The sequence below is a fragment of the Galactobacter caseinivorans genome (assembly GCF_003640665.1).
In the GTDB taxonomy this organism is placed as follows: Bacteria; Actinomycetota; Actinomycetes; order Actinomycetales; family Micrococcaceae; genus Galactobacter; species Galactobacter caseinivorans.
In genome coordinates this window covers 115344-342074 of record NZ_QQXL01000003.1, presented here as the reverse complement: position 1 = coordinate 342074, position 226731 = coordinate 115344, and the positions used below count along the sequence as shown (strand labels likewise).

The window sequence follows — 226731 nt, the reverse complement described above, 5'->3', positions numbered from 1 at the left end:
AACTGATCGATGCCGCGAAGGCTAATCCTCGACGCTTCCCTTTCCAGATCCACAATCAGGCTGGACGGATTGAATCCGGCCGCAACGATGTCCGATGCACATTCCCTGGCGGGATTGAGCTTCCTCACCTCACAACTCCACCAGCGGCCCTGCCTGGCGAATCTAGGAGGAATCTTTTCCTCACGTTGAATCCACTCAGCTCCGGCGTCCCCGCGGACTCTGATACTCACTGCCCCACCCCCGCCTCTCCAGGAAATGTCTGGCTAGTCGTGAGGCAGGGAGAGTTTTTCCTGGCCACGACCGCGACGAGCATTCCCGGCGCCGCCTCACCCACCCACTCGTGGGGTTGGGCCGGGGGCTCGCCGCTCACGATACCGGTCCCGGCGGCCTTGCCGCGGGCCTCGGCGAGCGCCCAGATCGCGGCCCTGCCGACGTAGCCGGGGTCGCTCGAGTCAAAGGCTGGGTCGCTCAGTTCCACGAGGTCGGCGCCTAGCGACACCCCCAGCGGAGCCATCGCGAGCAGCACGTGGCCCCCAGCGCGGGAGAGGGAGAGTTGGGCGAGCGCCTCCCCCACTTCGCCATCAGGCGTGAGCCGGTGCAGCGTGGGCCGGCCGTGCCCCGAGACGCCGCAGCGCGGGCATTCGGACAGCACACTGACATTCTGCGGGATCAGTCCCAGCCACCCGGCCGCGACCTCCCGGGCGGCCAGACGCCCGGCCACGAAGCGGATCCGCGCGGCGTCCGAGGTGAAGGCCGCTGCGCGCGCCGTTTCGTCGGCGCTCAGCCCCCAGGACTCCGGCGCCCCAGTGGCGCGCTGAGCCCAGCCGGCCAGCGGCGCGCAGGCCCAGCGAACGCCGTCGGGCAGTGAGTCCTTCACGGCTCAGTCCTTGGGGGCGTCCGTGAGGTCGGCGACGCGCGCGCCAAAGTGCGCCAGCACGTCGTCCGCCGCGAGGGTCAGTCCCACGCCGTGCGCGCCGGCGCCCAGGGAGATGGTGCGCCCCACCATGCGCTCGTCGGCGATCACGGGAAGCGGCGTGAGCGTGCCGAAGGGCGTGATGGTGCCACGCTCAAATCCGGTGACGTCCTTGGCTCCGGCAGCGTCCGGCATGGTGAGGCGGTTCTCGCCCAATAGCGCGCGCAGCTTGGGCCAGGAGAAGCGCCTGTCCCCCGGGACCAGCACCAGCAGGTGCTCCCCCTCGGCACGCCGCACCACCAGGGTCTTGACCACGTCGCGGGGAATCACGCCCAGCGCTTCTGCGGCCTCCTCCAAGGACTTCACGTGGCCGTGGGTGGAGACGCCGAAACTGACCCCGGAGTCGATCGCGGCCGCAATGGCGGCCGTTTCCTCCACGCCAGGGGGCAGGGCTGCGGGCTGGGGGTTGGTGCTCATGCCCGCCAGCCTAGTGCGCTCCACCGCCCCGCGCCGTGCCGTGTGACACGCCGAGAACCCCTTTACTCGACATAGCATCGAATATTGGTTATGGTGATGACAAGACACCCGCCGGGCACCACCTGGAGGCCACCATGCAGAGCATCACCACCCCCGCGCTCACCACCGCAGCCGTCACCGCACCGCTCTTCGAAACGGACGCGTACAAGCTGGGCCACCGCGGCCTCTACCCCGCAGGCACCACCGCGATCCTCTCCAACTGGACCAACCGCGGCTCACGCATCCCGGAGATCACCAAGGTGGTCCACTTTGGGCTCCAGGCGTTCCTGCAGCGCTTCTGCACCGAGGCCTTTGCTCCTTTCTTCGCCGCAGATCGGGATGAGGCGGTCGCGGAGTACGAGGCCACGCTGGCCTCCATCCTTGGCCCGGACCACGGCATCAAGACGGACCACATCAGCGCGCTGCACGCCAAGGGATTCCTCCCGCTGATCTTCCGCTCACTCCCAGAGGGCACCCGCGTGCCGCTGCGCGTCCCCACCTTCACCGTGGAGAACACCGACCCGGAGTTCTTCTGGCTCGTGAACTACGTGGAGACCGTGCTCAGCGCCGAGATCTGGCAGCCCAGCACCTCCGCCACCCTGGCGGATCACTACCGCGGCATCCTCGACGCCGCCTGCGAGCGCCAGGGCGGCGCTGCGGCCGGCGTGAACTGGCAGCTGCATGACTTCTCCTACCGCGGCATGGCCGGCACCCCGGCCGCCCAGGGCTCCGGCGCGGGCCACCTGCTCTCCTTCACCGGCTCGGACTCGCTGGCCACCCTTGACTGGGTGCGCCGCTACTACCCCGGAGACAACGGCCAGGTGCTGGGATCCGTCCCCGCCACGGAGCACTCGGTCATGTGCGCCGGCATCGCGGATGCAAGCGAGGAGGAAACCTTCCGCCGCATCCTGGATGTGCACCCCGCAGGGATTGTCTCCGTCGTCTCTGACACCTTTGACCTATGGCAGGTCCTCACCGGCATCCTGCCCGCGCTCAAGACGCAGATCCTGGCCCGCGAGGGCAAGCTGGTGATCCGCCCGGATTCGGGCGATCCCGCTGACATCATCTGCGGCACCGGCGCGGACCAGAGCCCGGCCGGCCGCGGCGCCGTTGACCTGCTGTGGGAGGGCTTTGGCGGCACGGTCAACGCCGCCGGCTTCAAGGAGCTTGACCCGCACGTGGGCCTCATCTACGGCGACTCCATCACCCCGGAGCGCGCCACAGACATCATCAACCGCCTGGAGGCCCAGGGCTACGCCGCCTCCAATGTGGTCTTCGGCGTGGGCTCCTACACCTACCAGTACGTCACACGCGACACCTTCGGCAGCGCCGTCAAGGCCACCTGGGCACGGATCGACGGCGTGGGCCGTGACCTGCTCAAGGACCCGGTCACGGACTCGGGGCTGAAGAAGTCTGCCACGGGCCGACTCGCTGTGGTGGAGCGCGACGGCGAACTCACCCTGATCGAGCGGGCCACGGAGGCGGACGAGGAGGCCTCGCTGTTGCGCCCCATCTGGAAGGACGGCGCGTTCCTGGTCCGCGAGTCCTTTGCACAGATCCGCGCACGCCTGGGCAACCTGGCGTGAGTGCCGGGTTGGGCTCGCTCGGCGCGGGGCCGACCAGCCAGAGCACCGCGGCCCAACCCATCGTCTCGGTGGACACCGTGCCGGTGCGGCTGGACGCAGACGGGCAGCTGCAGATCCGGCTGGTACGCCGGCCCTGGGAGCCCTTTGAGGGCGCCTGGGCACTGCCCGGGGTCATGCTCAGAGGCAACGAACGCCTCACCGAGGCCGCGATCCGGGCGCTGGTCGGCAAGGCCGGAGTGGGCCCCGAACAGGAGCTGGCCCTGCGCCAGTGCGGAGCCTTTGACGATCTAGCCCGGGATCCGCGCGGCCCCACGGTCGCCCTAGCCCAGCTGGCCATCCTGCCGCCGCTGACGCCGGCGGCAGCGAGCGAGGGCGAGGTGATGGACGCCCCTGCACACCGGCTGCCGCTCTTGGCCTTTGATCATCAGCGCATCGTCGATGCGGCCCTGGTACGGCTCTCTGAGATCCTCCTGGCCGACGCCGCGGCGTCGCGTTCCCTGCTCGGCGCAGAGTTCGCGACCACCCGCGCCAACCAGGCCTACGCCGCCCTGGAGGCGGCAGGCGCCCCCGGCGCATCGCCGTCGGGCATGTCCCGACGACTTGCCGCCACCCATCATCTGATCAAAACTGAACGCACCCAGACCTTTGGCCGCGGCAAGCCCGCGCCGGTCTGGGCCTGGCACCTTCCCAAGGAGAACTGATGCTCGCCACCTACCGCCTCGAGGGCGCCACGCTGACGCCCGTGGCCTCCACCGCCATGACTTTCCCGGCCGGCGAGGCCCACGCCAAGCAGCCAGAGGCCGGGGAGGCGCCGACCGTCATCGCGGTGCACGGTACCGACGCCAACGACTACCTGGCTGCCGCCCAACTCGCGGACGTGAACCGAGCCCTGGGGCTGAGCACCACCCTGTTGGTTCCCTATCTGCCTGCGGCGCGGGCGGATCGTGGCGTCCCGTTCGGCGCACAGCACTACGCCGACCTCATCAACCTGATCGGCGCCGAGAAGGTGGTGGCATTGGATCCCCACTCACCTGTCATGCCGCCACTGGTGCACCACCTCACCGTGGTGCCGCTGCGCTCGGTGATCGACGAGTTCATCGACCCCGCCGGGTACGTGGGGGTCATTGCGCCGGATGAGGGCGCCGCCCAACGCGCGGGCGAGGCGGCGGATGCCCTGGGACTGGAACTGTTCCAGGCCCGCAAGCACCGCGACTTTGACAGCGGGGCCCTGACCGGGTTCAGCTGCGAGCCGCTCCCGGAGGAGGGGCGCCTGCTGGTCGTGGATGACATCTGCGACGGCGGCGGCACCTTCCGCGGGCTCATCGAGGCCACGGGCCTGCCGCCGGAGCGCGTGGACCTGTGGGTGACGCACGGGGTGTTCTCCCGCCGCTCCACCGGGCTGGACCAGGTCTTTGGCACCATCCACAGCACCGATTCCTACGGCCCGCGGCTCAACCCGGATCTGCCGGTCGCGGTGCACCAGGTCACTGAAGTCCTGGTGCACCTGGCGCCCTAGCCGCGGGCGGTGGCTCCGACGCGCTGCGCGGCCACGGCCACCGCTGCCTCGCGGGCTGCCGTGGCCTCCTCAGCGGTCAGCGTGCGATCCTCTGCGCGGAAGCGCAGGGCAAAGGCCAGCGACTTCTTGCCGTCCTGAATGCCAGCGCCCCGGTAGTCGTCGAAGAGCTCCACCTGTTCCAGCAGCTCGCCCGCGCCCTCACGCAGGGCGCCAAGCACCTCGCTGGCGGGGACAGCGGCGTCCACGAGCAGCGCCACGTCCTGCGTCGCCGGCGGGAAGGTGGAGATGGACGCGGCGATGAGCGCCTCCGGCGCGGCCGCAAGCAACTCCACCACGTTCAGCTCCGCGGCGACCGTACGCTCTGGCAGGTCACCCGCGGCCAACTGGTCCGGGTGCAGCTCCCCCGCCCAGCCGACGGGACGACCGCCAGCCAGCAGGCGCGCCGCGCGTCCCGGGTGGAAAGCCTGGTGCTGGCCCTGCTCCACAGTGAGTTCCACGCCCACCGCGTCGGAAACCAACCGCGCAGCGTCCAGCGCATCCGCCCAATCCCACGCCCGCGCCGGTTGTCCCAGCGCGCCGTCGGACGCCTTGCCCATCAGCACTGCGGCAAGGTGCCACGGCTGATCCGGCACGCCAGCGTTCAGCTCCTGCAGCTCGGCCTCGCTGGGGCGAGCGCCGCCGCGCGGCAGGGAGGTGGACCCCAGCTGCTCGCGCGGATGAAACACCACGCCGCCCTCAAAGAGGGCCGTATCGCGGAAGCCGCGGGAGTGGTTGCGGCGGGCAATCTCCAACAGGCCCGGCAGCAGCGAGGTGCGCAACCAGCCAAACTCGGCGGAGATGGGGTTGGCCAGGTGCACGGCCTTGACCTCGGTGCCCTGAACCGGCGTCCCGTAGAGCGCGTTCTGCGCCTGGGAGACGAACGGATAGGCCAGGACCTCCGTCAGTCCGGCGGCCGCCAGTGCATCCAGGACCCGACGACGCGCGCGCTGCGAGCCGGTCAGGCCGCGCCCCGGGGGCGCCACCGGAAGCGTGGACGGGATGAGCTCATAGCCCACCAGGCGAGCGATCTCCTCCGTCAGGTCATCCGCGATGTGCATGTCCGGGCGCCACGAGGGCACCGTCACGGCGTCCGCCTCTGCGCCCTCCTGGACCTCGCAGCCCACTCCGCGCAGCGAGGAAAGCTCCTGCTCGCGGGTGTACTCCACGCCCACACGGGCGGAAGCATAGCCGTGGGGCAGCTGCACCACCACGGGCGCGGGGCGGGTGCCCACATCCGAGCCGGTGCCACGGTCGGTGCCGCCTGCCAGCTGCACCAGCAGGTCCACCGCTCGCTGAGCGGCCTTGTCCGCGATCTCCCAGTCCACGCCGCGCTCGTTGCGCTTGGACGCCTCCGAGGGCAGCTTGTGGCGGCGCTTGGTCCGGCCCATAGAGACCGCGTCAAAGTGCGCGGATTCGATGAGGATCGTGGAGGTGGCGCCAGAGACCTCAGTGGCCTCGCCGCCCATGATGCCCGCCAGGCCGATGGGCCCCGTGGCGTCGGTGATCAGCAGGTCCTCTGTGTTGAGGGTGCGTTCCTTGCCATCCAGGGTGGTCAGCTTCTCCCCCGCGGCGGCGCGGCGCACCACGATGGGGCCCTGGACCTTGTCGCGGTCGTAGAAGTGCAGGGGCTGGCCCAGCTCCCACATGACGTAGTTGGACACGTCCACGGGCAAGGAGATGGGGCGCATCCCTGCCAGGCGTAGGCGCTCGGCCATCCAGGCCGGAGTCTGCGCGTCCGGGTCAATGCCCGTGACGGTGCGGGTGACAAAGCGGTCGCAGCCCTCGGAGCCGCGGATGGGTGCGTCGTCCTGCAGCAGGACCTCAATCTCCTCCTGCGTGGGAGCGCTGACCTGCACCCGCGCCGCGGGATCAGAGAACTCGGTTCCGGTGGCCAGCGCGTACTCGCGAGCCACGCCGCGGATGGAGAAGCAGTACCCACGATCAGGAGTCACGTTGATCTCCGCGGCCTCATCCGTGAAGCCCAACAGCGGCAGCGCGTCCTGGCCCACCTCCGGGTCAAGGCCCAGGTCGGAGAACACGATGATCCCCTCGTGGCCCTCACCCAGGCCAAGCTCGCTCTGGGAGGCGAGCATGCCTGCGGACACGTGGCCGTAGGTCTTGCGGGGGGTGATCTTGAAGTCGCCAGGCAGCACGGCGCCGGGCAGGGTGACCGCAACCTTGTCTCCCACCACAAAGTTGTGGGCGCCGCAGATGATGCCCTGCACGCCGGAGGGCTCAATGCCATCCCCAGTCAGGGTCTGAGACTGGCCCTCCGGGACCACGCGCACGGTGCACCAGTTGATGACCTTGCCGTTCTTTTGGGGCTCCTCCTCGCGGGTGAGCACCTGGCCCACCACGATGGGCCCAGTGAGCGAGTCGAGGGGACGGTGAACGTCCTCCTCTTCCAGCCCCACGCGGACCAGGTCCGCCATGACATCTTCTGCCACGGCACCGGCCGGAACTTGTGCGTTCTCACGCAGCCAGGAAAGGGGAATACGCATGGGTCAGATCTCCATCCCGAAGTGCTGGCTGAAGCGAACGTCGCCCTCGATCATGTCGTGCATGTCCGGGACGTCGTTGCGGAACATGAGCGTGCGTTCCACGCCCATGCCAAAGGCAAAGCCGGAGTAAATCTCCGGGTCAATCCCGCCGGAGCGCAGCACGTTGGGGTGAATCATGCCGCAGCCTCCCCACTCGATCCAGGCGGGGCCGCCCTTGGCACCGGGGTGCCAAATGTCCAGCTCGGCGGAGGGCTCGGTGAAGGGAAAGTAGGACGGGCGCAGGCGAATCTTGGCCTCCGGGCCAAACATCTGGCGCGCAAAGTGCTCCAGCGTGCCCTTCAGGTCAGCCATGGTCAGGCCTTGATCCACGGCCAGGCCCTCGAATTGGTGGAACACCGGGGTGTGCGTGGCATCCAGCTCATCGGTGCGGAAGGTGCGCCCGGGGCAGAGCACGTACATGGGCACGTCCCGATCCAGCATGGACCGCACCTGCACCGGTGAGGTGTGTGTGCGCAGGACCAGGTGAGCCTGGGGCGGATCCACAAAGAAGGTGTCCTGCATCTCGCGGGCCGGGTGGTCCTCGTCAAAGTTCAGCGCGTCAAAGTTGAACCATTCCGATTCCACCTCCGGCCCCTCGGCGATCTCCCAGCCCATGCCAACAAACACGTCGGAGACGCGCTCGGTCAGGCGGGAGAGCGGGTGGCGGGCGCCAAGGGTGGTGCGGCGGGGGGCCGCCGTGACGTCCACGGTCTCCTCCACCAAGCGGCGGGCGGCGTGCTCCGCCTCCAATACCTCGGTGCGCGCGGCCAGCGCCTTGTTGATGCGACCCTTGGCGCCGCCAAGCGTCTTGCCTGCCAGAGCCTTGTCCTGCGGCTCCAGCGCGCCGATCCCCCGGTTGGCCAGGGTCAGCGGTGCCTTCTCACCCAGGTGAGCCAGGCGCGCGGCCTTGAGCTCCTCCAGGTCGGCGGCGGCGGCGAAGGCGGCAAGCGCTGCCTGCACGACGGCGTCCACGGCCTCCTGGTCGGTGGGGTGCGGAACGCCGTGGCTGGCGTCCGGAACGGATGGGGGTGTTGACATGGGTCTAGACACGCCTTCGCGGACGGGGATGGAGATTTGCCTCCATTCTAGGTCACCGGGCGCGGTCAACGACGAAGGGGCCCGCCGCACCAAGGTGTTGGTGTGGCGGGCCCCATCGGGAAGCTTGGCTCAGGGCAGGTAGCCCTCAAGCCAGGTGGGCTCAGGCCTCTTCAGGCTCCTCTTCCGACTTGGTGGTCTTGCGGCCACCAGAAGACATCAGCGTGATGGCGACCAGCAGGACCGTCACAATCACACCGGCCACCCACAGCAGGGCGGAGACCCACCAGGCCATGCCCGGGCCGGACGTGACCGCAGTCAGCGCGGTGTCCTCCTTGATGTCCTTGAGGTTCCACGTCACCGAGTTGCCGTGAATCTCGCCGCCGGCCGTGGCCTCAGAAACGGGGTTGGGGAACTCGACAGTCAGCGCAACCGGAGCCGCTTCGCTTGCCTCGGCGCCCTGGGCAGCCTCTGCCTTGCCCAACGCTGCGTCCTTGGGGCGAACGGCGCTGAACGTGTAGCGCTCGGACTCGAAGCTCACCTTGCCCTGGATGGCGGTGGTGCCCAGGACGGAGCTCGGAAGCCCCTTCATTGTCATTTCGGCGCTCTGCTTGTCACCCTCGTTGTGCTCCGAGAACGTGACCGAGTCCGGGCGATCCAGGCCGGCAGCCTGCTGCGAGGGCAAGCGCAGGCTGTTGACGTTGCTCTGAAGCAGCGACCCGATCGAGTACTTCTTCGCCATAGCGGGATCGTCTCTGCCGGTGCCCTTCTTGATGAACGCGTCCATCTCTTCGTTCGTTGCCTCGGCACTGATGGTGACGTCCACCTTTTCAGCACTTTGAACCTTCACGTCAACGTCCATCGAGCCGCAGCCGGCCAGCGCCATGCCGCCAACCAGGAGCAGGGGCAAGGCCTTGAGGAACCGCTTCATGTTCACCTTTCGGAGGCGTTTTAGTGGGCGCCGCTCGCGTGAAAGACACGTGGGCCCTGACAGATTGAGATCCAGCCTACGGCCTGGGACTGTGAACGCCCAAGACCACTCGCCGGGCTGTGGATAGCGCCCCACCCCGACTCGCCATTGGACTAGAACGTATGTTCTAATAAAGGGGTGAGATGGGAAGCTCACCGGCCGGCAACGGCCCGCGTGGGGCGTTCGGGATGACCCGGGCGCCCCACGCCACAACCTCGCCCACGCCACCGCTCCCGACATTTCCCCCGCACCTGCGCCGGGTGACAGGATCGTGAGTCGTCACCGCCGCGCCACCAGAGCCGGCCACGATGAGAGGACTTGAGATGGGCTCCGCCTACACCCCGGAAGATTCCCTGCTTCAGCGCTACCTTGACTTCTACAAGGAGTCCCACGCTCACGCAGAGCTCTCCGGGCAGGAATTCGCCACCACCGATCGGATCGAGGCGGAGCTTGACCGGCTTGGCATAGAGCATTTCCGGGTGAGCCAGACCGGAACGGTGGGGATCCTGCGCAACGGCGAGGGACCCGTGGTGGCCTTCCGCGCGGACATCGACGGCCTCCCTGTCACCGAGGACACGGGCCTGCCGTACTCCTGCAAGGACACGGCACAGTTCAACGGGGAGAGCGTCGGCACCATGCATGCCTGCGGCCACGACACCCACTTCACCTCCGCCTTGGCCGCCGCCGACTACCTGAGCCAGCACCGCGAGAGGTGGGAGGGCACTCTTGTCCTGATCTTCCAGCCCGCAGAAGAGAGCGGGGACGGCGCCAACGCCATGCTGGCTGGCGGGCTCTGGGAGCGCGCCCCGCGCCCCGAGGTACTGCTTGGTCAACACGTCATGCCGATGCCAGCGGGACAGGTGGCGCTGCGGGCGGAGAACCAGATGAGCCTGGCGGACACCCTCAGGGTCACCGTGACCGGCAAGCAGGCCCACGGCTCGCAGCCGGATCTCTCTGTGGATCCCATCGTCGCCGTGGCCTCCATGGTGCTGCGCCTACAGACCATCGTCTCGCGTGAGCTGAAGCCAGGCACGGCCGCGGTCGTCACCGTCAGCGTGCTGCGAGCGGGTACCGCAGTGAACATCATCCCGGACACCGCCAGCTTTGTCCTCAACATCCGCACCCCTGACCAGGCCTCGCGGGATACCGTGCTTGCGGCCGTCCACAGAATCGTTGATGCGGAGGCCGTGGCGGCCCGTGCCCAGGTGAGCTACGAGACGCTGAATCAGTTCACACGCTGCTTCAACGATCCGGAGCACACCGCGCGGGTGCAGGCCCTCCTCGGCCAGGCGCTTGGCGCGGATCAGGTGCACATCATGCCCGCCGCCGTCACCGGCTCAGAGGACGTGGGAGCGCTGGCAGACGCCATCGGCGTGCCCCTGGTCTACTGGTTCTTTGGCGGCTTTGGCCCCGAGTCCTTCCGGGACGGCGCCACTCCCGCGGGCAACCACTCGCCCCACTTCGGCCCGCAGGCCGAGAGCACGCTCCGCACGGGCATCTCTTGCGCGGCGACGGCGCTGATGGGCTACCTTGGCCGCGAAAATCTGGCCGGGTCCGGCGCCTAGACACTCGCGAGGACCCTAGCCAGCCGCTAGGAGCGGGGCCGCAGTGCCCGCACCACCGCCTCCACGATCGCCTCGTCCGCCGGAATCCAGGCCACCGCGCGGACGAGGTGCTCGTCCAACGCAAGCCAGCGCAGCTCGCTATGATCCTCCAGGGCGCGCGGCGCCCCGGAGGTGATCTCCGCCGCCCACACGCGCATGTCCGCGCCGGGCTTCAGTGGCCAACCACGCTGCGCGTCCGGGCCGGGCACCTCTGCGCCAAGGCTCGCCTCCACCCCGAGTTCCTCTCGCAGCTCCCGCAGCAGCGCCGTGGCCGGTTCCTCCCCGGGCTCCACCTTCCCACCGGGGAACTCCCACTGACCGGCCAGGGAAGCCGGCGCCGAGCGGCAGCCGGCCAGCAGCGCCGTCGGGCACTGTAAGGAGTCAACAATCGCCGCACCCACCACCTGCACGTGACCGCCACCCATCGCGGGGCTCAGCCCTGCCCGCGCTGGGCGCGCGCGGAGGCGTAGAGGCACAGCGTCGCCGCCGTGCCCACGTTGAGGGACTCGGCCGCTCCGTAGAGAGGGATCGCCACGCGCGCGCGGCACGCCGCCAGTTCTTCGTCGCTGAGCCCGGAGCCCTCGTTGCCAAAGAGCCAGGCCGTGGGCGCCGAGAGCGCCACGCGCTGCGCGGCCCCCTTGGCAGTGACCCCCACGCGGCGCGCCGCGGCGTCGTCCTGCAACACGTCAAGGTCCGTGTCGCCGTACCCGTCTGCGGCCAGCGCCGTGATGCCCACGCCGCTCAGGGCGCTGCCTAGTTCCGTCAGCGAGACCCCCGTGACGGCAGGCAGGTGGAACAGCGAACCGACCGTGGAGCGAACCACCTTGGGAGAGAACAGGTCAACCGTGCCGCTGAGCGCGATCACGCCGGTGGCCCCGGCCGCGTCCGCCGCGCGCAGGATGGTGCCGGCGTTGCCTGGATCCTGCACACGCGCCAGCACCGCGATCAGCCCCGCGCCGGGAAGGACCACGTCCGCCAGGCTGGTCTGCGGCAACGCGCACCGGGCCACCACGCCTTGCGGTGAGACGGTGTCGGTGAGCGCGGCCAGCACTTCTTCCGTCACCAGGTGACGGTGCAGATCCGGGCCGCCCATCAGCTCCGGCTCGCGCTCGGCGCGCTCTGCCGTGATGAAGAGCTCTTGCACCTGCGCCCGGCCGGCGGCATGCGCACGCACCGCCTCCCGCACGGCCTGCGGCCCCTCCACCAAGAAGGACCCGGCCTTGCGACGCCCAGCTGAGCTGATGAGGCGGGCGGTGGCACGCACGCGGTCGGCGTGCGGGTTGGACATGATCTCCATGCGATTCCGGCTCCTGGCAGGTGGGCGCGGGCGGCGCGCCGAGGCGTGGGCGTGATGCACAAGGGGCGGCACCCGGAAGAATCCGGGTGCCGCCCCTTGGGAAGTGACGCGTGGGTGTTAACGCAGTTGGTGTTAACGCAGCGGCGTCAGCGTGAGCGCAAGGCTCAGCGAGCGACCGGGGCGTTGACGTCGGCCGGGAGGGCCTTCTTGGCAACGTTGACCAGGGTGGTGAACGCGGCGGCGTCGGAGACGGCCAGCTCGGCGAGCATGCGGCGATCAACCTCGACGCCGGCCAGCTTCAGGCCCTGGATCAGGCGGTTGTAGGTCATGCCGTTGGTGCGGGATGCAGCGTTGATGCGCTGGATCCACAGGCGACGGAAGTCACCCTTGCGCTTACGGCGATCGTTGAAGCTGTACACGAACGAGTGGAGCAGCTGCTCCTTCGCCTTGCGGTACAGACGCGAGCGCTGGCCACGGTAGCCGGACGCACGATCGAGGATGACGCGACGCTTCTTATGGGCGTTGACTGCCCGCTTCACACGTGCCACGTGTGTTCTCCTTTGAGCTGGGCCGCTGCTCGTCCACTACTTGGACGGCGCGGCGTGGGGTTCGATGTCTTGCGTTTGCGGGGGGCCCCGCGAGGATCAGATGCCGAGCATGCGGCGGATCGTGCGCTGATCCGCCTTGGCGACGATGCGGTCGCCCTTGAGTCGGCGAGTCAGTCGCGAGGACTTGTGCTCCAGGTAGTGGCGGCGGTTGGCCTGCTGACGCTTCAGCTTGCCGCTACCAGTGAGCTTGAAACGCTTCTTCGCCCCAGAGTGGGTCTTGAACTTCGGCATGATGCCTTCTCCTTGTACGTTCTCCCGGGAGCCGCCTTAGGGGGCGGTCCGAGTGCTGTCCCCGGCCGTCAAGGCCGGTTTGTCCTGTGTGTCAGTCGCTCGAGCTGGGCTTGGGGCTGGCCGGCTTAGTGGCTGCCTTCGGCTTAGGTGCTGGCTTGGGCGACGCCGCTGGCTTGGGGGCCGCGGTGGGCTTGGGTGTGGCGGTCGGCTTGGGGGCCGATGCCGCGGGCTTGGGTGCCGCTGCTGCGGCGGGCTTGGCCGCCGTGGCAGGCTTCGGCGCCGAAGCCGGCTTGGCTGCCGAGGCCGGCTTGGCTGCCGCCGCGGGAGCGGAGGCACCTTCCGGCTTGGCTGCCGTGGCCGGCTTGACCGGTGCCTTGGGCGCTGAGGCCGCAGGAGCGCTGGTCCGCGGGGCGGAAGCGCTGCTGGTACCCGAGGTGCTGCGCGGTGCCGAGCTCCGGCTGGTGCCAGAGGTGCTGCGCGGTGCCGAAGAGCGCGGTGCGGAGGAACGCGTGGCCGAGGCCGGACGCTCCGAGCGGGTCTCCACCGGAGCCGGGGCCTCAGCGGGGGTCTCGCGAATGCCGAACTGCGGCTGGTTTGCCACCTCGGCAGCCAGTGCCTTCAGCTCCTCAGGCATGGCCGCTGCCACCGAATTGGTGACCTCGACTGCCTCGGAAGTATCAACGCGCTGCTGACGCTCGCGGCGACGCTCGGAGGACTCAGTGCCATCCACATCAGCCTTGGCTTCGCGGCGGGCCGCGGCCTTGGCGTCAGCCTTGGTGCGCAGCGGGCCGATGACCATGACCATGTTGCGGCCATCCTGGCGGGGAGCGGACTCCACTGCGCCCACCTCGGCAACGTCAGCGGCAAACTTCTGGAGCAGGCGGATGCCAAACTCCGGGCGCTGCTGCTCGCGGCCGCGGAACTGGATCATGGCCTTGACCTTGTCACCCTGGGAGAGGAACTTCAGAGCGTTCTTCATCTTGGTGTCGTAGTCGTGGCTGTCGATCTTCAGGCGGAAGCGGACCTCCTTGAGGACCGTGTTCGTCTGGTTCTTGCGGGACTCGCGAGCCTTCTGCGCCGTCTCGTACTTGTACTTGCCGAAGTCCATCAGCTTGCACACCGGCGGCTTGGCGCTCGGGGCAACCTCGACGAGGTCGAGGTCAGACTCCTGCGCCAGACGGAGGGCGTCCTCAATACGGACGATCCCAACCTGTTCACCGTTGGGACCGACCAGCCGCACCTCTGGGACGCGGATATGGCCGTTAATGCGTGCGTCGCTAATGTTGAACTCCTTGAAGAAGATGATGACCTGCTTGGAGAGCAGGTGAACCCGTGAAAACGAGAAAGGCCCCGGCTTCAAGAAGCAGGGGCCACCGCGGAACCAGATGCGAGATAACTCAGCATCCGGACCGAGAACCCGGATGCCCGTGGGCAACTGCGGGTGGGAGATGGCCTCCGCTTGGGACTCGTATCCGTGCCCCTTCTCACTGCCACGAGGCAGTCATCAGGAACCGATCACGAGACGGTCTATGACAAGCTTAACCCATGAGCACTCCCCCCACCAACCACGACCACCACTCCTTCGAGGATCCCTCCGCGCGTCAGGCCCGCGACATCGCCGAGGTAGCCGCCGTGGAGGTCATCACCACCACCGCCGTGCACCTGATGAGCGCCGCCGCCGTGAAGTGCGGACTGGCAGACGGCCCCGACGCCGCTGAGCTCAAGGACCTGGACGAGGCCCGCAAGCTGATCACCGCCCTCGCTGGCCTCATCACGGCCGGCGCACCGGAGATCGGCAGCCAGCACGCCGCTCCCCTGCGAGACGGACTGCGCTCGCTGCAGCTCGCCTTCCGCGAGGCAAGCCTGATCCCGGACGCCCCGGGCCAGGGCCCGGGAGAGAAGTTCACCGGTCCCGTTAACTAATCCGCCGGTAACTAATCCGCCGGTCACCTGGCCGGACCGCGATGTAGTTGACCTGCCTCGATCACCTGTCTCGATCAACCGGCGCATGCCGGTTGATCGAGACAGCGCAGTGACGTGATCCGGCGGTGAGGTGAGCCGGCGGAGCCGGTCGATCACTGCAGCTTGGCTACAGCTGGGCTACCCGCCAGCAGTTAGGCCATCCGCCTGCGGCGCAGGCTCCTCAGGCCCATGGTTCCCAGGCCGGTCGCCATGGCCACGCCTGCCAAGGCGAGGAACGCCGCTGCCGGCCCCGCGACGTCGATCACGACACCGACCAGCGGCGTCCCAAGGGCCGTGCCAGCGGTCATAGCAGAGCCGTACCACCCCATGGCCTCGCCGCGGTGGCGCTCGGCCACCGACTCCGTGAGGCGCTCCGAGGCGGCGGTCATGAGCGGGGCCACGAAGAAGCCAGAGGCCACCAGCAAGATGCCCAGCCAGAACATGTCCGGGGCAAAGGCCGCAGGGATCAGCGCCACGCCGAGCACGGTGATGATCTTGAGTGGGTCAAAACGCCGCGACTGCGCGCCGTAGAAGAAGCCACCCACCAGCGAGGCAGCGGACCAGATGCCATAGGCCCACCACAGCCCGCCCGCCGAGTCTCCGGAGTGCTCCGAGAACGCCACGACGCTGACCTCGGTGCCTGCTAGCGCTATGCCCGCTCCTGCGGCCATGATCAGCATGGCAATGACCCCGGCGCTGACCCAGGAGAAGCGCTTTTCGCGCTGCTGGCCGGGCTTAATCACCGGGATGGCACCGGTCACGACTGGCACCACGGAGGCCGCATCGCTCTGATGCGCTGGGCTCTCCAGCTCCCCCACCGGTTGGCGGGGAGCGCTGGGCAGCTGGGACGAGCGGGTCGGCGGGTTGGAAATCAGCAGGGCCACACCGGCGACCACCACCAGTGCACCTACCGCCGTCATAGCGACCCTGGACCCCAGTGTCGCGGCCAGCACGGCAGCGCCACCCGGGGCAATGATGAACACGATCTCGGTGATCATCGAATCAAGCGAATACGCCGTGCGCCGATCCGGCCCGGTCATCATCACGCCAAGGGACTGGCGCACAATCGTGAACACTGGAAGGGCAAAGAGCCCCGCCACAAAGAGCAGCAGAAGCAGCACCTCGTAGCTGGCATACGGCGCGAGGCCCCAGGTCAGGGCCTCCACCACAATCGAGGGCACCACGGCGCGGCGCAGCCCCACGGTGTCGATGCGGCGCCCACGCCACGGCGAACCGATGGCGAGGCCGATGGTCAGCAGCGCGGCGGCAAGCCCCGCCTGCCAATAGGGAAGATTGAGCGTGTGGGAGACGTGCAGGGTGATCAGCACTGCCGTCACCGAGTGCGGCAGGCGCCCCAGGAAACCCACCATCAACAACGGCGCCACATGGGGGCGCCGGAAGACCTGACCGTAGCGGCGGAAGGCGCCGGGCTCCGAACCCTTGGCGCTCACTGACCCACCTTGCGCAATCCGATCGTGAGGGAATCCGCCGACTCACGCAGGGCCTGTACCCCAGCCAGCGCCTCCTGGACGCGCCCCAGGACCTCAGGCACAGCGTCGTCGGGCACTGCGTTCTCCAAAACAACCGTGAGGCCAAGCTCCGGGCCGTGCCCGCCGCCGGGCAACGTGCGCCCGTCGCGCGCGCGGCTCGCGACGCCCGGACCCGGCTCAAGCACCAAGCCCGAGACCTCTTCCATGGCATCAGCAATGGCCTGCAACGGCGCCACCAGTGACTCGTCGCGATAGCTGGGAACCCAGCTTCGCTGCTGGGCCAGTGCCCACATGGCGGGGCGGCGCACCACAAAGGTGATCTCCGCGCCCGGGTCAATGACCAACAGCTGGGCCTCCTCCGCCACGGCAGAGAGCGCCGCCCGCGGGGCATAGACGGCCACGGGGCGGGCCTGCGGGTGCCAGTTCGTGAGGTGCTCCACGGCAGAGAAAATCGGCAGGGCGGAGCGCCCGTCCGGGGCGGAAATCATGACCAGGGCCATATCCGCCTCCTTGTCCTCAAGAACACCATGCTCACCCATGACGCTCTCGCCGCTCTGGGCCACCACGGGCACAAAGATGCGCGCGTCCGCCAGCGCCTCAATCACGGCCTCCTCGCCGTTCATGCCGGCGTAGAGGCCCTCCAGCGCCAGCTCGAGGATTGGATTGGCCCGCCCGTCATCGCCGTCGTGCTGGTGCAACGGGTTACCCCCGCCGGAGAGGTCACGCCCCTCCCAGTCCTGACCCGCCGAATCAGTGGCGCCGCCGGCTCCGCGCAACAGCGCCGCCTTAATGTGCTCGGGAAGCTCCTTCTTGGGAGCGTGTCCGGGCTGCGGCTGTTCCGGATGCTGATGCTGCTGCTCGCTCATGGCCGTCCAGCCACATCGAGCGCCTGCGCCAACGTGAAACGCCCCTCATAGAGCGCCTTGCCCACGATGGCCCCCTCGATGCCCTGCGGCACCAAGGCACGCAGCGCCTCGAGATCCTGGAGCCCGGAGATGCCGCCTGAGGCGATCACGGGCTTGGAAATGCGCTCGGCGATCTGGGCCAGGAGCTCCACATTGGGACCGGTCAGGGTGCCGTCCTTGGTCACGTCCGTGACAACGTAGCGGGCGCAGCCGGCCTCCTCCAGGCGCGCGAGCACGTCCCAGAGTTCGCCGCCGTCTTTGGTCCAACCGTGGCCGGACAGGGTGGTGCCGCGCACGTCGAGGCCCACGGCGATGAGATCGCCGTACTGTTCGATGGCACGGGCGGTCCACTCCGGGTTCTCCAGGGCCGCCGTGCCGATGTTGACTCGGGAAGCGCCCCACTCGGCCGCACGCGCCAGCGACTCATCATCGCGAATGCCGCCGGAGAGCTCCACTTTGAGTTCCAACTCCTGCGCCACGCGGCGCAGGACCTCGGCGTTGGAACCGCGCCCAAAGGCCGCATCCAGGTCCACCACATGGATCCACTCCGCGCCGGCCTCCATCCAGTTCCGGGCGGCGTCAAACGGATCGCCGTAGCCCTTCTCCGATCCGGCCTCGCCCTGGACCAAGCGCACGGCCTGGCCGTTGGCGATGTCGACGGCGGGGAACAGGACGAGGCGCTCAGCGCCGGTGCTCTGGCTCATGATCTTGGGGTGTCCTCAGGGTCTGTGGGGGGGGTGGGGTGCGTCGCCTCAGGCGACGGTTGGGGCTGCGCGCTAAGTCAGACGTAGGTGACGGCCCAGGCAGCGACCAGGGACATCACGGCCAGGATGGCGCAGATCACCACCGCGATGCGGGGCTTGCCCTGCTTGTGCAGGGACCACGTTCCCCCGATCAGCACGCCACCGAGGGCCATCAGCAGAATCGTTGGCATTAAAAGGTCTCCATCCAATTGCGCAGTAGCTGTGCCCCGGCCTCGCCGGACTTCTCCGGGTGGAACTGCACCGCGGTCAGCGGGCCGTTCTCCACCGCGGCTATGAACGGCTCGCCGTGCTTGGCCCACGTCACCTGCGGCGGGACCATGAGCGGCTGTGTGACATCAAAATCCCACTTCAGGACGCCGTAGGAGTGAACAAAGTAGAAGCGCTCGTCCTCAATGCCCTGAAAGAGCCTGCTGCCCTCCGGGGGCGTGACGGTGTTCCAGCCCATGTGCGGCACCACGTCTGCGTGAAGTTTTTCCACCACACCGGGCCACTCGCCCAGGCCCTCCGTGCGCACCCCGTGCTCCACCCCGGCCTCGAACATGACCTGATGACCCACGCAGACGCCCATCACCGGGCGGCCGCCTGCGATGCGGTAGCCGATGTGGCGCAGTGCGCCGGAGGAACGCAACGCGTCCATGACCGCCTGGTAGGCGCCCACGCCGGGCACAAACAGACCATCCGCCTCGCGAATGTCCTCAGTGGACCCGGACAGCGTGACCTGAGCACCCACGTGCTCCAAGGCACGCACAGCGGAGCGCACATTGCCTGCCCCGTAATCCAGGACAGTGATCTTGGGCCCACCCGGGCTCGCGCTCATCAGAGCGCGCCCTTGGTGGAGGGAATCTGCCCCGCCATGCGCGGATCCAATTCCACTGCCTCACGCAGGGCGCGAGCCAGCGCCTTGAACTGGGACTCCACGATGTGGTGCGGGTCCCTGCCGCGCAGCACGTCGATGTGGAGGCAGATCCCGGCGTGGAACGCGATGGCCTCAAAAACGTGACGGGTCATGGACCCCGTGAAATGACCACCGATGAGGTGGTACTGCTGCCCCTCCGGCTCGCCCTCGTGTACCAAGAACGGGCGCCCGGAGATGTCCACCACGGCGCGGGCCAGGGACTCATCCAACGGAACGGTGGCCTCACCAAAGCGGCGGATGCCCCGCTTGTCTCCCAGCGCAACGCGCAACGCCTCTCCCAAGGCGATCGCCGTGTCCTCCACGGTGTGGTGCACATCGATGTGGGTGTCCCCCGTCGAGGTGACCGTGAGGTCCATCAGCGAGTGCTTGGCCAGCGCCGTGAGCATGTGATCGTAGAACGGCACCGAGGTGCTGATCTGGCTCTGGCCCGTGCCATCGAGGTCTACCTCGACGAGGACGCTTGATTCACTCGTGGCGCGTTCCATCCGGGCCTTGCGGCCAGAGATAAGTTCGGCGGGCATTTGGGGACATGCTCCCGTCTGGGGTCAAGTAGTGCGATGGTGTGGTGCGCGCTCCGCCAAGTCATCAGGCGGCGCCCGCCACGGGAACAAGTCTAGGCCGTGAGGGCGTCAGGATGCGCCGCGAGGTAGGCCCTCAGGCCATCCAAGAAGGCGGTGTTCTCTGCCTCGGTGCCGGCCGTGACGCGCAGGTGGCCGGGCAGGCCGTTGTCGCGGATGATCACGCCGCCTTCTAACAACGCCTCAAAGACCGCGTGCGGCTGCCGCAGGCCACCAAAGGTCACGAAGTTTGAATCCGAGACGGCCGGCACCAGCCCCATGGCCCGCAGCTCCACGACGATCCGATCGCGCTGGCGCTTGATGTCCTCCACGTTCTCCAGCAAAGCCCCCGAGTGGGCCAGCGCGGCACGGGCGGTGGCCTGAGTGACGGCGGAGAGGTGGTACGGCAGGCGGACTAGGCGCAGCGCGTCCACCACCTCCGGGGCCGCCGCGAGATAACCGAGGCGCGCTCCGGCCAAGGCGAAGGCCTTGGACATGGTTCGCGTGATGATCAACCGTTGCCGGCCTGGCAAGAGCGTCAGCGCGGACTCGGTGCCCTCCAAGGCAAACTCCGCGTAGGCCTCATCCACCACGACCATGGTGTTGCTTGACTCCCCCGCCTCATACACGGCGCGCACCACGTCCAGGTCAAGGGCGGTGCCCGTGGGGTTGTTGGGCGAGCACAGGAACACGACGCTGGGGGCGTGCTCGCGAACCTGCTGCGAGGCGGACTCCGCTGAGAGCGAGTAGTCCGCGTCCCGGTAGCCGGCCAGGTAATCGGTCGTGGTGCCGGAGGCCAGCAGGGGGTACATGGAGTAGGTGGGCGGGAAGCTGAGCAGCGAGCGGCCGGGCCCTCCAAAGGCCTGAAGAATCTGTTGGAGTACCTCATTTGAACCGTTGGCCGCCCAGAGGTTCTCTTCTTCGAGGCCATGACCCAGGTACCTGGCCAGGTCCTGACGCAGGGCCACAAACTCCCGGTCAGGGTAGCGGTTCAGCCCGGACGCCGCCTCACGAACCGCCTCCGTGATGGCCTCCACCACGACCTGGGGCATGGGATGCGTGTTCTCGTTGACGTTGAGCTGGATGGGCACGTTGATCTGCGGCGCACCGTAGGGCGAAATGCCGCGCAGATTCTCTCGCAGCGGCAGTTGGTTGAGTTTCTCCAGGCGATCTTGGCTCACCGCAACAGTCTATTCTCGGGACGACAAAGCCCCGGCCTCCATGACGCCGCGTGCTCGGTACGCGGGGCATCTTGGGGCCGGGGCCATGAGGGATTCGGTTCCTCGCCGGGGCAGGCACGGGGTGACGTGTGCCAGCAGCACCCCCGGCGAGGAACCGGGATTATGGGTCAGCGTCCTCCGGCGGAGGGGACGGTGAGGGTTTGGCCCGCCTGCAGCGGACCCGAGAGGGAGTTGAGCTCCCCGATCTCTGCCACCACGTCGCGAGCGTCACGCTGGGGTGCGTACTGGCGGGCAAGCCCCCACAGGGTGTCACCCTCCATCACGGTGACCTCCTCAAGGGAGGCGCCGGGGCCCGAGACAGAGGACGAGGCGTTGGCCGGCTGCAGGAAGCCGCCGATCACGAAGAGGGCCAGCGTGGCCAGGAGCACCAGCGGGGTCACGAGAAGAACGAGCCGACCGCGACGCGTGAGCGTGATGCGCTGGAAGGATGCTGCGGGAACTGAGAGTGCGATTTGCGACATGGTGTCCACCTTTCGAACGGGGTTCGAGTCCGAGCCGAGCTGTTCGAACATTTCTTCGAAACCCGATGCACCATTTCTAGCACGGATCTTCGAAGTCTGTCGAGACACGTTCGAACAAATCTTTGAAGAGTGCCTCCTTTTGCCCTACGGTGAAGGGCAAGAGGTGACACAACCAATAGAAGTGCCCACCCCTGACACATCGCTCGGACCCGGGCGCAGGTCACCCAGAGCAAGGAGCAGCGCGTGAGCCCCACCAGCAAAAAAGTCAGGGACACCGCGCCGGAATCCGCCCCTCAGCGCAAGTCGCTGACCACGCGCCAGCGCCAGATCCTGGAGTCCATCCAGGACTCCATCGAGAAACACGGCTACCCGCCCACCATGCGTGAGATGGGAGAGGCCGTTGGCCTCAAGTCACTCAGCTCCGTGACGCACCAGCTGACGCAGCTGGAGCGGCTGGGGTACGTGCGCCGCGATCCGCGACTCCCCCGCGCCATTGAGGTGCTCCTGCCACTGACCAAGACCGCTGGCTCCTCGCGCTCTTCCTCTGCGGCATCCGGCCACGGCCGGCCCGCTCAGATCCAGTCCGGCCAGACCGCTTCCTCCCTCTCCGACTCAACCCGCGCCAAGGCGACCCGCACCGGCTCCACACGGGACTCACCGGAGCCCCCGCAGTTCCCCGAACCCACGGCGACCGCCACGGACTCTGCGTTGGTTCCGCTCGTGGGACGCATCGCGGCTGGCGGGCCCATCCTGGCGGATCAGGAGGTGGAGGATGTCATGTCGCTCCCGCGCCAGCTGGTGGGGCACGGCGAGCTGTTCATGCTTCGCGTCGCCGGAGACTCCATGATTGACGCAGCGATCTGCGACGGCGACTGGGTGGTGGTGCGCCGTCAGAACAACGCCATCAACGGGGACATCGTCGCCGCGCTGCTGGACGACGAGGCGACGGTGAAGACCTTCCGCCAGCGCGACGGCCACACCTGGTTGCTGCCGCAGAACTCGCAATACGAGCCCATCCTCGGCGATCACGCCACGGTCATGGGCAAGGTCGTCTCGGTCCTGCGCTCGCTCTGACTCCCCCAGCGTTCGGCTGGCTGGCCTGGCGCGCCTTCAGCAGGATGGCCCAGCGCGCCGGGCTCTGCCGAACAGCCGGTCGGCAGGCCTGCCGGGATCTAGTCCTTCGCGCCGGTCTCCGCCAGGCGGCCCAGTGCCGCCACGACGGTGGCCCGGTCCGTGGTGGGCCACAGCGGGGGCAGGGTGTCCCGCAGGAACCCGCCGTAGCCCTTTGACACCATTCGCGAATCCAGCAGCGCCACCACGCCACGGTCCCCCGTGGAACGGATCAGGCGGCCCGCTCCCTGTGCAAGGCGCACCGCGGCGTGCTGTGCGGACACGGCCATGAAGCCATTGCCCCCATGCTGATTCACGGCGCGGGTGCGCGCGGTTGAGAGGGGGTCATCCGGGCGCGGGAACGGGATGCGATCGATGATGACCAGCCGGCAATTGGGCCCGGGAACGTCCACGCCCTGCCACAAGGTCATGGTGCCAAAGAGGCACGTCTCCTCGTCCTGCGCAAAGGTGCGGATGAGCTCGGGGATGCTCGCGTCCCCCTGACGCAGGATGGGCACGTCCACGCGCCCTCGCAGCGCCTCCGCCGCGTCCTCGGCGGCACGCCGGGAGGAGAAGAGGGCCAGCGTGGCGCCCCGGGAGGCCTTGATCAGCCCCTCGATCTCATCCAACGCACCCTCTGACACGCCGCGTCCGGGCGGCGGCAGGTGCCGCGCCACGTACAGCATGCCCTGGCGCGGGTAGTCAAAGGGGCTGCCCACGTCCAGCGCCTCCCACTCGGGGGCGCCCTCTCCCATGAGACCAAGGTCCCCTGCCACGGGCTCAAACTTGGCGCCGAGCGCCAGGGTGGCGGAGGTCAGGATCACGGTGTGCCCGTCAAAGAGTCCCTCGCGGAGCTTGCCCGCCACGGAAAGCGGCGCCACCATCAGCACAGCCGGCGTGTCATCGCCGGGCTGCACGTAGCCACGCCCGGGCTCAAACTGGCCAGGACGTGAGGCCCAGACCACCTCGTATTCGGAGTTGGCTCCGAGCAGCCGGTCCGCGAGTTCTACCAGTTGCGCCAGCTCTGAACGGGCGGTTTGGCGTCCACCGTCCGCGGCGGCGCCCGGCTCCGGCTTGGAGTCGGAGAGGCACAGCTTGGCGGCCTCGCGGACAGCATTCACGGCCTCTGCCATCTCCTCGGTCAAGCCGCGCGGCAGCAACCCTGTGGGCACGCCGGTGGTGGCCTTCTCCAGCCAGTCGGCGGTGTCCTTGAGGCCCTTGACGCTGACCTTGAGATGCTTGCGGGCGCTGGATGCCGCGTGGGAGACGGCCGCGGCGGAGAGCGGCTTGGTCACGGAGGAGGTCACTCGATCTTGGAGCTCGTGGGCCTCATCGATGATGACCGCATCGAACTCCGGGAGCACGGCCAGGCCCTCAAAGGCGGACACGGCAAGCATGGCGTGGTTCGTGACCACCACGTCGGCCTCCGCCGCGTGGGCGCGCGCCCGCTCCGTGAAGCATTCCGAGGCCATGGGGCAGCTCTGCGCGCCCAGGCACTCCATGGAGGAGACGGAGACCTGCCTCCATGCCTGATCCGAGACGGAGGGGACCACCTCGTCCCGGTCACCAGTTTCGGTGCTCTCGGCCCAATCCCGCAGCCGCACCACCTCGCGTCCCAGCGGGGAGCTGGGCCCGGCAAAGGCCTTGGCCGGCGCGGCGCCGGCGTCCTCCAGGCTAAAGAGTGTGTCCTCGTCGCTGGGGTAGCCACCGCCCAGCTTGTACTTGCAGACGTAGTTGTTGCGGCCCTTGAGCAGCGCCACGTCCATCTCCCGCGGCAGTTCCGGGCCCAGCGCCTCTAGCAGCCGCGGCACATCGCGGCTCACAATCTGGGACTGCAGGGCCAGTGTGGCCGTGGAAACGATGATGGGCTTGTCCGCGTCCACGGCGTGCTTGAGCGCGGGGACCAGGTAGGCCAGCGACTTGCCAGTGCCGGTGCCGGCCTGCACCAGGAGGTGCTTGCCCTCGGTGAGGGAGCGATCAACCTGCCTGGCCATCTCGTGTTGGCCGTCGCGGCGCTGCCCACCCAGGGTTTCTACCGCATGGGTGAGCAGCGCATCAACGTCCAGCGAGTCCTGGTCCTCTTCGGTGCTCATGAGGCGACAACAAACTCCGCGATTTCGGCGGCAAGCGCCTCTTTGACCACAACACGCAGGTGGGTGCCGTCCGCGGCGTGCTCGGTGAAGAGAATCTCCGCATCCGAGCCGTGCAGGCGCGCCACCACCTCTCCGCGGGTGTACGGAATCACCAGGTCAAGCGGCACGGAGGGCCTGGGGATCATGTCAGAGATCTTCTGCATGAGCTCATCCATGCCCTCGCCCGTGCGGGCGGAGACCACCACGGTGTCCGCGTGCATGGAGCGCAGGCGATCCACCACATACGGATCAGCGATGTCCGTCTTGTTCAGGACAATCAACTCCGCGACCTTCTGCGCATCCACATCAGAGAGAACCTCACGCACGGCGGCGATCTGTCCCTCCGGGTCTGGGTGAGAGGCGTCCACGACGTGCAGCAGCACGTCCGCGTCAGCCGCCTCCTCCAGCGTGGAGCGGAAGGCCTCCACCAGCTGCGTGGGCAGCGAGCGCACAAAGCCGACCGTGTCCGCCAGCGTAAAGCCGATGCCGTCCGGGGTCTTGGCCTGGCGCACGGTGGGATCCAGCGTGGCGAACAACGCGTTCTCCACCAGCACGCCGGCGTGCGTGAGCCGGTTCAACAGCGAGGACTTGCCCGCGTTGGTGTAGCCAACAATCGCCACCGAGGGAATCTCGTTGCGCTTGCGGCTGGCCCGCTTGGCATCGCGCGCCGGCTTCATCTCCGCGATCTCGCGGCGCAGCTTGGCCATGCGGTGACGAATGCGGCGCCGGTCCAGCTCAATCTTGGTCTCGCCTGGCCCGCGCGAGCCCATGCCTGCGGCTGCTCCGCCCACCTGGCCACCGGCCTGGCGGGACATGGAGTCTCCCCAACCGCGCAGTCGCGGAAGCAGGTACTCCATCTGAGCCAACTCCACCTGCGCCTTGCCCTCGCGGGACTTGGCGTGTTGGGCAAAGATGTCCAGGATCAAGGCGGTGCGGTCAATGACCTTGACCTTGATCACGTCCTCCAGGCCGCGGCGCTGGGACGGCGCCAGTTCGGCGTCAACAATCACGGTGTCGGCGCCAGTGGCCTCCACGATGTCCTTGAGTTCAAGGACCTTGCCCTTGCCAAGGAAGGTGCCGGGGTCCGGCTTCAGGCGGCGCTGGATCACGCCGTCCAGTACCTCGGAACCAGCGGTTTCCGCCAAAGCGGCCAGCTCCTGGAGCGAGTTATCCGCGTCCTGGGCCGTGCCCTCTGACCAAATCCCGGCCAGCACTACCTTCTCCAGGCGGAGCTGACGGTACTCAACCTCTGAGACGTCCTCGAGTTCGGTGGAGAGGCCGGCCACGCGGCGCAGGGCGCGGCGTTCTGCCAGGTCCTGCTGTGCGCCGTCGGAGTCTGAATGCTCCGCTTCCAGCGCCGACAAGGCCTGCGCCTTGCCGGACGATGCCTTTCCACCCTGGGACTCATGGCCCCGGGAGGAGCTACTCTCGGTCGTGGCCGAGCCGGCTGCGCGCGCGCTCCGGGCGTCATCTGCCGCAAGGATGCGGTGGATGGTTGCCTCGATCTGCGCGTCGGTGTTTTCGGTGGTATCGCTGCCCTGCTCTTCGGGGCGCGAGGAATCCTGATGGGTCATGTTCTCCCTGCTGACGGATAGAAGAAGTCTACTGTGCGTGGGCCCTGTGAGGGCGCGGTCATCCCCAGGTTCGCCCAGGGCGTCGCGCTGCTCAGAGGAAGAACATGTAAGTCATAGGGAAAACTCTATCACTCAGACTCGGTAGGCTAGAAGCCATGCCGGAACAGCACTACTTCAGCGAGTCCCCAGACACCCCCGAGCGCCGCCGCACCCTGCGCGTGGAGCTGGCCGGGGAGGTGCGAGAGGTCATCACGGCCAACGGCATCTTCAGCCCAGACGGGCTGGACAAGGGCACCGATGCGCTACTCAGGCGCGTTCCCGCGCCGCCGGCGCAGGGCACCTTCTTGGATATCGGCTGCGGCTGGGGGCCCGTGGCGCTGACGCTGGGTTTCCTAGCGCCCGACGCCGCTGTGTGGGCTGTGGACGTCAACTCACGTTCCCTTGGCCTCACCCGAGATAACGCGGCCGGCTTGGGCCTGGGCAATGTCACTGCCCGCCGCCCCGAGGAGGTCCCGGCGGACCTGGGCTTTGACCTGATCTGGTCCAACCCGCCCATCCGGGTGGGCAAGGAGGCACTGCACCAGATCCTGGAGCTGTGGTTGCCTCGCCTGAACCCCGGAGGCGAGGCCTACCTGGTGGTGCAAAAGAACCTGGGCTCGGATTCACTGGAGGCCTGGCTCAAGTCCGTCCTGCCCGCGGGCTTTGAGGTGGAGCGCTACGCCAGGGAGAAGGCTTTCCGCGTCATCGCCGTGCGCCGCGCGGCCTGATCCGACTCGATCCGGCCCGGGCACTCAGCCCAGCACTCCCCCGGCCACGCGCACGGCCGGACCGGACAGAATCACGTGCTCCGCGCCGTCGGGCCGGGTCTCAAAGCGCACGCCGCACACGCCTCCGGGCACGCTCACGGCCCAGGCCTGCGCCGCGTCGCCTGCGTTCCCGGCCCAGTGCCTGGTAGCCACGACGGCCGCGCAGATCCCCGTGCCGCAAGAGAGCGTCTCACCCACGCCGCGCTCGTGAACGCGCATGCTGATGGCCGCGATCCGATCCTGCACCAGCGGTTCCGCCGGCACCACGTATTCGATGTTGACCCCGTTCGCCGGCAGGGGTTCCACCACGGGCTGGGCGGTGAGGTCCAACTCCGCCAGCTCTGCGGCGTCCGGCAACGCAACCACGGTGTGCGGATTGCCCATGGTCACGGAGAGGGAGGGCCGCGCGATCCCCTCCCCCTGCGTCGTCACGGCGGAGTCCATGGCCTCCGCCTGGGCCCGCTCGGGGTAGATGAAGGCCCACGGCCCCATGTCAACGCTGTAGCCATCTCCGGAGGAGCGCACCACCTTGACGCCGGCGCGCGTGGCCACCCGCAGCCCCTGTGCCGGCATCTGTGTGAGCCCCTGGCTCAGGAGGAAGTGGGCGTAGGCGCGCACGCCGTTGCCGCACATCTCCGCGATGGATCCATCCGCATTGCGATAGTCCATGAACCACTCTGCGCCCGGGTCCTGCGCCAGGAGCTCGCGCCCCTCCACCAGGTGCTCGGAGCGCACGGCCCGGATGACCCCGTCCCCGCCGATACCCAGGTGCCGATCACACAGGGCCCGCACGCGTTCCGGGCTCAGATCGCGATCCCCTGCGGCATCCTCGAAAACCACAAAGTCGTTGCCGGTGGCGTGCATTTTGGAGAATGCCAGGCCGGTGAGGCTCAGGAGCTGGGCGGCGGCTTCTTGGGGATCCATGAGCCCAAGCCTACTGGGGCCCGGACTCCGCGAGCCCGGCCAACACTCGCTGGGTCAGCGACCGTTCGGTGGGGTCAAACCATTGCACCCGCGGGTCGGCGTTGAACCACGTGACCTGCCGCCGGGCGAAGCGCCGCGTGGCCACCGTGGTGTCCTCCAGTACCCACTCCCTGCTCGCCTCGCCGTCCAGGAAACGCAATGCCTGCGCGTAGCCAATGGCCCGTGCGGCGGTCTTGCCACGGCGCAGGCCGGCGGCGTCCAGCGCCGCCGCCTCCTGCAGCAGGCCGCCCTCCAGCATGGCCTCCACGCGGGCGCGGAGGCGTTGATGCAGCACCGCCCGGTCCAGGTTCAGGCCAATCTGCACCGTGGGGCGCAGATACTGGCGCTGCGGCATGAAGGAGGCAAAGCTGCGCCCGGTCAGGGTGTGCACCTCCAACGCGCGGACCAGCCTGCGCTGATCCCCCAGGCGTTCGGCACTCTCCGGGTCCACCGCGCGTACGCGCTCGCGCAGCGCATCGAGGCCAATCCGTTCCGCCAGCTCCTCCAGTTCGGCACGCACCACCGGGTCCGTCGGGGGGAACTCCAACGCGTCAAGGGCTGCACGCACGTAAAGCCCGGACCCACCGACCAGCACCGGGCGCAGCCCACGGGACTCGATCTGCGCAATCACCGCGCGCACCTGCGCCTGAAACGTCGCCACGGAGGCCTCTTGGGTGACGTCCAGGATGTCCAGGAGGTGGTGCGGGATCCCGCGGCGCTCTGCCACCGGTAGCTTGGCCGTCCCGATGTCCATGCCGCGATAGAACTGCAGGGCGTCGGTATTGACGATCTCCCCGCCCAGCTCCTGCGCCAGGTCAAGGGCCAGCTCCGATTTTCCGGTCCCCGTGGGGCCCACCACCGCAAGCAGTGGCAGGGAACCCGGCCCCGCGGCGTCGACCATCACACCCCGGCGCGCAGCGTGGGCATCCCCAGTGAGACGCCGCGAGTGCCCTGCGCCGCCCCTGGCGCGGGCACGCCGCAGGAATCTGCTTGGGCGCGGTCCCAGGCATCCCCGGCCCGAGTGGCGCGCACCGAGTACTGCTCGGGGCTGGGATCAGAGACCAGGTGGAAGGCGCCCACCTCGGTGACCGGGACGGTCACCGCGTCACCCGGGCGAGGCTGCGCCGCACCAGCGGGCACGGAGAAGTGCAGCAGGCGCTGGTCGCGTGTGCGGCCGGAGAGGCGGCCCGTCGACCCAGACTTGCGACCGGCCGAATCCGCAACCAGGACCTCCACCGTGCGGCCCAACTGCTTGGCGTTCTCCTCCTTGGCGATGCGATCCTGCAACGCGGTCAGGCGCTCAAAGCGCTCCTGCACCACTGCCTTAGGAATCTGATCCTCGTAGCTGGCGGCCGGCGTGCCGGGGCGCGCGGAGTACTGGAAGGTGAAAGCGGTGGAGAAGCGGGACTCCTCCACCACGCGCAGCGTGTCCTGGAAGTCCTCCTCCGTCTCTCCCGGGAAGCCCACAATCAGGTCCGTGCTGATGGCCGCGTGCGGCATGCGCTCACGCACCCGGTCCAGGATGCCGAGGAACTTCTTGGAGCGGTAGGAGCGGCGCATCTCCTTCAACACCTTGTCGGAGCCGGACTGCAGTGGCATGTGCAGCTGCGGCATCACATTGTGCGTCTCTGCCATGGCCTCAATCACGTCATCCGTGAACATGGCCGGGTGCGGGGAGGTGAAGCGCACGCGCTCCAACCCGTCAATCTCGCCGCAGGCGCGCAGCAACTTGGAGAACGCCTCGCGGTCCCCAAACTCCACCCCGTAGGAGTTCACGTTCTGGCCAAGCAGCGTGACCTCAATGGCCCCGTCATCCACCAGGGCCTGGATCTCCGCGAGGATGTCCCCCGGCCGGCGGTCCTTCTCCTTGCCACGCAGGCTCGGCACAATGCAGAACGTGCAGGTGTTGTTGCAGCCCACGGAGATGGAGACCCATCCCGAGGCGTGCGACTCGCGCTTGGTGGGCAGGGTGGAGGGGAAGACGTCCAGGGACTCCAGGATCTCCAGCTGGGCCTCGTTGTTGTGGCGCGCGCGCTCAAGCAAAACCGGCAGCGAGCCAATGTTGTGCGTGCCAAACACCACGTCTACCCAGGGGGCGCGCTTCAGGATGGTGTCGCGATCCTTCTGGGCCAAGCAGCCACCCACCGCGATCTGCAGCCCGGGGCGGCGCTCCTTCTCCTGCTTGAGCAGGCCAAGATGCCCGTAGAGCTTGTTGTCCGCGTTCTCGCGGACGGCGCAGGTATTGAAGACGACGACGTCCGCCTCGCCTTCCCCCGCCTCCGGCGCGACGGCGGCCAGGCCGGCGTCCGCCAACAGGCCAGAGATGCGCTCGGAATCATGCACATTCATCTGGCACCCAAAGGTGTTGACCTGATAGGTGCGCTGATCCTGCGTGCTGGGGGTCTGGAGCGTGGAAGTCACTGCACCAGTTTAGTGCCCCGCGTCCAACCGAGCGTTCTGCGCCACCGCCGCGAGTTTGGCGTGGCGCTTGGCCCACTCCTGCGGCGTCCGATGCTCCGGGAGATTGGAGTTGCCCGGCCGGTAGCCCGCCTCTCCATCCACCAGTTCACGCACAATGTCCGCGTGCCCCAGGTGCCTGGCCACCTCATCCAGCATGTGCACCAGCAGCTCCGCCAGGCTCGCGTCCCGCCCTGACTCGCCCCACCACGGCACATGCCCCATGGCCTCCAGCGCATTGGCCCGGATGGTGGTGTCTGCGTGTTCCGCGGCTCGGAGCGCCAGGGCAAGGACCTGCTCCGGGGACTCGTCCGCGAAGGCCCACAGGTCATCGTCCGGCTCAAAGGCTGGGTTCGTGGCGTCAAAATAGGCGGGAGGATCCGGGAATGGGCGCCCAAAGCAGTCGCCAAAGTAGCCTGCCTCCACCAGCGCCACATGCTTCACCAACCCCAGGAGATTGGTCCCGGTGGGCGTCATGGGGGCCCGCTGCAGGTGCTCCGCCAGCGCGGGCGTCTGCGGGGACGTCTGCGCGGACGTCTGCGCGGGCATGTGCGGGGAGCCCGGCGTCAGGGTGGCCGTCCCGGCCGCGGCCGGGTCCAGGCCCGCCTTGTGCCACAGGGTGGCCCGCTCTTGGCGATAGCGATCAAAGAGCAAGGCCTTGAGGTCCACCGGAGAATTGGTCATGGGCACAGCCTAGTCAGCAAGGTAGCGGCGTAGGAATAGAACCCCACCGCAGGTAGTTGACATGACAAGCACCTGGTCGCGTGACGGCCAGCGCACCCACCGAACCAGTGATTTTTCTTGCGAAAGGCGACCATCATGCCCCTCAGCGGCTCCACACACTTTGGACTCACCACCTTTGGAGGGCTGCTCCTGGACGAGGACCGGCACGAGCTGAGCGCCGGCCTGACCCAGGCCCAACTCATCGAGGAGGGCGCGCTCGCCGAGGCGGTGGGTGCGGACGCCTTCAGCATCGGCGAACATCACCGCCACGATCTGCCCACATCCAACCCGGATGTGGTCCTGGCCGGGGTTGCCGCGCGGACGAGCAAGATCCTGCTTGGCACCGCAGTACACGTGCTCAGCACCGACGACCCGGTGCGCGCCTACGAGCGCTACGCCACGGTGGACGGCATCTCCGGCGGGCGCATGCAGCCCGTGCTCGGGCGGGCGTCCTTCACCGAGCCCTTTGGGCTCTTTGGCTTTGATCTGGCGGACTACAACGAGTTGTTCGAGGAGAAGCTGGATCTGTGGGCCAAGCTCCGGAAGGAAGGGCCGCTGTATTGGAAGGGCCAGCACCGCGCCGAATTGCGCGGGCAGCGGGCCTACCCTGCCTCCGCCACGCCGGGCGGCCTGGAGACCTGGGTGGGCGTGGGCGGCAGCCCAGAGTCCGTGGTGCGGGCCGCCCGCTACGGCATGAACCTCATGATGGCCGGGCTGGGCCAGACCACCGGTCGCATTCAGCAGTACTTCACCCTCTTCCGCGCCTCCGAACAAGAGTTTGGCGTGCAGCCGGCCAAGCTGGGCTTGGCCATCAACGGCTACCTTGCCCCCACCATGGAAGAGGCAAGGGACCGTGCCTGGGAGAACAACCGCCGGCTCATGGACTCCGTGGCCAAGGAGCGCGGCTGGGGCGAGCGCACTCGTGAACAGTTTGAGGCGGACGCCGAGGGCGGGTTCTCCGTGGTCGGCACGCCGGAGTGGGCGGCCCAGCGCGTTGCCGAGCACGTGCGCGCCATGGACGTGGACCGCTATGACGTCAACTACGGCAACATGAGCGCCACGATCGCCGAAAAGGACACGCAGATTCGCTTGTGGGGCGAGCAGGTCTTCCCCCGCGTGCGTGAATTGTTGGCCCAGTAGGCCGGGCACCCCGGCCCACCCTCCCCCTGTCCACCCTCCCCCGGGCGTAGACTTGGTGGCCGCCCGCCCCGCTGGCGCGGGCGGATCCTCAAGATCGGAAAGCAGTTTCACCATGCAGTCACTCACGCTTGCTCAGATACGCGCCTCCTTCGTGAATACCTCGCGCCGCGAGGCCACCCAGGCCACGCCTCCCCAGGATCTGAGCACGGTGGAATGGGACTCCTTGGAGCTCTTCGGGTGGAGCGACCCACGCTCACCCCAGCGCGCCTACGTGATCATCCCGACCCAGCACGCCAAGGCCAAGGATGGGGTCGTTGGCATCATGCTGCGCGCCGTCCCAGCACCGCCGCGCCAGGCCATGTGCGCGCTGTGTGAGGACATCACCCAGGTCTCTGACGTCAAAATGTTTTCTGCAAAGATGGCCGGCTCCGCTGGCCGCAACGGGGACACCCTCGGCACCATGATCCACGCCGACTTCTCCTGTTCAACGCACGCCCGCCGCTTCCCCTCTCGGTTGGAGGGCCAGGACGATCCCCAGGCATTCATCGCGGCCCGCACCGACCGGCTGCGTGAGCATGCAGAGCGTTTTGCCCTGCGCGTGCTTGGCGTGTGAGCCTTGTCACTCACGCGCGGCAACCTTAACCTTGGGTGAACGGATGCACCGCGCCCCCTGTCGGCGTGCGGCGCGGCGCCATGGCGCTGGGGCACACCGCCCATCCCCGGGGGAAAGGCAGCATGCATGTGTCGACTCTTTGGCCATGTTGGGACCACTCACACCACAGTGAGCCAGGTCCTAGGTCAAGACAACGACGCGTTCACCGCGCTCTCCGGAAGGCACAAGGACGGCTGGGGATTGGTGGGGCTGGAACGCAACGGGATCACCAGGCGCGGGGACACCTTTGCCGCCCGCGACAGCCTTGATTACGAGGCCGCCGCACGTACCCTCTCCTCCTCCGGCCTCCTGATGCACTACCGACTCGCCTCCCCGGGCACGCCGGTGATCCAGGAGAACCTGCACCCCTTTGAAGCCACCATCACGGGCGTGGGGCCAGTGGCCTTTGCGCACAACGGCCATGTCTTTGATGTCCCCGCCCTGCGTGGGCTCGTGGCGCAGCACAGCGACGCCCCGCTGCGTGGCACCACCGATTCGGAGAGCTACGCCCAGCTGGTCTTCGCCTTGATGCAGCAGATGGGCCCGGAACGGGCCCTATCCACCGCCGCGTCCATGGTGCAGGACGTCACGGATGTGGTGGCGCTCAATGCGATCCTGCTGACGCCCACGCACCTGCATGCCTTGCAATGGGTGGAACCCACCCCGCGCGGCGACGGCTTCCCCAGCGCACCCAACCCGGATCTCTTTGCCATGCGGATGCGCCGCTCGGGCGGCGGGGTCACCGTCACCTCTAACGAGTGGGAGCCGACGACGCTGGATTGGGATGAGATGCCCGACCGCCGAGTCCTGAGCTGCGAACGCACCGCGTAGCCGGGGCTCCACGCCCGGCACCCGCCCGCGTGGACGTGCCGAGCATGACGGGCAGCTAGCCCCGCTCCCCCTGGTCGTGGCGGTCCATGGCGCTCCTCGCTGCGGACATGGCCACGCCCCCCGGATAGCCCTTGCGTGCCAGGAAACCGAGCAATCTGCGCAACACCTTGTCCCGCTCTGCCCGGTCCTCCTGGCCGGGGCCGGCCGGCGGAAGCGTTCGCGTGCCCAGTTTCTTGAGCGCCAACTCCTGGCAGCGGACCCGCTCCTCGTCGCCGTCAATCTGCTCCAGCGCAGCCTCAAGATCCTGCGCGCCGACGCCCTTGCGGCGCAGTTCCTGCTTCAGGCGTGAGCGTGCAAAGCCCTTGCTGCGTGCCCGGGATTCCACCCAGGCGGTGGCGAAGGCCCGATCGTCGATGAGCTTGAGCTCCTCAAAACGATGAAGCACCACATCGATGGCCTGTTCCGGGACGTCCCGCTCTCGCATCTTCTGGCTCAGCTCAAAGCGGGTGCGGGGCATGGCCGTGAGCAGGCGCAGTGCGATGGCCCGTGCCAGTTGCTCCGCCTCCGCTTGAGTGAGAGGCACCGGCGGGGGCTTGGCAGCGGCATCCTCAGCTGGCAGGACCTCTTCACCCGCGGCAATCAGCTCCGCGGCACGCGCTTCCTCGCCATCCCAGGCCTCGAGTAGCTCCGTCACCCGTTGAGGCAGTTCACCCTCCGTGGCCCAGGAGGGTGGTGCACCCACGTCCGCCCAATCCGGGGCTGGTGGCGGTTCGGGAACTGGCGCCGTTCCCGCGCCATCTGCAGGGCCGGCTCCCCCACCGGAGGAACCCTTCTTGTCCAAGCGACCGTTCCGGGAACCCGGCTTGCCAGGGCGGGGCTTGGCGTGCGACGGCGGCCGCCACCGCGGCTTGCCCGCTGCCACCGCCTCCGCATCCACGACCGCGCGCTGACGGGCCGCCAGCGACTTCATGGTCCGAGACCCGGCCGGCTCAAACAGCGCGTCCAACCCAGCGCCCGGCGCGCCGTCGCCGCTGTCGTCGGCGCCCGTGCCATCCGTGGCGTCGGCCTCGCCCTTCGCCCGCGATGTGGCCCGCCTTCCCTTGCGGGAGGGCGGCGGCGAGGCGCTCCACGGCAGCGTCCGCGGACCTGTTCCTTGGGCCACCTCGGTCTCATCGGCAGAACCGGTCGCGTCAGCAGAGCCGGGCCCAGAGGCCGCATCGTCCGCGCGCGCTGCCTGGTCCCCCTCCGGCGTGAGCGGTGGGGCCTGGGGCCGGTCCAGTTCCGAGGCGCGCACGAGTCCCATCGAGGCGAGCAACTCCGGGTCAATCGACATGGGAACTCCCTTCCGGGAACGGCAACGGCCGGCGAGTGACTCGCCGGCCGTTGGAACGGGACTACTTCTTGTCTGCGACCGCCTTCAGGGCCACGTCTTCCTCCGCCTCAGGGGCGGCATCGACGCCGAGCTTGACGCGGATCTGGCGCTCCAGCTCATCAGTCAGGTCCGGGTTGTCCTTGAGGAACTGGCGAGCGTTTTCCTTGCCCTGGCCCAGCTGGTCCCCGTCATAGGTGAACCAGGCACCTGACTTGCGCACCAGGCCGTGCTCCACGCCCATGTCAATCAGGCCGCCCTCGCGGGAGATGCCCTCGCCATAGATGATGTCAAACTCGGCCTGCTTGAAGGGCGGTGCCATCTTGTTCTTGACGATCTTGGCGCGGGTGCGGTTACCCACGGCGTTGGCGCCGTCCTTGAGGGTCTCAATGCGGCGGATATCGATGCGAACGGAGGCGTAGAACTTCAGCGCCTTACCGCCCGTGGTGGTTTCCGGGGAACCGAAGAACACACCGATCTTCTCTCGCAGCTGGTTGATGAAGATGGCCGTGGTCTTGGTCTGAGCCAGGCGACCCGTGATCTTACGCAGCGCCTGGGACATGAGGCGAGCCTGCAGGCCCACGTGGCTGTCTCCCATTTCGCCCTCAATTTCGGCGCGGGGAACCAGCGCGGCCACCGAGTCAATGACCACGATGTCGATGGACCCGGAACCGATCAGCATGTCCATGATTTCCAGGGCCTGCTCGCCCGTATCAGGCTGCGAGACAAGCAGGGCATCCGTGTCCACGCCCAGCTTCTTGGCGTACACCGGATCCAGCGCGTGCTCGGCGTCGATGAACGCTGCGATGCCACCCTGGCGCTGTGCGCCGGCGACGGCGTGCAGGGCCACCGTGGTCTTACCCGAGGACTCCGGGCCGTAGATCTCCACGACGCGCCCGCGGGGCAGGCCGCCAATGCCGAGGGCCACGTCCAGTGCGATGGAGCTGGTGGGGATGGTCTCCACCGGTGCGCGGACCTCATCACCCAAACGCATGATGGATCCCTTGCCGTACTGCTTATCGATCTGAGCGAGCGCCTGCTCTAGGGCCTTCTCGCGATCCGGTGCTGCTGCCATGTTCCACCCCTGGGTCGAATGTGTGTGTCGCGGCCGGGAGCCGCATCCTCTGTGACGAGGCTACAAACCGTGCCCGACACTTTGCTGCCTGCCCCGCTCCCCTGTGGGCGACACTCTCGAAAAGTGGCCTCTGTGAGGGAGGGCGTTCCAACAGCATCAGACTAGCGTCATTCGAACGGATCTTCGAACGACACGCCGCCGTGGGCGCGCTATCCGTCCCAGCGTTCCTGCCGCAAGGGGATGACTTCACCCAGCCAACGCTCGCGCGGAACGTCCTGCATGAGGCACAGCGCCTCCCACACCTCTCGCGGGTCATAGCCAACCGCCAACGCGGCCTCTGCCGTGCGGGACCCCAGTGAGGACAGGTTCAGGGACGTGGCCAAATGGTGCCCACCCGCAGCGCCAAACTCGCCGTCCATCAACCGCCAAAACTCACTCACGCGCATATCGTCAATTCTCCCACGAACTGAGGCGGCGCCCACCCTGTATGGGTGGGCGCCGCCTGGTGACTGCATCAGATCAGGTCAGGCCTCTGATTATGACTGCGTAGCCAGCCCAGGAGCCAAGTCATCCGGGACCTCATCCGGGATCACGGTGGCGTACTCGGCGGAGAGCTCAGACGGGATGTGGTCCGGGACCAGCACGCCCTCTGCTGCGGCGATGCGGTCAGAGACCAGGCGCAGGACCACCGAGAGCGGAACGTCAAGGGCCTGCGTGATGGAGGCCAGCAGTTCACTCGAGGCCTCCTTCTGTCCGCGCTCAACCTCTGAGAGGTAGCCGAGCGAAACACGAGCCAGGTGAGAGACCTCGCGCAGGGTGCGTCCCTGGCGCTGGCGGATCTCACGAAGCACTTCACCGATGTCTTGGCGGAGGATCACCATCTTGTTTTCCTTCGGCTTCGGGTGACGGACGGAGTCCTGGACCACGCCCGTCCAGCGGACGATACCGTTCACGTGCGTGGGCTGCTTCATCATGGGAATCTTTGTTCTCCTCGTGACAGGTGTGGATCCCTTGGTGGTGGGAACCAGGTCCGGCCAAATTTGTCCAGACACACCATATAACTCCTGGTCTGCTCACCTTGTTCCCCGGCCCTAGCCCATCACAGAAAACTCCCAGGCACCAGCTTGGGACGTCACAGGACGCCGCGGGGGTTCAGTCCCCGGACGGCATGGCCTCCAGGGCCAGCAAAACGGCCTCCCTCACCGCGGCCTGACGCACCTGCGCCCGGGACCCATCAAAGCTAAAGAGCCGATGCCCCGTGCCCCGCCGCGTGGCCCATCCGATGTAAACGGTGCCCACGCCGTGCCCGCCGTGCGGCTCCGGCCCGGCGACCCCGGTGGTGGAGATGGCCAGGTCGGCGTTCATGAGACGCAGGACCCCGGCCGCCATCTGCTCCGCGACCACGTCATCCACCGGCCCGTGGGTGGCAAGCCGCCCAGGGTCCACGCCCAGGACGGCGGCTTTGACATCCACGGCGTAGGAGACCACGCCGCCGCGCAGCACCGCGGAGGCTCCGGGCACATCCGCGACGCGCGCGGCCAGCAGCCCCGCCGTCAGCGACTCGGCCGTGGCCAGGGTGATTCCGGTCTCCGACGCGCGGCGCACCAGGTGCGCCACCTCTAGCTCCGCGGCCGTGGAATCCAGGTGGGAGCTGCGCTCACCGTCCGGGCCTGCGTCGCGATTCCAGACCACATCCAGCGGTCCGGTCGGTGTCTCGGTGCGTTCCACGGTGTCCTCCAGCGGCTGGGTTCAACACGAACGTGCCCCGCCAGGAACGGGCCACATCACAAACGACCTGTTTAGGAGCGGGCCTGATGCGCGCGATGCAGCGCCATGGCCTGGCGCACGTAGTCGATGGCGCTATACAGCGTCAGCGCGGCGGCGACCGCGATCACGAGGTATCCGGCCCACTGCAACACCGCAAGCTGCGGCGCCCAGGGAAGCAAAAGGATGAACGTACCAAGGGCTTGGGCCACGGTCTTGAGCTTGCCCCCGGCGCTGGCCGCGATGACGCCCCAGCGAATCACCCAGAAACGCATCACGGTGATGCCGACCTCGCGCACCAGGATGATGCCCGTAATCCACCACGTCAGCTCCCCGAGCACGGAGAGCACCACCAGCGCCGAGCCCATCAGCAGCTTGTCTGCAATCGGGTCCGCGATCTTGCCAAAACTGGTGACCAGCCCCCGCGCCCGCGCCAGATCGCCGTCGAGCTTGTCGGTGTAGACGGCCACCGTGAAGACCAGCACGCCTAGCCAGCGCCACAGCCCGTACTCCTGATGGTCCATGACCATGAAGATCACGAACACCGGCACCAGAACAATGCGCAAACCGGTCAGGATATTGGCAATGTTCCAGTTGGACACCGCGGGAGTCTGGCTCATCTGCCCGTCAACTCCCATGCGTCTTCTCCGCCTTCAGAGTCTTGGTCATTCCAGTCCACGGCCTGCGGCCGGGCGTCCAGGTCCTGGGCCACCAGATCGGCGCCCCAGTCCCCCGCTGGGGCGTGATTCACGGCGCCCTCGGCTGCGAGGGCGGCGACGGTCGGGTCCGCTGCTGCGGCTGCGGTGCCCGACGGCGATGGGTCACCCTTAAGCGCGGACAGAACCGCCGGGAGGTCCTCCGGCTTCACCAGCACATCGCGCGCCTTGGAACCCTCGGAGGGGCCCACCACGCCGCGGGATTCCATCAGGTCCATGAGGCGGCCGGCCTTAGCGAAGCCGACGCGCAGCTTGCGCTGCAGCATGGAGGTGGAGCCAAACTGGCTGGTGACGACCAGCTCGGTGGCCTGGAGCAGCAGCTCCAGATCATCGCCGATGTCATCCTCGATCTGCTTCTTGGGCGCCTCCACCGTGACGTCATCGCGGTACGTGGCGGCCAGCTGGCCCTTCACGTGTTCCACGACGCGGTGGATCTCGGATTCGGTGACCCAGGCACCCTGCACACGCATGGGCTTGGATTTGCCCATGGGCAGGAAGAGCGCGTCGCCCTGACCCAGGAGCTTCTCCGCTCCCGGCTGGTCAAGGACCACCCGGGAGTCGGTGACGGAACTGGTCGCGAAGGCCATGCGGGAGGGCACGTTGGCCTTGATCAGGCCCGTGACCACGTCCACGGAGGGGCGCTGGGTGGCCAGCACCAGGTGGATGCCGGCCGCACGGGCCAGCTGAGTGATACGGACGATCGAATCCTCGACGTCCCGCGGGGCCACCATCATCAGGTCCGCCAGCTCGTCCACGATGACCAACAGGTACGGATAGGGCTTGATGACCCGCTGCGAACCAGCCGGCGGGATCACCTTGCCTGCGCGCACCGCCTTGTTGAAGTCGTCGATGTGCTTAAACCCGAAGTACGCCAGGTCGTCATAGCGCGTATCCATCTCCTTCACCACCCACTGCAGCGCCTCCGCCGCCTTCTTGGGGTTGGTGATGATGGGCGTGATCAGGTGCGGCACGCCCTCATAGGCGGTGAGCTCCACACGCTTGGGGTCCACCATGACCAGGCGCACCTCGTCAGGGGTGGAGCGCATCAGGATGGAGACAATCATGGAGTTCACGAAGGAGGACTTACCGGCGCCCGTGGCACCGGCGACCAGCATGTGCGGCATCTTGGCCAGGTTGGCGACCACAAAGCCGCCCTCCACGTCCTTGCCCACACCCATGATCATGGGGTGCTCAGTCTTGCGCGCCGCGTTGGAGCGCAGCACATCGCCCAGCGCCACGACCTCCTTGTCCGCATTCGGGATCTCGATGCCGATGGCGCTCTTGCCTGGGATGGGGCTCAGGATGCGCACATCCGAGGATGCGACGGCGTAGGAGATGTTCTTGGAGAGGTTCGTGACCTTCTCCACCTTGGTTCCCGGCGCCAGCTCAATCTCGTAGCGCGTCACGGTGGGGCCACGGCTGAAGCCGGTGACCTGAGCATCCACGTTGAACTCCGTCAGCGTGGACTGCAAGGCGGCGACCACCAGGTCGTTGGCCTCGGAGCGCTCCTTGGCCGGCGGTCCCGGCGGCAGGAAGTCAGCGGGCGGCAGCGTGTACGTCACGTCCCCGGAGAGCTGGAGCTGCTCGGTGCGCTGCGGCATGGGATCTGGGGGCGGCTGGGTGTGCATGGGCACGACGGCGGCGGCGCGGGCGGCGTTGACGGCCGCGGAGCCCGGCAGCGCCTGGGTGGCGGCCTGCTCCACACCGGCCATGTCGATGGCCTCGGTGGCCGGCTCGGGATCCTCCGCGAGGTCCTCGTCCATGTCGTAGACGTCCGCGAGTACCTTGGCCCGGCGCTTTTCCTCACGCGTGGGCCGGCGCACGCCCGGGGGCGGGCTGGGCTCTGCGTCGTGGTCAAAGAACTGCCCGGGGCCGTCCTGTGCACCCGAATCCTGGCCTGCCGCCTGCTGCGCGGCTGCCTCCTGGATCGCGGCGTCCTCAATGACGGCACTCTCAAACGCGCCGGTCTCCGCGGAATCAAGCACCGTGGTGGCGTCCGGCTGTACGTCCTTGTCCTTGCCAAAGAGACGGCGCTTCTTCTTGGGCTCCTTGGTCGCGGGGGCCGCCTTGCCCTCGGACGGCTCTGACTCGCGACGCTCCGCGTCGTAGAGGTAAGACTGATCGTGGCCGTCGCGGTCACCGTTGGGCACGGCCGCGCCCTGCTGCGTCGGATCATCTCCCACCATGAGCCGATGCCACAGCGCCTTGAGGCGCGCGGGGATGCGGGTGACCGGGGTACGGGTGATGATCAGCAGCGCCAGGATCTGCAGCACCACCAAAACCGCCCACATGCCGGGGACGGTGATGACCTTCGCCAGCGGCGTGGCGATGAACCAACCAACAAAACCGCCGCCGGCCCACAGCTCCTCGAAGGGGCCGTTGAGCACCGGCTGGCCGTGGGCCAGCTGGCTCATACCGGAGCCGGCCACCAGCGCGATCCAGAAGCCCACCGTCAGGCGATTGTTGCCCTTGTGGTCCTCGGGATGGCGGAAGAGGCGGACGGCGGCCACCAGCAGCACCACCGGAACGGCGACCGCCATGAGGCCAAAGACCCCACCAAAGGTGGCGTGGACAGCGGTACCAAACCAGCCGACGTCGCGCAGGCCCCACCACTCCACGATCGCGACGGCAAACGCCAGCAACACGTAGGTGAGCCCCTTGCCGTCTCGGCGGTCCGCCGGCGCGGGGTGGCGGTCAGTGCCGAGCTGGCGGACGCCGGAGCCGATCACCGCACCGATCCCGGTCCAGGTGCGCTGAATGGCGCGCGCAATCCACGGGAGCTCGTGCTCCTCAGGAGTGTCGAGCGCCTTGGTCTTGGGAGCGGTGGTTCGGCTCCTCCCCTGGCCCTTGGTGGGGGTTTTGGGTGAGGAGGGACTCCGCGATCCGGAGGAAGTTCGGGTCGCCATACCCCTCAGGATACGCCGACGGGGCCCCATCCATGTGGATTTGGGGCCCCGTCGGGCTTGCTACTGCCTGCGGCGTGCCGCCAGCGAGGATCAGACCTCGATGACCACCGGGACGATCATGGGCCGGCGGCGCAGCTTGCGCCCCGCCCAGGAACCGACCACGCGGCGGATGACCTGCTGGAGCTGGTTGGTGGTGTGGCCGGGGTTATCCCGCACCGCCTCCTCCAACGCGCTGGCGATCTTGGGCTTGATCTCCTCAAAAACGCGGTCCTGCTCGGCCACGCCGCGGGCCAGAATGTCCGGGCCGGTGACGATCTTGCCGGTCTGGCGATTCACGCCACAGACCACGGAGATGAAGCCTTCCTCTGCCAGCACGCGGCGATCCTTCAGGTCCTCATCGGTGATGAGGCCCACCTTGGCGCCGTCAACGTAGACAAAGCCGATGTCCACCTGGCCAACGATGCTGGCCTTGCCGTCTCGCATGTCCACCACGGTGCCGTCATCGCACAGCTGGATGTTGCTGGCCGGGACACCCGTCTGGTGTGCCAAGCGGGCACAGGCCAACTGGTGGCGGGTCTCGCCGTGGACCGGCATGACGTTCTTGGGGCGGATGATGTTGAAGCAGTACAGCAACTCGCCTGCGGAGGCGTGGCCGGAGACGTGCACGCGGGTGGTGCCCTTGTGGATCACGTCAACGCCCAGGTACATGAGGGAGTTGATGATGCGGAACACGGAGTTCTCGTTGCCCGGGATGAGCGAGGACGCCAGGATGACCGTGTCGCCCTGGTTGAGCTGGATGCGGTGATCGCCGTTGGCCATGCGGGACAGCGCGGCCATGGGCTCGCCCTGTGAACCCGTGCACATGAGCACCACGCGGTCATCGGGGAGCTTCTCCACGTCCTTCATATCCACCAACACGCCATCCGGCACGTGCAGGTAGCCCAGCTTCTCGGCGATGGACATGTTGCGCACCATGGAGCGGCCCACGAGGGCCACCTTGCGACGGTGCTTCGCCGCGGCGTCGATCACCTGCTGCACGCGGTGCACGTGCGAGGAGAAGGAGGCAACAATGATGCGCTTCTTGGAGTTGGCGAACTTCTGATCAAGCACCGGGCCAATCTCCCGCTCCGGGGCCGTGAAGCCCGGGACGTCGGCGTTGGTGGAGTCCGGCAGGAACAGGTCCACGCCCTCCTCGCCAAAGCGGGCAAAGGCGCGCAGATCGGTGATGCGGCCGTCCAACGGCAGCTGGTCCATCTTGAAGTCACCGGTGTGCAGCACGTTGCCGGCGCTAGTGCGGATCATGACCGCGAGCGCATCCGGGATGGAGTGGTTCACTGCGGCGAACTCGCAGGCGAACGGGCCCAGGTGCTCAATCTGGCCTTCCTTGACCGTCAGGGTCAAGGGGCGGATGCGGTGCTCTTGGAGCTTGGCCTCGATGAGGGCAAGGGTCAGCTGCGAGCCAATCAGGGGGATGTCCTGCTTGAGGCGCAACAGGTAAGGAACGGCGCCGATGTGATCCTCGTGGCCGTGCGTGAGCACCACGCCAATCACGTCATCGAGACGGTTCTTGATGTACGCCATGTCCGGCAGAATCAGGTCAACGCCGGGCTGCTCCTCCTCGGGGAAGAGCACGCCGCAGTCAACGATGAGCAGCTTGCCGTCCAGTTCGTAGACGGTCATGTTGCGGCCCACTTCGCCCAGGCCGCCGAGCGCGACGATGCGCAGCGTGCCGCGCTTAAGCCTAGGGGGAATGCCGGGGCGACGATCGCGATCGAAGGCCACGGTGGTGGAGGAAGTCATACTGTGGATTTCACCTCTTCTAGATCTCCCATCCGGCCTCCACGAGGTCAGCCTTGACGGGGTTGAGTTCCTCCGCGCTCGGTGCCACGAGGGGCAACCGGACCACGGAGTTCGGCAGGACTTTCTGCCAGTGAAGTACTGTTTTGGCGGCGACGGCACCCTGAACGTGTGTCATCAACGCCCGCTGGACGGGGTCCAACTGGAAGTGCAAGGCGCGCGCGGTCTCGAAGTCGCCCGCAAGGGCTGCGTCGACCAGTGCGCGGTACTGCGGGGCGGCCACGTGGGCCGTCACTGAGACGAGACCCTTGGCGCCGATGGACATGAGCGGAAGCGTCATGCCGTCATCGCCTGAGTAGACGTCAAGATCGGTAGTGGCGATCACCCTGGTGGTCTCCAGGAGATTGCCCTTGGCATCCTTGAGGGCCACGATGCGGGGGTGCTTGGACAGCGCCACAATGGTGCTGGTGTCCATGGCCATGCCGGTGCGGCCGGGGATGTCATACAACATCACCGGCAGGTCGGTGGCGTCCGCGATGGCCTCCATGTGAGCACGGATGCCCGCCTGGGAGGGCTTGTTGTAATACGGAGTGACCAGCAACAGGCCATCCACCCCCACCTCCTGCGCGCGGCGCGAGAGGTTGATGGAATGGTTCGTGTCATTGGTGCCGGTGCCAGCGATGACCGGGACGCGATCACCCACCGCCTCAACGACGGCCCTAAACATGGCCACGTTCTCATCATCCGTCAGCGTGGGAGTCTCTCCCGTGGTGCCGGTGACAACCAGGCCGTCATTGCCGCCCTCTACCAGGTGCACCGCAAGCTTCTGCGCCGCGTCGAGGTCCACTGTTCCGGAGTCGGTAAACGGAGTGACCATGGCGGTCAGCAGCGTGCCGAACTGGGGCTGAGTGGAATGGACGACCATGACCTACAGGCTACCTTGCCTGGCGTGCCGAGTTTGCCTTCAGGTCCGCGCTGCGCAGTTTCATGGCGGTCTTCATGGCATCGCGCGCCCGACGCCGATCTCCCGCGGCATCGTAGGCGAGTGCCAGTCGGTGCCAGGACTGCCAGCGGCCCGGGTTGGCCTCCGCTTCCTCCTTGTACTGCACAAAGTCGGCGTCCGCCGCCTGGCGCACAATGCGGCCCGAGGGCAGGCGCGGCAGGTTGTCCTCCGGCAGCAAGTTCTGCTCCCGCAGCTCCTTGGCCATGGCCTGCGTGGTGGCGCCAAAGCGGACCTCACGGATCAGGATCCACACACCGACCAGCGGGATGCCGAGCACGCAGATGCCCATGAGGACCGGAACCGCTTCGCCAGTGGTGATGAGGCGGGCAGCGGATTGCACCGTGGAGACCAGATAGATGGCGTAGATCGCCAGAATGATGCCGGTGAAGATCTTGGGGCTGTGCGCCTTCCAGAAATCCTTCATGTCAGAACCCCAAATCCAGGTAACGATCAAGGCCATAGCTCAGGCCAGGGTGGGAGGCCGCCTGCCGCAGGCCAAGCAGGATGCCGGGCATGAACGACGAGTGCCCAAAGGAGTCGTGGCGCAGGGTCAGGGCCTCACCCTCACTGCCAAGGAGGACCTCCTGATGCGCGGTCAGGCCGCGCAGCCGCACCGCGTGGACAGGAACGCCGTCCACCAGAGCCCCGCGCGCGCCGTCGAGCAGTTTCTCCGTCGCGTCCGGCGCGGCAGGGACGCCGGCTCCCCGGCGCGCGGCCGCGATCAGCTCCGCCGTGCGGATCGCCGTGCCGGAAGGGGCATCCACCTTGTTGGGGTGGTGCAACTCGATCACCTCGACCGAGTCAAAGTAGGTGGCGGCCTTGGCGGCAAAGCTCGTGGCAAGCACGGAGCCGAGCGCGAAGTTGGGGGCGATCAGCACACCGACCTCCGGATGCTGGCCCAACACCGCCTCTAGCCGCGCCCGCTGGGGCTCGTCCCAGCCGGTGGTGCCAACCACGGCATGCAGGCCGCGCTCCACGGCGAACGTCACGTTGGCCTCAGAGGACTCCGGGACCGTCAGGTCCACCACGTGCGTGGCTCCGGCGTCGGTGATCTTGCTGAGTTGGTCGCCGCGCCCCAGGGCGGCCACCAGCTCCATATCCGAGGCGGCGGAGACGGCGTCGACAGCGGCGGCGCCCATGCGCCCGCGGGCGCCCAGAATCGCGACCTTGATGGGGGTGCTCATGGTTGCCCAGTCTAGTGGGGCGTGGGGTGAGGGTTGGCATCGTCATTGCGGCAGCCTCCACGGTTGCGTCACGTGCCAGGGCGTGGGATCCGATGCGTCGCCGGACGCTTCGATGATGGCCAGGCGCCCCGCGTGAACCTCGTGATGGTGAAAGGTGCAGAGCAGGATGCCGTTGTCGATGTCGGTGTGCCCGCCGGACGCCCATGGCATCACGTGGTGGGCCTCGCACCAGCCACCGGGCAGCTCGCAGCCGGGCGCCCTGCAGTGCCGATCCCTGGCCATCAACGCCGTGCGCTGCGGTGGAGAGAAGGTTCTTCGGGCCCGTCCGAGCTTGAGCGGGAGCCCCTCGTCAGAGACGAGCATGAGTTGCAGTTTGTCGTTGCAGAGCATCCGCAGGGCGTGTACCACCGGGACCACCGTGGTGCTACGACTGGAGCGGGCAAAGACGCGGTCCATACCATGGTCCACCGGGGAGCGCCACGATTCCTCGGTCGGCTGTTCCGATGTATCCCCTGGGTCGAAACCAGGGTCGCCATCGCGATCACCATCGCCAATGCCAATGCCGGTGCCGGTGCCGGTGCCGGTGCCGGTGCCGGTGCCGGTGCCAGGGTTCGCGTTGTCAGAGGGCGCGCTTGGCATCCCCGCATCCGCCCACGCGCTTGGCCGTGGCCAGACAAAGTCATCGAAATTCACCTCTTGGTCGGGCCCCGCCTCCCGTCTCCTTCTCTCATCGTCGGCTTCCCCGGTCGCTTGGCGCCCGTCCGAGTCCGTCGGCATCCGCTTCTGCGGCGGCTCCCCCACGGGACCCCGACGAGGAATCGGCGGCCGCAGCCCCGACGGCCTGAACGGTCGCTGCGCCCCCTCCATCCACGGCGGCTCCATCGACGTGCCAGGGGATCCCATGGCGCCCGATTTGCCGCCAGACGACCCGCCAGGCTCCCCGTCGCCGAAGTACCTCAGGAGCGCCTCGTGCGTCACCGTCACGAGCAGTGTTGGCGCGGCGCCGCCCGACGTGGGGGCCGCCCCTGATCTCACGTGGGAATCTGCCAGGCCAATGAGCACATCGAAGGCAATCTGTTCCCGAGTCCTCTCGTCCGGAGCGTCGGGCACGTCGCCCGCGTCAGGCGCGGCCCCGGCGGTAGTGCCTGCGGGCTGCACGCGCCGCGGCGACTGATAGACGTCCAGCAGCGTCTGCAACGCGGCCCCCTCGAGCGCCGGGGCGAAACCGCTGAGCCGCCAGCCGCCGCCGGATTGTTGCAGCATCTTGAAGCAGCGCTTGCGGCGCTGTTCGTCGTAGGCCGGCTCGATCCCGTCTGGGTCGATGAGCGCGGACCACGCCTCACACTGGGCAGCCAGCTGACGCGGCGCATACCTGAGCGTCCAATGGCCGGCCTGGCCCTGCGGCGGCGCCTCCTCCGAGTGCCAACCGGCTGCCTCGGGGTGGGCCGGCATGCGACTCTCTATGGGGCCGGAGTGGACATCGTCCCGGGGAACACCTGGGATGGCCCAGTCCTCGACGGAGTCCTGGCCCGGCATCCGACACGGGCCGTCAGAGCCGACCGAGCCGCCCGAGCCGTCTGAGCGGCCCGGCGCCCCGCACACCAACGCGTCGTCGTTCTGGCGCCCGCTGGCGAAGTCGGTGACCGACCGCTCCGCCGCCGCATGCAGGCCGGGGGCGTGTTCCGGTCTACGAGGGTCTGGCAAGGAGCGGTGGATGGTGTTGGCCTGCTCGGCGCTGATCCACCCAGCGTGCAGGGCCCGGGCCACGAGGGGACGGCTGGGCTCCAACCATCCAGTGGACCCACCATCCCGCGGGGCGGTGACCTTGGCTAGGGCCATCCACCGACCCACCTCAGCCGAGCTCGCGCCAAACACCGCCGCGAGCGCGTCCCGGGCGCTGTGGAAACCCAGCCGTTTAGCCAACGAATCCGGGACGGCCAGCCCTGCCGTGCGGGCAGCCAATTCGCCACAAAACATGACCCGTAGGCCGTCCAGGACGCGCGCGAGCTCACCCACGGCGAGCAATGCAGCCACGAAGTCGTCTTCACTGAGCGAGGTGACCGGCACCAAACCGGAGGCAATCGCAGGATCAGGCGAGGGGGCCAAGTCCGCGAGCGCCACCCGGGAGCCCCGAACGGCCTGGTGAATCCTGTGCACCGGCAGGAGGTCCGCGGAGCCTGCCGGCTCGCGTCCCCGGCCACGTGCCGCCGTGACCCTACTCGGTCGAGGCCGAGAGGGCTGCCCGCGCGGCACCAGGCGCTGCATCTGAACAGTCATCCCAGCCACCCCCTCGGTCCGAGCGATGCCCCCAGCGCCGCGTTTCATGACTCCATTCTACCGCCGCCTAGAACAAATGTTCTAAGAGTGGACCAGGTTTTTATCATATTCTTTCGGCGCGAATTATCCACAGACCTTTTCCACAGAAATGCTTTATCCACAGGATCCATCCCTCACAGAGAACGTCCCTCACCGGCCCCGCCCCTCACAGCCAGCACCCAACGGCAAGGCTCCGCAGCGCCGTCTCTACCCAAAAACGGGAGGCCGCGCGCGGCGCCGCCCCACGGCGTCCCGCAGCGACTCCACCAGCGACGCGACCGGCACCTGCACGCGGCCCACCGCCACGGTCCCGGCGTCGACCTCGCGCTGCCCCACCACGCACACGACCCCCACACGCTCCTCGCGCGAGCGCCGGATGCGCGCGCCCAGGGTGCCGGCGTCGTCCAACTCCGCCCGCAAACCGGCGTCCTCCAACACCCGCACCACCTCAAGCGCAGCCTGACCCTGGGAGTCCCCGGATACCGGCAGCACCCTCAGCTGCCGCGGGGCAAGCCAGAGCGGCAGTCGCCCGTCGTAGCGCTCCACGAGTAGCGCCACCATGCGCTCCATCGAGGAAAGCAGACCGCGGTGCACCATCACGGGCACATGCTTGGCGCCGTCCTCCCCCACGTAGTTCAGGCCAAAGCGCTCCGGCATGACGCGGTCCACCTGAACGGTAGACAGGGTCTCCTCGCGCCCGCCGGCGTCCCGCACCTGCACGTCGATCTTGGGGCCATAAAAGGCGGCCTCACCCGGAGCCACCCGGTACTCCATGCCCTCCAGATCCAGCGCCGCGCGCAACGCCGCCTCCGATTCCTCCCAGGCGGCGTCCTCCCCCGCGTATTTACCGCCTGGACCGCGCAGCGACAGGCGGAAGTGGTCAATCTGAATCCCCAGCACGTCATAACAGGAGGCGATGGCGCGCAGAGCCAGCGCCACCTCCGCCACCACCTGCGCTGGGGTGCAAAACACGTGCGCGTCGTCCAGGTTGATCTGGCGCACCCGACTCAGGCCGCCCAGGGTGCCGGTGAGCTCGTTGCGGAACATGGAACCGACCTCGCTCAGCCGCAGCGGCAGCTCGCGCCAACTGCGCCCGCGCTGGGCAAAGACCTGAGTGTGGCTGGGGCAGTTGGCGGGGCGCAGCACCAGCTCGCCGCCGCCCACCTTCATGGGCGGGAACATGTCCTCGCTGAACTTCTCCCAATGCCCGCTGCGCTCAAAGAGCTCACGCCGCGCCATGACCGGGGTGTAAACCCGCCGGCAGCCGGTGGCCCGCGCCATCTCCTCCGCGAAGCGCTCCAGCTCGGCGCGGACAATGGCCCCGTCCGGGAGCCACAGGGGCAGCCCAGCCCCGATCAGTTCGGAGGAGTCAAAGAGGCCAAGCTCGCGACCCAGCCGGCGGTGATCGGCGGGTGCGGGTGAGATGGCCGGGGCGGCTGGTGCGAAAGGCTGACTGGCCTGCTGTGGGTGATGCATGGTGCTCTCCTGGCGGTGCTGAGGCTGAATAGAAAGGGCGCCGCAGGGAGAGGAGTCTCGGGTACAACAAAGCCCCCGGGATCTCTCCCGGGGGCTCGTGTTGAAGCTTGGTGCTTAAGGCATCACGAGGCGCGCCGGAAGGAATCCGGCGTGGTCGTGAACTGGTGCTTGAGCATGTGGGAAACCATACGCTCAGATCTCGCGGCGAACAAAAGCGTCCGTGGACAGCCCCTCCGCGAGGATCTGGCGGGACCATTCCTTGGCCGAGTGCAGCGAGTGATCCTTGTAGTTGCCGCAGCTAATGGCGGTGGTGCCGGGCACGTCCTCCCAGGTCACGGACTCAGCGATCTCCTCCAGCGCACCCTTCACGGCGCGCGTCACGTCCTCCACGGACGGCTCGCCCCAGGAGATGAGGTGGAACCCGGTGCGGCACCCAAACGGCGAGCAGTCAATGACGCCCTCCAGCCGAGTGCGCAGCAGGCCAGCCAGCAGATGCTCAATGGTGTGCAGCCCGCCCGTCTCGATGGAGTCGTGATTGGGCTGCACCAGGCGCACATCGAAGTTGGAGATGGTGCCGCCGGCCGGCCCGTGCTCCACCGCGATCAGCCGCACGTACGGCGCCTTGACCGCCGTGTGGTCCAACGCGAAACTCTCGACCTCTGCCATGTCGACCTTCTCGGCCATGATTTCTCCTCGCATCGTGCGTCGTCATGAATGGTGCGTTGGCGTTGCTGATGCCCGACGGCGTGTGGCCGGGGCCTGTGGGCAACGCTAGTTCCCCGCGGGGCCGCTTCCAAGGCGCGCCGCCACGCGGCGCAACGCGTCCCGGTCCGCTGGGCGGTCCCACACTTGCTCAAAATAGGGGGCCATCCAGTGCAGCGGGTCGGCGAGGAAGCGACGGGCAGGGATGCGGTTGGATAAGTCCCTGACCGCGCCTTCATAGCTCTTGTCCAGCACGTCGCCGACCTCCCACAGATTGAGCGGATCCTCCGCCACGAGCGCAGCGGAGAGCTGATCCCACAGTTCCGTAGACCACGAAAGAGACGTCTCACTGAACGTGAGGGCGTTTCGGATGGTGAGCCAGGACCGTTCGGTCAGGCCGAGGCCGTCGTCCCAGCGCACGTTGCCGTCTGGCGCGTCGAAAGGATCGACGAACTCTTCGTCTCGGATGTTCACCGCCCGCACGTAGCTCGCAACCCACGCGTCGTAGTCGTCCCTGTCGAAGCGCCAGCACTCGCTGGGCCTCGGAACGAGTTCCCACGTCTCTAAGGGATCTTGCGCGGACCAATCGGGCCGGACTTCGGTGGGCTCGCTCCACGTGACCGTGCTTGGCGCCACGGTGATTTTCACGCCGACGCTCCCGTCGTGTGGATCCCCACAGGGGCACATGAAGAGGACGGCGAACCCCGGCGGAAGGCCCGGAAGCTCCTTCGCCTGCGAGCTGAGCCGGGCGGCGCCGGCCCAACCACCAGCATCCTCCTCGACCGCTTCCTCGTGGGTCTCACCCAGGGTGTCGAAAAAGTCCAGCATGAACCCACCCGAGCCGCGATCCTCGCCCAGTGCCGCGCCCAACCTTGTTCCATCCAGGGTGGGGACCAGCTCGGTGCTTGGCACCCGGCACAGGGTGCCTCCAACCTGATGCACGGTCGAGACCACCATCTTCGCCATGCCCAGGCGGTTAACCCGCTGTTCGGCTGCGCTCACGTCCGGCCGCTCAATTCTTGCCCTCTCGACGCTGCGGGCGCCGCAACCAGCGCCGCATCCTTCCGCCCCAGCCTTCCCGGCCGCCTTGAGAAGCGTCGTCCGCATCCACCGGAGCCTCGTCCCAGCTCTCGAGCTGCCGCGGCACCAATTCCAGGCGCTGCATCACCTGACGCAAGCCCGCTGCATCCGGTTCGAATCCCCAGACCTGCTCAAAGTAGTCGCGCAGCAACGCGGTGCCGCCCGTCATGATCGCGGAGAAGGGCAGCAACTCCTCCAGGTCCGCGCGGCAGCCCTCATAGCTGTGGCGGTCCACCAGCTGACCGCCCACTCCAAGACGCAGCGGATCCGCCGCAGCGCATTCGGCCTGAAAGGCGTCTCGCTGCGGTTGCTGCCAGCGCATAGTCGGGTCCTCCCGATTACGCCGGGCGGTGCGGTGTAGCCGATACGCGTCGCTATCCCACGCCCGTACCCAGGAGCGATCCCGGGCCTGCGCGTCGGGGACATGCGGGACCCCAGGCACACCGGTGGGCAGCGCGCTGGCCCGATGCTGGGCCGCTCGGAGCAGCTCCGCCGAGAGTTCTTCGCGGGTCCACGGCACCGAGGCGGCCAGCAGATTGGGGCCAAGCTCTGGGGACCATGAGCCGTCCCGTCCCGAACCCGACACCAGGTCAACCCGCCGGAGCTCCGACCAGCGCACCCCCGCGCCGTCGGGCACGACCCGCACCGCCAAGTAGGAGCCTTGGCCCGGATCTGCGACTGCAGGCCCCGGCTCCTCGCCGCCCGGCCCCAGCAGCGGCACCAACCCCAGTGGGAACCAGCGAGCCTGCCCGGGGCTGCGGCCAAGCAACGTTTGGTAGGCGCGCAGCCGCCAATCCTCATCCACCCACGCGCCGTCCGTCACTACCGAAGACTCCAGCGGGTCAAGGACGGCCTCTTCCCACACGCCCTCCCCCACAAAGACCCAGCCGGGCTCCCCCACCATGTCCCGCAGGCGGACGCCATCCAGGGCCCACTCGGGCCGGACCACCGCCTGGCGCCGGCGCATCACGCCGGATCCGGGCTCCGCCTCCGCCAGGACGGGCAGGTTCACGCTGTCGACACATTCGCCCACCGCCAGGGGGCGCGCCGGGAAAGATCTCATGTGGGGAATCGTTGCACAGCAAGCTGTCACCCCGCTGTTTTTTGTGCGCTAACGCGGCAGGCGCAGGCCATTGATGCGGCGTGCCAGGCGGCGGTCGGAGATGCGCCCCCACGGCCACGGGCGCCCCACCACAGCGGGAAGCGTGCGCTGGCCAAGGACCACGGCGCGGATGTTCAGCGCGGACGTGGAGCCACCGCGCAGGTAGTCGTTGTGACTCACCAGCCGCTGACGGCGCCCGGCATGATCAAGGAACCCCGTCTCCAACCGGACGGCCCCCATCTCCCGCACCGGATCCCCGCCAAGGGCCCGGCCAAAGAGCGCGCCACCCAGCCAGGGTGTGAGATCCGCCGGGGCCACCAGGGCGTAGCGATCGGCGTCCGGATTGGCGGTGTCCGCGGGAAGATCAACCTGAAACCCGGTCCCTGGAGCACCCACGTACACCAGCCGATCAAGCGTGAGCCCCTCGCCGAGGGACTCGGCGGAGCCGATGGCGCTGGCCCCATAGCTGTGGCCAATGTAGGTCTGCGGGGCCGGCGCGGCGCCGGGCGTGCAGACCCGTTCCGCCTCAAGATCCAGGGCGGCGTCAAAGGCCGAGAGGCGCTCGCGGGCGGCGCGATTAAACCGCCGATCCGCATTGTCCGTGACAAAGCGCGGGAACTCGGTGCCCTGCCAATACAAACCCACGGCAGTGTCCGGGTGCACCTCGCGCCCATCCACATCACGCAGGCGCCCAATGTTCATGGCCAGGTGATTGCCGTAGGTCAGCGTGCCGGGCACCATGACGGCAACGGTCCTCGTCGCATCAGAGAGCTCGCCGGAGAGGACCACAAACTGACCATCCGCCTCATCAGAGGCAAAGAGCAGTTGGATCGGTGCGTCCTCGCGGTGCACCGCCTGGTGCAGGCCATCCAGCTGGCGCCGCACGTGCCCCACCCGAAAAGCCGCCCGCAATCCGCGGCGCAGCGTGCCCCAGAACCCCCGGCTCTTGGCATCCTCTGCCTCAGCGGTCAGCTGGTGCAGCAGTCCTGCGGCCACGATGATGTTGGCGCGCACCCGGCTGGGGAAGTCCACGCCGTTCAGCGGCCCGATCACCCCCGGATAGCGCACCGTCCATTCCTGGCGCAGCCCCAGCGGGAGCGCGAACCAGAGCCCGGCCACCGTCGCGACATCGGCACGCCGACGCGACGGTGAGAGGTGTTCAAGGGCCGAGGCAAACTCCCCCGCGGCCCCGCGGGAGCCACGCATGGAGGCCGCGAGCAACGCGGCGGCCTCGCCGCCGTGCTCGCGGGCCCACCGACGCAACCCAGCGTCGTCGAGCAGTCCCAACTCCTCCATGCCTCCCCCTTCCACTGCCGCCCCCCAACTCCGACCCCGACTCAGATCGAGTCGAAGGGCCCCACGACCACCGCGGTGCGCGGGCGGGCCGCGAGCTCGCGAGCCACGTCCTGCACCTGCTCACGCGTCACCGCGCGGATCCGCCGCAGCGTCTCGTCCAGGTCGTGATACTCGCCCGTGATCAGCTCGGCGCCACCCAGGCGTGACATGCGCGCCCCGTGGTCCTCGCCAGAGAGCACACGCCCGCCGGCCAGCTGCCCCAGGGCCACACGGTGCTCATGCTCCGTGATGCCGTTGGCCGCGATCTCATCAAACTCGGCCCCCAACAGGTCAAGCACCTGGCGCACCTTGGCCGGGGAACACCCGGCGTAGAGGCCAAAGTACCCGGCATCCGTGTACGAGCCCGTGAAGGAGTAGGTGGAATACGCCAGACCCCGCTGCTCACGCACGCGCTGGAACAGCCGCGAGGACATGCCCCCGCCCAGCACCGTGTTCAGCACGCCCAGCGCATAGCGACGCTCATCCAGGGCGATGAGCCCCGGCACGCCCAGCAGCACATTTGCCTGCTCGACGTCGCGGCGAATGACATGCTCGCCAGTCGCCGGGGTGATGGTGGAGGCCTCAAGCGTGCGGCGCGCCTGCGGCGCGACGCCCTCTTGCAGATCCCATCCGCCGTTTACCAACGCCTGCATGACCTGCTCACAGACCTCAGCATGATCCACGGCTCCCGCCGCGGTCACCACGAGCGTGCGCGGGGTGTAATGCAGCTGGTAGTGCTCCCGCACGGCCTGCGCCTTGGTGTTGTTGATGTCCTCCGGCGTGCCGCCGATGGGACGGCCAAGGGCGTGCTGGCCAAGGACCAGCTCCGTGAAGCGCTCGTGGGCCAGGTCCGTGGGATCATCGGCATCCATCGCCAACTCCTCCAGGATCACGCCACGTTCCTGCTCCAGGTCCTCATCCGTGAGGCGCGCGGAGGTCACCATGTCGCCAATGGTCGCGATGGCCATGGGCAGATCCGTCCCAAGGACGCGGGCGTAGTAGCACGTGGATTCCTTGGCGGTGGCCGCGTTTGACTCGCCGCCCACCTCGTCAAAGGCCAAGGCAATGTCCAGCGCGGAGCGCTTCTTGGTGCCCTTAAACAGCAGGTGCTCCAGGAAATGGGTGGAGCCGTGCATTCCCGGCTCCTCATCGCGTGAACCCACGCCAACCCAGAACCCCACCGACGCCGACTGCACGCCGGGCATGGATTCCGTCAACACTCGCACGCCACCGGGCAGCACGCTGCGCATCACGCGCGAGCCGTCCTCGTGGACCAGCACTTCCTGGGTCACCCCTGTTTGCGCAAGGGCGCGCCCCCCAGAAGAGGAGGCGCGCCCTGCGTTCGGGGTGATCCCGGTGCCGGTCAGGGGCAGGGGGATCACCGCCATGTCAGCCCTCGGAGCTCTCGGCGTTATCCGCCGCGTCCTCGGCCACGACCGGGGCGAGCGAGAGCTTGCCGCGATCATCAACCTTGGTGATTTCCACCTGGATACGCTGGCCAACGGAGACAACGTCCTCGACGTCGTCGACGCGCTTGCCGTCGTTGAGCTTGCGCAGCTCGGTGACGTGCAGCAGGCCGTCCTTGCCCGGGGTCAGGGACACGAAGGCGCCAAACGTGGTCAGCTTCACCACGGTGCCGAGGTAGCGCTCGCCCACCTCGGGAACCTGCGGGTTGGCGATCGCGTTCACGGCGGAGCGGGCTGCGTCGGCGGCCTCGCCGGACGTCGCGCCGATCAACACGGTGCCGTCATCCTCGATCGAGATGTCGGCGCCGGTGTCCTCCTGGATCTGGTTGATCATCTTGCCCTTGGGGCCAATGACCTCGCCGATCTTATCCACGGGGATCTTCACGGAGATGATGCGCGGGGCAAACTGCGACATCTCATCCGGCTCGTCAATCACGGAGGTGATGACGTCCAGGATGTGCAGGCGGGCCTCGCGGGCCTGCTTCAGCGCGGCGGCCAGCACGGAGGCGGGGATGCCGTCCAGCTTGGTATCCAGCTGAATGGCGGTCACGAACTCCGGCGTACCGGCGACCTTGAAGTCCATGTCACCCATGGCGTCCTCGGCACCGAGGATGTCCGTCAGGGCCGCGTAGCGGGTCTGACCATCAACGGTGTCGGAGACCAGGCCCATGGCGATGCCGGCCACGGGGGCCTTCAGCGGCACACCGGCGTTGTACATGGACAACGTGGAGGCACACACGGATCCCATGGAGGTGGAGCCGTTGGAGCTCAGCGCCTCGGAGACCTGGCGAATCGCGTAGGGGAATTCCTCGCGGGTCGGCAGCACCGGAACCAGGGCGCGCTCTGCGAGGGCGCCGTGACCAATTTCGCGGCGCTTCGGGGAGCCGACGCGGCCGGTCTCGCCCGTGGAGAACGGCGGGAAGTTGTAGTGGTGCATGTAGCGCTTCGCCTTCTCCGGGGAGAGGGAATCGATCTGCTGCTCCATCTTGAGCATGTTCAGCGTGGTGACGCCCATGATCTGGGTCTCGCCGCGCTCGAAGATGGCGGAGCCGTGCACGCGCGGCAGCACCTCAACCTCGGCGAGCAGGCGACGGATGTCCGTCAGGCCGCGGCCGTCGATGCGGATCTGATCCGAGAGGATGCGCTGGCGCACCACGTGCTTGGTGACGGCACCGAAGGCCTTGGAGATCTCGGAGTCGCGCCCCTCGAACTCGGCACCATCTGCGGCGAACTTGCCCAGCACCTCGGCCTTGAACTCGTCAGAGGCCACGTCGCGGTCCTGCTTGTCGGCGATCTGGAAGATCTCCGTCAGCTTGGCGCTCGCGAAGGCGGAGACGGCCTGGTAGGCGTCATCCTGGAAGTCCTTGAAGACCGGGAATTCCTTGGCCGGCTTCGCGGCGCGGGAGGCCAGGTCAGCCTGGGCCTCCACGAGCACCTTGATGAAGGGCTTAGCGGCCTCGAGGCCCTCTGCCACAACCTCTTCGGTGGGGGCGGTGTGGCCCTGGTTCTTGATCAGGTCCCAGGCGTGGTCGGTCGCGCCGGCCTCCACCATCATGATCGCCACGTCGTCTCCGGCGATTCGGCCGGCCACGACCATGTTGAACACGGCGCTTTCCAGCTGGGTCTTGGTCGGGAAGGCGACCCACTGGTCACCGTTGCCGTCGTTGACCAGGGCGACGCGGACGCCACCGATGGGGCCGGAGAAGGGCAGGCCGGAGAGCTGCGTGGACATCGAGGAGGCGTTGATCGCCACGACGTCGTAGTAGTCATCCGGGTTCATCGAGGTGATCATCACGACGACCTGAACCTCGTTGCGCAGGCCCTTCACGAAGGCGGGACGCAGCGGGCGGTCCATCAGGCGGCACGCCAGGATGGCCTCGGTCGAGGGACGGCCCTCGCGGCGGAAGAAGGAGCCGGGGATCTTGCCCGCGGCGTACATGCGCTCCTCGACGTCCACCGTCAGGGGGAAGAAGTCGAAGCCCTCGCGGGGGTGCTTGCCTGCCGTGGTGGCGGACAGCATGGACGTGTCATCGTCCAGGTAGACCATGGCGGAGCCAGCGGCCTGTTGGGCCAGACGGCCCGTCTCAAAGCGAATGGTGCGCTGACCGAATCGACCGTTGTCGATGACTGCTTCAGCGAACTGGATGTCGGTACCCTCCACGGGTGCCTCCGTTTCTGTTCGTTGGCACGGAGATTCCGGACGCAAGTGACGCCTTGCGGGTGCTCGATCGAGGCCCGCGGTCCGCTCCCCCGCCATGCAAGGCGAGGGGATACCGAAGGCCACTACCGAGGACCACACGCGCGTGCGGCGCCCGGCTCCGTAGCCGGTGTTTGCTTGTGTTTATTGCTGGTACTGCTGTTCCTTCAGTGTGGGGCGGTGCCCCACCAGAATCGTCTCACGACGACCCCGGATACGCCGTGAGGCGACACCCCCTGCGGGGTGCCGCCTCACGATGTCATCAGCGGCGCAGGCCGAGGCGCTCGATGAGCGCACGGTAGCGAGTGATGTCGGTGTCCTTGAGGTAGCCGAGCATGCGACGACGACGACCAACCAGGCCCATGAGGCCACGGCGGGTGTGGTGATCGTGCTTGTGCTCCTTCAGGTGCTCCGTGAGGTCGGAAATACGGCGCGAGAGGACAGCAATCTGCACCTCCGGCGAACCGGTGTCACCCTCGTGGGTGGCGTATTCCTTCATGATCTCCTGCTTGATCGCCTGATCAAGTGCCATGAGATGAACTCCTAATGAGTTGTACCGCGTGTTTGACTCCCGCTCCCCGTGGCTTGCGCCCCGGCTGTGCGGAAGGGGTGGCACAACCGCGGACTGCAGTGCGCACCAAGAGTCAGTCTATCAGCGTGCGGCCGGTGGGTGCGTGGCAGGTCAAATGACTCCGTAGCGCACCGCGAGCACCACGTACGGCAGCTCAAGCCTCTGCCCAGGGGCGAACCCCAGATGTTCGTGCAGATACCACCGCAGGTTCGTGTCCACCTTGGCGCGCACGGCCTCGGATGAGCGCAACCAGTAGGAACGCGAGTGGCACAGCGCCATCAGCGACTCCGGGGTGACGGTATCCAGCCAGTGATCCTGGCGTATCTGCGCCGCACCAAATCCCGGCCCGACCGTGGCGGCCGCCTCCGCATCGCGTTGCACGTCCCCGGAGTGCATGATGCGCGCCAGCCGGTGCACCCACGGCACACCGACGTCCAGCTGATTCCACACGAGGCCCAACGTGCCGCCCGGTCTCAGGATCCGGCGCACCTCAGCGGAGGCAGCCAGCGGATCCATCCAGTGCCAGGCCTGCGCCACCGTCACCACGTCCGCGCAGTCACTCGGCAGCCCGGTGCACTCCGCCGTCCCGTCCACCGCGCGCACGCCGGGCAGTTGCGCCCGCAGCACCGCGCGCATGGACTCTGAGGGCTCGACGGCGATGACCTCCTGGGCGCGCGCCACCAGATCGCGCGTGAAGAGTCCCGTTCCCGCGCCGAGATCCACCGCGACCGGCGCGCCGAAAGCCAACCCAGCGGCGTCGGGCCCTGGGTTCTGCTGGGCAGCCGTGCCAGGGGCCGCCTTCAGGGGGACCAAAAACTCGGCGACCCACGCCGGGTAACCCGGCCGCACCTCGTGATAGCCGGCCCCGGAGCGCCGAAAGGCCCCGCCCAACTCCTGCCGCGCCGCGGCATCAAGGGAGGGTGCCCCGGTGGGGAGGTTGGGCAGGGGCCGGGTGTCAGGGTCCGGGTGGGTCATGCCTCGAGATCTGCCGCGAGGGCCTTGCTCGCATCCGCAGCGAGGCTGCCGCGGGCCTGGTCCACGTCGCAATGCATCTGCTCCACGAGGGCCTCCGGGCCGTGATACTTCACCGTGCCGCGCAGGTGCTCAACAAATTCGAGGTCAACGATCTGCCCGTAGAGATCAAAATCCTCCACGGCCTCCTCCGGACGATCAATGACGTGCGCCTCTACCGTGCGCACCTCGCCGTCAAAGGTGGGGTTGGTGCCGATGGAGATGGCGGCGGGCCAGCGCGTCCCGGATTCATCGTGCAGCCAGCCGGCATAGACGCCGTCCGCAGGCATGAGTCCGGTGGCGTCCGGGGCCAGGTTTGCGGTGGGGAAACCCATCTCCCGCCCGCGAGCAAAGCCGTGCACCACCTCTCCGCGCATGGAGTGGTGACGGCCAAGGATTCTGGCCGCCTCGTGAACGTCTCCGCGCTGCAGCGCCTCGCGAACCCAGGTGGAGGACCAGCGGCGGTCGGGGCCAACGTCATCCACGCCGATCACCTCAAAGCCGTACTTGGCGCCCAGCTCAACCATGGTCGCCAACGTGCCCTCGTTGCCGCGCCCAAAGCGGACGTCATGACCCACCACCACCACACGGGCGCGCAGTCCCTGCACCAGGTAGTCCTTCACGAACTGCTCCGCGCTCTGGTCCGCGAAGTCGAGGGTGTAGTGAATCACCAGCAGCGCCTCCACCCCGGCCTCCTCCAGGAGACGTTCCTTGCGGGGCTCGCTCATGATGGGAGCGGGGGCGGCCTCCGGGCGGTGCACGCGGGCAGGGTGAGGGTCAAAGGTGACCACCACGGAGGCGCAGCGGTGCCGGGCCGCCTGGTCCACGACGGTGCTCAGCAGCTCCTGGTGCCCGCGGTGGACCCCATCGAAGTTGCCAATCGTCACGGTGGACCCCGTCATGGATGCGGGGACGTCCGCCAGGCTCCGCCAGTGCAACACCAGTACTCCTCGAATGGCGGCAAGCCCGCCTGGTTCGTTGGCCGGCCCGGTCAGGGCCGCCACTCATTATCCACCCGCTGGGCGGGCGCTCAGGACGCTGCGCCGCGGCGGGGCCTGTGCGTCAGCAGCCACCAGAGGCCCACAAAGGGCAGGGCAAAGGGAACGTAGCCGTAGCCCTGGCCAAAGTGGCTCCAGACGCTGGCCTTGGGGAAGAGCTGCGGGTCGGCGTAGCTCAGGACGGAGACCACGATGATGCCGAGCAGCTCCACGATCACGGCACCCATCGCCACGTACCAGGCGCGCACTCCGGTGCGCGCAAGCGAGATGGTCGCCACCACGTACACGGCCGCCGCGATCATCGAGAGGGTGATGGCCACGGGGGCCTCGTGGAAAATCGTGAAGAGTTGGAAGGTGGAGCGCGCCAAAGCGCTGAGCGCAAACACCGCATAGACGGCGATGATGATGCGGCCTAGGCCCCGATTCTTGCGCTCCGGACTGCGATCCTGGGCGGACTCGGCTGCCGGTGCATCCAGCGCGGTGGGGTCCCCGTGCACGCGGGAGGCAATGCGGGAGCCGCGGGGTTGTTGCTTGTCCATCAGAAGATTCCCTGTCCAATCCAGACCTGTTGCATGCGAAAGAGCATCACAAAGACCGTGAAGCCCGCGGCCGCCATCACCAGATTGGACCACCGGGACTTCTCCCCGATGCCCCACCAGCCTGCCAGGAGCACCACCAGGATCGCCGTGGCGAGGTAGCCCCAGAACTCCCAGGCGGCCCCGACCAGGGTCTCTCCCCCGGACTGGCGCACGCCCGCGGCGATCCCGTAGACCACCAGGAAGAGCTCCACCGCTGCGAGGGAGAGGATGGAGGCATCCGTCGGGAAGCGGTGCCGGGCCGTGGACCACAGCCCCAGCAGCACGCTCACGGCACACACGATGGTGCCCGCGATCATGAAACCGTCAAAGATCATGCTCTGCGCTTGCTCCTACTGACTTTTACTTAAACTACGTGTCTCAAGCGGCTAGTTCGCCGCAAAAACGAGTGCTGGCTTGGCCTTGCCATTGACATTCTCCACGAGGGAGATGAGCTCTCCCTCCGGGGAGAACGCGGCCGTCAGCTCCTGGCCCACGCTGGGCTCAATGCGCCGGCCGTACCCCAGCTCCGCCGTCTCCTCTGCGCTCAACTCACGCGCAGGGAAGAGGTTGCGGGCGCTGGTGGCCAGGTCAACCATCGCGAACTCCTCCGCAAGTTGATCCAGCGTCCTAGCCGTGTCCAGGCCAAAGGAGCCCACGCGGGTGCGGCGCAGCGCCGTCAGGTGCCCACCCACCCCCAGCGCCTCTCCCAGATCGCGAGCCAGGGCGCGGATGTAGGTGCCGGAGGTGCACTCCACCACCACGTCCACGTCCATGGTGCGCCCACCCTCTGGGCGGCGCACCTCAAGAATGTCAAAGCGCTTGATCGTCACGGGACGGGCCTTGAGCTGCACATCCTCCCCGTCCCGCACGCGCTGATAGGCCCGCTTGCCGTCCACCTTGATGGCGGAGACCGCGCTGGGGATCTGCTGGATGTCGCCGCGCAAGCGCTCCACGGCGGCGTCCAGGTCCGGGCGCGTCACCGCGGCCACATAGCGGCGCAGCAGGATCTCCCCCTCCGCATCCTCGGTGGAGGTCGTCTCACCCAGGCGGATGGTCGCCTCATACGTCTTGTCCTGGCCCACCAGGAAGGTCAACAGGCGCGTGGCCTTGTTGACGCCCACCACGAGCACGCCCGTGGCCATGGGGTCAAGGGTGCCGGCGTGGCCCACCTTGCGGGTGCCCGCCAAACGGCGCACCCGGGAGACCACGTCGTGACTGGTCATCCCGGGCGACTTGTCCACCACTACGAGCCCCGAGGGGACGTTGGGGTCAACGGCCTTCGGCATCGTCCGCGTCGTCCTCGTCGTTGTCTTCGTCTTCGTCGCGCTTGTACGGATCCGCGTCGCCGGCGTAGGTCTTGCCCTCGGCAAGGGCGGCCACCTCCGCGTCCTGGGCGCGGGCCTGGCGCAGCAGGTCCTCTACCAGGTTGGCATTCACGGGGACCTCGTCCGCCACGAAGGCCAGGGTCGGGGTCAGGCGGGCGGTGATGTTGTTGCCCACCTCCTTGCGCAGGCGGCCGGCGTACTGCTTCAACAGCTCCGCCACCTCCGCCTTGACCGCGTCATCGCCAAGCACCGTGTAATACACGGTGGCGTTCTGCAGGTCGTTGGTGACTCGGGCATCGGTGACGGTGATGTTCTCCGCCGCCTCGTCGCGAATCACGCGAGTCAGGGAGCCGGCCACGATGACCTTGATGCGCTGGGCCATGCGTGCGGCACGGGGTGCGTCAGCCATGGTTCCTCCTGCTGCTTCGAAAGGGTCCGGGGCTAGGCGCCCCGGGAAAGGGTCAAAAGGTTACTGCGGGGTGCGCCGCGGGGGTGGGTGGCGAACCACCCACCCCCGCGGCGCTAGCACTGCGTCAGATCAGGAGCGGGGCTTCTCGCGAAGCTCCCACGTCTCAATCATGTCGCCCTCGCGAATGTCGTTGAAGGAGCCGAGCCCAATACCGCACTCGTAACCCTCACGAACCTCGGTCGAGTCATCCTTCTCGCGACGCAGGGAGTCGATCGAGAGGTTATCCGCCACCACGTTGCCATCGCGCACCAGGCGCGCCTTGGCGTTACGGCGGATGAGGCCGGAGCGCACGATCGAACCGGCGATGTTGCCGAACTTGGAGGAACGGAAGACCATGCGGATCTCTGCAGAACCCAGGGCCACCTCCTCGTACTCCGGCTTCAGCATGCCCGTGAGAGCAGACTCGATGTCGTCGATCGCCTGGTAGATGACCGAGTAGAAGCGCATATCCACGCCCTCGCGGTCGGCCAGGTCGGCAACGCGCTCGGCGGGGCGAACGTTGAAGCCGATGATGATCGCGCTGTCCACCGTGGCCAGGTTGACGTCGTTCTGCGTGATGGCACCCACGCCGCGGTGGATGACGCGCAGCTGCACATCGTCTCCCACGTCGATCTTGAGGAGCGAGTCCTCCAGGGCTTCCACGGCACCGGAAACGTCACCCTTGAGGATGAGGTTCAAGGTGTCGATCTTGCCGTCAGCCACAGCCTTATCGAAGTCCTCAAGCGAGATGCGCTTGCGACGCTTGGCCAGCATGGCGTTGCGATCCGCAGCCTCACGCTTCTCAGCGATCTGGCGGGCGGTGCGCTCGTCCGGCGTGACGATGAAGGTATCGCCGGCACGGGGGACGTTGCTCAGGCCAAGCACCTGGACGGGGCGGGACGGCAGCGCGACGTCGAGAGCGTTGCCGTTCTCGTCGAACATGGCGCGGACGCGGCCGTGAGCCGTACCGGCCACGATCGTGTCACCCACCATGAGCGTTCCGGACTCCACCAGGACGGTCGCGACGGCGCCGCGGCCCTTGTCCAGGTTGGCTTCGATGGCGATGCCTCGGGCGTCCTTGTCCGGGTTGGCGCGCAGATCAAGCGCGGCATCCGCGGTCAGCAGGATCGCCGAGAGCAGGTCCTCGATGCCAATGTCCTGGCGCGCGGAGACGGGCACGAACATGGTGTCGCCGCCGTACTCCTCGGGAACCAGGCCGTACTCGGCCAGCTGGCCCTTGACCTTGTCCGGGTTTGAATCCGGCTTATCGATCTTGTTGACCGCGACCACGATCGGCACACCGGCGGCCTGGGCGTGGTTCAACGCCTCCACCGTCTGCGGCATCACGCCGTCATCTGCAGCAACCACGAGCACCGCAATATCGGTGACCTTGGCGCCACGGGCACGCATGGCGGTGAACGCCTCGTGACCGGGGGTATCGATGAACGTGATGGCGCGATCGTTGCCCTCAAGCTCGGTCTCGATCTGGTAGGCACCGATGTGCTGGGTGATGCCCCCGGCCTCGCCATCAATGACGTTGGTCTTGCGGATAGCATCCAGGAGTCGGGTCTTACCGTGATCAACGTGACCCATGATGGTGACCACCGGCGGGCGGGCTTCCAGCATGTCCTCGGTCTCGGCCTCAAGCTCGCCGCCCAAGTCGATGTCGAAGGACTCGAAGAGCTCGCGCTCCTCATCCTCCGGCGAAACGATCTGGACCACGTAGCCCAGCTCGTCCCCCAACACGTTGAAGGTTGACTCATCCAGGGACTGGGTGGATGTCGCCATCTCACCCAGGTGGAAGAGCACCGTTACCAGCGCTGCCGGGTTGGCGTTGATCTTCTCCGCGAAGTCAGAGATGGTCGCGCCGCGGCGCAGACGCACCACGGTCTCGCCATTGCCGCGGGGGACAATCACGCCGCCAACGACGGGTGCACCCTGCTGCTCCAGCTCCTGGCGCTTGGCGCGCTTGGACTTGCGCTGCTTACCGCGACGGGGGCCGCCCTTACCGAAGGCACCCTGTGCGGAACCACGACCGCCACCGCGACCGCCGCGGAAGCCACCTGCGGTGCCACCGCCTGCTGCGCCGCCACCGGCACCCGGGCGTCCGCCGCCACGGCCACCGGCCGCGCCGGGCTTGGCGCCCACATTGAGCTCAAGCTTCTTGGGCATCATGTTCGGGTTGGGACGGGGGCCGCCCGCTCCCGCTGCACCTGCGCGCGGCGGACGGGGTCCACCGGCACCGGCTGCGCTGGGACGGGGACCGCCCGCACCCGGTGCGCCCGCACGCGGTGCACCCGGACGGGGTGCTCCCGAGCCGGACGCGCCACCGGTGCGCATGCCCTGCTGGGGGCTGAACGGGTTGTTGCCGGGGCGGGGACCGCCCGGACGAGGGGGGTTGCTACCCGGACGGGGCGCACCACCCTGGCGCGGGGCATCGCCGGAGCGCATGCCCTGCTGGGAGCTGAACGGGTTGTTACCCGGACGCGGGCCACCCGGCTTGGGCGCGTTACCGCCCGGCTTGGGGGCGTTGGACGCTGCCGGCTTGGAGGCCGGCTTGGCTGCGCCCGGCTTGGCACCGGTCGACGCCGCGGGGCTGGCTTCTGCGGCCGGGGCCGCCTCTGCTGCCGGGGCTTCCTCGACGACGGGTGCCGCCTTGGTTGCCATGGCGGCAGGCGCCTCAGGCTCGACGGCGACGGGGGCCTCGGCGGGGGCCGGAGCGGCCTCAGCCTCGGTGGTCGCCTTGGCCGGGGTGGCCTTCGCGGCCGGCTTGGGGCCGGGGGTCGCGGAGGGCTTGCTTGCGGCTGCCTTGCTGGCTGCCGGGGCGGCCGCGGGAGCCGCGGGGGCATCCGGGAAGGCGCCTCGCAGCTTCTTGACGACCGGCGGTTCAATGGTGGAGGACGCGGAGCGAACGAATTCGCCCATCTCCTCCAGTTTGGTGATCGCTTCCTTGGAAGTGATCCCGAGCTCCTTAGCGAGCTCGTGGACGCGGACCTTAGCCACAGTTCTCCTGTCTGGCCCGCATCCTTCTTCCTGAAGGGGTCAAGCGGACCGTTGCTTGTTCAATCGCGCACGGCCGCAACGCGGCGCACGCGGGTCGGTGGCGACACAGAGGTTGTTCATCTCTGGGTGCTCATCGCTTGGTTCTCATCGGGTTTCCACTGCTTGCGACCCGCTTTCAGGTGTTTTTTCGGTGTCATAGCCGCCCCGTGGGGGGCTGCCGCTCATCGCGTGAAGCAACGCCTCGACGTCGTGCCCAATGTTTCCGGAACGAAAAGCCCGGGAAAAGGCGCGGCGTCTGGCCGCTTGCTGTACGCACTCCGGCACGGGGTGCAACCAAGCACCCCGACCGGACTTGCGCCGGGTGGGATCTGGCAAAACCCGCGTGGGGTCTTGCTCGTCAAGCACCCAACGCAACAGCTGGGATTGGTCGTCAACTCGCTTGCAGCCAATGCAGGTGCGCTGGGGCCGGTGAGTACTCACGGACCGCACGCTCCTTCCAACCATGGCATCACGTCTGTCGACGGACCGTTGTCCACTCTACCGCGTATGGGGCGCACTCGCGGATCGAGTGGCGCCCCACACAGTGAGCTGCCGTGTGAGCGTGCGCTTAGTCGCGCGGCTCGTGTGCGCGGGACTCCGCCACGATGTCGATGCGCCAGCCGGTGAGCTTGGCAGCGAGGCGGGCGTTTTGGCCCTCCTTGCCAATGGCAAGGGAGAGCTGGTTGTCCGGGACCACGGCGCGGGCCTGGTGAGTGGCCTCATCCAGCACCTCCACGCTGAGAACACGGGCCGGGGAGAGGGCATGGGCCACAAACGCTGCCGGGTCGGTGTCGAAGTCGACGATGTCGATCTTCTCCTCTCCCAGCTCCGTCATGACGGCGCGCACGCGCGTCCCCATCTCGCCGATGCAGGCGCCCTTGGCGTTGACGCCCTCTGCGCGGGAGCGCACGGCCATCTTGGAGCGGTGGCCGGCCTCGCGGGCGATCGCGACGATCTCCACCTGCCGATCGCCAATCTCCGGGACCTCCAGCTCAAACAGGCGGCGCACCAGGTTGGGGTGGGAGCGCGAGACCGTCACGGAGGGGCCCTTCAGCCCGCGGTGCACGTCCGTGACATAGACGCGCAGTCGGCGCCCATGCTTGTACTCCTCGCCCGGGACCTGCTCTGGCGGCGGCAACAGCGCCTCCAAGGTGCCCAAGTGCACCTGCACCATGCGCGGGTCGCGGCCCTGCTGGATCACGCCGGAGAGGATCTCGCCCTCTTTGCCCTTGAACTCGCCAAGCACAATGTCATCATCGGCATCGCGAAGGCGCTGCATGATGGTCTGGCGCGCGGTGGACGCGGCGATGCGGCCAAAGCCCGTGGGGGTGTCGTCAAACTCCCCGATGCGCTTGTTGTCCTCATCCAGCTCCGGCGCCCAGATGGTCACGTGACCGCTCTGGCGATCCAGCTCGGCGCGGGCGCCGCGGATGGCTCCGGGCTCCTTCTCATACGCCAGGATCAACGCCTGTTCAATCGTCGGGATCAGCTTGGCCAGCGGGATCTCGCGTTCTTTCTCCAGCAGACGCAATGCGCTCATGTCGATATCCACGTCAGGCCTCCTCGTTCTCTTCTTCGGTGCTGTCAGCGTCGATGCTGTCGTCGGCGTACCCGGCCGCCGGGTCGGCCAGTAGGCGTGACGCCGTGGCCTCAATGTCTACCTTGCCGCGGCGAATCTGCTCGTAGCTCAGCTCCACGACCGGGAGGATCTTGGCCTTCATGCCTTTCTTGGCCGGCGGCTTGACCGGCTCCAAGCGGATGCCGTCCTGGTCTGCGTCTAGCACCAGCCCGCCCAGCTCCTCGCCGTCCACCGTCTTGAGCTGGACCATGCGGCCCACGTTGCGCATCCAGTGACGCGGCTCGGTGAACGCGCGGGTGGCGCCTGGGCTCGTGACCTCTAGATCATAGGCCGCGGGGCCGGAAAGGAGCCCGGCGTCCAGGACCTCGCCAATGGCGTTGGAGAGTTCCGCGACCACATCAAGATTGACACCCTCGGTACCGTCCGGGCGGTCAACGATGACCCGCACCACTGGCGGGTCTCCTTCCGCCGTCTCCACGGCCTCCAAAACGAGCCCTGCCCGCTGCACCACCGGGCTCAGTGCCTCGGTGAGTTCGTCGGTCCCCACTGGACCGCCCTGCGTGGTGGGCATGTTTCCTCCTGCTCGCCTCAGATGACAAGTGACCAGTTTATCCTGCCGAGCGGGCTGCCCCTGCGCGTGTGTTCCCGGCGTCCGCGGGGCCACATGGGAGCATGGGGGCATGTCTGCGACCTTTGGCCCGTCCACCTCCCCCGGCGCCCGCATCCTGCGTGGATGTGGCGTGGCACTGGTGGCGGCCACTTGGGTGGGCCTGACCATCACCACAGCGGCCGACGGCGCTGGGGTGCGCCCCGGTGACTCCGCTTCCCAGATCGCTGCGCCGGACTCCTGGGATGCGTCTACGCCCGCCCGCGCGTTGCCGCGTCTGGCGGAGCAAACCCTCCCGTTGCAAGGCGCCGAGGGCAAGAAACTGCACGCGTCGCTCGCGGAGGCCGTGCGCTGGCTTGGCCCGCAGGCCCCGGCCAAGGACCGCGAGGCCGACCAGGCCGCGGTTGCCGCCCTTCCCGCGCTCACCGCACAGACCAATCGCGAACGCACACTCGCCGCCGCCACCGACTCGTTGCGACTGGCCAAGGACCTCACCGCGGCCGCGCTCGTGGCCCCGCCGGAGCAGGCGCGCAGGCTGTTCACCGCCGCCGGCACCCTCGATGATGCCGCGCGCGCGGCCTTCGCCGCCCTCAAGCAGAAGGCGCCCTCCAAGAGCGGCGTCAAAGCCGCCTTGGCGCAGGCCGCGGCACAGTCCCCGGCGCCGTCCGGCACGGGCCAGCCCACGCTGACCCAGCGCGTCTCCCCCGCCCTGGCTGGCACCCTCTGCACCGGCGACGCGGCGGTGGCCCAGAGCGCGGCACCCGGCGCAACGGCGTCGGGCAGTGGTTCTTCGCCGGCCTCCGCGCCCACCGCCGCCGTGAAGCCCGCCCAGGGCCTGGCCGTCTGGCCGGCCCAGGACCGCGAGCTCTCCGCCCAGCGCGCACAGGCCTTCCACCAGGCAGCCGCCTCCACCGCGCGCCTGACGTACGCCACGGAAGTGGTGGCGGATCGGACCAAGAGCACCGGCCTCTCCGCGCGCGCCGAGCAGCTAGGTGTGGTGCTGCGTCAGATGCAGTCCGCCCAGCCGGCCGGCTGCGCTCCGGTGCTCAGCGCCACCGCGGGCGCCACCAACGTCTACGTCAAGGGCGGGACCAAAACCCTCGTCAGTGCGCGCCTGGCCTTGGCGGATCAACTGCGCGACGCCGCGGCGGCCGTCCCAGGGGACGCGCGCCTGGCGCTGGCCCAGCAGTGGTGGGCCGAGCGCACGCGCTGAGGCGCCACCCGGTTAGCGCGTCCAGTCGAGGATCACGTCCGTGCCGAGCTTGGCGATGAGCGCCACAACGACCACCACAAAGACGATGCGGACAAAGCGCGAGCCCTTTGACACGGCCATACGGGAGCCGATGTAGCCGCCCACCATGTTCGCCAGGCCCAGGATCAGGCCAAGTCCCCACAGCACGTGGCCCGTGGGGACAAAGAGCAGCAGTGCACCAAAGTTGGTGGCGAGGTTGGCGATCTTGGCCTTGGCGGAGCCGTCCAGGAAGCTGTAGCCAAGGAAGCCCACGAGCGCGATGATGAGGAAGGATCCGGTGCCCGGGCCAATCAGCCCGTCGTAGAAGCCGATCACGGCGCCGATCCCGCAGGCGGCAGCGTAATGCCGCGTCCCGCTCAGCCGCAACGAGGTCTGCAGGCCCGCCGAGCGCCTGGCCAGAGTGGAGATCAACACGATGATGAGCGCGGCCACGATGATCGGCTTAAAGACGGAGGCGGGCAGCAGCGTCGCCACCGCCGCACCCCCAAACGAGGCCGCCGCGGCGACCGCCGCCATGGGCAGGGCCGTGCGCAGGTCCGGGTGAACCCGCCTGGCGTACGTCACGGTGGAGGTGGCCGTGCCAAAGATGGAGCCCATCTTGTTGGTGGCTAGCGCCTGCACCGGTGAGATGCCGGGGATCAGGAGCATGGCCGGGAGCTGGATCAGTCCCCCGCCGCCCACCACAGCGTCCACCCAACCGGCGAGCAACCCGGCCAGCACCACGATGAGGATGGTGGTAAGGGTGATGTTCTCCAGCCCGGATCCCATGAGGGGAGCGGCATTCATGGCGTTTCTCCTGTACTCCCGCTGACTCCTGGAGGTGGACCCTCTGAAAGCTGTGGGCCTTCTGAACTCTCCGCACCCGTGGGCTCGGGGCGGGCCCTGCCGTGTGCGTCCAGCACGCGGCCTAAGTGCTTGTATACCCGCAACACCATGGAGCGGTCCACGATGTGCGCTCGGGGAAGCCTGCGTTCAATCTCCGCCTCCACCCGAACCACGTCGTTTCTGGTGGCGCAGGCTGCCGCGACAATGAGCGAATGTGGGCCGGTCATAGTGGCGGCGAATTGCAGTTCGGCAAAGTCCGCCAGCGCCTCCTGCGCACCCATGACCGTCTGCGCCGGCGCCTGGATAAAGTACCAGGCCACCACGGGCCAGTCGCTGTCTCGCAGCGCGACGTCCACTCGGAGGATCAGGTCCCCCGACGCTCGCAGCCTGGACACCGCGTCCGCAGCCCGCTGGGGGCTCACCCCCACGGTGGCGCCCAACTCTGCGTGGGTTGCTCGCCCGTCCGCGCTCAGCAGCTCAATCACCGCCGTGGCAAGCCAAGGTTCCACCCGCTTCATGGATGCCGCACGCGCAGGACGCGGCGGAGGGAGGCGGCGCAACTCCTCCTGGGACAACGCCTGCAGGCGCCAATCCGAACCCAACTTGAAGTGATGATTCACCACGTTGCTCTGTGCCTTGCGGACGCCCCATTGCGGACCCACCAGGGACAGGACCGGGCCCACCAAGTCGTCATCGTCCTGACCCAGGATGGTCACGAGCAGGTCCCTGCGCCCGGAGGTGACGTCCACCGAGGCCACGGCCGGGTCCTGCGCCAGGAGTTCCGCCACGGCGAGTACGTGTCCAGGCCTGCAGGAGATCTCCACGAGCGCCACTGCCGACTTGCGACTGACCCCCTCCACGACGGAGATCCACGCGTGGCCACCCTGTTTGATGCGCCGCCAGCGCCTAGACACAGTGGCGGCGTCCGTTCCCAGGGCGTCCGCCGCCGCCCGCCAGGAGATCCTGGGGTCGCTTTGCAGGACATGGATAATCTTGAAGTCCAGCGCGTCAAGTGGGCTATTCGGTGATTCATGCATCTGAACCTATTTTCTGCAGTTTTCGAGCAGTTTTACCGCGATCCTTACGTAGATGCCAGTATGGCATCCATCACACTCCCTGCGCGGCAGGGCGGCCTTGTCCCACAGGAGTCCCCATGTCCAGTCCTTCAGCACCCGCCGGTTCCCGGTCCGGTGTGATCAAGTTGCTTGTTCCAGCCTTCATCCTGCTGGAACTCTTTGCCGGATTGGTGCAGGGATGGATCATCCCTCTCCTGGCGGAAATCGGCTCGCATTACAGCATCGCGGACGGCGCGCTGAACTGGATCCTGTCCATCGGCCTGCTTTCCTCCGCCGTCTCCGTCCCCCTGCTCACCATGCTCGCTGATCGCTTCGGCGTGAAGCCGCTGCTTGTGCTCAGCGCCATGCTCACGGCAGCCGGTTCGCTCATGATCGCGTTTGCTCCCAGCTTCCCTTTCCTCATCCTCGGCGCCGCGCTGCAGGGCCCCGTCGCCGCGCTGCTTCCCCTGGAGATGGCGACCCTGAAGCGCCACCTCCCCCACATCGCCGGCCGCGTGACGGGAATCCTCGTCGGTGTGCTCACCATTGGCTTTTCGCTCGGGGCACTCATGGGCGGTTGGATCCTCGAATGGACCGGCAACCTGGTCTTCACCCAGGCGGTTCCGGCTGTGGCCCTGGTGCTGATCGCCGCCGTGCTCTTGGTAGTCGTCCCCGTCTCCCCCGGCAACCCGGGCCGCGTCGTGGACTGGGCGGGCGCTGGCCTCCTCAGCCTGGGCTTGGTGGGGCTCATGTACGGCCTCTCCAACGGGCCGAGCGCTGGCTGGGCAGACACCTCGTCCTACCTGCCCGCGCTGGTGGGCGTGGCCGCCATCGTGGCCTTTATCTTCGTGGAGATGCGGGCACGGGAGCCGCTGTTTAACCTGGCCCTCCTGCGCCGAGTCAAGCTGGGCATCCCCCTGGCGATTGGCCTGCTGGCCGCCATGATCCTGTTTGGTTCCCAGACGCCCATGGTGCTCTTCCTGACGTCAGATCCCGCCGAATCCGGCTACGGAACGGGAGTCTCCTCCGCTGCCATCGGCATGATCATCGCCATCACCGGCGTCGGCACCAGCCTGGGAGCCTTTGCCGTCCCGCTGTTCCGCCGCGTACTCAGCCTGCGGATGACGGTCGCCCTGGGAGCCGCCCTGCCCGCGGTCGCGATGACCGTGGTCTCTACCGGGCCCACGAACCCCATTTTTGCCACCATCTGCTTCACGCTGGCCTGGTTTGGCGTCGGCATCTTGCTCGCCGCCATGCCCGGCCTGGTGGTGGAGCGCGCGCCGGAGGATTCTGCCGCCTCCATCTCCGGCATCTACAACACCGGACGCACCCTCGGCGGTTCTCTTTCCGGGGCAATCATCGCTACCATCATGACGTCCATCTCCGCCGCGGCCGCCCCGGGGGCCGCAAGCACTGCGGTTTCCCCCACCCCATTCCTCGCCTTCCAAGTCGTTTTCCTGCTGCTCGCGGCCATCAGCGCCGTCGCCGTGGCGCTGGCCTTTCGCATTCGTGAGCCCGCGCAGCAGACAGAGGCGGCAACGGCGGGCACCAAGGAGGCACAAGCATGAGCCCCACGCCCACTCCAGCGGACGTCCTCGAGTCGGTGCGAGCCGCCGTCCTCGAGGCGGAGCCCCACTTGCTTGAACTCAGCCACGCACTCAGTGATGACCCCGAGCTGGCCTTCGACGAGGTCCGTGCCGCCGCTCGCGTGGCTGCCGTGTTGGAGGATGCCGGATTCACGCTCACCCGGGAGGCCTACGGGCTGCCGACCGCCATCGAGGCGGTGTATGGCACGGGAGAGCTCACGGTGGTGATCGCGTGCGAGTACGACGCGCTCCCCGGCGTTGGCCATGCCTGCGGGCACAACATCATCGCCGCAGCTGCCGTCGGAGCCGCCCTTGGGCTGGCACCGCTCGCGGACGAACTGGGGCTGCGGTTGGTGCTGCTGGGTACCCCCGCGGAGGAATCTGGCGGCGGGAAGATCCTGCTGCTCCAGCGCGGGGCGTGGGACAGCGCTGCCCTCTCGTTAATGGTTCACCCCTCCACCGCCGGGCAGCTCCCGGCCACGGGGCTCGTGACCTTTGCCCTAGAACACGTGCGCGTGGAGTTTTCGGGGCGCGCCGCCCACGCGGCCGCTGCGCCGCAAACCGGGATCAACGCCGGCGACGCCATCACGCTGACGCAGGTGGGGCTTGGCCTGTTGCGCCAGCAGCTGCCCCCCGCCACGATCGTCGCCTCACGGGTGGTGGAGGCTGGGGTCGCCACCAACATCATCCCGGACACCGGGGTGATGGAGATTGAAATCCGAGGCGCCAACGCCCAGGAATGGAACGACGTGCGGGCGCGCATTCGCAAGGTCGTGGAGGGCGCGGCCATCGCCACCGGCTGCACGTGGTCAGTGGAGCCAACCGAAGTCCCCTACGAGCCCCTGACGTCCGATCCGGACCTGGCAGACCTCTGGGATGGAGTCCTCGCGGAGGACCTGGGGTACTCGTCCGGGAGCATTCCGCCCGGCTACGTCGGTGGCTCCACGGACATGGGAAATGTGTCGCAGTACCTGCCATCCATTCACCCGATGCTGGAGTTGAAGGACGTGGAGGCGACCCCACACCACGCGGACTTTGCCGCCGCCGCCCGCTCAGCCGCCGGGGACAGGGCAGTGGTCGACGGCGCCCTTGGCCTGGCTTTCACTGTGGCCAAGGCCGCCTCGCTCACCGAACTACGGGCCAGGTTGCTTGATCTGCAGGCCCAGCGCAAGCCGTTTGCGACGTTCGACGCGGAGCGCTGAGGGGCACCTCCTACCCACCGCTCCCACGGCCGCTGGGACGCTGGGAAGCTGGGACGCCCCACTCCCCCAAGGCCAGCAAGCTACCCTGTAGCCGCCTGGATCCTGGCCAGCTCTAACACGCGCTGTGTGATGGGAAGCTGGCTTCGCTCTCTGCGCACAAAGGCCGTAATGGACCGCACCGGCACGGGTTGCACCACGGGGCGCTGCACCACGCCCGCCGGCAGTTCCTCCGCCGCCAGCAGTGGGAGAACGGTGATGCCGACGCCCACCGCGACCAGACCTAGCGCCGTGCGGTGATCCTGAGTGTGGATGCGATATTGGGGCTGGAAACCCGCGGCGGCGCAGGCGTCAGTGATGACGCGCTTGCACCAGCCATCTTCTAGGTCATTGTCGATCCACTCTTGGCCCATCAGCGCGGCGAGGGGCACCTGCTCCTGCGCGGCCAGGGGGTGATCCTGCGGCACAGCCACCACGTAGTGGTCGGTGGCCAGCGGGATCCTGTCATAGCCCGCCGGTGTGGCAAAGTCAGCGGGCGGCACCAGGAATTGGACGTCCGGGCGGGGGCGCACGGAGGCGTCAAAGACATCTGAGACGTTGAGATCTATCCGCGTCCCGGGGAACTGGGCCGCGAGCGGGCCAATGATGTGCGGCAGCCAGGTGGTGCCCAGTGAGGAAAAGTAGCCGATGGTGATGGCGGAGCTCTCCCCCTGGCTCAGCCCTTGCACAAAGTGATCCAGGTCCCCGAGCTCTCCCAGCAACGCGTCCACACGCACCGCGAGCGCCTTCCCCGCCTCCGTGGGCTCCACTCCCCGGCCAACTCGGTTGAGCAACTGCACGCCGAGGCTGCGCTGAAGCGCTGTGACCTGTTGGCTGACGGACGACGGCGAGTAGCCGAGTGTGTTTGCTGCCTCACGGACCGATCCGGTGGCCACCACGGACCGGAAGGCCCGCAGCCTCTGAATATCCATTCCCGCAGACTACCTCCGTTCAGAAAACGTGAACAGTGCGGTGGGAATCATTGCTAGACCCGAATGGTTGGGTGGACCAGGATGAAGCCATGAGCACCTCCACCCCTTCCTCACCCGCACAGCCCGCCCCGCCGTCCGCTTCCCTCCAACGCCGTTCCGGCTCGCCGCTCGTCCTGGGCGCGGCTGCCGTCACCGTGCTGCTCTGGGCCTCCGCCTTCATCGGCATTCGCGGGGCCGGAGAGCACTTTGACCCCGGCGCCATGGCGCTGCTGCGCATGGCGACCGGAAGCGTGGTGCTCACGCTCATTGCGCTGCGCTCCGGCATCCGCCTCCCCGCGCGCAAGCACTGGCCGCTCATCGCCGCCTGGGGAGTGGGGTGGTTCTGCGTCTACAACTTGGCCCTGAACTCCGCCGAGCGCACCCTGGACGCCGGGACGGCCGCGATGGTGGTCAACCTGGCGCCGCTGCTGGTGGTGGTCTTCAGCGGATTCTTCCTGCGCGAGGGCTTCCCCAAGCCGTTGCTCGTGGGCGCCCCCCTGGCCTTTCTTGGGGTCATCCTGATTGGCCTGAACCCCAGGTCCGCCTCCGGCGCGGACACCATGGGGCTGCTGCTTGCGCTGCTCGCCGCGCTCTTTTACGCCGCCTGCACCCTGGTGCAGAAACGACTGCTGAGTGCCGGGACGGACTCGACGACGCTCACCTGGATGGGTGCGCTGGTGGGCACCGTGGCGCTGCTGCCGTGGGCAGGTCGCCTGATCGGTGACCTGCAGGCGGCCCCCGCTGGCGCCACGGCGTGGGTGATCTACCTGGGGGTCTTTCCCACGGCGATCGCCTTCACCACGTGGGCCTACGTGCTCCAGCGCAGTACCGCCGGGCAGACGGCGGCCACCACCTACATCGTCCCCGCTCTCGCGATTCTGATGTCCTGGTTGGTGCTGGGCGAGGTGCCCACGTTGCTGATGCTGGTGGGCGGTGCGCTCTGCCTGATCGGAGTGTTGATCACGCGTCTGCGCACCCGCCCACGCAGCTAAGTACAGCTAGGCGCGGATCAGGGCCGCAATGCTGGCGGCCGCACCGTCCAGCTGGATGTTCTGAGCCTCGCCCGTGGCACGGTCCCTGAGCTCCACCACGCCCTCGGCAACGCCGCGACCCACCACCACCGAGGTGGGCACGCCCACCAGCTCGGCGTCCTTGAACTTCACGCCAGCGGAGACCTTGCGGCGATCATCAAGGATGACCTCCAGGCCAAGGGCCTCCAGCTCATCAGCCAGCGTGGCGGCAATCTGCTCCAGCTCCTCGTCCTTGCCGGTAATCAGCACCTGGACGTCCGCCGGCGCCACGGCGCGGGGCCACATGAGGCCCTTCTCGTCATGGTGCGCCTCGGCGATGGCCGCGACGGCGCGTGTCACGCCGACGCCGTAGGAACCCATGGTCACCGTCACGGCCTTGCCGTTCTGATCAAGAACCTTGAGCCCCAAGGCCTCCGCGTAGCGGCGCCCCAGCTGGAAGATGTGGCCCATCTCGATGCCGCGCGTGGTGACCAGGGGACCGGAGCCGTCCGGTGCCGGGTCGCCGTCACGCACCTCAACGGCCTCCACCACGCCATCCCAGGAAAAGTCGCGGCCGGCAACCAGGCCAAAGACGTGCTTGCCCTGCTCGTTAGCGCCCGTGATCCAACGCGTGCCGGAGACCACGCGGGGGTCAACAAAGTACGGAAGGCCGGTGACGGACTCGACGCCCAACTGGGCGGCCTCCAGGCTCAGGCCCGGGCCGATGTAGCCCTTGACCAGGCCCGGGTGCTTGCGCAGGTCATCCTCGGTGGCGGCCTCAACGCCCACCTCGCCGGGAATCTCCAGCAGCGCGCCAATCGTGGCCTCGGCACGCTTGAGGTCCACTTGACGATCCCCGGGCACGCCGATGACCGCGAGGACACGCTCACCGTCCGGGGTCACCACGGCGACCACCACATTCTTGAGGGTGTCAGCGCCACCCCAGGCACCGCCGTCGGCCACCGAACGCGCGGCCAACTCATTCGCCGCGTCCACCAGCGTCTGAATCGTGGGGGTGTCCGGAGTGTCCAGCACCTGCGCAGCAGGGGCGCCCGCAAAGTCGATCGGCTCCGGGACCACGGTCGTGACGGCCTCCACGTTGGCCGCGTAGCCGCCCTCGGTGCGCACAAAGGTGTCCTCTCCCACCGGCGTGGGGTGCAGGAACTCCTCCGACTTGGACCCACCCATGGCACCAGCCATGGCAAAGACCGGGACCACCTCAAGACTCAGGCGCTCAAAGATCTTCAGGTAGGCGGCGCGGTGGGCCGCGTAGGCCGCGTCCATGCCCTCCTCCGTGTAATCAAAGGAGTAGGAGTCCTTCATGATGAACTCGCGCCCGCGCATCAAACCGGCGCGGGGGCGGGCCTCATCGCGGTACTTGGTCTGGATCTGGTACAGGTACACGGGCAGGTCCTTGTACGAGGAGTACAGGTCCTTGACCAGGAGCGTGAACATCTCCTCATGCGTGGGCGCCAGCAGGTAGTCGGCGCCCTTACGATCCTGCATGCGGAAGATGTTGTCGCCGTATTCCTCCCAGCGGCCCGTGGCCTCGTAGGGCTCCTTGGGCAGCAGCGCCGGGAAGTGCACCTCTTGGGCGCCAATGGCATTCATTTCCTCGCGGACAATGCCCTCCACCTTGTTCAGCACGCGCAATCCCAGCGGCAGCCAGCTGTAGATCCCCGGGGCGGCGCGGCGGATGTAGCCGGCGCGCACCAGCAGCTTGTGACTGTCGACGTCGGCGTCTGCCGGGTCATCGCGCAAGGTGCGCAGGAACATGGTGGAGAGTCGAAGGACCACAGGTCTTCCCTTTCGGCGGATCAGCCGCGAACAGAACGAGGCGGCCCGCGCAACGCGGGCCGCCTCGAGTCTACCCAGCCGCGGGTCCGCGGCGCTGCTCGCCGGCGGACCTACGCCACATCGGCGCTGGCGAAGCCGAACCGAGCATCTGGGGCGGGAGACTACGGGGTTGCGCCCTCGGCGTCCCATGCCTGCATGGCCTTGACCGCCAAGTCCTGGACCTGCGTGGGGGTCGCGGCGTTTCCGGAGATGGCGATGTTCACGCCGCGGTTGCCCTTGAACGCGAATCCGGCGTGAACCGTGGTGCTCTGGCCCGACTGCGTGGTGACGGTTGACTTATTTCCCCATGCCGCATCAGCGCCGGGCACAGAGATGTCGAAACGAGTGTTCTGCGTGGTGATCTTTTGACCGCCGCCGGTGATCTCCATCGTGGCGCACTCGGCAATCGCCTTGTCTGAGGTGGCCTTGAGATCTGTCAGCAGCGCGGGATCGCTGACCTGAAACAGACCCACGCCTTCCGTGCCGGTGGACGTCTTCGTTGCCATGCCCATGCTGAACCCGTTATCTGGGGACATCTTCCGATCCAGGGCCAGGTCGCGGCACGCCGCGGGAGAATGCGTGATGCCCTCCTGCTGCTTCAGTGAATTCCTCTGTTGCGTTGCCATCAACGAGGCAGACACCACCCGGTAGCCAGGATTGGCCTGCCCAAAGGCGCGCGTCGCCTGATCCGCGGCCGCGTCGTTCTCCGTCGCTGAACCGCCGGGCGCCGCAGAGGACGGCATGGAGGCACCGCCAGTGCTATCCGGCGTGGACGGCATAGATGGCATCGACGGCGAGGACGGTGCGGAAGGCATCGGGGCGGGCGCGCTCACGGACGGCTGCTCGGCGGAGGATGACCCGGCCGACGCCGCTCCAATTCCCGCGGGCTTGTCACCGCCGCAGGCGCTCAGCGCCAGGGCCGCAACCGCCAGCGGGGCGGTCAGCTTGAACAGGGTGCTGCGCTTCATGGTCTTCCCCCAAGGTTCGGTGGCGAGCGGCGGAGTGACGTCGCCCTTAGAGGCCATACGTTACAGATAGACCGCTCAGTTATTCCAGAGATTGGCCGAAAATGGCGCCGCGTCTTTCCTCAGCCGCCCAGCGCCTCCAAGGCTTCCGCGGCCAGCTTCGCGGAGCCGCCGTCAAGCGATGGCGACTGCGGGTCGATGCTCGCGAGGGCCATGACCAGCGCGTTTCCGCGACGCACGACAACCATGGCGTTGCGGGAGGTTACCGCTCCGCTTGTGACTGAGGTGGTCATGCCAAAGACCCGGTCGCCGCCTACCCCTTGCGGGGTGAACGTCGTGATCTGCATACTGGTCGTTTTTTCCTGATTGGCGAAGGTGGCGTCCGCGCACACCTCGGCCTGCTTCTCCAGGTGATCGATCATCTTGTCTGCGAATTCGGCGTCGGTTGAACTCTCTATAGAAACAGAAGCGAACAACCCATCAGACGTCTGAGTGGTGGAATCGCGGGTAATGCCGGCACCAACTCGGTCCGTGGGCGCGGAAGGAAACGAACCGGTCAAGTGTGCCCGGCAAGCGGCCGGTGAGGCGTATTCGTTCGCCCCGTCCCGCCCACCTGCAGACTCTCTATCCCTGAAGGTCTCGGGCTCCCGAAGTCGGAACCCCGGATGGGACTTCTTCAATGTGTCAGCGGCCGCGTCCAGCTCTGCCTGCGTCAATGCCGTCTGGGTTGTTGGTGCGGACGCCGGCGCCGACGACTGCGCTGAGGTCGGAGCGTCCGGAGAACCCTGCGACGGTTGCACCGCGGCGCTCTGCACTGGCGCCGAGGTGGCTGCCTGCTCCGCAGCCGGCTCGGCGCCCCCGCAGGCGCTCAGTGCCAGCGCTGCGATCGCCAGTGGTGCGCCGAGTTTTATCAAGGCGGCGTTCTTCATGCTGGTCCCCCACGACAGTTGACGGGCAGCCCCACGCGGGCCGCCTCCTGCGCTAAGACTAGCGCCGCACACCGTGAGGAATCAGCCGGAGCCTCAAAATGTGGAGGCACACCCTAGAAGAGAACGGTCGCGAACTCGTCGCTCTGCTCAAAGCCCACGCGCTCATAGGTGGACAGCGCGCGCTCGTTGAAGTCGTTGACGTACAGCGAGACCACCGGCGCGACCCCCAAAGCCAACCGAGCGACGTCGGACATCCGAGACGCGGCCAACCCCAAACCCCGCCGCTGCGGGTTCATCCAGACGCCCTGAATCTGCGTGGCGTGGGCCGTCACCACGCCCAGCTCCGCCTTGAAGAGGATGCGCCCGCCCGCGTCCGTCTCCAGCAGGGCAAAGCCGGACCGGATGAGCCAATCAACGCGAGCCCGGTACTGCGCCTCGCCGTGCTGGAGCGGGGAATACCCCAGCTCCTCCTCAAACATGGCGGCACACGCGGGCAACAGCTGGCGGAAATCGCTATGCACTGCACGCCGGACCACATCGGAACCGGCCATCTGCGGCTCACGACTCAGGGTCAGCAGCGGCTGATGGGCGCGAATGTCGAAGGCACGCTGACGGCCCTGAGAGAGCTCCGACCAGATTCCCCTCACCGCCTGGGACGGGCCAAAGATGGAGGCAAAGCGCCGTCGCTGTCGCAACAATGCCCGGCCAAAGGCGGCACCATGATCCTCCGAGTGAGTCACCGGAACCACATTGGAGCCCACCCAGCAGGCCGCGACCAGCCGCTCGTGCTCGTCAAAGCGACCCAAATACAGGGACGTTCCGGACGGAGCCGTGGACCCGGTCACCCGCAACTGCGAATCGACAAAGGCATGCGCCACGGGATCCAGGTTCACCAATGAGCGCACAGCCGAGGTGTCCGCCTCCTGGAGGAGGCGGACACCATCAACAGCCGTGTCGGGGAGGTCTTTGGTCCTAGTGGACCGAGACCACCGCGCCACCGGCGACGGTATCCTCATCGGATTCGTCCTCCGATTCCATCTCCGCGGCAATGCGATTTGCCTCGTAGATCAGAGTCTCCACGATCTGATCTTCAGGCACGGTCTTAATGACCTCACCCTTCACAAAAATCTGGCCCTTGCCGTTACCGGAGGCCACACCAAGGTCCGCCTCGCGGGCCTCGCCGGGGCCGTTCACGACGCAGCCCATCACGGCCACGCGCAGCGGCACGGTGAGGTCCTTGAGGCCCTCGGTGACATCCTCTGCCAGCGTGTAGACGTCCACCTGCGCGCGCCCGCAGGACGGGCATGACACGATCTCCAGCTTGCGCTCACGCAGGTTCAGCGACTGCAGAATCTGCAGCCCGACCTTGACCTCCTCCACGGGAGGAGCCGAGAGGGACACCCGAATGGTGTCGCCAATGCCCTGGGAGAGCAGGGCACCAAAGGCGGTGGCGGACTTGATGGTGCCCTGGAACGCCGGGCCCGCCTCGGTCACACCCAGGTGGAGGGGCCAGTCGCCGCGCTGCGCCAGCAGCTCGTAGGCGCGCACCATGATGACCGGGTCGTTGTGCTTCACGGAGATCTTGAAGTCGTGGAAGCCGTGCTCCTCAAAGAGGGACGCCTCCCAGACCGCGGACTCCACGAGGGCCTCCGGGGTGGCACGGCCGTACTTGTCCATGATCCGCTTGTCCAAGGAACCGGCGTTGACGCCGATGCGAATCGCGGTGCCGTGATCCTTCGCGGCGGCGGCGATCTCCTTGACCTGGTCGTCAAACTTGCGGATGTTGCCCGGATTGACGCGCACAGCGGCGCATCCGGCCTCGATCGCCGCAAAGACGTACTTGGGCTGGAAGTGAATGTCCGCGATCACCGGGATGGGCGACTTCATGGCGATGATGGGCAGCGCCGCCGCGTCATCCTCGGTGGGGCAGGCCACGCGCACAATGTCGCAGCCGGCCGCGGTGAGTTCCGCGATCTGCTGCAGCGTGCCATTGATGTCCGTGGTCTTAGTGGTGGTCATGGACTGGACCGAGACAGGGGAATCTGACCCCACGCCGATCTTTCCGACCTGCAGCTGGCGCGTCTTACGACGCGGCGAAAGCACCGGGGGCGGCGGAAGGGGCATACCGAGATTGACCGAAGCCAAGGGATCCTCCTGGATCAACATCGAAGATGTAAGACACCCATGCTCCCACGAGAGGCAGGGTGTGGTCTGTGAGCAATTAGGCGTAGTGAGCTAGTTCACCCGTGGCCGGCACCCAGGCACGCACCGTGACCAGGTCAATCACGCCAGCCTCGGCAAAGGGATCTTGCGCCAACACCTCGTTGACCGCCTCCCCCTCGTCAGCCTGCATGATCAGCATGGCCTCCTCGGAACCGATGGGACCGGCCGCGACCAGCTTCACGCCATGGGAGCCGTCCAAGGCGTTCAGCCACGTGCGGTGCGTTGGCCGCACCTCATCGCGGATCTCACCGGAATCGGCAGCATACAAATAGTCAACACGAAAAAGGCTCATGAGCCCCCACTTTAGCGCCGCCAAGCCCCCGTGCCACTACCCGAGTGTCACCGGTTTGACGATGTCCGCGTAGATCAACACCACGCCCATGATCAACATCAGGGCGGCCACGGCGTAAGTCACGGGAAGCATCTTGGTCAGGTCAACGGGACCCGGGTCCTTGCGCTTGAAGATCTTGTTAAACGTCTTGCGGATCTTCTCCCACAGGGCGCCCACCACGTGCCCGCCATCCAGCGGGGTGAGCGGAATCAAATTGAACACAAACAGGGCGATGTTCAAGGATCCAAGCAGGGAGAGGTAGGAGGCGATCTTGTCTTTGACGGTGATCTGGTCCATGGCCGTAATGTCCCCGGCGATCCGCCCCACACCCACGATGGACATGGGCCCGTTGGGATCTCGCGGCTCCGGGCTGAAGGCGGCCTTGGCCACCCCCACCACGCGCGCGGGCAAATCGATGACCACATTGGCCACCGCCTTCACGTTCTCACCCACAAACGCCGGGACCTCCCAGATGGGCTTGGGCAGGTTCTGGACCGTGGAGCCAATGCCGGCAAAGCCCACTTCGGCGGTCTTGACAGTTCCATCCCGCGTGGTCTCCACCTGTCCAAGGCGGTTTGTCACGGGGCGGGAGGTCTTCAGGGGCGTGAGGCTGGTGCTGTGCTCGGTACCGTCCCGCGTGTATTTCACGGCGATCGGGGAGCCTGCTTTGTCCTGAATGGCCTGGGTTAGGGCGCTCCAGTCCTGCGGGCCCACCGCCTTGCCGTCGACGGACGTGATCACATCTCCCGCGCGGATCCCCGCGGCGTAGGCCGGGCCGGGTGTGTCACCGGGCTGGCACTGGCCGCCCACTGAGTCCCCAGCATTGCGCTCCTGCTGCTGTTGCTGCGTGAGCACACACTGATACACCTCGTTGACCCGGCTGGTGGCGGTGGAGGTGCCAAAGCCCACCAGCACAATGGACAGGAAAACAAAGGCGAGCAGCAGGTTCATGAGCGGCCCGCCGAGCATGATGGTGATGCGCTTCCACACCGGCAAGCCCACAAACAGGCGCTTCTCATCGCCCGGCTGCAGCGTCTCCGCCTCCGCGTGCTTTGCCTCGTCGGAGAGTTGCTGAAGGAAACCGGAGCGGCTGGCCTTAATGGAGCCGTCCTTGGCTGGCGGGTACATCCCGATCATGGTGATGTAGCCGCCCAGCGGCAGCAGCTTAAAGCCGTACTCGGTCTCGCCCTTTTTCTTTGACCAGAGCGTGGGCCCAAAACCGATCATGTACTTGGGCACGCGCAGGCCAAAAGCCTTGGCCGGCAGCAGGTGCCCCACCTCGTGCAGGCCAATGGAGAAGCCAATGCCCACCAGCATGATCACAGCGCCAATCACATAGGCGAGGATCGCCTCCCAGGTCACTGCTCACCCACCACGGGTGAGGGACCTGCGGTGCCCGACGCCGCGGCGTCGGGCAGGTGCTTTGCCTCCGTGTGCGCGTGGCCGGGATCCCCTGCCGACTCCCAGCGGGCGCGCGCCGCGGCGCGGGCCCAGCGCTCGGCGCTGAGCACCGAGTCGATGGTGACCGGGCCGGTGCCGATGACGGTCTCCGGGGCGTACGCCTCAAGGACGGCGGCGATGGTGTCGACGATGTCGAGGAAGCCGATGGTGCCCGCATGGAAGGCATGCACCGCTTCCTCGTTTGCGGCATTGTAAACCGCCATGTGCGTGGGGCCAGAGTTCTGGGCGCGGACCGCGAGGGAGATGGCCGGGAAGGCCTCGTGATCCAAGGGCTCAAAGGCCCATTCCTGGGGCCGGGCCCAGTCGCAGGCCTGCGCGGCGCCTGGCACACGGCGGGGCCAGTTCAGCCCAAGGGCAATAGGCAGGCGCATGTCCGGCGGGGAGGCCTGGGCCAGCGTGGAGCCGTCCACGAACTCCACCATGGAGTGGATCACGGACTGCGGGTGGACCACAGCCTGGACCCTGTCCAGTGGAATGTCGAAGAGCAGGTGGGCTTCGATGACCTCCAGCGCCTTGTTGACCAGCGTGGCCGAATTGGTGGTGACCATGAGTCCCATGTCCCACGTGGGGTGCTGCAGGGCCTGCTCGGGGGTCACGTCCGCCAGTTCCTCGCGCGTCTTGCCGCGGAATGGGCCACCGGAGGCGGTGACGATGAGCTGGCTGACCTCGTCCGGGGTGCCGGAACGCAGGGCCTGGGCCAGCGCGGAGTGCTCCGAATCCACGGGGGCAATCTGCCCCGGCTGAGCGCGGTCCTTGACCAGGGTGCCGCCCACAATCAGGGATTCCTTGTTGGCCAGCGCCAACAGGTGGCCCGCGTCCAACGCAGCAAGGGTCGGGGCCAGGCCAATGGAGCCGGTGATGCCGTTGAGGACCACGTCTGCGTGCTCCAGGGCGGCCGCTTGCGTTGCGGCGTCCGGGCCGGCGAGCAGCGTGGGCTCGTAGGCCTGCGCATCGTCCGTGTCCACCGCCACGAGCCCCACGTCGTCCAGGTCAAGCTGTCCGCGCTCCAGCGCCTCCTCGCGGGCGCCCGCCAGGTGCAGCCGCAGGCCGCCCTCGACGTCACCTTGGCTCATGCCGTCAGCGCCGGCGAGCGCGACGACTGGGACCTGGAAGGCCAGCGCTTGGCGGGCCAGTTCACGCGCGTTGGAGCCGGCCGCGAGTGCGGTCACTTCAAAGAGGTGGGGGTTCCGGCGGATGATGTCCAGAGCTTGGGTGCCGATGGACCCGGTGGATCCGAGGACAACGATGCGCCGAGGACGATCAGTGGGGGGCAGGGAGAAGGACGTCTGACTCACCTCACTATGGTGCCACGAGGGGCTGTCAGGTGCCTGTGGGTCACCCCTGGTTCTGGCGGATCTGTCGCGGGTAAAGTCTGCGCATGAAGGCCACACGCATCGGGGCGCTGTCTGACGACGGGCCGCAGCCCAAACCGCACCTTGGGGAGGGGCCGGCCACGCTCGGGTGCGCGCATGTCACGGCGGCCTCGGAGCAGCACCGGATCGACGCTGTGGCATGGGCCAGGCATGGCGAGGAGATCCACCAGCTCATCCTGCGGGATACGGCGGGGCACGGACTTGATCGCTTCGAGGTGCCCACCAGGAGCGAGGCCTGGGTACGCGTGCTCACCCATCCGGGCAAGCAGGTGGCGCTCTTTGAGTACGCCATGGACCAGGAAGGTGCGCTGCTCTTGGCCGCCTGGACGGTGGACGGGAAACTCAAGGTTCGGGAGTTGTTAGGGCCGGACGACGCGGTGTGCGCTGGGTTCGACGTCGCCGGTGAGCGGCTCCTCCTGCTCCCCTACCCCAGCGCTCCTCCCAGCCCATCCGCGCACGTTCGCGTGCTGTCCTGGCCCGGACTCGAGATGGAGGCCCGGCTGGAGGCCAGTGTTGTCGATGATCAGCGCGGCTGGGGCTCCGCAGGCTGCATTGCCCACGACGGTTCCCTGTTGCTCACCGTCCCGGGCGTGGGCCTGTTTCACATCGGCGCGGAGCACGGCCACGCGCAGCCAGTGGTCCTGACCGTCCCGGACGGGGCCTCACCGGCGCTCCTTGGCCCTGACATCGACGAGATCCGGCACCTTGGCGAGCGCCGATACGCTGTGCGCAGCAGACACCAGGGCGCCCGCCTGACCACGGAATGGGAACTCAACTAAGCAGCAACGCACCCGCCCACCCAACCCACCGCCACGTGGCCAACCGCGAACCGAAACACACCCCCTCGCGGAAATGGACCCGCGGTCCATATCTGCGGCCCCACCACCCCGCGGAAATGGACCCGGGGTCCATTTCCACCTGGGTTCCGACCCCCGAAATGGACCCGGGGTCCATTTCCGGTGGTGGGTCGTTTCGCTGCGACGGAAGGCTGGTCTGAGGCTCAGCGGGGCGGGCCAGAGCGTGCGGGGCAGAGATGGTCAAGTGTGGCAGGGCAGGGATGGTCGGGTGGGGTGTCGTTGCTAGGTGCGTGGGGGCTGAGTCGCCAGCCCCAGCTCGGCCAAGGTGTCTTTCACCGTCCGCGCTTGCTGGGCCAGGAAGGAAGCCACGTCGGTGCCAGGCACCCTTCGTTGCCATCCGGAATCTCGGCACGCCTGTTCCCACGCCGGGCTCGTGGCAAGCGCCCCCAACAGCTCCCTCCATTCCTGCACCGCATCCTGCGGGATGCCCGGTGGCGCCACCACGCCCCTCCAATTCGCGAAGTCCACGTCAAAGCCAGCCTCCGCGAGCGTCGGCGCGTCCACCCCAGGCAAGCGCGTGTCCCCGGACACGGCCAAGACTCGCACCGCACCAGAGCGGATCTGGGGCAGGAACTCCCCCGGGCCGGACACACCAACGTCCACGGCCGGCGCCCGCCCCGGACCACCAAGCAGCGCGGGCATCAGGTCCCCTCCCCCGTCGTAGGGGCTGAATTTCACCAGGTCTGGGCTCATGCCCGCCGCACGGGCCAACTGCATGGGCAGCAGGTGATCCGGCCCACCCACCGCAGATCCCCCGCCCATGCGCACGGCGCCCGGATCGCGTCTCCACTGGCGCACCATCTCCCCCAACGAGAACCAACGTGAGGACCGCGGAACCATCACCACCCCTGGCTCGGTGAGCAACAGCACCAGCGGCGTCGTGGACAACAGCTCCTGCTGCCGACCAGCGCTGACCGCCGCCCCCAAAAGACCCAAGCCCATGACCATCCCCAGCGCCCCATTGCCGGCCTCCGCCGCCATCCTGGACAACCCCACCAAGCCGGACGCACCAGGCAGGTTAAACACCTCCAGCTGACCCTCGGTGAGCCCCTCCGCGCCAAGGATCTTGGCCGCCGTGCGCGCTGTGGCGTCGTACCCACCACCGGGCAGATTCGGGACCATCAGCCGCCGCGCACTGGTGGCGGGCGGAGCGGAACAGCCGGCCAACGCCGTCGAGCCTGTCAGCGCTGCCGCGCCGCCCAGCAGGGCAGAGCGCAACACCGTGCGTCGCTTCATGCCGCCCACCCGCCTACCGCCTCCGCTACCGTCGCCACTATCTCCTGCACCTTATGCTGTTGATCACGCCCACAGCCCACCAACCACCAGGAGGACCGAGTGCCCGCCCGCCCCACCGCACGGCGCAGGCGCCCCTCCCTGGCCGGGCAACTGTTGGCCCTGCAGATCCTGGTGCTGCTCGGCGTCCTGGTGGGCGTGCTGTGGCTGGCGCTGGGCCAGTCTTTTCGCTCCTTCGAGGAGCAGGAGGGCCGGCGTGCGCTCGCCACCGCCGAGACCCTCGCGGCCACGCCGCTGATCCGCGCCGAGCTCCCCGATGCGGTCCCTGGCAGCGGCACCGCCCTGCCATCGGCGCTGGAATCCGTGCGCTCCGTCTCCGGGCTGACGGAGGCAACGCTGATGAACGACGCGGGCCAAGTGGTCGCCTCCACCGACGCGGCTCTCGTGGGCCAACCCGCCCCGCCGCAGCTCCTCGACGAACAGGCCGACCGCGCGTGGTCCGGCTCCGTGAACGTGCAGGGGCGCCAACTGCTCGTGGCCAGGGTTCCGGTGCTCGACGACGCTGGGGTGCGGATCGGCTCCGCAGTCACCGCGCGCGAGTATCCCGCTTGGGGCGAGCGGTTGGCCGAGGCCGCACCTGATTTGCTGCTGGCGCTGACCGTGTGCGGCGTGGTGGGACTGGGCGGCTCCTGGCTACTCTCCCGCAGGCTCAAGCGCCAGACGCTTGGCATGGAGCCACAGGAGATCGCGGCGCTGGTTGAGCACCGCGAGGCCCTGTTGCACGGGGTACGAGAGGGCGTGGTGGCCGTGGACCCGGACGGGCGCATCAGCGTACTCAACGACGCCGCACGAGAGTTGCTTGGCTGGGAGGACGTGCAGCCCGGCGCCAGCGTTCCCGCCGAGCACATCGATGCCTCGGTGCGCGCCACGTTAGCGGGCACGGGCGAGGCCACCGACCGGCTGCTGCCCATTGGCGGGCGCATGCTGGTGGCGAACCGCCGGCCCATCACCTCCCACGGACGCCAGCTGGGCACGGTCACCACGCTGCGCGATAGAACCGAGCTGGTGCGGTTGGAGGAGGCGCTGAACGCCACGCGAACGACCACGGACCTGTTGCGCGCACAGACCCACGAGTTTGCCAATCAACTCCACACAGTGGCCGGGCTCATCCAGTTGGGCGAGGCCCAGGAGGCGCTGCGCTTTGTGGAGGGGGTCAGCCATGATCGCTCTCTGCTGGTGGACGCGCTCACCGAGCGCCTGGCGGATGCGCCGCTGACGGCGCTGGTCATGGCCAAGTCCTCTGCCGCAGCGGAGGCTCACGTGAGCCTGGAATTGGACCCGGAGGCCCGCCTGGATCCGGTGCCAGCGGACCTGTCCCGGGACCTCATCACCGTGGTGGGCAACCTTCTGGACAACGCGCTCGACGCCGCCCAAGGCGCAGGTCCAAGCCCCCTCCCCGGGTCCAACGCCAAACCGACCGTGAGCCTGGATGTGCAGGACACGGACGGGAGAATCACCGTGACGGTGGCGGATTCCGGGCCCGGGCTGGGCGGCATGGACCCGGACAGGGTGTTCCGCCACGGCTTCTCCACCAAGGCCGGTGGCGAGCCCGGCGGGCGCGGCGTGGGCCTCTCGCTGGTGCGCCACGTGTGCCGGGCACGCGGCGGCGAGGCCAGTGTCAGCGAAGACGGAGGCACGGTGTTTACCGCGGTGCTGCTGCGCCACCACGGTGGCGACGACGCGGGACGGAAGGATTGAGATGCACCAGGTGCTGATCGTGGACGACGAGCCCGTGGTGGCCCGCATCCACGCAGGTTTTGTGGCCAAGGAACCCGGCTTTGCCGTGTGCGGCGTGGCGGCGGACGCGGCGAGCGCACTGGAGCTGGTGCGCTCGCTGCACCCCGACCTGGTGTTGCTGGACATCCACCTGCCGGACGGCAACGGGCTTGACCTCTTGCACCGCATGCGCCAGCTCCACCCCAGCGTGGAGGCGGTGGTCATCACGGCCGCGCGCGAGCAGCACACCGTGTCCCGGGCGCTGCGTGAGGGCGTGGTCGGCTACCTCATGAAGCCCTTCCAACGCGCCGACTTGCAGGCTCGCCTGACCGCCTACCTGGACCGCGCCCGGCTCTCCACGGCCAGCGGCGCCGTGGAGCAGGAGCAGGTGGACCGACTCTTTGGCGCCTCCGGCCCACAGCCGGCGGCTCCCACCCCGCGCAAGGGGCTCTCGGAACAGACGCTGCGCGCGGTCGAGCAGGCATTGGGCCAGGCCGACGACGGCATCTCCGCTTCCGCGGCCTCCGAGCACATCGGAATCTCCCGCGTCAGCGCCCGGCGCTACCTGGAGCACCTGGTCGCCAGCGGCGTCGCCACGGTGCAACTGCGCTATGGCGCCGGACGCCCAGAACGCCTGTACGTCCTGCGGCGCTGATCCGACCGCGGCGCTGAGCGCACCCCACCAAGACACAGCCCGACGCCGCGTGCCCCCTGAGGGGAGCACGCGGCGTCGGGCAGATGCTTGCGCAGGCGACGCTTCAGCGTCAGGCGTCCACGTCCGCCTTGGGGCCCTGTTCCACGACAGTCCCGCGGCGGCGGTTGCGGATGCGACCAAACACCACCAGCGCGATGGCGCCGATCAGCAGGCCGTAGATGGCCAACGAGATGGGGCCGGCCACAAACACGGAGTAGTCACCGCCGGAGGACAGCAGTGCGTCGCGCAGGCTGGTCTCGGACAAGGGGCCAAGCACCATGCCGATGAGCAGCGGGGCCAGCGGCACATCGAAGCGACGCATAGCAAAGCCCAGCAGACCGACGCCCAAGAGCAGGAACAGCTCAAACGCGGAGGAGGACGTGGCAAAGACGCCCAACCCACACATCATCGCGATGCCACCGTAGAGGTACGGACGCGGGATCAGCAGCAGCTTGGCCCACACCTGCGCGAACGGCAAGTTGAGGATGAGCAGCATAATCATGGCCAGGAAGAAGCTCGCCAGCAGGCCCCACACCAGGTCCGGCGCCCGCTCAAACAGCAGCGGTCCGGGCTGGAGCCCGTACTGGCGAAAGGCCGCGAGCATGATCGCCGCTGTGGAGGACACGGGCAGACCAAGGGCCAGGAGCGCGCCCATCGCGGTGCCCGTTGTCGCGTTACCCGCGGCCTCCGGTGCCGCCAAACCACGGATGGCGCCGCGCCCAAATTGTGGGTCCTTGCGGCGCTTATCCAACGCCTTCTCCGCGCCATACGCCATGAACGTGGGCACATCCGCGCCCCCCACCGGAATCACGCCGAAGGGAAGGCCAATGGCGGTGCCACGCATCCAGGCAGGCAGCGCCTCCCGGAACTCCTTCCTGGAAAGGAACGGGCGTCCCTTGGGTCGCAAGAGCCGCGAGGTGGGGTCTCGCCGCACGCGGGAGGCGATGTGGAAGACCTCACCGAGCGCCAGGATCGCGACCGTCACGGTCACCAGCGACACGCCGTCGAACAGTTGCGGCACACCGAAGCTGAAGCGCTCCGTGCCCGTGACTGAGTCGATGCCGATGGTGGAGATGCCGAGGCCGAGCAAGAGGGCAGTGAGACCCTTCAGCGCCGAGTCGGAGACCACGGAGGACGTGGCGATGAAGGCAAAGAGCGCCAACGCAAAGTACTCGGCCGGGCCAAAGGACGTGGAGAAGGCGGCCAAGGCGGGAGCCAGGAAGACCACCACCATGCAAGAGATCATGCCGCCGATGAAGGCGCCGATCGCCGCAGTGGCCAACGCCTGGGGAGCCCGTCCGGAGCGGGCCATCTTGTGCCCCTCAAAGGTGGAGGCGATGGCGGAGGATTGCCCAGGTGTGTTGAGCAAAATGGCCATGGTGGAGTCACCGAAGAGTCCGCCGAAGTAGACGCCGGCAAACATGATGAACGCCGCGGACGGCTCCAGCGCAAACGTCATGGGCAGCAGCAGGGCCACGGCCATGGAGGAACCGAGGCCGGGCATGACACCCACCGCGGTGCCCAAGAGGCAGCCGATCAGCACAAACAGCAGATTCATGGGGGTAAAGGCGTGGCCAAATCCCTCGGCCAGCATGGAGAGCGCTTCCATCACAGTCCTCCCAGAACGCCGGAGGGCAGGTTCATGCCCAGCAGCACATCGAATGCGAGATAGGCCAGGCTAGAGACGGCCAGGGAGACTCCCACGTCCCAGAGCGGACGCCGGGAATCCATGGCCCGGGCCACACACCAGAAGAGCAGCGCGGCGGCGATGATCCAGCCAGCTGGCAGGAGCAGCAGGGCAAAGGCGAGGAATCCGCCCACGGCCCAGGCAATGCAGCGCCAATCGGAGAAGAAGCGGTACTTCACATTGGCCGCGGCCTCGGCTGCCTCACGCTCGGCCTGGGAGACATCGTCCATGTCGGAGAAGACGTTGGGCTCGGCCGGTTCGGGGGTGCGGATGTACTTGATGGCCAGCAGAATAGCGACCACGTAGCCCGCGATCGCCACGATCATCGGGAAGAACTCGGGGCCAGGAGGATCCGTTCCCTCAGGAATTTTCATGGTGGCGATGCCCACCATGAGGTAGGTGCTGAAGGCGGCCAGGATGGCTGGGATCACGAGGCCCGACCGGCCGGTCCACCAGCTGGTGGGGCGTTGGGCTGGCGCCGTGCTCACCTCTGTTTGCGCGCTCATCACTTTCCTCCCTTACCAAGGCCAAGCTGCTCGACCAGTTCCGCGACGCGTTGTTGGTCTTCCTTGATGAAGGTGCGCAGATCCTCGCCCGTGAGGAAGGAGTCCACCCACCGATTGCGTTTCATGGCCGCCTTCCATTCATCCGAGTCGCGGGTCTCGGTGACGATCTGCTCCAACGCGTTGAATGCGGCGTCGTCGATCCCTGGAGGGGCCAGCAGCCCGCGCCAATTGACCAGGTCAACCTTGAAGCCCAATTCCTGGAAGGTGGCGATGTCCACGCCGTCCAGGCGCTGGGGTGCGGAAAGAGCGAGCGCTTTCACGCGGCCTGCGTCGATCTGGTCCGCTACTTCGTTGTATCCGGTGACGGCCACGTCCGTGGTGCTGGAGAGGAGGGTCTGCATGGCCTCGCCGCCGCCGGACTTGGGGATGTAGGTGATGCTGTCCGCAGGGATGCCCTGGTCAATGGCGAGCTGGGCAATGATCAGGTGATCGATGGAACCGGCTGAGCCGCCGGTGAAGCGCAGCTTCTTGTGGTCTGCCTTCCACGCCTTGACCAGGTCCTGCACCGAGTTGTACGGGGAGTCCGCGGCGACGACCATCACGTCGTAGTCCTCTGCCACGCGGGCCAGAGGGCGGGTGCTGTCCAAGTTGACAGGGGAGTCGTTGATGACGATGCCGCCCAGCATGGCGGTGCCGGTCGCGAGGATGTTGGAGGCCTCACCGTCTTTGGTCACAAACGCCGAGAGACCGATGGTGCCGCCAGCCCCGGGGATGTTGACAACTTGGGCGTTGTTGACGACGCCGGCTCCGCGCATGGCCTGCTGCTGCTCGCGGGCAAAGGAGTCCCAGCCGCCGCCCACGCCTGCGGGCGCGATGATCGTCAGGTTGGCGCGGGGATCCACCCCGGAGGAGCCGGAGGCGAACGAAAAGGCGGTGGCGGTGGCGATCGAGGCCACCCCGATGATCGCAAAGAGGGTGCGGCCGAGGTTGCGAACCCACGGCTGGGTCTGTTTGGTGGCCGCCACGCCGACGTCTGGGACGCCTTCGGGTGGCGCGCCGGTCCGGGGAGCATGTCCCTCGGGGTGCGACGACGGTGTCGACATCGGGGAGTCCTTTCGGCAAGTGCGGTGATGAGGCGCGCCACCAAAGTGGCGCGCCTCACATCGTGACATGAGCCGGATCACTGCCAACAGCTTGTGTAACTAATGGTCCGCTCCACCACCGAAACCAAAAACACCCCCTGCACGAAAATGGACCCGCGGTCCATATGTCCGGCCCCTCCTGCCCCAGGAAATGGACCCTGGGTCCATTTCCGGAGGGGCACGCGTGCGGGATATGGACCCTGGGTCCATATCCGGCGTGGCGACTGGTGCGGGAAATGGACCCGCGGTCCATTTCCGGAAGGGGGTGGTTTTTGGGGTGGCCGGTTATCCACAGGTTGGTGCTTGGGCCCGGTTTTGGGCGTGTTGTCCACAGGTGGGGTCTTTGCGGGGGCGGGGTTGGCGGGTGGTGTTTAGCGTGGAGGGATGTTTCCACCTCCACTGACAGACCGTTATCCCGGGGCCGGCCGTGGGCGCGGGCGGCGCCCCGAAGACGAATACATGCAGGACGTCCGCACCGGGTTGTGGTGGCTGCTCCTCGACCCCAGCATTGACCTGCACACCGTAGGGTGGCAGGCCATCTCGCTCGCCGCCTGCGTCTCTCGCACACCGCTCTACCGGCGCTGGTCGGATCCCGCGGAGGCCTTTGTTGACGCCTACCTGTGGCACGCGGGGACGTCCGAGGAACACCTGGACATCGAAGACCCCTGGCGTTCGGCCCGCTTGAGCCTGCTCTCTGTCGGACGCCGCTGGAACCAAGAGAACATGCTCTTTGCGGCGACACGGCTGCTACCCCTGATGCATCGCAGCCCCTACGCACGTGCCGCCTGGGAGCAGCGCGTGAATGCCCCGGTGGCCCAGGACATACGCAGGTGCTTTGTGCTCTCCCGGACACGCGCCGAGTTCCCTCACCCCGAAAGAGCGGCGGAGGCGGCCAACGCCCTCGCAGCGCTCCCCTTCCGCTGGCTCTCCCACCTCACAGCACGCTTGGCCTCCGAGCGTTGGGCTCGGCCCCGGGGCCTCGACCCGGCCCACGAGATCAAGGACTACGCCGAGTTCATCGACCGGGAAGTCGCACAGGCGAGGCGCCGCGAGGTGGGCGACGACTAAGCGCGGGCCCTAAGCATTGCCGTGGCTACGGGCAGAGCGGCGCGGCTCAGCCTGCAGCCCGGCGCACCAGCATCCGCGCCTTCTTCAACACCACCTCATCCACCATGGCCCCCTCAAAGCGGAAGGCACCGGGCTGCTCCTGCGCCGCGGACAGCACGCCGCGCGCCCAAGCCAACTGTGCGTCGTCGGGCACAAAACCGACCCGCACCCGCGCCGCCTGGTCCGGGTGCAACACCGCCTTGGCCTCAAAGCCCCAGGCGAGAGCGTCCTCCACCTCAGCGTCCAGGCCCTCCGCGTCGCCCAGATCCAGATACACCGAATCGATGGCCACCCGCCCAAAGGCCTTGGCGGCCACAAACACTCGCACCCTGGCATACCTCGCCAGGTCCCGGTATTCGCCACCCGCGCGGCGCGAGGCAGTGCCCTCCGTGGAGGCGACCAGGTCCTCCGCGCCCCACATCATCGCCACAACGTCCGGGGCGGCTGCAATCTGCTCCGCCTGCGCCACACCAAGCGCCGTCTCCACCAACGCCACAATCTTGTACGGCTTCCCCAGCCCATCCAGCACGGGCAATTCCGCCGGCACAGCCGCCTTAGGAACCATGACGTAGCGGTACGCCGTCTGGCGCAGCGCATTCACGTCCAGCTCATGATCCTCCGTGCCGCGGGCGTTGATCCTCACGATGGTGGTGGCCGGATCCAGCTGAGAGGCCACCAACGCCTCGCGCGCTGCGGGACGCGCGTCCGGGGAGACCGCATCCTCCAAGTCAATGATCACCGCGGAAGCGCGCTGGGCTGCCTTCTCAAAACGCTCCGGCCGATCCGCCGGGACAAACATGATGTCCGGGCCCAGCTCAAAACCGTTCACGTGGATAGCGTGGCTCACTGTGCCTCCTCCCGCACCGCTTCGCTCTGCCACATCAACGCGGTGCGGGTGGCCTCTCCGACCACCACCCCATCTTGATTGCGGCCCACGTGGTGCATAGTCACGATCCACTGTCCTGGGCGCGAGGAACTCTCGCGCTTGTCCGTAATGCTCGTGGCGACATAGAGCGTGTCACCGTGAAAGACCGGGTGCGGGAAGCGGATGTCGCTGAGCCCCAGCTGCGCCACCAAGGTTCCCTGTGTCAGCTGCGCCACGGAGAGACCCACCATGGTGGACAGGGTCAGCATCGAGTTCACCAGCGGCTTGCCAAAGGGCTGCCCGGCGGCAAAGGCCTGGTCAAGGTGCAGCGCCTGCGGGTTCATGGTGAGCGTAGTGAACAAGACGTTGTCCGCCTCCGTGAGGGTGCGCCCGGGCTGATGCACAAACTCATCCCCCAGCGCCATCTCCCCCGCGTAGAGCCCGCGCTGAACAATCCTGCGAGTCACAGCCCCAGGCTCCTGGAAATGAGCATGAGCTGGACCTCCGTGGTGCCCTCGCCGATCTCCAGGATCTTGGAATCGCGGTAGTGGCGGGCCACGAGGGATTCGTTCATGAAGCCGTAGCCGCCAAAGACCTGGGTGGCATCGCGGGCGTTGTCCATCGCGGCGTCAGAGGCAATCATCTTGGCCATGGCGGCCTCGGTCTTAAACGGCTTGCCGGCCAGCATGAGGCGGGCGGCGTGGTGGTAGGCCAAACGGGCCTGGTGCGCGCGCGCCTGCATGCGCGCAATCTTGAAGGACACCGCCTGGTACTCGGCGATGGGACGGCCAAAGCTCTTGCGCTCCTTGGCGTACTTCACGCTTTCATCCACGCAACCCTGCGCTGCGCCCGTGGAAAGGCCCGCGATCGCGATGCGCCCCTCATCCAGGATGGAAAGGAAGTTGGCGTAGCCGCGGCCGCGCTGACCCAGCAGATTCTCCTGCGGCACCACGGCGTTCTTGAAGGAGAGCGGGTGGGTGTCAGAGGCGTGCCAGCCCACCTTGTCGTAGGCAGGCTCGGCGGTAAAGCCGGCGGTATCCGCGGGGACCAAGATGGTGGAGATTTCCTTGCGCGGGGCCCCGCCCTCCTGCTTGGGCGGCAGCTCGCCGGTGACCGCGGTGACGGTGACCAGGCGGGTGATGTCCGTGCCGGAGTTGGTGATGAACTCCTTGGAACCGTTGATCACAAAGTTGCCGCCCTCCTCGCGGGCGGTGGTGCGGGTTCCACCCGCGTCAGAGCCAGCGTCCGGCTCGGTGAGGCCAAAGCCAGCCAGCGCCTTGGCGGAGGTGAGCTGAGGCAGCCACGCCTCCTTCTGCTCCTGCGTGCCAAAGCGATACACGGGCATGGCACCAAGGGAGACGCCGGCCTCCAGCGTGATGGCCACGGACTGATCCACGCGGCCCAGCTGTTCCAGGCTCAGCGCGAGCGCAAAGTAGTCCCCGCCCATGCCGCCAAACTCCTCGGGGAAGGGCAGGCCAAAGAGCCCGAGCTCACCCATCTGGGAGACGATCTCGTAGGGGAAGGTGTGGTCCTTGTCGTGCTGATAGGACGCGGGCGCCACCACCTCGTCGGCAAACTCGCGGACTGTATCAACCAGGTCCTGGTACTCGGGTTCCAGCAGGTTCTCTGTCATGACTGCTCCTGATCGTTGGCGGGCGCCGCGGTGGCGGGCCCCGTAAGTGTTTCTGCGCCGTCGCGCTCGGGGTGCGGTTCGGGGTGCGGCTCCACCGTGGCGACCACGGCGCCTTGTGCCACCTGTTCCCCGGAGCCGACGTGCAGGGTGAGCACGCCGTCCAGCGGCGCCAGCACGGCGTGTTCCATCTTCATGGCCTCGATCGCCAGCAGCGGCTCCCCAGCGCTCACGTGCTGGCCGGAGGATGCGTGCACCATGGACACGGTCCCGGTCATGGGCGCCAGCGCCCGCGGATCGCCTCCGCCGGCCTCCACCTCGCGCTCGGCGAGCGCCAGGCGGGTGCGTTCGGCGCGCAGCGGCGCGCTGACGTGCAGTGTGGTGCCGTCAAGGTGGACCCAGAGTTCCGGTGCGGCGCCGCCCGTGTGCACCAGGGTGGCGGCTCCGGCGTGGGCGCCGTCCACGACGAGGCGCAGTTCCTGCACGGTGGCCTCAGCATGGCGGGTGACGCGGCCGCCGCTCCATTCGAGGCTTCCGGTCCCGCCTGCGGCACCGTTGGCCGTGAGCATCAGCTCGGCGTCCAGGCTCTGCCCGTCCTCCGAGCGCAGGCGAAGAGCCACGGGCTGGGCCGGGCCGCCGGCCCGGAAGCCGTCTGCTCCCCAGGCGGCGGACACGCGCTGCGCGGCGGCTCCACGGCCCGACGCCGCGGGGTGGGCGGCGCTGCCAGGCGTCGGTGCCAGCGGCTCAAGGAGCGCCTGTGCACGCCCGGCCCGCACCTCAAGGTGTGCGGCGGCAACGCTCGCGACGGCGGAGGCGTCCTGGTTCTGCACCGGTTGAGTCAGCTCTGGCTTGCGCCCAATCAGCCCGGTATCCAGGCGCCCGGCCCGCACATCCGGGTCCGAGATGAGGCGGCGCAGGTAGTCAACGTTGGTGCCGGATCCGGCCACGAAGGTCCCGGCAAGCGCCTCGTCCAGGCGCCGCAACGACTCCGCACGGTCCCGGCCGGAGGCAATCACCTTGGCGATCATGGGGTCGTAGAAAGAAGAGACCTCCCCCGGCCCGTCCAGGGCCGCATCCACACGCACGCCCGGCCCCGAAGGGAAACGCACGTGGCGCACTGGGCCCACGGCGGGCAAAAAGCCATCCTGCGGGCGCTCGGCGTACACGCGTGCCTCCGCCGCGTGGCCCACCAACTCCACCTCATCCTGCATGAAGTCCAGTGCCTCGCCGGCGGCGATGCGAATCTGCCAAGCCACCAGGTCAAGGGCGGCGCCGCGCACGCGCACCACCTCCTCGGTGACCGGATGCTCCACCTGCAGGCGCGTGTTCATCTCCATGAAGAAGAACTCATCCGGGCGCTCGTCTGAGACCAGGAACTCCACGGTGCCCGCGCCAACGTAGTTCACGGAGCGCGCGGCCTCCACGGCGGCGGCGCCCAGCCGGGCGCGCAAGGCAACCCCAGCGTCGTCGAGCCCCTCCAACAGCGGGGCCGGAGCCTCCTCGATGACCTTCTGATGGCGGCGCTGCAGTGAGCACTCGCGCTCGCCGAGGTGCACCACGTTGCCGAGCTTGTCCGCGAGGATTTGCACCTCGATGTGTCGGGGCGTGGTGACCAGGCGCTCAAGGAAGAGCGTGTCATCGCCAAAGGAGGAGCGGGCCGTGCGGCGGGCGGAGGCCAGGGACGCGGCCAGTTCGCCGCTCTCGTGGACCTCCACCATGCCCTGGCCGCCGCCGCCCGCGCTCGGCTTGATGAGCAGCGGGTAGCCCACCTCGGCAGCGCGGTCCATGAGCTGTTCATCGCTCAATCCCGCCTCCGCCACGCCTGGGGTCACGGGGACCCCGGCGGCGCTGACGTGATTCTTTGCCGTAATCTTGTCCGCCATGACATCCAGCGCCTCGGCGTTGGGGCCAACGAAGGTGATGCCGGCGCGCTCCAGCGCCTGGCCAAAGACGGCGTTTTCTGAGAGGAAGCCGTAGCCGGGGTGCACGGCATCCGCCCCGGTGGCGACGGCGGCGGCGATGACCGCATCCTGGTCAAGATAGGACTGTGCGGCGGGTGCTGGGCCAATGCGCACGGCCACGTCCGCCTCACGCACGTGCGCCGCGGCGGCGTCCGCGTCCGAGTAGACGGCCACCGCGCGCAGGCCAAGGGCATGCACGCTGCGGATGATGCGCCGCGCAATCTCGCCGCGATTGGCGATCAGCACGGTGCCGACGAAGGTCTGGGACCCGGAGGTGGCCTGCGGGCCGGCGGCCGTCTGCGAAGCGGTGGGGTTCTGAGGTGTTGCCTGATTCACGGCGCTCACATCCTGAACAGGCCGAAGGAGGTCTCCGGCAGGGGCGTGCGGGTGATGACGTCCAGGGCCTGAGCCAGGATCCGTCGGGTGTCGCTCGGCGCAATGACGCCGTCGTCCCAGAGCCTGGCCGTGGAGTACCACGGGCTGCCCTGGTGCTCGTATTGGGCCAGCGTGGGGGCGCTGAACTCCGCCTCCTGCTCGGCGGTGAATTCCTGGCCCTCACGCGCCAGGGCGTCCCGCTTGACGGTGGAGAGCACGCTCGCCGCCTGCCGCCCGCCCATCACGGAGATGCGGGCGTTGGGCCACATCCAGAGGAACCGCGGCTGATAGGCGCGCCCGGACATGGCGTAGTTGCCTGCACCGAAGGAGCCACCCACCACCACGGTGAGCTTGGGTACGCGCGCCGTGGCGACCGCGGTGACCAACTTGGCGCCGTCCTTGGCGATGCCGCCGGCCTCCGCAGCGGAGCCGACCATGAAGCCGGAGATGTTTTGCAGGAACAGCAGCGGGATGCCGCGCTGATCGCAGAGCTCAATGAAGTGGGCGCCCTTCTGCGCTGAGGCGGAGAAGAGCACGCCGTTGTTGGCGAGGATGCCTACGCGGTGCCCGCCGATCCTGGCGAAGCCGGTGATGAGCGTGGTACCAAACTCCGGCTTGAACTCCTCCAGCTCGGAGCCATCCACCAGCCGGGCAATCACCTCGTGTGCGTCGTAGGGCTCGTTGACGTCCACCGGAATCACGGCCTCCAGGCCGGAGGGACCGGCGGCTGGCAGCAGGGGCTCGACGGCGTCCGCGAGGGTTCCTGCGTCAAAGGGGACCGCGGGTGCGGGCAGGGTCGCGACGATGTCCCGGACAATCTGGAGCGCGTGTGCGTCGTCTTCAGCTAGGTGATCCACCACGCCGGAGACGCGGGCGTGCAGGTCTCCGCCGCCCAACTCCTCCGCCGTGATGTCCTCGCCGATGGCTGCCTTCACGAGCGGTGGCCCACCCAGGAAGATGGTGCCCTGATTGCGCACGATCACCGATTCGTCGCTCATGGCGGGCACGTAGGCGCCTCCTGCGGTGCAGGAGCCAAGCACGGCGGCGATCTGCGGGATCTTGGCCGCAGACATCTGGGCCTGGTTAAAGAAGATCCGCCCAAAGTGCTCCCGGTCGGGGAAGACCTCGTCCTGGCGCGGAAGGTTGGCGCCGCCGGAGTCCACGAGGTACACGCAGGGCAGGCGATTCTCCATCGCCACCTCCTGTGCGCGCAGATGCTTCTTCACCGTCATGGGGAAGTAGCTTCCGCCCTTGACCGTGGCGTCGTTGCAGACCACCATCACGTGGCGGCCCTGCACCAGGCCAATGCCGACCACGAGGCCGGCACCCGGCGCCGCGCCGTCGTACATCTCCTCTGCCGCGAGGGGGGCCACCTCAAGGAAGGGCGAGCCTGGATCAAGCAGACGGGCCACGCGGTCCCGCGGCAACAGCTTGCCGCGGCCCACGTGCCGGTCTCTGGAGGACTGCGGGCCACCGAGCGCTGCGCGCTCAAGGCGGGTGCGAAGCTCCCGGTCCAGGCTCTGGTTCGCCTGGGCACGGGCCTGGGCAATGGGGTCGGTGGGGTCCACCTGGGTGCTCAGGGTCGGCACCACAGCCTCCTCGCTGAAGTGGGGCGCCCGGCATCGCGCGGATGGACCGGGCGGGACAATTTCAGTGAATGGTGATTCACTGAACTCGACACTAGTGAGCGGCATCACCCTTGTCTAGGGCTGAGCAGCACGGAACGCCGCCCGCCCGCTCACCGGCCCGTCCACAGGAGGAACCCATGCCCTCGGAACGCGAGAGCGCCAAGGCCAGGCGCCGCTCGGAACTGCTCGGCGCCGCCGCCGCACTCTTTGCCGCGGAGGGCTTCCACTCCACGACCCTCGGCGCCGTCGCCGCGGAGGCCGGGGTCAGCGCGCCGGCCGTGTATCGGCACTTCGATTCCAAGCATGAGCTGCTCGCCGAGTTGCTGATCGACGTCTCCGAGCGCCTGCTCGCCGGCGGATTGGCCGCCGCGGCCGCCCCCGATCCCCTGCACGCCCTCTGCGCCGCCCACGCGCGCTTTGCCGTGAGCGAGGCCGCCATCATTCGGGTGCAGGAGCGCGAGCTGACCAGTCTCGAGGCCGCAGCGAGTCACCGCGTGCGCTCCCTGCAAGCGGAGTACGTGCAGCTCTGGGTCAACGCGCTGGCCCCACACCTGCCGGGAGCGGAACCAGCCGAGCTTGGCCTGCGGGTTCACGCGGCGCTGGGGCTGCTCAACTCCACCCCGCACGGGCTGCGCCGCTCCGGAGCCGTTCCCGACCCGGAGGCGCTGCTGACCCAGCTCTCCCTTGCCGCGCTGACCGCCCAGCGCGCGCCTCTGCGGGGCGCGAGCGGTTCAGCGGCGGTAAGGTGACAGGGTGTTGTGGCGCACACCCTTGCGCCGCACCAGATTGTCACCACCCACCAAGCCCCCAGGAGGCATTGTGAAGCTCCGCCCCGTCGAACCCGGCGACCTCGACCGCTTCTTTGAGCAGCAGCTCGATCCCGAGGCCAACGAGATGGCCGCCTTCACCGCCAAGAACCCGGCGGATCGCGGCGTCTTCAACTACCACTGGGGACTGATGATGCGGGACCCGGAGACGGTCCTGCGCACCATCGAGCAGGACGGCGTTGTGGCCGGTTCCATTGTGCTCTACCCCTACGACGGCATCCAGGAGCTCTCCTTCTGGACCGCCAAGGAATTCTGGGGCAAGGGCATCACCACGGCCGCCGTGGACGCGTTCCTGAAGGAGTTCCCGGCCCGTCCCGTGCGCGCCCGCGTGGTGGCAGACAACATGGGCGCGCAGGTCATGCTTGAGCGCCGTGGCTTCGTCAAGATCGGCGAGTCAAAGGACTTCTCCAACGCCCGCGCCGCGGTGGTCAGCGAGGACATCCTCGAGCTGCGCTGAGCCGGCTCCGCGCTGGAGCCTGCGCGGATAGCGGCACGCTTCACCGCACGGCTTTCCCTGCGGATCCTTTCCTGCGCATCCTTTCCCGCAGGTCTTTGCCTGCACGTCTTTGCCTGAACGACGGGGGCGGTCACCTTTCGGTGACCGCCCCCGTCGTTCTGTGCGTGGGTTGAACCACCGGCTCAGAGCATCGTCAGCGTGCGCCCTGGGTTGTTGAGGATGGCACCGATGTCCGCCAGGAACCGACTACCCTCTGCACCATCCACCACGCGGTGATCAAAGGTGAGCGAGAGCGTCATGACCTCGCGCAGCGCAATCTCCCCGCGGTGCTCCCACGGGGTCCTGCGCACCTGGCCAATCGCCAGGATGCCGGTCTCCCCCGGATTCAGAATCGGGGTGCCGGCATCCACCCCAAACACGCCCACGTTGGTGATCGTGAACGTCCCACCGGAGAGATGAGAGGCGGCCGTCTTGCCCGCGCGAGCCGTGGCCGCGAGGTCATTGATGGCCAGCGCCAGCTCCTTGAGCGAGAGCGCCTGCGCGTCCTTGATGTTCGGTACCACCAGGCCGCGCTCCGTGGCCGCGGCGATGCCGAGGTTCACGAAGGACTGCATGGTGATGTTCTGCTCCGCCCAGCGCGCGTTCAGGCCCGGCTCGCGTTCCATGGCGATGCAGACCGCCTTGGAGACCAGCGTCAACGGCGAGAACTTCACGTCGCGGAACTCGCGGTCCCGCTTCAGCTCTGCGATGAGCTCCATGGACCGCGTGACATCCACGGTCAGGAACTCGGTGACCTGCGGCTGATCCCGCATCGAGGCCACCATCGCGTTGGCCGTGGCCTTCTTGACGCCCTTGACGGGCACCTGCCAGGTGCGAGGACGGCCACCCAAGGTGCGTAGCCCCTCACGACCCGACTCACCGGCGGAGGCAGACTGCGGGGCCTGCGCGGATTCCTGGGCGGAACCCTGCGAGGCGACGCCCCCGGCGATGGCCGCCGTGACGTCCTCACGCGTGATGAGCCCGTCCATGCCGGTGCCCACCAGCGCCTCCAGGTCCACGCCGGCATCGCGCGCCAATTTGCGCACGGGCGGGGTGGAGCGGGGGCGATCGGTGCGTGGGCCCGGCGTCGGGCTCACGTCCGAAGCCGGCGCATCCACCGGCGCCTGCGGTGCCGACGCCGCGGGCGGCATGGGCGTTCCCACCGGAGCGAACTCCGTCGGGCTGGTGATCTGGGCGCCGGAGGGCTGGCCCCCGGAGACCTGGGCGCCGGAGATCTGCGACGCGGAATGCGCGCCAGCACCGCGGCCGCGGCGGCGCCGCACGGGGGCGTCCCCGTGGGTGGGCGCGCCGTAGCCCACGAGCGACGGCGTGCGCTCGTCCTCATCATCCGGGGCGGGCTCCTCACCCTCCACCTGGAAGGTGACCAGCGGCTTGCCCACCTCCACCACATCGCCGGGACCGGCGTGCAACAGGCCGATCATGCCGGCGTAGGGGCTGGGCAGCTCTACCACGGCCTTGGCCGTCTCTACTTCTCCCAGGACTTGATTGAGGGTGACCATTTCACCCTCCTTGACGTTCCAGGAGACAACCTCTGACTCGGTCAGACCCTCACCGAGATCTGGCAGGGGGAAGACAATCTGCATCAGTGTGATCCCCCTTGACGCTCGGAGGAATCCAGTCCAACTCCATCAAAACGGCCCAAAGCGTGATCAATTCCGTCCAGGATCCTGTCCCGATCCGGCACATGGAAATGCTCCAGGTAGGCCGGCGGATAGGGAATGTCGAAGCCGGTGACGCGCACCGGGGCGTGCTCCAGGTACTCGAAGCACCGCTCGGTGATGGCAGCGGAGACCTCAGCGCCCACACCTCCGGTGCGGGAGGCCTCATGTGCCACGACCAGGCGACCGGTGTGGCGCACGGAGGCCGCCAGCGTCCCGAAGTCCAGGGGCGAGAGGCTGCGAAGGTCTACCACCTCAACGCTGGTGCCGTCCGCGGCGGCCGCCTCTGCTGCGTCCAGCCCGGTCTTGACCAGGGGGCCATAGACGGCCAGCGTCACGTCGCTTCCCGCCCGGCGCACCAGCGCAGAATCCAGGGCGGGCGCGGCGCTGATCGCGTTCACATCCACCTGCGCTGACTCGTAGTAGCGGCGCTTGGGCTCCAGGTAGATCACGGGGTCATCGCTAGCGATGGCCTGCAGCAGCATGTCGTGTGCGTCCTGCGGGGTGCCGGGTGCCACCACGCGCAGGCCGGCGGTGTGCATGAAGTACGCCTCCGGTGACTCCGAGTGATGCTCCGGGGAACCGTTTTCACCGCCAAAGGGAATGCGGATGACCATGGGCATCTTGTGCCTGCCATCCGTGCGCATGGTCAGCTTGGCGACCTGCGCCACGATCTGGTCAAACGCCGGGTACACAAAGCCATCAAACTGGATCTCCACGATGGGCCGGAATCCACGGAAAGTCAGGCCAACGGCCGTGCCAACAATGCCGGACTCTGCCAGCGGGGTATCGATGACCCGCTGCTCCCCGTGCGTGGCCTGCAGGCCGTCCGTCACGCGGAAGACGCCGCCCAGCTTGCCGATGTCCTCTCCCATGAGCAGCACCCGCTCATCACCCGCCAGCGCCGTGTCCAGCGCGGCGTTGATGGCCTTGGCGAAGGTGAGCTTTTTGGTGCTCGCCTCTGCGGCGGGCGCCGCCTGTGCCTGCTGGCTCATGCCCCATCCTCCAGGTCCGCCAGGTAGCCCATGTATTCCTCGCGCTGCTCCGCAATGCGCGGGTGCGGCTCCGAGTACACGTGCTTAAACAGCATCTCCGGATCCTTCTCCGTCATGCCGATCACGGCCGCGCGCAACTCTGCGGCCACGCCATCCGCCTCCTTCTGGGCGGAGTCAACGATGGCCTCGGTGTCCATGCCACGCCCGCGCAGGTAGGTCTCCACGCGGTCAATCGGATCCAGCTTGGCCCAGTGCTCCTCCAGCTCCTTGGCGCGGTACTTGGTGGGGTCATCCGCGGTGGTGTGGGCGCCTTGGCGGAAGGTCACGGCCTCGATGAACTGGGGGCCCTCCCCCGCGTCCATGCGCTCCAGCGCCTCGCGGGTGGCGGCGACCACAGCGAGGATGTCGTTGCCATCCACGCGCACGGAACGGATGCCAAAGCCACGGGGGCGCTCCACCAGCGGGATGCGGGACTGCAACTCCACCGGCTCGGAGATGGCGAACTGGTTGTTCTCCAGGAAAAACAGCACGGGCGCGTGGAAGCTCGCGGCAAAGACCATGGCCTCGCTGACGTCACCCTGGCTCGTGGCACCGTCACCCAAGAACACCACGGAGCTACCGCCCATGCCGTCAAAGGCCGCGCCCATGGCGTAGCCCACGGCGTGCAGCGTCTGCGCACCGATGATGATCTGCACCGGTGCCATCTTCTTCTCGTGCGGGTCCCAGCCGCCGTGGGAGGCGCCACGCCACTGGCGCATGACCTCCGCGGGGGCCACACCGCGGGAGTGAATCACGCCGTGGTCGCGATAGGTGGGGAAGATGAAGTCAGTCTCTCGCAGGGCGCTCGCGGCGCCGATCTGCGCGGCCTCCTGGCCCTTGGACGGCGCCCAGAGGGCCAGCTGCCCCTGACGCTGCAGGGCGGTGCCCTCTGCATCGATGCGGCGCTGGACAATCATCTGGGAATACAGCTTCGCGAGCTCGGCGTCGTCAATGTCCGCGACGCGCTCAGCGTAGGGTCCGTTGGTCGTCCGGACGCCCTGGGGCGTCAACAGCGACAAGGTCGGAACGGCGGAGCCGTCCCTGGGATCCGGCGTGGGATCCGTGAAGTTTCTCTCGCTCGGGGCAAGCGCCATGATGGAGCACCTCCTCAATCGGGGCCTTCCGCCTGCGGGGGTGTGCCGCGGGAGACCCGACTCAGAGGCACGGCGGTAGCCGCACCTCACCACGTGACGCTACTCACAGCTGTGAGATTCCTCAAGGGGTTACTGGGTAGTAGTCGACCTTCACGGTCCCAACTGCTTCACTCAAGGCATGAACTCCTCCGCTCCCTCCGTCTGGCCGGCCGTCCATGCGGCCCGCTCCGCCTTGGTTTGCGATCTGGACGGGGTGCCGCCTGAGCGCTTCGCGACCGCGTCACTGTGCGCGGGGTGGGATGTGCACGACGTCGTGGCGCACCTCGTGGAGTCAGCGCGCACCACTCGCCGTGGTTTTGTGTGGCAGATGCTGCTGGCACGCGGGGATTTTGACGCCGCCAACGCGGCGGGGATCCGGCGTGAGCGCCGCGAGCGGCCAGAGGAGACCGTGGCCGCTCTGGCGCAGGTGGCCAGCTGGGTGCGCACTCCCCCTGGCCCGGCGGCCAACCGGCTGGTGGAGGTGTTTGTGCACGGCGAGGACATCCGCCGCCCACTGGGCATCGCCTCGGATCCGCCCCCGTCGGATGTCGCGCTGGCGCTAGCGCAGCAGCTGCGCACCACGGTGAGCTTCGGTGGCGGCAAGGAGCGGGCGGCCGGGTTGGGCTTGGAGGCCACGGACACGGCCTTCGTCTCCCCCGCGGCCTCGGAGCAGCCGGAGGCGCAGGACCTACCGCGGGCGCGCGGCCGCGCCATCGATCTGCTGCTGGCCGTGAGCGGGCGGTCCGTGCCGGACGGCGCGCTGAGCGGAGCGGGCGCCGCCACCATGCTCGCGCGGCGGGAGGGCGCCACGCCACCACGCGGCGTCGAGCAGTGACGTTGAACTGCCGGCGCTAGTGGTGCCTCAGAAGGTGCCAAGCGCCAGCGCGGGCAGTTCCAGCCCGCTCTCGCCGGGGTCCAGGCGCCGCAGCTGCGCCTGGTTGTACGTCACGCCCGGCGGCATCTGCTCCGCCTCGCGCCAGGCGCGGTAGGCCAGCTGAAACGGGCTCTCCACGCCAAAGGCGTCCCGCAGCGCCACCACACACCGCGCGGCGAGCGCCGCGTACTCGGCGCTCAGCGCCGGCCTGGGCAGCGGCGAGGTCCAGTTGGGCTCCAGGTCGCTGGGCGGCGCCCAGCCGGCTCCGCTCAGGGCGGCCTCCTTGGCCGCCACCACCACGTCGATCCCCGGCGCCTGGGCGTCCAGCAACTCCGCTGTGGCGGCGAACTGGACGTATTTCAGGGGGGCGTCCTGCGAGGCGACGATCAGGAACACCCGATCCGTCACCTGGCGCAGGGCGGCGCCCAGGCGGTTTTCAAAGTCGTCCCACTCGCTCACGTCGGTTCCTGTTCCCATGTCCCCCGCCTCACTCCCCGTCCCACTCGTCCAGCCTGCGATCCTGCTCCGCGCCCTGAGGCGTGTCAAAGGTGGCGGTGACGACCCCGGACTGGAGGCCGAAGGACACACGCGACCCACCGGCCAGCTTCCAGCGGGCGGTGCTGGAGCCGGTGACCGCGCCCCAGCCGTCTTGCATGGTTGGCCTGCCCCAGCGGCGCGCGCCCTCTCTGACCATGAGCGCAAACGCGTCGCCAAGGAAGGCCGTGGATTCCGGGGAGACGTGGTGAATGGTGTCGGTGAGGCTCAGGCGGCGCTGCGCCGCCTCGGTGGACAGCGGCCAGGGCTGCTCCGCCCAGAAGTCCATCTGGTCGCAGGCCTGCCGGGGCGTCATGGCCCTCCACCACTGCGGCTGAGGACCCAGTTCCACCTGGACGCCGCGCGGCTCGGCGAGCTCCTCCCGCGGCACGGTCTTGCGACACACGCCGGGTTCCAACTCGTGCGCCTGGAGCGACGCTGCGCGGGCCGCATCGACGCTCAGAAGCACGCTGACTCCGTCCGGCGCGGCGTGCAAGACCTGGCATGGCACCGCTTCGGGGCGTCCCGGCTCATACCGGCCCGCGCCGGTCCAGAGAGCGCTGACGGTCTCCTCAAAGATCCGCGTGCACAGCACCGCCGGAACCAGCTGGCGGGACAGTCCTGGTCGGATCCGCTCAAAGTCCTGGGGGGCCGGCTCTGCGACACTGAACAACTCCAGCGTGGCCGGGTCCACCCACGATGCCCGGTAGGTCTTGCCCCGCAGCTCCGCCTGGGGACCCACCGTCGCGGACGGCGGCGCGGGCACGCGGCCCGGGTGGAGGCCGGGGGTTTCCGGCGGGCTCGGCACCAGGGAGGTATTGGCGCTCCACCCCTGCGCTGGGCCCTGGAATGCGGCCACCAGCTCCTGGCGGCCGTCGGCGAAGAGGCGCCACATCTCGGCGCCGCGCGGCACCTCGGTGGGGGCCAGGTCCCAGACCGGCACCAGCCCGGCCCCGCTCAGGGCGCCGTCGGCAAAGCCGTGGGCAAAGCCCGCCACGCCTGCGGGAGAGTCCGGGGTGGGAATGCTCAGCTGCGCCAGGGGTGAGGGCTCAAAGCGGAGCACATCCACGGACCCCACCTGCGGCGCATCGATCCCATAGGCGGCCAGCACCTGGGCCGGCGTGGTCCACTCGCTGGTGTCCTCCACGCGCATGACGGGACCCACCAGCAGCGCGGAACCGTCCAGGAGATAGTCCTCCCAGGTGTGCAGCCAGATCAGCTTCTGCAACGGCTTGGCCATGGGGCTCCTGTGGTTGATCTCCTGGGTCTGGCAGAACCCATTCCAGCACACCGCTCCCAGCGCCACCCCTGGCGGGGTCCCAGCACAAAGCAGGGGCGGCCGCCGGCCGCCCCTGCCCCGTTCCTGCTGCCGCGGCGTCGAGCGCTGCGACAGCTACTGCTACTGCTACTGCTACTGCTACTGAGAGCCGATCAGTGATCCACCGCGGCCTCCGCGCCAATTCCGGTGAGGGAGCGCACCTCCATCTCGGCGGCCTTGGCAGGATCCTCCTTGTTGCCGTCGGTGATGGAACCGAGCCAGCCCAGGAGGAAGGCCAACGGGATGGAGACGATTCCGGGGTTCGCGAGCGGGAAGATCGCGAAGTTCACGCCCTGGATCATGGAGGTCGCCGTGCCGGACATGACGGGCGAGAAGATGATCAGGATCAGCGCCGAGCCAAGCCCGCCGTACATGGACCACAGGGCACCGCGCGTGCTGAAGCGCTTCCAGAACAGCGAGTACAGGATGGTCGGCAGGTTGGCGGAGGCGGCGACGGCGAAGGCCAGCGCCACCAGGAACGCCACGTTTTGGCCTTGGGCCCCGATGCCACCGACGATGGCGACGATGCCGATCACCACGACCGTGCGGCGTGCCACCTTGACCTCCTTCTCCGGGGAGGCCTTGCCCTTCTTGATCACGGATCCGTAGATGTCGTGGGAGAAGGACGCGGCAGCGGTGATGGCCAAGCCGGCCACCACAGCCAGAATGGTCGCGAACGCCACGGCGGCGATGATGCCAAGCAGCACGGAGCCGCCCAGGTGGAAGGCCAGCAGCGGCGCAGCGGAGTTCTGCCCGCCGGGGGCCGCCTTGATGGTGTCCGCGCCGATCATGGCACCGGCCGCGTAACCCAGCACCAGGGTGAAGAGGTAGAAGGCGCCGATGAGCCAGATGGCCCAGACCACGGACTTGCGGGCCTCCTTGGCGGTGGGGACCGTGTAGAAGCGCATCAGCACGTGCGGCAAGCCGGCGGTACCGAGCACCAGGGCCAAGCCAAGGGAGATGAAGTCCAGCTTGGTGACGACGCTCTTGCCGTACTGCAACCCGGGCTCCAGGATCTTGTCGGTGCCTGCCGTCTGCACTGCGCCGCCCAGCAGGGCGGAGAAGTCAAAGCCGTAGAGGGCCAGCGCCCAGATGGTCATGACAAAGGCGCCGGCGATCAGCAGGCAAGCCTTGATGATCTGGACCCAGGTAGTGCCCTTCATGCCGCCGATCAGCACATAGAAGATCATGAGCGCACCGACCACGATGATGACCACGGACTGCCCGGCCCTGTCGCTAATGCCCAGGAGGAGGGAGACCAGGCCGCCGGCGCCTGCCATCTGCGCCAGCAGGTAGAACAGGCAGACGGCCATGGTGGTGATGCACGCCGCGATGCGGACCGGCTTTTGGCGCAGCCGGAAGCTGAGCACATCCGCCATGGTGAACTTGCCGGTGTTGCGCAGCAGCTCCGCGACCAGCAGCAGCGCCACGAGCCAGGCCACGAGGAAGCCGATGGAGTAGAGGAAGCCGTCGTACCCATAGATCGCGATGGCACCCACGATGCCAAGGAAGGACGCGGCGGAGAGGTAATCCCCGGCAATAGCCGTGCCGTTCTGCTGACCAGTGAAGGCGCGGCCACCGGCCAGGTAGTCAGCGGCGGTCTTGGTATTGCGCGAGGCCCGCAACACCACCACGAGCGTCACGGCCACAAAGAGCCCAAAGATGCCCATGTTGATCCACGGATTGCCGACCTGCTCGCCCTTCTCTGCGGCCAGGATCTGCGCCGCCATGATGCTCTGCGCGTTCATGCCTTCCCCTCCTCTGCCTGGGTGTCCTGCTCGGTGCCCTGCTCAGCGCCCTGCTCGGGTGCAGCGGGGGCGGTGTTTGCGGCCTCCGCCTCGAGTTCCTGCCGGATGGCCGTGGCCTCCGGGTCAAGCTTGCGGTTCGCGAAGCTGACGTAGATGGAGGTGATGGCGAAGGTGGAGACGAACTGGAGCAGCCCCCAGAGAATCCCGATGTTGACGTACCCAAAGACCCGGATCGCCATGAACTGCGGGGCAAACGCCGCGACCAGGACGTAGCTCAGGTACCAGGCGAGGAAAAACACGGTCATGGGGAAGGCAAAACGCCGATACTTGCTGCGCAACGCCACAAAGCGTGGCTCCTGTTGCACCCGGATAAAGGCCTCCGGCGCCGGTGATGGGGCGGTGGACATGCGAATCCTCCAAGGGTCTAACGAGTGAGTGATGCTTGCCGCCAGTGTGCGCTGGATCACATTCGCATGGGCGCATGGGGCGCGGTTGTGCGCCATTCGGCGCAACGAACACGCCGAACGGTCACGTGGACACGATGAACGGCGAGCGGAGACCGCCGCAGTGACGCACCTCACCTACGCTGGGGGCATGTCATCCACCGCGATCCAGCTGCTGGTGGCGGCCGGCGCCGCCACTCTTTTTGTGGCGCTCGCGGCCGGGCTGGTGCTGCGTTTCCTGCGCCGGGACCGCTCGCTCGGCACCGCTGCGGCACAGACCCGCTACGAGACCCTGCACGCGGTGGCCCGCACCGCCCCCTCCCTGGAGCACGGCCTTGACCCGAGCACCGCCCCGGCCGCCGCGGCGTCGCTGGCCTCGCTGCTTGCCGCGGACGGTGTGGCACTGCTGGACTCCCACCGCCTCCTAGCCCGCCATGGCACCTGGCCTCAGGGCTACTCCCCCACCTTCGGGGTGCTCGCGGAGAAGACCAAGGTCCTCAAAGTGCCCGACGGCGCTCGCACCTGGCACGTTGTTGTCTCACCGCTGCGCGTGGGGACCCGGCGCGTGGGCACCTTGGAGGTCTCAGTCGAGTCGGTGGACGCCTCTCTGGTCCGTGCGGTGGATGAGACCGCGAGTTGGGTCTCGGCGCAGCTGGGTGTGTCCGAATTGGAGAGCCAGCGCGCGGCCCTTGCGGAGGCGGAGGTGCGGGCGTTGCGGGCACAGATCAGCCCGCACTTCATCTACAACTCTCTGAACGCGATTGCCTCTTTCATCCACACAGATCCAGAGCACGCCCGCGAGCTGGTGCTCGAGTTCGCTGACTTCACGCGCTACTCCTTCCGCCGCCGCTCCGACTTCACCACACTGGCGGAGGAGCTCACCGCGATCGAGGGCTACCTTCGCCTGGAACGCGCCCGCTTTGGGGACCGCCTGCGCGTGCGCCTGGACGTGGCCCGCGAGGTGCTGCCCATGCCCCTTCCCTTCCTCACCCTGCAGCCGCTGGTGGAGAACGCGGTGCGGCATGGCCTGGAGCGCTCCCCCCATGGCGGCACCGTGACACTGACAGTGCGCGATGAGGGCGACGGCGCGCTGATCCGTGTGGAGGATGACGGCGTGGGCGCGGACCCCGAGCGCATCCGCGAGGTGCTCACCGGCACCACGGCCGGGGAGCACGTGGGCCTGCGCAATGTGGACCAGCGCCTGCGCCAGCTCTACGGGCCCGGCTCCGGGTTGGTGGTGGATACGGCTCCGGGGGCTGGACTGGCGGTCGTGACCCGCATCCCTAAGTTCCATCCTGGTGCGGTGCCCACAGCCAAACCCACCCCCACTCTTGCGAAGGGAACCCCGTGATCAGCGTCCTTGTGGTGGATGACGAGCTCCCCGCGCTGCAGGAGCTTCGCTACCTGCTGGGCAGGGACTCCCGCGTGGGCCAGGTCATCACCGCCCAGACCGGCGAGGAAGCCCTACGCCTTCTGCGCGAGAACCACGTGGATCTGGTGCTGCTGGACATCCACATGCCCGGCCTCTCCGGCCTGGACATCGCCGGGGTCCTTGCGCGCTTTGCGGCGCCTCCGGCCGTGGTGTTTGTGACAGCGGATGAGCGCCACGCGGTGGAGGCCTACGAACTGGCAGCGGTGGATTACCTCCTCAAGCCCGTGCGGCCCCAGCGCCTCGCGGAGGCGATCCGCCGCGTGGCGGACGCCGTCGGGGACTCCCCCCATGCCGCGGCGCCGCTGGCTCCGGGAGGCAAGCAAGCGGCGTCGGGCAAGGCAACAACACCTGGCGACCCGGTACCGGCCAACGCGACCGGAACCAGCAACGCGACTGAATCCGGCCCCCCTGCCCATGACGGCGCGGAGGCCGGCGCCGCGATCGTGGTGGGGGTCGGCAACGCCTCCGTCCGGGTGCGCCTGGCGGAGATCACGCACGTCACCGCGGCCGGGGACTACGCCCGGTTGCACACCGCGCGCGGATCCTTCCTGGAGCGCACCCCACTCACCGAGTTGGAGCGGCGCTGGGCCCACTCCGGGTTCATCCGCGTGCACCGCTCCGCGCTGGTGCGCGTCTCCGCGATCGACTCGGTACACCGGGTAGAGGGCCTGCCCATGGTCCGCGTGGCCGGGGCAGACCTGCCCGTCGCCAGACGCGCACTCAGCCGGGTCCGAGCCAGCATGGAACGGGACGCACGCGGGGTCGGGGCATGAGCCCGGAGGACCTCCCGCCGCCTGCGGGCGGGCGGGTGCGAGTCACCGCGGATGACGCGGGCCCCGCTCCGGCGCGAGGCAGTTCCTCTGGGACGGAGGACTTCTACGTGGATCAGCTGCGGCGGGCCCAGCTGAGGCTCAGCCTGGGGGTGGCGTGTGGCTTCTTGGCCGTGCTGTCCGTCCTGGCCGTGGTCGTGGCCACGTGGGAGCTGCTGGAGGCCGTGCGCTGGGGCGGGCTGCCGCTGTCCTGGTGGCTCATCGGCTTCTCCCTGTACCCCCTGGTGCTCGGGGCCGCCCTGTTCTACCAGGCGGCTGCCCGCCGCCTGGAGCGGCGCTACCGACGGCTCGCGCGCCCGTGAACGCCGTAGCCAATGGCCTAGCCATCGCGGTGGTCTGCCTCGCCACGGTGCTCATTGCCGTGCGCGGTCTGGGATCAAGGCACACCACCGAGGACGTGTTTGTGGCGGCCAGGTCCGTCAAGCCCTGGTGGAACGCCTCTGCCATTGGCGGCGAATACCTCTCCGCCGCGAGCTTCCTTGGTGTGGTTGGCCTGATAGCGCTCTCCGGCCGAGACGGCCTCTGGTACCCGGTGGGATACGCCGCCGGATTCCTCATGTTGCTGCTCTTTGTGGCCGCTCCCCTGCGTAGATCCGGCGCCTACACGCTGCCGGACTTTGCCCTGGTGCGCTTTGGGGACGAGCGCGCGGCGCGGGCGCTCGGCTACGCGGTCCTTGGCGTGGGCTGGCTGTACGTGCTGCCGCAGATGCACGGAGCGGCCGTCACCGTCACCACCGTCATGGGCGCGCCGGCCTGGGTGGGACCCCTGGTGGTGACGGCGGTGGTGATTGCCTCCGTGGTGCCAGGCGGCATGCGTTCCATCACCCTGGTGCAGGCGGTGCAGTACTGGATCAAACTCGCCGCGTTGGCCATCCCGACCATTGCCGTGGCGCTGGTGCTGGGCGGCGGGCCGTTCGAGGCCGGCACTCACGCGGCCGGCGCACCCCTGCCAGAGTCCACGCTCTCGCCGCTGGTGACGGTCTCACTGCTACTGGCACTCGTGTTTGGCACCATGGGCCTGCCCCACGTGCTGGTGCGCTTCTACACCAACCCTGACGGTGAATCCGCCCGTCGAACCACCGTCATGGTGACGGGTCTGGTGAGCCTGTTTTATCTGTTCCCCACCACGCTCGGGCTGCTGGCTGTGGCCTCCGGGCAGGCCGCCGGTGCAGGCGACGCCACGGTCCTCTTGCTCCCCGGCAGCGTGGTGGGTGGGATCTGGGGTGTGCTGCTGACCGCACTGATCACGGGCGGGGCGTTTGCCGCGTTTGTCTCCACCTCGTCCGGCCTGTGCATCGCCATGGCGGGTGTGATGAGCCGACGCTTCTTCAGTGGTTCCGTCTCCGGCTTCCGCCGCGGCGCGCTCATTGCCGCCCTGGTTCCCGGGTTGCTGTCCCTGGTGACGGCCTCCAGCGCCATCGCCGGGGTGATCGGCTCGGTCTTTGCCCTGACCGCCTCCACCATTGCCCCCGTGCTCCTGGCCGGGATCTGGTGGCGCGCAGCCAACGGGGCCGGGGCGGTGGCCGGCCTGGTCACCGGGGCCACGGTGTGGCTCGCGGGGACGGCAGCCACCCTGCTGGGGGCTGGCGGGATGCTGGGCGGGCTGGCGGCGCAACCGGCGCTCTTGAGCGTGCCGGCGGCCTGCCTCGCCATCATCTTGGTCTCGCTGGCCCGTCCAGATCGCGGCCCTGATGGCGCGCTGGATGCCGTGATGCGCCGCCTCCACACGCCGTAGCCGACGCGCAGGCAGTCACAGTCGACCGGGTGGAACCGATCGAGACTAGTCGATCGAGGCCATCAGCTCGATGGTGCGGTCAAGGAACGCATCCACCTGATTCTCCTCGTAGCCCTCATCGCCCATGGCGCGGCCAAAGACGGCGCGGCGAACATCGTCCACGCTCAGCGGGACGTCGCGCTCAAAGTAGTCAATCAAGCGGTCGCACATGGCGTCCACGTCTTCAATGGCATAGGAGGGCACGTTCTTGCGGGAGGGGCGGCGGAAACGCTCGCCGGGCTCGCGGTGCAGCCGGGCGCGCAGGACGCCGGAGACCTGGGCAATGCCCTCGATCCACCGCTCCTGGCCCTGCTCTTGGACCATCGCGTTGCGCTCGCGCGCGGCAAAAACGTCCTCGAGCCTGTCCAAGGCGCCGTCCACCTCGCGCGGTTCAAAACCGCCGCGGACGGGATCAAAGGTGGTGCGGCGAACCACGGAACTGGTCACCGCGTCGTCCGCCTGCTGGCCCTCATACGTGGCCCTTGCCGCCTGCAGGAAACGCTCCACCTGAGCCGGGTCGTAACCGAACTCGTTATCGGCGACGCGCGGGAAGAGGCTCGGGGCCTCCTCGCCGGGATGGGCGGCGTCCTGATTCACCGTCACGGTGTCTCCTCCTGATTGGTGGGTCCGGCAAGGCCGGGCCCCGGCATGGGCCGTTTCATCTTATGCGAGGCAACCCCGCTGTGGTGCGCCCAAGGCGCAGAGAGTGAGGCGATGCACTCTCTCAAGCGCACCGCGACTGGCGACTATGCCACGGTGCCAAAGGCCAGCACCGAGACCAGATAACCCATGGGCACGGCAAACAGGATCGAATCCAGGCGGTCCATGATGCCGCCGTGGCCCGGCAGGATATTGGACATGTCCTTGATCCCCAGCTCGCGCTTGACCATGGATTCCGACAGATCGCCTGCGGTGGAGGCCATGACGGTGGCCACGGCCAGCACCACGCCAATCCACCACGACACGTCCAACATGAAGATGCAGACCAGCACGCCCACCACGACCGCTCCGCCAACGGACCCGGCAAAGCCCTCCCAGGACTTCTTGGGGCTGATCTTGGGGGCCATGGGGTGCTTGCCAAGCCACGCGCCAAACAGATACCCAAAGGTGTCATTGGAGACCACGAGCAACAGGGTGGCCAGCAGCAGCATGGGCCCGTTGGGTTCGCGGAAGAGCAGGAAAGCGAAGGAGGCAAGGACGGGAACCCAGGCCAGGGTCAGCAGGCTCAGCGTCACCGACTTGGCGGCGGTTGCCCTGCCCTCAAACACGCTCCACAGCGTGACGAGCACGGCGGAGGCGGCGATGGCCACCGCCAACCCCTCTGGGCCGCCATACGTGGCACCAAACGGCAGGGCGAGACAGCCAAAGATCAGCGGAATCAGCGGCACCGGAACGCCGCTGTGCCACTGCAGGGCCCGCGAGACCTCCCAGCAACCCACGGCGCACGCCGCGGCCCCAATCACCACAAAGAGCTGGGGCACCACAAACATGCTGCCAAGCAGCAGGGCAAGCAACAACAGCCCGACGCCGATGGCGACGGGTAGGTCGCGCCCGGCGCGGGAGGTCTTGGCGCGTTCCTGGCGCTGAGCGCGCCGGGTGGCGGGCCGCGCCTCCGCAGGCACCTCGGCAGGCGAGGCAACATGCAAAGGTTCGTCCGCGCCGTCGAGCACCTCCCCAGGAAGCAGGGGCGCCGCCCCGGCCTCCACAGCGATCAACGGTGCGGGAATGGTGCCAGGCGGCACCACGCCCGCCCCGGGCTCCCCTTCAGAGGGGTCCGGGACGGGCGGGGGGAAAGAAGAGCCGTGGGTCATCAGACCTCCAGCAGCTCAGCTTCCTTGCGCTTGAGCAGCTCGTCGATTGACTCGACGTGCTTCTTGGTGATCACGTCGAGTTCCTTCTCGCCGCGCGCGCCGTCATCCTCACCGACATCGCCATCCTTGACGGCCTTGTCCATGGTCTCCTTGGCCTTGCGGCGGATGGAGCGCAGGGCCACCTTGTGATCCTCAGCCTTGCCCTTGACGATCTTCACGTACTCCTTGCGACGCTCCTGCGTGAGCTCCGGAAGGGTGATGCGAATCTGCTTGCCGTCGTTGGACGGGTTGGCGCCCACCTCGGAATCAGACAGCGCCTTCTCGATGTCACGCATCGCGGACACATCAAAGGGGGTGATGAGGATGGTGCGGGCATCCGGCACGCCAAACTGTGCCAGCTGCTGCAGCGGGGTCGGGGAACCGTAGTAGTCCACCATGACCTTGCTGTAGAGGCCCGGGTTGGCGCGACCCGTGCGAATGCTCGAGAAATCCTCCTTGGCGGCCTCGATCGTCTTATCCATCTTCTCGGCGGCCTCGCCCAGGGCTTCTTCGATCACGTGACTCTCCTCCGCCGCGGAACCCCGCGACTTTTGCTTGGGCCGCGCACCGGTCTAGGCGCGCAGTAGCTTATGTCTCATCCTAGGTCACCGCGCCGAATCAGGCGGTGACGAGCGTGCCAATCTGCTCTCCAAGCACGGCGCTGGCGACGTTACCGGCGCCCTCCATGCCAAAGACGCGCATGGCCAGCTTGTTGTCCTTGCACATGGTCATGGCGGTCTGATCCATCACCCGAATGTTCTGACGGAGCGCGTCGTCATAGGTCAGGGTCTCCAGCTTGCGGGCCGTGGGGTCCTTGTGGGGATCCGCGGTGTAAACGCCGTCCACACCGGACTTGGCCATGAGCACCTCGTCGGCGTGCACCTCAAGGGCGCGCTGGGCTGCAACGGTGTCGGTGGAGAAGTAGGGAAGGCCAGCGCCGGCCCCGAAGATGACCACGCGGTCCTTCTCGAGGTGGCGAATGGCGCGGCGCGGAATGTACGCCTCAGCGACCTGCGCCATGGAGATGGCGGACTGCACGCGCGTCTCCACTCCGGCCTGCTCCAGGAAGTCCTGCAGGGCCAGGCAGTTCATGACCGTGCCAAGCATGCCCATGTAGTCGGCGCGGGAGCGATCCATGCCGGATTCCGCCAGCTGAGCGCCGCGGAAGAAGTTGCCGCCGCCCACCACGATGGCGGTCTCCACGGTGCCAACGGTGGAAGCAATCTGATCGGCGATGCCGCGCACGGTGTCCGGGTCCACGCCCAGCTTGCCGCCGCCAAAAACCTCACCGGAGAGCTTCAGAAGGACCCGTCGACGGTGGTTGGACTTTTCGGCTGCCATGAATGTCTCCTCGACTGTTGCGGTGGGTCGTTCAAGACGGCCCAATCCATCTTGCCATGCGAGCCCCACGCCATGCGCGGGCCCAGCTGTTCTGGTCCGGTGCCACCGGGAAGTCTGCTGGTGATCTTGCCGCGCTCCTGGCACAGCAAAGGGCGGTCACCACCATCAAAGTGGGGTGACCGCCCTGAGCTGCGTTCAGCAGCGGCGAACCCTCAAACGAAGGGTCAGGCGCCGACGCGGAAGCGAGCGAAGGTGACGACGGACGCGCCAGCCTCTTCCAGCACCTTGCCGACGGTCTTCTTGGAGTCCTTGGCGAAGGGCTGATCCACCAGCACGACCTCCTTGAAGAAGCCGGTCAGGCGACCCTCAACGATCTTGGTGAGGGCGGCCTCGGGCTTGCCCTCTGCGCGTGCGGTCTCATCGGCGATGCGGCGCTCGTCTGCGACCTTGTCCTCCGGCACGTCCTCGCGGGTCGTGTAGGTGGGGTTCAGCGCGGCGATGTGCACGGCGACGTCGTGGGCGGCCGTGGTCACGGCCTCGCCGGAACCGGTCGTTGCCACGAGCACGCCGACCTGAGCCGGGAGGTCCTTGGAGGTCTTGTGCAGGTAAGCGTCAACCGTGTCGCCCTCCACCTTGGAGACGCGGCGCAGCTGCAGCTTCTCGCCCAGGATGGCGCCCAGCTCGTCGATGACGTCCTTGACGGTCTTGCCCTCGGCCGGGGCGGCCAGCAGGGTATCGGCGTCAGCGGCACCGGTCTCAACGGCGGCGGTCAGCGCGACCTTGGCCATGTTGATGAACTTCTCGTTCTTGGCCACGAAGTCGGTCTCGCAGTTGATCTCGATCATGTAGCCGGTCTTGCCGTCCACGACCGTCGCGGCCACGAGGCCCTCGGCGGTGGCGCGGGACTCGCGCTTGGTGGCGCCCTTGAGGCCCTTCACGCGGATGATTTCAATGGCCTTCTCGGAATCGCCATTGGCCTCGTCGAGTGCCTTCTTGACGTCCATCATGCCGGCGCCGGTGCGCTCGCGGAGGGCCTTGATGTCGGCAGCAGTGTAGTTCGCCATGTCCTCTTACCCCGTTCGTTTCGAAAAAGTGTGTGGTGTTCTGCCTCCGGAGGTGATCCGGAGACAGAACTGCGGGCCGGCCGGAGAGGCCGGCCCGCAGTCAAAGCTGAAGAAGCTGGTGTTTACTTCTCGCCCTCGGCGTCAGCTGCGACGGCCTCGGTCTTGGGCTCAGCAGCTGCCTCGGCGGGTGCCTCGGTAGCGGCGGGGGCCTCAGTGGCTGCCGGTGCTTCCTCGGCCTGGCCGGCGAGGATCTCGCGCTCCCACTCAGCCATGGGCTCAGCGGCGGCCTCAGCCTTGTCGCCACCGTTGTGACGGGCCATGAGGCCCTCGGCGACGGCGTCGGCGATGACGCGGGTCAGCAGGTTGACGGAGCGGATCGCGTCGTCGTTACCCGGGATGGGGTAGGTGACCTCGTCGGGATCGCAGTTGGTGTCCAGGATGGCGACAACGGGGATGCCAAGCTTGCGCGCCTCGTCAACGGCGAGGTGCTCCTTCTTGGTATCGACGATCCACACCATGGAGGGGGTGCGGGTCATGTTGCGGATGCCGCCCAGGTTGGACTGCAGCTTGGTCAGCTCACGCTTGAAGAGGAGGAGCTCCTTCTTGGTGTGGCCGGAACCGGCAACATCCTCGAAGTTGATGTCCTCAAGCTCCTTCATGCGCTGAACGCGCTTGGAGACCGTGGCGAAGTTGGTGAGCATGCCACCGAGCCAGCGGTGGTTCACGTACGGCATGTTGACGCGCGTGGCCTGCTCGGAGATGGCTTCCTGAGCCTGCTTCTTGGTGCCGACGAAGAGCACGGTGCCGCCGTGGGCAACGGTGGTCTTGACGAAATCGAACGCGCGGTCGATGTAAGACAGCGACTGCTGCAGATCGATGATGTAGATGCCGTTGCGCTCCGTGAGGATGAAACGCTTCATCTTCGGGTTCCAGCGACGGGTCTGGTGTCCAAAGTGGACGCCGCTGTCAAGCAGCTGGCGCATGGTCACGACGGGCATGTCGTGCTCCTTCCGAACGAGGCACGCGCAGCGCGCTCCCGCCCTTATCGTTTGCGGTTGACGATCACGTGCCCTGGTGGCGTGTGATCCCTGGCATTGCGTGTTCGTTGCCGAACCGCCGCTCGCCGAACCGAAAGTTTCCGGACCGAGGGCGAGGGAGCCGCCCGTGAAGGGGCGGAGCACAATGCGCGTAGTCGACGCGTGATTCCGGCATACGGGCACACGACATCGCTGTTTCTAGTGTATCCCACGGCGGGGGTGCCTCTGGCACCAGGGTCGGTGCCCTCCCTCACAAAGCAGGGGTCGGTGACGGTCCGCGGCGTGTTGTCCACAGAGCACCTCTTGGCGGGGGTCCGGTGCGGCCCGGTGCGGGCATCCTCGAGACATGAAAACCAAGCACACCTCCCGCCCGACGACGCATGGCTGGCCTGCGCTTCGCAGGCCCCGCATGGCGGTGGTCGCGTTGGGCGCCCTCTCCGCCCTGGCCCTCCTTGCCGCGGGCGTTCCGCCCGTCGGGCAGCCGCCGCCGGCGGGCGGGAGCTGGGAGTCCGTGGGCATGACCCGGGACTATGACGCGCCCCAGCAGCGCTGGGAGGCGGGCCATCGCGGCGTCGACCTGAAAGCAGGGCGCGGTGATCCCGTCGTGGCGCCGAGTGATGGCGTGGTGTCCTTTGTTGGCTCCGTCGGCGGGCGGCCCACCATCGCCATTGAGGTGGGTGGTGGCTGGCGCACCACGCTGGAGCCGGTGGCCGCCAGCGTCAAGGAGGGGCAGGTGGTCAGCGCGGGCCAGCGCATCGGCACGGTGCGTGGCGGCGGGCACTGCGATGGCTCCTGTGTGCACTGGGGGCTGCGCTCTGGCAAGGGGCGGGAGGAGCACTACCGCGACCCTCGAACGCTGGTGCAAAACCGGGAGCCCTCGGTGCTGTGGATTGACGCTGTGACTCCCCCGCGCTGAGCACGTGGCCCCATGGTCCTGCGGGGCGTCATGAAGGAACTAGCGCAGAGTCGACTGGAGCTAGCGCAGCCGCACCCGCCCCTGGAGTTCTTCGAGGGAGGCAGCGCCCATGAGTTGCAGGGTGCGCACGGCCTCGTCGTGGAGGATCTCCACGACCCGGCCCACACCCCGTTCGCCTGCGGCCATGAGCCCATAGAGGTAGGCGCGGCCCACCATCACGGCGGTGGCGCCCAAGCCCACGGCGGCCAGCATGTCCGCGCCAGAGGTGATGCCGGTGTCCATGTAGACCTCCGCCCGGCCATCCACCGCCTCCACCACGGCCGGGAGCAGTTCCAGCGGTGTGGGTGCACGGTCCAGCTGGCGCCCGCCGTGGTTGGACACCACCAGCGCATCGGCGCCGGCCGCCACCACGTCGCGGGCATCCTGAGGGTCTTGGATTCCCTTGATCACCAGCTTCCCGTCCCAGCGCTCGCGCAGCCAGCCAAGGTCGGCGAGTTGCAGGGAGGGGTCAAAGAGGGAGCCGATCAGCTCCGCCGGCGTGCCATCGCTGCCGCGCATGGAGGCAAACTCCAGCGGTTCTGTGGTGAGGAGGTTGAACCACCACTGTGGGTACAGGCTCATGTTGGCGAAGGTGCGCGGGGTGATCTTGGGCGGGATGCTCAGCCCGTTGCGGACATCGCGCAGGCGATTGCCCGCCACCGGTGTATCCACCGTAAGGACCAAAGTGTCCCAGCCTGCGGCCCGGGCCCGGTCCACCAGGTCCAGGCTCTTCTGCCGGTCCTTCCAGAGGTAGAGCTGGAACCAGAGGTTGGCGTCCGGGGCGGCGCTGCTGAGTTCCTCGATGCTGGTGGTGCCCATCGTAGAGAGCGCGTAAGGGACGCCGGCCGTTTGGGCGGCACGGGCCACGGCGGGCTCGCCCTCGTGCTGCATCATCCGGGTGAAGCCGGTGGGCGCCAAGATCAGCGGAAGGGCAGACTCCCTGCCGAGGATGCTGGTGGTGAGGTCCACGGCGGAGACGTCCCGCAACACGTGGGGCTGGAACTCGACTCGAGAGAAGGCCTCTTGGGCGCGGGCCAGACTCAGCTCCGCCTCTGCCGCCCCGGAGACATATTCAAAGACCGACTTGGGGGTGCGCCGCCTGGCCAGCCGGGCCAGGTCCTCCACGGTGTGGGCTCCCGCCAGCCGTCGCGTGATGGCGTTGCGTTCTAACGGCTTGAACTTCAGGTACTCGGCAAAATCTGCGGGGCGCGGGATGCGCCGTGCGCCGAAGGTGAACCGCTCTGACTCCCCTGCGCCGCCTGATGAGGGTTGCGATGCCGACATGACGTTCCTTCCCGACCAAACGCTGCTTGCGGTGGCTCACCGGCCCGAGTGTGAGGGAACGGCGTGTACGTCCGGACGTGCCCAACATAGCCCGCCCTGTGCCGCTTCGGCTTGACGGGCGCCCGGCGTGAACGGCAACTGGGAGGCAGGCTGTCTGCACGGTCAAGCCCCTGCCGCGTTTAGACCCACCAGCCCCGCATCGTCTTAGGCAGGTCAGTGAAGAGGCCGTCGGCGCCCGCTGACCGCCACGCATCGGCGTCTGCGCGCTCATCCACTGTCCAGACCCACACCTTCAGGCCGCTGGCGTGGGCACGTTGCACTATGTCCCTGCTGGTGCTCTTGTTTACGCCGATGAACGCGATGTTCGCGGCGGCCACGGCATCCACGTCCACCTCAGTCTTCGCGTCCGCCAGGTACAGCGTGGTGATTCCAGCGGCCGCTAGTTCCTTGGCTTCTGCGAGCCGGAAGGTCTGAACGGTCGTGGTCTTGACCAGGTCCGCCTTCTTCACGGCGGCTGCCATGTCTGCCGCCTTAATCTCCCCGTTCTTGATCTCCGGAACCAAGGGGGTTCCGGCTGGCAAGGTCTTGACCACGTCGTCCCAGGTCGCTGGAGTGCCGCATACCCCGTCCGGGCCCTCGATGCACGAGGCCTTCCATTCCCGGGACGTCATTGCGGAGACAGGTCCGGATTTGCCCTTGAGAATCCTGTCTACCTTGTCATCGTGAGCCACCGCCCACTGACCGTCCTTGAGCGGATGCAGATCAAACTCGACGGGGAATCCCTCCTTGGCGGAGGCAACCAGGCTCTCGAGTGCGCCCTCCGCACCCTCGTCCGCGCCGCCTCGGTGCGCCACGATGAGTGGCTGAGCGCCCAGGGATGGAACGGAGCTGGTTGTGTGTTCTGGCTCGGCCGGTGGTGTTGGAGCGGCACACCCGGCCAAGAACGCGGCGATGAACGTCCCGAAGATCAGGAGTAATGGACGGCGGGCTGTCGTCGAACTGCGCATATGACGAGTCTATTCAGGCAGGCCACGCGCCCAAGCACCCCAGCCGTGCCCCTGCCACTGCCCTCGTTGATAGGGAACGTTGTCAGGACTGAGATAGGTGGTTCACTTTGGCATCACTTGATTCCCGAAGGAGCCACCGTTGACCGCCGCTGACTTCACCACGTTCACCTTCCAGAGCGCCCAAGATCCAACGCTGAGCCCGTTACTGCTCGGGCAGTTGGCTCAGGCCCGGCCGGACCTGCACGCCGCGATCCTTCAGAATCCCGGGTGCTCCGCGGCACTGCGGGAGTGGATCATCGCGCAGGAAAGCGCCTCACCGGTCGCGTACTCAGACGCGCCGGCAGCTCCACTCTTACCGCCGGATGCGCTCCGAGTAGCACCGGCTGTCCCCCCGACGGCCCCTCCAGCCGGGGTCCGGGCGCTCCCGCTCACGGCTGCGGGATTCGGCGTCATCGGACTGATCGCACTGGCCCTCCCGGCCGTCTCACTACATGCCGCCTCGATGTTCGGCTCATTCGACCGCACGGGGGGCTTCTTCTCAGACGCCGCACAGCACACAGGCGCAGGCATCATCACCGTTATGATCGCGGCCATCCTCGTCGGGCTGATCGGCTTCGGTGCCAAGTCCGGCGGCGCACGGGCCGCGTGCGGCACGATCATCATTGTGTGCGGTGTGATTGGGGTGATCATCGCCTCCATCATCATCACGGGAGCGCCCGATTACTCCAGCTCCGGCACCGGCTACTACGCAATCGTCGAGGCAGCCTCCGGCACCTACCTGCTACTGAGCACCAGCATCGCCATGGCGCTGGTCGGGCTATTCATACTCTTGAAGCGAAATGCTCACCTTGCCGTGGGATTTGAGGTCTCGCTCTAGCCGACCCTTCCGACACTGCAGACACGGGCCAGTTAGGACGTGAATGACTTGGTGTCGTACTGCACGCCTGGGGAGAAACTCATCTTGATGTCCTTGGGGTTCTTGATTTCGTAGGCCATCTTGTAGGTGAGCGTTTCCCCCGGCTCGATCTTTTTCTTCGAGGAATCAAGCCACAAACCCTTGTCTAGAACCTGACTCGATTCGGCCCCACCTGAGGTAACGCTGATCTGAATGCCACCGGGGATGAGCCCCTTCTCGGTGCCATTGTTGACGGTGATGGTGAAGACGCGGGCCTTGGCCGTGACGCGGTTCTCAGCCGAGGGGGACGGCTTGTACTGCTGTGGCTGAGAAACGGTGACCTTCAGCCCATCTTCCCAGGTGTAGGTCTCACCCAGCTTGGGGTCTGCAACCGGCGCCTTGGTAGCTTGCGTCGACGCACCCGCGGACTGAGACCCGCCTGACCGACTCGACGGAGCGCTGGACGTGGCCCCGGCGCTCTCGCCTCCGCCATTGGCACACCCGGAGACGGACACCGCAAGCAGGGCAGCAATGGCAATGGACAGACTCTTCTTCATGAGTTCCTCTCGCGTGGTGACATGAGACGTAGCGTTCGTCCAGAATACCTACTATCCAGGCCATCTCGGCCACAGGTTGTGCACACTTGTCACAAGCCGTGAGTTCGACCCACGCGAGGTTATCAGCGGTTGTCACCCCGCCCCCAGGTGACCACGTTGAGCAAGTTCGGAGGGGAGATAGTTGAGCGCCCCGGCGACGAAGCTCATCCCGGCCAGCGTCTGGCCAAAGTAGCGTCTGGCCAGAGACCTCAACACCTCGGTCATCGGCCGCGCCAACTTCGTTGAGTTGACGCGGCCTATGAGGGTAGGGCGGGTGGGGCTTGAACCCACGACCCAAGGATTATGAGTCCTCTGCTCTGACCAACTGAGCTACCGCCCCGAACCGACCACCGGACTCGCCAGCCGCCACGAACATTCTACCGGGCTGCCACGCCCGCACGTTGCTTCGCGACGCGGCACTCGCACCTGCCCTGGTTCAACATCCGTGCGATGATTCCCCTAGACCGCCCTCGTAGCTAAGCCGGGGGCTGGAAGGGAAGAGCCGCACTCCGATAGCGGTATCAATTCTGATTCCCACTCTCCCCCGGGAGGGGATGTGGGGACGGTACAAAGAAAGAGGGGACTGAGATGAATCAGCACCAGATCCGCATCGCATGGCCGCTATTCGCCTTGGTGATCGTCGTCGGCCTAACAAACATCGCGACGGGAGCCAAGCTCTACCCCGGGTTTTGGATTGCCTGGGCTGTCGTCGTCGGCGTTGGCATTGCTACAGCGATCGCCGTGCGCAAAGCCGGTCGGGCATGAACGCGTCCGAAGACGCGATCCGGCGAGCCTCTACGGGCGTGTACGCGGCTCAGGCTGCCCTCGCGGCCGCTGAAGCCCAACGCGACGACGCCATACGCGCTGCGCTGGCGGACGGCACTCGTGTTGTGGACCTTGTGTCCTGGACCGGATTATCTCGGCCTCGCATTTATCAGATTCGCGACCGGAGCCGCTGAGTCAGCCGCCTGTGACACGCTGGCCCGGTGAGTATCCCCGCCGGCCCGGTCCGCGTCCCCGCTCAAGTCCTGCGCCTGGCCCGCGAACTAGGCGCGCCCGGCGAGCCGGAGCCGCACCTCACCCCCGTCTGGCGCAACGGCCTGGGCGGCCTCACCTTTCGCGTGACCACCGGCAAACAGCTCGCCACCGGAAATGGACCGCGGGTCCATTTCTTGAAGCATGGTCCCCTGGATCCGGAGACGAGCATGGCCCAGGAGGCCAAACGCCTGGCGTGGGCCGCCCCTCACACCCCAGTGCCTCGCGTGGTCAGTCACGGCAAGGACACCACCCACGAGTGGCTCATCACGGAGGCACTAGACGGGCTCAGCGCCGTGGACCCGCGGTGGCTCGCCGCCCCGGAAACCGCCGCACGCGCCGTCGGGCAGGGCCTGCGCGCCCTTCACGACGCGCTGCCGACCGAGAACTGCCCCTTTGACTGGAGTGTGCACGCGCGCCTGACCAATGCCGCCCAACGCGGCATCGACGTGCCGCCCGCGCTGCGCGACGCCCCCCCGATTGATCGGCTGGTGGTCTGCCACGGCGACGCGTGTGTGCCCAATACCCTGCTCGACGACGCCGGTCACCCCAGCGGGCACGTGGACCTGGGCGCGCTGGGGCTGGGTGACTTCTGGGCCGACCTCGCGGTGGCATCCATGAGCACCGAGTGGAACTACGGGCCCGGCTATGAGGCCACGCTCATCGAGGCGTACGGCGTGGAACCGGACCGCGAGCAGCTGGCGTACTACCGCGCACTATGGAACGCGACGTAAGACTCAGGCCTGAGAGAGGTACTTCTCCGCGGGCGCTCCGCGATAAAGATCCTCGAAGGCGTCCATGGTCTTGGCCTCGCCGTGGTGCAGGGCCTTCACATGCCCGGCCTCACCCATCGCGAGTCGCTCGGCCTCCGGCAGCTCCAGGATCGCGCTGAGCTTGGCGGCCAGATCCGCGTCGTCGCCGGGGGTAAACAGGTAACCGTTCACTCCGTCATCCACCAAGTGCGGCAGGGCCAACGCGTTGGCCAGCACCACGGGCTTGGAAGCAGACAGCGCCTCCAGCGTGACAAGGGACTGCAGCTCGGCGGTGCCAGGCTGGCAAAAAACATCCGCCATCAGGTACTGCTCGCGCAGCGTCGCATCGTCCACAAAGCCCAGGAAATGCACGCGATCGCTCACGCCAAGATCCGCGGCCAGCTTCTCCAGCTTGGGCCGCTGCTCCCCCTCGCCCACCAGGTGCAGGTGCGGTGCCTTCTCGCCGCGCAGGCGGGACAGCGCGCGAATGAGCACGTCCACGTTCTTCTCCACGGCCAGTCGGCCGGCAAACACGATCACCGGGTGCTCCGGGTGCTCAATCACCTCGCCGGGCTGAAGTTCATAGTTGGCAGAGTTAATGCCGTTGGACAGCGCCAGAACATGCTTCAGGCCGGCCCGGTTGCGCATCTCAGCGGCGGCCAACGGGGTGGGGGTCGTGACCACGGCGGCACGGCCCATGATCTTGCCCATGTCCCGCCAGGAGTTCTTGGACACGATGTTGTTAAACCACTGCGGGAACGGGAGGAAGGGCTCCAGGTTCTCCGGGATGAAGTGGTTGGTGGCGATGAGGCGCAGCCCGCGCTTGGTGGCCTGCTTCTCAGCGGCCTGGCCAATCATGTAGTGACACTGGATGTGCACCACGTCTGGCTTGATCTCATCGATGACCTTCGCCAGCGTCCGGTTGGCCGTGACCGGCAGGCACAGCCGGTAAGACTCGTGCGTCGGTGCCCGGTGGGAGTGCACGCGGTGCACGGTGGCCTCCGGGCGGTGCTCCACCAAGGAGGGGCCATTCTCTGTGCGGGCGGCAACGATGTGCACCTCATGCCCGCGCTTAGACATGGCAGTGGCCAGCCGGAAACAGAACACTGCCGCGCCATTGACGTCCGGCGGATAGGTGTCGCAGGCAATCAAAATACGCAGCGGGCGCTGGTCACTCACGACTGGGAAACTCCTCGTTCGGGTCACCGACCAGAGAGGACGGCGGGGCTTACGCGTTCTTGCGCTGTTCCTTGCGGGCAAGCACATCCGGATGGTGACGCGAAAGGGCAATAACACCAACGATAGCAACGACCGCCGCCGCGGCCATTGAGAGACCCACCACAGGGTGCACGTTGGGAGAGAGCTCACCGAGCACAAAGATGCCCACGGCCACGCCCACCATCGGGTCAATCACGGTGAGGCCGGCGATCACCAGTTCCGGCGGGCCAGAGGAGTACGCGTTCTGGTTGAAGTACTGGCCCATGAGCCCGGCCACCACCACGGCCACGAGCGGAGCCCACGGAACCTGAAGCCAAAAGCTCTGCGTGGGGTCCCAATGCTTCACGGCCACGGCGATGGTGCGCACCAGCACGGCGGTGAACCCGAAGAGCACGCCCGCGCCAAGGATGTAGAAGAACGCGCCGTGCGGGCGGCGGCGCCTGGCAAAAGCGATGGAGCCGAAGATGAGGATCACGATGGCGAGCAGGCCAATCACGGTCCACTGCTCAGCGGCCGTCACCGGACTCTCATGCGTGGCGTTAACGGCCAACAGCACGAACGCCACGGAGCCCACCATGCAGACCACAATGGCAATCCACGTCACGCGATTGACCTTGATTCCTTGGTCGCGCGAATTGATGACAGTAGTCATGGCCAGCGCCACGGCGCCCAACGGCTGCACCACCGTCAGTGGCGCCATGGCCAGCGCCATCACGTTGAGCGCCATGCCGATGATCATGAGCAGCAGGCCAAAGAGCCAGCGCGGGTTCACGAGCAGGCGCATCATGCCGCGCGAGTTCACATCCAGGCCGCCCGAGTCCGCCTGCACGGCCGAGCTCTGGCGCTGGGTGCCAAAGGCCAGGAACGCCGCGGAGGCCAGGGCACACAGAATGGCGGGCAAATACTCCATTAGGCCTCCTCACCCGGCCGCGCGGCGCGTTCGTTAAAAGTTCCGCTGCCCGACGCCGCGGCGTCGGGTAGGGCGCCTGGCTGGGCGTCGCGGTCGGCCGCCAGCTCGGGGCGGGCCTTGGCCTGCGCCTGCACCAGGTATTGGGCGGAGGCCACGATGTGCAGCAGGCTACCGATGGCCAGGAGCACCGTGCTGATGGCGTCTAGGGTGCTGGCCCAGGAGAAGTTGGCTTGTGCCAGGAGGAGCAGGGGCGCCGCGCACATGAGGAACGCCGTGCGGACTTTGCCAAGGTTGGTGACGGGCAGTTCGGGGCTGCCCTTAAACAGGAAGAGCGCGTTGGCGAAGAGGATCAGGTCCGGGATCACGATGGCCCACACGAACCACGGCGGGGCGATGTTCAGGATCACGAACGTGGCGGCCACCACCATCAGTGCCAGCCGGTCCGCCAGGGGGTCAAGCCACTTGCCAACGGAGGAAATCTGGTTAAAACGCCGGGCCACGTATCCATCCACCCAGTCGGTGGAGAACAACACCGCGAGGGTGCAGAAGGCCCAGATGATGTGGTGGGTCGCCACCAGGAAGACGAACAATGGCACCAGCAAGAAGCGGGCCACGGTGATGAGGTTGGGGGCAGTCCAGAAGGTGTGACGCTCCACGTAATGGATGTCATCCCGGGTGCCAGCGCCGATCAATCGCACCGTGCGTTGCCTCCCCCCTCTGGTTCAGCGCGCTCATCGGCGCGTTGGTGGACGGGCCCGGGGCAGCAGCCCCGGGCCCGTCTCATCACTTCTGTCGACGAAACACCCTGCGCAGGAAGACAAACGCCGCGGTGCCCGCGAGCGAAACAACCACCCACGGCCCCACCTTTTCCGCGGTCGCGCGGAGCTGGGTCTGATTGGCCACCGCGTCGGAGAGGCCCACCTGCGCGCGGTCAACGCCGGACTTGGCGCGGCCGGTCGCGTCGCTGACCTTGCCAACAAACTGGCCCATCTTGGCCTTCACATCGGTCTGTTCACCCAGCGTGTCGCGCAGCTGAGCCAGGTGCTCGCGGCGGCGGGCCAGGCGGCGGCGCAGCTCGGCCTCCGTGGGCTTCTGCACCGGCGTCTCTTCCTCCGCCGACTCAGACTTGGCGCCGTTCTTCTTGGAGTCAGACTCCTTGGGCTTCTTCGGTGCGCTCAGCGTGGAGGGATCAAAGGAGGTGCCCTCGCTCAGGACACCAAGGTCATGCTTGACCCGGCGCATAGCCAGCTTGGGAACCTCAATAGCCTCGGGGATGGCGGCCTTGGCGCGCATGGCACCAATCCCGGCCAGTGCACCAGCGATGAGCAAGAAAAGGAGAGCGATCAGCAGTGCGGAGAGCCACAGCGGCATGACGGTGGCCAGGCCGGCAATGGCGGCCACGACCAACGCGATGGCAACGAAGCCCAGGAAGACTAGGCCGACCACCACAAGCGCCACGGAGATGCCCAAGGAAATCCCCTTGGACTGCAGCTGCCGCACGGTGAGAGAGAACTCATCGTTGAGCTGCTTGGGCGCCAAGCGCGTAAGCACCGAAATGGTCCCGCGCAGATTCTTGGGCTGCTGCGACGACCCGGCGTCGGACTGTGTCATGCGAAGTGCCTCCTGATCCACGGACGCAAGCTGGTGCTCACATCCGCTCCAAACTACCACCAGTCACAGCCTCACCAGGCCCGTTCCGGTGCGGTAGCGCGGCGACGTGAGCGGCGCGACACCGCCTGCCGGGCGCTCTCCCACAGCACCTGCGAGGACAGCTCCCAGTCAAAAGTCTGCGCGCGCTCCACTCCGGCCCGCCCCCGCTGCGCAAAGATCGCCGGATCCTCCAGCGCCAGCACAGCCCGCGCCACGGCCTGCGGGTCATCCCCGTCCACGTAATCCACGGCGTCCCCGCCCACCTCACGGAAAATCTCGGTATCTGCGGTGATCACCGGCGTCCCGGCCTGCATGGCCTCCACCAACGGGATGCCAAAGCCCTCCGAACGGCTCAAGGTGACGGAGGCACTCACCTGGCGCAACAGCGACTGATAGTCCTCTTCACTGACGCCGCCGTGAAAAACGACCTGAGCGCCGTCGGGCACCAGGGCCTCAAGCTGCGCCCGCCGCTCCGGCCGAATCCCAGAGAGCAGGTGCAGCTTGTACCCAGGCAGCAGGCCCATAGCCGCAATGAGCGTCTCCACGTTCTTGTACTCCATGAAGGAGCCCATGTAGAGCAGCTCCTTGCTCGGCGCTTGGGAGGGGTCACGCGGTGCAAGGCCGCCGCCGGCCGCGTTGTAGATGACCCGGATGGGCCGGCGGGTGAGGCGGTGCTTGAGCATGAGCGCCTTGGTGGTCTCCGAGACCGTGGCGACCATATCCGCACGGTTTAGCAGCACCCGCTGCGGCCAATACGCCAAGTGGAACAGGCGCCACAGCACCCGCACCGGTGCCGGCAAGAACCCCGGCGGCGTGCGGTTCTCGTAGTAGATCAAGTCATGCAGGGTCAGCACCAGCGCGTATTTGCGCCCCCACGAGCCCATGGTCTGCATGGGAGAGAAGACCACGTCCGGGTGCAGCCGATTCACGCGCAGCGCCACGAGCGGTTCCAGCGGCGAGGTGGGGCTCGTGACCTTGGAATAGGGCACGGCGGGCAGCATGGGCAGCTGCGCCTCGTCGCTGATGAGCATGCGCACCTCATGATGGCGATCCAGCGCCTCAATCAGCGAGGCGGTGAATCGCGAGATGCCATCGTGCTGATGCGTGCGGGTGTAACGGGCATCGATGATCAGTCTCACGCGGGTCTCCTCGTTATGACGAAGGGCCCCGGTTCTCACCGAGGCCCTTCACTTTGCTCCTCCGACTGGACTCGAACCAGTAACCCTTCGATTAACAGTCGAATGCTCTGCCAATTGAGCTACGGAGGATCGCAACGGCGTCAAGACTACCAGCCCTCACACCCGGCGCGAAATCGGGGGCGGGCGCCGCTTTTGCCCCCCAGACGCACGTATGGCCGGGCACACAAGATGCCCGGCCATACGTGTTTTTTTGAGCTCCTCCGACTGGACTCGAACCAGTAACCCTTCGATTAACAGTCGAATGCTCTGCCAATTGAGCTACGGAGGATCGCAACGCCCCAAGCCTATCCGTTGCACCGCCCTTCATCCAAAACGGCGCCTGGCTAGGCTTAGCCCATGCCCGCTCCCCTCACCCTGCGCCCCTCCCTCCCCGCCGACACCGACGCTTTATTGGACGTGTGGCGCCGCGCCGTGGAGGCCACGCACCACTTCCTCTCCCCCGCGGACATTGCGGGCTTGGAGCGGCTGATCCGTGAGGTGTACCTGGGCGCTGTGGCCGTGACGGTCGCGGTCGGCGCTCCCTCTGTGATGGGTGCGTCCCCTGCGATGGGTGCGTCCCCTGCGCCCGACGCCGTGGTGCTGGGATTTATTTGCATCGCTGCACCCGGCGGTGCGGGCGCAGGTGACGGGGAAGGCGCTGACTCGCGTGATGGCGCTGACACGAGTGCCGAGGCGGGGGCTGCCGACCGTGCGGGGGTCACCGTGAGTGTGGAGATGCTGTTCGTGGATCCCTCAGCACACGGGCGGGGTGTGGGCACTGCGTTGCTGGAGCATGTGTGCGCGGAGGCCGCCAGTGCCGTGGTGGACGTCAATGAGCAGAATCCTGCGGCGCTCGGCTTCTACCTGGCCCGCGGATTCGCCCAAGTGGGCAGATCTGCCACGGACAACGAGGGCAACCCGTTCCCGCTCCTGCACCTGCGCAGGGACTCCCCCGCGTCCTGACCCGCCCCTGGCCGAGGTCGCGGCCCAGGCTTTGCGCTTCGATGTGTACGGATGCAGGCGCAACCGGGGCTGCATCCGCACACATCGAGGCGCAAACCTCCCCCGGAGCAAGCGGAGCCGCCCGGAGTAGCGCGAAACGGGCTCACGCCGACCCGACGCACACACCGCCCCGCACGGACCCCGCCTCAAGCGAGCAACGGGATCCACCCCCACCAATTGGCTCCACCCCCACTTCGTGGTTCTTCCCCGCCCAACGGAGGGGGGTAAATCCATGAAGAGGGGGTAAGTCGGCTCCGGCCGAAGTGCCCCGGCCCTCAGCATCGCTGCATGGCCGAGATCTCCTGTAGCTCTACCTTCTGGGCCCGCCAATGTTTCTCTAATTCCTTGGCCATGCACACGGAGTACGGGAGACGGGCCGAGCGGATGACCATTTTTGCCTCTCAAACACGAAGGGGCCGTGGCGTCCGTGCGCAATGTATGAGACATTCGATCACCGAACTGGATCAGAGCCAAAGGGATAGCTGATGTCAAAAACCTCACCACTTGCAAACCGTCAAATTTGGGTAGAAAAGCGTGACTCTCCGACCCTGGTCGGAAGATTATTGGCCTATATCCCAGACGGTAAAAGAATCTCGTTCCGGGAAACTGCAAAACTTGTCCGAAGAGGAGATATTATACTCTTGTGGGCAAATGGAAAAAATCCCGAGGGAAAATCAAGCTTCATCGGCTGGTCCGTAGCCGTAGGTGACCCGGTCAGCGCAGAGCCGGCTGAAGAGCAAGACGGTGGATACGAAGTCACCGTAGAGCTCAGTGCGCCCGAGCTTTTCCCACGAGGCTTCGATCTGGCCTATCTCCGCAATCATGGACGAGCGCTGCGGACAGAGATGGACCGCCTACTCGATTCGCCAGCCACCCCCTCGAACATTTTTCTACAGCGCGAGGCGCCAGACACTGTCGGTCCGGGTCAGGGCTATTTGGGCGCGTTCCCACCGTCCCTTCTAGCGCAGGTTCCTGAACTGGAGAAATACCTCGAGGAACGACTCGAGCGGTATACCGGGGATGCTTCGGGGGATCGAGGAGGATCGGAGCCCGCTACCGACGCTGAAGGAGCCAATCGGGGTAGTGGTAGGCAGAGTGACGCACGGCTCCGCCAGGCCGTTGAACTGCATGCGATGCGAAGAGCGGAACTCTTCTTGCGATCAAAATATGGTGAAGAGCCGATCCCGTCTCCGCAGCCTGACGACCCCACGGACGGTTTCGTTCTTGACGACACTTCTCAGGGTAATCCCTATGATTTCTTAGTCACCTTGAGAGGCCACGCGGGCACAATCCACGTTGAAGTTAAGGGCACCACATCCCCTGATCCCAGGAAAATTCTTCTCACGCGCAACGAAGTGAGACTGAATCAACGTTCGGACGTCCATCACATGCTTGTCGTCGTTGACGGCATCCAGATTTCCAATCATGGCCAGCCCTACGGCGGACGCCTCCGCTTCGCCGACCAGTGGCGTATCGGTGTCGACCCGTATCCATCAGGAACTGTCCTAGACCCGGTTCAGTACGAATACGTGCTGAACGACAGTGATCTTGCTGATGAGGAAAGCTTCTAGAGCCTGATCAACTCGGTTCCGCCCAAGGTTTGCGCTTCGATGTGTACGGATGCAGGCGCAACCGGGGCTGCATCCGCACACATCGAGGCGCAAACCTCCCTCGCACCCACTCGAGAGGGCCGCCGAGGACCAGGGCGGCCCGGCGGAGGACTCCCGTGCCCGGACCAGCGCCCCACGGTCGCGACGCACGCACCGCCCCTTTCGGCCGGCCGCCTCGCATCACCGAAGAACCCTCAGGTTTCCTCGCGCAGGGCCCGGCGCTGCATCTCCAGCTCCATGATGGCCCGGTTCAGCCGCTGCGCTTCCTCGGCAGGGGCGTCCATGGGCAGACGCTGCAGCTGGCCCAGCAGTTCCGCCTTGGCGTGGTTGAGCTGGATGTCAAAGAGCCGGTTGAGGATGCCGCCGCAGTATCGCTTCAGGGATTCCTCGTTGGAGGCGGGAAGCGGCACCACGGCCAGCTCCGCCACAAAGGAGGCCAGCGGGCCGGGCACGGACTCGCGGATGGTCTCCACCCACTTGCTCAGCGGCGCACCGGCGGCGGCCGCGTTCACGATGGCGTCCTTGACGGCGGCGTGTGCTGGCGCCACAAAATGCGCGTCGTACACGGCCTGCCACGCCTTGGCTTCCAGCGCCTCGGGATGCTGCAGCACCACCTCCAGCGCCTCGCGTTCCATCCGCACCACGGGATCCCGAGTGTCCGGGCGCTCCAGCATCACGGCCGGAACCACACTTTCACCCTGCCCAGCCCCAGGCCCACCGTCCCGGCCGGGGGCACCCGACCCGGCGGAGGCGTCGTCGTGCGTGGGGGGTGCGTGCCGCGCCTGATTCTTGGCGCTATTCACCGCCGTGGCGACCTGGTTGGGGTCCATGCCGAGCCAGCCGGCCAGCTCCCGCGTGTAACCGGGGCGCATCGCGGGGTCGCGGATCTGCGCCACCACCGGAGCGGCCTCACGCAGCGCGGTGATGCGCCCCTCCACGGTGTTGAGGTCGTGCTTGCGCAGCCCCACACGAATCGCGAACTCAAAGAGCGGCCGCTTATTCTCTATCAGCTCCATGATGGCCTCGTCGCCGCGCGCCTGGCGCAGCTCGCAGGGATCCATGCCGCTGGCCTCAACGCACACGTACGTCTGGGCCACAAAGCGCTGGTCCTCCTGGAAGGCGCGCAGGGCAGCCTTTTGCCCGGCCTCGTCCCCGTCAAAGGTGAAAATCACCTCTCCACCGGAACCAAAATCGGAAAGCAACCTCCTGGCAATCTTGATGTGATCCGAGCCAAAGGCCGTGCCACAGGTGGCCACCGCGGTGCCCACGCCCGCCAGCTGGCAGGCCATGACGTCCGTGTAGCCCTCCACCACCACAATGCGCTTCTGCTTGGAGATCTCCCGCTTGGCCAGGTCAATCCCGTAGAGCACCTGTGACTTCTTATACAGCTGCGTCTCCGGGGTGTTGAGGTACTTGGGGCCCGGGTCATCCTCGTAGAGCTTGCGCGCGCCAAACCCGATCGTCACGCCCGTCAGGTCGCGAATGGGCCACATGAGGCGGCCACGGAAGCGGTCGTAGATGCCCTTCTGCCCCTCAGACATGAGACCGGTGAGCTTGAGCTCCTCATCCAGGAAGCCGCGATTGCGCAGGTGTTTGAGCAGGCCATCCCAGCCCTGCGGCGCATAGCCGACACCAAAGCGCGCCGCATCCGCTGGGGTGAACCCGCGCTCGGCGAGCATCTGCTGGCCAGCGGCAGCGGCGGAGGTTTGGAGCTGTTGGCGGTAGAACTCCTCCGCCACCTTGTGCGCGTCAAGGAGGCGCTGGCGCCGCCCGATGCTCTCGCGGTCCGGCCCGGTCCCGCCGTCCTCGTAATGCAGCTCAATCCCCACGCGCCCGGCCAGCTGCTCCACGGTCTCGGCAAAGGTGGTGTGGTTCATCTTCATCAGGAAGCTGATGGAATCCCCGGATTCGCCGCAACCAAAGCAGTGGTAGGTGCCCACCTGCGGGCGCACATGGAAGCTGGGGCTGCGCTCGTCGTGGAAGGGGCACAGCCCCTTGAAGGAACCAATGCCGGCAGATTTGAGGGCGACAAAGCCCTCCACGACGGTCTTGATATCCGTGCGGGAGCGGACCTCGTCGATGTCTTCGCGTTTGATCAGTCCTGGCACTCCGCCATTCTAGGGCGTGGAATTGGGTAGCATCGGAGTAGGGGTTCGGCCCTGGGCGTAGCGCCAGTGGCGCAAGCGCATCCGGCCCCGGCGCAGCGCAGAAATCAGCGGTTCGGCAGCTGCGGAACCGCCCGACGAAGGAGACCGAATGCCGATCACCCTCAGCAAGAACCAGGGCATCAGCCTGGCCAAGGCTGCCCCCGCCATCGTGCACGCCCGCGTGGGTCTCGGCTGGAACCCGCGCGCCACGGACGGCGCCCCCTTTGACCTGGACGCCTCCGTGCTGATGTGCGATTCCAGCGGCAAGGCTATTTCCGATTCTCACTTCATCTTTTACAACCAGCTGCAGGACACCGCCGGCTCCGTGATTCACAACGGCGACAACCGCACCGGCGAGGGCGACGGGGACGACGAGTCGGTTGACTTGTACCTGGACAAGATCCCGGCCGAGGTGGCCAAGTTGGCGATCGTGGTCTCCATCGATCAGCCGCAGGCCCGCCGCCAGAACTTCGGGATGGTCGCTGACGCCTACGTTCGCCTCTTTGACGCGGAGAACGAGCAGGACTCCACGACGCTGCTTTTTGAGCTCAACGAGGACGCCAGCACGCAGACCTGCATCCTGTTCGCGGAGCTGATCCGCGAGGACGGCTCCTGGACCTTCAAGGCCATTGGCAAGGGATGGCCTGGTGTGAATGATCTGGGCGGCGTCTTGGCCCAGTACGGCCTGGTGGCCTCCTAGTTCTGCGCGGCTGGCGCTGCGCAACAGGCCAGTGCTCGACGCCGCGTGCTCGGCATCGCGACGGGGCCTCACCGATCAGGTGGGGTCCCGTTTGTGTCCGCCCTGCAGGGTGCCGTGCTGGGTTCAGCGCTGGGTGCCGCGCGGCGGCGTGGGCTTGCACCTGCTGCCGCACCCACCTATCTTGGCGCCATGGCTACCCCACCACCCGCCGTCGGGCATGACGCCCTTGACCCGCGCGCCCAACGGACGAGGCAGGCACTGCGCCAGGCCGTCACGGAGCTGGCCGGGACCAAGCGGGTAGACGATATTTCCGTCTCAGAGCTCGCTTCAAAGGCTGGGATCAATCGGTCAACCTTCTATCGCAATTACGACTCAGCGAAGGAGGTGTTGCGAGAAGTTTTGTATTCAGACTTTGATCTGTGGCGATCTGCCGTCACGAGCGCAATTCCGGTCAACGGATCCCTGGTGGGGCCGTGGCGGCAGGTAGCCCTGGGCGTGGTGGGCCATGTGGAGGCGAACGAGGCCATTTATGTGACCGCGCTCGGCAACCCTGAGGCCCCCTCCTCTGCCCTGATGCACCTGACCGCCAGCCACTTTGAGCACTCCATCCTGCGCCACTTTGAGCTGCACCCGGAGGTGCTTCCGGTGGTGCAGGGATCCGGCGCGGCGCTCACCACGCTGGCTTTTGCGCGTTACGTCAGTTCCGGTCTGGTGGGGCTCATTCGGGCTTGGGTTCAGGCCCCCGCTCCCAGATCCGCGCAGGCGTTTGCGGATACCGCGCTGGCGGCCCTGCCCGCATGGATGTTGGAGCTTCCGGGCGAGCGGGAGCGCTGATGCACGGATGAGGGCTGAGCAGCCGCCCGTGGCGGAGATAGGGCTCTACGCGGACGCGGAGATTGACTGGGATGCGTGGCCCGCTACCCTGCCTGCCGTGGGCCAACTGCTGCGCGGAGAGTTGCAGCTTGGCCCCGGCGTGACCTTCCTCGTGGGAGAGAACGGCTCCGGCAAATCCACCCTCCTGGAGGGCATTGCGTTGGCCTTTGGCTTCTCCCCGGAGGGCGGCTCCGCGAACGCGAACCACAGCACCCGCCCCTCCGAGTCCCCGATTCACCAGTGGCTCAAGCTCCGGCGTGGGATTGGCGCGCCGCGCTGGGGGTTCTTTCTGCGGGCAGAGACCATGCACTCGTTTTACACGTACCTAGAGGACCTGGGCGGCTCTGCCTCTGACCCGGATTTTCACGCGTTGAGCCACGGCGAGTCCTTCCTGGCCATCCTGGAGACGCGCTTTAACGGCGCCGGCTTCTTCTGCCTGGACGAGCCGGAAGCGGCCCTGTCCTTCCAATCCACCCTGGCACTCATGGCGACCCTGCAATCGCTCGCGGAGGAGGGCTCACAGATCCTGTGCGCCACCCACTCCCCCGTCCTGGCCGCGCTCCCCGGCGCAAAGATCATCGAGGTGGGGCCATGGGGGCTGCGCGAGAGCAGCTGGGAGGACCTAGAACTGGTGCAGCACTGGCGCCGATACATGGACCGCCCGCAGGCGTATCTGCGGCACCTGCTCGACGACGCCGGGTAGGGTGAGGCGCTCGCCTCAAGGATGCGCGGCTCCAGGATGCGCGCCTCCAGGCTGTGCGCGGCGAGAAGAGCCGCTAGAAGAGCCGCTCGAAGCGGGAGCCGACGACCAGGGTCTGGTGCCACTCCAGCGCGGAGGAATCCGTCAGCGAGGCCACCTGATCAATCACCGCGCGGCGCCGCCCGGAATCGTCCGCGGCCAGGCGCCAGTCCTCGGCAAAGATGGGTTCCAGGTACTTCTCCCCCGTCTCGGAGAGCAGCTCCACCAATTCGGAGAGCACCTCAAGCTGGCGCTGGTAGATGGGCTGGCGCTCGTCGCTGGTCATGACGTACGCCGTGGCCAGGCCCTTCATCACCGCAATCTCAAACTCCGTCTCCCGCGGCACCACAAGGCGTGCGTGGTAGCGGGTGAGCGCGGAGGGCCCGTACTGCGCCCGCGTGGCCTGGAGTGACGCGTTGCTGAAGCGGCCAATGAACTGGCTCGTCATGTCCTTCAGCGCGGCCAGCGACCGCCTGGTGCCATCCACCAGAGGCACCCACTCATCGGTGCCCTCCAGCCGCTTCAGCGCGGCGTCAATCTCATCATCCGCGGCCGCGGGCAGGTACCAGCGCCGGGTGTACTCAATGACCCGCTCACGCTGGGAGCCCTCGCGTACCCAGCGCAGCTGGAAGCGGCCGGCGTTGACCGCGTCCTCCACGTCGTGCACCGAGTAGGAGATGTCATCGGCGAGGTCCATGACCTGCGCCTCCATGCAGCTGCGGCCCGTCTCAGGCAGATCTTGCACCTGCGGCGGCGCACCGGTCACGGAGAGTCCACGCAGCCAGCGAAAGACCGGCTCGTCGTCGGCATACACACCAAATTTGCGGGTGGGTTTGCCCTCGGTGGTCAACGGCGCCTCCGACCGGGACCACGGGTACTTGCACGCGGCATCCAGCGAGGCGCGGGTCAGGTTCAGGCCGGCGGAGGAGCCGTTGGCGCGGAAGGTCTTGGTCTCCAGGCGCGTGAGCAGGCGCAGCGTCTGCGCGTTGCCCTCAAAGCCCCCGCAGTCCGCCGCCAGGGCGTCCAGGGCCTTCTCGCCGTTGTGGCCAAAGGGCGGGTGCCCCAGGTCGTGTGCCAGGCACGCGGTGTCCACCACGTCCGGGTCACACCCCAGGGTGGCCCCCAGCTCACGGCCCACCTGCGCCACCTCCAGCGAGTGGGTCAGCCGCGTGCGGACAAAGTCATCCGAGTCCGGGGCCACCACCTGCGTCTTGGCGCCCAAGCGGCGCAACGCAGACGAGTGCAACACCCTGGCCCGGTCGCGCTCGTAGGCCGTGCGGTACGTCTTTTTGGGAGGCTCAGGAACCCAGCGTTCCTCATCCCAGGCGCTGTATCCCACCGTGCGGGACACCGCCGCCACCTCCGGGTCAGCCACCGGAGATATCCAGCTCTGCGTGAGAGATCATGGCCTTGTGGCCCTCATTCATGAGGCGCGAATCCAACCAGTCCTGGGGAAGGTGCGGGCGCTTGGCAGATCCGGCCCGGCCGCGAGAACCCTCTGCGGCGCGGCCCGGGTACGGGGCCTCCTGGTCCAGCTGGGCCAGCAGCGAATCCAGTTCCTCCAGCGTGGAGATGCGCGCCAACGCTGCCCGCACATCGCCGCCCACCTGATAGCCCTTGAAGTACCAGGCCACGTGCTTTCGCAGATCCTGCAACCCACGAAACTCATCCTCGAAGTGCTCAATCAACAACTCCGCGTGGCGCCTAAACGCCGTAGCCACCTCTCCCAGGGACGGGTGGAAACGCTCGGTGGAGCCGTTCAGCGCGGCCTGCAGATCACCAAAGAGCCACGGCTTACCCTGGCATCCACGGCCAATCTGTACGGCGTCAACGCCGGTCTGCTCCACCATGGCCACAGCGTCCTCGGCAGAGAAGATGTCTCCATTGCCGATCACAGGGATGTCCGGGAGCGCCTCGCGCAGCGCGGCGATGGCGCTCCAGTCGGCCTGGCCCGCGTAGTGCTGGCTGGTGGTGCGCCCGTGCAGTGCAATGCCGTCCACGCCCAAGTCGCGGGAAATCTTGCCGGCCTCCAGCGCGGTGAGGTGATCGTCGTCGATCCCCTTACGAATCTTGACCGTCAACGGAATCTGGCCCCGATGGGCCTCCTGAACCGCCGCGGCGACCAGCTCTCGATACAGATCCGTCTTCCACGGCAGCGCGGACCCGCCACCCTTGCGCGTGACCTTGGGCGCCGGGCAACCAAAGTTCAAGTCAATGTGGTCCGCGCGGTCCTCCTCCACCAGCATGCGCACGGCGGCGCGCACGGTGTTGGGCTCCACGCCGTAGAGCTGGATGGAGCGCACGGCCTCTTCCGGGGAGTGCTTGATGATCCGCATGGACTCAGGGGTGCGTTCCACGAGCGCGCGCGAGGTGACCATCTCGCACACATACAAACCACCCCCGTACTCGGCGCAGAGGCGGCGGAAGGCAGAGTTGGTGATGCCGGCCATGGGAGAGAGCACCACGGGCGTATCAATCGTCAGCTTGCCAAGCTTGAGCGGGGGCAAGTTGAGTTTGACGGCGTCCGGGGCCTCCTCGGAGCTGTTCACGGGGTGCGGGGCTGTCAGGGTCACCGCACCATTCTTCCACCCCGCGTCAAATGCCGCAGTGGCCAGGATCTCTCCGCACCCATCGTCTGCGCACCAGTTAAACTCCAACGCATGGCAAAAACAACACGCACCCGCGTGAAGTGGAGAGATTTGTTTCCCACGAAGTACTTGAATTGGCTCAAATGGTGCTGTGTTGGCGCGGCGGCCATGATAGTCGTGGGAATGATCCTGCCCTCCTTCAACGGAAACATCTCCACTGTGCAGGGCACGGTGGTGCACACGGGGGTTGAAACGTACAAGGACCCAAACACTCGGGGCGAAGCTCGCACCTTCACTGGTCGCCTTGCCACCGTTGAATACTCGGACGCTTCGGGAGCCACAGTCACTACCAGAGTCGAGTCCGATGAGTTGCAGGTGGGCGACAGGACAACGATCTGGCAAGAGCGGAGCCTCTTTAGGAAAAAAGATACCGCCGCTGATCCGGCGCGCAGGATCTCCTTGGCGTGGGGCTTCATCGTGGGCTTGTCAGTCTGCGCCGGCCTCCTTGCCCGGGTGGTAGCGCGGCGCAAGGCCAAGCTCCCGAAAGGGCCGCCCCCTGCTGGCCCCGGCTCAACGCCGGCGCCCGAGATCCGCGGCTAGGTAGCGGATAGGTAGCGGATAGGCTCCGGCGTATGACTCGATCCTCTGGAACCCGCGCCAGGCGCGGTTTCAGCCTTCCCATGCACGCAATAGTCGGACTCTTGTGCGTCTCGCTCTCGATCATTGCTTGGGCGGTGGTGGGCAACATCATCCCCGTCGCCACTGGAAGCATCCCCTCGGCTCAGTGCACGGTGGTCAGCACCGGCGATGAAACGCACAACGAGCGTAGCGACCGTGGCTTGAGGGCTAAGCCAGTGACAAGGCGCTACGCGCGCGCAGAATGCACGGAGGACAGCTCCGGTGCTCGGGTCAACACCAGCCTCCCGTCCGAGCACCTCCAAGCGGGCGACAGGGCCACCGTCTGGAATGACAGGACCATCTTCGGTCGCGGGCCAACCTTTCGAGATCCCGCGCGCTCTACCCCCATAGCAATAGGGTTTGTGGTGGGCTTCGCCGCGGTGGCCGGCTTCATGATCCGGCTGATAGTACGGCGCAGGGCCGAGCGCCCACCGGGGCCCCGTCCCCCTCGAGCTCGCCGGAGGCGGCACACCACGGCACGCCCCTATAATCCGTATCTGCATCGCGATTAGACTCCGGCGCATGGCCCCGTCCCAGCAATCGCGCGCAGCGAGCTTGCCGCGTCCGGGCGTCAGCGCCGCGCTGGTGCTTGGCCTGATCGCCGTCCTGATCACGGGTTACGCGGTGTCCTTTGGACCCATGCTTCACCGCGCCACCACCAGCTTTCTGGTGGTGCAGGGCACCGTCACCTCCACGGGGCTGGAGACCCACCGCGGCAGCAGCCGCCGAAGCTTTCCCACCACCGAGCGCTACGCGCAGCTGAGCTACGCCGACCCCGCCGGGCTGAAAAAGTCCGTGGGCGTTGCCTCCCCTGACCTGAAAGTCGGGGAGTCCGCGACGCTGTGGATAGATCCCAGCAAGGATCCCGGCCGCGCCGGACACGCCAGCCTGGAGGACCCCTCTCTGGTCCCCACATGGATGTGGGTCACGGCCCTGGCCACCGCACTCGCAGCCGGGCTGATCCTGGGGGTGCTGGCTGTGCGCTGGAACCGCAGAGTAGGCCCCAGAGCAGACCCAAGAGCAGGCCCAGAAACAGGTTCGGCGCGCCCCCTCTAAGGGAACGCGCCGAACCTCAAGCACCGCGCACTAGGCGTCAGTGGCCACGATCTCGCTGGTGGCCACGACCGTCGCCAACTCGGCGGCGCCCAACTCGTCGATCACCAGTGCCAACGGAACCATCGCGTCGTCGACCTCTAGCTGCACCGGGAACTGGTGCACCAACATGCCAAGCAGCGAGCGCACCGACAGGGTCGCGTCCTGCAGGCCAAGTTCCGGATCCCAGCCAAGGAACACCTCGGTGGGGGCCTCCGGGCGCTGCGGCTCGTAGGACACGGCGAAGGCCAGGATGCGACCGCCCGCGGCCTTGGGCCGATCCCGCAAGACCACGGCGCCCTTGGCTCCCGTGTGATCCCCCAGCAGCATGGTCTGGGTCAGCCCCACACTCATCAGCGACGGATCCCACTCGTGGGTGGCGTTGTAGTAGCCGGCCACCAGCGTGGAGAGCTCCACCGAACCGGTCGCCGCCTCATCCAGCGTCAGGCCGTCCTCTGAGAAGGCGGGCAACGGCAGCGAGCCCGGCTCCACCACCACCAGGCGCGAGCGCTGCAGCTCACCAAATCCCGCGGCGCGCAGGAATCCGGCTGCGCCGTCCGCATCCGGATTCTCACCGGCTGCGGCGACCGTGTAGCGCGCCTTCAGCTGCGCGCCGGCGGGCAGTTCCAGGCGAAGCAAACGCAGCAGCTCGGTCGCGATTCCGCGCCGGCGCAGCCCGGAGGCCACCTCGGCGTAGAACCAGTAACGCTGGGGGTGCAGTGATGAGGAATAGACGACGGCGGCCGCGAAAGGCACACCCTGATCCTCCGCTACGACGGAGCGCGCAAAGGGCTCATCGGAGCTGACGCGCAGCATGGTGCGATCCTCGTGGGCCTGGGGCGTGCGGGGGCCTCCCCACACCTCCAGCAGGCGCAGATCATCGCCGTCTTCCCACGCTCGGAACGTGATTCCCTGAAGGTCCGCCATGATTAGTTAGCTCCCAACAGGCGCCCTGCCAAGTAATTCTGAATCTGATCAAGCGGCACCCGCTCCTGGCTCATGGTGTCCCGCTCTCGCACCGTGACCGCGTGGTCCTCCAGCGTGTCAAAGTCCACCGTGATGCAGAACGGCGTGCCGATCTCATCCTGGCGGCGGTAGCGACGGCCAATGGCACCGGCGTCGTCAAAGTCCACATTCCAGTGCTTGCCCAGCTTCTCTGCAAGCTCACGGGCCACCGGGGAGAGCTTCTCATTGCGAGAGAGCGGCAGGACCGCGGCCTTGACCGGGGCCAGGCGCGGGTCAAGCTTGAGCACCGTGCGCACATCCACGCCGCCCTTGGCGTTGGGGGCCTCGTCCTCCGTGTAGGCATCCACCAGGAACGCCATCATGGAACGGGTCAGGCCAAAGGAGGGCTCAATGACGTACGGCACGTAGCGCTCGCCAGAGGCCTGATCAAAGTAGGAGAGATCCTGCTTTGACGCGGTGATGTGAGACTTCAGGTCAAAGTCGGTGCGGTTGGCAACACCCATGAGCTCGCCCCAGCCGTCGCCGCCGGCAAAGCCGAAGTTGTACTCAAAGTCGATGGTGCGATCGGAGTAGTGGGCGCGGTCCCCATCCGGCACGTCAAACTCGCGCATGCGCTCCGGATCAAGGCCAAGGTCCACGAACCAGGCCCAGCAGTCCTTGACCCACTCGTCGAAGTAACGCGGGGCGTCCTCCGGCGCGGTGAAGAACTCAATCTCCATCTGCTCAAACTCGCGGGTGCGGAAGATGAAGTTGCCCGGCGTGATCTCGTTGCGGAACGCCTTGCCGATCTGGCCAATGCCAAACGGGGGCTTCTTGCGCGCGGTGGTCACCACGTTGGCGAAGTTCACGAAGATGCCCTGCGCCGTCTCCGGGCGCAGGAAGTGGCGGCCGGACTCGTCGTCAACGGGGCCAAGGAAGGTCTTCATGAGACCGGAGAAGTTCTGAGGCTCGGTCCACTCGCCGCGCGTGCCGCAATTGGGGCACGCGATGTCCGCCATGCCGTTGTCCGGGGCGCGGCCCTTCTTGGCCTCAAACGCCTCAATCAGGTGATCCTGGCGGTGACGGGTGTGACAGGACAGGCACTCCACCAGCGGATCGGTGAAGGTCGCGACGTGCCCGGAGGCCTCCCACACCGCAGTGGGAAGGATGATGGAGGAGTCAAGGCCCACCATGTCCGCGCGTGCGCGAACAAAGGTCTGCCACCACTGGCGCTTGATGTTCTCCTTGAGCTCGGCGCCCAGTGGCCCGTAATCCCAGGCGGAGCGTGAGCCGCCGTAGATCTCTCCGGCCTGGAAAACGAACCCGCGGCGCTTGGCCAGCGAGATGACTTTGTCGAGCGTGGTTGGTGCTGCCATGGTGATGAACTCCAGATGCTCCTGGCGGGCCGCCGGCTGCGGTCCGCGCGAAAGGTGAGTGCAACCAACCCTACCGGCCAGGGCCCAACGGGGCATTTTCGCTAGCCGCGCTTGCGCTCCCACGGCATGGTCGCGCCGGGCTGGATGGAGGCAAGGCAGACCGCGCCGATGGCGAGCAGGCTCCCCAGCACCGTCGGCAAGGCGATGCCTGCCGCGTCGCTTGGCCACACGGCGTCGAGCAGGAGGGAGCCGAGCAGCTGACCCGCGATCATGCCAAGGCTCGTGAGCAGCACGCCGAGGTGGCGGGCCAGGTAGGCGGAGAGGCCGATGAAGACCACGCCCATGGCGCCGCCAAGGTAGAGCCAGGGCTCGTGGGGCAGCGGGCCCGCCGGGCCGGCGATGCCGAGCTTGATCGCGAAGGCAATGCCAAGCACCACGGTGCCCGCCACAAAGTTAAAGACCGTCGCCGGAATAAAATTGCCATAGTGCTTGGTTTGTGTGCCATTCATTGCCGTCTGAAAACCATTCAGGATTCCGGCCGTGAGCGGCAGCAGCATGGGAAGGAGCAGCTGCGCTGGGTGATGAAGGGCCTCGCCCAGCTTGGGAGAGACCGCCCACACCACCGCGCCGAGCATGATGGCGACGCCGATGATGCGCACGCCGGTCACGGGGCGGCGGCCGCCTGGACCAAAGCCGGTCGCGTCCACGACCATGCCGCCAAGGCTCTGCCCGGTCACGTTGGCGACCGTGAAGACCGCGATGCCGATCACGCCCACCACCAGGCCCTGGCTCAACACAAAGTAGGCACCGATGGCGCCGGCCAGCATGTACCACCACGGGAAGACCCGCGCCCGCAGCGTCGCCGGGATGGCGCGCACGCTGCGCCGGCCGGCCGGCAGGATGGCCGCGATCAGCAGGATGATCACCAGGCCAACTGAAAAACTGATCAGCGCGGCCGCGAGGCCGTCGCCGAGACGCGCCCCGAGCTGACTGTTGGTGCGGCCCTGGGCGGGCATGGCCACCCCGGCGATCAACGCCAGGATCAGGCCAAGGGGTAGGGGTAGCGCAGAGCGCGCGGGAGCTGAGATATGGGGAGCCATGGCCGTGCCAGGTTACCCCCGCTGGCGGCAGGCATGGCACTCGCGTGACACTTGGTTGCCGCGGGATGAATGCCCGACGCCGCGTGGCCGGGTACGTGAATCGTCCCACTCCCCCTGTCCTGACCTCGCGCCTGCGGCCTGTCCCGGACTACGCTTCTCCTTATGGCTTCCACCCCCCAAAACATTGAAGACATCCTCCTGAGCGAGGATGGCATTCGCCTTGGTCAGCTCCTGAAGCTGATGAACGCCGTCGAGGACGGCCAAGAGGCCAAGGCCGTCATTTCAGACGGCCTGGTGCAGGTCAACGGCGACATTGAGACGCGTCGTGGCTGCCAGTTGCATGCCGGTGACGTGATTGCGTTCAACGGCGGCGGCTGGCGCATCACCGTGGACGCGTAAGCGACCCACCGTCACGATCCGCCGCGCCCCGGTCCGGGCCGGTGCCGGTCTTGGCTCCCGGCCCTTCCTCCTTCGCCGCCCAACGCGAATCCGTCCTCCGGGCCACCAGCGCGAGCATCAGCGCCAGCACGGCCAGCACGGCGCCAATCCAGACGGTGGTGACCACCGGCAGGCCCAGAGTGAGCGCAGCGGCGCCCAGCGCGGGGCCGGCCGCGTTGCCCACGTTGAAGGCACTGGTATTGACGCTGGCAGCGAGCGTCGGTGCGCCGCCCGCCACCTGGAAGACCCGCGCATTCAGCGCCCCGGCGATGGAGAAGCCGGAGAGCCCAATGAGCACGATCGCACAAACGGCCGGCAGCCACCACCGCGCCACCAGGGCGAGCAGAATGAAGGCGGCTACGAGCGCCACCAGCGAGCCGATCATGTTGGCAAAGAGGCCGCGATCCGCCAGCCGCCCTCCCACGGTGACCCCCACCAGGGCGCCAACACCAAAGGCCGCAAGCACCGCAGGCACCCAGACCGGGTCCAGTCCAGCGGTGTGGGTCAGCAGCGGCCCAAAGTAGGAGAACGCGGCAAAAACGGAGCCCTGAAAGAGCGCAGTAATGCTGAGCGCCAGCCAGATCCTGGGGTACCTGAACACGCGAAGTTCCAACCTCACCAGGCTCTTCAGCGGCGGTAGGTCTTCCTTGCGCGGCAACGATTTCACCGTGAAGGCCACCAGCACGGCGGCGAGCGCCGTCACCACGGCCAGCGCCCAGAAGGCAGAGCGCCACCCAAACACGTGTCCAAGGAGTGCGCCGGCCGGCACCCCGATCAGATTCGCGACGGTGAGCCCGCCCACCAGGGCGGCAAGTGAGCGAGCCGTCACCGCAGGAGGCGCCACCCGCACCGTGTGAACCGCTGCCACGGCCCAGAACCCACCGCAGGCGATGGCGGCGATGACGCGGGAGGCCATGAGCGTCCCGTACCCCGGTGCCAGGGCTCCCATGACGTGCGCCGCGGCGAACGTCAGAATGGCGGCCAGCATGGTGGTGCGCACGGGTAGCTTCAGCGTGAGCACGGCCAGGACGGGCGCGCCAAAGATCATGCCGACGGCGAATCCGGTGACCAGCAGGCCGGTTTGGCCCAGGCTCACGTGCAGCTCGGCGGCCATCTCCTCCAGCAGCCCCGCGATCATGAATTCACTGGTGCCGAGGGCAAAGATGACGGCGGCGAGCAGCAGCACCACCGCGGGCACGCGGGGCTTGGCCTGGCTCATGAAGTGGCCCCTTCGCGCGGGGTTGAGGCGTCGGCGGCGGCCAGCCGGGACAGCAGTTCCCTGCCGGACGGCGTGGCCCAGGATCCCAGCAACGCGTCCACTTGGGTGCCAAGCGCCCCAGCATCAAGTAACCGAGCAGAGACGCGGAGCCCGGCAAGGAAGGTGAGCAATAAGGCGGCGCGTGCGGGGACGTCCGGTGCCGGCAGCAGCTGCCCCTCCTCTTGGGCCTGGACCAGCAGGGCGGCATGGCTGGCGACCCACCGCTCGCGATCGGCGTGCAGAATCTGTGCCACAGATTCCACGCTGGAGCCCAGCTCCACGGCGGTGTTCACGGACAGGCACCCCTGCCTGGAATCATCAGCCGACTGCGCCTGCACGTCATCCAGAAGCCGGTGACGCAGCTTCGCCAACCCCGCCCCTTCCTGGGAGGGAAGGGCCAAGGCCAACTCGCCGCCCCGTCGGGTGTATTCCGTCAGGGCGCTCAGAAAGAGGGAGTCCTTGGATTTGAAGGTGTTGTAGAAGCTGGACCGGGAGATGCCAGCCTCGGCACAGAGCCGGACGGTGTCTGCACCTTCGTATCCACAGCGGGTAAAGGAATCGATGGCGGCGTCTATGACGCCTGCTGCATCAAAAGCGACGGTTCGGGGAGACATGCCTTCAAACTAGCCCTCTTGGACACAGGTGTCCAGAATGACTGTCCGGTGGCGTCATGCCCCGCGCCTCACAAACGAGCGCCAAAGACCTCTGCGTTCAGGAACTCGCCCACATGGCTGATCTCCTGCGGGGCAATCCCATGCCCCATCCCGGCGTAATTGATTTTGGTGAGCTGAATGTGGGAGCGGGCCCACTGATTGGTGTACTCCACCTTGTCCTCGGTGATCACCGGATCCTGTTGGTCGCGACCCCAGAACAGCGGCAGCTTGAGGTGCTTCAGCGAGGAGTCGTCAAAGTAGTTCTGCGCTGGGTCAAGCGCCGCGTCCAGCGCAAAGCCTGACAGCCCCACCACCGCGGTGATCAGGTCCGGGCGGCGCCGCATCAGCGAAGTGGCGATGGCCATGCCCATGGAGAAGCCAAGCAGCACAATCGTGTCCTGCTTCTCCTTCATCTCTTCCAGCCACACGATCAGACGGTCAACCACCGCCTTCACCACGTCAAAGTCAAACGCCGGATCATTCACGAGCGGGAACCACGTGTACCCCGGGCCCTGCTCAAACGGCGCGCGGATGGAGGCCACGGTGAACTGCGGCGGGAGCTGGGACGCCACCGGCATCAGGTCCTTCTCATCCGCGCCGTAGCCGTGGAACATCACCAGCAACGGAGACATCTCGGTATTTCCTGCGGGCGTGTGAAGGTCAACAAAGGGATCCCAGTCAAAGCTCATGCCCCCATCGTGGCAGAGATCGCCATCGCAGCCCAGGAACACACGAGTGCCACGGGCAATCCGGCGTGTGCAAACGCGCCGCCTCCACCGTGAGGCGTTTATTACTTTTGGGTAGCTTTGCTGGCGCCTGGGCAGTGTGGATGACAGCATGAATGATCGTGAGCGATCTAAACCCCTCTGAAGACCTACACCCCTGGCGCCGTTTCGTGGCGATCGGCGACTCCTTCACGGAGGGCATCGGCGATCCGGACCCCACCGTCCCCGGCGGGAACCGCGGGTGGGCTGACCGGGTGGCGGAGCAGCTGGCCAGCGCCTCCCCCGACTTTTCTTACGCCAACCTGGCCGTCCGCGGTCGTCTGATTGGACAGATCAACGACGAGCAGGTGGAAGCGGCGTTGGAGCTGCAGCCGGACCTGATCACGCTCTGCGCCGGCGGCAATGACGTGACGCGCGGCGGGAACCCTGACTTCATCGCGGACGAGCTGGACTCCATGGTCAAGCGCCTCAGCCGCGACGGGGCCACAGTGGTGCTCTTCACCGGCCCGGACATCGGCGAGACGCCGGTGCTGGGGACGCTGCGCGGACGCGTCGCAATCTTCAACGAGAACGTGCACACCGTGGCCCTGCGCCACGACGCCGTGATCGCGGATCTGTGGGCTCTGCGCCAGCTGCACCAGAAGCCCATGTGGGCCCCGGATCGCCTGCACTTCTCCGCACTTGGCCACCACACCATCGCCGCGATGGTCCTGGATTCCCTGGGCGTGCAGCACAGCCTTGACCCCACGACCCCTGAGCCGGCCGCTTCCACGACCTGGCGCCAGGCCCGCGCCGGGGACATCGATTGGGCGCGCGAGCACCTCTTCCCGTGGGTCATGCGCCGCGTGCGTCACCAGTCCTCCGGCGACGGTGTCTCCGCCAAGCGTCCGCTGGCCGCGCCGGTCTTTGGCAAGGCCAACGGGCCCGTGCCAAAGGACTAGCCAAAAACCCGCGCCCGCAGTTGGGGCTCCAGCTGTTCTGCCTGCGTCAGGAAGCCGTCGTGGCCCATGGACGAGTGGATGTACTCCACCCCTGGCTTTCCGGGCAGGGCAGCGGCGAGCGCCTCTGACTGCCCGGGAAGGTAAAGCCGGTCTGAGTCAACGGCGGCTACAAAAAACTCCACCGCATCCAGCTGGCCAAGCGCCGCGTCCACTCCCCCGCGCCCGCGCCCCACGTCGTGACTCATCAGCGCCTCGGTGAGGCTCAGATACGCGTTGGCGTCAAAGCGACCCACCAGTTTCTCCGCCTGATGATCCAGGTATGACTCCACGGCGTAGCGCCCGCGCCGCTGCCGATCCGGCGAACCGAGCGGCGTCTCCGCCCCCTGCGGCGCCCGCCCAAAGCGGGATTCCAGCTCGGGTTCGGCGCGGTAGGACAGGTGCGCCAAACGGCGCGCTATCCCGAGACCTACCCGTGGGGCGTCGTCGTGCCGGTAATAATCCCCGCCCCTGAAGGCCGGATCCAGACGGATCGCCGCCGTCTGCGCCTGCGCCCACGCAATCTGCTCAGCCGTGGAGGCGGCGCAGGAGGCAATGACCACGCAGTGCCGCACCCGCTCCGGCTGAGTGGCCGCCCATTCCAGCGCGCGGGCGCCGCCCATGGACCCGCCAATGACGGTGTGCCAGGATGCCAGGCCGAGCAGATCAAGGAGACGGGCCTCCAGCGCCGCCATGTCCCGCAGGGTGATGAACGGGAAGCGCGACCCCCAGGCCTGGCCGTCCGGCGCCGCGCTGGCCGGCCCGGTGGTGCCAGAGCAACCACCGAGCGCGGCCGGCGCGAGCACAAAGTACCGCTCCGTGTCGATCACTCGACCCGGGCCCACCAGCCCGCGCCACCAGCCGTGGGCGCCCTCGGGGCCGTCCGCCACTTGCGCATCGCCGGTGAGGGCATGCAACACAAGAACCGCGTTGGAGCCGTCCGGATTCAGCCTTCCCCACGTTCGGAAAGCCAGCGAGACCTCAGGCAACCTCCCGCCGGTCTCCAGTTGCAGGGCGCCGGAGCGCAGCAGCCGGGGCGTCCCGTCCGCTGCGCCGCGGTCCTGGTGGGTGATGGCCGTCCTCGGCCTGGCGTCAAGGCTCACGCGCGCTCCCTGTGCTGCTGTGTTCTGTGCGGGCTGGGCTGGCTGGGCGGGCCGGCTCAGACGGCGACCGGGTTGGCGTCAGCCTCAGTGCTCGACGCCGCCGCTGAAGCGCCCTGGGCGGCAAAGGCCGCCAGGCCGGAGCTCAGGTCCGCGAGGATGTCGTCAATGTGCTCGATGCCGACGGAGAGGCGCACCAGGCCAGGCTCCACGCCGGCGGCATACTTCTCCGCCTCGGAGAGCTGCGCGTGGGTGGTGGACCAGGGGTGGACCACCAACGAGCGGACATCGCCTAGATTCGCCACGAGCGAGTGCAACTCAAGGGCATCCACGAAGGCGCGCGCCGCCTCCGCGCCACCATCAAGGGTGAACGCGACCACTGCGCCGATCCCGCGGGGGCCGTACTTTTGCCCGCGCTCAAACCAGGGGCTGGACTTGAGCCCGGCGTAGGCCACGCTGGCCACCTCCGGGCGTCCCTCGAGGAAGCCGGCCACCGCCGTGGCATTGGCCACGTGGCGTTCCACGCGCAAGGAGAGCGTCTCCAGGCCCTGGGCAATCAGGAAGGCGTTGAACGGTGCGGCGGAGGAGCCCAGGTCTCGCAGCAATTGCACGCGGGCCTTGAGGATGTAAGCCAGGTTGGCGCCCAGGGCGGACCCCACGCCCAGATCGCGGGCAAACACCAGGCCGTTGTAGGACTCGTCCGGAGTATTGAAGCCGGGGAAGCGCTCCGGGTCCTTGGCGTAATCAAAACTGCCACCATCCACAATGACGCCGGCGATGGCGGTGCCGTGCCCGCCCAGGTACTTGGTGGCGGAGTGCACCACCACGTCAGCACCCCATTCAAGCGGGCGGATCAGGTACGGCGTGGCCAGGGTGTTGTCCACAATCAGCGGCACGCCGGCTTGATGCGCCACTGCCGCCACGCCCTCAATGTCCAGCACGTCCTGGCGCGGATTGGAGACCGTCTCGCCAAAGAACGCCTTGGTCTGCGGGCGGACAGCGTCCCGCCACTGCTCCAGGTTGTCCGGGTCCTCAACGAAGGTGACCTCCAGGCCAAACTTCTGCAGGGTGTGCTTGAGCAAGTTCTGCGTTCCCCCATACAGCGAGGGGCTGGCGACCACGTGGTCACCTGCCTCTGCCACGTTCAGGATCGCGAAGGTGGTCGCGGCCTGGCCGGAGGCCAGGAGCAACGCGCCCACACCGCCCTCCAGGTCCGCGATGCGCTGCTCCACCACATCAGAGGTGGGGTTGCCGATGCGGGTGTAGATGGGTCCCAGGTCTTGCAATGCAAAGCGCTGGGCAGCCACGTCCGCATCGGGGAAAACGAAGGAGGTGGTCTGGTAGATGGGCAGGGCCCGCGCACCGGTAGTGGGATCGGCCTGCTGGCCGGAGTGGATCTGACGGGTCTCAAAATTCCAGGAGCTCATGGCGCCCTCTCAGTCTTGGGCGCCGCCGTCCGGCACGCACGCATGGCGTGTCGGAACGCCAGGTGCGCCCGCGCTTGCCGAGGCGGTGTTCCGCTCGACCAGGTCTTCACCCGGGGCACCCCGCCGCGGAGGGAGGGTTGCCGGCCAGCAAGCCGGGGCTATCTGCTGGCACTCATGACCTGCGTCCAGTGTGCGCGGGCCGCCCGGAACCGCGCAACCCCTCCCCAGTCACGCGCTGTCACCTGCTGTCATGCGGCGTCACGAGACGCCGCGTGACCCCTTCCGCACCTCCTCGCTTTGGAGCGGCAAAATCGCTAAGGGCACCCTAAGTAGAGATGCGGGTCACTTCGGTGCGAGGCTGTGCCCATGAAGGTCGACCACGTCTCTTACGCCTGTGGCCCCGAGGGGCTTATTGCTACTTCCGAGCGGATCGCCGATCAGCTGGGAATCGAATTCGTGAAGGGCGGTGTGCATCCGCGCTTCGGCACCCGGAACGCCATCTTCCCCATGCGCAACGGCCAGTTCCTTGAGGTGGTTGAGGTGCTGGAGCACCCCGCCAGCCTGAAGGCCCCCTTTGGTCAGGCCGTCCGTGCCCGCTCCGAGGCCGGCGGCGGGTGGATGGGTTGGGTGGTCCGCGTGGATGACCTGGCACCGTTCGAGGCACGCCTGGAACGCGAGTCAGTTCCCGGCAACCGCCGCTTCCCCGACGGCCGCGAGCTGACCTGGCGCCAGATCGGCATCAGGGGCCTCATCGCCGACCCGCAGCTGCCGTACATCATTCGCTGGGACGAGGAGACGGCGCACCTGCACCCCTCCACCGCACTGGAAGAGGCCGAGCCCCAGGCGGAGATCACCGCCCTGGCGCTGGCAGGGAATCGCAGCCGCGTCCTCGAGTGGCTTGGCGCCCCCGCGGTTTCGCCGGACGAGGGCCTGAACGTTTCTTACACCTCTCCCTCTGGCACCCCGGGCCTCATGAGCGTCACCTTCTCCACCCCTCGTGGGCAGGTCACCCTCTAGCAGGTCCACAGGGCCGGCCACCGCGTGAGTGGCCGGCCCTTCACACACGCCCCTCATTTCCCGCGCAACGCCGCCCCTCTGGCAGGGTGGAATCATGGGCCACCACCACAGCGCGCCGATTGCCGACCCCGCACTGAGACGCCGGGCTGGCATCGCTTTGGCGTCCTTCCTCATCCCCCTGGCCCTCGCCACGATCGCCGGTTTGGTGTGGCTCTGGCCGCAGCACTCCTCAGACCAGGTGCGCCTGGGCCAGCCGTACTCCTCCGCGCCCGGCGTGCAAATCCTGAGCGCCACCGTGGCCAGAGTGGACACCTCGGGAGACTGCTCGCAACGGAACGAGTCCACCGGCGCCAACAAGGCTCAGACCTGCATCACGCCCTACGTACTGCTGCCCCATCACGAGGGGCAACTAGCGGTGCAGATTCCACCGGAGATTCGCGATCAGCACCCTCCCGAGGTCGGGGATCAGCTGCGGATCATCTACTTTGGGGCCACCGCCGAGGGGGTGGATGAGGCGTCCGCGACCTTCATCGACTACGACCGCTCACTTCCCGTTGCCTTCCTGGCGATCCTCTACGCCCTGGTGGTCATCCTCGTGGCGCGCTGGCGTGGACTCCGAGCCATCCTGGGACTCGGCTTCGCCTTTGTGATCATGGGCCTGTTCATGTTCCCCGCGCTGGTGGCCGGCAAGCCTGCCCTGTGGGTGGCACTCGTGGGATCCGTGGCCATCATGTTTGTGGTGCTCTACTTTGCGCACGGCTTCACCGCGCGCACCTCCACCGCCCTTCTCGGCACCGTCTTTGGGTTGGCCGTCACCGCAGGGTTGGCCATCTGGGTCACCGACTCTGCAGGGCTGATCGGCATGGGCGATGAATCCACCTACGCCCTAAACCAGCAGGTTCCGGGCATCTCGCTGTCCGGGCTGGTGGTCTGCGGCCTCATGGTCGCCGGGCTGGGCGTGCTCAACGACGTGACCATCACGCAGGCCTCCGCCGTGTGGGAATTGGCGCAGGCGGACCCCAGCATGAGCGCGCGCGGCCTATTCTCCCGCGCCATGCGCATTGGCCGCGACCACATTGCCTCCACCGTCTACACCATCGCCTTTGCCTACGCTGGCGGCGCCTTCGCCACGCTGCTCCTCCTGAGCCTCTACGACTACACCTTCTCCGACTTCCTCACCACGGGCCACCTAGCTGAGGAAGTGGTCCGCACCCTCGTGGGCTCGATCGGCCTGGTACTGGCCATCCCCGTGACCACCGCCATCGCCGTCCTGGTGGTCAAGGCCGTGGGCACCAGCTCGGCCCCGAGTTCGCCGGCCGCCCCCGCAGGAGACTCACCCGTCGCCTTCGACGCGGACGAGCCGATCCCCAGCCTCTACGACGTCGTGCAGGGGCGCGACGGCGGTACGAGGGCTCCGGGCGCGGACGGAACCGGCGGCGAACGGGTGCGCAGGCACTAACTGCCGTAACCAAACGCAGAAGCCAACAGCGGGTACGCAACAAAACCGGCGACGTCGAGCAGGGTGTGGGCAATGACCAGCGGCGCCACCCGCCGCTTCTTCAAGTACAGCCAGCCAAAGATCAGGCCCATGATCGCGTTGCCGATGAACGGGCCCACGCCTTGGTAGAGGTGGTAGCTGCCGCGCAGCAGTGCGGAGCTCAGCAGGATGGACCAGGTGCGCCAGCCCAGGCGCTCCAGGCGCTCCATCAGGTAGCCGACCACGATGACCTCCTCTAGCAGGCCGTTGCGCAGGGCGGCGAGGATCAGCACGGGGATGGTCCACCAGTACTCCCCCAGGCCGTTCGTGGAGATGGCGGTGGTGATGCCGAGCGCCCGGCCGCCCGCATAGAGGCCGAGCGTGCCGACGCCGATGGCGAGGAACAGCACCACGCCTTGGCGCAGATCCGGCCACCAGCGCGTGAAGTCCAGCCCAAGGCGGCGCAGTGGGTTCCCCCCTGGCCACCGCGCCAGCAGCCAGATGACGAGGGCGACCGGGGCCAGGGAGAAGACGATGCCGGAGAGCTGGTAGGCCAGGTCTATCCAGGGACGCGCGCTCGCGGAGCCGTTCAGACTCGCGACGCCGTCGCCGATGGGCCCGCGGCTGGCCAGGTCAATCAGGTTGATGAGGGCGTTGACGCCGGAGCGGCCCAGCGAGAGCGCCAAGACGATCACAATTTCCCAGATCAGGACCCGGCGGGACGGTTGCGCCGCGGGCGCCCCCGTTAGGAGCCCGTCCGCCGCCGCAGGGACGGGACCGGACGGGCGACGCGGGGAGGGCTCTTGCTTCACCTCGCGAGCATAGACGCCAGCACCATCAACCCCCAAGATAGATAGTGCCGCTATCTGATTTACAGGCTAGTCTACCTAACGCGCACGGTGCCATTCCGGCTGACGTTTTGCGCCACCACAGCAAGACCACAAGGAGGACGCCTATGCGCCTGGCCGAGCTCTCCGAGCTGACGCACGTTCCCGTGCCCACGATTAAGTACTACCTGCGCGAGCGCCTCCTCACGCCCGGGACCCCGGTCACCGCGCGCCAGTCTGACTATGACGACACGCACGTTCACCGCCTGCGACTCATCCGCGGCCTCTCCAAGATTCACGGCTCCACACTGGATGAGATCCGGCGCGTGCTGGACATTGTGGACAACAACGAGGCGCCCATCGACGCGACGGGGCAGGCCGAGCACGCCCGCCTGGCGGAAACCATGGAGGACACTCCTGAGATGGTGGAGCGCAGGCAGCGCACCCGCGAGTTTGTTGCCGGTCTTGGCTTCTCACCCAGGACGCCGGACGCCTTTGTGGACCGACTGGGTGAGGTCCTCAACGTCGCAACGCTCGCTGGCTTCCCGCCGAACCATGCCGCCATGCAGGCGTACGCACGGGCCGCGATGATCGTGGCTGATTCAGAGTTTGCCGCCATTGAATGGGAGGACACCCCCAACGCCGCCTCCCAGGCCCTGCTGGCCACCATGCTCTACGAGCCGGTGTTTGGGCTGATGCGCAAGATGGGCCACTACCGTTTGGGCGAGCTGATCTTCTTTGAATCCCAGGGCATTCCCAACCCGGATGCGCCGCCGGAGGAGCTGGCGCAGGGCCCCGAATGGGCCCGGCGCGACGACGCTCCGGTTCCGGCCCCCACGCCGGGCTGGGCCTCGCCGGTGGACGGCCCTCAAAAATAAAGACACCCCCGGCCCGGGCGTGACGCCCAAGGCGGGGGTGTCTTGACGTCTGGAGTTAGGCCAGCACGGCCAGGGCCGCGTCGTAGTCCGGCTCCGTGGAGATCTCCGGGACCAGCTGCGAGTGCAGCACCGTGCCATCCACGTCCACGACCACCACGGCGCGGGCCAGCACACCGGCCAGCGGGGAGTCCGTGAGGCGCACGCCGTAGTCCTCCCCAAAGCTGGAACGGAAGGCGGAGGTGGTGATGACGTTGTCGATGCCCTCGGCGCCACAGAAACGGCCGAGCGCAAACGGCAGATCCTGGGACACCGTGACCACGGTGGTGTTCTCCAGGCCAGCGGCACGCTGGTTGAACTGGCGCACCGAGGCGGCGCAGACGCCGGTATCCACGGACGGGAAGATGTTCAGGACCACGCGCTTGCCCTGAAAGTCGGCACTGGTGACGGTGCCGAGGTCGTTATTGACGGTCTCAAAGCCGGGAGCCTTCTGGCCCACCACGGGCAGCTCTCCGACGGTGTGGGCAGGGGTACCGGTAAATGCAGTAGTAGCCATGCTCGCCATCTTTGCACGAACTAGCTCGCCACGAACGCCTGAACCGCCCGCTCCACGTCATCCGCGGAGTGCGCCGCGGAGAGCTGCACGCGGATGCGCGCCTGCCCCTTCGGCACCACGGGGTAGCTGAAGGCCGTCACGTACACGTTGTGCTCCAGCATGCGCTTGGCCACCTGCGCGGCCCGGACGGCGTCGCCAAACATGACGGCAACAATGGCGTGCTCACCCTCCAGCAGCTCAAAGCCCTCCTCGCTCATGCGCCGGCGGAACAGCTCCGCGTTCTCAAAGAGGCGGGTGCGCAGCTCCCCTGCCTGCTCCACCAGGTCAAGGGCGGCCAGCGTGGCGGCCACGATGGACGGGGCAAGCGAGTTAGAGAACAGGTAGGGCCGGCCTACTTGGCGCAGTAGCGCCACGATCTCCGCCCGCCCGGAGACGTAGCCGCCGGAGGCCCCGCCCAGGGCCTTGCCGAAGGTGCCCGTGTAGATATCCACCCGATCGGAGACGCCGGCGTGCTCCGGTGTGCCCGCGCCGGTGGCTCCCATGAAGCCCACCGCGTGCGAGTCATCCACCATGACGAGCGCTCCAAACTCCTCCGCCAGGTCGCAGATCTGGCCCAGCGGGGCCAGGTAGCCATCCATGGAAAACACGCCATCGGTGACGATGACCACGCGGCGCGCCCCCGCGCCGTCGTTCAGGGCCTTGGTGGCCTCCAACTGCAAGCGCAACTGCTCCATGTCGCGGTTGGCGTAGCGGAAGCGGTGCGCCTTGGACAGGCGGATGCCATCGATCAGCGAGGCGTGATTGAGTGCGTCGGAAATGATCGCGTCCTCCTTGCCAAAGAGCGGTTCAAAGACCGCGCCGTTGGCGTCAAAGCAGGAGGAAAACAGGATGGTGTCCTCGGTGCCGAGGAAGCGCGAGACGCGCCGCTCCAGCTCCAGGTGAATGTCCTGGGTGCCGCAGATGAAGCGCACGGAGGCCATGCCAAAGCCGCGCTCGTCCAAGGCCCGCTTGGCTGCCTGGATCAGGCGCGGGTCATCCGCCAAGCCCAGGTAATTGTTGGCGCAAAAATTGAGCACCTTCTGCGGCGGCCCACCGCCCTCAGCGGCCAGGACCTCGGCGCCCTGAGGGGAGGTGATGGTGCGCTCGTGCTTGCTCAGGCCCGCTGCCTCAATCTCGGCAAGTTGCTCGGTGAGTTGCGCTCGAATGGTGGTGTACATGCTGACTCCTTCGGTGGTATTTCTGGCCTAGAAGACGGTCCAGTCCAGCACAACTTTTCCGCCGTGGCCGGAGCGGGCGGCGGCAAAGCCGGCCTCCCACTGGGTGGCTGGCAGCACATCGGTGACCACCGCGGAGATCCGCTCGCGCAGCACGGGGTCGGAATCAAGCATGGCGCTCATGGCGTACCAGGTCTCGAACATCTGGCGGCCATAGATCCCCTGGAACGTGATCATGCGGGTCACCATGCGGCTCCAGTCCACGGGGATCTCCCCGGTCGGCAGGCCAAGCATGGCGATGCGCCCGCCGTGGTTCATGTTCTCCACCATCTCTGGCAGGGCGGTGCGCACGCCAGACATCTCCAGGCCGATGTCGAAACCCTCCTTGAGGCCAAGGCGCCGCTGGGAGGCGCCGATGCGCTCGGTGGCCACATTGACCACGTCATCCGCGCCCGCGGCCACGGCCATCTGCAGCCGCTCTTCGGAGACATCCGTGGCCACGATGCGGCGGGCCCCGGCGTGGCGGGCCACCGCGACGGCCATGATGCCGATGGGCCCGGCGCCGGTCACCAAAACGTCCTCTCCCACCATGGGGAACGTCAGCGCGGTGTGCACGGCGTTGCCAAACGGGTCAAAGATGGCGCCAAGCTCTGGGGTGATGCCGCCCTCGGAGTGCACCCAGACGTTGGTCTGCGGGATCACCACGTATTCGGCGAAAGCGCCGGCTCGCTGCACGCCGACGGACTGGGTGGCAATGCAGAGGTGGCGCCGCCCGGCACGGCAGTTGCGGCACATGTCACAGACCACGTGGCCCTCCCCGGAGACGCGATCGCCGATCCGGACGTGATCCACCAGCTCACCCACCTCCACGACCTCGCCGTAGAACTCGTGGCCGGGCACCAGGTCAGGAACGGTCATCTCCGCGGCCGCCGCGTCGCCTGCCTGGATATGCAGGTCGGTGCCGCAGATCCCCGCCGTCATCACCCGGATCTTCACGTCATGCGAACCGGGGGTGGGCTCGGGGCGGTCTACCAATTCAAGGGGGGAGGCCAGGGAGGCCTTGAAGAGCGCTTTCACTCCCCCAGTCTGTCGCGTTCGCGGCGCTGGCAATAGCGAAGGAACGGCAGATGTTTGTCATGTAACGGTGAAGGGCTTCTTCACTATGCTTGGCCCATGGACGTCACCCACCTGCGCACGCTGCGCCTCCTGGAGGACCTGGGCTCGCTCCGGGCCGTGGCCCAGGCGCTCTACATCAGCCCCTCCGCCGTGTCCCAGCAGCTGGCGCAGCTCCAGCGCGAGGCCGGGGTGGCCCTGACACGCAGGGAGGGGCGCGGGCTGCTCCTGACCGAGGCGGGGCGGGCGTTGAGCGCCGCCGCGCGGGAGGTGCTCGTGGCGATGGCGCGGGCGGAGGCGGCGGTCACGGCGCACGACGCCGCCGCAGACGCGCCCGTTTCGGTGGCCCTCTTCCATTCGGTGGGGCCACTGCTTGGCGGGCGGCTGGTCGCGCGGCTGGCCGCCGCCAACGGGCCCACCGTCACGATCGGGGACGAGGACGTGCCTGGGGCAAGGGTTCCGGCGCTCACCTCCGAATACGACCTGGTCCTGGCGCACCGCGTGGACCACGCTCCGCCGTGGGGCGGCGGCGTGAGCGCCGTGGAGCTCTTGCGCGAGCCGTTCGATATCGCGCTGCCTGCCGCGCACCGCCTCGCGGGCCGGGACGCCCTTGACCCAGCCGACCTGGCGGATGAGCGCTGGGTCAGCTCCCGCGAGGGCTACTCCCCCGCGGACGTGCTGGCGCTGGTGGGCGCCGCAGCGCACCGCCATGTGCGCGTGGAGCACCGCGTCAACGACTACGCCACGGTGGCCTCCCTAGTGGCCCACACCGGCGTGATTGCGGCCCTACCGCGCTACACGGCCGGTGCCATGGTGCCCGACGGCGTGGTGTTGCGTCCCCTGCGCGGCGCACCTCAGGTGCGCCTAATCGAGGCGCTCGCGCGGCCCGAGACCCTGGCGCGGCCGGCCGTGCAGCGCGTGCTGCTTGCGCTGCGTGAGGTCATGGAAGGTGCGCGGCCCGGCGGAGGTGGCCCCGCCGCGGCGTCGGGCAACTGAGCGCCCGCCGTCAGATCCAGTGCGCCACGCGCTCCGCGGCAAGCACGGTCCCGATCAGGATCATGGCGACCCCGGAGAAGCGGGTGATCCAACGAGCCAGCGCCGGTCGGGTGCCCAGCACCCGCTGCGCGGTCAGGCCCACCAGGACGTAGATGACGGCGCATCCCAGCAGGTGGACAGAGCCGAGTGCCAGGAGTTGCGCACCAAGCGGCCAGCTGGCGGAGTGGCTGGTGAACTGCGGCATGACCGCGGTCATGAGCAGAATGAGCTTGGGGTTCATGCCGCTGACGCCGATCCCCTTGCCGAACCAGCGCCCTGGGGATCCAACGGGAGCCTCCATGGTCAGGTCCTGAGCGCCGGAGCTTTGGCGCAGCACGCCCACACCAAGCCAGACCAGGTACACGGCACCCATCAGGGTCAGCGCGGTGAGCGCGCCCGGCACCTGCGCCAGCAAGGCGCCCACGCCCGCCGCGACCACCAGCACACTCAGGAGATGCCCGGCCCACAGCCCCGTGACGCTGGGGAGCACGCGGTGCTTCAGGCCACCGGAAATGGCGTAGGCCCAATCGGCGCCCGGCGTCATGATGAACAGCATCGACACGCCCCAAAAGGCCCAGATCATTCCCGATTCCATGCGCCTGCATCTCCCCTCTGATGAATCCTTGAGTGCTGCGTAGATGGGGCCCGCAGGGGCGCCGCATCGCTACGACAGGAAGACTAGGCAATATTCGTTGGAAGGTGCTTCCCTGAATTAGCCGAATCCGCGCGAGTCTGAGGAAGAATAGTCCGCATGGACGCACTGGATTGGCAAATCCTTTCAACGCTGCAGGACGACGGCCGCCTGACCGTCACCCAGCTGGCAGAGCGGGTGGGGCTCTCGGTCTCCCCGTGCCACCGCCGGCTGCGGGCGTTGGAGACAGAGGGCATCATCACGGGCTACCGCGCCATGCTGGATGCGCAGCGGCTCGGATTCGGCTTTGAGACCCTGCTCTTTGTCACGCTAGAGGCGGCCAACCACACCACCATTCCCCTCTTTGAGGCGGCCGTGAGCGGGCTGCCCAACGTGATCCTTGCCCAGCGCCTCATCGGCGAAACGGACTACCTGCTGCGCGTGGTGACCCGGGACCTGGCGGCCTTCCAGCAGCTCTATGACGAGCAGCTCTCCGCGTTGCCGGGGGTGCGCCGGCTGACGACCACGCTGGTCATGAAGTCCGTGGTGCCAGAGCGCATGCTGCCCCTGGCCCGCTAGCCCGCGGGGCGGAAGGGCCTCCGGGGCGGAACGGTCTCCGGGGAGGAACGGCCCGCGAGAAAGAAACGGGATCCGGCCAGCGCTGATTCAGCCGGCTCACCGCCGGGAGCGCACCGCCAACCAGGCAAAGAGCACCACGACCAACCCGCCAAGCACAGTGGCCCACGTCAGCGCTTCCGCCAGGAACCAGGCAGCCCACACGATGGAGAGCAGCGGCTGCATGAGCTGCACCTGGCTCACACGCACCATGGGGCCAATCGCCAAGCCGCGATACCAGGCAAAGAAGCCAAGGAACATGCTGACCACCGCCAGGTAGGCAAAACACAGCCACCCGATGAAGCTGGCCTGCACGTCTTGCCCCACCGCGCTGAATCCGGTGAGCGCGGTGGTCGCGGGGAGCGAGATGATCAGCGCCCAGGAGATGGTCTGCCACGAGCCAAGCGTCTTGGAGAGCACACCACCTTCGGCGTAACCGATCGCCACGGCGATCACCGCCCCAAAAAGCAGTAGGTCTGCCGCGTGCAGGCCACCTAATCCTCCGCCCTGGATGGCGGCAAAGAGCACGCCGGCCAGGGAGCCCAGGGCGGCGAAGATCCAGAAGCGAGCCTTGGGCCGCTCGCCGGTGCGCAGGCAGGCGAACACGGCCGTCACAGCGGGGACCACGGCAATCACCGTGGCGGCGTGGGAGGCCGGCACGGATGCCAAGGCGTAGGAGGTCAGTAGCGGGAACCCGAGCACCACCCCGAACGCCACCACGGCCAGGCTGAGCCATTGGCGCCCCCGCGGCCGCGCCGGGCGCAGGATGGCCAACAAGATGGCGGCCAGCACAGCGGCCACCACCGCCCGGCCAGCACCAACGAAGAGGGCGGGCAACCCCGCCCCCACGGCCACACGCGTCAGCGGGACGGTAAAGGAGAAGGCCAGGATGCCGAGCGCTCCCCACCAGAGCCCTGCGGCGCCGCGAGTCCGGGCGGGCGTGCTCAATATCGCTTCGCCTGCGGGATGAATAGCGCTACCATCTAGTTTCATGAACCACAGTAGCAGTGATCGTCTTGCCGTATCCCTGCGCCGCCACCTTGCCCAGCTGGCGCCGGGCACGCGCCTGCCCGCCACCCGCGCGCTCGCGGCGCAGCACGGCGTCGGACCGGGAACCGTGCAGGCCGCCCTGCGCACGCTCACCGCCGAGGGCCGGGTGGAGACCCGCCCAGGGGATGGCACCTTCGTGGCCCGACAACGCGCAACCGCGCCGGAGGACTTCAGCTGGCAAACCTCCGCCCTTGGCCCCAGCCCGGCCGGGCACCTCCACCGGGGCACCGTGCTGGTGGATGGCGCTGCGGACGCGATGGACCTGGGCGAGGGCTACCCCGATCAGGAGCTGTACCCCTCCGCGCTGATCCGCCAGGCGCTGACCCGTGCGGCCCGCTCCGAGGCGGCGCTGACGCGCGCACCGGTGGCTGGACTGTCTTCGCTGCGCCGCTGGTTTGCCCAGGACCTGGCCAGCCGCATTCCCGCCGCGCAGCCCGCCCCGGGCGAGCGCGACGTCGTGATCCTGCCGGGTTCCCAGGCCGGCCTCAGCGCCATCTTCCGGGCCGTGGTGGGCACCGGGAACGCCCTCCTCGTGGAGTCCCCCACGTATTGGGGCGCCATGCTGGCCGCGGCGCAGGTCGGCGTCCGGCTGATTCCGGTGGCGTCCGGCCCTCATGGCCCGGACCCGGAGGCCGTGGACGCGGCCTTTGCCAGTAGCGGTGCCCACGCGTTCTATGCCCAACCCACGTTCTCCAATCCGCACGGTGCGGTGTGGGATGAGCCGCGCCGGGCCGCGATGCTGGAGGTGGCCCGCGCCCACGGGGCGTTCATCGTCGAGGACGAGTGGGCGCGCGACTTTGCGCTCATGGACACCCCTGCGCCGCTCGCCGCGCAGGATCCGGACGGCCGCGTGGTCCACCTGCGCTCCCTCACCAAGAGCGTCTCCCCCGCGTTGCGCGTGGCGGCCGTGACGGCGCGCGGCCCGGTGCGGGACCGGCTGGTGGGCGAGATCGCGGCGCAGGCCATGTACGTGAGCCCCCTGCTGCAGGCGGCCCTGTTGGACGTGGTCACCGCCGCCGGGTGGCCCGCGCACCTGAAGCGGCTGCGGCGTGAACTGACGCAGCGCCGGGACCTGCTCCTGCGCCTGCTGGCACCTGCCGCGCCGGCGCTCACGGTGGAGTCGGTGCCGCGCGGCGGCCTGCACGCGTGGGTGCGCGTGGACCCGCTGGTGGACGCGGCCGAGCTGGTGGCGCGCTGCCTGGCCCGCGGGGTGCGGGTGCGCACCGGGGAGGCGTGGTTCCCGGCGGAGCCCCCGGCACAGTTCCTGCGCGTGACCTTTGCCGGCGTCAGTGCACAGTCCCTGCCCGACGCCGCCGGGATCCTTGCGCAGGAGGCGCGCCAGCTCTGGGCGGAACGGAAGGAGACGGGCGGAATCGGCCGTTAGGACGCCGGGACACCGGGCTGCTAGGCCGTTACGTCGCGAGGACCTCGCGACTGATGGCACCGAGGCGCCCCTCGTCGCTGTGCATTAGGGCCAGGAAGTTGGCCCGCCAGCCGCCGGCGCGGTCCCAGAGATCGGCATCCGCCCAGAACGCGCCGCGGCCGTAGGCCGAGCGGAAGCGGCTGGCCCCCTCGGGCGAGAACTGTGTCAGCGCAATGCCGAGGTCGCTCGCGGGGTCACCGGAGGTGAGGTCACTCAGGTCCACCGCGGCCAGCAGGCGGGCCCCGTCCCCGCGTGGCTCTGCGATCAGGTTGGAGGCATGTGGGTCCCCGTGGATCCACCGGGCGGGGAGCTCCCACGGGCGGGCCGCCGCCGCGATCTCCTGAGCCTGCTCCAGGCCCGGGCGCAGTTGGTGCGGCACCTGGTCCAGGGTCTGGCCCCAGCGCTGGAGCCGCTGCGCCACGGCGGTGCCGCGCACGGAGTTCTCCGGCGCGTCCAGGGGAGCCAGGCGGTGAAAACCGACCAGGAACCCGGCTAGCTGCTCCGCGTAGGAGTCGCGTTGAGCCATGCTCAGATGCGCTGCCGTCTCCCCCGGAAAAAACTGCGTGACTGTCCACGCATAGGGGAAGAGCTCATCCGGCTCACCCAGGAACTGGGGCACCGGCACCGGCAGGCTGAGCCCCCACCCGGCTTCCTCTGCCCACTGCGCCTCCGCGCGCACCTGCTGAGCGGCGCTGGCCCGCCGCGGTAGCCGCACGGCGAGCCTCTCCCCCAGCCTGAACATGGAGTTGTCCCAGCCCTGCGCCACCGGCTCCAGGGGCAGGTCAGCCCATTGCGGGGCCTGGGCGCGCAACAGCTCCCTGACCAGCTCCGGGGTGGTCTCCACGTCTGCGTCTGGGGTCATGCACCGCTCACTTGTACTCCCTGGGCCCGCCATTGTTGCAGGGCCGCGTCAGGGACAAAGTCTAGGGGCAGGGCAATCACGTACGGGTCCGTCGCGTTGCGGATCCGGAAGCGAATCACCCAGGTCTGCCCCGCGCGCTTGGCCCACTTCACGTCCCGGTGCGGTGCCGAAATGGTAGCTCCCCACCCCACCCAGGAGAACCCGCCCTGGTCCCAAGCCACCGTCAGGACGTTGTCAGGGCCCAGCCGGCTGCGCACAGTGTTTTTGGCCAGCCGCGAGCCAAGCGGAACGCCGATCGCCGCGGCAACGCCGAAGGCGAACGTGATCAGCACCAGGAAGAGGATGGTCGCCTGCCACCCGGCAAGAAGGAATGTCACGACTCCAACGACCACGAGCACCGCGAGGTAACTCCACCCGAGCAAGGGGAACAGGATCTTGCGGCGCGGGGCAGTCGCGAGGGCGGCAATCTCCGCCTCCGTGAGCTGACGCTGAACCGAGTGCACCCCAGGCTGCCCCGGGAGGGGTGGGGTACTCACGCGCTAGCGCCGCCCACTCGTTCAACATAAGAGGCCACCAGCTCGCGCTTCAGGATCTTGCCAGAGGGCCCCACGGGGAACTCCTGCACCAGCTCGACGATGCGCGGGTACTTGTAGGCGGCCAAGCGCTCCTCGCCGTACGCACGCACTGCCTCCACCGTCAAAGTGGAGCCGGGAGTGAGTGTCACCGCCGCGGCAACTTCCTGACCGCGCACGTCATCCGGCACGCCGTAGACGGCGACGTTGGAGATCTCGGGGTGCGTCAGCAGCGCCTCTTCTACTTCTCGCGGGTAGACATTGTAACCATTTCGCAGCACCATGTCTTTTTTGCGATCCATGATGCGCAGGTAGTCATCCTCGCCCTTGGTGCCTAGGTCGCCCGTGCGGAACCAGCCATCCACCACGGCCTCTGCGGTGGCCTCTGGGCGCCCCAGGTAGCCGGAGAAGAGGTTGTGCCCACGCACCACCACCTCGCCCAGCTCGCCACGGGGCAGCAGCACAATCTTGTCTGCGATAGCCGGGTCCGCGATCTCCGCGTCAATACCCCAAATGGGGCGGCCAATGGAGCCGGGAACGGTGGGAACACCCACCTCGTTGAAGCTCACCACCGGGCTGGTCTCCGTGAGGCCGTAGCCCTCGTGGATGAGCGCGCCGGAGGCCTGCTCAAAGCGCTCCAGGATGCTCAGCGGCAGGGCGGCGCCGCCGGAGACCGCGTAGCGCAGCGATGACGGGCGATCCTCCTTGCCGCGGGCCGCCTCCACCAGGGCCACGTACATGGTGGGCACACCGGCCATGATGGTGATGCCGCCATTGACCAGCGCGTCCCAGGCCTCCGCGCCGTTGAACTTGGGCACCAGCACCAGCTCGGCGCCGGAGCGAATCCCGAGGTTGAGCACAATGGTCTGCCCAAAGATGTGAAAGAGCGGCAAGGCGCCCAAGATCTTGTCGTTCTCGTCCATGTCGAACGTCCCGATGAGCAGCGCGCTGGTCTGCTCCAGCAGCGCGAAGTGGGAGAGCATGGCGCCCTTGGGCTTGCCGGTGGTGCCAGAGGTGTAGAGAATCGCCGCGATGTCCTCCGGGTGGCACAGCTCGATCTGGTCGATCGGCGTGGCGGCGGCGGCCAGGTCCTCCAGGCGGGTGGTGCCCAGTTCCTCCGGTGCCAGGACGGACAACAGCTCGACGCCGGCGGCTTGGGCCCCCGGGGCGCCCTCACCAAGCAGCGGCGCGGCCGCCACCAGGATGCTTGCCTCGGAGTCCGCCAGCACGTACTCAATCTCGTGCCGCTTCAGCAGCGCGTGCACCGGCACCACCGTGGCGCCGAGGCCAAGGACCGCGTAGTAGGTGAAGGCGAAGTGCGGGATATTGGGCATCAGCACGGCGACCTTGGACCCGGGACCAACACCCTTGGCCCGCAACGCCCCCGCGTAGGCGCGCGTCTGAGCCCACACCTGGGTGTAGCTCAGGGACTGCGGGCCAAGCGTGATGGCCGTGCGGCTCGCATGCCGATGCGCGCTCTCCACGAGCACCGATGCGACATTGATCCCCGTAAAACCGGTCTGAGTCATGCGAGCCTCTTCCATGAAGATTGCACCGGCCACGCGATGTGACCGGCGTCTCCTCCAAGCAAACGGCGACAGGGCCTGCGTGTCAACGCCATGTACCCTCCCGCACCCACCTCCTGGGCAAGTTCTCAGGAGTGGGCCACCCTCTCAGCCCAGCGGTGCCCCGGCCGCTGGGTAGGAGGCCTGCGCGCCCGGACGAGTGACCGTATCCGCGGCAAACCGGGCGGCATACGTCGCGGCGGCGACCAGCCCCTCCCCCGCCGCAAGCCGCGCCGCCAAGGCGCCAACAAAGGCATCCCCGGCGCCCGTGGCGTCCACCGCAGCGACCTTCACGCGCGGCACCCGGACCGAGCCAGCGTCGTCGGGCAGGTCTGTTGCCTGCAGGTCTGTTGCCGGCAGGTCCTGCTCGGGGGCGCCGCTGACCAGAGCGCCCTGCGCCCCTAGCGTCATGACCACGCTTGGAACGCCCTTGGCGCGCAGGGCGGCGACCACCTCGGCCTCCCCCAGCCCCTGGGGCTGCCCGCCCAGCTGCGTCAGCGCCAGCGCGCCCTCGTGCTCGTTGACCACCAGCGGATCCGCGGCGAGGAACACCTCGCGCGGCACCTCAATGACGGGGGCAAGGTTCAGGACTACGCGCCCCGGCGCCACGGCCACCGCCGCCGCCAAGCCGCTCGCGGGCACCTCTCCCTGGAGCACTAGCAGTCCCCGGATCTGATCCGCCTGGGCGCGCACGGCGTCCGCATCCAGCGCTGCGTTGGCGCCGGGGATCACGATGATGTTGTTCTCGCCCGCCTCATCCACGGCAATCAGCGCGGTGCCCGTGGGCTCCGTCTCCACGCGAAGCAGATGCTCCAGGTCCACGCCATCCGCCTCTAACAACTCCAGCGCCTGCGCCGCGGCGGCATCCTGGCCCACCGCACCTATAAACCTGACGGTGGCGCCTGCGCGGGAGGCGGCCAGGGCCTGGTTGGCGCCCTTCCCTCCCGGCGAATGCGTCAGGGAGGTGCCCAGCAGGGTCTCCCCGGGGCCGGGGAGGCGCGGCACGGTCGCGGTGATATCCAGATTGGCGGAGCCCAGAACGGTGATGTCGATGTTGGTCACCCCACCATGATCCCAGCCGCACGCCGTGGTGTCGCACCTGCGGCGCCGGCGGCGCGAAAACGCCACCGGGCGTTGCCGGGCAGATGTGCTCGACGACGCCCGGTGGCGTTGCGCTGTACCGCGTCAGTGCGGCGCGGGGCTAGCCCTGCACGCCCAGCTTCTGCAGCACCAGCTCGCGCACGCGACCGGCGTCCGCCTGTCCACGCGTGGCCTTCATGACCGGGCCAATCAGGGCGCCAATCGCGGCGACCTTGCCTGCCTTAATCTTCTCCACCACGTCCGGAGCGCCGGCCATGGCGTCCTCGATGGCGGCCAGCAGCGGGCCGTCGTCGGAAACGACGGCCAAGCCCTTGGCCTCCACGATCTGGCCCGGGCGGCCCTCGCCAGCCGCGACGGCGGTGAGAACCTTCTTGGCGATCTTGTCGTTGATCTTCTTGCCCGCGATCAGGCCCTCGATCTCCACCACGTCCGCGGGCAAAATGCCCAGCTCGGTGGCTTCCTTCTCGGTGTCCTTGGCCAGGCGGGAGATCTCGCCCATCCACCACTTGCGGGCGGCGGCGGGAGTGGCGCCGGCGGCAACCGTCTCCTCGATGGCCTCCAGCAGACCGGCGTTGACGATGTCGCGGAACTCCTCATCGGAGAAGCCCCAGTCCACCTGCAGGCGGGCGCGGCGCGCGGCCGGGAGCTCCGGAAGGGTGGCCCGGATCTCCTCCACGCGCTCGCGGCTGGTCACCACGGGAACCAGGTCCGGCTCCGGGAAATAGCGGTAATCATCCGCGTCAGACTTGGGCCGGCCGGAGGAGGTGGTGCGGGTGTCCTCGTGCCAGTGGCGCGTCTCTTGGACCACCGACTCGCCGGCGTCCAGGATCGCGGCGTGGCGCTCAATCTCGTGGCGCACCGCACGCTCAATGGAGCGAAGGGAGTTGACGTTCTTGGTCTCAGAACGCGTGCCCAACGTGGTGGAGCCCTTGGGCATCAGCGACACGTTGGCGTCACAGCGCACGTTGCCGCGCTCCATGCGGGCGTCGGAAACATCCAGCGCCTTCACGATGTCGCGGATGGCGGACACGTAGCGCCTGCCAAGCTCCGGAGCATCCGCGCCGACACCCAGGATGGGCTTGGTCACGATCTCCACGAGCGGCACGCCGGCGCGGTTGTAATCCACCAGCGAGGTCTGCGCACCCTGGATGCGGCCGTCCGCGCCGCCCAGGTGGGTCAGCTTGCCGGCGTCCTCCTCCATGTGCGCGCGCTCAATCTCCACGTGGATCACGCGCCCGGACTCCAACTCGATGTCCAACCAGCCCTCAAACGCAATGGGCTCGTCATACTGCGAGGTCTGGAAGTTCTTGGGATTGTCCGGGTAGAAGTAGTTCTTGCGGGCAAAGCGGCAGGACTCCGCGATGGAGCAATTCAGCGCCAGGCCCAGCTTGATGGAGTACTCAATGGCCTTGCCGTTGACCACGGGCAGCGTGCCGGGCAGGCCAAGGTCCACCGGCGTGACATTGGTATTGGCCAGATCGCCAAACTCATTGGGCGCATCTGAGAACATCTTGGTCTTGGTATTGAGCTCAATGTGCACCTCAAACCCCAAAGCGGGGTCGTAGCGCGTCAGAGCCTCGTCAAAGTCGACGGTCGCCTCGGTGCTCATCAGTTCTTGCCCTCCTTGGCCGCAGCCACGGCCGATTCAAGATCCTGCGCCTCTGCCAGCAGCGGGTGGCCCCACTGCTGCTCAAGGGCTGCTTCCAATGCGGCGGCAACGCGGTACATGCGTGCATCCTCGTGGGCCGGGGCCAGGAACTGGATGCCCACCGGCAACCCCTCGGAGAGGCCACCGGGCACGGAGATGCCAGGCACGCCGGCCAGGTTGGCCGGGATGGTCGCGATGTCGTTCAGGTACATGGCCAGCGGGTCATCGATCTTGGCGCCCAGCTCAAACGCCACGGTCGGTGACGTGGGAGAAACCAGCACATCCGCGGACTGGAACGCGGCCTCGAAGTCGCGCTGGATCAGGGTGCGAACCTTCTGCGCCGAGCCGTAATAGGCGTCGTAGTAGCCAGCGGACAGGGCATAGGTGCCCAGGATGATGCGGCGCTTGACCTCATCGCCAAAGCCGGCGGCACGGGTGGCACCCATGACGCGCTCAATCGTGACGGGCCCGGACTCCGGCAGCACGCGCTGCCCGTAGCGGACGCCATCAAACTTGGCCAGGTTGGAGGACATCTCCGAGGGCATGATCAAGTAGTACGCGGAGAGCGCGTACTTGAAGTGCGGGCAGGAGACCGTGACGATCTCTGCGCCGCGCGCCTTGAGCAACTCAAGGGACTCCTCAAAGCGCGCCTTCACGCCCTCCTCGTATCCCTCGCCGCCCAACTCGTCGATGACTCCCACGCGCACACCCGTGAGGTCGCCCGCGGCACCCAACCGAGCGGCGTCGGACAGCGCCGGAACCGGCTCGGGAAGCGAGGTGGAATCCTTAGGGTCGTGGCCGCCAATGAGCTCCTGCAACAGGGCCGAATCCAGCACCGTGCGGGTCACCGGACCAATCTGATCCAGGGAAGAGGCCATGGCAATGGCGCCGTAGCGAGAGACCGCGCCGTAGGTGGGCTTGGCGCCCACGGTGCCCGTGACGGCGCCGGGCTGACGGATGGAACCGCCCGTGTCCGTGCCGAGGGCCAGGGGCGCCTCAAACGCCGCCACGGCCGCGGCAGAACCGCCACCGGAGCCGCCGGGAATGCGATTCAAGTCCCACGGGTTACGGGTATTGCCGTACGCGGAATGCTCCGTGGAGGAGCCCTGAGCAAACTCATCCAGGTTCGTCTTGCCAAGAATGGGGAGCTTGGCGGCACGGATCTTCTCAATCACCGTGGCGTCATACGGGCTCATCCAGCCCTTCAGCATGGCCGAGCCGGCCGTGGTGGGCTGGCCCTTCGTGACGATCAGGTCCTTGACGGCGATGGGCACGCCGGCCAGCGGGTGCAAGGCCTGCGCCTCCGCGCCACCGGCCGCGCGGATCGCGTCCACCTCAGAGGCGACGGCGAGCGCCTCCTCTGCGTTGATGTGCAAGAAGGCGTGGACGCCGGACTCGGCGTCATCCACCGCGGCGATGCGGTCAAGGTGGGCCTGGACGGCCTCAACGCTCGTGACCTCACCTGCACGCAGCGCCGCGGCAAGCTCCGCCGCGGAGAGTGTGATGATCTGGCTCATGTAATCAGTCCTCATCCAAGATCGCGGGCACCTTAAAGCGGCCATCCTGCGCGTCGGGCGCGTTTTGCAGCGCCTCCTCCTGCGTCAGGGTCTGGCCAACCACATCGTCGCGGAACACGTTCTGCAACGGGATGGGGTGGCTCGTGGCGGGGATGTTCTCCCCCGCCACCTCGGACACAGAGGCAATGGCGTCGACGATCGAATCCAGCTCACCGGCCATACGCTCCAGCTCCTCATCGCTCATCGCGATGTGGGCCAGCTCGGCCAGGTGAGCCACGTCGTCACGACTGATGGCAGACATATCACTCCCAGGAAAGGAATCAGTGGTCCACCCAGTCTAGTGCCCGGGGGCGCGGCAAAAGCGCGCGGCAAAAGCGGGCAGGGCAGGCTCGCGTACTTGCAGGTGGCGCGGCGGACTCAGCCGCACAGCCGGGGTCACCCGGCCACCGCGGTCGCCTGCTGACTAACCCGCGTGGCCGCGCAGTACCAGCCCGCTGACTTCGCCGCCGTCGGCCGCATTCCAGGGCAGCACCACGCCAGGCTCCTCCGCCGGGCCAGCGAGCAGCACGCGCACCACGGTGGCGTGATCCACCGTGCCCGCCTCGGTACCCGGGACCAACCGCACGGTCCGATCCGGGGTCTCCGACTCGGTGCGGTGCTGGGGCTCGGCCTCCCCATTGAGCAGATCCGCCACCACCACACGCCAGACAGGATCCGCCGGGCCGTCGTAGACGTAGCGGGTGCCAAGAACGCCGTGGTTCATGGTGCCGACCAGATAATTCTCCGACTCGCCATCACGCAGCGGCTCGGCTCGGTAACTCAACGGCACAAAGTACTCCACGCCGTCCGGCTCGTCCCGCACCACAAAGAACTCCAGCCCCACCTCGCCGTCCGGATCATCCAGCCGAAAGCCACCCACGATCTCGAGATGCGGGCTCATGGCGCCGCGATACCAGGGCTGCGCACGCATCCACTGCGTGATGACCTCCAGCTTGGAGGGCTTGAGCGTGGTCTGCATGATCTCTGCCATGATGCATCTCCCGTGTGTCTCCGCGGTGTTGCGCACTCTTGAATATGCCCCACCCGGGCGCGCGCCGCCAGGGGTCGGGGCTTAAACGTCCTTGGCGTAGCCGCGCAAAATCAGGTCCGGACGGGCCTCCGGCGTCCAATCCCGCTCCGGGAATCGCTGGAAGCCCGCCTCCCGGTAAAGGTCATTCGCCGCCGTCCACTCCTGGTTCGTGGAGAGGACCACCCGGTGGATGTGCGGGCGGCGCCGGCCCTCCTCCAGAATCGCCTGGACCAGCGCGCGCCCGGTGCCGGAGCGCTGCACGGCGGGATCCACGGTGAGCAGGCGGAACTCCAACTCCCCGGGGCCGGCCACATCCGCCCAGACGCCCCCATGCTCCGCCAGGGTGACGGAACCCATCATCAGCTCACCACGCTCCGCCACCCAGGTCTCTGCCTCGGTGCGACGAGCGGACGCGGACGTGGAAATGCGCAACAAGTAGCCGCTCTTGGCATCCGGGAAGTGCCCCGCCTCCAGGTAACTGGCCACGGTCAACCGGTTAATCTCCGCATCATCCGACTCCTGCGCCGGGCGAATGGTGATCTCCGGGCGCTGCACCAAACCCGTATACAGGGAGCCGTCTTTGGCGCGTTCTACCCTCCCGTGGTCCACCAAGGCGCGGCGCAACATGGCCGTATCCTCGGTGAATCCACGCAGGCGAAGATTCAGGCCCGGCTCATCCTCCGTGCTCCCCGCCGGTAGAACCTGCCAGGCGATGAGGTCAAGGAGCGCCTCGCGGTCATCGGGCCGCTTGGGCAGGCGCTCCAGCGGCCCGCGCCCCAAGAAACGGGCGACAAGCGAGCGGCTGGTGGTACGCGGATGTGACACCATAATCTCCTGAGGTGGGCGCGGGGTGGGCGCGGTTGAGCTCGCCCAGAGTACGGCCCGCCCAGTCTAGGTGGGTGCGCGTTCGTGCGCGGGTTCGCGGGCGTGCGGGCGTGCGGGCGTGCGTTCGTGGGCGTGCGCTCGTGGGCGTGCGGACGGACCCAAGCGGCCTTATCGCGCACAAGCACCCCACAAGCCCGCTTCACGCCGATATGCCCGCTTCCCCGCCCCACGAGTGCCCCGCTTCCCCGCCCCACGAGTCCCCCCGCTCAACCCGCCACGCGAGCACCGCGCGCCGCCAGCGCGCCGCCACCGAGCGGCGTCGACCCGTGACGTTTCTCTACACGCCCGGGCCCGGCGCTTGCATTCCGTTTGTTAGTTCAGTGTACTAACCATCATGACCTCGACTACGGGCCGGATCCAGCAACACCGACGCGCCGGCGCCGCCCTCCCCTCCCACGGGCGGGCGCACAACCTGTCCCTTGTCCTGCGCACCCTGCACGCCGGGGGTGCCATGAGCCGCGCCGAGCTCTCGCGCACGCTGGGCCTCACCCGCGTCACCGTGTCAGACCTGGTAGCGGAGCTGCTCCAGCGAGATCACGTCGTGGAACTCGGGACCGCGGAGAAGGGACGCCCGGGCAAGCCCGCCATCCTGGTCGACCTCAACCGCACCGGGCTGCAGGTGGTGGGCCTGGACCTGGCGGAGGCGAACGTGCTGAGCGCCGCGGTCATGGACCTGGATGGCACCGTCCTGTCCCGCCTCACCACGGACCTAGACAGCGAGCGCGGCGACCGCGTCACGGAGCTGCTCCTGGACCTGGTCCAGCGCGCCATCGCGCAGGCCACCGCTCCGCTCCTCGGCATCGGCGTCGGCTCGCCGGGCATCGTGGACGCCCACGGGACCGTGCTGATCGCGCCGAACCTGCACTGGGAAAATGTCCCTCTCGGCGCGCTTCTTGAAGAGCACACGGGACTGCCGACGCTGGTGGCCAACGACGCCGATGCCGCGCTGATGGGCGAATTCACGTTTGGCGACGGCTCCCGCGACATGATCCTGGTCAAGATCGGCCGCGGCGTGGGCGCCGGCATCATGGTCGACGGCCACCGCACGCGCGGCGTCCACTCCGCCGCCGGCGAGATTGGCCACGTCACGGTCGGCACGGACGGCGGCCAAGAATGCGCCTGCGGGCGCCGCGGTTGCTTGGAGACATGGCTCGCGATGCCCTACTTGGAAAGGGCCCTGCTCGACGCCGGCGCGCCGGGTCGCGAGCGCGTTCTCACCTCCGCGGGCGAGCGGCTTGGCATCGCTCTGGCTCCGGTGATCGCGGCGCTTGATCTCGCGGAGGTGGTGCTGGTGGGCGACGTCGACTTGTTGGATGGGCCGCTGCTCTGCTCGGTCGAGGAAACCCTTGCCACGCGCACGCTTCGCCAGCGCGACCCCGACTTGAGGGTGCGCTTGGCGGCCAACCCCCGTGACGCGGTGCTGCGCGGGACCGCGGTCCTGGTCTTGTGGGAGCAACTCGGCGTGGCCTGAACGGCTGTTTCGGTGGGGCTGGCCGCGAGAAGCGGGCCTATCGCGGCCAAGCACCCTACAAGGCCGCTTCACGCCGATAAGGCCGCTTGAGCCGGGCCGGGGTCGGGGCCGGGGACGGGGACGGGGACGGAGTCCGAACCGGAAGCGGGCCTATCGCGGCCAAGCACCCTACAAGGCCGCTTCACGCCGATAAGGCCGCTTGGGTCCGGCCGGAGACGGAGTCCGAGCCGGAAGCAGGCATATCGCGGCCAAGCACCCTACAAGGCCGCTTCACGCCGATAAGGCCGCTTGGGTCCGGACGGAGACGGGGGCGGGGCAGGGACGGAGTCCGAGCCGGAGTCGGGGACGGGGACCGAGCCGGAAGCAGGCCTATCGCGGCCAAGCACCCTTCAAGGCCGCTTCACGCCGATAAGGCCGCTTGGGTCCGGACAAGGACAGGCCGGGCGCGAAAAAGCCGCGGTCCCGGTGTGATCCGGGGCCGCGGCTTGGTGCTACGGAAGCGCTATGGCTCAGAGGCCGAGCGAGAGGCCGTACGTGGTGGTCGTGATCGCATCCGGGTTCGCAGCGACGGCGATGATGATGAGGGCGACCCAGAGCAGGGACAGCACGATGGAGATCGAGGAGATGATGATGCCGGCCAGCGCCAGGCCGGCTCCACCCTCACCCGACTGCTTGATCTGCTTGCGGGCGATGATCGACACGATCAGGCCGGCGATGTTCACGACGAAGGCCAGGACGAAGCCGACGATGGCCATCGTGTTGGTCTTGGGCGCCATCGGCGCCATGTTGGACTGCTGGGTCTGCTGCGGATACTCAGACATGAGAACTCCCCCTGGGTTGACGAAGATGACGTTGACACATTACCCAAGGTTTGGGCTTAATGTGACACTCGTTGCATCATCTGGTGAGCAACCCCACGAAACCCGCCTGATTAGGGGGTTTGAGGGAAGGCCGGGAGCGACTCCGGGTGTGACACGCCAGCGCTCTGCCACCCGGGTTCCATCACGGGCCGGGTAACACCGACACCCGCCTCCTCAGCGATGAGTGCACCCGCCGCCCAGTCCCACTCGCGCGTGCCAAACTCCGCGTACGCGTCCAGCACCCCCTCTGCCACCAGGCACAAATCCAGCGCGGCGGAGCCCAGGCGCCTCACGTTGGCGTAGTCCGGAATCAGCCCAGCCAAGGCACTGACTTGGAAGTTTCGCCGATCGGCGTCGTAGCCAAAGCCCGTGGCCAGCATCCGCGCATCGGCGGCGCCTGAGGGGCCCGTGAGGGTGAGGGCCTCCGCGGACTCGGTGCGCTGCGGCGACCAAGGAGACTTCATGGCTCCCAAACCTGCCCCGGCGTAGTACTGCGTACCGAGGGCCGGCGCGGTGACGGCCCCGGCCAACCACTGCTCGCGGCCATCCGGACCGGGCCCATAAACTCCCACGGAGGTGGCGTAGTAGACGATCCCTCGCACAAAGTTGGCCGTGCCATCCAACGGATCGATGGACCAGCGATACCCGCCGGCAGTGGGCTCGCCCGAGTCCGCATATTCCTCCCCAGTGAGCACATCCGTGGGCCTGAATCCGGAGATCACCTGCCGCACGGCCTGCTCTGCGCGTCGGTCAAAATCGGTGACCCAATCCCCTCCCGCGGACTTGTTCATCGCCTGTCCGTCCAACTGCCCCTCGCCACGCTGGGCCAGGACAAGAGCGCCTGCGGTGGACGCCATCCGCGCCACGTGCAACAAGGCGGACGGGTGGTTTTCCGTGCCCGGCATCGGATTCATTCCCCGGCCCCGTCCTTCGTCGCATCCGCGTCACCATCTGCATCAGCATCAGCGTCCGGGCCGGGAGCCGCAACGGCAGCCGCGCCGCCCTCTAGCAGGAGTCGGAAGCCGTCCTCATCCAGCACGGGCACACCAAGCTGCTCCGCCTTATCCAGCTTGGACCCGGCCGCCTCGCCAGCGACCACAAAGCTGGTCTTCTTTGACACGGACCCGGAGGCCTTGCCTCCGCGCACAATGATGGCCTCTTTGGCCTCGTCGCGGGAGAACGTGGGAAGCGTTCCGGTGACCACGATGGTGAGTCCCTCCAGCGTGCTGGCCATCTGCTCGTCCCGCTCATCGGCCATGCTCTTATCCTGCGCGGCCCAGGCCGCCTGCCAACGATCGACGATGTTGCGGTGCCACTGCACCCCAAACCACCCGACCACGGACTCGGCAATGGTGGAGCCAACGCCGTCGATCTCAGAGAGGCGCTGCACCGCGCCCTCTGCCTCGATGGCCTGACGCAGAGCGTCCATTGATCCAAAGCGCGTGGCGAGCGCCCGTGAGGCCGTGGGTCCCACGTGCCGGATGGAGAGCGCCACCAGTACGCGCCAGAGCTCCGCATCCATGGCCTTGCCCACCTGCTGGTGCAGCTTGACCGTATTGGCGGAGGGGACGGACGGCTTTTTGGCGGTGGGCTTGGTCCAGAAGTACGGGAGCAGCTCCCACACTCCGGTCCCCTCGCTGATCTGAGTCTCCGGGTTCTTGCGGCGCTTTTCACGCCAGACCTTGACCTCCTCCAACGCCGCCGATACCGAGGACTCGGGATCCAGCAGCTCAAAGACGTCCGCCTCGGTGGTGAGGGGGCCGGGACCGGCCGGCTCCGGAAGGCCACCAGGCAGCGTGGCCGGGTCAGGCCCATGGCCCACCGTGAGTGCCAGGGCGGCCTCAGACCCCAGTGCCTCGATATCGAAGGCGCCACGAGAGGCCAGGTGCTCCACGCGCTGGCGAAGCTGCGCAGGGCAGTGCTCGGCGTTGGGGCACCGAAGGTCGATATCCCCCTCCTTGGCGGGGGCAAGGGCGGTGCCGCAGGAGGGGCAATCTGTCGGCATGACAAAGTCACGCAGCTGCTCCTCGCGTCCCTCACGCAGAGCCAGCACCGGACCCACAATCTCCGGGATCACATCCCCGGCCTTGCGCAGGATCACGATGTCGCCAATTTTGACGTTCTTGGCCTTGACCACGTCCTGGTTGTGCAGCGTGGCCATTTCCACAGTGGAGCCGGCCACCTTGACCGGTTCCATGACGCCGTAGGGGGTCACGCGTCCGGTGCGGCCCACGTTCACGCGGATGTCCAACAGCTCCGTGTGGACCTCCTCCGGCGGGAACTTGTAGGCCACGGCCCACCGCGGCACCCGCGAGGTGTAACCCAGGGCGCGCTGGATGGCGAAGCTGTCCACCTTGATCACGATGCCGTCGATCTCGTGGACCAGCGTGTGCCTCTCCTGCCCCTTCTCTGCGATGTACTCCAGGATTTGGTCTATGCCCTCCAGCACCACGTTGTAGGGGGAAACTGGGAGGCCCCAGTCACGCATGAGCTGGTAGGTCTCAAATTGGGAGGCGGCGGAGAGGCCCTCGCGTTCACCGATGCCGTGGGCGAACATGCGCAGCGGCCGCTCCGCGGTCTTGGCCGGGTCCTTCTGCCGCAACGACCCGGCGGCGGCGTTGCGGGGATTGGCCAGCTCCGCCTTGCCTTCACCGCGCAGCTTGGCGTTGAACGCCTCAAAATCCTTGGACGCAATGAAGACCTCCCCGCGGACTTCCAATTGCGCAGGCCAGCCGCTACCGCTGAGGCGGCGGGGAATCTCCTTGATGGTGAGCACATTGGCCGTGACCTCTTCACCGGTCACGCCGTCCCCGCGGGTGACCGCGGAGGCCAGGACGCCGTCGCGGTAGATCAGGTTGATCGCGAGACCGTCAATCTTGGCCTCGGAGAGCCACCGCAGCGGCTGATTCGGGGTGATCTGCCCGGCCTGAGCCGTGGCACGCTCCACCCACGCCCGCAGCTCCTCCAGCGAAAATACGTCCTCCAGTGAGTACATGCGCGTGGGGTGCTTGACCGGGGTGAACATGGCAGAGACGTCCCCACCCACCTCCTGCGTGGGTGAGTCGCTGGTCATGAGCGCGGGATAGCGAGCCTCCCAGCGCTCCAGCTCCCCAAAGAGCTGATCAAACTCCGCATCTGAGACCAGCGAGGTGGCCTCGTTGTAATAGGCCTGGCGGTACTCGCGCACACGCTGGGCTGTCTCCGCATGGTGCGCGCGCACCGCGGCGCTGGGGACCTGGTCGCTGGGTGTTTCGATGGGGTTCTCGCTCACGCTCCCATCATGCCGCAGGACCCCACCGGATTGCTTCGATGGCGCCCCAGGAAAAACTGCGGACTCAGTCCATCGCCAGGCCGGGGCCAGTGCCCGGAGCCAGGTCGAACGGGGTCACGTCGCCAAAGCCATGCAAGTGCACCGGCGACTGAGCCGCGATCACAAAGCGCTCATCCCCGGCCAGCACCTGCGCCGTGAGGTGGTCACACAAGACCTGGTGCGGCTCGGCAATCGCCGTGAGTCGGGAGGCCATGTTGACCGTGGCCCCGTAAATGTCGCCCAGGCGGGAGAGCACGCGCCCCCAGACCATGCCCACGCGCACCTGCGGCGTGTTCTCATCGCCATCAAACTCTTTAGCCAGCGCCAACGCGATCAGAGCACCCGCCTGCGGAGTCTCCGCGACGTACAGCACCTCGTCGCCGATCGTCTTGACCAACCGCCCGCCGGCCACGGTGATGATTTCGGAGCAGCGCGCCTCAAATCCCTGCACCAGCTTGGCCAGCTTGCGCTCCCCCATGCCGCGAGAGAGCTTGGTGAAGGAGACCATGTCGGCGAAGCCGACGGCGCGCGCCAGCGGCAGAGCGGCGTCGTCCTCTGAACCGTCCCTGCCCTGGTTCGAGGCGCGCAGCCCCGACTCCGCGCGCACCACCTGGCGCTGCACGGCGGCGGCCAGATTGCGCCGGTAGGCGTAGGCCATGACCTCCTCGATGGGCTCAATCAGCTCATCGAGGATGAGGATCACCTGACGGCGCGCCTCCGCATCACTCATGCCCTGGTTTTGCACCAGGTCCTCCACGATTGCCTCGATCTGCCAGATCACCATGCGGTCGGTGAGCTGGCCGAGCGAACGCGTAATGGACAGCGCCGCCTCTTCGGAAAGCTTGTGCTGGCGCACCTGATCGATGATGGTGCCGAGCGCGTCCTCGTCGTCCTGCGTGTATGCGATCTCGTCGTCGCCGACCCTCGGCAGCCCCAGGGCACGCCAGAGTTTGCGGGCGCTCAGTAGGGAGACGCCGACGCCCGCGGCGACTTCGCGACGACGCAGGGTTCTCGGCGAGCCAAGCAGGCGACGCTCCAGCTCGCGTGCCGCATCATGCACGCCTTCCTCGTCCTGCGGCTGGCGCCGAGGGAGCAACGGCATGGAGGTGGTGATCGGCGCGTCCTCCGCCACGGCTGCCCGGAGCCCCGGGCCGGCCTGTGAGGCCGCGACCGGCCGCGCATCCATGGGCGGGGCAAGCAGGCCAATGACCGGCATCTGAGCGGTGCGCGGGACAGGAGAGGCCCCCGGCTCAGGGGCCTGCGCGGCGTCCACATGGCCAGTCGCAGGCTGTTCAGGGCTCGGCTGGTCAGGGGTCGGCTGGTCAGGGGTCGGCTGGCCAGAGGCCAGCGGGTCCGATGCGAGGTGGGCCTGCGCGGGCGGGGCCCATGAGGGCGGCGGAACCGGAGGCAACGACGGCGGACCCGGCTGACCGGGCTCGCTCGTACCGTCCAGGTTCATCTGGCTCCTTCTCCTTGCACGCTTTCGAGGGGTTCTCTGGCGCTCGAGTCATCCGCAGTTGCGGCGTAGCTCGGGGCACTCGGGGGGGTGACGGGGTCCATTCTCGCACCCGGTGGGTGGTTCAGCGCCGTGCCACGACGGTCCCTGCCTCATATTCGGGAGCAACTCCCAGTCTGGCGCGCAACCAGCGTGAGAGTTGCGCCGCCTTGCGCACGTCCGGGACGTGGCGAATCTCGAAGCGGCCACGCACCGTGTCCATGACCAACGTGCCGGGCCCCTCTGCGCCTCCGCCCACGCTGGGGCGGGCCGTGACACCCGTGACCATGAGAAACGGCATCTCCCTCGGGTGCTTACCTTGGACCACCAGCACCCGTCTGGTGGTGAAGATGATGCGCCTGCGAGACCACCGCCAGATCGGAGTGATGACCCAACCGAGCACGGAGAAACCGAACAGCACCCACACGGCGATCACCAGAAAGGGTTGAGCCTCTGCCCAGCGTCCGCCCAAGGCGGGGACGCGGGAGAGCAGACCCATCAGGAATCCCACCACCGCCATGAGAATCACCAGGGTCCAGGCGGGCGCGCGCAGGGCGCGGGCGTGTGGCAGGGTGCGCACGACTACGCGCTCGGTGCCATCCAGCTCCACCTTCACCGCTCAACCGCTCCTTCGTGACGCGCTCCTTCGTGACGCATTCTCCGACCAAAGCCTATCCAAGCAGGCAGGGAGGATGCCGGGAGCGCTCCTTAGGCGTAGCCGCCATCGGATCGGCGCAGGTGCACCACGTCGCCGGCGTGCACGTGATGGGCCTCGCCCCGGGCGTCGCTCACCACGAGGCAGCCATCAGAATCCAGATCCGTGGCGATGCCGACCAGCTCGCGTCCACCGGGCAGGTGCACGCGCACCTCGTTGCCCAGGGTCGCACTGGTGGAGCGGGCGGCCTCTAGCACGCTACGCCCGCCGAGCGCTGCCAACGGGCGTGTCACGCTGCCGTTGGCGGCAAACCATTCGTCGCTGACGCCGGCCAGGCGCGCCCAGAGCGTGCCTAGCACCTGATCCCCGGCTGCCTGGATCCCGGCCATAGCCAGCGAGGTGGCGGTGCCCACCGGCAGCTCCTGCCGGGTCTGATTCAGGTTGATGCCGATGCCAACCACCACGGTGTTGCCCAGCGGTGGCTGACCAGGGACCAGGCGCGCAAGGATGCCCGCGGCCTTCTTTCCGTCCACCAGCAGATCATTGGGCCACTTCACGCCGGCTGCCTGGCGCCCGGCCAACTGGTCCACGGCCTCTGCCGCAACCAGGGCCACCAACACGGTGGCCCACCCGAGGGCATCCACCGGCACGCCGGCCGGCGGGCGCAGCAACAGGCTGGTGGCCAACGCCGCTCCAGCCGGGGCCACCCACTCGCGATCAAGCCGGCCGCGACCGCTGCGCTGATCCAGCGTCGCCACCACGCTCAGGTGCGGAGCCTGCGGGCCCAAGGCCGCCAGGTCCTCGTTCGTGGAGCCGGTCCATGCGGGCAACAACGCCTCCGGCCACGCGGGGGCTCCGGTTCCGGAGCCCCCGGCAGCCGGGGACGCCGCCCAGGCAAGGTCGCGCGCGGCCGTTACGGCAGCGGCGTCGAGCACCAGCTCCCGTGTCACGGCGCTTCGATACCCGAGGATGCGCTGGGGGCTCCGTCAAGGAAGATGTCCGGCGTGCGGCGCGCGGCCGGGTCGCCAGCGGCGTAGCCGTCCAGGTCGGTGATGCCCTGCTCCGCCAGCACCTCTTCGTCAATCGCGAAGTGGCCGGTGTAGCTGCGCGGATCCCGCGTCAGGATCGCGTAGGCGGCGTCCGCCACAATCTGCGGGGTGCGCGCGCCGGACAGCAACGGAGCGCCGCCGGGCAGGTTCTGGATGGCAGCCGTCTCGATGATGGTTGCCGGCCACAGCGAGTTCACGCCGATGCCGTCCTTGGCGAGCTCGCGCGCCAGGCCAAGCGTGGTCAGGCTCATGCCGTACTTGGCCATGGTGTACGCCAAGTGATCCCCGGCCCAGCGCGGGTCAAGGTTCAGCGGCGGGGACAGGGTCAGGATGTGCGCGGCGGGCGACTTGCGCAGCTCCGGGATGGCCGTCTTGGAGAGCAGGAAGGTGCCGCGCGCGTTGATGTCCTGCATCAGGTCGTAGCGCTTCATGTCCACGGCGTCCGTCGGCGAAAGGTCAATCGCGGAGGCGTTATTCAGGACGATGTCCAGCCCACCGAAGCGCTCCACCGCGGCGGCGACGGCGCCTGCCACGTCGGCATCGTTGCGGACGTCGCCGACGATCGCGAGGGCCTTGCCGCCCTCCGCCTCAATCTGGGCGGCGGCGGTGTGCACCGTGCCCTCCAGCTTGGGGTGGGGCTTGTCCGTCTTGGCCAACATCACGATGTTGGCGCCGTCGCGAGCGGCACGCAGGGCGATCGCGAGGCCGATGCCGCGGCTGCCGCCGGACATCAGGATGGTGCGGCCGGCCAGCGTTGAAGCGGGCGACGGCGCGGGGCTGGGAAGAGTCTGTCCGGTCATGATGGACAGCGTAGCGGCTTCACACCCCGCTTGCTACCGCCGGGTAACATTTTGGCGGTTCCATTGGGCGCGGGCACCAGGGCGTGGCCCGGCACGCTCACGCGCCGACTTTGTGCGATTCCTCCAAACAACCGAGCCAGCCACGGGCCTAGACTGGGCGACGGCGGCGATCTGCTTGTGCACATCCCACCAGTCACCCGCGCGGGCCCGCCGGCCCGCGTTCCCCGACACAGGAGTGCGTTACACACGATGAGCCAGAGCCAGGACGCCACGTTCGACCTGACCACGACCGAGGGCAAGCTTGCCGAGTTCCGCGCACGCCGCGAACGCTCGTTGGCCCCCAGCGGTCAGGGCGCCATCGATAAACAGCACTCCCGCGGCAAGCACACCGCCCGCGAGCGCGTGGAGTTGCTGCTGGATCCCGAGTCCTTCGTGGAGTTTGACGCCCTGCGCGTGCACCGCACCAGCGCCTTTGGCATGGAAGCAAAGAAACCCCTGGGCGACGGCCTGGTGTCCGGCTACGGCACGGTAGACGGCAGGCTCGTGGCCGTGTACTCGCAGGACTTTTCCGTCTATGGCGGCTCCCTCTCGGAGATCAACGGCCAGAAGATCGTGAAGGTGCAGGAGTTTGCGCTGCGCAACGGCTGCCCCGTGGTCGGCATCAACGACGGCGGCGGCGCGCGCATCCAAGAGGGCGTCGCCTCCCTGGCCATGTTCGCGGACATCTTCCGCAACAACGTTCACTCCTCCGGAGTGGTCCCCCAGATCTCCGTGATTATGGGCCCCTGCGCCGGTGGCGCCGCCTACTCCCCCGCCCTGACGGACTACGTGGTCATGGTGGACAAGACCAGCTACATGTTCATCACCGGGCCTGACGTGATCAAGACCGTCACGGGCGAGGACGTGGATATGGAGACCTTGGGCGGGGCGCGCCACCACAACCAGGACACCGGCACCGCCAGCTACCTGGCCCCGGATGAGGAGGACGCGCTGGAGTTTGTGCGCGAGCTGCTCTCTTATCTCCCCTCCAACAACCTGGCCGAACCCGCACTGGAGCCGGGCGAGCAGGAGCCCTACCTCACGCCAGAGGACGCGGAGCTGGACACCCTCATTCCGGATTCAGCGGCCCAGCCCTATGACATGCGCACCGTCATTGAGCACATCGTGGATGACGGAAACTTCTTTGAGGTGCAGGCGCTGTACGCACCCAACGTCATGATCGGCTATGCCCGGGTGGAAGGCGCCACGATCGGCATTGTGGCCAACCAGCCCATGCAGTTTGCCGGCACCCTTGACATCAACGCCTCGGAGAAGGCGGCGCGTTTTGTGCGCAACTGCGACTCCTTCAACATCCCGATCCTGACCCTCGTGGACGTCCCCGGCTTCCTGCCCGGCAAGGACCAGGAGGATCTGGGGATCATCCGCCGCGGCGCCAAGTTGCTCTACGCCTACGCCGAGGCCACGGTGCCCAAGCTCACCGTCATCACCCGCAAGGCCTTTGGTGGCGCCTACATCGTCATGGGCTCCAAGAAGCTGGGCGCGGACCTGAACTTCGCCTGGCCCACCGCCCAAATCGGCGTCATGGGCGCGCAGGGTGCCGTCAACATCCTCTACCGCCGCGACCTGGCGGCCGTGGAGGCAGAGGGCGGGGACGTGGAGGCCCGCCGGGCCAAGATCATCGCCGACTACGAGGCGGAGCTGCTCAACCCGTACCAGGCCGCCGAGCTGGGCTACCTGGACGCGGTGATTGCCCCCAGCGAGACCCGCCTGCAGATCGCCAAGGGCCTGCGCGCTCTGCGCGATAAGCACTCCTCGCTGCCCTCCAAGAAGCACGGGAACATCCCGCTGTGAGCGCGGCACGGCGCCCCTGGGCGGAACCGGAAAACGAGCAGGAAGCCCCGGAAGGGCCCTTCCTCAAGGTGGTGCGCGGCGAGCCGACCCTCGAGGAACTGGCCGCGCTCACCGCGGTGCTTGCCGCAACGGCGTCCGCCCCTGTGGAAGAGGAGCCGCAGGAGGCAACGCGCACCGATGTGCTGCGCCGCACAGCACGCCTGCGGTCGCGGCTACTGACCGTCCCGGGGGCCTGGCGCTCACGCGGGCGCTGATGCTGTCGCAGGCCCCGGGGCCGGGCGGGGCGGTGCGGGGCGAGGCGGCCCGCTCGCGGCCCGCCGCCTTGGGCCGGTTTCTGGTTCACTGCTAGGCTCTGGCGGACGCCTGCCGTGAGAACTGGGCAGGGCACTCTGGCTGGGGGGACAGATGCGAGACACGTCAATTGACGTGGGGCGAGGACTGGCAATTGTTGCCATTGTGCTTGGACACGTGATTCGAGGGCTCGGCTCGGCCGGCCTGCTGGACACCGCAAGCGCCGAGTACATCCTCTGGGACCGTGCCATCTACCTGTTCCACCTGGCCGTGTTTGCGCTCCTTGGCGGGCTGTTCATAGCGGGCAGCGTCAGCCGCAAGGGCGTGCCCGCGTATCTGCGCGAGCGCCTCGTGAACTTCTTCTACGTCTACCTTCTCTGGACGCTCCTCCAAGAGGTACTGGTCCGCAGCCTCAGCAACACGGTCGTCAATACCCCGCTGCCCTGGTATGAGGCACTGGCGCTCTGGAAGCCGCAGGCGCAGTTCTGGTATCTGCCGTTCCTGATCGTCACAACGCTGATCCTGTGCCTCTTGCGCCCCTGGGCCTCCACGGCCAGGGCCGTCATCACGGCCGCGCTCTTCGTCGCGATCGCCCTGCTGCGGTGGGGCATTCCCGGCGACTTCTTCGGTGAGCAGGGCCTTGGCCTGCTGCTCTTCTTGGCCGCAGGAACGCTGTTGGGCGCCAAGCGTTTCACAGCCCTGCTCTCGCGGCTCTCCTACGGGCGCCGCTGGCTCATGACCGCGGGCTGCCTCGCGGCCTCCGCGGCCATGTTTGCCTTCACGCCCACCATGCCCTCCACCACGGCCGGCGGGCTGGAGCGCACACCCTTCGCCGTGGCCTGTGGCCTGGTGGCCTCCGTGCTGGCCGTCGCCGCGGTGCTGCTCCTCTCCTCGGCGCTGACCAGTTGGGGCTGGCTCGCGCGGCCGTTGGCCTACCTTGGCCGCCACTCGATGGAAATCTTCCTGGCGCACATCTTGGGCGCCTCCGGTGCACGCATTGTGCTCAACAAGCTGGGCATCGAGGCAGCTGGCCCGCACCTGATCCTGGGTGTCCTGGCCGGTCTCGCCTTCCCACTGGTGCTCATTTGGCTCACCCCACGCCTTCACCTTGGCCTGTTGTGGGCGCCGCCTCGCGCCTGGAGCGGGGCACGCAAGCCTGCGTCTGCCACGGTCTCTGAGGCTGCGACAGTCTCGGCGCCTGCAGCGGCCCCAGCACCCGCAGTCCCCGCACCCGCGGCTCCGAAGCCAGAGACAGCCCCGGCACCTGAGACAGGCCCGGCACCCAGCACAGGGGGCCCCGCTCCCGCAGGCCGCAGCGCCGGCCCAAGGCATCGTGCCGACGGCCCGACCTTCCCCGGTCGATAGCATCAACTACGTCTCTTTTGTGTTGCGGCTCACTGCGACGGGCCGGCGCTAGATAGGGTGAAGGTCCCCGGCCCCAGGAGCCTCTATGCGCCACCGTCCCCACCGTCGCCTCACCGTGCTGTGCGGTGCGGTCATCGCGGCGCTTGCGCTGGCCTCGTGCACTCCGGCCGGGGGGCCAGCGGCACAGGACCCCGCGTCGTCGAGCAGTGGCCGGGTGGATGCATCCGCAGAATCCGGTCAGGCAACTGACCCCTGGGCGCCCCCGAAGTCAGGCTCCGGCGCGGCCCCAGACCAGAGCCAGGACCCAGAACAGGACGAGGCCTCCGGGGAGCCTTCCCAGAACGTGGACGGCGAACACACGGATCAGGACGGCCTCCCCTATGCCGAGAATCCAGACGGCGTGGACCCCAACGGCAAAACCATCACCGCCCTGCCCGCCAGTCAGATCAAGAAGTACTTGGATCGGGGCGCCGCCAAGGCCGGCGGTTCCGTGCGCGCCCCAGGGCTGAGCTGGGGCGACGGCGCGCCGGTGGAGGTCGGCACGCTCAGCCTGCTCCAGGCCCGCGAGGCGCCCACTCAGCCGGTCCTCGCCATGCGCGAGTATGCGGCTCCCGCAAGCGACGGCGGCGAAGAAGTCCCACTCTCCCGCGTGGTGTACCTGGGCAATCAGGTGGTGCTCTTCGCGGGGCCCACGGCCCGGGAGGACGGCGGCTCCGACGCCCCAACGACGCTGCGTTATAGCACCGGAAGGGCCTGGAAAAACGGTCCCCGGCTTGGCAACAACGATCCCGGTACCAGCCAACACGTCTCTGACCCCCTCGCCGTCGGCGGGCGCGTGTATTGGACTTTGAGCACCCAGAACGATGCGAACGAGTGGTCGTGGGTGCTACACAGTTGGAAGCCGGGGGAAAGCAAACTCACCACTGAGGCCAGCAGCGACTCGCTGACCAAGGGGCTCAGGAGCTACGGCGCGCCACCCAGGAATAGCTCCCTGATCCATCACAAGGGGCGGCTGTACTTTGCCGTCACTCTGGATAGCTCCGACTCGGACACCAACCAACCCACTGCCCTCATCTCTGTGCCCCTCACATCAGGGGCGCCGCGGTTGGAGGCAAAGGAGGGCTCGCGCCCGTACTCCACCAGCGCCGGGCTGGTTTTCTCCACCACGTATCCCGATGTCATGGACAACTACACCAACCGGGCCCTCAGGGGCCTACGGTTGCTCAGCTCTCCGGGAGAATCACAGGCACTGCTCAACGTCACTCGCGATGAGGCCCAACGCGGCGTCGCGCAAGTAAACGCACAGATGCAAGATTCAGGCGAATCCTCGCCCGTGGCCCTCCTTGGCCCACCGACCCTCGTGGGGGCCCAAAAGAACACAGTGACACTCATCGTCCGTGGTCAGGTGGTGAGCCTTGACCTGTCACGGCGGAAGGGCTCCCGCCTTGTGCCGGCTCAACGCATCGCCGCCGCCCCGGCGGACAGGCCCGTCCAGTGCGGGGACAAGGTGGCCTTCCCTGTGCAGCTGCTGGTCCCGCAGGGCGCTGATCTGGCCTCCTCCCCGCAATTGTGGGTGTCCTTTGACTCCAACAACGGGACGCTGCTGTGGCAGCCGCTAGAGGAGATGCGGTCTCCGTCCGGGTGCGCCGGGGAGGCCTTCACTGCTCAGGGAATCCCCGTCTACGACGGAAACACCGTGAAGACCCCCTTGGCCCGGGTCACCGTGGGCGGATCCTAAGCCCCACCGCTGCAGGCGGATCCTGAAGCTGCCCATGCCGGTTAGGCTTGCGTGGTGACTCAGACCACACAGCGCACCCCCAGCGCCATCGATGCCCTTGCCAACCGCTACGTGGAACAGCTCGTGAAGCTGGACCCGGAGCTCGCCACCGACCTCGGAATCCCGGGCGCCGAGGAGGAGTACGCGGATCACTCCCCCGCTGGCGTCGCCGCTCGGCGCGCACTGCTCGCGACGACGCTCGCGGCGCTGGATCAGGAGGAGCCCACCGACGAGGTGGACCGGGTCACGGCTGACGTGTTGCGCGAGCGCCTGGGGCTCTCCCTCGAGATCATCGACTCCGGCGTCACGCCCCTGAACAACATCGAGTCGGTGCCGCAGAGCTCGCGCGGGATCTTGGACCTGATGCCCACGGACACCCACGAGCAGTGGGGCCACATCGCCGGGCGCCTCTCCCATCTGCCGGGCGCGCTGTCCGGCTACCGAGAGTCGTTGGAGGCCTCCCGCGCCGCTGGCAAGGTGGCGGCGGCCCGTCAGGTCACCGAGGTGGCCTCGCAGTGCGGCGCCTACGCGGAGGCTGGTGGCTACTTTGACCAGCTGCTGACCCAGGCCCCGTCGGACAACCCCCAGCTCACCAGCCGCCTGGCAGAGGGTGCGGCTGCGGCCAAGGCCGCTTACGCCGACCTGGCCAGCTACCTCACCGAGGACCTCATCAAGGACGCGCCGAGCAAGGACGCCGTGGGCAGGGAGTATTACTCCCTCATGTCCCGCGAGTTCCTGGGCGCGGAGGTGGACCTGGAAGAGACCTACGCCTGGGGCGTGGCGGAGCTGGACCGGATCATCGCCGAGCAGGAGGCGGTCGCCGAGGAGATTGAGCCCGGCGCCAGCGTGGAGCGCGCCAGGGAGATCCTCAACGCCGATCCGGCCCGCGAGCTGCACGGCACCGACGCGCTGAAGGCGTGGATGCAAGACAAGTCAGACACCGCGCTGCGCGAGCTGGCCGGCAGCCACTTCGAGATTGTGCCGCCCATGGATCGCCTTGAGTGCATGATCGCCCCCACGCAGGAGGGCGGGATTTACTACACGGCTCCCAGCTCCGACTTCTCGCGACCGGGTCGCATGTGGTGGTCCGTGCCGGAGGGCGAGGACGTGTTCCGCACCTGGGCGGAGACCAGCACGGTTTACCACGAGGGCGCCCCGGGCCACCACCTTCAGATCGCCACGGCCCTGCTGGCGGGCGGCCTGAATCGATTCCGCACCGAGCTGGTGTGGGTCTCCGGGCACGGCGAGGGCTGGGCCCTCTACGCCGAGCGACTCATGGAGGAGCTGGGCTACCTGGCGGATCCCGGGGACCGCCTTGGCATGCTGGATGGGCAGCGCTTGCGCGCGGCCCGCGTGGTCTTTGACATTGGCGTGCACCTGGAGCTTGAGGTTCCGCCGCGCTGGGGCGAGGGCACGTGGGACGCCGACAAGGGCTGGGACTTCCTCACGCGCAACGTCTTTGAGTCAGAGGGCAGGGTCCGCTTCGAGTTCCTGCGCTACCTTGGCTGGCCGGGCCAGGCCCCGTCCTACAAGATTGGCCAGCGCCTCTGGGAGCAGATCCGCGAGGAGGTGCGCACCCGCGAGGGCCAGGCGTTCAACGAGCGCGAGTTCCACACCCGCGCGCTGCGCCTTGGCTCCATGGGCCTTGACTCCCTGCGCCGCGCCCTGCTGGGCGGTTAATTTCCGGGACCGCACGTGGGGTCTTGAACCCCACGCACGACGACGCCTGTCTCACCTGCCGCTGGCAGGTGAGACAGGCGTCGTCGTGCCGGAGAAAATTCGCCGGTCAGCCCGTGCCAACCACGACCATGGTTCCCCAGGGAGGCCGCGCTCACCCGTGAATCAACTCCATCCAGTTGGCCGGCACAGCGCCGGCCGGGCCGGGAACCGGCTGATCGGCTGGGTGGGAGGTGGGGGCCGCCAGGGCGGGGCCGGAGTCAAAGTCCTCTCCGGTGGCGAAGTTGAACCACCACTCCTCACCGGGCTCAAAACTGGTCATGAGCGGGTGGCCGGTCTCCTTGAAGTGAGCCGTGGCGTGCTGGTTGGGGGAGGTATCACAGCAGCCAATGTGCCCGCAATCTGCGCAACGGCGCAGGTGCACCCACCACGTGTTGGTCTCCGTGCATTCCTTGCAGCCCGTGCCGCTGGGCGGCACCTCGACATTGATGGCGTTGTTGTGCTGTTCCATGGTTTCCCCTCGCCGTCCCAGGCGCGCCCAGATGCGGGCCTCTGCCCCCATCCTGTAGCCCGCCGACACGTCTGTCCAGGGTGTGGAGGCGCTGCACCGACCCGCCGCTTTATTCCCGCACACCCTCAGATGGAGAGGCAGTTCACTGACACGTCACATGTGGACATATTGGGTTGGATTGTGTTTGATACGGCCCTAGCGTTCTGGGGTGACCTCGACATCCTCCACCCCTCAGAAGCGCCGACTGCCGGCTTGGACCGGCAACTTCGGCTACCAAATTCTTGCCGGCCTCGTGCTCGGCTTTGTGCTCGGCTTTGTTGCCCTGCAGACCGGTTCCACCGCTGAAAACCCGAACGGGCTTGGCGAGACCCTGCAGATCGTCGGCTCAAGCTACGTCAAGCTCCTCATGGCCGCCGTGCCGCCGCTGATCTTCTTCGCGGTGGTGGCCTCCATCGCCAACCTGGCCAAGGTGACCAACGCCGCCCGCCTGGCGTGGAAGACCATCATGTGGTTCGCCATCACCGCGCTCATCGCAGTCCTCATCGGCATCGCGCTCGGCGTCTTCACGGAGCCCGGTAAGGGCACCGGGCAGGCCAAGCCGGAAGCCTACGAGGGCAAGACCGGCGACTGGCTCGCGTTCATTCAGGGCCTCATCCCCTCCAACTTCCTTGGCCTGCAGGCCGCCGTCAAGACCGATTCCGCGACCGGCGCCATGAGCGCCTCCGTGTCCTTTAACGTGCTGCAGATCCTGGTCATCTCCATCGCCGTGGGCATCGCGGCGCTCAAGATTGGCAAGAAGGCAGACGGCTTTGTGGCCTTCTCTCGCTCCGCCCTCAAGGTGGTCCAGAAGGTGCTCTGGTGGATCATCCGCCTGGCGCCCCTTGGCACCATCGGCCTGCTCGGCAACGCCGTGGCCAGCTACGGCTGGACCACCATGGGATCCCTCGCCAAGTTTGTGCTCGTGATCTACGTGGGCCTGGCCCTGGTGACGTTTGTGGTGTACCCGGTGCTGGTCAAGATGAACGGGCTCAGCGTCAAGCAGTACTTCTCCGGCGTGTGGCCGGCCGTGCAGCTGGGCTTCGTGTCCCGCTCCTCCATGGGCACCATGCCGCTGACCCAGCGCGTCACCGAGCGCAACCTCGGCGTGCCCACCGGCTACGCCTCCTTCGCCGTGCCCCTGGGCGCCACCACCAAGATGGACGGCTGCGCCGCGATCTACCCGGCCATCGCCGCCATCTTCGTGGCCCAGTTCTACGGGATCACGCTCAGCCCCGCGCAGTACGTGCTGATCGTGGTGGTCTCCGTGCTCGGATCCGCAGCCACGGCCGGCACCACCGGCGCCACCGTCATGCTGACCCTGACCCTCTCCACCTTGGGCCTGCCCCTGGATGGCGTGGGCTTGCTGCTGGCGATTGACCCGATCATCGACATGGGCCGCACCGCCCTGAACGTGGCCGGGCAGGCACTGGTCCCGACCATCGTGGCCAAACGCGAGGGCATCCTGGACCTGGACATCTACAACTCGGCCCGCACCGGCGACGTCTTCGCCACCGTGGACGAGGACGAGGATGAAGACGCCGAGAGCCCCCAGCGCGGCGAGGAAGTGGCCGCGCAGCGCTAAGGCGCTTTCCCGCCCTGCGCGGCAGTCTGCTCGAGGTCGCCGCCTTCACGGCGCAATTGCACGACGCCGGGTCCTCACCCTTCAGGGGTGGCGGTCCGGCGTCGTTGTTGTCGGGTTGCGGTGCCGCGGCCTCCGCTGCCGCGTGGATGTCGTAGCGTGACCCCATGAGCGATTCCCCTCTGCTTCTCCTGGCCTCCACCTCCTCCTCCCGGCGCAAGATCCTGGATGACACCGGCTTTGCCTACACCACCCTCTCCCCGCTCGTGGACGAGCATGCCGCCGTCGCAGAGGAACGCGCCCTTGGCCGCGAACTGACCCCGCGAGATGAGGCGCAACTGCTGGCGGACGCCAAGGCCACCGCCGCCGCGAGCCGCCCCGAGGCCTCCGGGCGCCTGGTCCTTGGCTGCGACTCGGTCTTTGAGTTCGACGGCGCGGCGTACGGTAAGCCGCTCGACGCCGAGGACGCCGCCTCCCGCTGGAAGGCGATGCGCGGCGGGGTGGGCGTGCTGCACACGGGGCACACGCTCGTGGATACACGCGAATCACCCGCCCCGTCCGTGAGCGCCACCGTCTCCACCCGCGTGCGATTCGCCGAGATCACCGACGAGGAGATCCAGGCCTATGTGGCGACGGGCGAACCCCTTCCCTGCGCCGGCGCCTTCACCGTGGACGGCAGGGCGGCAGCCTTCGTGACCGGGCTGGAAGGTGACTTTCACGCCGTCGTCGGGCTCTCTGTTGCAGCGCTGAGAACGCTCGCCGCCGAGTGCGGGGTGCCCGTCACTGATCTGTGGGCCCCCACCGGAGCCTAAAGCCCCTGACGCCCACCGTTGTGGGGTTCCTACAAAAACTGCGGCCAGCTTGCGTGCTGGGAGCGGCGGAGTCGGTGGGAAAGCAACAAATCCGATAGAGTCCCAGGGTCCCGACCCAAAGGAGCAGGCAGCCTCATGCCGTCACTGACCAAGGTCCTTATCGCCAACCGTGGCGAGATCGCTGTCCGCGTGATTCGCGCCGCGAGCGACGAGGGCATCGCCTCCGTCGCCGTGTACGCCGATCCCGACCGGGACGCGCTGCACGTCCGCCTGGCCGACGAGGCCTTTGCGCTGGGCGGCAACACCGCCGCGGAGTCCTATTTGGACATCCCCAAGCTGCTGGCGGCCGCCAAGAAGTCCGGCGCCGACGCCGTGCACCCCGGCTACGGCTTCCTCTCCGAGAACGCCGAGTTTGCCCAGGCCGTGATCGACGCCGGGCTCACGTGGATTGGCCCCAGCCCCGCCGCGATTGACCAGCTGGGAGACAAGGTCAAGGCCCGCCACCTCGCAGAAAAGGTGGGCGCGCCCCTGGTCCCGGGTACCAAGGACCCCGTCACCTCCACGCAAGAGGTGCTGGACTTTGCCGACACCCACGGCCTGCCCCTGGCCATCAAGGCCGCGTACGGCGGCGGCGGGCGCGGCATCAAGGTGGTTCGCGATCGCAGCGACATCCCCGAACTCTACGAATCCGCGGTCCGCGAGGCCACCGCAGCCTTCGGCCGCGGCGAGTGCTTTGTTGAGCGCTTCCTTGACGCACCCCGCCACGTGGAAACCCAGTGCCTGGCGGATCAGCACGGCAACGTCGTGGTCGTCTCCACGCGCGACTGCTCGCTGCAGCGCCGCAACCAGAAGCTCGTAGAAGAGGCTCCCGCCCCGTACCTGAGCGAAGACCAGGTCGACCGGCTCTACACCGCCTCCAAGGCCATCCTGAAGGAGGCCGGCTACTACGGCGCCGGCACCTGCGAGTTCCTGGTGGGCCAGGACGGCGTCATCTCCTTCCTCGAGGTCAACACGCGCCTGCAGGTGGAGCACCCCGTCTCCGAAGAGGTGGCCGGCGTTGACCTGGTGCGCGAGCAGTTCCGGATCGCCCGCGGCGAGGCGCTGGGCTATGAGGACCCTGTCCTGCGCGGGCACTCCTTCGAGTTCCGCCTGAACGGTGAGGACGCCGGGCGCAACTTCATGCCCGCCCCCGGCACGCTGACCAAGCTGCGCTTCCCCTCCGGCCCCGGCGTCCGCGTGGACTCCGGCGTGGAGGAAGGCGAGAAGGTCTCAGGCAACTTTGACTCCATGATCGCCAAGCTCATCGTCACCGGCGCCACCCGCCGCCAGGCCGCCGAGCGCGCCCGCCGCGCGTTGGACGAACTGGTGATCGAGGGCATGCCGACCGTGGTCCCCTTCCACCGCGCCGTGATGCGGGACGAGGCCTTTGTGCCCGCCGACGACGAGACGCCCTTCAGCGTGCACACCCGCTGGATCGAGACCGGCTTCAAGAACACCATTGCCCCCTTCAAGGCCGTCGCGGCCGAGGAAGAGGAGGACGAGGAACTGCAGCGCATCACCGTTGAGGTGGGTGGCCGCCGCCTCGAGGTCACCCTGCCCGGCGGCCTGTCCGTGGGCGGCGGAACGGCCCGCCCTGGCGCCGTGGCCAAGCCCAAGCGCAAGCGTTTTGGCGCCAAGGGTGCCGCGGGCGGAGCCTCCGGCGACGAGCTCACGAGCCCCATGCAGGGCACCATCGTGAAGGTCGGCGTCAAGGAGGGCCAGAAGGTCACCGAGGGAGACCTGATTGTGGTCCTGGAGGCCATGAAGATGGAGCAGCCCCTCACCGCCCACAAGTCCGGGCTCATCAAGAAGCTGCACGCCGCCCCGGGTGGCACGGTCACCGCCGGCGCCACGATCGCGGTCATCGAAGACGCCGAGTAGTCGGTTCTCACCCAAGGCCCCGCACGAGTTTCGTGCGGGGCCTTGGTGTGCGCTCGGCGGGCGGGCTCCTGACCCCACGCCGTCGAGCCCCAAGCCCCACGAAGCGGGCCTATCGACCACAAGCAGGGCTCAAGCCCGCTCCACGTCGATAAGCCCGCTCCCCCAACGCCGCCCAGCCCCCTACCGCCCGCCGTCGAGCCCCAAGCCCCACGAAGCGGGCCTATCGACCACAAGCAGGACTCAAGCCCGCTCCACGTCGATAAGCCCGCTCCCCCGACGCCACCCGGCCCCACGAAGCGGGCCTATCGACCACAAGCAGGGCTCAAGGCCGCTTCTCGTCGATAAGGCCGCCCCCCAACGCCGCCCAGCCCCCCGGCCACCCGCCGTCGCCCACCGCCGCCTCCCAAGCCCCGCCAAGCGGGCCTAACGACCACAAGCAGGGCTCAAGCCCGCTTCTCGTCGATAAGGCCGCTTACCCGACTCCGCCCAGCCTCCCGACCACCCGACGTCGCCCGGCCTCCCGGCGAGACAGGGACCGCGAACAACCTGACCGGGTCTCACATAGTGGGATGATGTGACCATAAAGTGGACGCAAGTCGTAGCGTTATCGAATCATCATTGAGCACCCGTGAAGGAAGCCCCATGTCCACCGCAGCCACACCCTCGGCGAAGCCCGCCACACCGGGTCCCATCAGCACCAAAGCCCAGCGCAGGCGGGTCATTCTTGCCTCCCTGGTGGGAACCACGATCGAGTTCTACGACTTCTACATCTACGCCACCGCGGCCGGAGTGGTCTTCCCGATCCTGTTCTTCACCGGCAACGATGACACCGCCAAGCTTCTGGCCTCGATGGCCACGTTCGCCGCGGCCTTCGTAGCCCGCCCCATCGGCTCCGTCATCTTTGGTCACTACGGCGACCGCATCGGGCGCAAAGCGACCCTGATCGGCGCCCTGCTGACCATGGGCATCGCCACCTTCCTCATCGGCGTGCTGCCCACGTACTACGGCATCGGCATCTGGGCTCCCGTGCTGCTCACCATCCTGCGCTTCTGCCAGGGCCTTGGCCTGGGCGGCGAGTGGTCCGGAGCGGCCCTCCTGGCCACCGAGTACGCCGAAGAAGGCAAGCGCGCACGCGCGGCCATGTGGCCCCAGCTCGGCGCTCCGTTCGGCTTCATCCTGGCCAACGGCTTCATGCTGCTCCTGACCATGGCTTTGGCGTTTAACTCCGTCACCGACAAGGGAAACCTGGACCACCCGTTCATGATGTGGGGCTGGCGAGTGCCCTTCCTGTGCTCCGTGATCATGGTGGTGGTGGGCCTCTGGGTGCGTTTCAAACTGGAGGAGACCCCCGTCTTCAAGAAGGCGCTGGATCAGGACAAGAAGGTTGCCTCACCGCTGGCCCAGGTCTTCAAGCTCAATTGGTTGCAGCTCATCCAGGGCACCTTCATCATGCTGGCCACGTACGTGCTCTTCTACCTCATGACCGCGTGGATCCTGCCGTACGCCACCGGCTCGGTGGCGCTGGGCAACCTGGGCATCGGCTACACCAACTTCCTGGTGCTCCAGCTGCTCGCCGTGCTGCTCTTTGCCGCCATGATTCCGGTGTCCGGCATCGTCGCGGACAAGTTTGGCCGCCGCCGCAGCCAGCTCTGGATCACCTCCGCCATCCTGATCTTCGGTCTCACCTTCAAGATCTTTGTGGATCCCGCCTCGGTGGGCCAGGGGCCCAACGTGCAGATCTGGAAGGTGCTGCTCTTCCTCGCCATCGGCATGACCCTGATGGGCCTGACCTTTGGCTCCATGTCCGCGATTCTGCCGGAGCTCTTCCCGACTAACGTTCGCTACACCGGCTCCGGCATCGCCTACAACATGGCCTCCATCCTCGGCGCGGCCATCACGCCGTTTGTGGCCGTGGCGCTGACCGCCAACTTCGGCGTGTGGATGGTGGGTGTCTACCTGGCCTTCGCCGCCGTGCTGACCCTGATCGCCCTCTGGTTCTCACCCGAGACCAAGGACCGCGACCTGGCCACCATCTGACGCAGCCAGACACAAAGCAGCAAGCCCCGACCGGTTCCGGTCGGGGCTTGCTGCGTTGGTAGGTAGGAGCCCGGGCTAAGAACCCGGACGGGGAATCAGACGTTGGGCGTAACCGGCGGCTCGTCCGACCACGGGAAAACGATCCACTCGTCGGTGCGGCGCCACACGTAATCCGGATCCACCACGGAGGCGGACTTGGCGTAGATGACCGCAGAGCGGCACTCGGCCCCCTGCTGGCTCAGCAGTTCCAGCACCAGAGCCAGCGTGCGGCCGGAGTCCGCGACGTCGTCCACCACCAGGAGACGCTTGCCCTTCAGGGCATTGGTATCCAGCAGCGGCTCCAGCAGAACCGGGTCCGGGAGGGTCGTCGCAACATCGGTGTAGAACTCGACGTTGATCGCGTCAGAGAGCTTCACGCCGAGGGCGTAGGAGAGGTGGCCGGCGGGCAACAAGCCGCCGCGAGCCACGGCGATGATGATCTCTGGCTCAAAGCCGGAGTCAGCGATGGTCTGGGCGAGCTCGCGCCCAGCGGTCCCGAAGAGGTCCCAAGTCAGGACCTCTTTGCCATCCAGGTCGGAGGAATCAGCGTGATATGCCATGGAGCAAGGGTAATAGCAGCGGAGCGCGCAAAGTGACACCGCCGCAGATTGGGCCTATGACTTGAAGCGCGCAAAGAACCTTGATCTGGTGCGCTCTGTCCTGTCCGCCATCGCGGCACAGGCCGGTTCCGGCGACGGAGACATCGACTCCGATGTGGGGTGCGAGGCACTCGCCGCAGTCGCCGTGGTGGCGCAAAAGCTCGATGCGAAAGCGGTGAAGCACATGACGGCCATCAAAGAGGCCCCCGATCAGGCCATGATCGGGGCGGCACTCAGCGCCCGCTGGCTTAAGGACGCTGCCCGGGATACTCGGCGCAGGACACGGCCCCGGGGACCTGGCCTGGGGGCATACTGCACGACGACGCCCGGTGACCCACCATGGGCGGGTGACCGGGCGTCGTCGGGCGGCTTGGTAGTGCCCGCGGGGCGCTGAGAGGCAAGCCTGCGCCCCGCAGGGCCGCGGTTAGAGCCGCACGTGCAGGCGGCGCGCCGCCTCTGAGACCGAGCCGGAGAGGGACGGGTACACGGTGAACGTGTCGGAGAGATCATCCACATGCAGGTGCTTATGCACTGCCAGCGCGATGGGGTAAATCAGTTCTGAGGCGCGCGGGGCCACAACCACGCCGCCGATCACCGTTCCGGAGCCCTTGCGGGAGAGAATCTTCACGAATCCGGCCTCGATGTTCATCATCTTGGCGCGAGGATTGGTGGTGAGGTCCAGCTTGAGGATGTCCGCCTGGTACTTGCCATCCAGCACCTGCGCCTCCGTCACGCCAACCGTGGCGATCTCAGGGGACGTGAAGATGTTGGAGGAGACCTCATGCAGCTTCAGCGGGGAGACGCCGTCTCCCATGAGGTGAGCCACGGCGATGCGGCCCTGCATAGCCGCCACGGAGGCCAGGGCAAAGACGCCCGTGCAGTCACCAGCAGCGTAAATATTGGGGGCTGTGGTGCGTGAGACACCGTCCGTGGCGATGTGCCCGGAATCGGCAACCCGAACGCCGGCGGCCTCCAGGCCCATGTCCTCGGTATTGGGGATGGCGCCCACAGCGACCAGGCAGTGGCTGCCCTCGATGGTGCGGCCGTCGCCCAGGGTGACCTTCACGCCGTCGCCCGTGTTCTCTACCGCCTCGGCGCGGGAACGGGAGACCACGTCCACGCCGTTGTTCTTGAAGACCGTCTCCAGCAACTCCGCGGCGTCCTTATCCTCGCCGGGCAGCACCCGATCACGCGAGGAAACCAGCGTCACGCTGGAGCCGAGCAGGTTATAGGCGGAGGCAAACTCCGCACCGGTCACGCCGGAACCCACCACGATGAGGTGCTCCGGGAGCTCCTTCATCTTGTAGAGCTGCTTCCAGTTGAAGATGCGCTCGCCATCCGGCATGGCGGTGGGCAGCTCACGCGGGTGGGCGCCAACGGCCAGCAGCACGTAATCCGCCGGGACCTCCGTCACGCCCTCCGCAGAGGTGACCTCCACACGGGTCGAGGACAACAGGCGCCCGCGACCAAGCAGGACCCGCACACCGGCGCGCTCCAGCCCGGAGCGAATGTCATTGGACTGGGAATGGGCCAGCGTCATGAGGCGCTCGTTCACATAGCCCAGGTCCACCAGGGCGCCCTCGGTGTCCAGCTGATTGGACATGCGCACGCCCAACTTGGAGCTGCCGATGACACGGCGCACAGCATCGGCGGAGGCAATGAGGGTCTTGGAGGGGACCACGTCGGTGAGCACCGCCGAGCCGCCCATTCCGGCCTCTTCAATGATGGTTACTTGGGCGCCCAAATGGGCACCCACCATGGCTGCCTCATATCCACCGGGGCCGCCGCCCAGGATCACGAGTCGGGGCGAGTTCAAATCCACTTGGGTCGTCACGTGATCCATTCTCCCCCAGGCACCCGCCCTGTGGCGAACCGAAGGGCCGCCCCGCCCCATCAACGCCGCCGGGGCGGTATCTTGGTGCGGTGACCGCTCTTGAGAATGCCGCAGCCCAGATGCCCGAACCCTTCGCCGACGCCCGCGCGTCCGCGGAGGCCATTGCCGCCGCCACGGGGGTGCCGACGCACGACATCGCGCTGGTGCTCGGCTCCGGCTGGGGAGACGCCTCCGAACTGATCGGCGAGACCACCCACACCCTCTCCGCCGCGGACATCCCCGGCTTCCACGCCCCGGCCGTGGTGGGGCACCCGGGCACCATCCGCTCCGTGCTCACGCACAGCGGCAAGCGCGCCCTGATCATCGGCGCGCGCACACACTTCTACGAGCGCAAGGGCGTCCGCGCCGTGGCCCACGGCGTGCGCACCGCCGCCATGGCCGGGTGCACCACGGTGGTCCTGACCAACGGCTGCGGCGGGCTGCGCCCCGAGCACGGGCCGGGTTCCCCCGTGCTGATCAGTGATCACCTGAACCTCACGGCGGCTTCCCCGCTGGAGGGTGCCACCTTCGTTGACCTCACGGACCTGTACTCGGAGCGCTTGCGTGACGTGGCGCGGTCAGTGGATCAGAGCCTGCCCGACGGCGTTTACGCTCAGTTCACGGGGCCTCACTACGAGACGCCCGCCGAGGTGAACATGGCCAAGGTGCTTGGCGCCGACCTGGTGGGCATGTCCACCGCGCTGGAGGCTATCGCGGCCCGCCACGCTGGCCTGGAGATCCTGGGCATCTCGCTGGTCACCAACCTGGCCGCAGGCATCTCGCCGGTGCCGCTGAGCCACGCAGAGGTGATCGAGGCGGGTCAGATGGCCGGTCCACGCATCTCTCGCCTGCTGGCTGACATCGTCGCCAAGCTCTAGAGCACCTTCCGGGCCCGCTGGGCCACATCGTCACATCGCTACACCAGGGGAGCACCGTGCACCATCACAGCATCGAAGAACTGATCGCCCGCGCCACCGACTGGGCAGCGGCAGATCCAGATCCGGCCACCGCGGCGGAGCTGCGTGAGGTGCTTGCCGCCGTCCAGCGTGGGGAGGCCGGGGCCGCCGAGGACCTGGCCTCCCGATTCAACGGCCCCCTGGAATTTGGCACGGCGGGGCTGCGTGCGGCCATCGCCGCCGGCGAATCCCGCATGAACATCGCTGTGGTTCGCCGCACCGCCGCCGGGCTGGCCCGGTTCGTGAGCGGCCGCGCCGCCGGGGAATGGACCCCGCGCGTGGTGATTGGTCACGACGCCCGCTACCGCAGCCACGACTTCGCAGTGGACTCCGCACGCGTGTTCCAGGCCGCCGGATTCGAGACTCTGCTGATGCCGACCGCGCTGCCGACTCCGGTGCTCTCCTGGGCCATGCGCGCCCTGGACGCGGATGCCGGCGTGATGGTCACCGCCTCACACAACCCCAAGGAAGATAACGGCTACAAGGTCTACGTTGGCGGGCGCATTGAGCCCGGCGCCGGTCGCGGCGCGCAGATTGTGCCGCCCGTGGACACCGAAATCTCCGAGGCGATCCGCTGGGACGAGGACCTGAGCCAGATCCCGTTGGCGGACTCCGGGTGGAGCGTGCTCCCGGCCTGGGGCACCGAGGGCGATGTTGAACGCGGCTACGTGGACGCCGTGGTGGGGCTCTCCCCCGCCCAGCCCGGACGCGATCTGCGCCTGGTCACGACCGCCATGCACGGCGTGGGCGGTCACACGCTGGCCGCCGTCCTGGCCGGTGCCGGCTACACGGACGTGCACGCGGTGCCAGAGCAGGAGCAGCCGGATCCCGACTTCCCCACCGTGGCCTTCCCCAACCCGGAGGAGAAGGGCGCCATGGACCTCTCCCTGGCCCTGGCGCAGTCCATCTCTGCGGACCTGGTCGTGGCCAACGACCCGGACGCGGACCGCTGCTCCGCCGCGATTCCCACGCCCGAGGGCGGCTGGCGCCAGCTCAGCGGCGACGAAGTCGGCGTGCTGCTGGGCGAGTACATGCTTGACCGCGCCGTCGCGGCAGGGAACCCGGCCCCGGTGCTGGCAAACTCCATCGTCTCTTCCCGCCAGCTTTCGGCACTTTGTGCCGCACGCGGCGTCGAGCATCACCAAACCCTGACCGGTTTCAAGTGGATTGCCCGCATTCCCGGCCTGATCTTTGGCTACGAGGAGGCGCTGGGTTACGACGTGGCGCCGGAGCTCACCAAGGACAAGGACGGCATCTCCGCGACGCTGCTCCTGGCCGAGTTGGCGCAGCTGCTCAAGCAGCGAGGCGTCAGTATTCAGGCAGCGCTCGACGCCGCTGCGGTGCGCGACGGCGTGTACCTCACCCGCCAGGTTTCCATCCGCGTGCAGGAACTCTCCGAGCGCGATGTGCTGCTGGGCCGCCTCAAGTCCACCGCGCCGACCGTCCTTGGCGGCTCCGCCGTGGTCAGCGTTGACGACATGAATGATGGCATTGACGGCTTGCCTCCCACCGAGGGCCTTCGCCTCATGCTCGCGGACAACACCCGCGTGATTGTGCGCCCTTCTGGCACCGAGCCCAAGCTGAAGAGCTACCTGGAGGTCGTGGAGCCCGTCGCCGCCGGAGACGATCTGGAGCGCGCCCGCGCCACCGCGGCCGCCCGCCTCGACGCCGTCAATGCGGACCTCTCCGCAGCGCTTGGCGTCTAACTCTTCTCTTCCCACACCCCCACCCCTGACCATGGAGGAACCCATGAGCATCAACGCCGCAGAGCTCTCCCCCGCTGAGCTGGCCAAGTACATTGATCACACGCTGCTGAAGCCGGAGGCCTCCCGCGAGCAGGTCCTCGCCGTGGCCGCGGAGGCCATTGAATATGGCTTTGCCTCCGTGTGCATCAACCCCGTGTGGGTCAGCACCGTGGCAGAGGCCCTGGCGGGCAGCGACGTGAAGACCTGCACCGTGATCGGCTTTGCGCTGGGCGCCACGACCACCGCGGCCAAGGCCTTTGAGGCCACCGTCGCCGCGGATCAGGGCGCCGACGAACTGGACATGGTCATCGACATTGCCGCCGCTCGCGCCGGCGACCGTGCCCGCCTGGTGGAGGACATCCGCGCCGTGGCAGAGGTGGCCCACGCCAAGGGCAAGCTGCTCAAGGTCATCATCGAGACCTCGCTGCTGGATCACGACGCCAAGGTCCTGGCCTGCCAGGCCTCGGTGGAGGCCGGCGCCGATTTCGTGAAGACCTCCACCGGATTTAACGGCGGCGGCGCCACCGTTGCCGACGTGGAGCTCATGCGCGCCACCGTGGGACCAGATCTTGGTGTGAAGGCCTCCGGCGGCGTGCGCTCCTACGAAGACGCGGTTGCATTGATCAACGCGGGCGCCACGCGCATCGGAGCATCCTCTGGCGTTGCTATTGTTAGTGGTGGAGCGTCGAACGCGTCGTACTGACATCACTCGCAGACGCGTCGCACGACTGAAAAAGGAGATCATCCGTGTATTCGGGTAACGGTAAGAACCGCAATCACTCCGGCGAAGGACACTTCGTGGAGAACGTCATCGTCTTTGTGGTGCTGATGGCGATCCTCGTGGCAGGCTTCTACGCCACCAGCTACGCCGGCTTTGCCGACGCGGACGGCCAGCATGGCATGATCCGCGCGTGGCTGCCCATGATCGCCGTCATCGGCGGCGGCGTGATCAGCTACGGCGTCGCCATGGCCATGGGCCGCGGCACGGACAACCACCCGGACCGCACGGCCAACGAGGCCGCCGCGGAGAACGCCATCGAGGACGAGTACTCCCAGGCGCTGACCGAGTCCGCTCGCCGCCACTGAGCCACCGCGCATCACCCTGCGCCCGCTAGCCGGGCGCGCCTGCTGTACCGCACGCCGTCGGGCGCTTCCCTGTGAGGGGAGGCGCCCGACGGTTTTTCATGTCGGCAGGTCCTGGCGATCTCACCCGGTGGCAGTGGGGGCCACCCCCGCCCTGGAACGCTCCAAGGCCTACCGTTCCGGAGCGGGCTCCTTGGCGAACACCACGTCGATCACGTGGTGCACCCAGGCCAGTAGCTCCCCATCCTCCAGCTTGGGCCCGCCCATCCCCTTGCCCTTGGGGAACGGCACCAGCGCCGTGTGCAGCGCCGCCTTATACATGGCCCCGGGGAACATTCGGGTGAGTCGCATCTGCTTGGACTCCGGCAGCTCCGCAGGGGCAAAGCGGATGAAGTTGCCCTGCGCCGCCACGTCATGCAGCCCGGCGGCGCGGGCCTTGATGCGTAGCCGCGCGATGTCCACCAGAAGCAGGGCGGGCGCGGGCAGCTCGCCGTACCGGTCGTTAAGCTCCTCGATCACCTCCAGCACGGCCTCCTCGGTGGCGGCCTGTGCCAGCTTGCGATAGGCCTCCAACCGCAGCCGTTCTCCGGGAACATAGTCCTCTGGCAGGTGCGCATTCAGCGGCAGTTCAATCTTCATGTCCGCCGGCGCGGTCTCCGTCTCGCCCTTAAAGTCAGAGACGGCCTCTCCCACTAGCCGCAGATACAGGTCAAAGCCGACTCCGGCGATGTGCCCGGACTGCTCCCCGCCCAACAGGTTGCCTGCGCCGCGAATCTCCAGGTCCTTCATAGCCAGCTGGAATCCGGAGCCCAATTCGTTGTGCGCCGCCACGGCCTTGAGCCGCTCCAAGGCGACCTCACCCAGCGGCTTTTCCGCGTTCCAGAGGAAGTAGGCGTAGGCCCGCTCGCGTCCGCGGCCCACGCGCCCGCGCAGCTGGTGCAGCTGCGAGAGCCCGTACATATCCGCCCGGTCAACGATCAGCGTATTGGCGTTGGCGATGTCCAGGCCGGTCTCGATGATGGTGGTGGAGACCAGCACGTCAAACTTGCGCTCCCAGAAGTCCACCATGATCTGTTCCAGCCGGCTCTCGCCCATCTTGCCGTGCGCCACGGCGATGCGCGCCTCTGGCACCAGTTCCCGCAGTTGCCCGGCCACCGCGTCGATGGAGGACACGCGATTGTGAACATAGAACACCTGGCCCTCACGCATCAGCTCGCGCCGGATTGCCGCGCCCACCTGCTTATCGGTGTAGGGGCCCACATAGGTGAGCACGGGGTGGCGCTCCTCCGGCGGCGTGGCCAGCGTGGAGGTCTCGCGGATGCCGGTCAGGGACATCTCCAGGGTGCGAGGGATGGGCGTGGCGGACATGGCAAGCACGTCCACATCGGTGCGCATCTTCTTCAGCGCCTCCTTGTGTTCCACGCCAAAGCGCTGCTCCTCATCCACGATGACGAGCCCCAAATCCTTGAAGTCCACCTCCTTGGAGAGCAGGCGGTGGGTGCCAATGACCAGATCAACCGTGCCGTCCTTGAGCCCGGCAATGGTCTCCTTGGACTCTCCCGGGCTCTGGAAACGGGAGAGCGCCTTCACCCGCACCGGGTACCCCGCGTATCGCTCGGAGAAGGTCTCAAAGTGCTGACGCGCCAGCAGCGTGGTCGGCACCAGCACCGCCACCTGTTTGCCATCCTGCACCGCCTTAAACGCCGCGCGCACCGCCACCTCGGTCTTGCCAAAGCCCACGTCGCCGGAGACCAGCCGGTCCATGGGAACGGGCCGCTCCATGTCCGCCTTGACCTCGTCAATGGTGGTGAGCTGATCCGGCGTCTCCACGAACGGGAACGCCGCCTCCAGCTCCTGCTGCCACGGGGTGTCCGGCGCGTAGGCGTGCCCGCGGGAGGCCATGCGGGCCGAATACAGCCGGATCAGCTCCCCCGCAATCTCCTTGACCGCGCGCTTGGCCTTGGACTTGGTCTGCGCCCAGTCGGAACCGCCCATCTTGGACAGGCTGGGACTCTCCGCACCCACGTAGCGCGAAATCTGATCCAGCTGATCGGTCGGGACAAAGAGCCTGTCCCCGGGCGCGCCGCGTTTGGAGGATGCGTACTCAATCACCAGGTATTCGCGCATGCCGCTGCCGGCCTTGCGCTGCGCCAGCTCCACGAAACGCCCAATGCCGTGCTGGTCGTGAACGATGTGATCGCCCTCAGTCAGAGTCAAAGGGTCGACGGCGTTGCGGCGCCTGGCTGCCAAACGCTTGCCACCGCGGGCGGCGGCCGAGGTGGCCCGGCCAAGCACGTCCGCCTCGGTGAGGAAGCCGAGTTTGAGGGAGTCAAAAACGAAGCCGTGGCCCGCGCTGGATTGGGTGATCTCGATGAGCCCGGGGGTGGGCGGGCCCGTCATGGTTTCCACGCGCTGGCACGGAATGTTGGCCTCATGAAAGAGCTCCGCCAGGCGCTGTGCGGGGCCCGGGCCGTCCGTCACGAGCACCACCGACCAGTCATCCGCCATGCGGGAGCCAACAAACTCCAACATCTGGCTCACGTCGCCGCGCCAAGCGGCGGGCTCGCGGGCGGCGATCCGCTGGGTCAGGCCCTCCTGATCCAGCTCCTCGTCCCCGCCAAGGGCGGTCAGCGTCCACCAGGCCAGCCCGGCCTCCAGCACGTCCGCACGGGTCTGGCCCAGGGTCGCGAATCCGGTTCCGGCCGCGGCCACGCCGGCCTGCGCCAGGTCCACGGGGGCCGCGCCGCCGTCCGACGCGGTGGACCAGGCGGCCTCCAAGAACTCCCGGTTGGTCTCCAGCAGATCGTGGGCGCGGGTGGAGACGCGCTCCGGGTCCATCACCACGCTGACGCTGCCTCGGGGAAGCAGGGTGGCCACGGGGACCATGGATTCCACGAGCAGCGGGGCCAGGGACTCCATGCCCTCCACCGCAAAACCCTCGGCAATCTTCTCCAGCATGTCCCGGCTGCCCGGCATGGAATCCGCGAGCTTGCGGGCGCGCGTGCGCACGTGGTCCGTGAGCAGCATCTCGCGGCACGGCGGGCAGGTCACCTCCCGCAGCACGGCGTCCTCCCCCAGCAGCGAGCGCTGGTCAGCGACTGAGAAGTAGGTGATGGAGTCCACCTCATCGCCAAAGAAGTCGATGCGCACTGGATGGTCCTCGGTGGGCGGGAACACGTCGATGATCCCGCCGCGCACGGCAAACTCCCCGCGGTGCGCCACCAGATCAACCCGCGCATACGCGGCGTCGGCCAGGGCACGCACGCCCCCGTCAAAGTCGCGATCCTGCCCCACCTCAAAGCGGACCGGTTCAAGGGCGCCCAGCCCGGCCACGACCGGCTGCAGCAGCGCGCGCACCGGCATCACGACCACGCGAAGGGCCTGATCCTTCAGGTGCAGGCGGCGCAGCACGTGCAGGCGCCGGCCCACGGTATCCGAGCGCGGCGAGAGCCGCTCGTGCGGCAGCGTCTCCCACGACGGAAACTCCTCCACTGCCCCCGCCGGCAGGTAGGAACGCAGCGAGGACACCAGATCCTCACTGGCTCGGCCCGTCGGCGTGACAACCACGGCAAGCGGCGCTGTGGCGGCGTCGGTGGAGGCGCGCAGGCCGTCCGCGATCTCCGCGACCAGCGGCGGGCGCAGCCCCTCCGGCGCGGCGATCTCCCGCTCATCCTCCGGCCCGGGACCGCGCTGAGCGGCGGTGCGGACGCGGGCGTACGTGGGATCAGCGAGCAGCGCGGCGCGCAGACCGTTCAGCGACATGACGGGCCTTTCGGGACAACACGACAGCCCGATGCGAGGCTCGCGACCGGGTAGGAATCCAGTCTAACGGTGCGCCCCGACAGCACGCTCTGCCCCGGGAATTAGGCGGGGTTTAGCGATCGCCTGGCGCCGCGGCGTCGCCTGACAGCGCGACCTCACCCGGCGGCGTCGGGCGGGTGTTCCGGCTCGGTTTGCCGGGCACTCGGGCGGCGAACCATGGGAGCGTGCGCTGGCACAGCGGGCCAATCGTGATCGCGAAGATCAGGGTGCCTACGCCGACGTTGCCGCCCAGCAGCCAACCCATGGCGACCACCAGGACCTCCACGGTGGTGCGGGCCACCCAGATGGGCACGCCGAGGCGCTGGTTGAGGCCGGTCATGAGGCCATCGCGCGGGCCGGGGCCCAGCTGTGGGGAGATGTAGAGGCCAGAGGCCACGGCCAGGAGCAAGAGCCCGGCCACAAAGCACAGGATGCGCAGCCAAAGGCCCTCGACTGTCGGCAGCACCAGCAGCGCCGCCTGCGCCGCCGTGCCCACCACCAGCACGTTCAGAATGGTGCCGATCCCGGGCTTTTGCCGCAGCGGAATCCACAGCAACAGCACCACCACGCCAATCAGGTTGGTGACCAGCCCAAAGGGCAGGCCGGTGCGCAGCGAGATGCCCTGCGTCAGCACGTCCCAGGGCGGCACACCCACGCCGCCCACGACCATGAGAGCGATGGCGACCCCGTACAGGATCAGTCCGATCACGAGGGCGGCGAGCCGGGTGGGGAGGCGGCGGCCGGCGGCCGGGGCCGGCCTGGGGGACGTGGGGGTGAGGGTGTTGCTCGAGTGCATGCCCCCATCCTGTCGCAAAGTGGACCCTAATCCTAAGGCCACTTGCGTTAGAGTGGACCCATGTTGGACCCACGCCTCTCCCCAGCCACCCTGGCCAAGTCGCTGGGCACCTGGCGCGACGACGGCCCCCTGCATCAGGGACTCACCGCCCGCCTGCGCCTGCTCATCATGGACGGGCGCATCCCCACGGACACCGTGGTGCCCTCAGAGCGCGCCCTAGCAGAGGCGATCGGCGCCAGCCGCACCACCGTCTCCGCCGCTTACGACGCCCTCAGGGAGTCCGGCCACCTGGCCAGCCGCCGCGGCTCCGGCACCCGCGCCCAACTCCCCGGCCCCACGCTCAGCGCGCCCGGCGTCTTAGGCGGCGAGCACCTCATCGACCTCAACCAGGCCTCCCTTCCCGCCTCCGCGCTGGTGCCTGCCGCCCTGCGAGCCGCCGCGGATGAGCTGCCCCAGTTCCTGGGCGGCACCGGCTACGACACGCGCGGCCTGCCGCACCTGCGCCAGGCGCTCGCGGATCACTACACGGCCAGGGGCCTGCCCACCGGCAGCGAGCAGATCCTGGTCACGCTCGGCGCCCAGCACGCCATCCATCTGGTGGCGCAGACGCTGCTGCGGCGCGGGGACCGGGCGCTGGTGGAGTCCCCCACTTACCCCCACGCCATGGAGAGCCTGCGCCTGGCCGGGGCGCGCCTACTGACCACGCCAGTGCGCCCCGTGGCCCCGGAGACGCACGGCGGCGACGCTGACGGCTGGGACATCGGCGGGCTGGAGGACGTGCTGCGCAGCGCCCGCCCCCGCCTGGCCTACCTCATGCCGGAGCTGCACAACCCCACCGGCTCCACCATGCTCCCCGCCACACGGCGTCGCCTGCTGGCCGCGGCCGCGCAGAGCGGGACCACGCTGATCGTGGACGAGACCACGGCGCCGCTGCGCATCACGGCTTCTGTGCCCGACGACGCGGGCTTGAGCCTGGGGGCCCCGCTCGGTTCAGCGGCGGCCTGGGATGGCGACGGCGGCAGGGCTGGCACACACGACAGGCCCGGCGCGGCCAGCGTGGTTCATCTTGGCTCGGCCAGCAAGATTTTCTGGGGCGGCTTGCGGGTGGGGTGGATCCGCGCGGAGAGCCATTTGATCGAGGCGCTGCTCAGGGCCCGGCCCATGCTGGATCTGGGCACCCCAGTGGTGGAGCAGCTCGCCACGGCGCATCTCTTGGGCCACTACCCCCAGGCCATCCTTGAGCGCTCTGGGCAACTGCGCCACGGCGCGGAAACGCTGAGCCGGCTCTGCGCCGAGCACCTGCCGGAGTGGAGCCTGCCACCCCTACCCGGGGGGCTCGCCGCGTGGGTCACACTGCCCCGCCCCGCCTCCTCCGCACTGTCCCTCTCCGCCCGCGACCACGGCGTCCTGCTGCCAGCCGGGGCGCGTTTTGGCCCGGATGGCTCTGCCTTTGAGCGCCGCGTCCGGCTGCCCATCACCGTGGGCCCGGACACCCTTGAACTGGCCATCCCGGCCCTCGCCGAAGCCTGGGGCGCGCTCGCCAAGGGGGCCCCGCCGCGGCGTCGCCCAGCTTTGAACCCGTCGCTCGTCTGAGCCAGGTGGCGGCTACCGGCCCGCTGCGGTTCGCGTGCGCCGATTTTTGGCGATCGCGATGGCGGTCACGGCGCCGGTGAGCCACAGGAAGCAAAGCAGCGCCAACACTGAACGCCCCACATCAAGCGGCGCCGCTACATCAGAGGGCAGCAGGTGCCAGCGCCCACCGACCGCCAAGCACACTACGAGGAAGATCGCGGCGACCGGCACAGAGGCTCGCAGCCAGCCAGGCGCACCCTGAGCGGGCCGCGTTGTTGTGGTGAGTGCATCAGACATACGTTCCTCCTGGTGCCGATGGGCCGAGCGGGTCGTCGTCAAAATGACTCTACGCGGGATACATCGCGCCCAGCCAGGGCCCGCAAGAGCCTGCGCGCGGGGAACTGCCCAGCATTCCCCGATAAGGTGGAGCGCATGCCCGGCGGTCTGCCGGGTCCCACCTGTCACTAGGAGTTCCCCATGGCGTTGTCCTCGTCCCGTTCCGTTGCTGCCAGCCCCGAGGCTGTTTTTGAGGCGCTGACCTCCCAGCAGAACGCGCAGGCCGTGGCCGATCGCGTGGGCGGCAGCCTCCTGGAGCACACCGTCACCACCGAGGGTGACGGCCTTCGCACCGTTTCTTCCTTCAGCCTTCCGGCTGATCGACTGCCGGACGTGGTGGCGAAGATGATGGGCAACGGCGTCACCGTCACCCTGGACGAGAGCTGGAGCGCCCCGGGCGTGGACGGCTCGCGAAACTCCACCATCAGCGCCAACGTGAAGGGCGCCCCCGTGAAGGTTCAGGGCTCTGAGACGCTGGTCGCCGACGGCGCGGCGACGACCCTGACGCTCACGGGAGAGGTCTCCTCCTCCATCCCGTTCCTTGGCGGCAAGATCTCCAAGGCCGCGGAGCCGTTTGTTGACCGCCTGCTTGCCGTGCGTTGCCAGGCCGCCGAGGCCCAGCTCTCCTAATGCCCTCTGATGCATCAGACGCGGCTTCATCACACGCGGCGCCGTCGGGATCCCCCGGCGGCGCCGCCGCGTTGACGCCGCCCCCTCGCAGCCGGGCCGCGCGGTCCCTGCGCTGGGGTTGCACGTTTCTCCTGGCCTGCCTCATCGGTGTGATCGCCTTCTCCCCCGTCACCCCCACCGCGCCGGAAAACACCTGGGTGGGCCGGATCCTGGCGGACTGGCACCGGGCGGGCGGACCGGAGTGGGTGGACTACCTCTTTGTTGAGTTCTGCGCCAACATCGCCATGTTTGTTCCGGTGGGGGCTGTGGCGTGGTGGTGGCGCCCCCCCCTCCCGTTCGCCGCACTGACCGGCCTCGCCGCCAGTTGCCTCATCGAGTCCGTGCAGGGGCTTTTCTTGCCTGGCCGCGTGGCGGATCCGCGCGATCTGCTCTCCAACACACTCGGTGCGCTCCTAGGCGCCGGCCTGTGCGTCGTCGTTGTATGGTGGTCAGCGCGCCTTCGGCGAAGGCGTTAGGCTAGAAAAAGGTGCGCCGGGAAGTCTGGTCGGCAAAGCAATGACCCGACCCCTGAAGGAGCCGAGTATGAGCAGCGAACAGCAGCCACATCAGCCCAAGAACTACCCGCCCCATCACTCCTTTAACGACCTGGGGCGGCTGGACTCCCGCCCCGGCGTGGACCACTCCGCCTCCGGGGAACCGCAAGGACCCCGCGGCCCACTGACCCGCCTTGGCGACTTCCTCCGTTCGGAGAGCTCCGGCGGTTTCCTCCTCATCTTGGGCGCCATGGTGGCGATCCTCTGGGCCAATACGCCCGCAGCCGCCTCCTACTTCGGGTTGCGGGACGTGCACCTGGCCCTGCCGCTCGGCTTCACCACCATTGACCTGTCGCTGGCGCACTGGGCCGCGGATGGTCTGCTGGCCGTCTTCTTCTTCATCGTGGGCGTGGAGCTCAAGGAAGAGATGGTGGTCGGCGAACTACGAGACCCCAAACGCGCCATCACCCCGGTGGTCGCCGCCTTTGGCGGAGTGGCACTCCCGGCCGTCATCTTTACCCTGCTCAACCTGAGCTCGGGCCAGGAGACGCTGCGCGGCTGGGCCATCCCCACCGCCACTGACATCGCCTTTGCCGTCGCCATTCTGGCCGTCATTGGCCGCTGGCTTCCCACACCCCTGCGCCTCTTCCTGCTCACGCTGGCCGTGGTGGATGATCTGATTGCGATCATCATCATCGCCCTCTTCTACGCGGAGGATCTGGCGCCGCTCTGGCTGCTGGCCTCACTGCTGCCCATGCTGGTCTTTGGGTTGCTGGTTCAACTGCTGCCCAAGTTCTTTGCACAGCACCGCTGGGCATCCTGGCTCATCCTGCTGCCGCTGGGTTTCCTGGCCTGGGTGTGCATGTATGAGTCCGGGATTCACGCGACCATCGCCGGCGTGGTGCTTGGCTTCCTGGTGCCCGCCAAGCGCCGCCACGGCGCCCCCGGCCCCGGCTTGGCGCAGGTGCTTGATCACCGCGTGGGCCCGCTCTCTGCCGGCTTCTGCGTTCCGGTCTTTGCGTTCTTCTCCGCCGGCGTCGCCGTGGGCGGGTGGGATGGCATGGTCGCCGCCGCCCAGGACCCGGTGGTCTGGGGCATCGTCATCGGGTTGGTGATAGGCAAGCCGCTCGGCATCCTCGCCTTCACCTGGCTCATCACCCGCACACCGCTGGCGCGGCTGGACTCTGACATCAAGTGGGTGGACTTGGCGGGCATCGGCATCCTGGCCGGCATCGGCTTCACGGTCTCGCTGCTGGTCGCGGAGCTGAGCTTCGGCACGGGATCCATGCACGATGACCACGCGAAGATCGCGATCCTCACCGGTTCGGTGCTTGCCGCCGTCCTCGGCGCACTGTGGCTTGGCCCGCGTAATCGCTATTACAAGCGCCAGGCCCAGACTCAGACGCAGACCCAGCCCGACGCCGCGGCGTAACCGAGCGACGTCGGCGGCAGTCGGCCGCTGATCGGGCGGCGGGACGGCCCTCTGCGGGTCAGCACTCCCCACACCGTGAGGGAAATTCTCGTGTGGCTATGAAGCGCGTGCCTATTTGGGGAGAGCTCACGACCTGGCGGGCTAGCGAAGGAGCGGCTCTTCTCGTGCCGAGCACATCCGACAAGGAGTCTGCCCCAGGGATTCACCACATAACACTCATGGTGACATCTGACTGGAGCACGTCCGCGGTTCGTGGCGCGGGGTCGATCTGGAAACGCAATGATGCCACGCGCAGTCCTTTGGCTACGTCGGGCAACGCAGGCGACGCTGGGAGCGGCCATCGCCACCCACTTGCTCCGCTTACCCACGGCGGCGGCTGACGCGAGGTGCTTTTTCGCGTGGGCACTTACTTCTGGGCATGAAAAAGCCGCCCTGGTGTGGAGCGGCCTGCGTTTTATGGACGCCGATTGGCGTATGTGACGATCTAGGCGGCTACACCAATCATCGGTTTGTTCACTGTTAAATGTTCCTTGTTGTCTGCAATTCTTAGGTACTAACGGGACTCTCGCTTGTTAGAACTAGTAAAGATGACCCGTCCTTCGGATTCTCTCAATGCTTTGCTTGTCGATTCCCGCTCTGTTGCCAATCATCCCTTCTGGCATGCCAGCTTGGAGCGCATCAAGTACCATCAATGACAAATCCTCTGACAGGATCTTGGCTTCTTCCGAGATGCGCCGGAAAGCTGAAGCGGCTTGGTCAAATTTCTCCCAGTTGTGATCAATCTGATCCGAGTTGGGCCCTTCATTGATTGGAACTAGCCAGTCACTCATGGTCTGTTGCCTTTGCAGTTAGGCTGCAGGGGAAGATTTTCGAGGAAAGCTTACCAGGCCCATTTTGAGTCCCCTTGACGAAGATTCAAACGCTCGTCACTGTAGAGTGGCGGGTGCTCGCCACGTGGGTCAATCCTTCCGACGAGGCCGGGTGATCACATAGGCGATCACTCCGCTGACGAGCGCCACGATCACCGCGGTAACACTCTGCCGTTCCTTGTCCGCCCCTTCTGGGGTGGCAAACATGATGAAGTAGATCGAGAAGACCATCATTGCGGTCACGATTGCGGTGTTGAATCTCATGGCCGGTTCCTCTCGTTGTGCAGGGCAGCGGCCACACTGGCCCCGCGGTGTGATTCATCGTTGCGCTTGACCGGACTGACCCAGAGGAAACCGGCTCTTCGTCATCGAGGGTGTGGGTCGGGGCCGCGCCGCCGGGCCCCAGGGACCCAGCCACGCGGCGTCGTGCAGTTAAGAATACTAGGCCGAGGCCCGCCCAATCGCGTCCCGTGCGGCCTCCCAGCTCAGCAGCGCGCACTTCACGCGCGCGGGGAACTTGGAGACGCCGGCAAACGCGGCGGCGTCGCCGAGCCGTTCCTCCAGCTCCTCGCCGCCCTGGATCTTGCCGCGGGAGCGCATCAGCTCATGGAAGGCCTCATTGGCCTCGTCAAACTCCGCCACGGAGTGCCCGGTGAGGGACTCGGAGAGCACGGAGGCTGAGGCCATGGAGATGGAGCAGCCATCCCCCTTCCAGGCCAGCGCCTCGATGGTGCCGTCCGCGGCCACCCGGGCGCGCAGCGTGATGTCATCGCCGCAGAGCGGGTTGTGCTGGTGGGACTGCGCCTCGCGCTCCCCCGCCTCCGTCTCCAAGGCGTCAGCGCCAATGCGGCGCTTGGAGTGATCCAGGATGATGTCTTGGTAAAGCTGTTCAAGCGGATTCATCACTTCACCCCAAAGAAGCCGCGCACATCGGAGACGGCGTTGAGCAACGCATCCACGTCTGCGGCGGTGTTGTAGAGATAGGCGGAGGCGCGCGTGGAGGCGCTCACCCCCAGGAAACGGTGCAGGGGCTCCGCGCAGTGGTGACCCACCCGCACGGCCACGCCGCGCGAATCCAGGAACTGCCCCACGTCATGCGGGTGCACACCCTCCACGGCGAACGGCACAGTGCCGGTGCGCTCCACACCGGAATCTGCCGCCGGGCCAAGCAGGCGCACGCCGGGAAGCGAATCCAGGCCCTGCACCATGGCGGCTCCAAGGCGGTGCTCCCAGTCCGCCACGCGCTCCATGCCGACCTCCTCGAGGTAACCCACGGCCGCGCCAAAGCCCACGGCCTGCGCAATGCGCTGGGTGCCGGCCTCAAAACGCTGGGGTGCGGGCAGATACTCGGCCTTCTCCATGGTCACGGTGGTGATCATGGACCCACCAAAGAGGAACGGCGGCATGGCATCCAGCAGCTCGGCGCGGCCATAGAGCGCACCGATGCCCGTGGGGCCCAGCATCTTGTGCCCGGAGAACGCGGCAAAGTCCACGCCAAGCGCACGCAGATTCAGGGGCAGGTGCGGCGCGGACTGGCAGGCGTCCAGAACCGTGTAGGCACCCACTGAACGACCAAGCGCTACCAAAGCGGCGACGTCGTTCACGACACCAAGCACGTTAGAGACGTGCGTGAAGGCCACAATGCGGGTGCGCTCAGTGACGATCTGACGCGCGGCATCCATGTCGAGGGTCGCCGCGGCCGTCAGAGGGATCCAGCGGAAGGTTGCGCCGGTGCGCGCCGCGAGTTCCTGCCAGGGAATCAGATTGGCGTGGTGCTCCATGCCGGTCGCCACGATCTCATCACCCGGTCCAAGGCGGAAGCGCTCGGCCTCCGGCCCGCCCGCGCCACCGGTGGCGTTGGAGAAGGAGTAGGCGATGAGGTTCAGTGCCTCGGTGGCGTTGGAGGTCCACACGATCTCCCGCTCGCCGGCACCCACAAAGCGGGCCACGGCGGAGCGGGCATCCTCAAAGCGGTCAGTGGCCTCCACGGCAAGGGTGTGCGCACCGCGATGCACGGCGGCGTTGGCCGTCTCGTAGAAGTGCTGCTCGGCCTCCCACACGCACTCGGGCTTTTGCGAGGTGGCGCCGGAATCCAGGTAGACCAGCGGGTGGCCATTGACCTCTTGATCCAGGATGGGGAAGTCCGCGCGCAGCCGCGCCACCTCGGCATCGTTGAGCGGATCAAACGCGTGCTGGGGGGCTGCCTCGGCCTGGTTCTGGGACACGAGCATTCCTTTCCGGAACTGGACTCCAACGCGCGGCCCGGTCACTGACCGGCGCCGCCGTTGATGCTGCGCATGGCCGCGTCGAACCCGTTATTCACGATGGATTCCACAGCGTCCGCCGCCGCTCCCGTCACAAACGGGAGCTCCTTGCGCTCGGCGGAGGAAAAGTTGGAGAGAACAAAGTCTGCGGTCTGCTGGCGCCCCGGGGGCCGCCCTACGCCCACACGCACGCGGAGGTAGTCACGCGTACCGAGGGCCTTGGTCATGTCCCGCAGCCCGTTGTGGCCGTTCTCGCTGCCACCCTGCTTGACCTTGACCGAATCGAAGTCAAGGTCCACCTCGTCGTGGATCGCAATCACGTGATCCGGCTCAACGTGGAAATACTTGGCCAGCGACGACGCCGCGCCGCCGGAAAGATTCATGAAGGTGGTCGGCTTGGCCAACACCACCTTGGGCCCGCCCATATTCAGGCGCCCCTCCAGGATCTGAGCACGATGGCCGGGGGTCGCCTTGAAGCGACCCCCGACGCGCCCCGCCAGCTCATCGAGGACCATCTGGCCCACGTTGTGGCGGTGCGCGGCGTAGCCGGGCCCGGGATTACCGAGCCCGACCACAAGCCATGTGTCAGTAGACATGAGCGTCTTACTCGGCCGGGGCCTCTTCGGCCTCTGCCGTCTCCTCGGTCTCCTCGTCCTCGGGCAGGTCCTGCTCCTCGGGCTCGGCGATGGAGGCGATGACCGTGTCCGACTCGATCTCCAGCTCAACGCCCTTGGGCAGAACCAGATCGGCAGCGGTCACGGTACCGGCCTCGAGGCCCTCGACGGAGACCGTCAGGAACTCCGGCAGCTTCAGCGCGTCCGCGAGCACCAGGACGGTGTTCATGTCCAGGTTCACGACCAGGCCCGGGGCGGGCTCGCCCTCGACGTGCACGTTCACGTCAACCTGAACCTTCTCGCCCTTGCGGACAATCAGGAGGTCAAGGTGGTCAACGGTCTGGCGCAGCGGGTGGCGCTGGATGTCCTTCACCAGCACCAGGGTGCTCTTGCCCGCGATGTCCAGGTCAAGGATGACGTTGGAGGTACGCACGGCGAGGGTGATCTCGCGGCCCGGAACCAACACGTGCTGCGGCTGTGCGCCGTGACCGTAAATGACGGCGGGGATCTTGCCGTCGCGGCGGGCCTGACGGGCCGCGCCCTTGCCGAAGTCGTTACGGACCTCGGCGACGATCTTCTGCTGATCGCTCATGAGCTTTTCTCCTGTGGTCGATGACATCGGGACCCGATCGGGTCCGATTCACGCCCTGGGACGCTCGGCGTGGATCCGTGTCACCGCCCTCGGCGCCTGGCGCCGGGAAGCAAACGGCCCTCGTCGATGACGGAGTCGCGGTGAACGCGCTCCCTCGCCTGGGCAACGCAGACCATCCTACCAGCGTTGCCCCCTCTGCCCGACGCCGGTGAGTCACCTCACGCGCGCGGCCCGCCCCACGCTGAGGTGGGACGGGCCGCGAGGCGCTGCGGGGCCTGCGCCCCGGGGTGGAATCAGGCTCGGCCGTCGAAGAGGCTCGTGACGGAACCGTCCTCGAAGACCTCCTTGATGGCGCGGGCGATCAGTGGCGCGATGGAGAGCACCGTGAGGTTCGCGAAGCGCTTGGACGGCGGCACGGGCAGGGTGTTCGTGACGACCACCTCGCGTGCCCCGCATTCCGCCAGGCGCTGGGATGCCGGGTCGGAGAAGACGGCGTGGGTCGCGGCGATGATGACGTCCTTGGCCCCGGCCTCCTTCAGGACACGCACGGCGCCGGCGATGGTGCCGCCGGTGTCGATCATGTCGTCGATGAGCACACACGTGCGCCCCTCGATCTCTCCCACCACGGTCTTGGACTCGGCCTTGTTGGGCACGGTCAGGTCGCGAGACTTGTGCACAAAGGCGAGCGGGACGCCGCCAAGACGATCCGCCCACTGCTCCGCCACGCGCACGCGGCCGGTGTCCGGGGAGACCACGGTGATGTTGTCGCTACCCACGCGTGTGCGGATGTAGTCCGCCAGGAGCGGGATCGCCATGAGGTGATCCACGGGGCCGTCAAAGAAGCCCTGGATCTGCGCGGTGTGCAGGTCCACGCTCATGATGCGATCCGCACCGGCGGTCTTGTACAGGTCCGCGACCAGACGGGCGGTGATGGGCTCGCGCCCACGGCCCTTCTTGTCCTGGCGGGCGTACGGGTAGAACGGGGACACCACCGTGATGCGGCGGGCGGACGCGCGCTTGAGCGAATCAACGGTGATGAGCTGCTCCATCAACCAGTTGTTCAGCGGCGCCGGGTGGGACTGGATCACAAAGCAGTCCTTGCCGCGCACGGATTCGCCAGAGCGCACGTAGATCTCGCCGTTGGCGAAGTCATAGGCGGAGACGGGAGCCAGCTCGGTTCCGAGGGCCTCGGCAATCTCTTGGGCCAGTTCCGGGTGGGCGCGGCCGCTGGTGAGCACCAGCTTCTTGTCGACGGTGTGGCTCAGTTCGCTCATTGCTCAGTGTCCATTCTCGGTGGTGGAGGAGGTGTCGGAGATGGTCTGTTTGGCCAACGTGGCGGCCACGGCGGCGGGGGTTCCGGGGCGCTTGCGCTGCACCCAGTCCTCGTTGATGGCCTGCGGGGCCTGCGTGATGGTGAGAGCGCCGGCGGGCACGTCGCGACGCACCACCGCCCCGGCACCCGTGTAAGCGCCGTCGCCCACCGAAACGGGGGCGATGAACACGGTCCCTGCGCCCGTGCGCACCTGAGAGCCAATCACGGTGCGGTGCTTGTTCACGCCGTCGTAGTTGGAGGTGATGTTGCCGCAGCCAATGTTGGTGTCCTCACCAATCTCCGCGTCCCCGGCGTAGCCCAGGTGGGAGAGCTTGGAGCGGGCCCCAATCGTCACGTTCTTGGTCTCGTAGAAGGCGCCGATCTTGCCCTCCGGGCCAAGCACGGTGTCCTTGCGCAGGTAGGTGAACGGCCCCACGGAGGCGCCCGCGCCAATGCGGGAACCGGTGGCGTCCGTGCGCTTGACGGTGGCGCGCGGGCCCACCACCGTGTCCACCAGCGTGGTGTCCGGGCCCACGGTGGCGCCCTCGCCAATGGCGGTGCGCCCGTGCAGGTAGGTGCCCGGCAGCAGGGTGACGTCCCTGGTCAGGGCCACGTCGACGTCGATCCAGGTGGTCTCGGGGTCCACGACCGTGACGCCCTCTCGCATCCACCCGGTGACGATGCGGCGGTTGAGTTCCTTGCCAAGCGCGGCCAGCTGGACGCGGTCGTTGGCGCCCTCCACCTGCCACTGATCCGTGGTCACGGCGGCGGAGACGCGGTCTCCGTCAGCGCGCATGATCCCGATCACGTCGGTGAGGTACTTCTCGCCCTGCGCGTTTTGGCTGCCCACGCGGGCCAGCGCCTCACGCAGCTCAGCCACGCCAAAGGCGTAGATGCCGGAGTTAATCTCGTTGACCGCGCGCTCCTCTTCGGAGGCGTCCTTCTGCTCCACGATGCGCAGCACCGAGCCGTCCTGAGCTCGCAGCACGCGGCCATAGCCGGTGGGGTCCGCCACCTTGGCGGTTAGCACGGTGGCGGCGTTGCCCTCTGCGGCGTGGCGCGAGACCAGCTCGGCGAGCAGCTCCGTGGTCAGCAGCGGCACATCGCCGTAGGTGACCACCACGGTGCCGTGGGTCATGTCCTCAAGTGCCTCAAGCGCAACCTCTACGGCGCGGCCGGTCCCCGGGACGTCATCCTGATCAACGATCGCGGTGTCCGGTGCGTGCTCCAGCACGTGTGCGGCCACGCGGTCGCGCTCGTGGCGCACCACCACGGCGAGGCGGTGGGGGTGCAGGCCGGACGCGGCATCGATGGCGTGACCCACCATGCTGCGACCGCCAATGGCGTGGAGAATCTTGGGAGTTGCGGACTTCATCCGCGTCCCCTCGCCTGCGGCGAGAACGATTACTGCGGCGGGCTGGATGGCGTCAGCGCTCACGTGGACGGTGCTCCCCTAATTGCTCGACGCCCGAGGCGTGTTCCCGATCCGGACCGCACCGCTGTGCGGCCCCCGACCGAGTGCCCGCACTTGTACGGGCCTCCTCGTCGCGTTCGCTCCGCCCCTAGGATTCGAACCTAGACTGCACGGCTCCAAAGGCCGGCGTGCTGCCATTACACCAAGGCGGACCGGGTCCGCTGTCTCCAGCAAGGCCCCGGACTATTCTGCCATGCTCAGCGCGGTGTGCTCCCCATGTCCGTGACCCGGTCCTTGCCGCGGCCGCGCAGACGCGCCCGCACCGCATCGATCTGCGCCTGCATGCCAAACCATCCTGGACGCAGCCAGACCACGGCCGCATAGGCCCCTCCGCCCAACACCACGGTGAGGAGCAGGGCGGGCAGGGTGGCGCCCAGGCTCAGACGCAGCCCAAGGCCCACCAGGCCCACACACACCACCGATGAGGCGCCGGCACGCAACAGGGCAGCGAAGGGTGGGACAAAGCCCAGCCGAACCCAGGCCTGCGTGGTGGCTAGCCCAGCGTCCACCAGAACGGAAACCGCCCACGCGGTCACGGCTCCCCACATGCCCCACAGCGGAATCAGGGTGAGGCAACCCGCCACGGCGCACAGCAGCGCGGCGCTCTTGTTGATGAGTTGCCAGCGCGAGCGGCCAGCCATGAGCAGGACGGACTGCACGCCGCCGGCGGAGACCACAAGCATCATGGCCACGCTAATCAGGCTCATGGGGCCGGATGCCTCGGCAAAGCCCTCACCAAAGAAGCCAAGGAAGACCGGCGCAAACACCGCAAGCAGCAGGAAAAAGGGCCACGCGGCCGCCACCAGGATGCGGGTCGTGGCCGCGTAGAGCAGCTGGGCCTCGGCCATGCGCCCGCGGGCCACCGCGGCGGAGAGCAGGGGCCCGGTCACGAGCCGCGCCGTCTGATCAAGCATGCTGCCCAGGCGCACGCAGCGGTTCACCGCGCCGTACGCGCCGGCGGCGAGCGGCCCAAGAAAGAGCCCCACGAAGATCACGTCGATCCACTCCAACGCGGTCTCCACCAGCGCGGACACCCCGCGCACGCTGGAGAACGCCCAGAAACCACGGGTGGTGGTGATGTCTTCGGTGACCGGCCCGTTGGGCGCGCGCCCCATGACCTGCCCGACGCCGCCGGGCTGAGTTTGCGCGTCTGCTGGGGCCTGCTCCCGGCGGGCGATCCGCGTCCCGTTCCAGACCAAGAGGGCGGCCAGGACGGCCACCAGCGCCACGGGCAGCGCCCACGCCATGCTCAAGCGCAACAGGGAGACCCCGGCGACCAGCGCCATGGCAACTCCCGCCAGGCGCAGTAGCGGCAACACCAGGTTTTGCAGCACGGAGAAGGTGCGAATGCGTCCCAATCCCCGCAGCGCCCCGCAGAGGGAGGTCATTATGGCCCCGGGCGGGACCAGGAGCGCGGACACCACGATGGAGCGCTCCAAACCCATGCCCGGCGCCAGGCTATCCAGCCACGGAGCGGACAACACGAGGGCGCCCGCGACCAGGCTGGAGGCAACGGCCACCGGCACCAGGGCGGTTCGCAGCAGGCCCGGCACCTGATCCGCGCGGCCGGTCGCGACGGCAGCAGAGACGGCGCGGACCAGTCCGGTGTCAGAGCCAAGTGTGGTCGCCACTAGCGCGATATTAAAGAAGGCGATGACCTGGAAGAAGAGTCCGGCGGCCCCCTGACCTGCGGTGTTTCCGACCAGAAGTGACGCGGCAAAGGCCACCACGGCGCCGGTCAGGATCAAGGCAAAGGTCACCAGCGCAGTCGACGTTTTAGCCTTCGAGGGCGCGGGCGCACGGGTGGCTGGCGCCGGCGGCGCTGCCGCCGTGGGCAGCGACGCCCCTTGGGAGCCTGCGGACCCAAGACCACGCTCAACCGGACCCGCCGGGACGGGGTGAGCACGCGGCGTCGGGCCGGGGGAAAGGACTGTGCCCGTGTACTTGGAACCCCGCGGCTTGGGCGCGTCCGCGTCCCGCAGGAGCACAACGCCCATGATGACAAACACGATCATCGGCACGCCGGAGAGCGCATAGAACGGGAACAGCGTCAGCATGCCGATGAAGGAGCAATAGATCCAGATGCCCGGCACGTCGTTGACGCGCCACCCGCGCACCAGAAGTCCAATCACGAACCACGCAAAAAAGATCAAGGAGGGTATGCCAAAGCAAAAAAGCAACAGCCAGACCATGCCCTGGGTGCCAAAGGCCACGCCGACTACCGGATCAAGCTCCGGAGATCCGTGCCCCAGCCACGGCTTCTGAATCACGCGATCAAGCGTGCGCTCGTACAGCTCAAGGCGGTCCCCAGTGGAGGAGGAATACGTGAGGCGCTCCGTGATGGAGGCCAGGCCGCCGGAGGCAACAAAGGCCAGCCCCGCAGCCGCAGCCCCACTGATAATGCCCAGGGCAAGCTGCAGCCTGCCCATGAGGATCATGCGCACGGTGGCCGCCGCGGCGGTGACGCCAAGAGCCACGAGCATCCCTCGGTTGGAGGTCGCCAACGCCGGAATGGAAGAGAGGAGCAAGAAGAGGACCCACAGCGCGCGCGTCTTCCACGAGCGCAGCATGCAAACCCAGGCCACCGCCACCGGGGTGAGCATGGCGTAGGCCTGGCCCCAGGAATTGGCGTACGCGAAGGGGGCAGCTGTGCGGTGCATCGGCTTCTCCAGACCATACGGTTGCTGGGTCTCCGTGAACTGCGGCGAGGCAAGGTCGCGGATCAGCTCGTTGCTCTGCATGCTGTTGGGCAAGACCAGCCCCAGCGGGGTGGTGAGGCGCTGTTCCGGGAAGAACTGGCCAAGCAGACCCAGCCCCACCATGGTCAGCCAGGTCGCCGCCAGCGCCCCCACCACGGTCCGGCGCGGAAGCGACTCCCGCGCAGAGGCCACATAGAGGCCAATGACCGCGGCATCAAACACGTCCGCCAGGCGTAGGCCGTAACCCAACACCGAGGCAGAGGTCAGGAGCGAGCTGCCCGCGGCGAGGACCCACAGGAACAAACAGATCCAGGGACCCATCCCGGGCAGCCAGCGTGCGCCGCGACGAATCATGAGTACCAGCATGATGAAGGCGGCGACGGTGGGGGCCAGGATCAGAGCTCCCGTCACCCACCAGAGCGCCAACCCGCCCAGCAACCCCACGACCGGCCACGCGGGCAGCGGTCGAGCGGTCGCCGGAGCCACCATCATGCTCACAGGCCGTGCCCCGAACGTTGGACGATCTTCAGGAGGGTTGCGGCCGGCAGCAGCCGAGCGGCGACGACCAGAGCGGCCCAGGCGCGCAGTTGCTTGGGGTCGCGGCGCAGCGCGGAGCGGGCCCAAGCCAGCGCCGCCTTGCGCTCGCCCAAGGCGGCATGGGCGTAAGCCACCTGCCCGGCGATGCGGGCCAGCCCCACCGGATCCTGCTCAAACTCGGGGAACTTGCGCAGCAGATAGCTCAGCCCCTCTGCCATGTTGCGCCAGCCGGCGTCGAAGTAGGAGGGGCGGTCCCACAGCACCCGAATGATGGGCTCCGTGGCGCTGATGATGTCCGCCTCACGCGCCATGCGCAGCAGGAGTTCATAGTCCTCGCCGTAGCCGTGCGGAAGCTCCTCATCCACGAGCCCCACCGAACCCAACAGCGCCTGGCGCCGGTACAGCATGGCCGAGGGATGGAGTTCGTGCACACGCGAGCGCAACAGCTCCGCAAAGCGCACGCGCTCCGGGGTGGCCTTGACGATGTCCTTGCCCTCCGTGCGCACCACCACGGTCCCGCCAAAACCGACCGAATCGGGGTGGGCGTGGGCCAGCGCCACCTGGGCGGCCAGCTTGCCAGGCAGCCACGAATCGTCGTCGTCGCAGAAACCCATGAGCGGGTGGCTCGCGGCCACAATGCCGGTATTGCGCCCGCCGGCCAGCCCGCGGGTACGGGCGTTGGGCATGACCCGGAGCGAACTTCCCTCTGGCACCACCACGTCCTCGAAGGTGGGCAGCTCGGCGCGCTCGGCGGCGCCGGATGTGGCGGGGGCCGCGCCCGTGCCGGGCGCCTGGGCCCTGCGGTCAATGATGACCAACAGCTCAACGGGCCACGGCTGACCCGCGGCGTCCTTCTGGCCCAGGATGGAGTCAATGGCCTGCCGCAGCAGCTCCTTGCGCTCCCCCAGCGTGGCAATAACAACGCTCACCGGGGTGATCGGAGCCGGCGTCTGGGCAGAGTTCGGGACAGGGTTCGGGACAGGGTTCGGGACAGGGTTCGGGGCAGCGGCCTGGGCGGCGTGCTGCATGCCGGGGGTTCTCACGCCGTACCTCCTGTGGTGACGCGCAGGCCGCGCGCCTTGCGCGCGGCGGAGAGCACAAAGTACCCCGCGTTAATGACAAACAAGCCCCCGTACAGCGCCATGAACGCTACGGGGCTACCCCACAACACTAGCGACCAGCACAGCGTGCCAAAGTCCACCGGGAGCAGGACCAAGGAGCGCAGGAGGGAGCGGGAACCGCCTTGCGGCGCCTCCTGTGCAGGCGCAGCCGCTGCGGCGGGGGCCGGAAGGCCGCGGCGCAGCTGCTCGGCAAGAATCTGGCTCATGAACGTGCCGGTAGAGACCAGGCAGAAGAGCAGCGGGACCAACAGCCAAGGTTGTTCGACGCCGTGGTGGATGGCAAGTGCCACCGCGATGGCCAGGTGGATGGCTGGCGTGCGGACGGAGTCCACCACGTGATCCAGCCACTCCCCCGCCGGCGAGCCCTTTCCGGTGACCCTGGCGACCTGCCCATCGGCCGAATCCAGGGCAAAGCCCGCAGCCAAGAGAACGGCCACGATGATTCCGGTTCCCCACGTGATCGGGGCCGCGAGCAGCACAGCCAGTCCGGACGCGGACACGAGGACGGAGAGCCACGTGACAGCGTTGGGGCTCAGCCCCACCGACACGGCGGCCGCCGCGGCCAGACGGGCCACCCGGCGGTTGGGCCAGCGCATGTACGCCGGAACGCCATCGCCCGGCTTCTGGGCAGCGCCCAGCTGAGCCAGGACCTCGCCAAAGCGCGGTCGGCCGGATCCCGGCTGACCGGATGCGGGACGACCGGACGCCGGTCGCTCCGCGTGAGTCTGGGAGGATTCGCGCCGGGGCGATTCGGGCCGGGGGGATTCGGGCCGGGGGGATTCGAATCCGGAGGGGGTGCCGGAGGGGCCGGAGGTCATGCGTGCCTTTCGCTAGCACCGCGGGCCGCGTACCTGGTGGGCGGCGACCCGCGGTGTAAGTGGTGCGCGGGACCACCGGCAACTAGATGCCGATGATCCCGCGCGGAGGGGTGGGCTACCTCTGGTGGAGGCAGCCAACCGGGGAGACTAGAACAGCTTGGCGAAGCCGGTGATCTCCATATCGAAGGACACCCGCCTGGCGGAGCTGCTCTGCGGCAGCACCTGCACCGAGATGGTGTTCTTGCCCTGCTTGAACGCGGCCGGGTTCAACTGGAACTCCTCGCGGTAATCCCGCGTGAAGGTCGGCGACAGCAGCTTGGTTGCCCACTCCGCTGTCCCCACCGTGGGGTAGTTGATGCGCTTGGCCAGCTGACCGTTGACCCAGACGGCGTAGCCGTCGCCGCCCCACGTGGTGGCCCGCACAAACTTCAGCTTGCTCGGATCCGTCACGGTGATGGTGGTCTGCATCTGGAACTGCTTCTGGTTCGCGGTGGAGAGGCGGGTGCTCAGACCCAGGGTGCCCCAACCAATGGGAGTGCGACCCGAGCTCCAGCCGGAGCCAGTGACCTGGTCACCCTTCTGGAAGTCGCGACCAATTCCGCTGCGGACCGAGTACGACTGACCCGAACCCATCATGTATCGCTGCACCAGGCCGCGAGTGTTAATCGGCTCGGTGGGAACCCATTCCTTCTCAGGAACAACGGGATCCACCGGGTCAACGGGGTCCACAGGATCGACCGGGTCTACCGGGTCAACGCCGTCAATCTTGGCCGTGGCCAACACCGGGGTGGAGGCGGAGAGGTTGCCCTCTGCATCCGTGGCGCGCACAAAGTAGCGTGCCTCGCTGGTGGCGGGCAGCTCCAGCGTGCGCGTGGCAGCCGGCACGGTCGCGATGGGGCGATCGTTGCGCAGCACTTGGTAGCTGGTGGCTCCCGCCGCCGCGTCCCAGGTCAGGGTGTCCTTGCCGTCGGCACGGTTGTTGGCCAGGTTGGCCGGCGTGGCGGGCGGCTCGGTGTCCCGAGGGGCGAAGGTGGCAAAACCACCGGAGAACTGCATGCCGGAGGCTCCGCGCGATTGGCGCAGGTCTCCACCAACCCACAGCTTGCCCTTGCTATCGGAGAACATGCCCCACACGCCCTGCGTGTACGTTCCGCGGAACTTGGGCTGGAACTCCTGGACCAGCTTCTTGGAGCTCTGATCCCACGCACCAACCAGGTCAATTGCGTCGGCGTTGGAGTAGTTCGTCGGGGTCGGGTAGTCATTAGCACCCGAGTAGTTCCACTGATCACAGTGGCACGCGCCGTAGACGTTCTCGCCAGCAACCTGCAGATCCTGGAAGTCACCGCCGGACAACGTCAGGTTGGAGGAAGTCTGAGCCAGGGAGTTGGCGTCGTAGCTACGCAGGATGTGCTCGTTGGAAGCGGTCCACACCTGATCGCGGTTTTCCTCCGCGTCCCATGCCCACACGTTGCGGTTGTTGAGTCCTCCGTAGGAGGGCTTCCAGGTCCAATCCAAGACCTTGGCGCCGGCGCCGGCCTCCAGCTTGGCCAGGGCCACAGCGCGTCCGGAGCCGGGGCGCTGATCCCCGGAGAAGAAGCCGCCCGCGAAGACATAGTTGGAGCCCGGGGCACGCTTGAGGGAGTACACCTCGCCCAGGATCTCGGTGGTCCAGGACTTATCCGGCATGCCGTCAGTCACGGAGACACGGCCAGCACCGCGGCTGTACACCGAGGTGTTGTCCACGGTGAGGTGGGTGAACGCGCCACCGATGTAGAGCTGATCGCCCTCCACCGAGAGGGTGCGCACGCGGAAGCTGGAGAGACCCGAGGTGACCTTGAGCTTCCAGTTGGCATCAATCTGACCGGTGGTCGCATCAAGGACCACCAGCTTCTGTGCGTCCTGGCCGTTCACCTGCGTGAATTCGCCACCCACGGCAATGCGGTTACCCGGCAGGGCCGCAAGGGCCTTGATCTGACCGTTAAACGTGGGACGGAAATCGGTGACGAGTTCGCGGCTGTCCACGTTGAAAGCGGCCAGGTAGCTCTGCTCTACGCGGCCCTTGCCGTTGGCGTTGCGCTCGGCGTACTTGAAGTTGCCGCCCACATACATGTTCTGGCCCTGCTCAGCGAAGGCCTGCACCTCGGTGTAGTTCTCGGAGGCACCGCCATTGGCGCTGCGCGCGTCGGTGGCGCGTCCGGTGACGCCCCACACGGCGGGCTGAGAGTTGGACTGGGCCACGGCGCGCTTGCGCTTCTCGGCCGTGCCGGAGTCCGCGATGGCGGCCGCATTCTGCGAGGCCTGCGTCAGGCGCGGGCGAACGTAGACCTGGGACATGGGGATCACCTTGGCGGCGCCCTTGGTGGAGTGACTACCGGAGACGATGAAGTCAGAGGTGTTGCCCTGCCAGTCCCGCCCACCGGAGGTGCTGTTGTAGGCCCAGCCCCAGCTCCAGTTGATGCCG

Annotated in this window: 208 protein-coding genes, 4 tRNA genes, 2 pseudogenes and 1 riboswitch (2 of these 215 running past the window's edge); of the genes and pseudogenes, 63 read left to right on the top strand and 151 right to left on the bottom strand. The window is 67.7% G+C overall.

All coding sequences use genetic code 11. From position 1 onward, the window contains the following. From DWQ67_RS07010 to DWQ67_RS07000, 3 genes are all read right to left on the bottom strand, one after another. Positions 1–128, bottom strand: the start of a protein-coding gene (locus tag DWQ67_RS07010) for a hypothetical protein (protein WP_121484860.1). It extends 625 nt beyond the left edge of the window; only the first 128 of its 753 coding nucleotides appear in the window; the start codon lies at positions 126–128; its stop codon lies beyond the left edge, outside the window. A 98-nt stretch (positions 129–226) separates the two neighbouring features. Beyond that, complete coding sequence (locus DWQ67_RS07005; protein WP_121484859.1) at positions 227–877, bottom strand: 4'-phosphopantetheinyl transferase family protein; 651 nt, start codon at positions 875–877, stop codon at positions 227–229. Positions 878–880: 3 nt separating this feature from the next. After that, on the bottom strand, positions 881–1390 hold the full coding sequence (locus tag DWQ67_RS07000) for an aminoacyl-tRNA deacylase (protein ID WP_121484858.1): 510 nt from the start codon (positions 1388–1390) through the stop codon (positions 881–883). 134 nt (positions 1391–1524) lie between these two features. Between DWQ67_RS07000 and DWQ67_RS06995 the strand changes: the two genes are divergently transcribed. From DWQ67_RS06995 to DWQ67_RS06985, 3 genes are read left to right on the top strand one after another with little or no spacing between them, the layout of a single operon-like run. Continuing rightward, entirely contained in the window at positions 1525–3015 is a 1491-nt protein-coding gene (locus tag DWQ67_RS06995; RefSeq protein ID WP_121484857.1) for a nicotinate phosphoribosyltransferase, read from the top strand. Continuing rightward, positions 3012–3716, top strand: a complete 705-nt coding sequence (locus tag DWQ67_RS06990; protein ID WP_147433642.1) for an NUDIX hydrolase — start codon at positions 3012–3014, stop codon at positions 3714–3716. Before DWQ67_RS06995 ends, DWQ67_RS06990 begins: the two co-directional genes overlap by 4 nt. Beyond that, positions 3716–4531, top strand: a complete 816-nt coding sequence (locus tag DWQ67_RS06985; protein WP_121484855.1) for a phosphoribosyltransferase family protein — start codon at positions 3716–3718, stop codon at positions 4529–4531. Before DWQ67_RS06990 ends, DWQ67_RS06985 begins: the two co-directional genes overlap by 1 nt. Here the strand turns inward: DWQ67_RS06985 and pheT are convergent. The 3 genes from pheT to DWQ67_RS06970 form a co-directional block, all read right to left on the bottom strand. Continuing rightward, a complete protein-coding gene (gene pheT / locus DWQ67_RS06980) occupies positions 4528–7071 on the bottom strand; it encodes a phenylalanine--tRNA ligase subunit beta (RefSeq protein ID WP_121484854.1) in 2544 nt (847 codons plus the stop codon). The genes DWQ67_RS06985 and pheT overlap by 4 nt on opposite strands. 3 nt (positions 7072–7074) lie before the next feature. Further along, the gene (gene pheS / locus DWQ67_RS06975; protein ID WP_121484853.1) at positions 7075–8148 is read right to left on the bottom strand and encodes a phenylalanine--tRNA ligase subunit alpha; all 1074 of its coding nucleotides are present in this window, start codon (positions 8146–8148) and stop codon (positions 7075–7077) included. Positions 8149–8308: 160 nt separating this feature from the next. Continuing rightward, the gene (locus DWQ67_RS06970) at positions 8309–9076 is read right to left on the bottom strand and encodes an LppM family (lipo)protein (RefSeq protein ID WP_121484852.1); all 768 of its coding nucleotides are present in this window, start codon (positions 9074–9076) and stop codon (positions 8309–8311) included. Between the two features lie 347 nt (positions 9077–9423). Between DWQ67_RS06970 and DWQ67_RS06965 the strand changes: the two genes are divergently transcribed. Further along, complete coding sequence (locus tag DWQ67_RS06965; protein WP_233555952.1) at positions 9424–10680, top strand: amidohydrolase; 1257 nt, start codon at positions 9424–9426, stop codon at positions 10678–10680. Between the two features lie 26 nt (positions 10681–10706). Here the strand turns inward: DWQ67_RS06965 and DWQ67_RS06960 are convergent, their stop codons facing one another. From DWQ67_RS06960 to infC, 5 genes are all read right to left on the bottom strand, one after another. Then, positions 10707–11144, bottom strand: a complete 438-nt coding sequence (locus DWQ67_RS06960) for a (deoxy)nucleoside triphosphate pyrophosphohydrolase (RefSeq protein WP_121484850.1) — start codon at positions 11142–11144, stop codon at positions 10707–10709. 8 nt (positions 11145–11152) lie between these two features. Next, a complete protein-coding gene (locus DWQ67_RS06955; RefSeq protein WP_121484849.1) occupies positions 11153–12016 on the bottom strand; it encodes a TrmH family RNA methyltransferase in 864 nt (287 codons plus the stop codon). A gap of 164 nt (positions 12017–12180) precedes the next feature. Continuing rightward, positions 12181–12564 (bottom strand): 50S ribosomal protein L20, encoded by a 384-nt coding sequence (gene rplT, locus DWQ67_RS06950; RefSeq protein WP_121484848.1) that lies wholly within the window; start codon positions 12562–12564, stop codon positions 12181–12183. Positions 12565–12660: 96 nt separating this feature from the next. Next, entirely contained in the window at positions 12661–12855 is a 195-nt protein-coding gene (gene rpmI, locus DWQ67_RS06945) for a 50S ribosomal protein L35 (protein ID WP_121484847.1), read from the bottom strand. 91 nt (positions 12856–12946) lie between these two features. Then, entirely contained in the window at positions 12947–14215 is a 1269-nt protein-coding gene (infC, locus tag DWQ67_RS06940; protein ID WP_233555951.1) for a translation initiation factor IF-3, read from the bottom strand. Positions 14216–14400: 185 nt separating this feature from the next. Between infC and DWQ67_RS06935 the strand changes: the two genes are divergently transcribed. Continuing rightward, the gene (locus DWQ67_RS06935; RefSeq protein WP_121484846.1) at positions 14401–14778 is read left to right on the top strand and encodes a DUF1844 domain-containing protein; all 378 of its coding nucleotides are present in this window, start codon (positions 14401–14403) and stop codon (positions 14776–14778) included. A 191-nt stretch (positions 14779–14969) separates the two neighbouring features. Here DWQ67_RS06935 and DWQ67_RS06930 read toward each other — a convergent pair whose 3' ends face one another. The 8 genes from DWQ67_RS06930 to DWQ67_RS06900 all read right to left on the bottom strand — a co-directional run bounded on the left by DWQ67_RS06930 (position 14970) and on the right by DWQ67_RS06900 (position 21151). Next, a complete protein-coding gene (locus DWQ67_RS06930) occupies positions 14970–16268 on the bottom strand; it encodes an MFS transporter (RefSeq protein WP_121484845.1) in 1299 nt (432 codons plus the stop codon). Next, on the bottom strand, positions 16265–17173 hold the full coding sequence (locus tag DWQ67_RS06925) for an SseB family protein (protein ID WP_121484844.1): 909 nt from the start codon (positions 17171–17173) through the stop codon (positions 16265–16267). The genes DWQ67_RS06930 and DWQ67_RS06925 overlap by 4 nt, the downstream gene beginning before the upstream one ends. After that, a complete protein-coding gene (gene priA / locus DWQ67_RS06920) occupies positions 17170–17916 on the bottom strand; it encodes a bifunctional 1-(5-phosphoribosyl)-5-((5-phosphoribosylamino)methylideneamino)imidazole-4-carboxamide isomerase/phosphoribosylanthranilate isomerase PriA (RefSeq protein WP_121484843.1) in 747 nt (248 codons plus the stop codon). Before priA ends, DWQ67_RS06925 begins: the two co-directional genes overlap by 4 nt. A 77-nt stretch (positions 17917–17993) precedes the next feature. Beyond that, positions 17994–18146 (bottom strand): hypothetical protein, encoded by a 153-nt coding sequence (locus tag DWQ67_RS13880; protein ID WP_199712635.1) that lies wholly within the window; start codon positions 18144–18146, stop codon positions 17994–17996. After that, positions 18146–18793, bottom strand: a complete 648-nt coding sequence (gene hisH, locus DWQ67_RS06915; RefSeq protein ID WP_121484842.1) for an imidazole glycerol phosphate synthase subunit HisH — start codon at positions 18791–18793, stop codon at positions 18146–18148. Before hisH ends, DWQ67_RS13880 begins: the two co-directional genes overlap by 1 nt. After that, positions 18793–19413: an imidazoleglycerol-phosphate dehydratase HisB gene (hisB, locus tag DWQ67_RS06910; protein ID WP_121484841.1), complete on the bottom strand. Its 621-nt coding sequence runs from the start codon at positions 19411–19413 to the stop codon at positions 18793–18795. Before hisB ends, hisH begins: the two co-directional genes overlap by 1 nt. A gap of 92 nt (positions 19414–19505) precedes the next feature. Then, a complete protein-coding gene (locus DWQ67_RS06905; protein ID WP_121484840.1) occupies positions 19506–20630 on the bottom strand; it encodes a histidinol-phosphate transaminase in 1125 nt (374 codons plus the stop codon). Positions 20631–20797: 167 nt separating this feature from the next. Continuing rightward, positions 20798–21151: a LysM peptidoglycan-binding domain-containing protein gene (locus DWQ67_RS06900; RefSeq protein ID WP_121484936.1), complete on the bottom strand. Its 354-nt coding sequence runs from the start codon at positions 21149–21151 to the stop codon at positions 20798–20800. A gap of 243 nt (positions 21152–21394) precedes the next feature. On the opposite strand from DWQ67_RS06900, the gene lexA reads away from it, so the two are divergent. Next, entirely contained in the window at positions 21395–22225 is an 831-nt protein-coding gene (gene lexA, locus DWQ67_RS06895) for a transcriptional repressor LexA (protein WP_121484839.1), read from the top strand. Between the two features lie 98 nt (positions 22226–22323). On the opposite strand, the gene DWQ67_RS06890 is transcribed toward lexA, so the two are convergent. Together DWQ67_RS06890 and hflX are read right to left on the bottom strand one after the other, a co-directional pair. Then, entirely contained in the window at positions 22324–24354 is a 2031-nt protein-coding gene (locus tag DWQ67_RS06890) for an ATP-dependent DNA helicase (protein ID WP_121484838.1), read from the bottom strand. Continuing rightward, positions 24351–25967, bottom strand: a complete 1617-nt coding sequence (hflX, locus tag DWQ67_RS06885) for a GTPase HflX (protein WP_121484837.1) — start codon at positions 25965–25967, stop codon at positions 24351–24353. The genes DWQ67_RS06890 and hflX overlap by 4 nt, the downstream gene beginning before the upstream one ends. Before the next feature lie 155 nt (positions 25968–26122). Here hflX and DWQ67_RS06880 point away from each other — a divergent pair, with 155 nt between their 5' ends. After that, positions 26123–26734: a class I SAM-dependent methyltransferase gene (locus DWQ67_RS06880; RefSeq protein WP_121484836.1), complete on the top strand. Its 612-nt coding sequence runs from the start codon at positions 26123–26125 to the stop codon at positions 26732–26734. A 24-nt stretch (positions 26735–26758) separates the two neighbouring features. On the opposite strand, the gene dapF is transcribed toward DWQ67_RS06880, so the two are convergent. From dapF to DWQ67_RS06860, 4 genes are read right to left on the bottom strand one after another with little or no spacing between them, the layout of a single operon-like run. Next, entirely contained in the window at positions 26759–27697 is a 939-nt protein-coding gene (gene dapF, locus DWQ67_RS06875) for a diaminopimelate epimerase (protein WP_121484835.1), read from the bottom strand. Between the two features lie 10 nt (positions 27698–27707). Continuing rightward, a complete protein-coding gene (miaA, locus tag DWQ67_RS06870; protein WP_121484834.1) occupies positions 27708–28637 on the bottom strand; it encodes a tRNA (adenosine(37)-N6)-dimethylallyltransferase MiaA in 930 nt (309 codons plus the stop codon). After that, complete coding sequence (gene miaB, locus DWQ67_RS06865) at positions 28637–30157, bottom strand: tRNA (N6-isopentenyl adenosine(37)-C2)-methylthiotransferase MiaB (RefSeq protein WP_121484833.1); 1521 nt, start codon at positions 30155–30157, stop codon at positions 28637–28639. The genes miaA and miaB overlap by 1 nt, the downstream gene beginning before the upstream one ends. Positions 30158–30166: 9 nt before the next feature. Further along, positions 30167–30877 carry a DinB family protein gene (locus DWQ67_RS06860; RefSeq protein ID WP_121484832.1) on the bottom strand — a complete coding sequence of 237 codons (711 nt, stop codon included), beginning with the start codon at positions 30875–30877 and terminating at the stop codon, positions 30167–30169. A gap of 135 nt (positions 30878–31012) precedes the next feature. Here DWQ67_RS06860 and DWQ67_RS06855 point away from each other — a divergent pair, with 135 nt between their 5' ends. The 3 genes from DWQ67_RS06855 (at position 31013) to DWQ67_RS06845 (ending at position 33539) form a co-directional block, all read left to right on the top strand. Continuing rightward, positions 31013–32056 carry an LLM class flavin-dependent oxidoreductase gene (locus DWQ67_RS06855; protein WP_121484831.1) on the top strand — a complete coding sequence of 348 codons (1044 nt, stop codon included), beginning with the start codon at positions 31013–31015 and terminating at the stop codon, positions 32054–32056. Positions 32057–32168: 112 nt separating this feature from the next. Further along, entirely contained in the window at positions 32169–32669 is a 501-nt protein-coding gene (locus DWQ67_RS06850) for an FBP domain-containing protein (RefSeq protein WP_121484830.1), read from the top strand. Between the two features lie 126 nt (positions 32670–32795). Next, positions 32796–33539 carry a class II glutamine amidotransferase gene (locus tag DWQ67_RS06845; protein ID WP_121484829.1) on the top strand — a complete coding sequence of 248 codons (744 nt, stop codon included), beginning with the start codon at positions 32796–32798 and terminating at the stop codon, positions 33537–33539. 55 nt (positions 33540–33594) lie between these two features. Here DWQ67_RS06845 and DWQ67_RS14005 read toward each other — a convergent pair whose 3' ends face one another. The 30 genes from DWQ67_RS14005 to DWQ67_RS06695 all read right to left on the bottom strand — a co-directional run bounded on the left by DWQ67_RS14005 (position 33595) and on the right by DWQ67_RS06695 (position 67150). Further along, positions 33595–34872 carry a regulatory protein RecX gene (locus DWQ67_RS14005; RefSeq protein ID WP_233555949.1) on the bottom strand — a complete coding sequence of 426 codons (1278 nt, stop codon included), beginning with the start codon at positions 34870–34872 and terminating at the stop codon, positions 33595–33597. Between the two features lie 61 nt (positions 34873–34933). Further along, positions 34934–35983, bottom strand: coding sequence for a recombinase RecA (recA, locus tag DWQ67_RS06835; RefSeq protein ID WP_121484828.1), 1050 nt, complete (start codon positions 35981–35983; stop codon positions 34934–34936). A 209-nt stretch (positions 35984–36192) separates the two neighbouring features. Then, a complete protein-coding gene (locus DWQ67_RS06830) occupies positions 36193–36429 on the bottom strand; it encodes a DUF3046 domain-containing protein (RefSeq protein WP_121484827.1) in 237 nt (78 codons plus the stop codon). A 90-nt stretch (positions 36430–36519) separates the two neighbouring features. Beyond that, positions 36520–36957, bottom strand: coding sequence for a helix-turn-helix domain-containing protein (locus DWQ67_RS06825; protein WP_121484826.1), 438 nt, complete (start codon positions 36955–36957; stop codon positions 36520–36522). A 178-nt stretch (positions 36958–37135) separates the two neighbouring features. Further along, positions 37136–37711 carry a CinA family protein gene (locus DWQ67_RS06820; protein ID WP_233555948.1) on the bottom strand — a complete coding sequence of 192 codons (576 nt, stop codon included), beginning with the start codon at positions 37709–37711 and terminating at the stop codon, positions 37136–37138. 71 nt (positions 37712–37782) lie between these two features. Beyond that, positions 37783–38367, bottom strand: coding sequence for a CDP-diacylglycerol--glycerol-3-phosphate 3-phosphatidyltransferase (pgsA, locus tag DWQ67_RS06815; protein WP_121484933.1), 585 nt, complete (start codon positions 38365–38367; stop codon positions 37783–37785). Continuing rightward, positions 38364–41369: a DNA translocase FtsK gene (locus tag DWQ67_RS06810; RefSeq protein ID WP_121484825.1), complete on the bottom strand. Its 3006-nt coding sequence runs from the start codon at positions 41367–41369 to the stop codon at positions 38364–38366. The genes pgsA and DWQ67_RS06810 overlap by 4 nt, the downstream gene beginning before the upstream one ends. 90 nt (positions 41370–41459) lie before the next feature. Beyond that, entirely contained in the window at positions 41460–43169 is a 1710-nt protein-coding gene (locus DWQ67_RS06805) for a ribonuclease J (protein WP_121484824.1), read from the bottom strand. Positions 43170–43188: 19 nt separating this feature from the next. Continuing rightward, positions 43189–44091: a 4-hydroxy-tetrahydrodipicolinate synthase gene (gene dapA, locus DWQ67_RS06800; RefSeq protein ID WP_121484823.1), complete on the bottom strand. Its 903-nt coding sequence runs from the start codon at positions 44089–44091 to the stop codon at positions 43189–43191. 10 nt (positions 44092–44101) lie between these two features. Continuing rightward, positions 44102–44593 (bottom strand): hypothetical protein, encoded by a 492-nt coding sequence (locus DWQ67_RS06795; protein WP_121484822.1) that lies wholly within the window; start codon positions 44591–44593, stop codon positions 44102–44104. 1 nt (position 44594) lies between these two features. Further along, positions 44595–45353 carry a 4-hydroxy-tetrahydrodipicolinate reductase gene (gene dapB / locus DWQ67_RS06790; protein ID WP_121484821.1) on the bottom strand — a complete coding sequence of 253 codons (759 nt, stop codon included), beginning with the start codon at positions 45351–45353 and terminating at the stop codon, positions 44595–44597. Between the two features lie 42 nt (positions 45354–45395). Then, positions 45396–47387 carry an HNH endonuclease signature motif containing protein gene (locus DWQ67_RS06785; RefSeq protein ID WP_158595393.1) on the bottom strand — a complete coding sequence of 664 codons (1992 nt, stop codon included), beginning with the start codon at positions 47385–47387 and terminating at the stop codon, positions 45396–45398. A gap of 489 nt (positions 47388–47876) precedes the next feature. Further along, the gene (thrS, locus tag DWQ67_RS06780) at positions 47877–49145 is read right to left on the bottom strand and encodes a threonine--tRNA ligase (RefSeq protein ID WP_121484819.1); all 1269 of its coding nucleotides are present in this window, start codon (positions 49143–49145) and stop codon (positions 47877–47879) included. 192 nt (positions 49146–49337) lie between these two features. Continuing rightward, the gene (locus DWQ67_RS06775) at positions 49338–49829 is read right to left on the bottom strand and encodes an S-ribosylhomocysteine lyase (RefSeq protein WP_199712634.1); all 492 of its coding nucleotides are present in this window, start codon (positions 49827–49829) and stop codon (positions 49338–49340) included. Between the two features lie 87 nt (positions 49830–49916). Further along, on the bottom strand, positions 49917–50849 hold the full coding sequence (locus tag DWQ67_RS06770; protein ID WP_121484818.1) for a hypothetical protein: 933 nt from the start codon (positions 50847–50849) through the stop codon (positions 49917–49919). 10 nt (positions 50850–50859) lie between these two features. Then, positions 50860–51990, bottom strand: a complete 1131-nt coding sequence (locus DWQ67_RS06765; RefSeq protein WP_147433641.1) for a hypothetical protein — start codon at positions 51988–51990, stop codon at positions 50860–50862. Positions 51991–52038: 48 nt separating this feature from the next. Continuing rightward, the gene (locus DWQ67_RS06760; RefSeq protein WP_121484816.1) at positions 52039–53325 is read right to left on the bottom strand and encodes a hypothetical protein; all 1287 of its coding nucleotides are present in this window, start codon (positions 53323–53325) and stop codon (positions 52039–52041) included. Positions 53326–53366: 41 nt separating this feature from the next. Further along, the gene (locus DWQ67_RS06755) at positions 53367–54614 is read right to left on the bottom strand and encodes a M16 family metallopeptidase (protein WP_233555970.1); all 1248 of its coding nucleotides are present in this window, start codon (positions 54612–54614) and stop codon (positions 53367–53369) included. A 139-nt stretch (positions 54615–54753) separates the two neighbouring features. Beyond that, positions 54754–56991: a polyribonucleotide nucleotidyltransferase gene (locus DWQ67_RS06750; RefSeq protein ID WP_121484814.1), complete on the bottom strand. Its 2238-nt coding sequence runs from the start codon at positions 56989–56991 to the stop codon at positions 54754–54756. A gap of 298 nt (positions 56992–57289) precedes the next feature. Further along, positions 57290–57559 (bottom strand): 30S ribosomal protein S15, encoded by a 270-nt coding sequence (rpsO, locus tag DWQ67_RS06745; protein WP_121484813.1) that lies wholly within the window; start codon positions 57557–57559, stop codon positions 57290–57292. Between the two features lie 150 nt (positions 57560–57709). Beyond that, on the bottom strand, positions 57710–58573 hold the full coding sequence (locus DWQ67_RS06740) for a class I SAM-dependent methyltransferase (RefSeq protein WP_121484812.1): 864 nt from the start codon (positions 58571–58573) through the stop codon (positions 57710–57712). Beyond that, positions 58570–59553: a bifunctional riboflavin kinase/FAD synthetase gene (locus DWQ67_RS06735; RefSeq protein ID WP_407645801.1), complete on the bottom strand. Its 984-nt coding sequence runs from the start codon at positions 59551–59553 to the stop codon at positions 58570–58572. The genes DWQ67_RS06740 and DWQ67_RS06735 overlap by 4 nt, the downstream gene beginning before the upstream one ends. 86 nt (positions 59554–59639) lie before the next feature. Beyond that, a complete protein-coding gene (locus DWQ67_RS06730; RefSeq protein WP_233555947.1) occupies positions 59640–60146 on the bottom strand; it encodes a hypothetical protein in 507 nt (168 codons plus the stop codon). Beyond that, positions 60146–60520 (bottom strand): hypothetical protein, encoded by a 375-nt coding sequence (locus DWQ67_RS06725; protein WP_121484810.1) that lies wholly within the window; start codon positions 60518–60520, stop codon positions 60146–60148. Before DWQ67_RS06725 ends, DWQ67_RS06730 begins: the two co-directional genes overlap by 1 nt. Before the next feature lie 51 nt (positions 60521–60571). Further along, positions 60572–61471, bottom strand: coding sequence for a tRNA pseudouridine(55) synthase TruB (gene truB / locus DWQ67_RS06720; RefSeq protein WP_121484809.1), 900 nt, complete (start codon positions 61469–61471; stop codon positions 60572–60574). Further along, positions 61455–61919 carry a 30S ribosome-binding factor RbfA gene (gene rbfA / locus DWQ67_RS06715; protein WP_121484808.1) on the bottom strand — a complete coding sequence of 155 codons (465 nt, stop codon included), beginning with the start codon at positions 61917–61919 and terminating at the stop codon, positions 61455–61457. Before rbfA ends, truB begins: the two co-directional genes overlap by 17 nt. Before the next feature lie 129 nt (positions 61920–62048). After that, complete coding sequence (gene infB, locus DWQ67_RS06710) at positions 62049–64961, bottom strand: translation initiation factor IF-2 (RefSeq protein WP_121484807.1); 2913 nt, start codon at positions 64959–64961, stop codon at positions 62049–62051. A gap of 144 nt (positions 64962–65105) precedes the next feature. Further along, positions 65106–65465, bottom strand: a complete 360-nt coding sequence (locus DWQ67_RS14330) for a YlxR family protein (RefSeq protein ID WP_121484806.1) — start codon at positions 65463–65465, stop codon at positions 65106–65108. A 103-nt stretch (positions 65466–65568) separates the two neighbouring features. Then, complete coding sequence (gene nusA / locus DWQ67_RS06700; protein WP_121484805.1) at positions 65569–66552, bottom strand: transcription termination factor NusA; 984 nt, start codon at positions 66550–66552, stop codon at positions 65569–65571. A gap of 1 nt (position 66553) precedes the next feature. Further along, the gene (locus tag DWQ67_RS06695; RefSeq protein ID WP_121484804.1) at positions 66554–67150 is read right to left on the bottom strand and encodes a ribosome maturation factor RimP; all 597 of its coding nucleotides are present in this window, start codon (positions 67148–67150) and stop codon (positions 66554–66556) included. Positions 67151–67259: 109 nt separating this feature from the next. On the opposite strand from DWQ67_RS06695, the gene DWQ67_RS06690 reads away from it, so the two are divergent. Then, entirely contained in the window at positions 67260–68399 is a 1140-nt protein-coding gene (locus DWQ67_RS06690) for a hypothetical protein (protein ID WP_121484803.1), read from the top strand. Positions 68400–68411: 12 nt separating this feature from the next. Here the strand turns inward: DWQ67_RS06690 and DWQ67_RS06685 are convergent, their stop codons facing one another. Next, complete coding sequence (locus DWQ67_RS06685; RefSeq protein WP_121484930.1) at positions 68412–69206, bottom strand: sulfite exporter TauE/SafE family protein; 795 nt, start codon at positions 69204–69206, stop codon at positions 68412–68414. A 14-nt stretch (positions 69207–69220) separates the two neighbouring features. Then, positions 69221–70300 (bottom strand): Lrp/AsnC family transcriptional regulator, encoded by a 1080-nt coding sequence (locus DWQ67_RS06680; RefSeq protein WP_121484802.1) that lies wholly within the window; start codon positions 70298–70300, stop codon positions 69221–69223. A gap of 116 nt (positions 70301–70416) precedes the next feature. Here DWQ67_RS06680 and DWQ67_RS06675 point away from each other — a divergent pair, with 116 nt between their 5' ends. Both DWQ67_RS06675 and DWQ67_RS06670 read left to right on the top strand, forming a co-directional pair. Next, positions 70417–71886: an MFS transporter gene (locus DWQ67_RS06675; protein WP_121484801.1), complete on the top strand. Its 1470-nt coding sequence runs from the start codon at positions 70417–70419 to the stop codon at positions 71884–71886. After that, positions 71883–73106: an amidohydrolase gene (locus DWQ67_RS06670; RefSeq protein WP_121484800.1), complete on the top strand. Its 1224-nt coding sequence runs from the start codon at positions 71883–71885 to the stop codon at positions 73104–73106. Before DWQ67_RS06675 ends, DWQ67_RS06670 begins: the two co-directional genes overlap by 4 nt. An 80-nt stretch (positions 73107–73186) precedes the next feature. Here DWQ67_RS06670 and DWQ67_RS06665 read toward each other — a convergent pair whose 3' ends face one another. After that, complete coding sequence (locus DWQ67_RS06665) at positions 73187–74074, bottom strand: LysR family transcriptional regulator (protein WP_121484799.1); 888 nt, start codon at positions 74072–74074, stop codon at positions 73187–73189. Between the two features lie 89 nt (positions 74075–74163). Here DWQ67_RS06665 and DWQ67_RS06660 point away from each other — a divergent pair, with 89 nt between their 5' ends. Continuing rightward, on the top strand, positions 74164–75105 hold the full coding sequence (locus DWQ67_RS06660) for a DMT family transporter (protein WP_121484798.1): 942 nt from the start codon (positions 74164–74166) through the stop codon (positions 75103–75105). Positions 75106–75111: 6 nt separating this feature from the next. Here the strand turns inward: DWQ67_RS06660 and DWQ67_RS06655 are convergent, their stop codons facing one another. The 8 genes and pseudogenes from DWQ67_RS06655 to DWQ67_RS06615 all read right to left on the bottom strand — a co-directional run. Further along, on the bottom strand, positions 75112–76920 hold the full coding sequence (locus DWQ67_RS06655) for a proline--tRNA ligase (RefSeq protein WP_121484797.1): 1809 nt from the start codon (positions 76918–76920) through the stop codon (positions 75112–75114). Between the two features lie 161 nt (positions 76921–77081). Then, complete coding sequence (locus DWQ67_RS06650) at positions 77082–77927, bottom strand: hypothetical protein (RefSeq protein WP_147433640.1); 846 nt, start codon at positions 77925–77927, stop codon at positions 77082–77084. A 119-nt stretch (positions 77928–78046) separates the two neighbouring features. Continuing rightward, positions 78047–78853: a hypothetical protein gene (locus DWQ67_RS06640; RefSeq protein WP_121484794.1), complete on the bottom strand. Its 807-nt coding sequence runs from the start codon at positions 78851–78853 to the stop codon at positions 78047–78049. Between the two features lie 113 nt (positions 78854–78966). Next, entirely contained in the window at positions 78967–79758 is a 792-nt protein-coding gene (locus DWQ67_RS06635; protein ID WP_158595392.1) for a GNAT family N-acetyltransferase, read from the bottom strand. 67 nt (positions 79759–79825) lie between these two features. After that, positions 79826–80998 (bottom strand): flavodoxin-dependent (E)-4-hydroxy-3-methylbut-2-enyl-diphosphate synthase, encoded by a 1173-nt coding sequence (gene ispG / locus DWQ67_RS06630; protein ID WP_121484929.1) that lies wholly within the window; start codon positions 80996–80998, stop codon positions 79826–79828. 76 nt (positions 80999–81074) lie between these two features. Further along, positions 81075–81368 (bottom strand): YciI family protein, encoded by a 294-nt coding sequence (locus DWQ67_RS06625; protein WP_121484792.1) that lies wholly within the window; start codon positions 81366–81368, stop codon positions 81075–81077. Between the two features lie 36 nt (positions 81369–81404). Continuing rightward, positions 81405–82724, bottom strand: a complete 1320-nt coding sequence (locus tag DWQ67_RS06620; RefSeq protein WP_121484928.1) for a M50 family metallopeptidase — start codon at positions 82722–82724, stop codon at positions 81405–81407. A 164-nt stretch (positions 82725–82888) separates the two neighbouring features. After that, positions 82889–84142, bottom strand: a pseudogene (locus tag DWQ67_RS06615) (1-deoxy-D-xylulose-5-phosphate reductoisomerase); the annotation flags it as partial. A gap of 104 nt (positions 84143–84246) precedes the next feature. Between DWQ67_RS06615 and DWQ67_RS06610 the strand changes: the two are divergent. Further along, positions 84247–85020 carry a hypothetical protein gene (locus DWQ67_RS06610; protein ID WP_121484791.1) on the top strand — a complete coding sequence of 258 codons (774 nt, stop codon included), beginning with the start codon at positions 84247–84249 and terminating at the stop codon, positions 85018–85020. A 300-nt stretch (positions 85021–85320) separates the two neighbouring features. Here the strand turns inward: DWQ67_RS06610 and DWQ67_RS06605 are convergent, their stop codons facing one another. Continuing rightward, entirely contained in the window at positions 85321–86334 is a 1014-nt protein-coding gene (locus tag DWQ67_RS06605) for a Bug family tripartite tricarboxylate transporter substrate binding protein (RefSeq protein ID WP_147433639.1), read from the bottom strand. A 99-nt stretch (positions 86335–86433) separates the two neighbouring features. Here DWQ67_RS06605 and DWQ67_RS06600 point away from each other — a divergent pair, with 99 nt between their 5' ends. Both DWQ67_RS06600 and DWQ67_RS06595 read left to right on the top strand, forming a co-directional pair. After that, on the top strand, positions 86434–88089 hold the full coding sequence (locus DWQ67_RS06600; RefSeq protein WP_121484789.1) for a sensor histidine kinase: 1656 nt from the start codon (positions 86434–86436) through the stop codon (positions 88087–88089). Position 88090: 1 nt separating this feature from the next. Further along, complete coding sequence (locus DWQ67_RS06595; RefSeq protein ID WP_121484788.1) at positions 88091–88762, top strand: response regulator; 672 nt, start codon at positions 88091–88093, stop codon at positions 88760–88762. Between the two features lie 109 nt (positions 88763–88871). Here the strand turns inward: DWQ67_RS06595 and DWQ67_RS06590 are convergent, their stop codons facing one another. The 3 genes from DWQ67_RS06590 to DWQ67_RS06580 are packed head-to-tail and all read right to left on the bottom strand — an operon-like array spanning position 88872 to position 92097. Further along, positions 88872–90410, bottom strand: a complete 1539-nt coding sequence (locus DWQ67_RS06590; protein ID WP_121484787.1) for a tripartite tricarboxylate transporter permease — start codon at positions 90408–90410, stop codon at positions 88872–88874. After that, on the bottom strand, positions 90410–90994 hold the full coding sequence (locus tag DWQ67_RS06585) for a tripartite tricarboxylate transporter TctB family protein (RefSeq protein WP_121484786.1): 585 nt from the start codon (positions 90992–90994) through the stop codon (positions 90410–90412). Before DWQ67_RS06585 ends, DWQ67_RS06590 begins: the two co-directional genes overlap by 1 nt. After that, entirely contained in the window at positions 90994–92097 is a 1104-nt protein-coding gene (locus DWQ67_RS06580; RefSeq protein ID WP_121484785.1) for a Bug family tripartite tricarboxylate transporter substrate binding protein, read from the bottom strand. Before DWQ67_RS06580 ends, DWQ67_RS06585 begins: the two co-directional genes overlap by 1 nt. 498 nt (positions 92098–92595) lie before the next feature. On the opposite strand from DWQ67_RS06580, the gene DWQ67_RS06575 reads away from it, so the two are divergent. Next, positions 92596–93204 carry a hypothetical protein gene (locus tag DWQ67_RS06575; RefSeq protein WP_121484784.1) on the top strand — a complete coding sequence of 203 codons (609 nt, stop codon included), beginning with the start codon at positions 92596–92598 and terminating at the stop codon, positions 93202–93204. A 46-nt stretch (positions 93205–93250) separates the two neighbouring features. Here DWQ67_RS06575 and DWQ67_RS06570 read toward each other — a convergent pair whose 3' ends face one another. Genes DWQ67_RS06570 through DWQ67_RS06550 form a run of 5 tightly spaced genes read right to left on the bottom strand, consistent with a single transcriptional unit; the run spans position 93251 to position 99642 of the window. Next, entirely contained in the window at positions 93251–94090 is an 840-nt protein-coding gene (locus DWQ67_RS06570) for an HpcH/HpaI aldolase/citrate lyase family protein (protein ID WP_325049616.1), read from the bottom strand. Beyond that, positions 94087–94575, bottom strand: a complete 489-nt coding sequence (locus DWQ67_RS06565) for a MaoC family dehydratase (protein ID WP_121484783.1) — start codon at positions 94573–94575, stop codon at positions 94087–94089. Before DWQ67_RS06565 ends, DWQ67_RS06570 begins: the two co-directional genes overlap by 4 nt. Then, positions 94572–95741, bottom strand: coding sequence for an acyl-CoA dehydrogenase family protein (locus tag DWQ67_RS06560; protein ID WP_121484782.1), 1170 nt, complete (start codon positions 95739–95741; stop codon positions 94572–94574). Before DWQ67_RS06560 ends, DWQ67_RS06565 begins: the two co-directional genes overlap by 4 nt. Then, a complete protein-coding gene (locus tag DWQ67_RS06555) occupies positions 95738–98035 on the bottom strand; it encodes an ATP-binding protein (protein WP_121484925.1) in 2298 nt (765 codons plus the stop codon). The genes DWQ67_RS06560 and DWQ67_RS06555 overlap by 4 nt, the downstream gene beginning before the upstream one ends. 5 nt (positions 98036–98040) lie before the next feature. After that, entirely contained in the window at positions 98041–99642 is a 1602-nt protein-coding gene (locus DWQ67_RS06550; protein WP_407645800.1) for a carboxyl transferase domain-containing protein, read from the bottom strand. Between the two features lie 197 nt (positions 99643–99839). Here DWQ67_RS06550 and DWQ67_RS06545 point away from each other — a divergent pair, with 197 nt between their 5' ends. Further along, positions 99840–100451, top strand: a complete 612-nt coding sequence (locus DWQ67_RS06545) for a TetR/AcrR family transcriptional regulator (protein ID WP_121484780.1) — start codon at positions 99840–99842, stop codon at positions 100449–100451. A 70-nt stretch (positions 100452–100521) separates the two neighbouring features. After that, positions 100522–100986 carry a GNAT family N-acetyltransferase gene (locus DWQ67_RS06540; RefSeq protein ID WP_121484779.1) on the top strand — a complete coding sequence of 155 codons (465 nt, stop codon included), beginning with the start codon at positions 100522–100524 and terminating at the stop codon, positions 100984–100986. Positions 100987–101168: 182 nt separating this feature from the next. Here the strand turns inward: DWQ67_RS06540 and DWQ67_RS06535 are convergent, their stop codons facing one another. From DWQ67_RS06535 to DWQ67_RS06525, 3 genes are read right to left on the bottom strand one after another with little or no spacing between them, the layout of a single operon-like run. After that, positions 101169–102629, bottom strand: coding sequence for a dihydrolipoamide acetyltransferase family protein (locus DWQ67_RS06535; RefSeq protein ID WP_121484778.1), 1461 nt, complete (start codon positions 102627–102629; stop codon positions 101169–101171). Beyond that, positions 102629–103699 (bottom strand): alpha-ketoacid dehydrogenase subunit beta, encoded by a 1071-nt coding sequence (locus DWQ67_RS06530; protein WP_121484777.1) that lies wholly within the window; start codon positions 103697–103699, stop codon positions 102629–102631. Before DWQ67_RS06530 ends, DWQ67_RS06535 begins: the two co-directional genes overlap by 1 nt. Further along, positions 103696–104832, bottom strand: a complete 1137-nt coding sequence (locus tag DWQ67_RS06525; protein ID WP_121484776.1) for a thiamine pyrophosphate-dependent dehydrogenase E1 component subunit alpha — start codon at positions 104830–104832, stop codon at positions 103696–103698. The genes DWQ67_RS06530 and DWQ67_RS06525 overlap by 4 nt, the downstream gene beginning before the upstream one ends. 178 nt (positions 104833–105010) lie before the next feature. Here DWQ67_RS06525 and DWQ67_RS06520 point away from each other — a divergent pair, with 178 nt between their 5' ends. After that, a complete protein-coding gene (locus DWQ67_RS06520) occupies positions 105011–105706 on the top strand; it encodes a maleylpyruvate isomerase family mycothiol-dependent enzyme (RefSeq protein WP_121484775.1) in 696 nt (231 codons plus the stop codon). A gap of 27 nt (positions 105707–105733) precedes the next feature. Here the strand turns inward: DWQ67_RS06520 and DWQ67_RS06515 are convergent, their stop codons facing one another. The 4 genes from DWQ67_RS06515 to DWQ67_RS06500 all read right to left on the bottom strand — a co-directional run bounded on the left by DWQ67_RS06515 (position 105734) and on the right by DWQ67_RS06500 (position 109752). Next, positions 105734–106204, bottom strand: a complete 471-nt coding sequence (locus DWQ67_RS06515) for a TY-Chap domain-containing protein (protein ID WP_121484774.1) — start codon at positions 106202–106204, stop codon at positions 105734–105736. A 28-nt stretch (positions 106205–106232) separates the two neighbouring features. After that, a complete protein-coding gene (locus DWQ67_RS06510) occupies positions 106233–107519 on the bottom strand; it encodes a DUF6301 family protein (protein WP_121484773.1) in 1287 nt (428 codons plus the stop codon). Positions 107520–107710: 191 nt separating this feature from the next. Beyond that, positions 107711–109327, bottom strand: coding sequence for a solute symporter family protein (locus DWQ67_RS06505; RefSeq protein WP_121484924.1), 1617 nt, complete (start codon positions 109325–109327; stop codon positions 107711–107713). Between the two features lie 14 nt (positions 109328–109341). Beyond that, positions 109342–109752, bottom strand: a complete 411-nt coding sequence (locus DWQ67_RS06500; RefSeq protein ID WP_121484772.1) for a DUF485 domain-containing protein — start codon at positions 109750–109752, stop codon at positions 109342–109344. 187 nt (positions 109753–109939) lie between these two features. On the opposite strand from DWQ67_RS06500, the gene DWQ67_RS06495 reads away from it, so the two are divergent. The 4 genes from DWQ67_RS06495 to DWQ67_RS06480 are packed head-to-tail and all read left to right on the top strand — an operon-like array spanning position 109940 to position 113785. Beyond that, on the top strand, positions 109940–111139 hold the full coding sequence (locus DWQ67_RS06495; RefSeq protein ID WP_121484923.1) for a sensor histidine kinase: 1200 nt from the start codon (positions 109940–109942) through the stop codon (positions 111137–111139). Further along, the gene (locus DWQ67_RS06490; protein ID WP_121484771.1) at positions 111136–111993 is read left to right on the top strand and encodes a LytR/AlgR family response regulator transcription factor; all 858 of its coding nucleotides are present in this window, start codon (positions 111136–111138) and stop codon (positions 111991–111993) included. The genes DWQ67_RS06495 and DWQ67_RS06490 overlap by 4 nt, the downstream gene beginning before the upstream one ends. Next, complete coding sequence (locus DWQ67_RS06485; protein WP_121484770.1) at positions 111990–112352, top strand: hypothetical protein; 363 nt, start codon at positions 111990–111992, stop codon at positions 112350–112352. Before DWQ67_RS06490 ends, DWQ67_RS06485 begins: the two co-directional genes overlap by 4 nt. Beyond that, on the top strand, positions 112349–113785 hold the full coding sequence (locus tag DWQ67_RS06480) for a sodium/solute symporter (RefSeq protein WP_121484769.1): 1437 nt from the start codon (positions 112349–112351) through the stop codon (positions 113783–113785). The genes DWQ67_RS06485 and DWQ67_RS06480 overlap by 4 nt, the downstream gene beginning before the upstream one ends. A gap of 45 nt (positions 113786–113830) precedes the next feature. Here the strand turns inward: DWQ67_RS06480 and DWQ67_RS06475 are convergent, their stop codons facing one another. The 6 genes from DWQ67_RS06475 to rpsB all read right to left on the bottom strand — a co-directional run bounded on the left by DWQ67_RS06475 (position 113831) and on the right by rpsB (position 119077). Continuing rightward, on the bottom strand, positions 113831–114427 hold the full coding sequence (locus tag DWQ67_RS06475) for a DivIVA domain-containing protein (protein ID WP_199712628.1): 597 nt from the start codon (positions 114425–114427) through the stop codon (positions 113831–113833). A gap of 143 nt (positions 114428–114570) precedes the next feature. Further along, on the bottom strand, positions 114571–115635 hold the full coding sequence (locus DWQ67_RS06470) for a phosphatidate cytidylyltransferase (protein WP_121484768.1): 1065 nt from the start codon (positions 115633–115635) through the stop codon (positions 114571–114573). Beyond that, the gene (gene frr, locus DWQ67_RS06465; RefSeq protein WP_121484767.1) at positions 115635–116192 is read right to left on the bottom strand and encodes a ribosome recycling factor; all 558 of its coding nucleotides are present in this window, start codon (positions 116190–116192) and stop codon (positions 115635–115637) included. The genes DWQ67_RS06470 and frr overlap by 1 nt, the downstream gene beginning before the upstream one ends. Before the next feature lie 100 nt (positions 116193–116292). Beyond that, positions 116293–117015, bottom strand: a complete 723-nt coding sequence (gene pyrH, locus DWQ67_RS06460; protein WP_121484766.1) for a UMP kinase — start codon at positions 117013–117015, stop codon at positions 116293–116295. Between the two features lie 224 nt (positions 117016–117239). Then, positions 117240–118079 (bottom strand): translation elongation factor Ts, encoded by an 840-nt coding sequence (tsf, locus tag DWQ67_RS06455; protein ID WP_121484765.1) that lies wholly within the window; start codon positions 118077–118079, stop codon positions 117240–117242. 122 nt (positions 118080–118201) lie between these two features. Then, on the bottom strand, positions 118202–119077 hold the full coding sequence (rpsB, locus tag DWQ67_RS06450) for a 30S ribosomal protein S2 (protein ID WP_121484764.1): 876 nt from the start codon (positions 119075–119077) through the stop codon (positions 118202–118204). Between the two features lie 385 nt (positions 119078–119462). On the opposite strand from rpsB, the gene DWQ67_RS06445 reads away from it, so the two are divergent. Continuing rightward, entirely contained in the window at positions 119463–120032 is a 570-nt protein-coding gene (locus DWQ67_RS06445; RefSeq protein WP_233555946.1) for a M23 family metallopeptidase, read from the top strand. Positions 120033–120092: 60 nt separating this feature from the next. Here DWQ67_RS06445 and DWQ67_RS06440 read toward each other — a convergent pair whose 3' ends face one another. Beyond that, positions 120093–121355, bottom strand: coding sequence for an alpha-hydroxy acid oxidase (locus DWQ67_RS06440; protein ID WP_121484762.1), 1263 nt, complete (start codon positions 121353–121355; stop codon positions 120093–120095). A 179-nt stretch (positions 121356–121534) separates the two neighbouring features. Next, a complete protein-coding gene (locus DWQ67_RS06435; protein WP_121484761.1) occupies positions 121535–122362 on the bottom strand; it encodes a glycerophosphodiester phosphodiesterase in 828 nt (275 codons plus the stop codon). 139 nt (positions 122363–122501) lie between these two features. Between DWQ67_RS06435 and DWQ67_RS06430 the strand changes: the two genes are divergently transcribed. Further along, positions 122502–123239 (top strand): variant leucine-rich repeat-containing protein, encoded by a 738-nt coding sequence (locus DWQ67_RS06430; RefSeq protein WP_121484760.1) that lies wholly within the window; start codon positions 122502–122504, stop codon positions 123237–123239. Positions 123240–123271: 32 nt separating this feature from the next. On the opposite strand, the gene DWQ67_RS06425 is transcribed toward DWQ67_RS06430, so the two are convergent. Together DWQ67_RS06425 and DWQ67_RS06420 are read right to left on the bottom strand one after the other, a co-directional pair. Continuing rightward, a complete protein-coding gene (locus DWQ67_RS06425) occupies positions 123272–123814 on the bottom strand; it encodes a hypothetical protein (protein ID WP_121484759.1) in 543 nt (180 codons plus the stop codon). A 305-nt stretch (positions 123815–124119) separates the two neighbouring features. Then, positions 124120–124193, bottom strand: a tRNA-Ile gene (locus tag DWQ67_RS06420). A 248-nt stretch (positions 124194–124441) separates the two neighbouring features. Here DWQ67_RS06420 and DWQ67_RS13760 point away from each other — a divergent pair. Both DWQ67_RS13760 and DWQ67_RS06415 read left to right on the top strand, forming a co-directional pair. After that, on the top strand, positions 124442–124618 hold the full coding sequence (locus DWQ67_RS13760; RefSeq protein WP_158595391.1) for a hypothetical protein: 177 nt from the start codon (positions 124442–124444) through the stop codon (positions 124616–124618). A 221-nt stretch (positions 124619–124839) separates the two neighbouring features. Next, complete coding sequence (locus DWQ67_RS06415) at positions 124840–125622, top strand: aminoglycoside 3'-phosphotransferase (RefSeq protein WP_121484758.1); 783 nt, start codon at positions 124840–124842, stop codon at positions 125620–125622. A 3-nt stretch (positions 125623–125625) separates the two neighbouring features. On the opposite strand, the gene DWQ67_RS06410 is transcribed toward DWQ67_RS06415, so the two are convergent. From DWQ67_RS06410 to DWQ67_RS06380, 7 genes are all read right to left on the bottom strand, one after another. Further along, a complete protein-coding gene (locus tag DWQ67_RS06410; RefSeq protein WP_233555945.1) occupies positions 125626–126819 on the bottom strand; it encodes a glycosyltransferase in 1194 nt (397 codons plus the stop codon). A 49-nt stretch (positions 126820–126868) separates the two neighbouring features. Further along, entirely contained in the window at positions 126869–127768 is a 900-nt protein-coding gene (locus tag DWQ67_RS06405) for a DMT family transporter (RefSeq protein ID WP_121484756.1), read from the bottom strand. Continuing rightward, entirely contained in the window at positions 127768–128466 is a 699-nt protein-coding gene (locus DWQ67_RS06400; RefSeq protein WP_121484755.1) for a CDP-alcohol phosphatidyltransferase family protein, read from the bottom strand. Before DWQ67_RS06400 ends, DWQ67_RS06405 begins: the two co-directional genes overlap by 1 nt. 85 nt (positions 128467–128551) lie before the next feature. Further along, positions 128552–129379: a phage holin family protein gene (locus tag DWQ67_RS06395; protein WP_121484754.1), complete on the bottom strand. Its 828-nt coding sequence runs from the start codon at positions 129377–129379 to the stop codon at positions 128552–128554. Between the two features lie 71 nt (positions 129380–129450). Beyond that, positions 129451–130557: a glycosyltransferase family 4 protein gene (locus tag DWQ67_RS06390; protein ID WP_121484753.1), complete on the bottom strand. Its 1107-nt coding sequence runs from the start codon at positions 130555–130557 to the stop codon at positions 129451–129453. Positions 130558–130613: 56 nt separating this feature from the next. Beyond that, positions 130614–130686: transfer RNA gene (locus DWQ67_RS06385), tRNA-Asn, on the bottom strand. A gap of 126 nt (positions 130687–130812) precedes the next feature. Further along, positions 130813–130885 (bottom strand) — tRNA-Asn (locus tag DWQ67_RS06380). A 68-nt stretch (positions 130886–130953) separates the two neighbouring features. Between DWQ67_RS06380 and DWQ67_RS06375 the strand changes: the two genes are divergently transcribed. Next, positions 130954–131559 carry a GNAT family N-acetyltransferase gene (locus DWQ67_RS06375; RefSeq protein ID WP_233555944.1) on the top strand — a complete coding sequence of 202 codons (606 nt, stop codon included), beginning with the start codon at positions 130954–130956 and terminating at the stop codon, positions 131557–131559. A gap of 524 nt (positions 131560–132083) precedes the next feature. Next, the gene (locus DWQ67_RS06370; protein WP_121484752.1) at positions 132084–133169 is read left to right on the top strand and encodes a protein NO VEIN domain-containing protein; all 1086 of its coding nucleotides are present in this window, start codon (positions 132084–132086) and stop codon (positions 133167–133169) included. A 233-nt stretch (positions 133170–133402) separates the two neighbouring features. Here DWQ67_RS06370 and dnaG read toward each other — a convergent pair whose 3' ends face one another. Continuing rightward, positions 133403–135316 carry a DNA primase gene (gene dnaG, locus DWQ67_RS06365; RefSeq protein WP_121484751.1) on the bottom strand — a complete coding sequence of 638 codons (1914 nt, stop codon included), beginning with the start codon at positions 135314–135316 and terminating at the stop codon, positions 133403–133405. 148 nt (positions 135317–135464) lie between these two features. Between dnaG and DWQ67_RS06360 the strand changes: the two genes are divergently transcribed. From DWQ67_RS06360 to DWQ67_RS06350, 3 genes are all read left to right on the top strand, one after another. Next, positions 135465–136055 carry a TerD family protein gene (locus tag DWQ67_RS06360; RefSeq protein ID WP_121484750.1) on the top strand — a complete coding sequence of 197 codons (591 nt, stop codon included), beginning with the start codon at positions 135465–135467 and terminating at the stop codon, positions 136053–136055. 189 nt (positions 136056–136244) lie between these two features. Next, positions 136245–136889: a TetR/AcrR family transcriptional regulator gene (locus DWQ67_RS06355; protein WP_147433638.1), complete on the top strand. Its 645-nt coding sequence runs from the start codon at positions 136245–136247 to the stop codon at positions 136887–136889. A gap of 7 nt (positions 136890–136896) precedes the next feature. After that, positions 136897–137631: an AAA family ATPase gene (locus tag DWQ67_RS06350; protein ID WP_121484748.1), complete on the top strand. Its 735-nt coding sequence runs from the start codon at positions 136897–136899 to the stop codon at positions 137629–137631. Positions 137632–137704: 73 nt separating this feature from the next. Here the strand turns inward: DWQ67_RS06350 and DWQ67_RS06345 are convergent, their stop codons facing one another. Both DWQ67_RS06345 and dusB read right to left on the bottom strand, forming a co-directional pair. Next, positions 137705–139051 (bottom strand): deoxyguanosinetriphosphate triphosphohydrolase, encoded by a 1347-nt coding sequence (locus DWQ67_RS06345; protein ID WP_407645799.1) that lies wholly within the window; start codon positions 139049–139051, stop codon positions 137705–137707. Further along, entirely contained in the window at positions 139035–140234 is a 1200-nt protein-coding gene (dusB, locus tag DWQ67_RS06340) for a tRNA dihydrouridine synthase DusB (RefSeq protein WP_233555967.1), read from the bottom strand. Before dusB ends, DWQ67_RS06345 begins: the two co-directional genes overlap by 17 nt. Before the next feature lie 93 nt (positions 140235–140327). On the opposite strand from dusB, the gene DWQ67_RS06335 reads away from it, so the two are divergent. Together DWQ67_RS06335 and DWQ67_RS06330 are read left to right on the top strand one after the other, a co-directional pair. Beyond that, positions 140328–140855, top strand: a complete 528-nt coding sequence (locus DWQ67_RS06335; RefSeq protein WP_147433637.1) for a hypothetical protein — start codon at positions 140328–140330, stop codon at positions 140853–140855. Positions 140856–141455: 600 nt separating this feature from the next. After that, positions 141456–141989 carry a hypothetical protein gene (locus DWQ67_RS06330; protein WP_121484746.1) on the top strand — a complete coding sequence of 178 codons (534 nt, stop codon included), beginning with the start codon at positions 141456–141458 and terminating at the stop codon, positions 141987–141989. Positions 141990–142019: 30 nt separating this feature from the next. Here DWQ67_RS06330 and DWQ67_RS06325 read toward each other — a convergent pair whose 3' ends face one another. The 3 genes from DWQ67_RS06325 to DWQ67_RS06315 form a co-directional block, all read right to left on the bottom strand. Then, positions 142020–142952: a GNAT family N-acetyltransferase gene (locus tag DWQ67_RS06325; protein WP_121484745.1), complete on the bottom strand. Its 933-nt coding sequence runs from the start codon at positions 142950–142952 to the stop codon at positions 142020–142022. Positions 142953–142954: 2 nt separating this feature from the next. Further along, the gene (locus tag DWQ67_RS06320; RefSeq protein WP_121484744.1) at positions 142955–144346 is read right to left on the bottom strand and encodes a glycine--tRNA ligase; all 1392 of its coding nucleotides are present in this window, start codon (positions 144344–144346) and stop codon (positions 142955–142957) included. 101 nt (positions 144347–144447) lie between these two features. Then, a complete protein-coding gene (locus tag DWQ67_RS06315) occupies positions 144448–145446 on the bottom strand; it encodes a DMT family transporter (protein WP_199712626.1) in 999 nt (332 codons plus the stop codon). Between the two features lie 162 nt (positions 145447–145608). On the opposite strand from DWQ67_RS06315, the gene DWQ67_RS06310 reads away from it, so the two are divergent. After that, entirely contained in the window at positions 145609–145845 is a 237-nt protein-coding gene (locus tag DWQ67_RS06310; protein ID WP_199712625.1) for an RNA-binding S4 domain-containing protein, read from the top strand. Here DWQ67_RS06310 and DWQ67_RS06305 read toward each other — a convergent pair. The 3 genes from DWQ67_RS06305 to DWQ67_RS06295 all read right to left on the bottom strand — a co-directional run bounded on the left by DWQ67_RS06305 (position 145829) and on the right by DWQ67_RS06295 (position 148484). Continuing rightward, positions 145829–147103, bottom strand: coding sequence for a Cmx/CmrA family chloramphenicol efflux MFS transporter (locus tag DWQ67_RS06305; protein WP_121484743.1), 1275 nt, complete (start codon positions 147101–147103; stop codon positions 145829–145831). The two genes, DWQ67_RS06310 and DWQ67_RS06305, sit on opposite strands and share 17 nt — an antisense overlap. Beyond that, complete coding sequence (locus tag DWQ67_RS06300) at positions 147100–147756, bottom strand: TetR/AcrR family transcriptional regulator (protein WP_121484742.1); 657 nt, start codon at positions 147754–147756, stop codon at positions 147100–147102. Before DWQ67_RS06300 ends, DWQ67_RS06305 begins: the two co-directional genes overlap by 4 nt. Before the next feature lie 68 nt (positions 147757–147824). Beyond that, positions 147825–148484 (bottom strand): alpha/beta hydrolase, encoded by a 660-nt coding sequence (locus tag DWQ67_RS06295; protein WP_158595390.1) that lies wholly within the window; start codon positions 148482–148484, stop codon positions 147825–147827. Between the two features lie 158 nt (positions 148485–148642). Between DWQ67_RS06295 and DWQ67_RS06290 the strand changes: the two genes are divergently transcribed. Continuing rightward, positions 148643–149461: an SGNH/GDSL hydrolase family protein gene (locus tag DWQ67_RS06290; RefSeq protein WP_233555942.1), complete on the top strand. Its 819-nt coding sequence runs from the start codon at positions 148643–148645 to the stop codon at positions 149459–149461. Here DWQ67_RS06290 and metX read toward each other — a convergent pair. Both metX and DWQ67_RS06280 read right to left on the bottom strand, forming a co-directional pair. Continuing rightward, a complete protein-coding gene (gene metX / locus DWQ67_RS06285) occupies positions 149458–150600 on the bottom strand; it encodes a homoserine O-acetyltransferase MetX (RefSeq protein ID WP_407645796.1) in 1143 nt (380 codons plus the stop codon). The genes DWQ67_RS06290 and metX overlap by 4 nt on opposite strands. Positions 150601–150656: 56 nt before the next feature. Then, positions 150657–152024 carry a bifunctional o-acetylhomoserine/o-acetylserine sulfhydrylase gene (locus tag DWQ67_RS06280; protein ID WP_121484739.1) on the bottom strand — a complete coding sequence of 456 codons (1368 nt, stop codon included), beginning with the start codon at positions 152022–152024 and terminating at the stop codon, positions 150657–150659. A gap of 65 nt (positions 152025–152089) precedes the next feature. After that, positions 152090–152204, bottom strand: a riboswitch (SAM riboswitch). Between the two features lie 186 nt (positions 152205–152390). Between DWQ67_RS06280 and DWQ67_RS06275 the strand changes: the two genes are divergently transcribed. Both DWQ67_RS06275 and DWQ67_RS06270 read left to right on the top strand, forming a co-directional pair. Further along, positions 152391–153041: a VOC family protein gene (locus tag DWQ67_RS06275; protein WP_121484738.1), complete on the top strand. Its 651-nt coding sequence runs from the start codon at positions 152391–152393 to the stop codon at positions 153039–153041. A 94-nt stretch (positions 153042–153135) separates the two neighbouring features. Next, on the top strand, positions 153136–154500 hold the full coding sequence (locus tag DWQ67_RS06270) for a YibE/F family protein (protein WP_121484737.1): 1365 nt from the start codon (positions 153136–153138) through the stop codon (positions 154498–154500). On the opposite strand, the gene DWQ67_RS06265 is transcribed toward DWQ67_RS06270, so the two are convergent. Next, on the bottom strand, positions 154497–155330 hold the full coding sequence (locus DWQ67_RS06265; RefSeq protein WP_121484736.1) for a CPBP family intramembrane glutamic endopeptidase: 834 nt from the start codon (positions 155328–155330) through the stop codon (positions 154497–154499). The genes DWQ67_RS06270 and DWQ67_RS06265 overlap by 4 nt on opposite strands. Before the next feature lie 143 nt (positions 155331–155473). On the opposite strand from DWQ67_RS06265, the gene DWQ67_RS06260 reads away from it, so the two are divergent. After that, a complete protein-coding gene (locus tag DWQ67_RS06260) occupies positions 155474–156223 on the top strand; it encodes a MerR family transcriptional regulator (RefSeq protein WP_121484735.1) in 750 nt (249 codons plus the stop codon). A gap of 55 nt (positions 156224–156278) precedes the next feature. Here DWQ67_RS06260 and tpx read toward each other — a convergent pair whose 3' ends face one another. From tpx to tdh, 3 genes are read right to left on the bottom strand one after another with little or no spacing between them, the layout of a single operon-like run. Continuing rightward, positions 156279–156776 (bottom strand): thiol peroxidase, encoded by a 498-nt coding sequence (tpx, locus tag DWQ67_RS06255; RefSeq protein ID WP_121484734.1) that lies wholly within the window; start codon positions 156774–156776, stop codon positions 156279–156281. A gap of 20 nt (positions 156777–156796) precedes the next feature. Next, on the bottom strand, positions 156797–157993 hold the full coding sequence (locus tag DWQ67_RS06250) for a glycine C-acetyltransferase (RefSeq protein WP_121484733.1): 1197 nt from the start codon (positions 157991–157993) through the stop codon (positions 156797–156799). A gap of 27 nt (positions 157994–158020) precedes the next feature. Beyond that, a complete protein-coding gene (gene tdh, locus DWQ67_RS06245) occupies positions 158021–159067 on the bottom strand; it encodes an L-threonine 3-dehydrogenase (RefSeq protein WP_121484732.1) in 1047 nt (348 codons plus the stop codon). A 96-nt stretch (positions 159068–159163) separates the two neighbouring features. On the opposite strand from tdh, the gene DWQ67_RS06240 reads away from it, so the two are divergent. After that, on the top strand, positions 159164–160099 hold the full coding sequence (locus DWQ67_RS06240; protein ID WP_121484731.1) for a LysR family transcriptional regulator: 936 nt from the start codon (positions 159164–159166) through the stop codon (positions 160097–160099). Between the two features lie 10 nt (positions 160100–160109). On the opposite strand, the gene DWQ67_RS06235 is transcribed toward DWQ67_RS06240, so the two are convergent. Then, on the bottom strand, positions 160110–160733 hold the full coding sequence (locus DWQ67_RS06235; RefSeq protein WP_121484730.1) for a LysE family translocator: 624 nt from the start codon (positions 160731–160733) through the stop codon (positions 160110–160112). Positions 160734–160889: 156 nt separating this feature from the next. Here DWQ67_RS06235 and DWQ67_RS06230 point away from each other — a divergent pair, with 156 nt between their 5' ends. Continuing rightward, complete coding sequence (locus tag DWQ67_RS06230; RefSeq protein ID WP_121484729.1) at positions 160890–161348, top strand: Lrp/AsnC family transcriptional regulator; 459 nt, start codon at positions 160890–160892, stop codon at positions 161346–161348. Positions 161349–161444: 96 nt separating this feature from the next. Here DWQ67_RS06230 and DWQ67_RS06225 read toward each other — a convergent pair whose 3' ends face one another. Next, positions 161445–162377 (bottom strand): DMT family transporter, encoded by a 933-nt coding sequence (locus DWQ67_RS06225; protein ID WP_121484728.1) that lies wholly within the window; start codon positions 162375–162377, stop codon positions 161445–161447. On the opposite strand from DWQ67_RS06225, the gene DWQ67_RS06220 reads away from it, so the two are divergent. After that, positions 162376–163818, top strand: coding sequence for an aminotransferase-like domain-containing protein (locus tag DWQ67_RS06220; protein WP_121484727.1), 1443 nt, complete (start codon positions 162376–162378; stop codon positions 163816–163818). The genes DWQ67_RS06225 and DWQ67_RS06220 overlap by 2 nt on opposite strands. A gap of 28 nt (positions 163819–163846) precedes the next feature. Here the strand turns inward: DWQ67_RS06220 and DWQ67_RS06215 are convergent, their stop codons facing one another. From DWQ67_RS06215 to DWQ67_RS06175, 9 genes are all read right to left on the bottom strand, one after another. After that, positions 163847–164719 carry a phosphotransferase gene (locus DWQ67_RS06215; protein ID WP_158595389.1) on the bottom strand — a complete coding sequence of 291 codons (873 nt, stop codon included), beginning with the start codon at positions 164717–164719 and terminating at the stop codon, positions 163847–163849. Continuing rightward, complete coding sequence (locus DWQ67_RS06210; RefSeq protein ID WP_147433636.1) at positions 164716–165255, bottom strand: hypothetical protein; 540 nt, start codon at positions 165253–165255, stop codon at positions 164716–164718. Before DWQ67_RS06210 ends, DWQ67_RS06215 begins: the two co-directional genes overlap by 4 nt. Beyond that, entirely contained in the window at positions 165252–166820 is a 1569-nt protein-coding gene (locus DWQ67_RS06205; protein WP_121484915.1) for a long-chain-fatty-acid--CoA ligase, read from the bottom strand. The genes DWQ67_RS06210 and DWQ67_RS06205 overlap by 4 nt, the downstream gene beginning before the upstream one ends. 144 nt (positions 166821–166964) lie before the next feature. Next, positions 166965–167918 carry a ribokinase gene (locus DWQ67_RS06200; RefSeq protein ID WP_199712624.1) on the bottom strand — a complete coding sequence of 318 codons (954 nt, stop codon included), beginning with the start codon at positions 167916–167918 and terminating at the stop codon, positions 166965–166967. A gap of 139 nt (positions 167919–168057) precedes the next feature. After that, positions 168058–169566: an Asp-tRNA(Asn)/Glu-tRNA(Gln) amidotransferase subunit GatB gene (gene gatB, locus DWQ67_RS06195; RefSeq protein ID WP_121484724.1), complete on the bottom strand. Its 1509-nt coding sequence runs from the start codon at positions 169564–169566 to the stop codon at positions 168058–168060. After that, positions 169566–171122, bottom strand: coding sequence for an Asp-tRNA(Asn)/Glu-tRNA(Gln) amidotransferase subunit GatA (gene gatA / locus DWQ67_RS06190; RefSeq protein WP_121484723.1), 1557 nt, complete (start codon positions 171120–171122; stop codon positions 169566–169568). Before gatA ends, gatB begins: the two co-directional genes overlap by 1 nt. Positions 171123–171126: 4 nt before the next feature. Beyond that, complete coding sequence (gene gatC / locus DWQ67_RS06185; RefSeq protein WP_121484722.1) at positions 171127–171423, bottom strand: Asp-tRNA(Asn)/Glu-tRNA(Gln) amidotransferase subunit GatC; 297 nt, start codon at positions 171421–171423, stop codon at positions 171127–171129. A gap of 162 nt (positions 171424–171585) precedes the next feature. Beyond that, on the bottom strand, positions 171586–172152 hold the full coding sequence (locus DWQ67_RS06180) for a maltokinase N-terminal cap-like domain-containing protein (RefSeq protein ID WP_121484721.1): 567 nt from the start codon (positions 172150–172152) through the stop codon (positions 171586–171588). An 81-nt stretch (positions 172153–172233) separates the two neighbouring features. Continuing rightward, positions 172234–173016 carry a GNAT family N-acetyltransferase gene (locus tag DWQ67_RS06175; RefSeq protein ID WP_233555940.1) on the bottom strand — a complete coding sequence of 261 codons (783 nt, stop codon included), beginning with the start codon at positions 173014–173016 and terminating at the stop codon, positions 172234–172236. 394 nt (positions 173017–173410) lie between these two features. Between DWQ67_RS06175 and DWQ67_RS06170 the strand changes: the two genes are divergently transcribed. Then, on the top strand, positions 173411–174547 hold the full coding sequence (locus tag DWQ67_RS06170) for an ROK family transcriptional regulator (RefSeq protein WP_121484719.1): 1137 nt from the start codon (positions 173411–173413) through the stop codon (positions 174545–174547). A gap of 509 nt (positions 174548–175056) precedes the next feature. Here the strand turns inward: DWQ67_RS06170 and DWQ67_RS06165 are convergent. The 7 genes from DWQ67_RS06165 to DWQ67_RS06135 form a co-directional block, all read right to left on the bottom strand. Next, a complete protein-coding gene (locus DWQ67_RS06165; RefSeq protein ID WP_121484718.1) occupies positions 175057–175368 on the bottom strand; it encodes a DUF4190 domain-containing protein in 312 nt (103 codons plus the stop codon). 110 nt (positions 175369–175478) lie between these two features. Beyond that, positions 175479–176321: an inositol monophosphatase family protein gene (locus DWQ67_RS06160; protein ID WP_233555939.1), complete on the bottom strand. Its 843-nt coding sequence runs from the start codon at positions 176319–176321 to the stop codon at positions 175479–175481. Continuing rightward, positions 176318–178678: an NAD-dependent DNA ligase LigA gene (ligA, locus tag DWQ67_RS06155; RefSeq protein WP_121484717.1), complete on the bottom strand. Its 2361-nt coding sequence runs from the start codon at positions 178676–178678 to the stop codon at positions 176318–176320. The genes DWQ67_RS06160 and ligA overlap by 4 nt, the downstream gene beginning before the upstream one ends. Before the next feature lie 64 nt (positions 178679–178742). After that, entirely contained in the window at positions 178743–179990 is a 1248-nt protein-coding gene (locus DWQ67_RS06150; protein ID WP_407645795.1) for an adenylate/guanylate cyclase domain-containing protein, read from the bottom strand. Between the two features lie 307 nt (positions 179991–180297). After that, positions 180298–180828, bottom strand: coding sequence for a hypothetical protein (locus DWQ67_RS06145; protein ID WP_121484716.1), 531 nt, complete (start codon positions 180826–180828; stop codon positions 180298–180300). Positions 180829–180920: 92 nt separating this feature from the next. Then, on the bottom strand, positions 180921–181817 hold the full coding sequence (locus tag DWQ67_RS06140; protein WP_158595388.1) for a biotin--[acetyl-CoA-carboxylase] ligase: 897 nt from the start codon (positions 181815–181817) through the stop codon (positions 180921–180923). Next, a complete protein-coding gene (locus DWQ67_RS06135; protein ID WP_121484714.1) occupies positions 181814–182716 on the bottom strand; it encodes an SDR family oxidoreductase in 903 nt (300 codons plus the stop codon). Before DWQ67_RS06135 ends, DWQ67_RS06140 begins: the two co-directional genes overlap by 4 nt. A gap of 249 nt (positions 182717–182965) precedes the next feature. Here DWQ67_RS06135 and DWQ67_RS06130 point away from each other — a divergent pair, with 249 nt between their 5' ends. The 5 genes from DWQ67_RS06130 to DWQ67_RS06110 all read left to right on the top strand — a co-directional run bounded on the left by DWQ67_RS06130 (position 182966) and on the right by DWQ67_RS06110 (position 189680). Next, on the top strand, positions 182966–184567 hold the full coding sequence (locus DWQ67_RS06130) for an acyl-CoA carboxylase subunit beta (RefSeq protein WP_121484713.1): 1602 nt from the start codon (positions 182966–182968) through the stop codon (positions 184565–184567). Continuing rightward, the gene (locus DWQ67_RS06125; protein ID WP_121484712.1) at positions 184564–184821 is read left to right on the top strand and encodes an acyl-CoA carboxylase epsilon subunit; all 258 of its coding nucleotides are present in this window, start codon (positions 184564–184566) and stop codon (positions 184819–184821) included. Before DWQ67_RS06130 ends, DWQ67_RS06125 begins: the two co-directional genes overlap by 4 nt. Before the next feature lie 151 nt (positions 184822–184972). Continuing rightward, entirely contained in the window at positions 184973–186223 is a 1251-nt protein-coding gene (locus DWQ67_RS06120) for an acyltransferase family protein (RefSeq protein WP_121484711.1), read from the top strand. Positions 186224–186308: 85 nt separating this feature from the next. Further along, the gene (locus DWQ67_RS06115) at positions 186309–187961 is read left to right on the top strand and encodes a hypothetical protein (protein ID WP_121484710.1); all 1653 of its coding nucleotides are present in this window, start codon (positions 186309–186311) and stop codon (positions 187959–187961) included. Positions 187962–188015: 54 nt separating this feature from the next. Then, positions 188016–189680: a DUF885 domain-containing protein gene (locus tag DWQ67_RS06110; RefSeq protein WP_121484709.1), complete on the top strand. Its 1665-nt coding sequence runs from the start codon at positions 188016–188018 to the stop codon at positions 189678–189680. A gap of 151 nt (positions 189681–189831) precedes the next feature. Here DWQ67_RS06110 and DWQ67_RS06105 read toward each other — a convergent pair whose 3' ends face one another. Beyond that, on the bottom strand, positions 189832–190188 hold the full coding sequence (locus DWQ67_RS06105; protein WP_121484708.1) for a UBP-type zinc finger domain-containing protein: 357 nt from the start codon (positions 190186–190188) through the stop codon (positions 189832–189834). Positions 190189–190396: 208 nt separating this feature from the next. On the opposite strand from DWQ67_RS06105, the gene DWQ67_RS06100 reads away from it, so the two are divergent. From DWQ67_RS06100 to DWQ67_RS06085, 4 genes are all read left to right on the top strand, one after another. Beyond that, complete coding sequence (locus tag DWQ67_RS06100; RefSeq protein ID WP_121484707.1) at positions 190397–191809, top strand: dicarboxylate/amino acid:cation symporter; 1413 nt, start codon at positions 190397–190399, stop codon at positions 191807–191809. Positions 191810–191973: 164 nt separating this feature from the next. Further along, positions 191974–192618 (top strand): Maf family protein, encoded by a 645-nt coding sequence (locus DWQ67_RS06095; protein ID WP_121484706.1) that lies wholly within the window; start codon positions 191974–191976, stop codon positions 192616–192618. Positions 192619–192753: 135 nt separating this feature from the next. Continuing rightward, positions 192754–194538: an acetyl/propionyl/methylcrotonyl-CoA carboxylase subunit alpha gene (locus DWQ67_RS06090; RefSeq protein WP_121484705.1), complete on the top strand. Its 1785-nt coding sequence runs from the start codon at positions 192754–192756 to the stop codon at positions 194536–194538. 642 nt (positions 194539–195180) lie between these two features. Next, positions 195181–196575: an MFS transporter gene (locus DWQ67_RS06085; protein ID WP_121484704.1), complete on the top strand. Its 1395-nt coding sequence runs from the start codon at positions 195181–195183 to the stop codon at positions 196573–196575. A 95-nt stretch (positions 196576–196670) separates the two neighbouring features. Here DWQ67_RS06085 and DWQ67_RS06080 read toward each other — a convergent pair whose 3' ends face one another. Continuing rightward, entirely contained in the window at positions 196671–197174 is a 504-nt protein-coding gene (locus tag DWQ67_RS06080) for a phosphoribosyltransferase (protein ID WP_121484703.1), read from the bottom strand. 40 nt (positions 197175–197214) lie between these two features. Here DWQ67_RS06080 and DWQ67_RS06075 point away from each other — a divergent pair. Next, a pseudogene (locus tag DWQ67_RS06075) lies at positions 197215–197607 on the top strand (DUF4259 domain-containing protein); the annotation flags it as partial. A 30-nt stretch (positions 197608–197637) separates the two neighbouring features. Here DWQ67_RS06075 and DWQ67_RS06070 read toward each other — a convergent pair. Further along, complete coding sequence (locus DWQ67_RS06070) at positions 197638–199047, bottom strand: NAD(P)H-quinone dehydrogenase (protein WP_121484701.1); 1410 nt, start codon at positions 199045–199047, stop codon at positions 197638–197640. 119 nt (positions 199048–199166) lie between these two features. On the opposite strand from DWQ67_RS06070, the gene DWQ67_RS06065 reads away from it, so the two are divergent. From DWQ67_RS06065 to DWQ67_RS06050, 4 genes are read left to right on the top strand one after another with little or no spacing between them, the layout of a single operon-like run. Further along, on the top strand, positions 199167–199964 hold the full coding sequence (locus tag DWQ67_RS06065; RefSeq protein WP_121484700.1) for a purine-nucleoside phosphorylase: 798 nt from the start codon (positions 199167–199169) through the stop codon (positions 199962–199964). Positions 199965–200020: 56 nt separating this feature from the next. Beyond that, positions 200021–201748, top strand: a complete 1728-nt coding sequence (locus DWQ67_RS06060; protein WP_121484699.1) for a phospho-sugar mutase — start codon at positions 200021–200023, stop codon at positions 201746–201748. Between the two features lie 43 nt (positions 201749–201791). Continuing rightward, positions 201792–202490, top strand: coding sequence for a deoxyribose-phosphate aldolase (gene deoC, locus DWQ67_RS06055; RefSeq protein ID WP_121484698.1), 699 nt, complete (start codon positions 201792–201794; stop codon positions 202488–202490). A 44-nt stretch (positions 202491–202534) separates the two neighbouring features. After that, positions 202535–202873 carry a hypothetical protein gene (locus DWQ67_RS06050; RefSeq protein ID WP_121484697.1) on the top strand — a complete coding sequence of 113 codons (339 nt, stop codon included), beginning with the start codon at positions 202535–202537 and terminating at the stop codon, positions 202871–202873. Between the two features lie 168 nt (positions 202874–203041). On the opposite strand, the gene mfd is transcribed toward DWQ67_RS06050, so the two are convergent. Then, positions 203042–206632 (bottom strand): transcription-repair coupling factor, encoded by a 3591-nt coding sequence (gene mfd / locus DWQ67_RS06045; protein ID WP_121484696.1) that lies wholly within the window; start codon positions 206630–206632, stop codon positions 203042–203044. Between the two features lie 112 nt (positions 206633–206744). Further along, the gene (gene yczE, locus DWQ67_RS06040) at positions 206745–207467 is read right to left on the bottom strand and encodes a membrane protein YczE (RefSeq protein WP_233555938.1); all 723 of its coding nucleotides are present in this window, start codon (positions 207465–207467) and stop codon (positions 206745–206747) included. A gap of 60 nt (positions 207468–207527) precedes the next feature. On the opposite strand from yczE, the gene yczR reads away from it, so the two are divergent. Further along, a complete protein-coding gene (yczR, locus tag DWQ67_RS06035; protein WP_121484695.1) occupies positions 207528–209060 on the top strand; it encodes a MocR-like transcription factor YczR in 1533 nt (510 codons plus the stop codon). Between the two features lie 12 nt (positions 209061–209072). On the opposite strand, the gene DWQ67_RS06030 is transcribed toward yczR, so the two are convergent. Further along, positions 209073–209336: a hypothetical protein gene (locus tag DWQ67_RS06030; RefSeq protein WP_121484694.1), complete on the bottom strand. Its 264-nt coding sequence runs from the start codon at positions 209334–209336 to the stop codon at positions 209073–209075. Between the two features lie 180 nt (positions 209337–209516). Here DWQ67_RS06030 and DWQ67_RS06025 point away from each other — a divergent pair, with 180 nt between their 5' ends. From DWQ67_RS06025 to nhaA, 3 genes are all read left to right on the top strand, one after another. Then, positions 209517–210005 carry a DUF2505 domain-containing protein gene (locus DWQ67_RS06025; protein WP_121484693.1) on the top strand — a complete coding sequence of 163 codons (489 nt, stop codon included), beginning with the start codon at positions 209517–209519 and terminating at the stop codon, positions 210003–210005. Next, positions 210005–210520 carry a VanZ family protein gene (locus DWQ67_RS06020; RefSeq protein WP_121484692.1) on the top strand — a complete coding sequence of 172 codons (516 nt, stop codon included), beginning with the start codon at positions 210005–210007 and terminating at the stop codon, positions 210518–210520. The genes DWQ67_RS06025 and DWQ67_RS06020 overlap by 1 nt, the downstream gene beginning before the upstream one ends. Before the next feature lie 67 nt (positions 210521–210587). Next, positions 210588–211970, top strand: coding sequence for a Na+/H+ antiporter NhaA (gene nhaA, locus DWQ67_RS06015; RefSeq protein WP_121484691.1), 1383 nt, complete (start codon positions 210588–210590; stop codon positions 211968–211970). 578 nt (positions 211971–212548) lie between these two features. Here nhaA and DWQ67_RS13615 read toward each other — a convergent pair. The 13 genes from DWQ67_RS13615 to DWQ67_RS05960 form a co-directional block, all read right to left on the bottom strand. Next, positions 212549–212800 (bottom strand): hypothetical protein, encoded by a 252-nt coding sequence (locus tag DWQ67_RS13615; RefSeq protein WP_147433635.1) that lies wholly within the window; start codon positions 212798–212800, stop codon positions 212549–212551. 129 nt (positions 212801–212929) lie between these two features. Then, entirely contained in the window at positions 212930–213103 is a 174-nt protein-coding gene (locus DWQ67_RS13755) for a hypothetical protein (RefSeq protein ID WP_158595387.1), read from the bottom strand. 177 nt (positions 213104–213280) lie between these two features. Beyond that, positions 213281–213742, bottom strand: a complete 462-nt coding sequence (sufU, locus tag DWQ67_RS06010) for a Fe-S cluster assembly sulfur transfer protein SufU (protein WP_121484690.1) — start codon at positions 213740–213742, stop codon at positions 213281–213283. Beyond that, entirely contained in the window at positions 213742–215070 is a 1329-nt protein-coding gene (locus DWQ67_RS06005) for a cysteine desulfurase (RefSeq protein WP_121484689.1), read from the bottom strand. The genes sufU and DWQ67_RS06005 overlap by 1 nt, the downstream gene beginning before the upstream one ends. A 35-nt stretch (positions 215071–215105) precedes the next feature. Then, positions 215106–215699, bottom strand: coding sequence for an aminoacyl-tRNA hydrolase (gene pth / locus DWQ67_RS06000; RefSeq protein ID WP_121484688.1), 594 nt, complete (start codon positions 215697–215699; stop codon positions 215106–215108). Between the two features lie 7 nt (positions 215700–215706). Further along, complete coding sequence (locus DWQ67_RS05995) at positions 215707–216309, bottom strand: 50S ribosomal protein L25/general stress protein Ctc (protein WP_121484687.1); 603 nt, start codon at positions 216307–216309, stop codon at positions 215707–215709. A gap of 293 nt (positions 216310–216602) precedes the next feature. Next, positions 216603–217583, bottom strand: a complete 981-nt coding sequence (locus DWQ67_RS05990; protein ID WP_121484686.1) for a ribose-phosphate diphosphokinase — start codon at positions 217581–217583, stop codon at positions 216603–216605. Positions 217584–217586: 3 nt separating this feature from the next. Further along, positions 217587–219059 (bottom strand): bifunctional UDP-N-acetylglucosamine diphosphorylase/glucosamine-1-phosphate N-acetyltransferase GlmU, encoded by a 1473-nt coding sequence (gene glmU, locus DWQ67_RS05985; RefSeq protein ID WP_121484685.1) that lies wholly within the window; start codon positions 219057–219059, stop codon positions 217587–217589. Positions 219060–219175: 116 nt separating this feature from the next. After that, positions 219176–219247: transfer RNA gene (locus tag DWQ67_RS05980), tRNA-Gln, on the bottom strand. Between the two features lie 45 nt (positions 219248–219292). Beyond that, positions 219293–222292, bottom strand: a complete 3000-nt coding sequence (locus tag DWQ67_RS05975; protein ID WP_147433634.1) for an MATE family efflux transporter — start codon at positions 222290–222292, stop codon at positions 219293–219295. Next, on the bottom strand, positions 222289–223260 hold the full coding sequence (locus DWQ67_RS05970; RefSeq protein ID WP_233555936.1) for a glycosyltransferase family 2 protein: 972 nt from the start codon (positions 223258–223260) through the stop codon (positions 222289–222291). The genes DWQ67_RS05975 and DWQ67_RS05970 overlap by 4 nt, the downstream gene beginning before the upstream one ends. Positions 223261–223370: 110 nt before the next feature. After that, positions 223371–224270, bottom strand: a complete 900-nt coding sequence (locus DWQ67_RS05965) for a CDP-alcohol phosphatidyltransferase family protein (protein WP_121484682.1) — start codon at positions 224268–224270, stop codon at positions 223371–223373. Positions 224271–224417: 147 nt separating this feature from the next. Beyond that, a protein-coding gene (locus DWQ67_RS05960; RefSeq protein WP_158595386.1) for a fibrinogen-like YCDxxxxGGGW domain-containing protein crosses the window boundary here: on the bottom strand, positions 224418–226731 show its 3' portion. It continues 701 nt past the right edge of the window; 2314 of the gene's 3015 nt are visible here — the last part of the coding sequence; its start codon lies off the right edge, out of view; it ends in the stop codon at positions 224418–224420.

Bases quoted from the DNA above. Each gene is read 5' to 3' on its own strand.
- DWQ67_RS07000 (WP_121484858.1), bottom strand. From the start codon at position 1,390: ATGAGCACCAACCCCCAGCCCGCAGCCCTGCCCCCTGGCGTGGAGGAA.
- DWQ67_RS06995 (WP_121484857.1), top strand. From the start codon at position 1,525: ATGCAGAGCATCACCACCCCCGCGCTCACCACCGCAGCCGTCACCGCA.
- DWQ67_RS06985 (WP_121484855.1), top strand. From the start codon at position 3,716: ATGCTCGCCACCTACCGCCTCGAGGGCGCCACGCTGACGCCCGTGGCC.
- pheT (WP_121484854.1), bottom strand. From the start codon at position 7,071: ATGCGTATTCCCCTTTCCTGGCTGCGTGAGAACGCACAAGTTCCGGCC.
- pheS (WP_121484853.1), bottom strand. From the start codon at position 8,148: ATGTCAACACCCCCATCCGTTCCGGACGCCAGCCACGGCGTTCCGCAC.
- DWQ67_RS06970 (WP_121484852.1), bottom strand. From the start codon at position 9,076: ATGAAGCGGTTCCTCAAGGCCTTGCCCCTGCTCCTGGTTGGCGGCATG.
- DWQ67_RS06965 (WP_233555952.1), top strand. From the start codon at position 9,424: ATGAGAGGACTTGAGATGGGCTCCGCCTACACCCCGGAAGATTCCCTG.
- DWQ67_RS06960 (WP_121484850.1), bottom strand. From the start codon at position 11,144: ATGGGTGGCGGTCACGTGCAGGTGGTGGGTGCGGCGATTGTTGACTCC.
- DWQ67_RS06955 (WP_121484849.1), bottom strand. From the start codon at position 12,016: ATGGAGATCATGTCCAACCCGCACGCCGACCGCGTGCGTGCCACCGCC.
- rpmI (WP_121484847.1), bottom strand. From the start codon at position 12,855: ATGCCGAAGTTCAAGACCCACTCTGGGGCGAAGAAGCGTTTCAAGCTC.
- DWQ67_RS06935 (WP_121484846.1), top strand. From the start codon at position 14,401: ATGAGCACTCCCCCCACCAACCACGACCACCACTCCTTCGAGGATCCC.
- DWQ67_RS06925 (WP_121484844.1), bottom strand. From the start codon at position 17,173: ATGAGCGAGCAGCAGCATCAGCATCCGGAACAGCCGCAGCCCGGACAC.
- priA (WP_121484843.1), bottom strand. From the start codon at position 17,916: ATGAGCCAGAGCACCGGCGCTGAGCGCCTCGTCCTGTTCCCCGCCGTC.
- DWQ67_RS13880 (WP_199712635.1), bottom strand. From the start codon at position 18,146: ATGCCAACGATTCTGCTGATGGCCCTCGGTGGCGTGCTGATCGGGGGA.
- hisH (WP_121484842.1), bottom strand. From the start codon at position 18,793: ATGAGCGCGAGCCCGGGTGGGCCCAAGATCACTGTCCTGGATTACGGG.
- hisB (WP_121484841.1), bottom strand. From the start codon at position 19,413: ATGCCCGCCGAACTTATCTCTGGCCGCAAGGCCCGGATGGAACGCGCC.
- DWQ67_RS06900 (WP_121484936.1), bottom strand. From the start codon at position 21,151: ATGTCGCAAATCGCACTCTCAGTTCCCGCAGCATCCTTCCAGCGCATC.
- DWQ67_RS06890 (WP_121484838.1), bottom strand. From the start codon at position 24,354: ATGAGCACCGAAGAGGACCAGGACTCGCTGGACGTTGATGCGCTGCTC.
- hflX (WP_121484837.1), bottom strand. From the start codon at position 25,967: ATGACCCATCAGGATTCCTCGCGCCCCGAAGAGCAGGGCAGCGATACC.
- DWQ67_RS06880 (WP_121484836.1), top strand. From the start codon at position 26,123: ATGCCGGAACAGCACTACTTCAGCGAGTCCCCAGACACCCCCGAGCGC.
- dapF (WP_121484835.1), bottom strand. From the start codon at position 27,697: ATGGATCCCCAAGAAGCCGCCGCCCAGCTCCTGAGCCTCACCGGCCTG.
- miaA (WP_121484834.1), bottom strand. From the start codon at position 28,637: ATGGTCGACGCCGCGGGGCCGGGTTCCCTGCCACTGCTTGCGGTGGTG.
- DWQ67_RS06860 (WP_121484832.1), bottom strand. From the start codon at position 30,877: ATGACCAATTCTCCGGTGGACCTCAAGGCCTTGCTCTTTGATCGCTAT.
- DWQ67_RS06855 (WP_121484831.1), top strand. From the start codon at position 31,013: ATGCCCCTCAGCGGCTCCACACACTTTGGACTCACCACCTTTGGAGGG.
- DWQ67_RS06850 (WP_121484830.1), top strand. From the start codon at position 32,169: ATGCAGTCACTCACGCTTGCTCAGATACGCGCCTCCTTCGTGAATACC.
- DWQ67_RS06845 (WP_121484829.1), top strand. From the start codon at position 32,796: ATGTGTCGACTCTTTGGCCATGTTGGGACCACTCACACCACAGTGAGC.
- DWQ67_RS14005 (WP_233555949.1), bottom strand. From the start codon at position 34,872: ATGTCGATTGACCCGGAGTTGCTCGCCTCGATGGGACTCGTGCGCGCC.
- recA (WP_121484828.1), bottom strand. From the start codon at position 35,983: ATGGCAGCAGCACCGGATCGCGAGAAGGCCCTAGAGCAGGCGCTCGCT.
- DWQ67_RS06830 (WP_121484827.1), bottom strand. From the start codon at position 36,429: ATGCGCGTGAGTGAGTTTTGGCGGTTGATGGACGGCGAGTTTGGCGCT.
- DWQ67_RS06825 (WP_121484826.1), bottom strand. From the start codon at position 36,957: ATGATGAAGCAGCCCACGCACGTGAACGGTATCGTCCGCTGGACGGGC.
- pgsA (WP_121484933.1), bottom strand. From the start codon at position 38,367: ATGAGCCAGACTCCCGCGGTGTCCAACTGGAACATTGCCAATATCCTG.
- DWQ67_RS06810 (WP_121484825.1), bottom strand. From the start codon at position 41,369: ATGGCGACCCGAACTTCCTCCGGATCGCGGAGTCCCTCCTCACCCAAA.
- DWQ67_RS06805 (WP_121484824.1), bottom strand. From the start codon at position 43,169: ATGACTTCCTCCACCACCGTGGCCTTCGATCGCGATCGTCGCCCCGGC.
- dapA (WP_121484823.1), bottom strand. From the start codon at position 44,091: ATGGTCGTCCATTCCACTCAGCCCCAGTTCGGCACGCTGCTGACCGCC.
- DWQ67_RS06795 (WP_121484822.1), bottom strand. From the start codon at position 44,593: ATGAAGGATTTCTGGAAGGCGCACAGCCCCAAGATCTTCACCGGCATC.
- dapB (WP_121484821.1), bottom strand. From the start codon at position 45,353: ATGAGCACCCCCATCAAGGTCGCGATTCTGGGCGCCCGCGGGCGCATG.
- thrS (WP_121484819.1), bottom strand. From the start codon at position 49,145: ATGCATCACCCACAGCAGGCCAGTCAGCCTTTCGCACCAGCCGCCCCG.
- DWQ67_RS06775 (WP_199712634.1), bottom strand. From the start codon at position 49,829: ATGGCCGAGAAGGTCGACATGGCAGAGGTCGAGAGTTTCGCGTTGGAC.
- DWQ67_RS06765 (WP_147433641.1), bottom strand. From the start codon at position 51,990: ATGAGATCTTTCCCGGCGCGCCCCCTGGCGGTGGGCGAATGTGTCGAC.
- DWQ67_RS06760 (WP_121484816.1), bottom strand. From the start codon at position 53,325: ATGGAGGAGTTGGGACTGCTCGACGACGCTGGGTTGCGTCGGTGGGCC.
- DWQ67_RS06755 (WP_233555970.1), bottom strand. From the start codon at position 54,614: ATGCGCAGCGTGCTGCCCGGTGGCGTGCGAGTGTTGACGGAATCCATG.
- rpsO (WP_121484813.1), bottom strand. From the start codon at position 57,559: ATGGCACTTGATCAGGCGATCAAGCAGGAGATCATGAAGGAATACGCC.
- DWQ67_RS06740 (WP_121484812.1), bottom strand. From the start codon at position 58,573: ATGACCCACCCGGACCCTGACACCCGGCCCCTGCCCAACCTCCCCACC.
- DWQ67_RS06730 (WP_233555947.1), bottom strand. From the start codon at position 60,146: ATGGACAAGCAACAACCCCGCGGCTCCCGCATTGCCTCCCGCGTGCAC.
- DWQ67_RS06725 (WP_121484810.1), bottom strand. From the start codon at position 60,520: ATGATCTTTGACGGTTTCATGATCGCGGGCACCATCGTGTGTGCCGTG.
- truB (WP_121484809.1), bottom strand. From the start codon at position 61,471: ATGCCGAAGGCCGTTGACCCCAACGTCCCCTCGGGGCTCGTAGTGGTG.
- rbfA (WP_121484808.1), bottom strand. From the start codon at position 61,919: ATGGCTGACGCACCCCGTGCCGCACGCATGGCCCAGCGCATCAAGGTC.
- DWQ67_RS14330 (WP_121484806.1), bottom strand. From the start codon at position 65,465: ATGGTTGGAAGGAGCGTGCGGTCCGTGAGTACTCACCGGCCCCAGCGC.
- DWQ67_RS06695 (WP_121484804.1), bottom strand. From the start codon at position 67,150: ATGCCCACCACGCAGGGCGGTCCAGTGGGGACCGACGAACTCACCGAG.
- DWQ67_RS06690 (WP_121484803.1), top strand. From the start codon at position 67,260: ATGTCTGCGACCTTTGGCCCGTCCACCTCCCCCGGCGCCCGCATCCTG.
- DWQ67_RS06685 (WP_121484930.1), bottom strand. From the start codon at position 69,206: ATGGGATCCGGGCTGGAGAACATCACCCTTACCACCATCCTCATCGTG.
- DWQ67_RS06680 (WP_121484802.1), bottom strand. From the start codon at position 70,300: ATGCATGAATCACCGAATAGCCCACTTGACGCGCTGGACTTCAAGATT.
- DWQ67_RS06675 (WP_121484801.1), top strand. From the start codon at position 70,417: ATGTCCAGTCCTTCAGCACCCGCCGGTTCCCGGTCCGGTGTGATCAAG.
- DWQ67_RS06670 (WP_121484800.1), top strand. From the start codon at position 71,883: ATGAGCCCCACGCCCACTCCAGCGGACGTCCTCGAGTCGGTGCGAGCC.
- DWQ67_RS06665 (WP_121484799.1), bottom strand. From the start codon at position 74,074: ATGGATATTCAGAGGCTGCGGGCCTTCCGGTCCGTGGTGGCCACCGGA.
- DWQ67_RS06660 (WP_121484798.1), top strand. From the start codon at position 74,164: ATGAGCACCTCCACCCCTTCCTCACCCGCACAGCCCGCCCCGCCGTCC.
- DWQ67_RS06650 (WP_147433640.1), bottom strand. From the start codon at position 77,927: ATGAAGCGCAGCACCCTGTTCAAGCTGACCGCCCCGCTGGCGGTTGCG.
- DWQ67_RS06640 (WP_121484794.1), bottom strand. From the start codon at position 78,853: ATGAAGAACGCCGCCTTGATAAAACTCGGCGCACCACTGGCGATCGCA.
- DWQ67_RS06625 (WP_121484792.1), bottom strand. From the start codon at position 81,368: ATGAGCCTTTTTCGTGTTGACTATTTGTATGCTGCCGATTCCGGTGAG.
- DWQ67_RS06620 (WP_121484928.1), bottom strand. From the start codon at position 82,724: ATGCTGGTGGGCATTGGCTTCTCCATTGGCCTGCACGAGGTGGGGCAC.
- DWQ67_RS06610 (WP_121484791.1), top strand. From the start codon at position 84,247: ATGAAGGCCACACGCATCGGGGCGCTGTCTGACGACGGGCCGCAGCCC.
- DWQ67_RS06605 (WP_147433639.1), bottom strand. From the start codon at position 86,334: ATGAAGCGACGCACGGTGTTGCGCTCTGCCCTGCTGGGCGGCGCGGCA.
- DWQ67_RS06595 (WP_121484788.1), top strand. From the start codon at position 88,091: ATGCACCAGGTGCTGATCGTGGACGACGAGCCCGTGGTGGCCCGCATC.
- DWQ67_RS06590 (WP_121484787.1), bottom strand. From the start codon at position 90,410: ATGGAAGCGCTCTCCATGCTGGCCGAGGGATTTGGCCACGCCTTTACC.
- DWQ67_RS06585 (WP_121484786.1), bottom strand. From the start codon at position 90,994: ATGAGCGCGCAAACAGAGGTGAGCACGGCGCCAGCCCAACGCCCCACC.
- DWQ67_RS06580 (WP_121484785.1), bottom strand. From the start codon at position 92,097: ATGTCGACACCGTCGTCGCACCCCGAGGGACATGCTCCCCGGACCGGC.
- DWQ67_RS06575 (WP_121484784.1), top strand. From the start codon at position 92,596: ATGCAGGACGTCCGCACCGGGTTGTGGTGGCTGCTCCTCGACCCCAGC.
- DWQ67_RS06560 (WP_121484782.1), bottom strand. From the start codon at position 95,741: ATGACAGAGAACCTGCTGGAACCCGAGTACCAGGACCTGGTTGATACA.
- DWQ67_RS06545 (WP_121484780.1), top strand. From the start codon at position 99,840: ATGCCCTCGGAACGCGAGAGCGCCAAGGCCAGGCGCCGCTCGGAACTG.
- DWQ67_RS06535 (WP_121484778.1), bottom strand. From the start codon at position 102,629: ATGCAGATTGTCTTCCCCCTGCCAGATCTCGGTGAGGGTCTGACCGAG.
- DWQ67_RS06530 (WP_121484777.1), bottom strand. From the start codon at position 103,699: ATGAGCCAGCAGGCACAGGCGGCGCCCGCCGCAGAGGCGAGCACCAAA.
- DWQ67_RS06525 (WP_121484776.1), bottom strand. From the start codon at position 104,832: ATGGCGCTTGCCCCGAGCGAGAGAAACTTCACGGATCCCACGCCGGAT.
- DWQ67_RS06520 (WP_121484775.1), top strand. From the start codon at position 105,011: ATGAACTCCTCCGCTCCCTCCGTCTGGCCGGCCGTCCATGCGGCCCGC.
- DWQ67_RS06510 (WP_121484773.1), bottom strand. From the start codon at position 107,519: ATGGCCAAGCCGTTGCAGAAGCTGATCTGGCTGCACACCTGGGAGGAC.
- DWQ67_RS06505 (WP_121484924.1), bottom strand. From the start codon at position 109,327: ATGGCGGCGCAGATCCTGGCCGCAGAGAAGGGCGAGCAGGTCGGCAAT.
- DWQ67_RS06500 (WP_121484772.1), bottom strand. From the start codon at position 109,752: ATGTCCACCGCCCCATCACCGGCGCCGGAGGCCTTTATCCGGGTGCAA.
- DWQ67_RS06495 (WP_121484923.1), top strand. From the start codon at position 109,940: ATGTCATCCACCGCGATCCAGCTGCTGGTGGCGGCCGGCGCCGCCACT.
- DWQ67_RS06485 (WP_121484770.1), top strand. From the start codon at position 111,990: ATGAGCCCGGAGGACCTCCCGCCGCCTGCGGGCGGGCGGGTGCGAGTC.
- DWQ67_RS06470 (WP_121484768.1), bottom strand. From the start codon at position 115,635: ATGACCCACGGCTCTTCTTTCCCCCCGCCCGTCCCGGACCCCTCTGAA.
- pyrH (WP_121484766.1), bottom strand. From the start codon at position 117,015: ATGGCAGCCGAAAAGTCCAACCACCGTCGACGGGTCCTTCTGAAGCTC.
- tsf (WP_121484765.1), bottom strand. From the start codon at position 118,079: ATGGCGAACTACACTGCTGCCGACATCAAGGCCCTCCGCGAGCGCACC.
- rpsB (WP_121484764.1), bottom strand. From the start codon at position 119,077: ATGCCCGTCGTGACCATGCGCCAGCTGCTTGACAGCGGCGTCCACTTT.
- DWQ67_RS06445 (WP_233555946.1), top strand. From the start codon at position 119,463: ATGAAAACCAAGCACACCTCCCGCCCGACGACGCATGGCTGGCCTGCG.
- DWQ67_RS06440 (WP_121484762.1), bottom strand. From the start codon at position 121,355: ATGTCGGCATCGCAACCCTCATCAGGCGGCGCAGGGGAGTCAGAGCGG.
- DWQ67_RS06435 (WP_121484761.1), bottom strand. From the start codon at position 122,362: ATGCGCAGTTCGACGACAGCCCGCCGTCCATTACTCCTGATCTTCGGG.
- DWQ67_RS06425 (WP_121484759.1), bottom strand. From the start codon at position 123,814: ATGAAGAAGAGTCTGTCCATTGCCATTGCTGCCCTGCTTGCGGTGTCC.
- DWQ67_RS13760 (WP_158595391.1), top strand. From the start codon at position 124,442: ATGAATCAGCACCAGATCCGCATCGCATGGCCGCTATTCGCCTTGGTG.
- DWQ67_RS06405 (WP_121484756.1), bottom strand. From the start codon at position 127,768: ATGGAGTATTTGCCCGCCATTCTGTGTGCCCTGGCCTCCGCGGCGTTC.
- DWQ67_RS06395 (WP_121484754.1), bottom strand. From the start codon at position 129,379: ATGACACAGTCCGACGCCGGGTCGTCGCAGCAGCCCAAGAATCTGCGC.
- DWQ67_RS06375 (WP_233555944.1), top strand. From the start codon at position 130,954: ATGCCCGCTCCCCTCACCCTGCGCCCCTCCCTCCCCGCCGACACCGAC.
- DWQ67_RS06370 (WP_121484752.1), top strand. From the start codon at position 132,084: ATGTCAAAAACCTCACCACTTGCAAACCGTCAAATTTGGGTAGAAAAG.
- DWQ67_RS06360 (WP_121484750.1), top strand. From the start codon at position 135,465: ATGCCGATCACCCTCAGCAAGAACCAGGGCATCAGCCTGGCCAAGGCT.
- DWQ67_RS06355 (WP_147433638.1), top strand. From the start codon at position 136,245: ATGGCTACCCCACCACCCGCCGTCGGGCATGACGCCCTTGACCCGCGC.
- DWQ67_RS06350 (WP_121484748.1), top strand. From the start codon at position 136,897: ATGAGGGCTGAGCAGCCGCCCGTGGCGGAGATAGGGCTCTACGCGGAC.
- DWQ67_RS06335 (WP_147433637.1), top strand. From the start codon at position 140,328: ATGGCAAAAACAACACGCACCCGCGTGAAGTGGAGAGATTTGTTTCCC.
- DWQ67_RS06330 (WP_121484746.1), top strand. From the start codon at position 141,456: ATGGCCCCGTCCCAGCAATCGCGCGCAGCGAGCTTGCCGCGTCCGGGC.
- DWQ67_RS06325 (WP_121484745.1), bottom strand. From the start codon at position 142,952: ATGGCGGACCTTCAGGGAATCACGTTCCGAGCGTGGGAAGACGGCGAT.
- DWQ67_RS06320 (WP_121484744.1), bottom strand. From the start codon at position 144,346: ATGGCAGCACCAACCACGCTCGACAAAGTCATCTCGCTGGCCAAGCGC.
- DWQ67_RS06315 (WP_199712626.1), bottom strand. From the start codon at position 145,446: ATGGCTCCCCATATCTCAGCTCCCGCGCGCTCTGCGCTACCCCTACCC.
- DWQ67_RS06310 (WP_199712625.1), top strand. From the start codon at position 145,609: ATGGCTTCCACCCCCCAAAACATTGAAGACATCCTCCTGAGCGAGGAT.
- DWQ67_RS06305 (WP_121484743.1), bottom strand. From the start codon at position 147,103: ATGAGCCAGGCCAAGCCCCGCGTGCCCGCGGTGGTGCTGCTGCTCGCC.
- DWQ67_RS06300 (WP_121484742.1), bottom strand. From the start codon at position 147,756: ATGTCTCCCCGAACCGTCGCTTTTGATGCAGCAGGCGTCATAGACGCC.
- DWQ67_RS06295 (WP_158595390.1), bottom strand. From the start codon at position 148,484: ATGAGCTTTGACTGGGATCCCTTTGTTGACCTTCACACGCCCGCAGGA.
- DWQ67_RS06280 (WP_121484739.1), bottom strand. From the start codon at position 152,024: ATGAGCTCCTGGAATTTTGAGACCCGTCAGATCCACTCCGGCCAGCAG.
- DWQ67_RS06275 (WP_121484738.1), top strand. From the start codon at position 152,391: ATGAAGGTCGACCACGTCTCTTACGCCTGTGGCCCCGAGGGGCTTATT.
- DWQ67_RS06270 (WP_121484737.1), top strand. From the start codon at position 153,136: ATGGGCCACCACCACAGCGCGCCGATTGCCGACCCCGCACTGAGACGC.
- DWQ67_RS06260 (WP_121484735.1), top strand. From the start codon at position 155,474: ATGCGCCTGGCCGAGCTCTCCGAGCTGACGCACGTTCCCGTGCCCACG.
- tpx (WP_121484734.1), bottom strand. From the start codon at position 156,776: ATGGCTACTACTGCATTTACCGGTACCCCTGCCCACACCGTCGGAGAG.
- DWQ67_RS06250 (WP_121484733.1), bottom strand. From the start codon at position 157,993: ATGTACACCACCATTCGAGCGCAACTCACCGAGCAACTTGCCGAGATT.
- DWQ67_RS06240 (WP_121484731.1), top strand. From the start codon at position 159,164: ATGGACGTCACCCACCTGCGCACGCTGCGCCTCCTGGAGGACCTGGGC.
- DWQ67_RS06235 (WP_121484730.1), bottom strand. From the start codon at position 160,733: ATGGAATCGGGAATGATCTGGGCCTTTTGGGGCGTGTCGATGCTGTTC.
- DWQ67_RS06230 (WP_121484729.1), top strand. From the start codon at position 160,890: ATGGACGCACTGGATTGGCAAATCCTTTCAACGCTGCAGGACGACGGC.
- DWQ67_RS06220 (WP_121484727.1), top strand. From the start codon at position 162,376: ATGAACCACAGTAGCAGTGATCGTCTTGCCGTATCCCTGCGCCGCCAC.
- DWQ67_RS06225 (WP_121484728.1), bottom strand. From the start codon at position 162,377: ATGAAACTAGATGGTAGCGCTATTCATCCCGCAGGCGAAGCGATATTG.
- DWQ67_RS06215 (WP_158595389.1), bottom strand. From the start codon at position 164,719: ATGACCCCAGACGCAGACGTGGAGACCACCCCGGAGCTGGTCAGGGAG.
- DWQ67_RS06205 (WP_121484915.1), bottom strand. From the start codon at position 166,820: ATGACTCAGACCGGTTTTACGGGGATCAATGTCGCATCGGTGCTCGTG.
- gatB (WP_121484724.1), bottom strand. From the start codon at position 169,566: ATGAGCACCGAGGCGACCGTCGACTTTGACGAGGCTCTGACGCGCTAC.
- gatA (WP_121484723.1), bottom strand. From the start codon at position 171,122: ATGAGCCAGATCATCACACTCTCCGCGGCGGAGCTTGCCGCGGCGCTG.
- gatC (WP_121484722.1), bottom strand. From the start codon at position 171,423: ATGTCTGCCATCAGTCGTGACGACGTGGCTCACCTGGCCGAGCTGGCC.
- DWQ67_RS06180 (WP_121484721.1), bottom strand. From the start codon at position 172,152: ATGGCAGAGATCATGCAGACCACGCTCAAGCCCTCCAAGCTGGAGGTC.
- DWQ67_RS06170 (WP_121484719.1), top strand. From the start codon at position 173,411: ATGACCTCGACTACGGGCCGGATCCAGCAACACCGACGCGCCGGCGCC.
- DWQ67_RS06165 (WP_121484718.1), bottom strand. From the start codon at position 175,368: ATGTCTGAGTATCCGCAGCAGACCCAGCAGTCCAACATGGCGCCGATG.
- DWQ67_RS06160 (WP_233555939.1), bottom strand. From the start codon at position 176,321: ATGAATCCGATGCCGGGCACGGAAAACCACCCGTCCGCCTTGTTGCAC.
- DWQ67_RS06135 (WP_121484714.1), bottom strand. From the start codon at position 182,716: ATGACCGGACAGACTCTTCCCAGCCCCGCGCCGTCGCCCGCTTCAACG.
- DWQ67_RS06130 (WP_121484713.1), top strand. From the start codon at position 182,966: ATGAGCCAGAGCCAGGACGCCACGTTCGACCTGACCACGACCGAGGGC.
- DWQ67_RS06120 (WP_121484711.1), top strand. From the start codon at position 184,973: ATGCGAGACACGTCAATTGACGTGGGGCGAGGACTGGCAATTGTTGCC.
- DWQ67_RS06115 (WP_121484710.1), top strand. From the start codon at position 186,309: ATGCGCCACCGTCCCCACCGTCGCCTCACCGTGCTGTGCGGTGCGGTC.
- DWQ67_RS06105 (WP_121484708.1), bottom strand. From the start codon at position 190,188: ATGGAACAGCACAACAACGCCATCAATGTCGAGGTGCCGCCCAGCGGC.
- DWQ67_RS06095 (WP_121484706.1), top strand. From the start codon at position 191,974: ATGAGCGATTCCCCTCTGCTTCTCCTGGCCTCCACCTCCTCCTCCCGG.
- DWQ67_RS06090 (WP_121484705.1), top strand. From the start codon at position 192,754: ATGCCGTCACTGACCAAGGTCCTTATCGCCAACCGTGGCGAGATCGCT.
- DWQ67_RS06085 (WP_121484704.1), top strand. From the start codon at position 195,181: ATGTCCACCGCAGCCACACCCTCGGCGAAGCCCGCCACACCGGGTCCC.
- DWQ67_RS06080 (WP_121484703.1), bottom strand. From the start codon at position 197,174: ATGGCATATCACGCTGATTCCTCCGACCTGGATGGCAAAGAGGTCCTG.
- DWQ67_RS06065 (WP_121484700.1), top strand. From the start codon at position 199,167: ATGCCCGAACCCTTCGCCGACGCCCGCGCGTCCGCGGAGGCCATTGCC.
- deoC (WP_121484698.1), top strand. From the start codon at position 201,792: ATGAGCATCAACGCCGCAGAGCTCTCCCCCGCTGAGCTGGCCAAGTAC.
- mfd (WP_121484696.1), bottom strand. From the start codon at position 206,632: ATGTCGCTGAACGGTCTGCGCGCCGCGCTGCTCGCTGATCCCACGTAC.
- yczE (WP_233555938.1), bottom strand. From the start codon at position 207,467: ATGCACTCGAGCAACACCCTCACCCCCACGTCCCCCAGGCCGGCCCCG.
- yczR (WP_121484695.1), top strand. From the start codon at position 207,528: ATGTTGGACCCACGCCTCTCCCCAGCCACCCTGGCCAAGTCGCTGGGC.
- DWQ67_RS06030 (WP_121484694.1), bottom strand. From the start codon at position 209,336: ATGTCTGATGCACTCACCACAACAACGCGGCCCGCTCAGGGTGCGCCT.
- DWQ67_RS06025 (WP_121484693.1), top strand. From the start codon at position 209,517: ATGGCGTTGTCCTCGTCCCGTTCCGTTGCTGCCAGCCCCGAGGCTGTT.
- DWQ67_RS06020 (WP_121484692.1), top strand. From the start codon at position 210,005: ATGCCCTCTGATGCATCAGACGCGGCTTCATCACACGCGGCGCCGTCG.
- nhaA (WP_121484691.1), top strand. From the start codon at position 210,588: ATGAGCAGCGAACAGCAGCCACATCAGCCCAAGAACTACCCGCCCCAT.
- DWQ67_RS13615 (WP_147433635.1), bottom strand. From the start codon at position 212,800: ATGAGTGACTGGCTAGTTCCAATCAATGAAGGGCCCAACTCGGATCAG.
- DWQ67_RS13755 (WP_158595387.1), bottom strand. From the start codon at position 213,103: ATGAGATTCAACACCGCAATCGTGACCGCAATGATGGTCTTCTCGATC.
- sufU (WP_121484690.1), bottom strand. From the start codon at position 213,742: ATGAATCCGCTTGAACAGCTTTACCAAGACATCATCCTGGATCACTCC.
- DWQ67_RS06005 (WP_121484689.1), bottom strand. From the start codon at position 215,070: ATGCTCGTGTCCCAGAACCAGGCCGAGGCAGCCCCCCAGCACGCGTTT.
- pth (WP_121484688.1), bottom strand. From the start codon at position 215,699: ATGTCTACTGACACATGGCTTGTGGTCGGGCTCGGTAATCCCGGGCCC.
- DWQ67_RS05995 (WP_121484687.1), bottom strand. From the start codon at position 216,309: ATGAGCGATCAGCAGAAGATCGTCGCCGAGGTCCGTAACGACTTCGGC.
- DWQ67_RS05990 (WP_121484686.1), bottom strand. From the start codon at position 217,583: ATGAGCGAACTGAGCCACACCGTCGACAAGAAGCTGGTGCTCACCAGC.
- DWQ67_RS05965 (WP_121484682.1), bottom strand. From the start codon at position 224,270: ATGACCTCCGGCCCCTCCGGCACCCCCTCCGGATTCGAATCCCCCCGG.